General features: G+C 69.8%; 214 protein-coding genes, 1 tRNA gene, 1 pseudogene and 1 riboswitch (2 of these 217 running past the window's edge). Of the genes and pseudogenes, 106 read left to right on the top strand and 110 right to left on the bottom strand.

Going from position 1 to position 222499, the window contains the following annotated elements; genetic code table 11:
* Both QFZ27_RS03265 and QFZ27_RS03260 read left to right on the top strand, forming a co-directional pair.
* Positions 1–451, top strand: partial view of an ABC transporter permease gene (locus QFZ27_RS03265; protein ID WP_429224650.1) — the 3' portion only. It extends 494 nt beyond the left edge of the window; 451 of the gene's 945 nt are visible here — the last part of the coding sequence; the start codon falls outside the window, past its left edge; its stop codon occupies positions 449–451.
* The gene (locus QFZ27_RS03260; RefSeq protein ID WP_429224649.1) at positions 448–1893 is read left to right on the top strand and encodes a xylulokinase; all 1446 of its coding nucleotides are present in this window, start codon (positions 448–450) and stop codon (positions 1891–1893) included. The genes QFZ27_RS03265 and QFZ27_RS03260 overlap by 4 nt, the downstream gene beginning before the upstream one ends.
* Before the next feature lie 46 nt (positions 1894–1939).
* On the opposite strand, the gene QFZ27_RS03255 is transcribed toward QFZ27_RS03260, so the two are convergent.
* The 3 genes from QFZ27_RS03255 to QFZ27_RS03245 form a co-directional block, all read right to left on the bottom strand.
* Complete coding sequence (locus QFZ27_RS03255) at positions 1940–3970, bottom strand: M10 family metallopeptidase C-terminal domain-containing protein (protein WP_429224648.1); 2031 nt, start codon at positions 3968–3970, stop codon at positions 1940–1942.
* A gap of 492 nt (positions 3971–4462) precedes the next feature.
* Positions 4463–4924, bottom strand: a complete 462-nt coding sequence (locus QFZ27_RS03250) for an OsmC family protein (protein ID WP_429224647.1) — start codon at positions 4922–4924, stop codon at positions 4463–4465.
* Positions 4921–5538 carry a GntR family transcriptional regulator gene (locus QFZ27_RS03245; RefSeq protein WP_429224646.1) on the bottom strand — a complete coding sequence of 206 codons (618 nt, stop codon included), beginning with the start codon at positions 5536–5538 and terminating at the stop codon, positions 4921–4923. The genes QFZ27_RS03250 and QFZ27_RS03245 overlap by 4 nt, the downstream gene beginning before the upstream one ends.
* 120 nt (positions 5539–5658) lie before the next feature.
* Here QFZ27_RS03245 and QFZ27_RS03240 point away from each other — a divergent pair, with 120 nt between their 5' ends.
* Complete coding sequence (locus QFZ27_RS03240) at positions 5659–7113, top strand: phospholipase D-like domain-containing protein (RefSeq protein WP_429224645.1); 1455 nt, start codon at positions 5659–5661, stop codon at positions 7111–7113.
* Between the two features lie 13 nt (positions 7114–7126).
* Here QFZ27_RS03240 and QFZ27_RS03235 read toward each other — a convergent pair whose 3' ends face one another.
* Complete coding sequence (locus tag QFZ27_RS03235; protein WP_429224644.1) at positions 7127–7381, bottom strand: DUF7660 family protein; 255 nt, start codon at positions 7379–7381, stop codon at positions 7127–7129.
* Positions 7382–7519: 138 nt separating this feature from the next.
* Here QFZ27_RS03235 and QFZ27_RS03230 point away from each other — a divergent pair, with 138 nt between their 5' ends.
* The gene (locus QFZ27_RS03230) at positions 7520–8116 is read left to right on the top strand and encodes a DUF2585 domain-containing protein (protein ID WP_429224643.1); all 597 of its coding nucleotides are present in this window, start codon (positions 7520–7522) and stop codon (positions 8114–8116) included.
* Positions 8117–8130: 14 nt separating this feature from the next.
* Entirely contained in the window at positions 8131–9849 is a 1719-nt protein-coding gene (locus QFZ27_RS03225; RefSeq protein WP_429224642.1) for an ABC transporter ATP-binding protein, read from the top strand.
* A 20-nt stretch (positions 9850–9869) separates the two neighbouring features.
* Here QFZ27_RS03225 and QFZ27_RS03220 read toward each other — a convergent pair whose 3' ends face one another.
* Positions 9870–10769 carry an alpha/beta fold hydrolase gene (locus QFZ27_RS03220; protein ID WP_429224641.1) on the bottom strand — a complete coding sequence of 300 codons (900 nt, stop codon included), beginning with the start codon at positions 10767–10769 and terminating at the stop codon, positions 9870–9872.
* Between the two features lie 178 nt (positions 10770–10947).
* On the opposite strand from QFZ27_RS03220, the gene QFZ27_RS03215 reads away from it, so the two are divergent.
* Together QFZ27_RS03215 and QFZ27_RS03210 are read left to right on the top strand one after the other, a co-directional pair.
* Entirely contained in the window at positions 10948–12639 is a 1692-nt protein-coding gene (locus QFZ27_RS03215) for a calcium-binding protein (RefSeq protein WP_429224640.1), read from the top strand.
* A 186-nt stretch (positions 12640–12825) separates the two neighbouring features.
* A complete protein-coding gene (locus QFZ27_RS03210) occupies positions 12826–15798 on the top strand; it encodes a hypothetical protein (RefSeq protein WP_429224639.1) in 2973 nt (990 codons plus the stop codon).
* 9 nt (positions 15799–15807) lie between these two features.
* Here the strand turns inward: QFZ27_RS03210 and QFZ27_RS03205 are convergent, their stop codons facing one another.
* On the bottom strand, positions 15808–15975 hold the full coding sequence (locus tag QFZ27_RS03205; protein WP_342240227.1) for a YqaE/Pmp3 family membrane protein: 168 nt from the start codon (positions 15973–15975) through the stop codon (positions 15808–15810).
* A 189-nt stretch (positions 15976–16164) separates the two neighbouring features.
* On the opposite strand from QFZ27_RS03205, the gene QFZ27_RS03200 reads away from it, so the two are divergent.
* The 5 genes from QFZ27_RS03200 (at position 16165) to QFZ27_RS03180 (ending at position 21592) form a co-directional block, all read left to right on the top strand.
* Positions 16165–16968: a transporter substrate-binding domain-containing protein gene (locus QFZ27_RS03200; RefSeq protein ID WP_429224638.1), complete on the top strand. Its 804-nt coding sequence runs from the start codon at positions 16165–16167 to the stop codon at positions 16966–16968.
* A 7-nt stretch (positions 16969–16975) separates the two neighbouring features.
* On the top strand, positions 16976–17644 hold the full coding sequence (locus tag QFZ27_RS03195) for an amino acid ABC transporter permease (RefSeq protein WP_429224637.1): 669 nt from the start codon (positions 16976–16978) through the stop codon (positions 17642–17644).
* Positions 17641–18294, top strand: coding sequence for an amino acid ABC transporter permease (locus QFZ27_RS03190; RefSeq protein ID WP_429224636.1), 654 nt, complete (start codon positions 17641–17643; stop codon positions 18292–18294). The genes QFZ27_RS03195 and QFZ27_RS03190 overlap by 4 nt, the downstream gene beginning before the upstream one ends.
* Positions 18295–18336: 42 nt before the next feature.
* Positions 18337–19371 carry a purine-nucleoside phosphorylase gene (locus QFZ27_RS03185; RefSeq protein ID WP_429224635.1) on the top strand — a complete coding sequence of 345 codons (1035 nt, stop codon included), beginning with the start codon at positions 18337–18339 and terminating at the stop codon, positions 19369–19371.
* Positions 19372–19474: 103 nt separating this feature from the next.
* A complete protein-coding gene (locus tag QFZ27_RS03180; protein WP_429224634.1) occupies positions 19475–21592 on the top strand; it encodes a mechanosensitive ion channel family protein in 2118 nt (705 codons plus the stop codon).
* 166 nt (positions 21593–21758) lie between these two features.
* Here QFZ27_RS03180 and QFZ27_RS03175 read toward each other — a convergent pair whose 3' ends face one another.
* The 6 genes from QFZ27_RS03175 to QFZ27_RS03150 all read right to left on the bottom strand — a co-directional run bounded on the left by QFZ27_RS03175 (position 21759) and on the right by QFZ27_RS03150 (position 29918).
* Entirely contained in the window at positions 21759–22571 is an 813-nt protein-coding gene (locus tag QFZ27_RS03175) for a hypothetical protein (protein ID WP_429224633.1), read from the bottom strand.
* A 392-nt stretch (positions 22572–22963) separates the two neighbouring features.
* Complete coding sequence (locus tag QFZ27_RS03170) at positions 22964–24268, bottom strand: calcium-binding protein (RefSeq protein WP_429224632.1); 1305 nt, start codon at positions 24266–24268, stop codon at positions 22964–22966.
* 656 nt (positions 24269–24924) lie between these two features.
* Positions 24925–25899 carry a substrate-binding domain-containing protein gene (locus QFZ27_RS03165; protein ID WP_429224631.1) on the bottom strand — a complete coding sequence of 325 codons (975 nt, stop codon included), beginning with the start codon at positions 25897–25899 and terminating at the stop codon, positions 24925–24927.
* A complete protein-coding gene (locus QFZ27_RS03160; RefSeq protein WP_429224630.1) occupies positions 25896–27212 on the bottom strand; it encodes an ABC transporter permease in 1317 nt (438 codons plus the stop codon). Before QFZ27_RS03160 ends, QFZ27_RS03165 begins: the two co-directional genes overlap by 4 nt.
* Positions 27209–28801 carry a sugar ABC transporter ATP-binding protein gene (locus tag QFZ27_RS03155; RefSeq protein WP_429224629.1) on the bottom strand — a complete coding sequence of 531 codons (1593 nt, stop codon included), beginning with the start codon at positions 28799–28801 and terminating at the stop codon, positions 27209–27211. The genes QFZ27_RS03160 and QFZ27_RS03155 overlap by 4 nt, the downstream gene beginning before the upstream one ends.
* A gap of 55 nt (positions 28802–28856) precedes the next feature.
* Positions 28857–29918, bottom strand: a complete 1062-nt coding sequence (locus QFZ27_RS03150) for a LacI family DNA-binding transcriptional regulator (protein ID WP_429224628.1) — start codon at positions 29916–29918, stop codon at positions 28857–28859.
* A gap of 108 nt (positions 29919–30026) precedes the next feature.
* Between QFZ27_RS03150 and QFZ27_RS03145 the strand changes: the two genes are divergently transcribed.
* The 5 genes from QFZ27_RS03145 (at position 30027) to QFZ27_RS03125 (ending at position 35675) form a co-directional block, all read left to right on the top strand.
* Positions 30027–31127 (top strand): MBL fold metallo-hydrolase, encoded by a 1101-nt coding sequence (locus tag QFZ27_RS03145; RefSeq protein WP_429224627.1) that lies wholly within the window; start codon positions 30027–30029, stop codon positions 31125–31127.
* On the top strand, positions 31124–31723 hold the full coding sequence (locus tag QFZ27_RS03140; protein ID WP_429224626.1) for a histidine phosphatase family protein: 600 nt from the start codon (positions 31124–31126) through the stop codon (positions 31721–31723). Before QFZ27_RS03145 ends, QFZ27_RS03140 begins: the two co-directional genes overlap by 4 nt.
* A gap of 20 nt (positions 31724–31743) precedes the next feature.
* A complete protein-coding gene (locus tag QFZ27_RS03135) occupies positions 31744–32721 on the top strand; it encodes an ABC transporter substrate-binding protein (protein WP_429224625.1) in 978 nt (325 codons plus the stop codon).
* 174 nt (positions 32722–32895) lie between these two features.
* Complete coding sequence (locus QFZ27_RS03130; protein WP_429224624.1) at positions 32896–34602, top strand: ABC transporter permease; 1707 nt, start codon at positions 32896–32898, stop codon at positions 34600–34602.
* Positions 34590–35675 carry an ABC transporter ATP-binding protein gene (locus QFZ27_RS03125; protein WP_429224623.1) on the top strand — a complete coding sequence of 362 codons (1086 nt, stop codon included), beginning with the start codon at positions 34590–34592 and terminating at the stop codon, positions 35673–35675. Before QFZ27_RS03130 ends, QFZ27_RS03125 begins: the two co-directional genes overlap by 13 nt.
* Before the next feature lie 29 nt (positions 35676–35704).
* On the opposite strand, the gene QFZ27_RS03120 is transcribed toward QFZ27_RS03125, so the two are convergent.
* Entirely contained in the window at positions 35705–36052 is a 348-nt protein-coding gene (locus QFZ27_RS03120; RefSeq protein WP_429224622.1) for a BP74-related protein, read from the bottom strand.
* 470 nt (positions 36053–36522) lie between these two features.
* On the opposite strand from QFZ27_RS03120, the gene QFZ27_RS03115 reads away from it, so the two are divergent.
* The 3 genes from QFZ27_RS03115 (at position 36523) to QFZ27_RS03105 (ending at position 38579) form a co-directional block, all read left to right on the top strand.
* Positions 36523–37311, top strand: a complete 789-nt coding sequence (locus tag QFZ27_RS03115; protein WP_429224621.1) for an ABC transporter permease — start codon at positions 36523–36525, stop codon at positions 37309–37311.
* Positions 37312–37313: 2 nt separating this feature from the next.
* Positions 37314–38144, top strand: coding sequence for an ABC transporter permease (locus QFZ27_RS03110; RefSeq protein ID WP_429224620.1), 831 nt, complete (start codon positions 37314–37316; stop codon positions 38142–38144).
* Between the two features lie 240 nt (positions 38145–38384).
* Positions 38385–38579, top strand: coding sequence for a hypothetical protein (locus QFZ27_RS03105; protein WP_429224619.1), 195 nt, complete (start codon positions 38385–38387; stop codon positions 38577–38579).
* Between the two features lie 26 nt (positions 38580–38605).
* Here the strand turns inward: QFZ27_RS03105 and QFZ27_RS03100 are convergent, their stop codons facing one another.
* The gene (locus QFZ27_RS03100; RefSeq protein ID WP_429224617.1) at positions 38606–38827 is read right to left on the bottom strand and encodes a hypothetical protein; all 222 of its coding nucleotides are present in this window, start codon (positions 38825–38827) and stop codon (positions 38606–38608) included.
* Between the two features lie 94 nt (positions 38828–38921).
* On the opposite strand from QFZ27_RS03100, the gene QFZ27_RS03095 reads away from it, so the two are divergent.
* The 3 genes from QFZ27_RS03095 to QFZ27_RS03085 all read left to right on the top strand — a co-directional run bounded on the left by QFZ27_RS03095 (position 38922) and on the right by QFZ27_RS03085 (position 42015).
* Positions 38922–39452: a hypothetical protein gene (locus tag QFZ27_RS03095; RefSeq protein ID WP_429224616.1), complete on the top strand. Its 531-nt coding sequence runs from the start codon at positions 38922–38924 to the stop codon at positions 39450–39452.
* A gap of 76 nt (positions 39453–39528) precedes the next feature.
* Positions 39529–40701, top strand: coding sequence for an aminoglycoside phosphotransferase family protein (locus QFZ27_RS03090; RefSeq protein WP_429224615.1), 1173 nt, complete (start codon positions 39529–39531; stop codon positions 40699–40701).
* A gap of 375 nt (positions 40702–41076) precedes the next feature.
* Positions 41077–42015, top strand: coding sequence for an IS110 family RNA-guided transposase (locus tag QFZ27_RS03085; protein ID WP_429232412.1), 939 nt, complete (start codon positions 41077–41079; stop codon positions 42013–42015).
* 63 nt (positions 42016–42078) lie between these two features.
* On the opposite strand, the gene QFZ27_RS03080 is transcribed toward QFZ27_RS03085, so the two are convergent.
* The 3 genes from QFZ27_RS03080 to QFZ27_RS03070 all read right to left on the bottom strand — a co-directional run bounded on the left by QFZ27_RS03080 (position 42079) and on the right by QFZ27_RS03070 (position 45424).
* Complete coding sequence (locus QFZ27_RS03080; RefSeq protein ID WP_429224614.1) at positions 42079–43260, bottom strand: integrase core domain-containing protein; 1182 nt, start codon at positions 43258–43260, stop codon at positions 42079–42081.
* Between the two features lie 182 nt (positions 43261–43442).
* Entirely contained in the window at positions 43443–44030 is a 588-nt protein-coding gene (locus QFZ27_RS03075) for an ActR/PrrA/RegA family redox response regulator transcription factor (RefSeq protein ID WP_429224613.1), read from the bottom strand.
* Entirely contained in the window at positions 44027–45424 is a 1398-nt protein-coding gene (locus QFZ27_RS03070; RefSeq protein ID WP_429224612.1) for an ActS/PrrB/RegB family redox-sensitive histidine kinase, read from the bottom strand. The genes QFZ27_RS03075 and QFZ27_RS03070 overlap by 4 nt, the downstream gene beginning before the upstream one ends.
* On the opposite strand from QFZ27_RS03070, the gene QFZ27_RS03065 reads away from it, so the two are divergent.
* From QFZ27_RS03065 to QFZ27_RS03055, 3 genes are read left to right on the top strand one after another with little or no spacing between them, the layout of a single operon-like run.
* A complete protein-coding gene (locus QFZ27_RS03065) occupies positions 45413–46195 on the top strand; it encodes an ABC transporter ATP-binding protein (RefSeq protein ID WP_429224611.1) in 783 nt (260 codons plus the stop codon). The two genes, QFZ27_RS03070 and QFZ27_RS03065, sit on opposite strands and share 12 nt — an antisense overlap.
* Positions 46196–46205: 10 nt before the next feature.
* Positions 46206–47036, top strand: a complete 831-nt coding sequence (locus tag QFZ27_RS03060; protein ID WP_429224610.1) for an ABC transporter permease — start codon at positions 46206–46208, stop codon at positions 47034–47036.
* A gap of 2 nt (positions 47037–47038) precedes the next feature.
* Positions 47039–47224 carry a hypothetical protein gene (locus tag QFZ27_RS03055; RefSeq protein ID WP_429224609.1) on the top strand — a complete coding sequence of 62 codons (186 nt, stop codon included), beginning with the start codon at positions 47039–47041 and terminating at the stop codon, positions 47222–47224.
* A 25-nt stretch (positions 47225–47249) separates the two neighbouring features.
* On the opposite strand, the gene QFZ27_RS03050 is transcribed toward QFZ27_RS03055, so the two are convergent.
* From QFZ27_RS03050 to QFZ27_RS03035, 4 genes are all read right to left on the bottom strand, one after another.
* The gene (locus QFZ27_RS03050) at positions 47250–47843 is read right to left on the bottom strand and encodes an exopolysaccharide biosynthesis protein (protein WP_429224607.1); all 594 of its coding nucleotides are present in this window, start codon (positions 47841–47843) and stop codon (positions 47250–47252) included.
* 64 nt (positions 47844–47907) lie between these two features.
* Positions 47908–48357: a tetratricopeptide repeat protein gene (locus QFZ27_RS03045; protein WP_429224606.1), complete on the bottom strand. Its 450-nt coding sequence runs from the start codon at positions 48355–48357 to the stop codon at positions 47908–47910.
* Positions 48354–48662 (bottom strand): YkgJ family cysteine cluster protein, encoded by a 309-nt coding sequence (locus QFZ27_RS03040; protein WP_429224605.1) that lies wholly within the window; start codon positions 48660–48662, stop codon positions 48354–48356. The genes QFZ27_RS03045 and QFZ27_RS03040 overlap by 4 nt, the downstream gene beginning before the upstream one ends.
* A gap of 11 nt (positions 48663–48673) precedes the next feature.
* Positions 48674–48919 (bottom strand): hypothetical protein, encoded by a 246-nt coding sequence (locus tag QFZ27_RS03035; RefSeq protein WP_429224604.1) that lies wholly within the window; start codon positions 48917–48919, stop codon positions 48674–48676.
* 372 nt (positions 48920–49291) lie between these two features.
* Between QFZ27_RS03035 and QFZ27_RS03030 the strand changes: the two genes are divergently transcribed.
* Complete coding sequence (locus QFZ27_RS03030; protein WP_429224603.1) at positions 49292–49504, top strand: hypothetical protein; 213 nt, start codon at positions 49292–49294, stop codon at positions 49502–49504.
* 35 nt (positions 49505–49539) lie between these two features.
* Positions 49540–49797, top strand: a complete 258-nt coding sequence (locus QFZ27_RS03025) for a hypothetical protein (RefSeq protein WP_429224602.1) — start codon at positions 49540–49542, stop codon at positions 49795–49797.
* A 10-nt stretch (positions 49798–49807) separates the two neighbouring features.
* Here QFZ27_RS03025 and QFZ27_RS03020 read toward each other — a convergent pair whose 3' ends face one another.
* Positions 49808–50764 carry a threonine dehydratase gene (locus QFZ27_RS03020; RefSeq protein ID WP_429224601.1) on the bottom strand — a complete coding sequence of 319 codons (957 nt, stop codon included), beginning with the start codon at positions 50762–50764 and terminating at the stop codon, positions 49808–49810.
* Positions 50765–50850: 86 nt separating this feature from the next.
* Here QFZ27_RS03020 and QFZ27_RS03015 point away from each other — a divergent pair, with 86 nt between their 5' ends.
* Positions 50851–52269 (top strand): aminotransferase-like domain-containing protein, encoded by a 1419-nt coding sequence (locus QFZ27_RS03015; RefSeq protein WP_429224600.1) that lies wholly within the window; start codon positions 50851–50853, stop codon positions 52267–52269.
* Here QFZ27_RS03015 and QFZ27_RS03010 read toward each other — a convergent pair.
* Positions 52206–52703, bottom strand: a complete 498-nt coding sequence (locus QFZ27_RS03010) for an LEA/WHy family protein (RefSeq protein ID WP_429224599.1) — start codon at positions 52701–52703, stop codon at positions 52206–52208. The genes QFZ27_RS03015 and QFZ27_RS03010 overlap by 64 nt on opposite strands.
* A 97-nt stretch (positions 52704–52800) precedes the next feature.
* Between QFZ27_RS03010 and QFZ27_RS03005 the strand changes: the two genes are divergently transcribed.
* Both QFZ27_RS03005 and QFZ27_RS03000 read left to right on the top strand, forming a co-directional pair.
* A complete protein-coding gene (locus QFZ27_RS03005; protein ID WP_429224598.1) occupies positions 52801–53331 on the top strand; it encodes a cupin domain-containing protein in 531 nt (176 codons plus the stop codon).
* A gap of 359 nt (positions 53332–53690) precedes the next feature.
* Positions 53691–55460 carry a calcium-binding protein gene (locus QFZ27_RS03000; RefSeq protein ID WP_429224597.1) on the top strand — a complete coding sequence of 590 codons (1770 nt, stop codon included), beginning with the start codon at positions 53691–53693 and terminating at the stop codon, positions 55458–55460.
* Positions 55461–55505: 45 nt separating this feature from the next.
* On the opposite strand, the gene QFZ27_RS02995 is transcribed toward QFZ27_RS03000, so the two are convergent.
* The gene (locus QFZ27_RS02995; RefSeq protein WP_429224596.1) at positions 55506–55856 is read right to left on the bottom strand and encodes a YciI family protein; all 351 of its coding nucleotides are present in this window, start codon (positions 55854–55856) and stop codon (positions 55506–55508) included.
* 190 nt (positions 55857–56046) lie between these two features.
* On the opposite strand from QFZ27_RS02995, the gene QFZ27_RS02990 reads away from it, so the two are divergent.
* Together QFZ27_RS02990 and QFZ27_RS02985 are read left to right on the top strand one after the other, a co-directional pair.
* Complete coding sequence (locus QFZ27_RS02990) at positions 56047–57312, top strand: efflux RND transporter periplasmic adaptor subunit (RefSeq protein WP_429224595.1); 1266 nt, start codon at positions 56047–56049, stop codon at positions 57310–57312.
* A gap of 5 nt (positions 57313–57317) precedes the next feature.
* Positions 57318–59279 carry a MacB family efflux pump subunit gene (locus QFZ27_RS02985; protein WP_429224594.1) on the top strand — a complete coding sequence of 654 codons (1962 nt, stop codon included), beginning with the start codon at positions 57318–57320 and terminating at the stop codon, positions 59277–59279.
* 1 nt (position 59280) lies between these two features.
* On the opposite strand, the gene QFZ27_RS02980 is transcribed toward QFZ27_RS02985, so the two are convergent.
* From QFZ27_RS02980 to QFZ27_RS02965, 4 genes are all read right to left on the bottom strand, one after another.
* Positions 59281–61023: an adenylate/guanylate cyclase domain-containing protein gene (locus QFZ27_RS02980; RefSeq protein WP_429224593.1), complete on the bottom strand. Its 1743-nt coding sequence runs from the start codon at positions 61021–61023 to the stop codon at positions 59281–59283.
* A gap of 56 nt (positions 61024–61079) precedes the next feature.
* Complete coding sequence (locus QFZ27_RS02975) at positions 61080–61535, bottom strand: PaaI family thioesterase (protein ID WP_429224592.1); 456 nt, start codon at positions 61533–61535, stop codon at positions 61080–61082.
* A 2-nt stretch (positions 61536–61537) separates the two neighbouring features.
* The gene (cobT, locus tag QFZ27_RS02970) at positions 61538–62572 is read right to left on the bottom strand and encodes a nicotinate-nucleotide--dimethylbenzimidazole phosphoribosyltransferase (protein WP_429224591.1); all 1035 of its coding nucleotides are present in this window, start codon (positions 62570–62572) and stop codon (positions 61538–61540) included.
* A 74-nt stretch (positions 62573–62646) separates the two neighbouring features.
* Complete coding sequence (locus tag QFZ27_RS02965; protein WP_429224590.1) at positions 62647–63099, bottom strand: NUDIX hydrolase; 453 nt, start codon at positions 63097–63099, stop codon at positions 62647–62649.
* Positions 63100–63259: 160 nt separating this feature from the next.
* Here QFZ27_RS02965 and QFZ27_RS02960 point away from each other — a divergent pair, with 160 nt between their 5' ends.
* Together QFZ27_RS02960 and QFZ27_RS02955 are read left to right on the top strand one after the other, a co-directional pair.
* Positions 63260–64924, top strand: coding sequence for a Na/Pi cotransporter family protein (locus tag QFZ27_RS02960; protein WP_429224589.1), 1665 nt, complete (start codon positions 63260–63262; stop codon positions 64922–64924).
* A 1-nt stretch (position 64925) separates the two neighbouring features.
* Complete coding sequence (locus tag QFZ27_RS02955; protein WP_429224588.1) at positions 64926–65765, top strand: carbon-nitrogen hydrolase family protein; 840 nt, start codon at positions 64926–64928, stop codon at positions 65763–65765.
* Here the strand turns inward: QFZ27_RS02955 and QFZ27_RS02950 are convergent.
* Positions 65711–66325: a TetR/AcrR family transcriptional regulator gene (locus tag QFZ27_RS02950; protein WP_429224587.1), complete on the bottom strand. Its 615-nt coding sequence runs from the start codon at positions 66323–66325 to the stop codon at positions 65711–65713. The genes QFZ27_RS02955 and QFZ27_RS02950 overlap by 55 nt on opposite strands.
* Positions 66326–66479: 154 nt before the next feature.
* Between QFZ27_RS02950 and QFZ27_RS02945 the strand changes: the two genes are divergently transcribed.
* The 6 genes from QFZ27_RS02945 to QFZ27_RS02920 are packed head-to-tail and all read left to right on the top strand — an operon-like array spanning position 66480 to position 70625.
* Positions 66480–67067, top strand: a complete 588-nt coding sequence (locus tag QFZ27_RS02945) for a DUF2239 family protein (RefSeq protein WP_429224586.1) — start codon at positions 66480–66482, stop codon at positions 67065–67067.
* An 11-nt stretch (positions 67068–67078) separates the two neighbouring features.
* The gene (locus QFZ27_RS02940) at positions 67079–68152 is read left to right on the top strand and encodes an MATE family efflux transporter (protein WP_429224585.1); all 1074 of its coding nucleotides are present in this window, start codon (positions 67079–67081) and stop codon (positions 68150–68152) included.
* Positions 68153–68163: 11 nt separating this feature from the next.
* Positions 68164–68460 (top strand): MATE family efflux transporter, encoded by a 297-nt coding sequence (locus tag QFZ27_RS02935; RefSeq protein ID WP_429224584.1) that lies wholly within the window; start codon positions 68164–68166, stop codon positions 68458–68460.
* Positions 68461–68500: 40 nt separating this feature from the next.
* Positions 68501–69250 carry an adenosylcobinamide-GDP ribazoletransferase gene (cobS, locus tag QFZ27_RS02930; RefSeq protein WP_429224583.1) on the top strand — a complete coding sequence of 250 codons (750 nt, stop codon included), beginning with the start codon at positions 68501–68503 and terminating at the stop codon, positions 69248–69250.
* Positions 69247–69876, top strand: coding sequence for a histidine phosphatase family protein (locus tag QFZ27_RS02925; protein WP_429224582.1), 630 nt, complete (start codon positions 69247–69249; stop codon positions 69874–69876). Before cobS ends, QFZ27_RS02925 begins: the two co-directional genes overlap by 4 nt.
* A gap of 53 nt (positions 69877–69929) precedes the next feature.
* Positions 69930–70625: a lipid-binding SYLF domain-containing protein gene (locus QFZ27_RS02920; RefSeq protein WP_429224581.1), complete on the top strand. Its 696-nt coding sequence runs from the start codon at positions 69930–69932 to the stop codon at positions 70623–70625.
* 119 nt (positions 70626–70744) lie between these two features.
* Here the strand turns inward: QFZ27_RS02920 and QFZ27_RS02915 are convergent, their stop codons facing one another.
* Entirely contained in the window at positions 70745–71407 is a 663-nt protein-coding gene (locus QFZ27_RS02915; protein ID WP_429224580.1) for a sulfite oxidase-like oxidoreductase, read from the bottom strand.
* 157 nt (positions 71408–71564) lie between these two features.
* Between QFZ27_RS02915 and QFZ27_RS02910 the strand changes: the two genes are divergently transcribed.
* Entirely contained in the window at positions 71565–73802 is a 2238-nt protein-coding gene (locus QFZ27_RS02910) for a mechanosensitive ion channel domain-containing protein (protein ID WP_429224579.1), read from the top strand.
* Here QFZ27_RS02910 and QFZ27_RS02905 read toward each other — a convergent pair.
* Positions 73775–73927, bottom strand: a complete 153-nt coding sequence (locus QFZ27_RS02905; RefSeq protein WP_429224578.1) for a hypothetical protein — start codon at positions 73925–73927, stop codon at positions 73775–73777. The genes QFZ27_RS02910 and QFZ27_RS02905 overlap by 28 nt on opposite strands.
* Before the next feature lie 108 nt (positions 73928–74035).
* On the opposite strand from QFZ27_RS02905, the gene QFZ27_RS02900 reads away from it, so the two are divergent.
* The 3 genes from QFZ27_RS02900 (at position 74036) to QFZ27_RS02890 (ending at position 76354) form a co-directional block, all read left to right on the top strand.
* The gene (locus QFZ27_RS02900) at positions 74036–74437 is read left to right on the top strand and encodes a Fur family transcriptional regulator (RefSeq protein ID WP_138887091.1); all 402 of its coding nucleotides are present in this window, start codon (positions 74036–74038) and stop codon (positions 74435–74437) included.
* Positions 74415–74660 (top strand): hypothetical protein, encoded by a 246-nt coding sequence (locus tag QFZ27_RS02895; RefSeq protein ID WP_429224577.1) that lies wholly within the window; start codon positions 74415–74417, stop codon positions 74658–74660. The genes QFZ27_RS02900 and QFZ27_RS02895 overlap by 23 nt, the downstream gene beginning before the upstream one ends.
* Before the next feature lie 143 nt (positions 74661–74803).
* Positions 74804–76354 (top strand): adenylate/guanylate cyclase domain-containing protein, encoded by a 1551-nt coding sequence (locus QFZ27_RS02890; RefSeq protein ID WP_429224576.1) that lies wholly within the window; start codon positions 74804–74806, stop codon positions 76352–76354.
* 159 nt (positions 76355–76513) lie between these two features.
* Here the strand turns inward: QFZ27_RS02890 and QFZ27_RS02885 are convergent, their stop codons facing one another.
* The 4 genes from QFZ27_RS02885 to QFZ27_RS02870 form a co-directional block, all read right to left on the bottom strand.
* Positions 76514–77194, bottom strand: a complete 681-nt coding sequence (locus tag QFZ27_RS02885; RefSeq protein ID WP_429224575.1) for an exopolysaccharide biosynthesis protein — start codon at positions 77192–77194, stop codon at positions 76514–76516.
* A 280-nt stretch (positions 77195–77474) separates the two neighbouring features.
* Complete coding sequence (locus QFZ27_RS02880; protein WP_429224574.1) at positions 77475–78125, bottom strand: ThuA domain-containing protein; 651 nt, start codon at positions 78123–78125, stop codon at positions 77475–77477.
* 22 nt (positions 78126–78147) lie between these two features.
* Positions 78148–79254 carry a Gfo/Idh/MocA family protein gene (locus QFZ27_RS02875; protein ID WP_429224573.1) on the bottom strand — a complete coding sequence of 369 codons (1107 nt, stop codon included), beginning with the start codon at positions 79252–79254 and terminating at the stop codon, positions 78148–78150.
* An 11-nt stretch (positions 79255–79265) separates the two neighbouring features.
* Positions 79266–80486 (bottom strand): ROK family protein, encoded by a 1221-nt coding sequence (locus QFZ27_RS02870; protein WP_429224572.1) that lies wholly within the window; start codon positions 80484–80486, stop codon positions 79266–79268.
* A gap of 419 nt (positions 80487–80905) precedes the next feature.
* Here QFZ27_RS02870 and QFZ27_RS02865 point away from each other — a divergent pair, with 419 nt between their 5' ends.
* The 5 genes from QFZ27_RS02865 (at position 80906) to QFZ27_RS02845 (ending at position 87864) form a co-directional block, all read left to right on the top strand.
* A complete protein-coding gene (locus tag QFZ27_RS02865) occupies positions 80906–82894 on the top strand; it encodes an aldo/keto reductase (RefSeq protein ID WP_429224571.1) in 1989 nt (662 codons plus the stop codon).
* A gap of 59 nt (positions 82895–82953) precedes the next feature.
* Positions 82954–84213: an ABC transporter substrate-binding protein gene (locus QFZ27_RS02860; protein WP_429224570.1), complete on the top strand. Its 1260-nt coding sequence runs from the start codon at positions 82954–82956 to the stop codon at positions 84211–84213.
* A 304-nt stretch (positions 84214–84517) separates the two neighbouring features.
* Entirely contained in the window at positions 84518–85438 is a 921-nt protein-coding gene (locus QFZ27_RS02855; protein ID WP_429224569.1) for a carbohydrate ABC transporter permease, read from the top strand.
* An 8-nt stretch (positions 85439–85446) separates the two neighbouring features.
* Positions 85447–86280, top strand: coding sequence for a carbohydrate ABC transporter permease (locus QFZ27_RS02850; RefSeq protein ID WP_429224568.1), 834 nt, complete (start codon positions 85447–85449; stop codon positions 86278–86280).
* Between the two features lie 147 nt (positions 86281–86427).
* Positions 86428–87864 carry an IS1182 family transposase gene (locus QFZ27_RS02845; protein WP_429224230.1) on the top strand — a complete coding sequence of 479 codons (1437 nt, stop codon included), beginning with the start codon at positions 86428–86430 and terminating at the stop codon, positions 87862–87864.
* Positions 87865–88081: 217 nt separating this feature from the next.
* Here QFZ27_RS02845 and tauD read toward each other — a convergent pair whose 3' ends face one another.
* From tauD to tauA, 4 genes are read right to left on the bottom strand one after another with little or no spacing between them, the layout of a single operon-like run.
* A complete protein-coding gene (gene tauD, locus QFZ27_RS02840; protein WP_429224567.1) occupies positions 88082–88930 on the bottom strand; it encodes a taurine dioxygenase in 849 nt (282 codons plus the stop codon).
* A gap of 44 nt (positions 88931–88974) precedes the next feature.
* Positions 88975–89802 (bottom strand): taurine ABC transporter permease TauC, encoded by an 828-nt coding sequence (gene tauC, locus QFZ27_RS02835; RefSeq protein ID WP_429224566.1) that lies wholly within the window; start codon positions 89800–89802, stop codon positions 88975–88977.
* A 1-nt stretch (position 89803) separates the two neighbouring features.
* Positions 89804–90583, bottom strand: a complete 780-nt coding sequence (gene tauB, locus QFZ27_RS02830) for a taurine ABC transporter ATP-binding subunit (protein ID WP_429224565.1) — start codon at positions 90581–90583, stop codon at positions 89804–89806.
* Between the two features lie 20 nt (positions 90584–90603).
* Entirely contained in the window at positions 90604–91623 is a 1020-nt protein-coding gene (gene tauA, locus QFZ27_RS02825; protein WP_429224564.1) for a taurine ABC transporter substrate-binding protein, read from the bottom strand.
* A 573-nt stretch (positions 91624–92196) separates the two neighbouring features.
* Here tauA and QFZ27_RS02820 point away from each other — a divergent pair.
* From QFZ27_RS02820 to QFZ27_RS02800, 5 genes are all read left to right on the top strand, one after another.
* Entirely contained in the window at positions 92197–94395 is a 2199-nt protein-coding gene (locus tag QFZ27_RS02820) for a beta strand repeat-containing protein (RefSeq protein WP_429224563.1), read from the top strand.
* A gap of 83 nt (positions 94396–94478) precedes the next feature.
* Entirely contained in the window at positions 94479–95195 is a 717-nt protein-coding gene (locus QFZ27_RS02815) for a M48 family metallopeptidase (RefSeq protein ID WP_429224562.1), read from the top strand.
* Positions 95188–96396 carry a multidrug effflux MFS transporter gene (locus tag QFZ27_RS02810; protein ID WP_429224561.1) on the top strand — a complete coding sequence of 403 codons (1209 nt, stop codon included), beginning with the start codon at positions 95188–95190 and terminating at the stop codon, positions 96394–96396. The genes QFZ27_RS02815 and QFZ27_RS02810 overlap by 8 nt, the downstream gene beginning before the upstream one ends.
* Before the next feature lie 57 nt (positions 96397–96453).
* Positions 96454–96780 (top strand): type II toxin-antitoxin system RelE/ParE family toxin, encoded by a 327-nt coding sequence (locus QFZ27_RS02805; RefSeq protein ID WP_429224560.1) that lies wholly within the window; start codon positions 96454–96456, stop codon positions 96778–96780.
* Positions 96777–97052, top strand: coding sequence for a helix-turn-helix domain-containing protein (locus QFZ27_RS02800; RefSeq protein WP_429224559.1), 276 nt, complete (start codon positions 96777–96779; stop codon positions 97050–97052). Before QFZ27_RS02805 ends, QFZ27_RS02800 begins: the two co-directional genes overlap by 4 nt.
* Before the next feature lie 30 nt (positions 97053–97082).
* Here the strand turns inward: QFZ27_RS02800 and QFZ27_RS02795 are convergent, their stop codons facing one another.
* A complete protein-coding gene (locus tag QFZ27_RS02795) occupies positions 97083–97379 on the bottom strand; it encodes a YciI family protein (protein WP_429224558.1) in 297 nt (98 codons plus the stop codon).
* 105 nt (positions 97380–97484) lie between these two features.
* Between QFZ27_RS02795 and QFZ27_RS02790 the strand changes: the two genes are divergently transcribed.
* Both QFZ27_RS02790 and QFZ27_RS02785 read left to right on the top strand, forming a co-directional pair.
* Positions 97485–98261, top strand: coding sequence for an SDR family NAD(P)-dependent oxidoreductase (locus tag QFZ27_RS02790; RefSeq protein ID WP_429224557.1), 777 nt, complete (start codon positions 97485–97487; stop codon positions 98259–98261).
* Positions 98258–98671 (top strand): metallopeptidase family protein, encoded by a 414-nt coding sequence (locus QFZ27_RS02785; RefSeq protein WP_429224556.1) that lies wholly within the window; start codon positions 98258–98260, stop codon positions 98669–98671. The genes QFZ27_RS02790 and QFZ27_RS02785 overlap by 4 nt, the downstream gene beginning before the upstream one ends.
* An 18-nt stretch (positions 98672–98689) precedes the next feature.
* Here the strand turns inward: QFZ27_RS02785 and QFZ27_RS02780 are convergent, their stop codons facing one another.
* From QFZ27_RS02780 to QFZ27_RS02755, 6 genes and pseudogenes are all read right to left on the bottom strand, one after another.
* Entirely contained in the window at positions 98690–99052 is a 363-nt protein-coding gene (locus QFZ27_RS02780; RefSeq protein ID WP_429224555.1) for a hypothetical protein, read from the bottom strand.
* A 154-nt stretch (positions 99053–99206) separates the two neighbouring features.
* Positions 99207–100292 carry an AI-2E family transporter gene (locus QFZ27_RS02775; protein WP_429224554.1) on the bottom strand — a complete coding sequence of 362 codons (1086 nt, stop codon included), beginning with the start codon at positions 100290–100292 and terminating at the stop codon, positions 99207–99209.
* A gap of 35 nt (positions 100293–100327) precedes the next feature.
* Entirely contained in the window at positions 100328–100936 is a 609-nt protein-coding gene (locus tag QFZ27_RS02770) for a uracil-DNA glycosylase family protein (RefSeq protein WP_429224553.1), read from the bottom strand.
* An 87-nt stretch (positions 100937–101023) separates the two neighbouring features.
* A complete protein-coding gene (locus QFZ27_RS02765; protein WP_429232411.1) occupies positions 101024–101440 on the bottom strand; it encodes an alkaline phosphatase PhoX in 417 nt (138 codons plus the stop codon).
* A gap of 118 nt (positions 101441–101558) precedes the next feature.
* A pseudogene (locus QFZ27_RS02760) lies at positions 101559–102737 on the bottom strand (PhoX family protein); the annotation flags it as partial.
* A 351-nt stretch (positions 102738–103088) separates the two neighbouring features.
* Positions 103089–103823 carry an NAD-dependent deacylase gene (locus QFZ27_RS02755; RefSeq protein WP_429224552.1) on the bottom strand — a complete coding sequence of 245 codons (735 nt, stop codon included), beginning with the start codon at positions 103821–103823 and terminating at the stop codon, positions 103089–103091.
* Positions 103824–103898: 75 nt separating this feature from the next.
* Between QFZ27_RS02755 and QFZ27_RS02750 the strand changes: the two genes are divergently transcribed.
* From QFZ27_RS02750 to QFZ27_RS02740, 3 genes are read left to right on the top strand one after another with little or no spacing between them, the layout of a single operon-like run.
* Positions 103899–104786, top strand: coding sequence for an EcsC family protein (locus QFZ27_RS02750; protein ID WP_429224551.1), 888 nt, complete (start codon positions 103899–103901; stop codon positions 104784–104786).
* Between the two features lie 49 nt (positions 104787–104835).
* Positions 104836–105867: an isopenicillin N synthase family dioxygenase gene (locus QFZ27_RS02745; RefSeq protein WP_429224550.1), complete on the top strand. Its 1032-nt coding sequence runs from the start codon at positions 104836–104838 to the stop codon at positions 105865–105867.
* A gap of 33 nt (positions 105868–105900) precedes the next feature.
* Positions 105901–106719 carry a MetQ/NlpA family ABC transporter substrate-binding protein gene (locus tag QFZ27_RS02740; protein WP_429224549.1) on the top strand — a complete coding sequence of 273 codons (819 nt, stop codon included), beginning with the start codon at positions 105901–105903 and terminating at the stop codon, positions 106717–106719.
* Here the strand turns inward: QFZ27_RS02740 and QFZ27_RS02735 are convergent.
* A complete protein-coding gene (locus QFZ27_RS02735; RefSeq protein ID WP_429224548.1) occupies positions 106700–107611 on the bottom strand; it encodes a LysR family transcriptional regulator in 912 nt (303 codons plus the stop codon). The two genes, QFZ27_RS02740 and QFZ27_RS02735, sit on opposite strands and share 20 nt — an antisense overlap.
* Positions 107612–107736: 125 nt before the next feature.
* Here QFZ27_RS02735 and QFZ27_RS02730 point away from each other — a divergent pair, with 125 nt between their 5' ends.
* Positions 107737–108726 carry an aldo/keto reductase gene (locus QFZ27_RS02730; RefSeq protein WP_429224547.1) on the top strand — a complete coding sequence of 330 codons (990 nt, stop codon included), beginning with the start codon at positions 107737–107739 and terminating at the stop codon, positions 108724–108726.
* Between the two features lie 48 nt (positions 108727–108774).
* Positions 108775–109239 carry a low molecular weight protein-tyrosine-phosphatase gene (locus QFZ27_RS02725; protein ID WP_429224546.1) on the top strand — a complete coding sequence of 155 codons (465 nt, stop codon included), beginning with the start codon at positions 108775–108777 and terminating at the stop codon, positions 109237–109239.
* Here the strand turns inward: QFZ27_RS02725 and QFZ27_RS02720 are convergent.
* Complete coding sequence (locus tag QFZ27_RS02720) at positions 109236–109661, bottom strand: VOC family protein (RefSeq protein ID WP_429224545.1); 426 nt, start codon at positions 109659–109661, stop codon at positions 109236–109238. The two genes, QFZ27_RS02725 and QFZ27_RS02720, sit on opposite strands and share 4 nt — an antisense overlap.
* A 71-nt stretch (positions 109662–109732) precedes the next feature.
* Between QFZ27_RS02720 and QFZ27_RS02715 the strand changes: the two genes are divergently transcribed.
* Complete coding sequence (locus tag QFZ27_RS02715; protein WP_429224544.1) at positions 109733–110368, top strand: TetR/AcrR family transcriptional regulator; 636 nt, start codon at positions 109733–109735, stop codon at positions 110366–110368.
* Here the strand turns inward: QFZ27_RS02715 and QFZ27_RS02710 are convergent.
* Positions 110310–111848, bottom strand: a complete 1539-nt coding sequence (locus tag QFZ27_RS02710) for an MFS transporter (RefSeq protein ID WP_429224543.1) — start codon at positions 111846–111848, stop codon at positions 110310–110312. The two genes, QFZ27_RS02715 and QFZ27_RS02710, sit on opposite strands and share 59 nt — an antisense overlap.
* A 186-nt stretch (positions 111849–112034) precedes the next feature.
* Between QFZ27_RS02710 and QFZ27_RS02705 the strand changes: the two genes are divergently transcribed.
* Positions 112035–112910 carry a LysR family transcriptional regulator gene (locus QFZ27_RS02705; RefSeq protein WP_429224542.1) on the top strand — a complete coding sequence of 292 codons (876 nt, stop codon included), beginning with the start codon at positions 112035–112037 and terminating at the stop codon, positions 112908–112910.
* Here the strand turns inward: QFZ27_RS02705 and QFZ27_RS02700 are convergent.
* On the bottom strand, positions 112907–113842 hold the full coding sequence (locus QFZ27_RS02700; protein ID WP_429224541.1) for a LysR family transcriptional regulator: 936 nt from the start codon (positions 113840–113842) through the stop codon (positions 112907–112909). The two genes, QFZ27_RS02705 and QFZ27_RS02700, sit on opposite strands and share 4 nt — an antisense overlap.
* A 103-nt stretch (positions 113843–113945) precedes the next feature.
* On the opposite strand from QFZ27_RS02700, the gene QFZ27_RS02695 reads away from it, so the two are divergent.
* Positions 113946–114809, top strand: coding sequence for an NAD(P)H-binding protein (locus tag QFZ27_RS02695; protein ID WP_429224540.1), 864 nt, complete (start codon positions 113946–113948; stop codon positions 114807–114809).
* Between the two features lie 3 nt (positions 114810–114812).
* Here the strand turns inward: QFZ27_RS02695 and QFZ27_RS02690 are convergent, their stop codons facing one another.
* The 6 genes from QFZ27_RS02690 to QFZ27_RS02665 all read right to left on the bottom strand — a co-directional run bounded on the left by QFZ27_RS02690 (position 114813) and on the right by QFZ27_RS02665 (position 121951).
* Positions 114813–115688, bottom strand: a complete 876-nt coding sequence (locus QFZ27_RS02690) for a carbohydrate ABC transporter permease (protein WP_429224539.1) — start codon at positions 115686–115688, stop codon at positions 114813–114815.
* Positions 115685–116575 carry a carbohydrate ABC transporter permease gene (locus tag QFZ27_RS02685; protein WP_429224538.1) on the bottom strand — a complete coding sequence of 297 codons (891 nt, stop codon included), beginning with the start codon at positions 116573–116575 and terminating at the stop codon, positions 115685–115687. The genes QFZ27_RS02690 and QFZ27_RS02685 overlap by 4 nt, the downstream gene beginning before the upstream one ends.
* Positions 116576–116763: 188 nt before the next feature.
* On the bottom strand, positions 116764–118110 hold the full coding sequence (locus QFZ27_RS02680; protein ID WP_429224333.1) for an IS4 family transposase: 1347 nt from the start codon (positions 118108–118110) through the stop codon (positions 116764–116766).
* A 153-nt stretch (positions 118111–118263) separates the two neighbouring features.
* Complete coding sequence (locus QFZ27_RS02675; protein ID WP_429224537.1) at positions 118264–119538, bottom strand: ABC transporter substrate-binding protein; 1275 nt, start codon at positions 119536–119538, stop codon at positions 118264–118266.
* A 95-nt stretch (positions 119539–119633) separates the two neighbouring features.
* Positions 119634–120569, bottom strand: a complete 936-nt coding sequence (locus tag QFZ27_RS02670; RefSeq protein WP_429224536.1) for a carbohydrate kinase family protein — start codon at positions 120567–120569, stop codon at positions 119634–119636.
* The gene (locus QFZ27_RS02665; protein ID WP_429224535.1) at positions 120566–121951 is read right to left on the bottom strand and encodes a family 4 glycosyl hydrolase; all 1386 of its coding nucleotides are present in this window, start codon (positions 121949–121951) and stop codon (positions 120566–120568) included. The genes QFZ27_RS02670 and QFZ27_RS02665 overlap by 4 nt, the downstream gene beginning before the upstream one ends.
* Positions 121952–122080: 129 nt before the next feature.
* Here QFZ27_RS02665 and QFZ27_RS02660 point away from each other — a divergent pair, with 129 nt between their 5' ends.
* The 3 genes from QFZ27_RS02660 to QFZ27_RS02650 all read left to right on the top strand — a co-directional run bounded on the left by QFZ27_RS02660 (position 122081) and on the right by QFZ27_RS02650 (position 125269).
* The gene (locus QFZ27_RS02660) at positions 122081–122851 is read left to right on the top strand and encodes a GntR family transcriptional regulator (protein WP_429224534.1); all 771 of its coding nucleotides are present in this window, start codon (positions 122081–122083) and stop codon (positions 122849–122851) included.
* 122 nt (positions 122852–122973) lie between these two features.
* Complete coding sequence (locus tag QFZ27_RS02655) at positions 122974–124743, top strand: peroxidase family protein (protein ID WP_429224533.1); 1770 nt, start codon at positions 122974–122976, stop codon at positions 124741–124743.
* Positions 124744–124870: 127 nt separating this feature from the next.
* Positions 124871–125269, top strand: coding sequence for a hypothetical protein (locus QFZ27_RS02650; protein WP_429224532.1), 399 nt, complete (start codon positions 124871–124873; stop codon positions 125267–125269).
* Here QFZ27_RS02650 and QFZ27_RS02645 read toward each other — a convergent pair.
* Together QFZ27_RS02645 and QFZ27_RS02640 are read right to left on the bottom strand one after the other, a co-directional pair.
* Positions 125257–127326, bottom strand: a complete 2070-nt coding sequence (locus QFZ27_RS02645; protein WP_429224531.1) for a BTAD domain-containing putative transcriptional regulator — start codon at positions 127324–127326, stop codon at positions 125257–125259. The two genes, QFZ27_RS02650 and QFZ27_RS02645, sit on opposite strands and share 13 nt — an antisense overlap.
* A 47-nt stretch (positions 127327–127373) precedes the next feature.
* A complete protein-coding gene (locus QFZ27_RS02640) occupies positions 127374–128690 on the bottom strand; it encodes a YcaO-like family protein (protein WP_429224530.1) in 1317 nt (438 codons plus the stop codon).
* A 75-nt stretch (positions 128691–128765) separates the two neighbouring features.
* On the opposite strand from QFZ27_RS02640, the gene QFZ27_RS02635 reads away from it, so the two are divergent.
* From QFZ27_RS02635 to QFZ27_RS02600, 8 genes are all read left to right on the top strand, one after another.
* On the top strand, positions 128766–129635 hold the full coding sequence (locus tag QFZ27_RS02635) for a fructosamine kinase family protein (RefSeq protein WP_429224529.1): 870 nt from the start codon (positions 128766–128768) through the stop codon (positions 129633–129635).
* A gap of 189 nt (positions 129636–129824) precedes the next feature.
* Positions 129825–130745: an ABC transporter permease subunit gene (locus QFZ27_RS02630; RefSeq protein WP_429224528.1), complete on the top strand. Its 921-nt coding sequence runs from the start codon at positions 129825–129827 to the stop codon at positions 130743–130745.
* 4 nt (positions 130746–130749) lie between these two features.
* On the top strand, positions 130750–132270 hold the full coding sequence (gene livM / locus QFZ27_RS02625) for a high-affinity branched-chain amino acid ABC transporter permease LivM (protein WP_429224527.1): 1521 nt from the start codon (positions 130750–130752) through the stop codon (positions 132268–132270).
* 29 nt (positions 132271–132299) lie between these two features.
* Entirely contained in the window at positions 132300–133121 is an 822-nt protein-coding gene (locus QFZ27_RS02620; protein WP_429232410.1) for an ABC transporter ATP-binding protein, read from the top strand.
* Positions 133121–133831 carry an ABC transporter ATP-binding protein gene (locus QFZ27_RS02615; RefSeq protein ID WP_429232409.1) on the top strand — a complete coding sequence of 237 codons (711 nt, stop codon included), beginning with the start codon at positions 133121–133123 and terminating at the stop codon, positions 133829–133831. Before QFZ27_RS02620 ends, QFZ27_RS02615 begins: the two co-directional genes overlap by 1 nt.
* Positions 133832–133841: 10 nt before the next feature.
* Positions 133842–134198, top strand: coding sequence for a DUF6867 family protein (locus QFZ27_RS02610; RefSeq protein WP_429224526.1), 357 nt, complete (start codon positions 133842–133844; stop codon positions 134196–134198).
* Positions 134199–134277: 79 nt separating this feature from the next.
* A complete protein-coding gene (locus QFZ27_RS02605; RefSeq protein ID WP_429224525.1) occupies positions 134278–135414 on the top strand; it encodes a branched-chain amino acid ABC transporter substrate-binding protein in 1137 nt (378 codons plus the stop codon).
* A gap of 162 nt (positions 135415–135576) precedes the next feature.
* The gene (locus QFZ27_RS02600; protein WP_429224524.1) at positions 135577–138057 is read left to right on the top strand and encodes a glycogen/starch/alpha-glucan phosphorylase; all 2481 of its coding nucleotides are present in this window, start codon (positions 135577–135579) and stop codon (positions 138055–138057) included.
* A 155-nt stretch (positions 138058–138212) separates the two neighbouring features.
* Here the strand turns inward: QFZ27_RS02600 and QFZ27_RS02595 are convergent, their stop codons facing one another.
* From QFZ27_RS02595 to QFZ27_RS02585, 3 genes are read right to left on the bottom strand one after another with little or no spacing between them, the layout of a single operon-like run.
* Positions 138213–139115, bottom strand: coding sequence for a carbohydrate ABC transporter permease (locus QFZ27_RS02595; protein ID WP_429224523.1), 903 nt, complete (start codon positions 139113–139115; stop codon positions 138213–138215).
* Positions 139102–140049, bottom strand: a complete 948-nt coding sequence (locus QFZ27_RS02590) for a carbohydrate ABC transporter permease (protein WP_429224522.1) — start codon at positions 140047–140049, stop codon at positions 139102–139104. The genes QFZ27_RS02595 and QFZ27_RS02590 overlap by 14 nt, the downstream gene beginning before the upstream one ends.
* 52 nt (positions 140050–140101) lie before the next feature.
* Entirely contained in the window at positions 140102–141754 is a 1653-nt protein-coding gene (locus QFZ27_RS02585; RefSeq protein ID WP_429224521.1) for an extracellular solute-binding protein, read from the bottom strand.
* Positions 141755–141965: 211 nt separating this feature from the next.
* On the opposite strand from QFZ27_RS02585, the gene QFZ27_RS02580 reads away from it, so the two are divergent.
* Together QFZ27_RS02580 and QFZ27_RS02575 are read left to right on the top strand one after the other, a co-directional pair.
* Entirely contained in the window at positions 141966–143780 is a 1815-nt protein-coding gene (locus tag QFZ27_RS02580) for an extracellular solute-binding protein (RefSeq protein WP_429224520.1), read from the top strand.
* A gap of 136 nt (positions 143781–143916) precedes the next feature.
* Positions 143917–144234, top strand: coding sequence for a hypothetical protein (locus QFZ27_RS02575; RefSeq protein WP_429224519.1), 318 nt, complete (start codon positions 143917–143919; stop codon positions 144232–144234).
* A 47-nt stretch (positions 144235–144281) separates the two neighbouring features.
* Here the strand turns inward: QFZ27_RS02575 and QFZ27_RS02570 are convergent, their stop codons facing one another.
* A complete protein-coding gene (locus tag QFZ27_RS02570) occupies positions 144282–144503 on the bottom strand; it encodes a ribbon-helix-helix domain-containing protein (protein ID WP_429224518.1) in 222 nt (73 codons plus the stop codon).
* Positions 144504–144523: 20 nt separating this feature from the next.
* A complete protein-coding gene (fumC, locus tag QFZ27_RS02565; RefSeq protein ID WP_429224517.1) occupies positions 144524–145927 on the bottom strand; it encodes a class II fumarate hydratase in 1404 nt (467 codons plus the stop codon).
* A gap of 175 nt (positions 145928–146102) precedes the next feature.
* Between fumC and QFZ27_RS02560 the strand changes: the two genes are divergently transcribed.
* The 5 genes from QFZ27_RS02560 (at position 146103) to QFZ27_RS02540 (ending at position 149358) form a co-directional block, all read left to right on the top strand.
* Positions 146103–147164: an SDR family oxidoreductase gene (locus QFZ27_RS02560; RefSeq protein WP_429224516.1), complete on the top strand. Its 1062-nt coding sequence runs from the start codon at positions 146103–146105 to the stop codon at positions 147162–147164.
* A gap of 115 nt (positions 147165–147279) precedes the next feature.
* Positions 147280–147927, top strand: a complete 648-nt coding sequence (gene nthA, locus QFZ27_RS02555) for a nitrile hydratase subunit alpha (protein ID WP_429224515.1) — start codon at positions 147280–147282, stop codon at positions 147925–147927.
* Positions 147924–148583, top strand: coding sequence for a nitrile hydratase subunit beta (gene nthB, locus QFZ27_RS02550; RefSeq protein ID WP_429224514.1), 660 nt, complete (start codon positions 147924–147926; stop codon positions 148581–148583). Before nthA ends, nthB begins: the two co-directional genes overlap by 4 nt.
* Positions 148570–148950: a nitrile hydratase accessory protein gene (locus QFZ27_RS02545; protein ID WP_429224513.1), complete on the top strand. Its 381-nt coding sequence runs from the start codon at positions 148570–148572 to the stop codon at positions 148948–148950. The genes nthB and QFZ27_RS02545 overlap by 14 nt, the downstream gene beginning before the upstream one ends.
* Before the next feature lie 21 nt (positions 148951–148971).
* A complete protein-coding gene (locus tag QFZ27_RS02540; RefSeq protein ID WP_429224512.1) occupies positions 148972–149358 on the top strand; it encodes a RidA family protein in 387 nt (128 codons plus the stop codon).
* Between the two features lie 138 nt (positions 149359–149496).
* Here the strand turns inward: QFZ27_RS02540 and QFZ27_RS02535 are convergent, their stop codons facing one another.
* A complete protein-coding gene (locus QFZ27_RS02535) occupies positions 149497–150054 on the bottom strand; it encodes an HD domain-containing protein (protein ID WP_429224511.1) in 558 nt (185 codons plus the stop codon).
* Positions 150051–151199 carry a 2-trimethylaminoethylphosphonate dioxygenase gene (gene tmpA / locus QFZ27_RS02530; RefSeq protein WP_429224510.1) on the bottom strand — a complete coding sequence of 383 codons (1149 nt, stop codon included), beginning with the start codon at positions 151197–151199 and terminating at the stop codon, positions 150051–150053. Before tmpA ends, QFZ27_RS02535 begins: the two co-directional genes overlap by 4 nt.
* A gap of 93 nt (positions 151200–151292) precedes the next feature.
* On the opposite strand from tmpA, the gene QFZ27_RS02525 reads away from it, so the two are divergent.
* Positions 151293–152153, top strand: coding sequence for a LysR substrate-binding domain-containing protein (locus QFZ27_RS02525; RefSeq protein ID WP_429224509.1), 861 nt, complete (start codon positions 151293–151295; stop codon positions 152151–152153).
* Between the two features lie 21 nt (positions 152154–152174).
* Positions 152175–152717 (top strand): dihydrofolate reductase family protein, encoded by a 543-nt coding sequence (locus tag QFZ27_RS02520; RefSeq protein ID WP_429224508.1) that lies wholly within the window; start codon positions 152175–152177, stop codon positions 152715–152717.
* Positions 152718–152801: 84 nt separating this feature from the next.
* Here the strand turns inward: QFZ27_RS02520 and QFZ27_RS02515 are convergent, their stop codons facing one another.
* Genes QFZ27_RS02515 through QFZ27_RS02505 form a run of 3 tightly spaced genes read right to left on the bottom strand, consistent with a single transcriptional unit; the run spans position 152802 to position 154623 of the window.
* Positions 152802–153905, bottom strand: a complete 1104-nt coding sequence (locus QFZ27_RS02515) for a 5-(carboxyamino)imidazole ribonucleotide synthase (RefSeq protein ID WP_429224507.1) — start codon at positions 153903–153905, stop codon at positions 152802–152804.
* Positions 153902–154402: a 5-(carboxyamino)imidazole ribonucleotide mutase gene (gene purE, locus QFZ27_RS02510; RefSeq protein ID WP_429224506.1), complete on the bottom strand. Its 501-nt coding sequence runs from the start codon at positions 154400–154402 to the stop codon at positions 153902–153904. Before purE ends, QFZ27_RS02515 begins: the two co-directional genes overlap by 4 nt.
* Positions 154403–154422: 20 nt before the next feature.
* Positions 154423–154623, bottom strand: coding sequence for a YdcH family protein (locus tag QFZ27_RS02505; protein ID WP_342241837.1), 201 nt, complete (start codon positions 154621–154623; stop codon positions 154423–154425).
* 185 nt (positions 154624–154808) lie between these two features.
* Here QFZ27_RS02505 and QFZ27_RS02500 point away from each other — a divergent pair, with 185 nt between their 5' ends.
* Positions 154809–155891, top strand: a complete 1083-nt coding sequence (locus QFZ27_RS02500) for an ATP-dependent 6-phosphofructokinase (protein WP_429224505.1) — start codon at positions 154809–154811, stop codon at positions 155889–155891.
* 68 nt (positions 155892–155959) lie between these two features.
* Here the strand turns inward: QFZ27_RS02500 and QFZ27_RS02495 are convergent, their stop codons facing one another.
* The 5 genes from QFZ27_RS02495 to QFZ27_RS02475 all read right to left on the bottom strand — a co-directional run bounded on the left by QFZ27_RS02495 (position 155960) and on the right by QFZ27_RS02475 (position 159770).
* Complete coding sequence (locus QFZ27_RS02495) at positions 155960–156415, bottom strand: OmpA family protein (protein WP_429224504.1); 456 nt, start codon at positions 156413–156415, stop codon at positions 155960–155962.
* A 191-nt stretch (positions 156416–156606) separates the two neighbouring features.
* Complete coding sequence (locus tag QFZ27_RS02490; protein WP_429224503.1) at positions 156607–156846, bottom strand: hypothetical protein; 240 nt, start codon at positions 156844–156846, stop codon at positions 156607–156609.
* A gap of 151 nt (positions 156847–156997) precedes the next feature.
* Positions 156998–157720: an MOSC domain-containing protein gene (locus QFZ27_RS02485; RefSeq protein ID WP_429224502.1), complete on the bottom strand. Its 723-nt coding sequence runs from the start codon at positions 157718–157720 to the stop codon at positions 156998–157000.
* Positions 157721–157771: 51 nt separating this feature from the next.
* Positions 157772–158956: a DUF3734 domain-containing protein gene (locus QFZ27_RS02480; RefSeq protein WP_429224501.1), complete on the bottom strand. Its 1185-nt coding sequence runs from the start codon at positions 158954–158956 to the stop codon at positions 157772–157774.
* A gap of 76 nt (positions 158957–159032) precedes the next feature.
* On the bottom strand, positions 159033–159770 hold the full coding sequence (locus QFZ27_RS02475) for an acetoacetate decarboxylase (protein ID WP_429224500.1): 738 nt from the start codon (positions 159768–159770) through the stop codon (positions 159033–159035).
* Positions 159771–160014: 244 nt separating this feature from the next.
* On the opposite strand from QFZ27_RS02475, the gene QFZ27_RS02470 reads away from it, so the two are divergent.
* Positions 160015–160182 carry a YdcH family protein gene (locus QFZ27_RS02470; RefSeq protein ID WP_342236376.1) on the top strand — a complete coding sequence of 56 codons (168 nt, stop codon included), beginning with the start codon at positions 160015–160017 and terminating at the stop codon, positions 160180–160182.
* Between the two features lie 82 nt (positions 160183–160264).
* Here QFZ27_RS02470 and QFZ27_RS02465 read toward each other — a convergent pair whose 3' ends face one another.
* Together QFZ27_RS02465 and QFZ27_RS02460 are read right to left on the bottom strand one after the other, a co-directional pair.
* Positions 160265–160858 carry a DUF1013 domain-containing protein gene (locus tag QFZ27_RS02465; protein WP_429224499.1) on the bottom strand — a complete coding sequence of 198 codons (594 nt, stop codon included), beginning with the start codon at positions 160856–160858 and terminating at the stop codon, positions 160265–160267.
* A gap of 146 nt (positions 160859–161004) precedes the next feature.
* Positions 161005–162003 (bottom strand): NAD(P)H-quinone oxidoreductase, encoded by a 999-nt coding sequence (locus tag QFZ27_RS02460; protein WP_429224498.1) that lies wholly within the window; start codon positions 162001–162003, stop codon positions 161005–161007.
* A 194-nt stretch (positions 162004–162197) separates the two neighbouring features.
* Between QFZ27_RS02460 and QFZ27_RS02455 the strand changes: the two genes are divergently transcribed.
* The 3 genes from QFZ27_RS02455 (at position 162198) to QFZ27_RS02445 (ending at position 163844) form a co-directional block, all read left to right on the top strand.
* Complete coding sequence (locus QFZ27_RS02455) at positions 162198–162380, top strand: DUF1192 domain-containing protein (RefSeq protein WP_429224497.1); 183 nt, start codon at positions 162198–162200, stop codon at positions 162378–162380.
* A 52-nt stretch (positions 162381–162432) separates the two neighbouring features.
* Positions 162433–163215 (top strand): 3-hydroxybutyrate dehydrogenase, encoded by a 783-nt coding sequence (locus tag QFZ27_RS02450; protein WP_429224496.1) that lies wholly within the window; start codon positions 162433–162435, stop codon positions 163213–163215.
* A 167-nt stretch (positions 163216–163382) separates the two neighbouring features.
* The gene (locus QFZ27_RS02445) at positions 163383–163844 is read left to right on the top strand and encodes an Hsp20 family protein (protein ID WP_138888047.1); all 462 of its coding nucleotides are present in this window, start codon (positions 163383–163385) and stop codon (positions 163842–163844) included.
* Between the two features lie 318 nt (positions 163845–164162).
* Here the strand turns inward: QFZ27_RS02445 and QFZ27_RS02440 are convergent, their stop codons facing one another.
* Positions 164163–166058, bottom strand: a complete 1896-nt coding sequence (locus QFZ27_RS02440; RefSeq protein ID WP_429224495.1) for a propionyl-CoA synthetase — start codon at positions 166056–166058, stop codon at positions 164163–164165.
* A gap of 161 nt (positions 166059–166219) precedes the next feature.
* On the opposite strand from QFZ27_RS02440, the gene QFZ27_RS02435 reads away from it, so the two are divergent.
* Positions 166220–167839, top strand: coding sequence for an acyl-CoA synthetase (locus tag QFZ27_RS02435; protein WP_429224494.1), 1620 nt, complete (start codon positions 166220–166222; stop codon positions 167837–167839).
* A gap of 132 nt (positions 167840–167971) precedes the next feature.
* Entirely contained in the window at positions 167972–168232 is a 261-nt protein-coding gene (locus QFZ27_RS02430; RefSeq protein WP_429224493.1) for a hypothetical protein, read from the top strand.
* Between the two features lie 12 nt (positions 168233–168244).
* Here the strand turns inward: QFZ27_RS02430 and QFZ27_RS02425 are convergent, their stop codons facing one another.
* Positions 168245–169582 (bottom strand): MFS transporter, encoded by a 1338-nt coding sequence (locus tag QFZ27_RS02425; RefSeq protein WP_429224492.1) that lies wholly within the window; start codon positions 169580–169582, stop codon positions 168245–168247.
* Positions 169583–169771: 189 nt separating this feature from the next.
* On the opposite strand from QFZ27_RS02425, the gene QFZ27_RS02420 reads away from it, so the two are divergent.
* Positions 169772–170257, top strand: coding sequence for a MarR family winged helix-turn-helix transcriptional regulator (locus tag QFZ27_RS02420; RefSeq protein WP_429224491.1), 486 nt, complete (start codon positions 169772–169774; stop codon positions 170255–170257).
* 1 nt (position 170258) lies between these two features.
* Here QFZ27_RS02420 and QFZ27_RS02415 read toward each other — a convergent pair whose 3' ends face one another.
* Complete coding sequence (locus tag QFZ27_RS02415) at positions 170259–170669, bottom strand: DUF2000 family protein (RefSeq protein WP_429224490.1); 411 nt, start codon at positions 170667–170669, stop codon at positions 170259–170261.
* 102 nt (positions 170670–170771) lie between these two features.
* On the opposite strand from QFZ27_RS02415, the gene QFZ27_RS02410 reads away from it, so the two are divergent.
* Positions 170772–171599, top strand: coding sequence for an AraC family transcriptional regulator (locus QFZ27_RS02410; protein ID WP_429224489.1), 828 nt, complete (start codon positions 170772–170774; stop codon positions 171597–171599).
* A 149-nt stretch (positions 171600–171748) separates the two neighbouring features.
* On the opposite strand, the gene QFZ27_RS02405 is transcribed toward QFZ27_RS02410, so the two are convergent.
* The 4 genes from QFZ27_RS02405 to alkB are packed head-to-tail and all read right to left on the bottom strand — an operon-like array spanning position 171749 to position 175548.
* A complete protein-coding gene (locus tag QFZ27_RS02405) occupies positions 171749–172879 on the bottom strand; it encodes an NAD(P)/FAD-dependent oxidoreductase (protein ID WP_429224488.1) in 1131 nt (376 codons plus the stop codon).
* Positions 172876–174063: a mannonate dehydratase gene (gene uxuA, locus QFZ27_RS02400; protein ID WP_429224487.1), complete on the bottom strand. Its 1188-nt coding sequence runs from the start codon at positions 174061–174063 to the stop codon at positions 172876–172878. The genes QFZ27_RS02405 and uxuA overlap by 4 nt, the downstream gene beginning before the upstream one ends.
* Before the next feature lie 13 nt (positions 174064–174076).
* Complete coding sequence (locus tag QFZ27_RS02395; RefSeq protein WP_429224486.1) at positions 174077–174850, bottom strand: SDR family oxidoreductase; 774 nt, start codon at positions 174848–174850, stop codon at positions 174077–174079.
* A gap of 44 nt (positions 174851–174894) precedes the next feature.
* A complete protein-coding gene (alkB, locus tag QFZ27_RS02390) occupies positions 174895–175548 on the bottom strand; it encodes a DNA oxidative demethylase AlkB (protein WP_429224485.1) in 654 nt (217 codons plus the stop codon).
* 150 nt (positions 175549–175698) lie between these two features.
* Here alkB and QFZ27_RS02385 point away from each other — a divergent pair, with 150 nt between their 5' ends.
* The gene (locus tag QFZ27_RS02385; protein WP_429224484.1) at positions 175699–176340 is read left to right on the top strand and encodes a glutathione S-transferase family protein; all 642 of its coding nucleotides are present in this window, start codon (positions 175699–175701) and stop codon (positions 176338–176340) included.
* Positions 176341–176488: 148 nt separating this feature from the next.
* Here QFZ27_RS02385 and QFZ27_RS02380 read toward each other — a convergent pair whose 3' ends face one another.
* Positions 176489–178327 carry a chloride channel protein gene (locus tag QFZ27_RS02380; RefSeq protein ID WP_429224483.1) on the bottom strand — a complete coding sequence of 613 codons (1839 nt, stop codon included), beginning with the start codon at positions 178325–178327 and terminating at the stop codon, positions 176489–176491.
* A 123-nt stretch (positions 178328–178450) separates the two neighbouring features.
* Between QFZ27_RS02380 and QFZ27_RS02375 the strand changes: the two genes are divergently transcribed.
* Positions 178451–178624, top strand: a complete 174-nt coding sequence (locus tag QFZ27_RS02375) for a hypothetical protein (RefSeq protein WP_429224482.1) — start codon at positions 178451–178453, stop codon at positions 178622–178624.
* Between the two features lie 76 nt (positions 178625–178700).
* A complete protein-coding gene (locus QFZ27_RS02370) occupies positions 178701–178859 on the top strand; it encodes a DUF3309 family protein (RefSeq protein WP_429224481.1) in 159 nt (52 codons plus the stop codon).
* A 16-nt stretch (positions 178860–178875) separates the two neighbouring features.
* Here the strand turns inward: QFZ27_RS02370 and hrpB are convergent, their stop codons facing one another.
* From hrpB to QFZ27_RS02355, 3 genes are all read right to left on the bottom strand, one after another.
* Entirely contained in the window at positions 178876–181326 is a 2451-nt protein-coding gene (gene hrpB / locus QFZ27_RS02365; protein ID WP_429224480.1) for an ATP-dependent helicase HrpB, read from the bottom strand.
* Entirely contained in the window at positions 181323–183098 is a 1776-nt protein-coding gene (locus QFZ27_RS02360) for an SLC13 family permease (RefSeq protein WP_429224479.1), read from the bottom strand. The genes hrpB and QFZ27_RS02360 overlap by 4 nt, the downstream gene beginning before the upstream one ends.
* 110 nt (positions 183099–183208) lie before the next feature.
* Complete coding sequence (locus tag QFZ27_RS02355; protein ID WP_429224478.1) at positions 183209–183874, bottom strand: hypothetical protein; 666 nt, start codon at positions 183872–183874, stop codon at positions 183209–183211.
* Positions 183875–184112: 238 nt separating this feature from the next.
* On the opposite strand from QFZ27_RS02355, the gene lysS reads away from it, so the two are divergent.
* From lysS to mmsB, 4 genes are all read left to right on the top strand, one after another.
* Complete coding sequence (gene lysS / locus QFZ27_RS02350) at positions 184113–185624, top strand: lysine--tRNA ligase (RefSeq protein WP_429224477.1); 1512 nt, start codon at positions 184113–184115, stop codon at positions 185622–185624.
* 573 nt (positions 185625–186197) lie between these two features.
* Entirely contained in the window at positions 186198–187259 is a 1062-nt protein-coding gene (gene chvE / locus QFZ27_RS02345; RefSeq protein ID WP_429224476.1) for a multiple monosaccharide ABC transporter substrate-binding protein, read from the top strand.
* Positions 187260–187364: 105 nt separating this feature from the next.
* Positions 187365–188933 (top strand): multiple monosaccharide ABC transporter ATP-binding protein, encoded by a 1569-nt coding sequence (gene mmsA, locus QFZ27_RS02340; protein ID WP_429224475.1) that lies wholly within the window; start codon positions 187365–187367, stop codon positions 188931–188933.
* The gene (mmsB, locus tag QFZ27_RS02335; RefSeq protein WP_429224474.1) at positions 188930–190153 is read left to right on the top strand and encodes a multiple monosaccharide ABC transporter permease; all 1224 of its coding nucleotides are present in this window, start codon (positions 188930–188932) and stop codon (positions 190151–190153) included. The genes mmsA and mmsB overlap by 4 nt, the downstream gene beginning before the upstream one ends.
* Positions 190154–190265: 112 nt before the next feature.
* On the opposite strand, the gene thiD is transcribed toward mmsB, so the two are convergent.
* The 8 genes from thiD to QFZ27_RS02295 all read right to left on the bottom strand — a co-directional run bounded on the left by thiD (position 190266) and on the right by QFZ27_RS02295 (position 199896).
* Positions 190266–191066 carry a bifunctional hydroxymethylpyrimidine kinase/phosphomethylpyrimidine kinase gene (gene thiD, locus QFZ27_RS02330; protein WP_429224473.1) on the bottom strand — a complete coding sequence of 267 codons (801 nt, stop codon included), beginning with the start codon at positions 191064–191066 and terminating at the stop codon, positions 190266–190268.
* The gene (gene thiE / locus QFZ27_RS02325) at positions 191063–191725 is read right to left on the bottom strand and encodes a thiamine phosphate synthase (protein WP_429224472.1); all 663 of its coding nucleotides are present in this window, start codon (positions 191723–191725) and stop codon (positions 191063–191065) included. Before thiE ends, thiD begins: the two co-directional genes overlap by 4 nt.
* A 65-nt stretch (positions 191726–191790) precedes the next feature.
* Positions 191791–191885: riboswitch (TPP riboswitch) on the bottom strand.
* Positions 191886–191933: 48 nt separating this feature from the next.
* Entirely contained in the window at positions 191934–193796 is a 1863-nt protein-coding gene (locus tag QFZ27_RS02320; protein ID WP_429224471.1) for a vWA domain-containing protein, read from the bottom strand.
* A 3-nt stretch (positions 193797–193799) separates the two neighbouring features.
* Entirely contained in the window at positions 193800–194861 is a 1062-nt protein-coding gene (locus QFZ27_RS02315; protein WP_429224470.1) for an AAA family ATPase, read from the bottom strand.
* On the bottom strand, positions 194858–195898 hold the full coding sequence (rtcA, locus tag QFZ27_RS02310) for an RNA 3'-terminal phosphate cyclase (RefSeq protein ID WP_429224469.1): 1041 nt from the start codon (positions 195896–195898) through the stop codon (positions 194858–194860). Before rtcA ends, QFZ27_RS02315 begins: the two co-directional genes overlap by 4 nt.
* A gap of 82 nt (positions 195899–195980) precedes the next feature.
* Positions 195981–197204 (bottom strand): RtcB family protein, encoded by a 1224-nt coding sequence (locus QFZ27_RS02305; RefSeq protein WP_429224468.1) that lies wholly within the window; start codon positions 197202–197204, stop codon positions 195981–195983.
* 395 nt (positions 197205–197599) lie between these two features.
* Positions 197600–197740 (bottom strand) — tRNA-Cys (locus tag QFZ27_RS02300).
* Between the two features lie 596 nt (positions 197741–198336).
* Entirely contained in the window at positions 198337–199896 is a 1560-nt protein-coding gene (locus QFZ27_RS02295; RefSeq protein WP_429224467.1) for a vWA domain-containing protein, read from the bottom strand.
* A 335-nt stretch (positions 199897–200231) separates the two neighbouring features.
* On the opposite strand from QFZ27_RS02295, the gene rtcR reads away from it, so the two are divergent.
* A complete protein-coding gene (rtcR, locus tag QFZ27_RS02290; RefSeq protein WP_429224466.1) occupies positions 200232–201836 on the top strand; it encodes an RNA repair transcriptional activator RtcR in 1605 nt (534 codons plus the stop codon).
* 246 nt (positions 201837–202082) lie between these two features.
* On the opposite strand, the gene QFZ27_RS02285 is transcribed toward rtcR, so the two are convergent.
* The 10 genes from QFZ27_RS02285 to QFZ27_RS02240 all read right to left on the bottom strand — a co-directional run bounded on the left by QFZ27_RS02285 (position 202083) and on the right by QFZ27_RS02240 (position 212869).
* The gene (locus QFZ27_RS02285; protein ID WP_429224465.1) at positions 202083–203522 is read right to left on the bottom strand and encodes an aldehyde dehydrogenase family protein; all 1440 of its coding nucleotides are present in this window, start codon (positions 203520–203522) and stop codon (positions 202083–202085) included.
* A gap of 75 nt (positions 203523–203597) precedes the next feature.
* Complete coding sequence (locus QFZ27_RS02280; protein WP_429224464.1) at positions 203598–204971, bottom strand: DNA recombination protein RmuC; 1374 nt, start codon at positions 204969–204971, stop codon at positions 203598–203600.
* Positions 204972–205013: 42 nt separating this feature from the next.
* Positions 205014–206288 (bottom strand): phosphopyruvate hydratase, encoded by a 1275-nt coding sequence (eno, locus tag QFZ27_RS02275; RefSeq protein WP_429224463.1) that lies wholly within the window; start codon positions 206286–206288, stop codon positions 205014–205016.
* Positions 206285–207283, bottom strand: a complete 999-nt coding sequence (locus QFZ27_RS02270; RefSeq protein ID WP_429224462.1) for a phosphotransferase family protein — start codon at positions 207281–207283, stop codon at positions 206285–206287. Before QFZ27_RS02270 ends, eno begins: the two co-directional genes overlap by 4 nt.
* A 4-nt stretch (positions 207284–207287) precedes the next feature.
* Positions 207288–208016 carry an SDR family NAD(P)-dependent oxidoreductase gene (locus QFZ27_RS02265; RefSeq protein ID WP_429224461.1) on the bottom strand — a complete coding sequence of 243 codons (729 nt, stop codon included), beginning with the start codon at positions 208014–208016 and terminating at the stop codon, positions 207288–207290.
* A 171-nt stretch (positions 208017–208187) separates the two neighbouring features.
* Positions 208188–209189: an AraD1 family protein gene (gene araD1 / locus QFZ27_RS02260; RefSeq protein ID WP_429224460.1), complete on the bottom strand. Its 1002-nt coding sequence runs from the start codon at positions 209187–209189 to the stop codon at positions 208188–208190.
* 7 nt (positions 209190–209196) lie between these two features.
* The gene (locus QFZ27_RS02255; RefSeq protein ID WP_429224459.1) at positions 209197–209973 is read right to left on the bottom strand and encodes an SDR family NAD(P)-dependent oxidoreductase; all 777 of its coding nucleotides are present in this window, start codon (positions 209971–209973) and stop codon (positions 209197–209199) included.
* Between the two features lie 56 nt (positions 209974–210029).
* The gene (locus QFZ27_RS02250; protein WP_429224458.1) at positions 210030–211778 is read right to left on the bottom strand and encodes an IlvD/Edd family dehydratase; all 1749 of its coding nucleotides are present in this window, start codon (positions 211776–211778) and stop codon (positions 210030–210032) included.
* A gap of 30 nt (positions 211779–211808) precedes the next feature.
* A complete protein-coding gene (locus QFZ27_RS02245) occupies positions 211809–212597 on the bottom strand; it encodes a FadR/GntR family transcriptional regulator (protein WP_429224457.1) in 789 nt (262 codons plus the stop codon).
* A 98-nt stretch (positions 212598–212695) separates the two neighbouring features.
* Entirely contained in the window at positions 212696–212869 is a 174-nt protein-coding gene (locus QFZ27_RS02240; protein WP_429224456.1) for a hypothetical protein, read from the bottom strand.
* A gap of 141 nt (positions 212870–213010) precedes the next feature.
* On the opposite strand from QFZ27_RS02240, the gene QFZ27_RS02235 reads away from it, so the two are divergent.
* Positions 213011–213907, top strand: a complete 897-nt coding sequence (locus tag QFZ27_RS02235) for an aldose 1-epimerase (RefSeq protein ID WP_429224455.1) — start codon at positions 213011–213013, stop codon at positions 213905–213907.
* Between the two features lie 301 nt (positions 213908–214208).
* Positions 214209–215276 carry a saccharopine dehydrogenase family protein gene (locus QFZ27_RS02230; protein WP_429224454.1) on the top strand — a complete coding sequence of 356 codons (1068 nt, stop codon included), beginning with the start codon at positions 214209–214211 and terminating at the stop codon, positions 215274–215276.
* A gap of 56 nt (positions 215277–215332) precedes the next feature.
* Here the strand turns inward: QFZ27_RS02230 and QFZ27_RS02225 are convergent, their stop codons facing one another.
* From QFZ27_RS02225 to QFZ27_RS02200, 6 genes are all read right to left on the bottom strand, one after another.
* A complete protein-coding gene (locus QFZ27_RS02225; protein WP_429224453.1) occupies positions 215333–215671 on the bottom strand; it encodes a type II toxin-antitoxin system RelE/ParE family toxin in 339 nt (112 codons plus the stop codon).
* 6 nt (positions 215672–215677) lie between these two features.
* Positions 215678–215950, bottom strand: a complete 273-nt coding sequence (locus tag QFZ27_RS02220) for a type II toxin-antitoxin system Phd/YefM family antitoxin (protein WP_429224452.1) — start codon at positions 215948–215950, stop codon at positions 215678–215680.
* A 73-nt stretch (positions 215951–216023) separates the two neighbouring features.
* Positions 216024–216695 (bottom strand): fused DSP-PTPase phosphatase/NAD kinase-like protein, encoded by a 672-nt coding sequence (locus tag QFZ27_RS02215; protein ID WP_429224451.1) that lies wholly within the window; start codon positions 216693–216695, stop codon positions 216024–216026.
* Between the two features lie 79 nt (positions 216696–216774).
* Positions 216775–217530 carry a Bax inhibitor-1/YccA family protein gene (locus QFZ27_RS02210; RefSeq protein WP_429224450.1) on the bottom strand — a complete coding sequence of 252 codons (756 nt, stop codon included), beginning with the start codon at positions 217528–217530 and terminating at the stop codon, positions 216775–216777.
* 116 nt (positions 217531–217646) lie between these two features.
* Positions 217647–220166 carry an ABC transporter permease gene (locus QFZ27_RS02205; RefSeq protein WP_429224449.1) on the bottom strand — a complete coding sequence of 840 codons (2520 nt, stop codon included), beginning with the start codon at positions 220164–220166 and terminating at the stop codon, positions 217647–217649.
* Entirely contained in the window at positions 220163–220927 is a 765-nt protein-coding gene (locus QFZ27_RS02200) for an ABC transporter ATP-binding protein (protein WP_429224448.1), read from the bottom strand. The genes QFZ27_RS02205 and QFZ27_RS02200 overlap by 4 nt, the downstream gene beginning before the upstream one ends.
* On the opposite strand from QFZ27_RS02200, the gene QFZ27_RS02195 reads away from it, so the two are divergent.
* Both QFZ27_RS02195 and QFZ27_RS02190 read left to right on the top strand, forming a co-directional pair.
* Entirely contained in the window at positions 220920–221603 is a 684-nt protein-coding gene (locus QFZ27_RS02195) for an arylesterase (RefSeq protein ID WP_429224447.1), read from the top strand. The genes QFZ27_RS02200 and QFZ27_RS02195 overlap by 8 nt on opposite strands.
* 84 nt (positions 221604–221687) lie before the next feature.
* Positions 221688–222499, top strand: the 5' portion of a protein-coding gene (locus QFZ27_RS02190; RefSeq protein ID WP_429224446.1) for an aldo/keto reductase. 184 nt of this gene lie beyond the right edge of the window; the window shows 812 of its 996 coding nt (coding positions 1–812); its start codon is at positions 221688–221690; the stop codon falls past the right edge of the window.

Raw genomic sequence — 222499 nt, 5'->3', positions numbered from 1 at the left:
GCTGTGGATGCTGGCGGTGCTGCTCGCGGCCGGCGGCACCCTGGCCCTGACCGTGTTCGGCCGGCGGCTGATCGCGATCGGCAGCAACCGCGAGGCGGCGCGCCTGTCCGGGGTGCCGATCGGCCGGTCGGTGGTCGCCGTCTTCGCGATTTCTGCCGCCCTGTCCGGCATGGCCGGGGTGCTGCTGGCGGCGCGGCTGGGCAGCGTCCAGCACACCATGGGCGAAAGCCTGCTGCTGCCCGCCTATGCCGCCGTTTTCCTCGGCATGACCGCGTTCCGCGGGGGCCGGCCGAACGTGACCGGCACCGCGGTCGGCGTCGCCATCATTGCGGTGCTGGCGAACGGGCTGACCATCCTCAATGTCGATCCGTTCTTCCAGAAGATGGTGACCGGCGCGATCATCATCGCCGCGGTGATGTTGCGCCGCTTCGGCATGGCGGCAGCGCGATGAGCATCCTCCTGGTCTTCGACCTCGGCAGCACGGCGCTGAAGCTGGTGGCCTTCGGTGAGGATGGGCGCCCGGCCCGGCAGGTCGAGGCGCGCCATCCGACAAGGTCGATCCCCGGGGGCGGGCAGGAGCAGGACCCGGAGGATTGGTGGGCCGCCGCCGTCACCGCCTGCGCCGCGTTGCCGGCGGCGATGCGCGACTCGGTGCGGGCGATCGCGCTGGTCGGCACCATGGAGAATCTGGTGCCGCTCGACGCCGACGGGTGCCCGGTGCGGCCAGCCCTGCTGTACAGCGACGGCCGCAGCGGCGCGACGTTTCCGGCGATCCGCGACCGGCTGCTGGCGGCGGGCGCCCCGGCGGTGCTGGGCAACGCCCCCGGGCCGCTGAACACGATCGCCAAGTTCCGCTGGCTGCAGCAGGCCGAGCCCGGGGCGGCGCGGCGGGTCGCGACCATCCTGCCGGGGGCCAAGGATTACCTGGCGCTGCGGCTGACCGGCCGGATCGCCACCGACCCGGCGGCCGGCACAACCGTCGGGTTGATGGACATCGCCCGGCGCGTCTGGTCGGCGCCGCTGGTCGAGGCGGTCGGCCTCGACCCCGCTTTGCTGCCGCCGATCCTGCCGGCCGACGCGGTGATCGGGACGCTGCGGCCGACGGCGGCGCTGGCGCTTGGATTGCCGATGGATTGTCCGGTGGTGAATGGCTGCGGCGACGCCGCAGCCTCGACCTTCGGCGCGGCGGCCGACGGCCAGCTCCATGTCTATCTCGGCACCAGCGGCTGGGTGGCGCGCAGCCGGCCGCTCGACCCCGCGGCGCTGCCGCGGCCCTTCACCACCATGGCGCATCCACGCGCCGGTTGGGCGATCGAGATCGCGCCGCTGCTGACCGCCGGCGATGCCGCCGGCTGGTTCGGCCGGATCGCCGGCGCCGAGCTCACGGTGCTCGATGCCGAGGCGGAAGCGGCCGATGCGGCGCCGCCGGAGACGCTGTTCCTGCCCTATCTGAAGGGCGAGCGGTCGCCCTTCGTCGACCTGGCGCTGCGCGGTGCCCTGCTCGACCTCGACATCGCCCAGGGCCGCGGCGCCCTGCACTATGCGGTGCTGGAGGGGGTGGCGCTGGCGCTGCGCAACAATCTTGATGCCATGGCGGCGCTGCCGGGGCCGATCCGGCTGACCGGCGGCGGCGGCGCCAGCCGAATCTGGCCGCAGCTGATCGCCGACGCGACCGGGCGGGTGGTGGAATGCGCCGACCTGCCGACCGCGACCACGGCGATGGGCGGCTACCGCATCGCCGCGGCGGCGCTGGGCTGGCCGACGCCGCCAGACACCGTCGGTGCGATCCACCAGCCGCGGCCGGAGCGGATGGTGCGGGCCGAGCGGCGCCTGGCCCGCTTCCGCCGCGCCACCGAGGAGGCGCGATGCCGGGCAGCCGAGGCGACGGCATAAAAAAGGGCCGCCCCGAAGGGCGGCCCCTAGCTCGAAATGCGTTCGCTTACAGCACGAAGTCGCTGGCCGTCACGCTGGAGCCGTAGAGATTGATGTGGAAGTCGGAGGTGCCGTCGCCGTTCACGTCGCCGGCGATGGTGACGACACCGGGCGCGGTGTTGGCGAAGCGGAGCTCACCCGCGGTGCCGCTGTACAGGCTGTTGCCGATGAAGCTGAAGGCTTGGTCGCCGGCGGCGCCGGTGTTGGCGTCGATCCCCGACAGGTCGATGAGATCGCCCTGAGCATGGCTGAAATCACGGATCAGGTCACCAGCCTGGAACGGGCTGTCGGAGGTCGCGGTAAAGACGAACTTGTCCGCCCCCGCGCCGCCGATCAGCTCGTCGGCACCGCCGCCGCCACGGAGGGTGTCGTTCCCCAACTCGCCGGACAGGACGTTCTTCACGGAAGAGCCGATCAGCGTATCGTTGAACTCCGAGCCGCCGGCGCTCTCGATGTCGATCAGCAGGTCGCCCTGGGCATGGCCGCCGGCGGCAAAGCCGGTCCCCAGGTTCACGTTCACCGCGGCATTGCTCCTGGTGTAGTAGGCGCTGTCCATCCCGGCACCGCCATTGATCGTGTCGGCACCAGCACCGCCGGTGATGGTGTCGTCGCCGGCGAGGCCGCTGAGCACGTCGTTGCCGTCGCCGCCACGCAGATCATTGGTGAGGGCATTGCCGGTCAGGGTATCGGCGAAGCGCGAGCCGATCAGGCCCTCGATGCTGGTGAACGTGTCGCCCGTGGCGTCGCCGCCGGTGGCCGTCGCGGTGGTCAGGTCGACGGTCACCGCGGCCGCCGAGAACTCGTAGCTGGACGCGTCGAGGCCGGTGCCGCCGTTCAGCACGTCCGCCCCGGCACCGCCGTAGAGGGTGTCGTCGCCGCTGGCGCCGCTGAGGACATCGTTGCCGGCCACGCCGGAGAGGTTGTTGCCGCGGGCATCGCCGGTGAGGTTGTCGGCGAAGGCCGAGCCGACCACGTTCTCGATATTGGACAACGCGTCACCCGCGGCCTCGCCGCCGGTGTTGACGTTGGTGGTCAGATTGACCGTCACCGCCGCCAAGGAGCTCACATAGTGGATGGTGTCGATGCCGTTGCCGCCGTCGACCAGGTCGGCCCCGGTGCCGCCATAGAGATAGTCGTCGCCGGCGCCGGCAAAGATGGTGTCGCTGCCCGCGCCGCCGCTCAGGACGTTGGTGCCGTCGTTGCCGCTCAGCTTGTCGTCGAAGGCGCTGCCGGTCAGGCTCTCGATATGGGTCAGGACATCGCCCTGGGCATGGCCGCCGCTGGCGATGCCGGTGGTCAGGCTGATGGTCACGGCCGCGTTGGAAGCCGCGTAGCTGGCACGGTCGAGGCCGGTGCTGCCGTCGATCGCGTCCTTCCCGGCGCCGCCGGTGATGATGTCGTCGCCTGCGCCGCCGATGAGCGCGTTGTCGCCGGCGTCACCGGTCAGGATGTCGGCGAAGCGCGAACCGGTGAGGTTCTCGATGCCGATCAGGGTGTCGTGTTCCGTGCCGGCCGGGTTGGTGCCCGTGCCCGCGGTCAGGTCGGCGATGATTGCCGTGCTCGCATCGACATAGTTCGCGGTGTCGACGCCGGTGCCGCCGTCCATCCGGTCGTTTCCGGAGCCGCCGACGAGCACGTCGTTCCCGGCGCCGCCGTTGAGGGTGTCATCGCCCGCCAGGCCGACCAGGGTGTTCGAGGTGTTGTCGCCGGTGAGGGTGTCGGCGAAGGCCGAGCCGACGACGTTCTCGAAGCCGAGGCTGACCAGGTCGCCGGTGGCGTCGCCGCCGCTGTTCAGGCTGATCAGCCCGAGCAGGCCGGGGACGAGGCTCACATTCACCGCAGCGGGCGAGGTCTCGTAGCTCAGGGTGTCGATGCCGTCGCCGCCGCTGATGACGTCGGCGCCACCCTTGCCTTCGATGACGTCGTCGCCGTCGCCGCCGCTAAGGACGTCGATAATGTTGCCGCCGACGAGGACGTCGTCGTTGCTGTCTTCGAGGTTGACGCCCAACAGCCCCAGGAGTTCCAGTGACAAAGCCATATTCATTCTCCGCTATCGCGTTTCAGTATCGGTCCCAGCGCTGCCTGCACATGGCGCCGCTCTCGACCTAAGATCACAAAATCAACGTCTACAAACAACTTAAAGGATCATGACAACGTTGAGGACTTCCCTTGTTGTAGAAAATATCGATAAAATTTTCCATTACGAAATTTCTGAGGTGCGGCATAATATTCCTTGAGTTAGAAATTTTATTAGCGATCATGTCGGAGATGGTTTCCAGGACATCCAAAGTTGGATAAAAATTTCCGGATCTTGAGTTGTTTCGCTATCGGCCGCGAATGCCAAGCCCATCGCAGCTCTAAAGTGGTCGATATATTAAAATAAAATTTCGTCTTCAGGGTTGGGTGATTTCCTTTGTCGGCCTAACTTGCATAGATGCCATGCGTTGTCCGCATGAGGGCGTGAGGCCTTTGCGGGACCTCCGCGCCCGGGCTCCGGCATCTCCTGCCGGAGCGGAGCGGTCCGGAGGCGTCAGTCCAACCGAATCTCGATCTCGGTTTTGACTGAATTGGCCAGGAAACATTGCTCATGGGCGGCGTGATGCATCGCCTCCTCGGTGGCCCGGTCCGGCGCCGGTCCGGCATAGGTCACGCGCGGGTTCAGCACCGCCCGGGTGACCGCGATCCGGCCATCGGCGTTCTTCTCCATCATCCCCTCCACCGCGTCGCTGTAGCCGTCGACGGCGAAGCGGCGCTTGGCCGCGATCGAAAGGAAGGTCAGCATGTGGCAGCTCGACAGGGCCGCGATGTAGGCCTCCTCCGGATCGACCCCCTCGGGGGCCGAGAAGGGCGGCGGCACGACATGCGGCGAGGCCGAGGCCGGCACCTCGACGCCGCCGTCGAAGCGCCAGAGATGCGCCCGGCTGTAGCGGCCGTCGGTGAAGGCGACGTCCGGCGGGCGCTGCCACAGCACCGTGGCCTGATACTGGCTCATGAGGTCTCTCCTGGTTGCGGATCGGCCGCTGACCGCAGATGGGTGGCGAGGGCGCTGACGGCGGCGGCGGCGTCACCGGCCTTGCAGGCGGCGAGAATCGCTTCGTGCTGCTGCGCCATCGCGGCCCGGAAGGCGGAGCCCGGGGGCTGCAATGTGTAGGAGCGTCGTCCTTCCCGCCGAAGCGAATCGATCAGGCGCAGCATCCGGGCATTGCCGCAGGCGCCGTACAGGGCAGCGTGGAAGGCGACATCCAGCTCCTCGATCGTCGCCGGATCCTCCTCCTCGGCCAGGTCCTCGGCCAGCCGCACGGCCCGGCGCAGGTCGCGCGGCTCCAGCCGGGGCAGCGACAGGCGCAGAGCCCCGCCCTCGATCATGATGCGCAGTGCGGCCAACTCCCGGCTCTCCCCGGCCGACAGGCCGGCGACGGCCAGGCTGCGGTCGGACCGGCGGACCACCAGCCCTTCCGCCAGCAGCCGGTCCAGTGCCTGCCGCACCGGCTGGCGGCTGACCCCGAAGCGCTGCGCCAGGTTTTCCTGCCGCAGCGCCGTGTCCGGCGGCAGCAGGCGCGCTTCGATGTCGTGCCGCAGCGCATCGGCGATCGAGTTTGGATCCATGGATCCAAACTAAGGGCGGCGCCGGCCGGCGTCAAGGCGCCCTCTTTCCCCTGTAGCGTCGCTGAGCCTTGCCGGCCGCCGGTGTTGCTGGCAGGGGATGGAACGGCGGAACATCGACCCATGGACGGCATGAACGGATTCTGGACGACGTACTGGTCCGACATCGTGCTGGCGGCCAGCCTCGTGCTCGGCATCGCCGGCGCCATCCATGCGATCATGACCAAGGACGATGTGCGCGCCGCCACCGGCTGGGTCGGCGTGATCGTGCTGAACCCGATCCTCGGCGCCCTGATCTATCTGGTGCTGGGCATCAACCGGGTGCGCCGCGCCGCGATCGCGCGCCGGCGGCGCCGGTCCGGGGCCGGCATGGACGACCATGAGACGAGCCCGGCGATCGATGTGGTGGCGGCCTCGGCGCCGCAATTCGCCTCGCTGCAGCGGCTCGGCGACAAGGTCTCGCCCTTCGCGGTGACGCCGGGCAATGCACTGCGGCTGCTGCAGGGCGGCGACGAGGCCTATCCGGCGATGCTGGAGGCGATCCGCGGCGCCCGGTCATCGATCGCGCTGCAGAGCTACATCTTCGACAATGATGCGATCGGCCAGGAGATCGCCGGGGCGTTGATCGAGGCTGGGCGGCGCGGGGTGGCGGTGCGGGTGCTGATCGATGCCATCGGCGCGCGCTATTCACGGCCCCAGATCGTCGGCCTGCTGCGCGAGGGCGGCGTCAGGACGGCGCGCTTCAACGGCAAGCTGATCGGCCTGCGGCTGCCCTATGCCAATCTGCGCTGCCACCGCAAGCTGCTGGTGATCGACGGCGAGACCGCCTTCACCGGCGGCATGAACATCCGGGCCCAGTTCTCCAGCGCCTACGCCGACGGGCCGCCGGGCCGCGACAGTCATGCCCGGATCCACGGGCCGATGGTGCAGAGCCTGCTGGCCGCCTTTGCCCAGGACTGGCGCTTCACCACGGGCGAGCGGCTGCATGGCAAGGCCTGGCAGTCGCTGCCGCAGCCGCAGCCGGCGCCGTCGGTGCTGGCCCGCGCCGTCCTGTCCGGACCGGACGTGACTCTCGGCTCGAATCACAGCCTGGTGATGGGAGCGATCGCCGTGGCGCAGCGCTCGATCCGCATCTGCTCGCCCTATTTCCTCCCCGACCTGCCGCTGACCAGCGCACTGGCGATCGCTGCGCAGCGCGGGATCGAGGTCGACATCGTCATCCCCAGCGTGAACAACCTGGCGCTGGTCGACGCCGCCATGACGGCGCAGCTCGACCAGGTGTTGCGGCCCGGCTGCCGGGTGTGGCGGACGCCCGGCCCGTTCGACCATTCCAAGCTGATGGCGGTGGACGGTGCCTGGGCGCTGATCGGCTCCTCCAACCTCGATTCGCGCAGCCTTCGGCTGAATTTCGAGCTGGATGTCGAGATCTATGACCGCGGCGTGGCCGGCGAGGTCGATGCCGCCATCCGTCAGCGCATCGCCTCGGCCCGGCCGGAAACGTTGGCGACATTGCGGGCCCGGCCGTTCCTGACCCGGCTGCGCAACCGAACGGTGTGGCTGGCCTCGCCGTATCTCTGACGGGAGTCCGCGGTTATTCGTAGATCCTGGCCGCCAGCAGGACGCCGGCGAAGAAGCTCCAATTGATGCCCTCCGGATAGGGTTCGCCGATGTTGCGGAAATACCCGTGGCTGGCGGCGACCCAACTCGCCATGGCATCCAGGAAGCGGTCGAGGGTCGGATTCTCCCAGTCCCCGGGCCTGTTCAGCAGATCTTCCCGAAGCCGATCGACGAAGGCGGCAAACTCCTCCCTGGTGCGGAGGGTCAGCTGCTGTTCGAGCAAATCCACAATTGTCCTCCTCGATGGAAAGCCGCATCTCACCACAGACGGTCGGCCGAGGTTGCTTTTCCGCCATGCCGAAAGCGTTGCGTCGTCCCGACGTCTGCGAATGCTCCGCAGCCCTCCAGCCGTGCTAGGACTGCGCCCATGGTGAACAGATCTTTCAGGACGGCACGGCCGGGCCGGCTGTCGCCGGGTGTCTTTGTCCTGCTCGGCCTCGGCCTGATTGCAGCGACGGCGGCCATCCTGCTGGCCATGGGCCGTGTGCCGATCTGCACCTGCGGCACGGTCAAGCTGTGGACCTCCGACGTGCTCAGCTCGGACAACTCGCAGCACATCGCCGACTGGTACACGCCGTCGCACATCATCCACGGCTTCCTGTTCTTCGGGCTGACCTGGCTCGTCGCGCGGCGGCTGCCGCTGGGCGCCCGGGCGCTGATCGCCATCGCCATCGAGGCCGCCTGGGAGATCGCCGAGAACAGCCCGATGATCATCGACCGCTACCGCGAGGCGACGATCGCGCTCGGCTACACCGGCGACAGCGTCATCAACTCGGTCTCCGACATCGCCTTCATGACGCTGGGCTTCTTCTTCGCGGCGCGGGCGCCGGTGTGGCTGACCGTAATCCTGGCCATCTTCTTCGAACTGTTCACCGGCTGGCTGATCCGCGACAACCTGACCCTGAACGTGCTGATGCTGCTGCACCCGCTGGACTCGGTGCGGGTGTGGCAGTCCGGCGGCTGACCTCGAGACCACCGATGCTGAGACGCTTCTTCGCCTATTACCGGCCGCATCGCGGGCTGTTCCTGCTCGATTTCTGCTGCGCCATCGTCTCCGGCCTGCTCGAGCTCGGCTTCCCGATCGCGGTCAAGGTCTTCATCGACAGCCTGATGCCGAGCGGCGACTGGGCGCTGATCCTGCTCGCCGCGGCCGGCCTGCTGGTCATCTACGTGTCCAACACCGGCCTGATGGCGGTGGTCACCTATTGGGGCCACATGCTCGGCATCAACATCGAGACCGAGATGCGGCGGAAGGCCTTCGACCATCTGCAGAAGCTGTCCTTCAGCTACTTCGACAACCAGAAGACCGGCCACCTGGTCGGCCGGCTGACCAAGGATCTGGAGGAGATCGGCGAGGTCGCGCATCACGGGCCGGAAGACCTGTTCATCGCGGTGATGACCTTCATCGGCGCCTTCGCGCTGATGCTGACGGTCAATGTGGAGCTGGCGTTGATCACCGCGGCGATCGTGCCGCTGACCGCTTGGCTGACCAGCCGCTACGGCGGCCGCATGACCCGCAACTGGCAGGCGCTGTACGGCCGGGTCGGCAACTTCAACGTGCGGATCGAGGAGAATGTCGGCGGCATCCGCGTGGTGCAGGCCTTCGCCAATGAGGAGCATGAGCGCCGGCTGTTCGCCGACGACAACCAGAACTACCGCCGCACCAAGCTCGACGCCTACCGGATCATGGCGGCCAGCACCTCGCTCAGCTATCTCAGCATGCGGCTGATCCAGATGGTGGTGATGATCGCCGGCGCCTATTTCGTGCTGACCGGCCGGCTCAGCGAGGGCGGCTTCGTCGGCTTCCTGCTGCTGGTCAACGTGTTCTTCCGGCCGATCGACAAGATCAACTCGGTGATCGAGACCTATCCTAAGGGCATCGCCGGCTTCCGCCGCTACACCGAGCTGCTGGACACCGAGCCGGACATCGTCGACCGGCCGGGCGCGATCGAGGTGCCGGCTCTCAAGGGCGACATCCGTTACGAGGGCGTCAGCTTCGGCTACAGCGACGGCACGCCGGTGCTGCGCGGCATCGACTTGGCCATCCAGGCCGGCGAGACCATCGCCTTCGTCGGCCCGTCGGGCGCCGGCAAGACCACGATCTGCTCGCTGCTGCCGCGGTTCTACGAGGTCCAGGGCGGCCGCATCACGGTCGACGGCCTCGACATCCGCGACATGACCATGACCTCGCTGCGCCGGCAGATCGGCGTGGTGCAGCAGGATGTGTTCCTGTTCGCCGGCAGCATCCGCGAGAACATCGCCTATGGCCGGCTGGGCGCGACCGAGGCCGAGATCATGGAGGCGGCGCGCCGGGCCCGGCTCGAGGGCGTCGTCGCCGGCCTGCCGGACGGGCTGGACACGGTGATCGGCGAGCGCGGCGTCAAGCTGTCGGGCGGGCAGAAGCAGCGCCTGGCGATCGCCCGGATGTTCCTGAAGAACCCGCCGATCCTGATTCTGGACGAAGCGACCTCGGCCCTGGACACGGAGACGGAGCGGGCGATCCAGCAGTCACTGGCGGAGCTGTCGCAGGGCCGCACCACCCTGGTGATCGCCCATCGCCTGGCCACCATCCAGGACGCCGATCGGATCGTCGTGGTCGATGCCAACGGCATCGCCGAGCAGGGCCGCCACCGCGACCTGGTCGCCGCCGGCGGCCTCTACCGCCGGCTGCACGACGCGCAGTACGGGATACGCTGACCGATCGTCCGGTCAATCACTTAGCCGCCGGCCCAGCCCTTTACGGTGAGCACCGCTTCGGCGAAGGCTTCGGGCGCCTCCTGCGGCAGGTTGTGGCCGATGCCGGGCGTCACCAGCCGGTGCTCGTGCCGGCCGGTGAAGCGGCTGGCGTGATGGGCGGTGCCGCCGGGCGCCATCACCCCGTCGGCGTCGCCGTCCAGCGTGATCGCCGGCACCGTGATCGGCGGCTGCGCCGCCAGCCGGCGCTCGACCTCCGCCACCGCCGGATCGCCGTCAACCAGGGCGTAGCGGTGGCGGTAGGAGTGGATCACGACCTCGACGAAATCGGGATTGTCGAAGGAATCGGCGCTGCGCTCATAGGTGGCGTCGTCGAAGTGCCATTCCGGCGACCACAGCCGCCACAGCAGGCGGCACAGCTCGCGCCGGTTGCGCTCCAGCCCCCGCCGGCCGCGCTCGCCATGGAAATAGTACTGGTACCAGTAACGGAACTCGGCCTCGGGCGAGGCTGGTTCGCCCGACTTGGCGATGTCCTGGATGTTGTAGCCGTTGACCGAGACCAGGCCGCGCGCCCGCTCCGGCCACAGCGCCGCGACGATGCAGGCGGCCCGGCCGCCCCAGTCATAGCCGCCCAGCACCGCCGATTCGATCTGCAGCGCGTCCAGCAGCGCCAGCAGGTCGTGGCCCAGCGCGGCCTGCTCGCCCGACCGCGGCGTCGCCGCCGACAGGAACCGGGTCGGGCCGTAGCCGCGCAACCAGGGCACGATCACCCGGGCCCCCTGCGCGGCCAGGTGCTGTGCCACCTCGTCATAGCTGTGGATGTCGTAGGGGAAGCCGTGCAGCAGCACCGCCGGCCAGCCCGACGGGTCGCCGGTCTCCTGATAGGCGACGTCCAGCACCCCGGCCTCGATCCGCTTCAGCATGGCCGCGACTCCTGCATCGGGATCCGGTGATTGGAGCACATCCGGCGGCGGGACTCATGCGGATCGATCGTCGGGTGACCCCGGTAACACATGGCCCCCCGATCATCCGGCATCTTGGCCGGGTGAAACACAACCAAGCGGCGGCCGCCGGCCGCCTTGTGGAGAAGGGGAACGATCCATGGCCATCATCAACGGTAACGACCTGAGCGAAACACTGTTCGGCACGGACGATGCCGACACCATCAACGCCAAGGGCGGCCACGACATCGTGATCGGTAAGAAGGGCGACGACATCGCCCTCCTGGGCACCGGCAACGACGTGTTCCGCTGGTTTCCGGGCGACGGCAGCGACACGGTCGACGGCGAGGTGGGCACCGACACTCTCGACTTCGTCGGCGCGAATGTCGACGAGAACATCCAGATCTTCGCCAATGCCGGGAAGGCGATCTTCTTCCGCGACATCGCCGCGGTCACCATGACCCTGGACAATGTCGAGCGCATCGACTTCGACGCGCTCGGCGGGTCGGACCTGATCACCCTCAACAACCTGGCCGGCACCGAGGTCAAGCACGTGGCGATCGACCTGGCCGGCGTGCTGAACGGCACCACGGGCGACGGCGTGCAGGACAACGTGATCGTCAACGGCGCCGCCGCCGGGGCCGCCGACGTGATCACGCTGTCGCAGACCGGCACCGGGACGGCGGCGACCGTGGTGGTGAACGGCCTGGCGGCGCAGACCACGATCGCGCATTTCGATGCCGGCGACCATCTGGTCGTCAACGGGCTCGGCGGCAACGACCGGCTCGATGCGCGGGCGCTGCCGCAGTCGATGGTCCTGGTGCTCGACGGCGGCGCCGGCGACGATACGCTGATCGGCAGCGCCGGTGCGGACCTGCTGCTCGGCGGCGCCGGCAACGATGTCGTGATCGGCGCTAGGGGCGACGACACCGCCTTCCTGGGCGCCGGCAACGACACCTTCTTCTGGGCGCCGGGCGAAGGCAGCGACACGGTCGAGGGCGGGCCCGGCATCGACACTCTGGCCTTCCTGGGCGCCGGCGCCGCCGAGACGGTCGACATCCTGGCCAATTTCGGGCGCACGACCTTCTTCCGCGACATCGCCTCGATCAACATGGACCTGAACGATGTCGATCGCATCCAGTTCGACGCGCTCGGCGGCGCCGACAAGGTCAGGGTCCACGACCTGACCGGGACCGAAATCACCCATGTCGACATCGACCTGGCCGCGACGGTGGGCGGAACGGCCGGCGACGGCGCCGTCGACTCGGTGTCGGTGGAAGGCACCGCCGGCGCCGACGGCGTCGTGCTCTGGAATTCCGGGACCACGGTCGGCGTCGACGGGCTGCAGCAGAGGGTCTTGATCCAGCACCTGGAGGGGACCGACCTGCTGACGGTCGACGGCGGCGGCGGCAACGACGTGATCAACGCCTTCGCGGTCGGGGCCGGCCGGGTCAGCCTGACGCTGTCCGGAGGGGCGGGCGACGACAAGCTGGTCGGCAGCGCCGGCGCGGACGTCTTGATCGGCGGCGCCGGGGCCGATCGCTTCGTCATCGCCGCCCCGTCGTACAGCCCGGTCGGGCCCAAGGCCGATAAGATCGTCGATTTCAGCCACGCCCAGGGCGACAAGATCGACCTGTCGTCGATCGACGCCAATATGTGGGTGGCCGGCAACCAGGCGTTCCACTTCATCGGCACGGGGCTGTTCACCCACGCCGCGGGTGAGCTGCGCTATGCCTACACCTCGCCCACGACCACCACGGTCGCCGGCGACATCAACGGCGACGGCGCCTCCGACTTCCACATCGTGCTGGCCGGCAACGTCGCGCTGACCGCGACGGATTTCGTGCTGTAGCCGGGAAGCCGGGTGTCCGGGCTGCGAGCCCGGGCGCCCGGCCGTTCCGCCGAATTCGCATCGATTTCGTGCTATGTTCGATGATCGGCGGTGCCCTGGCATCCGCCGGCGAAGCGACCGGATTGCGATCGACCCTGTGCGGCATCGTCCCGCCGCCGGGATCTCTTTCAGATGAGGGATTTCAGCATGTCCGTGTTCACCGGCACCGAGGCCGCAGAAATCATTACCCCCAGCTTCGTGTCGCCCACCGTGTCGGCCACCGGCGGGCAGCCGCGGCCCTCGGACGAGGCCGACGTGATCTCCGCCGAGGGCGGCAACGACGTGGTCGCCGGCGGCCGCGGCAACGACGTGGCCTTCCTGGGGACCGGAGATGACACCTTCCTCTGGGTGCCCGGCGACGGCAACGATACGGTCGAGGGCCAGGCCGGCACCGACACGCTCGATTTCGCCGGCGCGAACATCGCCGAGAACATCGACATCTCGGCCAATGGCGGGCGCGTCCGCTTCTTCCGCGACGTCGCCAGCGTCACCCAGGACCTGAACGGCATCGAACGCATCGAGTTCCACGCGCTGGGCGGGGCTGACCGGATCATCGTCAACGACCAGACCGGCACCGGCCTGACCCGGGTGACGGTGGATCTGGAAGGCGTGCTGAACGGCGGGGCCGGCGATGCCCAGGCCGATGTCGTGACCGCCAACGGCTCCGCGGCCGCCGAAACCGTGACCCTGACCCTGTCCGGCTCGGCGGTGGTGGCGACCGGCCTCGCGGCCCAGCTGGTGGCCGATCACGCCGAGACCTTCGACCAACTGGTCGTCAACGGGCTGGGCGGCAACGACCGGATCGACGCCCGGCCGCTGGCGACGGCGGCTATGGCCCTGACCTTCGACGGCGGCGCGGGCAACGACACGCTCATCGGCGGTGTCGGGGCCGATGTACTGCTCGGCGGCGACGGCGATGATATCGTGGTCGGAGGCCGCGGCAACGACGTCGCCCTCCTGGGCGCCGGCAACGACACCTTCGCCTGGGTGCCGGGCGACGGCAGCGACACGGTCGAGGGCCAGGACGGTACCGATGACCTCAGCTTCGTGGGATCCAGCGCCAGCGAAGTCTTCGATATCTCCGCCAATGGCGGGCGGGTGCTGTTCTTCCGCGACGTCGCCGCCGTCACCCTGGACCTGAACGACGTCGAGCGCATCCAGCTCAAGGCCCTCGGCGGCGCCGACAAATTCGCGGTGCACGACCTGACCGGCACCGACATCACCCGGGTCGGGATCGATCTCGCCGGGACCACACCCACGGCCGGCGACGGCGCCGCCGACACGGTGACCGCGGACGGTACCATCGGCGACGATGTAATCACCCTGGTCGCAACGGTCGATGTCGTCGGCATCAAGGGGTTGCCGGCGACGATCTCGGTGCAGCATGCCGAGGCGGCGCTGGACCGGCTGACGATCGCGGCCCTCGCGGGTAACGATGTGATCGATGCTTCGGCCGTGTCGGCCGGTCGGATCGGCCTGACCCTGCTCGGCGGCCTCGGCGCGGATATCTTCCTCGGCAGCGCCGGCGCCGACACCGTTCAGGGCGGGGATGGCGACGACACGGCCCTGCTGGGCGCGGGGGACGACGTGTTCGTGTGGTCGCCGGGCGACGACAACGACGTGATCGAAGGCCAGGCCGGCACCGACACGCTCGATTTTCGCGGCTCGAATGTGGCCGAAAACATCAGCATCTCGGCCAATGGCGGGCGGGTGCTGTTCTTCCGCGATATCGCCAATGTCGTCATGGACATGAACGATGGCGAGCGCATCGACTTCCACGCGCTGGGCGGGGCCGACCGGGTCACCGTCAACGACATGACCGGCACCGATGTGACCCGGGTGAAGGTCGATCTCGAGGGTATTTTGGGCGGTGGGACTGGAGACGGCCAGGCGGATGTCGTGACCGTCAACGGGTCCGCGGCCGTCGAGACCGTGACCCTCAGCCAGTCCGGCACTGCGGTGGTGACGACCGGGCTGGCGGCCCAGATCGTGGTCGACCATGCCGAGAGCGCCGACCGGCTCGTGATCAACGGCCTGGCCGGCAACGACCGGATCGATGCGCGGCCGCTGGCGGCGCCGCCGCTGGCCTTGACCATCGACGGCGGCGCCGGCAACGACACGCTTTTCGGCGGCGCCGGGGCCGACCTGCTGCTGGGCGGCGACGGCGACGATATCGTGTTTGGTGGCCTCGGCAACGACGTCGCCCTCCTCGGCGCCGGCAACGACACCTTCGCCTGGGTCCCGGGCTGCGGCAGCGACACGATCGAAGGCCAGGACGGCACCGACGACCTCAGCTTTGTGGGATCCGTCGCCAACGAGGCCTTCGACATCGCGGCCAATGGCGGACGGGTCCGGTTCTTCCGCGACGTCTCTGCCATCACCCAGGACCTGAACGATGTCGAGCGCATCCAGCTCAAGGCGCTCGGCGGCGCCGACACGGTCGCGGTGCACGACCTGACCGGGACCGACATCACACGGGTCGGCATCGATCTTGCCGGGACCGACCCGGCAACCGGCGACGGCGCGGCCGATGCGGTGACCGTCAACGGCACCCTCGGGGCCGACACGATCACGCTCTCCTCCTCGGCCACCGATATCGGCATCGGCGGCCTGACGGCGACGGTCTCGATGCAACACGCCGAGGCCATCGATCGCCTGACAGTCGGCACCGGCGACGGCAACGACCTTATCAACGCCGCGGCGATGGCGGCCGGCCGGATCGGCCTCACCCTCTCCGGCGGGGCGGGCGATGACAGGCTGATCGGCAGCGCCGGCACCGACATCTTCATCGGCGGCGCCGGGGCCGACCGGTTCGTGCTCGCGGCTGCCGCGCACAGCGTGGTCGGGGCCAATGCCGACCGGATCGGCGATTTCAGCCGCGCCGAAGGCGACCGGATCGACCTGTCGGCGATCGACGCCAGCACCGCGCTGGCCGGCAACCAGGCCTTCAGCTTCATCGGCTCGGGCCTCTACACCGGCGTCGCCGGCCAGCTGCGCTTTGCCGTCACCAGCCCGACCACAACGACCATCGCCGGCGATCTCAACGGCGACGGCGCCTCCGACTTCCACATCGTGCTGGCCGGCAGCATCGCCCTGGTGGCGGCGGATTTCATCCTGTGACGGTGCCGCTCAATGCGGCGGGTGGATCGACAGGATGTAGAGCGCGTGGAGGATGCCGGGGATCCAGCCCAGGATCGTCAGGATGATGTTGAGCCGCAGCTCGTCCCCGGCGCCGATGTCGAGATAGACGGCCAGCGGCGGGCACAGGAAGGCGAGGATGTACAGCAGCGTGGGCAATGACCGGTCCTGATGGTGGATCCTGCCCATCCCTAACGCCCCCGGCCGGCCTGGACAATCTCGGCGGCGTAACGATTTGTTGCCGCCTGTTGCGCCGAGCGAGGATCGCACGACCATCGTGGCACGCCGCTTGCTGACCCCCAGGACCGGACGGCGCGGCGGGCGTGCCGGTTTGAATGGGGCGCAGGGATGTCGTTGCGGAATTGGGGGAAGGGGCTGCTCTGCGGCCTTGTGGTCGCCGCCGGGCTGGCCGGGGCGGTGCAGCCGGTCGCGGCCGAGGCGCTGGACGACGTGCTGGCGGCCAAGGTGATCCGCATCGCCGTGCCGCAGGACTTCCCGCCCTTCGGCTCGGCCGGGCCCGACCTGCAGCCGCAGGGCTACGACATCGACATGGCGAATCTGATTGCCCAGGATTTGGGCGTGACCGTCGAGCTGGTGCCCGTCACCAGTGCAAACCGGCTGCCCTATCTGCAGACCCACAAGGTCGATCTGATCATCTCCAGCCTCGGCCGCAACGCCGAGCGCGAGAAGGTGATCGACTTCACCAGCGCCTATGCGCCGTTCTTCTCCGGCGTGTTCGGTCCGGCGGAGTCGCCCGTGGCGAAGGTCGAGGATCTGGCGGGCAAGACCGTCGGCGTCACCCGCGGCGCGTTGGAGGATCTGGCGATCTCCAAGATCGCGCCGGCCGATGCCGACATCGAGCGCTTCGAGGACAACAACACGACGATCGCCGCCTTCCTGTCGGGCCAGACCGAGCTGATCGCCACCGGCAACGTCGTCGCCGCCGCGATCCTGGCGCGCGACCCGGCGGTGCGGCCGGAGCCGAAATTCATCCTCAGCCAGTCGCCTTGCTTCATCGGCCTGAACAAGGGCGAGCAGAAGCTGCTGGCCAAGGTCAACGCCATCATCGCCGCGGCCCGGCAGGACGGGCGGCTGGACGCGATCAGCCAGAAGTGGCTCGGCGCCGGCCTGCCGGGCGACCTGCCGGTCTGAGCCCCCATTGACCTTCCATTTTGCCGACCTGTCCGGCTATGGCGGCCTGGTCCTGCAGGGGATCGGGCTGACCATCCTCCTGACCCTCGCCGCCATCGCCGGCGGGCTGACGCTGGGCGTGCTCGGCGCGCTCGGCCGCCGCTCGCGCCGAGCTCCGGTGCGCATCATCGTCGGCGCCTATGTCGAGGTGATCCGTAACACGCCCTTCATCGTCCAGCTGTTCTTCGTCTTCTTCGGCCTGCCGCGGCTGGGGCTGCGGCTCGGCAGCGTCGAGGCGGCGCTGCTGGCGATGATCGTCAACCTCGGCGGCTATTCGACCGAGATCGTCCGCGCCGGCCTGGACGGGGTCGGCCGCGGGCTGTGGGAGGCCGGGGCCAGCCTCGGCCTGTCGCGCTGGCGCACCTTCCGGCTGGTGATCCTGATCCCGGCACTGGAGAAGGTGTACCCCTCTCTCACCGGCCAGTTCGTCATCATCATGCTCGGCTCCTCGGTGGTGTCGCAGATCGCGGTGCGCGAGCTGACCTTCGCCGGCAGCTTCATCCAGTCCCGCACCTTCCTCAGCTTCGAGACCTATCTCCTGGTCGGCGCGATCTACCTCGTGCTCGCCATCGCCCTGCGCCGGCTGTCGGACCAGGTCGGGCGGCGGCTGTTCCGCCATCGGCAGGCGGCGGCATGACCGGCTTCACCACCTGGGACATCCTGCGCAACCTGCTGCTGGCGGCGCGCTGGACCGTGGCCCTGAGCCTGATCGCCTTCCTCGGCGGCTTCCTGCTCGGCGGTGGCCTCTTGCTGCTGCGCCTGTCGGGGCGGCGCTGGGCCCGGCGCGCGACCGGGTTCTACGTCCAGCTGTTCCAGGGCACGCCGCTCTTGATCCAGCTGTTCCTGTGCTTCTTCGGCCTGGCGCTGGTCGGGCTCGACCTGCCGCCGCTGGCCGCCGCGGCGGTGGCGCTGACCCTCTATGCCGCCGCTTTCCTGTCCGAGATCTGGCGCGGCGCGGTCGACAGCGTGCCGCGCGGCCAGTGGGAGGCGGCGCGGTCCCTGGCCTTGTCCTGGCCGCAGCAGCTGCGCCTGGTGATCCTGCCGCAGGCGCTGCGTGTCGCCATCGCACCCACCGTCGGCTTCCTGGTGCAGGTGGTGAAGGGCACGGCGCTGGCCTCGGTGATCGGCTTCGTCGAGCTGACCAAGGCCGGCAGCATCATCGTCAACGCCACCTTCGATTCCGCCCGCACCTACGGCTTCGTCGCGTTGTTCTACTTCGCCCTGTGCTATCCGATCGCCCTGGCGGCAACGGCGCTGGAGCGGCGGCTGGCGCGCGGGACGCGGTAATATAGGCTCGAGATCCACTCCCCCGACGCGATGGAGCGACCCTTGCCCCTTCCCGCCCTGAAGCGCGCGGCCGCCGCGGCAGCCCTGGCCGTGCTTGCCGCTGCCCCCGCGATGGCCCAGACCCCGCTGCGGCCGGTCAAGGTGCTGGTCATCTCGATGTTCGGGCCGGAGGCGAAGCCATGGATCGAGCAGCTGCATCTCGACCAGGAGATCGCGGTGCCCGGCCTTTCGCCCGACTATCCCGCCGTGCACTGTAATGCCGACGGCGTGTGCCAGATGACCACCGGCATGGGCCACACCAATGCCGCCGCCTCGACCATGGCGCTGCTGTGGAGCCGGCAGTTCGACCTGACCAAGGCCTATGTGCTGATCGCCGGCATCGCCGGGATCGATCCGGCGAAGGGCACGCTGGGCACTGCCGCCTGGGCCCGCTATCTGGTGGATTTCGGCATCCAGCATGAGATCGATGCCCGCGAGGCGCCGCAGGGCTGGACCAGCGGCTATCTCGGCATCGGGGCGAAGGACCCTGCCGGGAAGCCGCCGCTCAACTACCGGACCGAGGTGTTCCAGCTGAACGAGGATCTGCTGCAGGCGGCGCTGGCCCTGAGCCAGGATGCGAAGCTGGTCGACGGCGACGCCGCAGCCGCCTATCGCGCCCGGTATCCGGACGCCCCGGCCAACCAGCCGCCGAAGGTCGTGCAGTGCGACACGCTGGCCGGCGACACCTATTGGCACGGTGCCTTGATCGGCCAGCGCGCCGAGGCGTGGGTGGATCTCCTGACCGACGGCAAGGGCAGCTACTGCACGACGCAGCAGGAGGACAACGCCACCTTCGAGGCGCTGCGGCGCGGCGAGGAGGCCGGGCTGGTCGACACCAGGCGGGTCGCGGTGCTGCGCACCGCCTCCAATTTCGATCGGCCTCATCCCGGCCAGACCGTGGCGGAGTCGCTGCAGGCCAAGTCCGGCGGCTTCCCGATCGCGATCGCCAATCTCACCGCCGCCGGCGCTCCCTTCGTCGAGGCCGTGGTCCGCAACTGGGAGGTGTGGCAGGCCGGGGTTCCCGCCGCCGTTCACTGATCCTTCGCCCCCTTTTGCGACGACCGTTGCCACCGGCCGTGCGGCAGGACAGCATGCGCAAGGGACGGGGAGGGGCGGATGCGTTGGTTTCGGGGCCTGTTGATTGCGGTGCTGGTTCTGGCCGGGGGGGGCGGCCTGGGCCCAGCAGGCGGCGCCTGCCGCGCCGGTGCCGCCTGCCGCGCCGGTGCCGCCTGCCGCACCGGCGACGGCGGAGCAGCCCCCGCCCGCCTCGGTGCATCAGCTGCTCGATCTGCTGCGCAACCCGGAGGTGCAGGGCTGGCTGGCGCAGAAGCAGGCCGCGCAACCGGCGCCGGCCGTCGCGGCCCCGGGCTCGTCCGAGATGGACGAGATCGACATGATGCGGATGCAGACCCGCAGCAAGCTGCAATGGTATGCCGAAACCGCGCGCGACCTGCCGGGCATCCTGGCCGCGGTCGGGGTCCGGATCGGCGGAGCGCTGTCCGAGCTCGGCCTGGTCGGCCTGGTCCTGGCGGTCGGCGGCTTCGTCGGCATCGGCATCCTGGTCGAATGGCTGTTCCGGCGCCTGACCGCCTCGATCCGCCACCGGCTGATCCATGCGCCCGGGGCCGGGGTCGGCGAGCATCTCGCCGTGTTCGCCGCCCGCCTCGTCTTCGCGGTCGGCGCGGTGGTCGCCTTCGCGATCGGCAGCCTCGGCACCTTCCTGATCTTCTCCTGGCCGAGCGGCTTCCAGCACCTGGTATTGGCCCTGCTCGCCATCGTGCTGGTGGCCCGGCTGGCGCGGGCGGTGCTGCGGCTGGGCCTCGCCCCCGGCCGGCCGGATCTGCGCCTGGTCGCGGTGCAGGAGAGCGTGATCCCGGTGGTCATGCGCTGGCTGATCGCAATTCCGACGGTGATGATCGGCGGCGTGTTCCTGGCCCGGCTGATGCGCCGGCTGGACGCGCCGGAGGACGCGTCGATGCTGATCCGCGAGCTGACCTCCTTCCTGGTGCTCGCCTTGGTCGTCGCCTTCACCTGGCGGCGCCGGGCCTGGACCAACGAGCCGGGCATCAGGGACGATCTCGCGCGCTGGGTGGTCACGGTGGCGATGGTGGCGGCCGCGGTGCTGGTCGCGCTCGGCGCTGCCCGCGCCGCGATCACCATCTTCGTGCTGATGCTCCTGCCCTGGGCCCTGCGCCAGATCCGCGAGGCGGCGCGGTCGGTGGCGTCGCCGGGTTCGGTCGAGGGCAAGGACAAGCCGCTGGCGATGCTGGTCGAGCGGACGGCCCAGGCGCTGATCATCCTCGGCGCCCTCGCCTTCCTGGCGCAGCGCTGGGGCGTCGATTCGATGCACGCGATGATGGCGGCGGAGGAGCCCGGGGCGATGGCATTGCGTGCCGCCCTGCGCATCGTGCTGACGCTGATCGTGGTCGACCTGCTGTGGCATCTCGGCCGCGGCCTGATCGACCACCATCTCAGCCGCTCGACCGAATCGATGTCGGCGATGGACGTCACCCGGCAGGCCCGGATGCGCACGCTGCTGCCGCTGTTCCGCAACGCCTATTTCGTGACCCTGGCCACGGTCGCGGTGCTGGTGGTGCTGTCCGCGCTCGGCATCGACATCGGGCCGCTGCTGGCCGGCGCCGGCGTCATCGGCCTGGCCATCGGCTTCGGCGCCCAGACCCTGGTGAAGGACATCGTCTCCGGCGTCTTCTTCCTGCTCGAGGACGCGTTCCGGATCGGCGAATATGTCGAGATCGGCAACCTCAAGGGCACGGTCGAGGCGATCTCGATCCGCTCGCTCAAGCTGCGCCACCAGCGCGGCGCGCTGCAGACCGTGCCGTTCGGCGAGGCCCGGGCGATGACCAATCTCAGCCGCGACTGGGTGGTCATGAAGATGGAGTTCCGGGTGCCGTTCGACACCGATGTCGATCAGGTGAAGAAGATCGTGAAGAAGATCGGCGCCGAGATCGCCGCCGACCCGGTGCTCGGCCCGCATCTGCTCGATGCCCCGAAATCCCAGGGCGTGCGCCAGATCGAGGAGTTCAACATGGTGGTCGGGATCAAGTTCATGTCCCGGCCGGGCGAGCAGTTCATGATCCGCCGCCAGCTGTACCAGCGCATCCTCGAGGAATTCGACGCCGCCGGCATCCATCTCGCCCGGCGCGACGTGGTGGTGCGCAGCCATGACGGCGGCCCGGTCGACCCGGCCGTGGCCGCCGCCGCCATCGCTGCGACCGGCGGCGAGCCCGCGCGGGGGTGAGGGCCGGAGCCGCCCCTCGCCTTCCGTCGCCTCGTGCCTCCCTCTCCCCTCCGTCTCATCGTCATTCCCGCGGAAGCGGGAATCTCCTGCCATCGGCTGGGGCGAGATCCCCGCTTTCGCGGGAATGGCGATTTTTTGGTAGGGGAAGGTCGGGCCGGCGGCCGGTTCACCCGGTGTCGGGCTTGTCGGCTTCGTCGAGGTCGGGATAGGGCTCGAGGCCGAGGGAGCGGCAGAGGCGTTCGGCGACCCGCATCGGCGGCTCGGCGTCGATCAGCGCGGCGACATCGGGCTCCTGCAGCCGGGCCTCGATCCCGGCCTTCAGCGCGGGGATCTCGTCGGCATCCACGTATCGCAGCGGCTGCGTCATCAGCTCGGCCACCCGGACCCGGCGCCGTTTGCGGATCTCGTCCGGGGTGCCGGTCAAGGGCGGCGGGTAGGGCGGGTCCGACCAGTCGGAGGCCCGGCGGCGCCATGCGTCCGACAGGCCGACGCCGTAGGCCAGGCCGGCGATCACGGAGCCGACCGGCCGGTCCTCGATCCGGTTGTCCTCGTCCTGGTAGAGCGCGTCGATCCGCTCGTGCAGATCGGGGGTGAGCTCCTCGGCCCGGTCGTGCTCCCCGGGCGACAGTTCCGGGTCCCAGGCCAGGGCGTCGAGGGCGTCGGTGACATGGTTGCGCTGGCGGGCGCGGCGAGCGGCCTCGTCGCGGGCGCAGAGGTCGCCGGCGGCGCGGGCGCGTTGGGCCAGGGAGCGCTGCACCGAGTTGGAGAAACAGCTGAAGGCCCGGCCGGCCTCCTGCACCTCGGCCCTGGCCGCCTGCACCACGGCCTCGGCGGCCTTGGGCGTGGCGGCGCGGGCGCCCTCGGCTTCGGCCAGTTGCATGGCGATCTCGGCCAGGCGCGTGAGCATCTGGACCTGCTGCAGTGCGAGGCCGCGGCAATAGGCCTGGATGTCGAGATCGGATTCCGTGCTTGTCTTCATGGAACCTATCATGAACGAGTCGCAAACGGTCGCGCAATGAACATTGCGTTAACTTGAGTTGGCGCGGCGGCGCCGGGGCTGAATCGCCACGGATCGTCGCGCCTCGCTATGACGGTCGCGCGCTTCTGGATGGCGGGCCCCCCGGTTCTGGACGGTGTGCAGCTGTAGCGATTGGTCTGCAAAGGTGAAGGGTTTCGGATGCCGGCCCGTCGAGACCTATCCGCCGGCGCTGAGGGCCGGCGTCCGAAACCCTGCACCCAAGCGGTCCCTCTAGCCCTTGCGCTCGAATTACGGCTTCAGCCGCGCCCCAGCCAACTTAGGTCGACCTCCGCGGACAGCCGATTAACCCGGATCTGGTCCGTCGCATACGACACCGCGATGAGGCATCGCCGCTATATCACGAAGTCGCCCGCCACCACGCCGATGGCCCCGGCGAGTTGGATGTGGAAGTCCGAAGTTCCGTCGCCGTTGATGTCGCCGGCAATGGTGGTGATGGAGCCGTTGGAGTGGTAGCGCAGCTGCCCGGCGACGCCGGTATAGAGGCCCGTGCCGATGAAGCTGAAGGCCTGGTCGCCCGCAGTCCCGGTGTCGGCGTCGATCGCCGACAGGTCGATCTTGTCGCCCTGGGCATGGCTGAAATCGGCAACCCGGTCGGCATTGGCGCCGACCGCGCTCTCCGCCGCGCTGCCGTAGGCGAAGCGGTCCGCCCCGGCGCCGCCGATCAGCGTGTCCTTGCCGCCAGAGCCGGTGAGCGCGTCGCTGCCGTTCCAGCCCTGCAGCCTGTTGACGTCGGCATTCCCGACCAGGCTGTCGTTACCCTGGCTGCCGGAGAGGTTCTCGATCCCGTTCAGGATGTCGCCCTGGGCGTCACCGCCGGTGTTGGCGTTGGTCGCCAGGCTGACCGAAACGCCCACTGAGCCAGTGTAGTAGCTGGCAGTGTCGCTGCCGCCGTTGCCTTCCAGGAAATCCGCCCCAGCGAGGCCAGCGAGCGTGTTTGCGCCGAAGTTGCCGTAGATCTGGTTTTTGGCCGCGTTGCCGGTTCCGTTCAGGTCGGCAAAGCCGTTGATGAGATTCAGCACCTCGACATTGTCGGCCAGCGTGACGCTGGCGAAGGCGTATATCTGATCATTGCCCTCGCCGGCGCGCTCGATCACGATGTCGCCGGCGGCATGAACCGTAATGATGTCGTCGCCGGTGCCGCCGATCAGGATGTCGTCGCCGTCACCGGTCAGCCAGTCGCTGCCGCTGCCGCCGTCGACGATGTCGCTGCCGGCTCCGGCGTTGACCAGGTCGATGCCCTCGAAGCCGCGCAGCACGTCGCCTCCGGCGCCGCCGATGAGGAGGTCGTCGAACTGGGAGCCCATGATCGATTGCGGCGTGGTGTCGTAGGCGGCCGTGAACACGTTCCAATGGTTTGAGATCGACTCTCCCCAGTAATTCGCCGCCCATAATGTGATGCCATAGGAGTTCACGCCCAGTCTGGAGTCAAGCCCTAGGCTGATCACGACCTGGTTGCCCCAAGTCCCGGATCCGCTCTCCTCGATGATGCGGTGGCCATCGGCCCCGGAATAAGTGATGGTCCAGATAGTTGCATTGGTATCGTCGGGATTGATATAGGAGTCCAAGAAATAGCCGACCTTTATGTCGAAGGTGCCGGCCGAGCGGTCGATCTCGGCGTTGAGCCAGTAGCCGCTCATCGATGTTCCCCCTTTGGAGCCTGTGTTGAGCGTACCAACCCGGCCGCAGGCTTCCCGGCCGTGCAGGGTCCCGCCGTCGCGGATCGGGACGAAGCGCGCTTCTTCGCGGCGCCGCTCGCGTTTCCAAATCGTCGCCTTGAAACAGGAAAAAAGGCGCGTCTTGAATGGTCGACGGTATACCACGGGGCGCGGCGCCGCGGAATGACCCGATTGGGCCGGCGGCCCCCGGCTCACGGTTCCGCCCGACAATGACTTTAGACTGTGCGAAAGTTCGGCCAGTCGACGTCGAGCTCAACCTGGAGCGCTACCATTGCTGCCGACCGCTTTCCGCCCGAACCCGGTCGGCCAGGCCGAATGACCGGCCCGGAAGCGGCTATCGCCCTCGCCGCCGAAAAGCGGAACTGACCCGATTCGAACCAAAGCGGCCCTGTCCGCTTTCGGGCTAGCTTGGATTGCCGGACATGCCCGCTTCGAGGAACCCAGGAGGGCCATCAACCGTCTGCGAAGAGCCGCTTCCGGTCAGCAGCGGGGCCGCCGGCTTGCAGTGCGCGGTGGTGGCTCGGCCCCCGCAGGGGCGTGGCGATCCGGTGGCATCGACCCCAGGATCGCCACGTCGCTTCATTCCTCGCGATGACGGTCTGATAGGGCGGGCAGCGTTACATCAGCCCGTTCCGCTTCAGGATCTCCGGCGCGTTCTCCTTGGTGATGGTCTCGGTCGGCAGGACGATGGTCTTCTCGACCTTTTCGCCCTTCAGCAGCTTCACCGCCTGGCGCAGGCCTTCGGCGCCCGGGGTGGGGTACAGGAAGGTCGCCGCCAGCTCGCCCTTGTTGACCCAGACCACGCCCTCGTTCGGCAGGCCGTCGACGCCGACGAACTTGATCTCCTTCTCGCGCCCGGCGTCCTTGGCGGCGAGATAGGCGCCATAGGCCATCGGGTCGTTGTGACCGTAGACCAGGTCGATCTTCTCGAAGTTGCGCAGGGCGGTCGACATGATGTCGTAGGCCAGGTTCTGCTTCCAGTCGGCCGACTGCTTGTCCAGCAGGTATTTCAGCCCGGGCTCCTTGTCGGCCACCGCGTGGAAGCCGTCGGACCGGTCGTGCGAGGCCTGGGTGCCGAGGCCGCCCCAGATCTCGACGACATTGCCGGCCGCCTTGCCCGCGCCGCCCAGGGTCTTGACCACGAACTCACCGACCGCCTTGCCGATCACGACGTTGTCGCCGCCGATGAACTGGGTGTAGCCCTGGGTGTCGACATTGCGGTCCAGCACGAAGACCGGGATCTTGGCCTCGATCGCCTTCTCCACAACCCCGGTCAGGCCGGCCGATTCCTTCGGCGAGATCAGCAGGGCGTTGACCTCCTGGCGGATGAAGTTCTCGACATCGGCGACCTGTTTCTCGGTCTTGTCCTCGGCGTCGGCGATCAGCAGCTCGACGTCGGGCTGCTTCTCGGCCTCGGCCTTGATGTCCTTGTTGAACTGCACCCGCCACGGCTCCAGCGTCGTGGCCTGGGAGAAGCCGATGCGCCATTTGGCGGCGGCGCGGGCCGGGGCGACCCAGCCGGCGGGCAGGTACAGGGTGACGCCGGCGCCCAGCGCCAGCGCGGTGGTCTTCAACAGATCGCGACGGTTCATGGTTGCGTTCCTTCCCGATGGATCAGCGACGATCCTTGTTGGCCCGGCGCCTCGGATCGGGCGGCGGGGTCCCGCCGGGCTGCGCGTGCCGTGCGGAACGGCGCCAGCAGATCGGCCAGGTTGCGCTCCTGCAGCAGCACGGTGACGATGATGATCGCCCCCTTGAACACCAGCTGCAGGTTGGAGTTGATGTTGTGGAGCTGCAGGATGTTCGACAGCAGCCCGAAGATCAGGACGCCGACCAGCGTGCCGGCCAGGGCGCCGCGGCCGCCCATCAGGCTGGTGCCGCCGATCACCACCGCGGCGATGGCGTCCAGCTCCAGCCCCGCCCCGGCATCCGGCTTGCCCTGGCGGTACTGGGCGACATAGAGGATGCCGGCCAGGGTCGCGAGCATGCCGGAGAAGGCGTAGGCCGCGATCTTCACCCGATCGACCGGGATGCCGGACAGCCGCGCCGCCTCCTCATTGCCGCCGATGGCATAGACGTAGCGGCCGAACACGGTCAGGCGCAGCAGCACGGCGAAGATCGCGACCGCGGCCAGGAAGAACAGGCCCGGCACCGGCAGAACGCCCCACAGCATGCTGCGCAAGAGCTCGATGTCCTCGGTGGCGTTGGTGCCGGCATAGACCGGCAGCACGGCGCTGTCCTGGCCCGCGGTCAGCCGCGACAGGCCCAGCATGCCGACCATCATCGCCAGGGTGACGATGAAGGGCTGCAGCCGCCCGGCGACGATGATGGCGCCGCTGACCGCGCCGACCATCAGCCCGGCGCAGGGCACCGCCACCAGCAGGGCCGGGACACCGAATTTGGTGCCGACCTGCGGCACCAGCCACAGGGCCGCCAGCGCGGCCAGGGCGAGGCCGGCCGCGCCCGGTACCCAGCCGTCGCGCAGCGGGTCGCGGCCCGGCCGCCGCCGGGCGCCGATCGGCCCGTCCCGGTGCCTCAGCCCGCGGCCGAGGAAGCGGACCAGCAGGAAGGCGGCCAGGAAGGCGACGGCGATGGCGGCCGGCACGGCGACGGTGGCGGCGCTGGTCCAGCCGGCCTCGGTCAGCAGCGTCGCGGTCAGCACCGTGCCGAAGGCCATCACCGACCCGACCGACAGGTCGATGCCGGCGATCAGGATCACCACCGTCATGCCGACCGCGACCAGGCCGGTGATCGACACCTGGCGCAGCACGTCGGTCAGGTTGCCATAGGACAGGAAGATGTTGCGGCCGCTGCCGCTGACCGGCGAGAAGGCGATGCCGATCAACAGGATGACCAGCAGGCCCCAGTACAGCTTGGTGCGGGACAGCAGGCGCAGGACGCTCATGGCACGGTCTCGACGGCTCGGGGAACGGGGCGGGCGGCACGGGGGGAAGCGAGGTCCATGATCGCCTCCTGGCTGGCCTCGGCGCGGGGCAGCAGGCCGGTCTGCCGGCCCTCGCACATCACCAGGATGCGGTCGGCCAGCAGCAGCAGCTCCGGCAGCTCGGAGGAGACGAGGAGGACGGCAATGCCCTGGTCGGCCAGGGCGAAGACCAGGTCGTAGATCTCCTTCTTGGCGCCGACATCGATGCCGCGGGTCGGCTCGTCCAGCAGCAGCACCCGCGGGGCGGTGGCCAGCCATTTGCCGATCACCACCTTCTGCTGGTTGCCGCCGGACAGGCGCCCGGCCGGTTGAGCCGGCCCGGTGCAGCGCACGCCGAGCCGGCCGATGGTGCCGTGCGCCAGCTCCGCCTCCCGCCCGAAGCGGCGCAGGCCGAGGCGCGCCAGAAGGGGCAGCGACGGCAAAGCCAGGTTGTCGCGGATCGAAGCGCCCAGCTGCAGGCCGGTGACCTTGCGATCCTCGGTCACCAGGGCGAGGCCGTGGCGCTTGGCGGTGGCCGGGTCGTCGATCGCCACCGGCTCGCCGTCGATCCGCACAGACCCGCCGCGGCGGCCGCGGGCGGAGCCGAAGATGGTCTCCAGGATCTCGGTGCGGCCGGCGCCGAGCAGGCCGGCGATGCCCAGGATCTCGCCGGGCTGCAGGTCGAAGCCGACGCCGTCCAGCACCCGGCGCCAGCCGCGCCGGCCCGGCACCTCGAGCGACAGATCGCGGACCGACAGCACCGGTGTGCCGCCGGCGCCGCCGCGCCCGGCCGGGTGCGCCGCCGTGGCCAGCTCGCGCCCGACCATATGGGCGATGATCCGCTCCCGCGTCAGCGCGGCGATCGGGGCGGTGACGACATGGCGGCCGTCGCGCAGGATGGTGACGCGGTCGGCCAGCTCCATCACCTCGTCCATCCGGTGCGAGATGTAGACGACCGCGACGCCGTCCCGCGCCAGCTGCCGCACCACCGCGAACAGGGTGGCGCATTCGGCCTGGGACAGGGCCGAGGTCGGCTCGTCCATGATCAGGATGCGGGTGTCCAGCGACAGCGCCTTGGCGATCTCGACCAGCTGCTGCTCGCCGACCCGCAGGCTGCCCACCCGCGCCTCCGGGTCGACGGCGATGCCCAGCCGGCGGATCAGCCGCGCCGCCGCGTCGCGCAGGGCCGGGCCGTCGACGAAGATGCCGCCGCGCAGCGGCTCGCGGCCCAGGAAGATGTTCTCGGCCACGGTCATGCCCGGCACCAGGTTCAGCTCCTGATGGATGATGCCGATGCCGGCCTCCTCGGCGTCGCGCACCCCGGCGAACTGGCGCGGCACGCCATCGACCAGGATGGTGCCGTCATAGTCGCCATGGATGCCGGCCAGGATCTTCATCAGGGTCGATTTTCCGGCGCCGTTCTCGCCCATCAGCGCGTGGATCTCGCCCGCGAACACGTCCAGGCCGACGCCGTGCAGCACGGGCACCCCGGCGAAGGCCTTGCCGATGCGGGCGGCCCGCAGCACCGGCGTGACGGCGGCCGGGCTGGTTTCTACGGCTGAACTCGACACCTCTCCTCCCTCTCTTATCGCCGGCGGTTTCGTGGCGGCCGCCCGGCCCGGCGGTTCAGGGCGACGCCCCATCCACCGTGTCCGCTTTCATCGTCCGGCGCGCCTTGCCCGGCGGCGCGGCCGTGGTCTCGCGCGTGATCAGCGGCGCCGCCAGGCGGATATGCTCCGCCGGCCGGTCCGGCGCCTCGAAGGCGGCCGTGAGGATCCGCCAGGCATGGCCGGCCAGTGCCTCGGTCGGCTGGCGGATGGCGCTGACGAAGGGGCGCAGCACGGTCAGCCAGGCGAAATCGTCGAAAGCCAACAGCGACAGGTCCTGCGGGATCGACATCCCGGCATCCTGCACCGCCCGCAGCACGCCCAGCGTGGCGACGTTGCTGCCGGTAAACACGGCCGTCGGCCGTCGGGCGGCCATGAGGACGGGCAGCACCCCGGCCCGGGTCTCCTCCTCAGTCATGCCGGGCAGCAGCACGCGGGCGCGCTGCTCCAGCCCGGCGGCGCGCATGGCCGCCAGGAAGCCCTCGACCCGCGCGGCGCTGTTCCAGAGGCGGGTGGAGTTGATGACGAAGGCCAGGTCGCGATGGCCCAGCCCCAGCAGATGCTCGGTGCCCAGCCGGGTGGCGGCGACGTTATCGACCGCGACGGAGGGGAAATGGTCCTGCGCCGCAATCCGGTCCAGCACCACCACCGGGATGCGGTGGTGCCGCATCTCGTGCTCGGTCGCCGACCAGTCTCGGGTCGGGATGATGACCAGCCCGTCGACCCGCCGCGACAGCAGGGCCCGCACCCGCTCATGCTCGCGCTCCGGGTCCTCGCGCGAGGTGACGATGATCACCTCGTAGCTCTGTGACAGGGCGATGTTCTCGAGATGCTCGACCAGCTCGTTGAACACGATGTTCAGCACGTCGGGCACCACCAGGCCGATGGTGCGGGTGCGCTGGCGGCGCAGCCCGGCGGCCAGGCTGTTCGGCCGGAAGCCCAGCGCCTCGGCCGCCTCCAGCACCCTCTGGCGGCTCCCGGCCGCGACCCCAGCCTTGCCGTTGAACACGTTGGATGCCGTGCCGAGCGAGACCCCGGCGCGCGATGCGACCTCCCTGATCGTCGTCTTCCGCTGCGACATGGCATCACTATGAAACGTTTCATATTGGAGTCAAGGCACCCGTGCGGAGGACGGAGTGGCGCTCCGCCCCGTTCCCGTTTAGGCAGGGTTTGCGATCTGGAGGATCCGATGACGGCGACCGTGCGAGCGATCTCGGGGGGCGGCGGCAAGGGCCCCGCCTGCTTCCTGGTGGAGGCGGCCGGGATGCGCCTGCTGCTCGACTGCGGCGCCGGGCCGGACGAGGGCATGCGGCCCGACCTGTCCGGCCTCGGCCCGATCGACGCCATCCTGCTCAGCCATGCCCATCCCGACCATGTCGACGCGCTGCCGGAGGCGGCGGACCGGTTCGGGCCGGTGCCGGTCTACGCCACCCCGCCAGTGCTGCAGGCGCTGCCCGCGGGCGCGCCGGCCGACCGCCGGCCGCTGGCCCTCGGCCGCAACCGGCTGGCCGGCGAACTCGCCGTCACCTGCGGCCGCTCCGGCCACGCGCCGGGCGGGGTGTGGCTGCATCTGGCGATCGGCGGCGGGCTGTTCTACGCCGGCGACATGGGCTTCGACTCGGTGCTCTTCGCCGTGGATGCCGAGCCGCCGACGGCGCGGGTCGCCATCCTCGACGCCTCCTATGGCGACGACGACACGCCGCATGAGGATCGCCTGGCCGCCTTCGCCCCGATCTTCGCCGCCAGGCGGTCGCTGCTGCTGGCGCCGGCCGGCGGGCGCGGGCCGGAGATCGCTCTGGCCGCGGCCGCCGCGCATGAGCGCAAGCCGGCGGTGTGCGACGCCAACCGGGCGGCGATCGACCGCCTGATCGACGACCCCGCCTGGCTGCGGCCCGGCGCCGGCACGATGCTGGATTCGCTGCGCCGCCGGATCGAGCCGATCGAGGCCGTCGAGCCGCCGCCGGAACGGGCGATCATCGCGGCCAAGCCGAACGCCACCGGCGGCGCCGCCAAGCCGCTTCTGGAAGGCTGGGGCCGCGACGACGGGCCGGTGGTCGCCACCGGCTATGTCGCCGCCGGCACCCCGGTGCGAAGGGCGGTGGAGGAGGGCCGGGCGGTCGCGCTGCGCTGGCCGGTGCATCCGCGACTGTCGCAGAACGCGGCGCTGGCGAGGACGCTCGGCGCCGAGGTGGTGGTGCCGGCCTTCGGCGATGCCAGGCACCGCGCCACCTGGGCCAAGGCCTTCGCCCTCACCCGCATCGCCCTGGACGAGACCGTGGAGATCCGATGACCCCCTTCCTCTTCCTGCGCCACGGCCAGAGCACCGCCAACCGCGACCGGGTGATCGCCGGCAGCACCGATGCTGCGCTGACCGAGCTGGGCGAGGCCCAGGCGCGGGAGGCCGCGATCGCCCTGGCCGGTTCCGGCATCCGCCGCATCGTCGCCAGCCCGCAGCGCCGGGCGCTGCGCACGGCGGAGATCGTGGCCGGGGCGCTGGGCCTGCCGGTCGAGACCGATACCGGCCTGGCCGAACGCCATTGGGGCGAATGGGAGGGTCGGCTGGTCGCCGACCGGCCGGACTATTTCATGGTCCCGGAGGGCGGCGAGAGCTGGGAGGCGTTCCGCGACCGCGCCTTGGCCGTCTGCCGGCCGATCCTCGCCGCCGGGCCGGCGCCGCTCGCCGGGCCCGCGGCCCTGTTGATCGTGGCCCATGCCGGCATCATGCGGGTGCTGCGCGACAGGCTGGGGCTGGGCTTCGAGACCAAGGGCGTCGGCAACGCCCTGCCGATGCGATTCACGCCGCCAAGTGCTGCGGGCTTATCCTGGCAAGTCGAACCGGTCATGAAACTGCAACCGGAACCTGCTAGCACCCCAGCCATTGTCTAAAATCCTTGGGATCGACGCACATGCTGACCCGCCTTCTCCTCGCCGCCGCCCTCACCACCCTGTCCGCCGCGGCCCTGGCCGCGCCGGGATCGCTGATGATCTACACCTCGACCCCGAACGAGGCGATGACGGCTCTGGTCGCCGAGTTCAACAAGGCGCATCCGGAGGTGAAGGTCGAGTTCTTCCGCTCCGGCACCACCGAGGTGCTGAACAAGCTGCAGGCCGAGTTCGCGGCCGGGTCGCCGCAGCCCGACGTGGTGTTCATCGCCGACGCGGTGGCGATGCAGCAGCTGAAGGATGACGGCCGGCTGCTGGCCTATGCCGACGCGCCGATCCAGGGCTTCCCCGACGGCTTCGCCGATCCGGACAAGACCTATTTCGGCACCAAGCTGATCCCGACCGGCATCGCCTGGAACACCAAGTCCGGCGCGCCGGCGCCGAAATCCTGGGCCGACCTCTTGTCCGCCGCGGCCAAGGACCAGGTGATCATGGCCAGCCCGCTCTATTCCGGCGCCGCCGTGATCCATGTCGGCACGGTCGCGGCGCAGCCCGGCATGGGCTGGGATTATCTCGACAAGCTGGCCGCGAACGGCGCGGTCGCCGGCCAGGGCAACGGCACGGTGATGGAGGCGGTGGCCACCGGTCAGAAGAGCTACGGCATCATCGTCGACTTCATGGCGCTGAACGCCAAGGCCAAGGGCTCGCCGGTCGACTTCGTCTATCCGGCCGACGGCGTGTCGGTGGTGACCGAGCCGGTGGCGATCCTGAAGACCGCGGACGACGTCGCCGACGCCAAGACCTTCGTGAACTGGCTGCTGTCGGATGACGGTCAGGCCTATATGGCGAAGCAGGGCTACATCCCCGGCAAGCCCGGCGTCGCGCTGCCGCCCGGCCGCCCGGCGGCCTCGGCGCTGAAGCTGATGCCGGTCTCGGCCGAGACCCTGGCCAAAGGCGTCGACGAGAACAAGCGCAAGTTCAGCGACGCCTTCGGGGGGTGAGGGCGCAGCCATTCCCCCTTGCTGTCATTGCCGGGCTTGACCCGGCAATCCAGAGGATGTCGACGCTCTCTGGATGCCCGGGTCAAGCCCGGGCATGACAGGTGGGAGACATGGGCGGCGTAAGGGATTAAACGCGGAGGCTCCGAGATCGTCGATCGCAGTTCCAGCGCGCCCGTGACCGATTCCCTGGCACCGACTTCCGCAGCCTTCCACCCCCGCCGCTGGGGCGACCCGGCACTGGCGGTTACCGCCGGCGCCTATGTGCTGCTGGTCTGCGCCCTGCCGATGTTGCGCCTGTTCGCCGAGGGGTTGGCGCAGCCGGAGGCGGCGCTGGCCATGCTCGGCGGCCGGGCGACACTGCGGGCGCTCCAGAACACGGTCGTCGCCGGCCTCGGCTCGACCCTGGTCTCGGTCGCGATCGGCGGCGGCTTGGCGCTGGCCATCGGCCTGACCGACATCCGGCGCAAGGCCGTGCTGGCCCTCTTGTGCCTGCTGCCGATGCTGATCCCGCCGCAGATCGCCGCGCTGGCCTGGATCCGGTTGCTCGACGCCGGCACCCCGGCCCGCGCCCTGCTCGACGCCGTCACCGGCCGCTGGCCGAACCACCCGCTCTACTCCGGCGGCGGGGTGGTCTGGATCATGGGGCTGGAGCATGCGGCGCTGGTCTTCCTCGCCGTCACCGCCGCCATCCGCGGCCTGCCCTGCGACCTGGTCGACGCCGCGCGGGCGGCCGGCGCCAGGGGATCGCGGATTCTGCTCGGCATCCTGCTGCCGCTGCTGCGCCCGGCCTTCGTCGCCGGCGCCGCCTTGGCCTTCGTCTCGGCGATCGGCAATTTCGGCGTGCCGGCGCTGCTCGGCATCCCCGGCCGCTACAGCGTGCTGACCACGCTGATCTACCAGCGGCTCAGCGGCTTCGGCCCGTCGGTGCTGGGCGAGGTCGCGGCGCTGGCCCTGGTGCTGGCCGTGCTGGCGGCGCTCGGCCTCGGGCTGCAGCGCTGGGCGGCGGCGCGGGCGCCGGTGCTGGTGCGCACCGGGCCGACCGGGCCGGTGCTGCCGCTCGGCCGGGCCCGCTCCTGGACCGAGGCGGCGCTGTGGCTGATCGTCGGCGTGCTCTCGGTCGCGCCGCTGCTGGCGCTGCTGGCCTCGGCCCTGGTGCCGGCGCTGGGGGTGGATCTGACCTTCGCCACCGCCAGCCTCGACCAGTTCGGCTACATCCTGTTCCAGCACGACGCCACCCGCCGCGCCTTCTTGAACAGCGCGCTGCTGGCCGGGGCGGCGGCGCTGGCCACGGCCGCGGTCGGGCTGGTGCTGGCCTATTACGCCGAGGCCCGGCGCTGGCGGGCGATGCGCTGGCTCGACACCCTGGCCGACCTGCCCTATGCGCTGCCCGGCGTGCTGACCGCCATCGCCGCAATCCTGCTGCTGCTGCGGCCCCTGCCGCTGCTCGGGGTCAGCCTCTACGGCACGCTGTGGATCATCCTGGCCGCCTATCTCGGCCGGTTCCTGGCGCTGGCGCTGCGGCCGGTGGCGGCAGCGATCGCCCAGGCCGACCCGGCGCCGGAGGAGGCGGCCCGGCTGGCCGGCGCCCGCGGCCCGCGGCGCCTCGCTGGCATCCTGCTGCCCGCCGTGGCCCCGGCGGTCGCGACCGGCGCCATCCTGGTGTTCCTAACCGCCTTCAACGAGCTGACGGTCTCGGCCCTCTTGTGGTCGCGCGGCAGCGAGACGGTCGGGGTGATGGTGTTCTCGCTGCAGGCGGAAGGCGCCGCCGGCGCCGCCTCGGCCGTCGCGGTGCTGACCGTTCTGGTCACGCTCGGCCTCGCCGGGATCGCCACCCTGTTCGCCCGCCGCCTGCCCAGGGGATCGTTGCCATGGCTGCCGTAGACATCGAGCGGATCACCAAGCGCTTCGGCCAGCGCACCGCGGTCGACGGGGTGGACCTGCAGGTGGCGCAGGGCGAGTTTCTGGCCCTGCTCGGCCCGTCCGGCTGCGGCAAGACCACGCTGCTGCGCCTGCTCGCCGGCTTCGACGCGCCCGATGCCGGCACGATCCGGATCGGCGGCCGGGTGGTGGCGGGGGGCGGGAGCATGGTGCCGGCGGAGGAGCGCGGCATCGGCATGGTGTTCCAGTCCTACGCGCTGTGGCCGCATATGACCGTGCGCGAGAATGTCGATTATGCGCTCCGCATCCGCCGGCTGCCGGCGGCGGAGCGGACAAAGAGCGCTGATCAGGCGCTGGCGGCCGTCGGCCTCTCGGATCGCGCCGACGCCCGGCCGGAGACGCTGTCCGGCGGCCAGCGCCAGCGCGTCGCCCTGGCCCGCTGCCTGGCGATGGCGCCGGCCCTGGTGCTGATGGACGAGCCACTGGCCAATCTCGACGTCCATCTGCGTGACGCGCTGCAGGCGGAGTTCCGGCGGCTGCACCGGCAGCTCGGCGCCACCGTGGTCTATGTCACCCACGACCAGGCCGAGGCGATGGCGCTCGCCGACCGCATCGCGGTGATGGACCACGGAAGGCTGCAGCAGGTGGCGCCGCCGCGGCAGCTTTATGCCGAGCCGGCGACGGCGATGGTGGCGGATTTCGTCGGGCGCGGCATGGTGGTGCCGGTGACTTGGTGCGGCGGCGCCGGCCCCGGCCTGTGCAGCGCCGAGCTGTGGGGCCATGCGGTGCGGCTGCGGTGCGGCCCGGGGGCGCACGCGCCCTCGCAGGCCGCCTGCCTGCGGGCCGAGGGGCTGGCGGTCGACCCGGTCGAGGGCATCCCGGCGCGGCTGGAGCGCGCCGTGTTCGAGGGGGCCGTGACCGTCCTGCATTGCCGGCCGGATGCCGATCCCGGCCGCGTGCTGCGCGTCGCCCATCGCGGCCCACCGCCGGAGGAGGGCGCGGCCCTGCGCCTCAAGGTCGAGGATGGCTGGCTGATGCCGCCAGACTCCGGTGCCGGGGCGATGGCGGCGGAGTGACCTCCGCCGCCAAGGTAAAGTACGGCCGGTTACCCCGTGACCTCGCGGGACAGCCGGGAATCCCAGGGGCACCAGTGGCAGCCCGGCAGGAACGCCCCGCAGGCCTCGTCGAGATGGTCTTCCACATACATCATGTTGGCGTCGCAGACCTCGATCGCCTGGTCAAAGAAATCGATCGTCTGCGGGTCGAGATAGAAGTTGAATCTCGGATTGTACGGCGCCTGCCGTTTGACGATCCGGCCGTGAACGTGGATCCGGTTCTTCTCCTTGCCGGAGAGAATGTCGCGAGCCGCCTGTATTTTGCTGTCGTCATTCAGCTGGATGACGAATTCCATCCCCGGGCTCGACTGCTGCGTGAATGCGAAAAAGGCCGGCATCTTTAGTCTCCTCGCGTTATTAAATTACAAAGGTCAATTTACCAGTATATCGAACTTTATAGTCAAGCTATGTGTATATTATTCATGAGTCAATTGATGATTCTTGAATATAGAGTGCAAATTTATGCAATATTTAATGAAATTGCCGGGTCGTGGTGGTATTCCGTGAGCCGCCGGCATCTGCCCTCCAAGTCGCACCGTCGTTGCGAGCGTAGTGAAGCAATCCATGCTTCAACTCGTGCGGGACAATGGATTGCTTCGTCGGCTTCGCCTCCTCTCTTGAAGAGGTTAAAACTTTCTTTCCCTTCCGGGGCCGCCCAGCGGCGTGAGATGCTCGCAATGACGGTAACGGGCGTGTTTGCAGGGAGGTCCTCAAGTGGGAAGGCGCGCGTTCCTCGGCCCGTCACCCGTCATTTGCCGCTCACCGCAGGCCGGGCTATGGTCGCGCGCCCGCCGCCACAAGAACGACCATGCCGCAGCCCCGCCCGATCGGCCGCATCAACTGGATCGGCCTGTGGACCCTGACCGCCAAGGAGGTCCACCGCTTCCTCAAGGTCGCGACCCAGACCATCGCCGCCCCGGTCGTCACCACCCTGCTGTTCTACGCCATCTTCGCCCTCGCCCTCGGCGGTGCCACCCGTCAGGCCGCGGGGGTGCCGTTCCTGCAGTTCCTGGCGCCGGGGCTGATCATGATGGCGATGGCGCAGAACGCCTTCGCCAATACCTCCTCCTCGCTGATGATCGCCAAGATCCAGGGCAACATCGTCGATGTGCTGATGCCGCCCCTGGCGCCGGCCGAGCTGGCGGCCGGCTACGTCGCCGGCGGCGTCGTCCGCGGCCTGCTGGTCGGGACGGTGACCTGGGCCGCGATCCGGATCTTCGTGCCGATCGATCCGGTCCATCCCGGCTTCGTGCTGTTCCATGGCATCGCCGCGTCGATGATGCTGGCGCTGCTCGGCGCCATCGGCGGCATCTGGTCGGAGAAGTTCGACCACATCGCCGCCGTCACCAACTTCGTGGTCACGCCGCTGGCCTTCCTGTCCGGCACCTTCTACTCGCTCGACCGGCTGCCGCCGGCTTGGCACTTCGTCGCCCATCTCAACCCGTTCTTCTACATGATCGACGGGTTCCGCTATGGCTTCATCGGCGTCAGCGACGGCACCCTGGCGATCGGTGTCCTGGTGCTGCTCGGCGTCAACGCCGCGCTGCTGGCGCTGCTGCTGCGCATGCTCGCCACCGGCTACAAGCTGAAGGCGTAGCGATGCAGCTTCCGGCGGGGGCGGCCCGCCCGGTCCGGCGCTTCGGCGCGGTGCACTGGCTGGGCCTGGCCACGCTGTTCCGGCGCGAGTTCCGGGCCTATCTGAAGGACTGGCCGGAGACGGTCGTCGCCCCGACCTTCTCGATCCTGCTGTATGTCGCGGTGTTCGCCGTGGCGTCGGGCGAGGCGGTGGGGGACGCCACCGGAACCGCCGCCTGGGCCGGGCCCGGCGGCCTGCTGCCGTTCCTGGCGCCCGGGCTGGTCGTCTATGTCGTGATCCTGCGCGCCGCCGAGGCCACGGTCTACAGCATCACCTTCCTCAAGGTCGAACGGCTGGTCGGCGACATCCTGATGCCGCCGCTGGCGCCTTGGGAGGTGGCGGCCGGCTATGCCCTGGCCGGCACCGCCTCGGGCCTTGTCACCGGCCTGCCCTGCCTGGCGGCGCTGCTGCTGGCCGCCGGCACCGGCGTCGCCGACCCGGCGCTGCTGGCCCTGGTGCTGCTGCTCGGCGCCTTCCTGCTGGCCGCCGCCGGCACGCTGGTCGGGCTGTGGGCGGAGAAATGGGACCAGGCCGCCGCCTTCTTCGGCTTCCTGCTGATCCCGGTGACCTTCCTGTCCGGCGTGTTCGCGCCGGTGGCGCTGCTGCCCGAACCGCTGGCCGTCACGGTGGCGCTGAACCCGGTCTATTACGCGATCGACGCCGCCCGCATCGCCTTCGGCGGCGCCGGGGCCGAGCCGGTCGGCCGCAGCCTCGCCGTGCTGGCCGTCAGCGGTGCGGCACTGTGGGCCTGCGCCACCCTGTTGATCTCCCGCGGCTGGCGATTGAAGCCTTGAGCCCAGCCTAATGTCGGACATGATCTTGTCCTGATCCCGGCCTCATCATTTCGGATATTGTCCTACACCCCTGGACGACGGCGCTTTACTCAAAATTGTATCGATTTCGGCAGTGGGTCATCGAGATTTCACCGAAGAATCGACTGGACAGGGAACATATTGTGCAGTGCAATGTTGATAGCTCTACCCGTCGGATTGTTTCGCCGCGTCAGGCATCGAATTGCGCAAGGGAGAGGTTCAGTGGGCCAGGCCATACCTTCCACCAGCGACATTGTGATCAGCGCCTATGAGACGCGCCGCGCCGCCGGCGCCGATGAATGGACGGCCTGCGACGCCGCGCTCGAGGCGTTCCGCAGACGTCACCCGGAAGCGTCGTCGGACTTGGCCAACACGTTTATTGCCGACGTGCTGCGGGACCATACCGCCCGGCATTAGGTCTGACATATTGCACTGCAGCAAGATCAGGCGGAGCCGGACGCCGCGCCTGATCCGGATTGCCGGCCGGCTTCCGCCGCCACCTCGCGGCACAGCCGAAACCCGCTGCCGCGTTGCCGCGCCCGCTCGAACAGCCGCTCGATCATCGTGATCCGCGCCGCCCGGCCGATGCCGAGGTCGGCGCGCGGATGCAGGGTGATGCAGGCATAGCCGTCGGTGGCGAGCAGCGCGTCCAACGCTTCGATCATGAAGGCCTCGGCCCGCGACTGTTCCCGGCGGAACAGCCGGCCGGCGTGCCCTGTGGCAGGGAGATCTGATCGCGGAGCGCCGGAAGGGCTGAGCATGCTGCACCACATGTCGTTCAACGCCGCCGATCCGGAGGATACGGCTCGGATCCTGGCCGAAATGCTGTCCGCCACCGCGGTGCGGGCGCCGACCCCGCCCTTCCCGGCCGGCTCCTGGTTCGTCTGCGCCGGCGACGCCCGGGGCTCCTATCTCGAGATCATCCCCTGGGGTCATGTGTTCGACCCGGAGGCGCCGTTCAGCCTGGGCCGCGACCCGGCGATGCGGCCGCATGGCGGTGCCCATGTGCTGTGCGCCACGCCGCTGCCGGTGCCGGAGGTCCAGGCCCTCGCGGCACGCCGGGGCTGGCGCAGCGAGGTCGTCGACACCGGGCTGTTCCGGATCCTCAAGGTGTGGACCGCGGACGGCTTCCTGGTGGAGATGCTGCCGCCCGAATTCGCCGCCGCCTACCGCGCCGCCTTCGACGCCGAGGGGCTGCCGCGCCTGGATGCGGCGCTGCGGCGACTGGAGACCGCGCTCGCCGCGCATCTGGCCACCCGTGCTGGCGCGGCGGGCGCGGAGCCGGCATAACGGCGGATCCCGGTCGAGGAGAGGCGCCATCGATCCCCAGCCCCAGATACCGCCGCGGACCGCCCGGCTGGTCCTGGTGACGCCGGACGGCCGCGTCCTCGGCATCCTGCCGCCGGTCGCCGCGGCGACGCCGTGGTGGCAGGAGGTCGAGCCAGTCGTCCGCGCGGTGCGCGACCGCTTCGGCGTCGACGCCACCATCCTTCGGCTGTTGGGGACCGAGCGCGACCGGCCGCATGGCGGCGCTGTGACATACTTGGCCGAGGTCGCGGAGCTCGCGGAGGTCGCTCGGCCGGTGCCGGCCGAACCCTGGGCCGGTGCGCTCGACGAGCAGCCGCTGCGCCTGCCCTATGCCCGGCCCGGCGGCCCCGCCGCGGACCTGGCCTGGGCCCGGCAGGTGCTGGACCGGCACGGCCTGCGCCTGTCAGGCCCGCCGGAGCAGGTCCGCAGCTGGAACCTGTCCAGCATCTGGCGCATCCCGATCGAGGGGCAGGTGGCCTGGCTGAAGGTGGTGCCGCCCTTCTTCGCGCATGAGGGGCGCCTGCTCGAACGCCTGGCCGGCGGGCCGGTGCCGAGGCTGCTGGGACAGGGGGACGGCCGCGTGCTGCTGGCCGAGATCCCGGGCGAGGATCTGTACGAGGCCGGTCCGGCGCAGCTGCGCGACATGGTGGCGCTGCTGGCCGGACTGCAGCGCTCCTGGCAGGGGCGGACCGAGGAGCTGCTGGCGCTCGGCCTGCCGGACTGGCGCGCGCCGGCGCTGGAGGCGGCGATCGCCGCGGTGATGGAGCGGACGGCGGATGAGCTTTCGGCCGCCGAGCGGGTTATCCTGGCCCGCTTTCTATCAGGCTTGCCGCGCCGCTTCGCCGACATCGCCGCCTGCGGCCTGGACGACACGCTGGTGCATGGCGATTTCCACCCCGGCAATTGCCGCGGCGAAGGCTCGGCGATCACCCTGCTCGACTGGGGCGACAGCGGCGTCGGCCATCCGCTGCTGGACCAGCCGGCCTTCCTGACCCGGATCCCGGACGAGGCGGTCGGGCCGGTCCGGGCGCATTGGCACGAACGCTGGCGCGCGGCCGTGCCGGGTAGCGATCCCGACCGGGCCGCGGATCTCCTCGCCCCGATCGCCGCCGCCCGGCAGGCGGTGATCTACCAGGGCTTCCTGGACCGCATCGAGCCGGCGGAACGGGTCTACCACCGCACCGACCCCGCCGAATGGCTGAGCCGGACCGCGGCGATCCTGGGTGGGTAGGCTCACATATCACCGATATGAGAACGTGTTGCCTCTCCCGCTTGCGGGAGAGGTCGGGCGTCCGCAGGACGACCGGGTGAGGGCCAGCGCCCCACCAAGTTCGCAACCTCGCCGTGAGCGAGCGTGGCGATCCGCTTTATCCTGAAACGACGGTTCCGGCCCCACGGTCGGAAAGCCCTTGTATCTGGAGTGCAGCCCTCGATGAGGTAGAAGAGAGGGCAGGACAGAGGCCGGTGGCCACCGGCCTCTGTCCTTGGCGGTCGGCGCCCGCAACCCCTCAGGCCACAACCGTGGGTGAGTCCTGGGACCGCCGCCATTGTCGCGTACGACCGAACAGTCGCTTGGCTTACGCCCGCACGCACAAGGCAGGTTACCGTGACGCAGATCATTTGTGGAGTGGACGTCTCCGGCGAGACGTTGGATGCCCGGATCGGCCGAGACGGCCGGCACGAGCGCTTTGCCCGAACTGTCGAAGGGATCACGGCGCTGGCCGCCTTCTGCCGGCAGCACGGGGTCGAGCTGGTGGTGATGGAGGCCACCGGCGGATACGAGAAGCTGCCCTTTGCCCAGCTCTGGGCGGAGGACTTGCCCTGCGCCGTCGTCAATCCGCGGGCAGTGCGCGACTTCGCCAAGGCCATGGGGCGGCTGGAGAAGACCGACCGCCTCGATGCCGGCATCATCGCCTGGTACGCCGAGATCAAGGGCATCGTTGCCCAGGCGCCGGCCAGCCCGGCCCAGCAGCAACTGCAGGCCCTGGTCACCCGCCTGCGCCAGCTCACCGCGGCCCACACCGCCCAGAAGAACCAGCGCCGCCTGGTCGGCGAGCCCGCCGTCCTCGCCTTGTTCGACGAACTCATCGCCGTGCTCAAGCGGCAGATGCGCCAGATCGAGCAGGCGATCGCCGGCCTGCTCGACGCCGATCCGCTGTGGCAGGCCCTCGACCGGGCCTTCCGCGAGATCAAGGGCGTCGCCGACCGCAGCGTTGCCCGCCTCATGGCCGAGTTGCCCGAGATCGGCACCCTCTCCAACAAGGCCATCGCCAAGCTCGTCGGCGTCGCCCCGATTGCCAACGATACCGGCAAACGCAAGGGTCGACGCCCCGTCCGCGGTGGCCGCGCCGCGCCGCGCGCCCTGCTCTTCACCATCGCCGAGATCGTCCGGCGCCACGTCCCCGACTTCGCCGATTTCCACCAAAAGTTGAGCCAGGCCGGAAAAGCCAAGAAGGTCATCCGCGTCGCTCTCGCACGCAAACTCCTCGTCCGCCTCAACGCCAAAGCTCGCGATGTCCGCCAACAACTCGCACTCGCTGCTTGACACCCCAGACAGTCGCTCACCCGGAGCCGCTTCGCGTTGTCCAGCGGATAGATGGGTGACATTTTAGACCGGATGGATGGGTGACAGCTGCGTCGGGTTGGGGCGCCTGCGCGCAGGCGCCCCAACCCGACGCAGTCGCTTCTGCTGGGGGTCGATCACCCCGATCGGCGTGTTGTAGAAGCGCATGCGCAGCTCGCCGGTTTCGCGTTCCTCGATGGCGACCCATTCGCCGACCAGAACCTCGGACACGAACAGGAAGTCGCCCGCCCACTTGATCTCGCCGTTCGAACGCACCCGGCGGATATCGGCTTCCCGGGGATACTCCGGCTCCGGCAGACGCTTCGGCAACGGCCGCGGCGACGGCTGATAGTGCCGCGCCGGCGGCGTCTGCCCCAAGGCTTCATGCGGCCGTTCGTGGTTGTAATACGCCCGGAATTCGGCGAAGCGTGCAGCCTGGGCCGCCCGGTCGGCCGCCGCCGGCTCAATCGCCTCCCGCAGGGTCAGATGGAACCGCTCCTGACGTCCATTCTGCTGCGGCTTGCCCGGTGCCGTCCGCTCGTGCCGGATGCCCAGCTTCGCCCACCAGGCGCTCAGCCGCGTCAGCCCGGTAACCCCGGGCGAGGCGAACGGCGAACCGTTGTCCGACCGCATGATCTCGGGCAGGCCATTCTCCTCGAAGCTCCGCTCGAACTCCGCTCGCGCCTCCTCACCCCGGGTGCTGTCGCCCGCCGTCAGCCCCAGCAGATACCGCGCATAGCCGTCGCCGATCGTCAGCGGCTCGCACCGCTCGCCATTGCCCAGCCGAAACCAGCCCTTGTGGTCTGTCGCCCAGACCTGGTTCGGCCGCTCCGCCACCGTCAGACCGCCCAGCGTCGGCGGCACCCGATGACGCCGACGCCGCGGCTGCACCAGACCCTCCCGCTTCAGGATCTCCCCCGCCGTCGACGGCACCGGCCAGGCCGCCTCCGGATAGCGCTCCTCCAGCTTCGCGATGATCTTGCGCGGACCCCAACTCGGCCGCGCCAGCTTCTGCTCGATGATCGCCGCCGCCAACTCCACCGGCGTCGCTCGGCCGTGCACTCGCGGCGCATGGCTCCGCTCCGACAGCCCCGCCGAACCCTCCGCCCGATACCGATCAATCCACTTGTACGCCGTCTTCCGAATGATCCCGTAGCGCTCCGACAGTTCCACCACCGTCCACTCCCCGCCCAGCCAGTCCCCGATCAACGACACTCTCTGATCCATGGCACAGCTCTCTTCCCAAGGCATCCGCAGGCCCTCCCTGCCGAAGTAGAGCTGTCACCCATCCATCCGGTCTATTCTGTTACCTCTCTATCCGGACTGGACACGTCTCCGACCTCTCCCGCAAGCGGGAGAGGCAACACGCAAATGACCGTCGGTGCGGCAGCGGATCGGGCCGGGGTCTGCTAGCCGCGGGGAGCGTGCTTGTTCAGGATGCGCTGCAGGGTGCGGCGATGCATCTTCAGCCGGCGCGCCGTCTCCGATACGTTGCGGTCGCACTGCTCGAACACGCGCTGGATGTGCTCCCACCGCACCCGGTCGGCCGACATCGGGTTCTCCGGCGGCGGCGGCAGCTTCTCGTCCGGATTCAGCAGCGCCGCCTCGATCTGGTCGGCGTCGGTGGGCTTGGCCAGATAGTCGACCGCGCCGGCCTTCACCGCGGCCACCGCCGTGGCGATGTTGCCGTAGCCGGTCAGCATGATCACCCGGCTGTCGGGCCGCGCCTCATGCAGCACCGGCACGATGTCCAGGCCGTTGCCGTCGCCCAGCCGCAGGTCCAGCACGGCGAAGGCGGGGGCGACGCGGCGGGCCAGGTCGATGCCGGTGGCGAGGCCATCGGCGGTGACCACCTCGAAGCCCCGTTTCTCCATGGCGCGGGCCAGGCGGGTGCGGAAGGCGAGGTCGTCGTCGACGATCAGAAGACTCTTGGCGGCGTCGCGCGCCGGCAGCGGCGCCGGCTGTTCGGGGATGAGGGTGGCAGGGGAGACGGTCATGACCAGGTCCTTTCTTTCCTCTCAAATTTGTGTCGCGGCCACGCAACTGCAATGACCGCGCCCCCTTGGGGGCCATTCGAGAAGGATAATTGGGCCCCGCTGTGCTCGAGCAGCGTAGCCGCGATGAAGATGCCGAGACCCATATGGTCGCTGTCCTCGCCGCGGCCGGAGACATAGGGCTCACCCAGCCGGCCGAGGAGCGCCAGCGGGAAGCCCGGGCCGTCGTCGATGATCCTCAGCACCACGGTCTTCGGTCCATATTCGGCGGCGATCTCGACCCGGTTACGGGCGAATTGCAGCGCGTTCTGGATCAGATTGCCCAAACCGTGGATCAATTCCGGCGTCCGCCGCAGCAGCAGCGCCTGGCCCGGCGGGCCCTCGCCGGCGGTGATGAACAGGCGGCGGTTCTCGGCATGCAGATAGCTTTCGGCCGCCGCCCCGGCCAGCGCCGGCAGGGTCATCAGCCGGAACGGATCCTCGTCGTCCGGCTCCGGCCGCCGTGCCAGTTCGGTCAGAATGTCGCGGCAGCGGCCGACCTCCTGCTCCAAGAGGGCGATGTCCTCGGCCATCGGGTGGTCGGCCGGCACCTCGCGCCGCATCTCCCGCGCGATCAGGGTGATGGTGCCCAGCGGCGTGCCCAGCTGATGCGCCGCCGCCGCGGCCAGGCCGCCCAGCAGCGAGATCCGCTGCTCGCGCTCCAGCGCCATCTGGGTGGCGGCAAGGGCGTCCGACACCTGCCGGGCATCGGCCGCGACCTGCCAGACATAGTGCGAGACGAAGATGATCGAGATGCCCATCGCCAGCCCGACGCCGAGATGGTAGGGCGACCCGCTGGAGGGCATGCCGCCCGGCAGCGGATAGTGCCAGAAGGCCAGCAGCACCACGCCGGCGATGGCCAGGCCGGTCAGCGTCATCGTGCTGCGGTAGCTGAGCAGCGTGGCCGATACCGTCAGCGGCGCCAGCATCAGCACCACGAAGGGATTCAGCAGGCCGCCGGTGAGGAACAGCAGCGCCACCAGCTGGCACATGTCGTAGCCGAGATACAGCGCCGCATCCCGCTCCACCAGGCGCAGCCGCCACTTGCCCTGGACGAAGGCGGCGACGTTCAGCGCCACCGAGATGGCGACGATCGCCAGCGCCGGCCACAGCGGCAGCTCGTAGCCCAGCCAGTAATGCACGAACAGGATGGTGGCGGCCTGGCCGGCGACGGCGACCCAGCGGATCTTGATCAGGGTGATCTGGCTGATCCGCGCCCGCATCCGGCGGCCCGGCATCGCGTCGGGTGCGTCCGGCAGCGGCCGCAGTGCGGGGTCGCGCCCGGCCTCCGCCGCCGGATCGATCCCGGCCCCCGGGTCATTTTCGGGCCTCTGGTCATTTTTAGAATGGCCGTCCATTCTCGCTCCATGCTCTCCGACGGCGTCATCATAGCGGAGCGCCTGTCCAAGCGCTTCCATCCCGGCGCCGCGCCCGCGGTCGACGGCATTTCCTTCGTGGTGCCGCGCGGCTCGACCGTCGCGCTCCTGGGCGGCAACGGCGCCGGCAAGACCACCACGATCTCGATGCTGCTCGGCCTGCTGCTGCCGTCGGGCGGCCGCATCACCGTGCTGGGCCATGACATGGCGCGGGACCGCTTTGCCGTCCTGCCTCGGATGAACTTCTCGAGCCCCTATGTCGATCTGCCGCACCGGCTGACGGTGCGCGAGAACCTGGCGGTTTATGCCCGGCTTTACGGCGTGCGCGACCGCCGCAGCCGCATCGCCGAGCTGGCCGGGCTGCTGGACCTGACCGGATTCCTCGACCGGCCGTCCGGTAAATTGTCGGCCGGGCAGAAGACCCGGGTGGCGCTGGCCAAGGCGCTGGTCAACGCGCCGGAGCTGCTGCTGCTCGACGAGCCGACCGCCTCGCTCGACCCCGACACCGGCGACTGGGTGCGCGGCATGCTGGAGCGCTATCGGGCCGAGCGCGGCGCCACCATCCTGCTGGCCAGCCACAACATGGACGAGGTCGAGCGGCTGAGCGACCAGGTGCTGATGCTGAAGGCCGGCAGGATCGTCGACCAGGGCTCGCCGGACCAGCTGATCGCGAAATACGGCCGCACCGACCTGGAGGAGGTGTTCCTCGACATCGCCCGCAGCCGCGGCGCGCTGGGCCAGGCGGCGCAATGAGGCCGGCGCCATGAGCGGGACTCTCGCCACTCCGGCCGCCCTGCGCGGCTCGGCCGGGGGCCGCATCGCCGCGGTGATGCTGCGCCACCTCTACATCCTGCGCGGGTCGATGCCGCGGCTGGTCGAGCTGATGTACTGGCCGACGGTGCAGATGGTGGTCTGGGGCCTGATCACCGAAAGCCTGGCGCCGGCGATGCACTGGCAGGCCCAGGCGGCGGGCGTGCTGATCTCGGCGGTGCTGCTGTGGGACCTCCTGTTCCGGGCTCAGCTCGGCATGTCGATCTCCTTCCTCGAGGAGATGTGGAGCCGCAATCTTGGCCACCTCTTCGTCAGCCCGCTCAGGCCCTGGGAATGGGTGGCGTCGCTGATGGCGATGAGCCTGATCCGCACCCTGGTCGGGGTGGTGCCGGCGGCGCTGCTGGCGATCCTGCTGTACCACTGGAACATCTTCGCGCTCGGCCTGCCGCTGCTGGCCTTCTTCGTCAACCTGATCGTCACGGGATGGGCCGTGGCGCTGGTGGTGTTGGCGCTGATCCTGCGCTACGGCATGGGGGCGGAGGGGCTGGCCTGGGCCATCGTCTTCGCCATCTCGCCGATCAGCGCGATCTACTATCCGGTCTCGGTGCTGCCCGGCTGGCTGCAAGGGGTGGCCCTGGCGCTGCCGCCGGCCCATGTGTTCGAGGGCATGCGCGGCCTGCTGCACGGCCAGGACTTCGACACCGGCCATTTCCTCGCCGCCGCCGGCCTCAATGTGTTCTGGCTCGGCCTCGGCAGCGCCGCCTTCCTGTGGGGCTTCCGCACCGCCCGCAACCGCGGCTCGCTGCTGCAGCAGGGGGAATAGGCATGTCGCGCAACGTCATTCGGCAACAGCGAGACGCCACCGAGCAGGACGCTCGGTTTCGTCGCGAAGTTCAGATCGGCCTCGACGCCGCTGCTGCAGGTGACCTGGTGCCCGGCGAGGACGTCGAAGCCGAAGCAATCGCATGGCGGACGGAGATGCGGCGAAAGCTGACCGACCCGGCATCGTGAGATAGCTGTCGCTTTCCTCGATATCTCAGAAGAACCCCCTTACCCAGCCCAGCTCGCCCATCGCCTGCCAGACGGCACCGGCGGCGATGGCGAGCAGCAGGGCGGAGGCGGCGAGGGCGATGCAGAGCAGGATGCCGTCCTCCTCCAGATAGGCGATGGCCAGCAGGGCGATCGCCAGGGCCGGCGGGACGTTGCTCAGGGGGATCGGGGCCAGCAGCAGCAGGCCGAGCAGCAGCACCACCGGGCCGACCACCCGCTTCGCCGCCTCGAACGGCATCGGCCAGCGCGGATGGAAGAAGCCCTCGATGGCGCGCAGCACCGGCACGGCGCGGCCGAGGGTGCGCGCCAGCCCCTCGGTGCGCACGCTGCGCTCGGCGACGCGGCGGGGGAAGGCCGGGCCGGCATGGCCCAGCATCATCTGCACCGCCAGGATGGCCAGCAGCGGGGCGACGATGGCGGACGCGCCCGGCATCGCCCCGAGCAGCGCCAGCAGCAGCATGACCAGGCCGAAGGAGCGGTCGCCCAGCCGGTCCACCAGCCAGCGCAGGGTTACTCGCTCGGCATCGGCGTCACGCAGCAGGCCGTCGAGCAGGGCGGAGGTCGGGATTCGGGTCGTCATCTCGCCGCTAGGATACCCGAAGGCTCTCTCGCCGGCAGTCACTCGTGGTCTCGGGGGCCTGGCCTCAGCGACGGGATCCCAGCGTTGCCGCCAGGCGGTTCGCCAGGCCGCAGGCCTTGGTCCTGCGGCCGGGGCTGAGCCGGGCGGCCAGGCTCCGGTATCCGGCCGCGGCCGCAGCGCGCTCGGCACCGGTCGCCCGTGCCGCGGCCACCAGGAACCAGGCACCGGCGCGGACCTGGTCGCCCGACAGCGGTGGGCTGTCGGCATAGAGCTCGGCCAGCCGCAGCTGGGCGCGCGGCAGGCCGTTGCCGGCGGCCAGCAGCAGCCAGCGCAGCGCCTCGGCCCGGTCGCCGGGGATGGTGTAGCCGTTGTCGTCGAGGCGGCTGTCGCTGATCACGCCGAGATTGTATTGCGCGGTCGCATCGCCGGCCTCCGCGGCGTGCCGCAGCGCTCTCAGATCGGAGCTCGCCGGAGCCAGGCGGAGCGGTGTCGCCTGATCAGCCGGCGCGCTCACGCCGCCAGCCCCACCGCGGCCCGGGCGATCCGGCAGGCGTCGTCGCCCGGCACGCAGTCGCGGCAGACCACCGGCCGGTCGGCATAGACCACACAGCGGGTGGAGCGGCCGATCTCGCCTTCCAGGGCGGAGCAGCGGTCGCCGTCGCAGCGCATCCGGGCATCGTCCCGGTAGCGCTGGGGAACGCGCTCGATCTCCGCCTCGCTCTCGGTCCAGAAGCGCGGCCAGTCGCGGGAAAAGGCACAGCAGGCGCCGCAGGCCTGGCAGTCGAACGCTTCGGCCCCGGCGCGGGACATCTCGCCCATCTCGGCCCCGATCAGGCGCTGCGCTGCTTGCGCGGGGTGCGTTCCACTGCGTCGGTGCTGCGCGGCACCTCGGAGAGATCGGCCTCGGGCACCATGCGCTCCTCGGTCCCGAGCATGCTGCGCACCCGGTAGAGCCGGCCGGAGGATTCGCTCGGGTAATGCGCCACCACCTTGTAGGCGCCGGCGATCGCGGAGCTGGGGCTGGGCCGCCGCCAGATGTAGACGGTGTTGCCAACGGAATATCGGGTGTGGGTCATTCCTGCATTTCTGCGCCCGGCAGGGGGCGCGGTAAGAGCCGGCCCGCTCATCGCGTCGCGGCCGGAACCGAGAGGACGCGTGCGACTGCAAGTGCGCTCCGTCGCCACGGGCACTCTGGCGCATCGGGCTTTCAATAAATACCGAGAAGAGGCAGTCTAGAACGAATCCCAGATCGTGTCTGCAAAAATCGCCTGCCTTGGTGTCTTCAGGTATATCTCAAGACGCCGTTGATTGCTGCTGCAGTTTGATTTTTCGACCACGCTCTGGAAATTGGCGGCTGCCGAGGCCATGGCCGGTCATTTCGAAATATTATCTGGCCAAGCTGGGGTGGCGAGGCCATGCTGATGAGTGAACAACAAGGATATCTCGACATGACGGCAGGTGAGATCCGCCTCCCGGCGTATGGCAAGGACCCGGGGACGTTGAAGGCGGCGGAGCGCCAGGCCCGCGAGGCGCGCCAGGATGCCGAACGCTATGCCCGGCGCGGCAACATGACCATGCATGCGATCTCGCTGCAGGCGGCCCGTGAGCTCGAGGAGGCGGCTGCCGCCCACCGAGGTCCGGCGCCGAAGGAACGCCGTTGACGGACAGCAAGGGGTTGCCGAGCCGGAAGAGACCGATGGCATTCTACAAGCTGTATCCACGCGACTGGAACGACGAGAGCTGGCGCGGCGAGACCCGGTCGGTGCTGATCGTCCGGGCCGGAAGCGAGATCGAGGCGCGGGCCACCGCCAGCGCCTGGGACATGCCCTCCGACCATGCCGAGCAGGCCCGGTGGTCGCAGCGCTGGACCTCGCCCGAGGTGACCCGCTGCCGGGAGCTGGCCGGGGACGGCGAGCCCGAGGTCCTCCTGGCCGGGCGGCGACGCCGGCCGTAGCCTCGCGTCCCTAACCCTCCGCCAGCACCCGTCTGGCCACTGCCAAATCGATGTTGCCGCCGGTCAGGATCAGGCCGACGCGCTTGCCTTGCATCTTTTTGCGCTCCTGCAGCAGCGCCGCCAGGCCCGCCGCGCCGGCGCCCTCGGCCAGGTTGTGGGTATCGGTCCAATACGCACGCAAGGCCGTGGCAATCTCGTCGTCGGTCACCCGCAGGACTCGCTCGACACCGGCCCGGACAATGGCGAAGGCGGCCGGGTCCGGCACCCGGCAGGCCATGCCGTCGGCGAAGGTCTGCGCGGTCTCGGTCGTCACCACCCGCCCGGTCTCGAACGACAGCGCCATCGCCGGCGCCTCGGTCGAGACCACACCGACGATCCGGGTCTTCAGGCCCAGCAGGTCGCGGGTGCGGATCAGGCCGCTGATGCCCGACCCCATGCCGATCGGCACATAGACGGTCTCGAGATCGGCCACCGCCCGGAACAGCTCCAGCGCATAGGTGGCGGCGCCGCGCATCAGGTCCGGATGGAAGGCCGGCGCCATCTCCAGCCCGCGCTCCTCGGCCAGGTGCCTGGCATGGCCGTAGGCTTCGTCGAAGTCGCGGCCGTGCTCCACCAGCTCCGCCCCGAAGGCGCGCATGGCGGCGTTCTTCTCGACCGAATTGCCCTGCGGCACCACCACGGTGACGGCCAGGCCGGTGCCGCGGGCGGCGAAGGGCAGGCTCTGGCCATGGTTGCCGCGCGTGGCCGTGACGATGCCGCGGATCTCCGGCCGCCGGCGGCGCAGCGCGTCGATGAAGACGATGCCGTTGCGCGCCTTGTAGGCGCCGATCGGGGTGTGGTTCTCGTGCTTGACCCAGACCTCGCAGCCGGTGCGCGCGGCCAGCAGCGGCCAGGCGAATTGCGGGGTCGGCGGCATGGTCGCGTGCACCAGCCGGGCGGCATCCTCGAGGGCGGTCAGGTCGAACATGGGTCGGCGCTCCGATGTCGGGATTGACCTCAGCATCGGCGGAGCGGATTGTGTGGGTCAATGAAGACATTGTCTGGCAGACAAGAATGTGGGTCCCTAGCCTGGAGGGGCGCAGCCCGGTCCGCTACCTCGCCATCGTCGAGGCGCTGGCCGATGCCATCGCCGCCGGCGAGCTGCGGCCCGGCGAGCGGCTGCCGACCCATCGCGACCTGGCCTGGAAGCTTGGTCTGAACGTCAGCACCGTGACCCAGGCCTATCGCGAGGCGGCGCGGCGGCACCTCGTGTCCGGCGAGGTCGGGCGCGGCACCTATGTCCTGGCCGCCAGCCGCGAGGCGGCGCTGTTCGGCCTCAAGGCGGTCGCGGCAGCCCATGGCGAGCCGGGCGGTCCGGCGCCGATCGACCTGTCGACCAATGTCCCGGCGGTCGACCCGGACAGCGCCGACCTCGCCGCCGCCCTGGCCGCGGTCGCCGCCGAGGGCCGGATCGACGCCGCCCTGGCCTATCATTCGCCGGCGCTGCTGCGGCGGGCCGGGATCGCCGGTGCCGCCTGGCTGGCCGCGCGCGGGCTGCATCTCAGGCCGGCCGATGTCGTGCCCTGCGCCGGGGCCCAGGCAGCGCTGACCGCGGTGCTGCTGCAGCTCTGCGCGCCCGGCGACCCGGTGCTGGTCGAAGACCTCGCCTTCCCCGGCCTGAAGGCGGCGGCGCGCTGGCTGCGGCTGCCGCTGCACGGCGTCGCCATGGACGGCGAGGGCGTTCTGCCCGGGGCGCTGGACCGCGCCGCCCGCGCCACCGGCGCCAGGGTCGCGGTGCTGGTGCCGAACCTGCAGAACCCGACCGGCGCGGTGATGGGCCTGGCCCGCCAGGCCGAGATCGCGGCAGTCGCCCGGCGCCATGGGCTGTGGCTGGTCGAGGACGATGCCTATGGCGCGCTGGCCGACCGGCCGCCGCTGGTGGCGCTGGTGCCGGAGCAAGGCGTGCTGGTCACCAGCCTGTCCAAGACCGTGGCGGCCGGGCTGCGCTTCGGCCTGATCGCCGGTGCCTGCGCCCCGGTGCGCGACCTGGCCGGGCAGATCCACGCCACCAGCTGGCCGCTGGCGCCGCTGATGGGCGAGGTCGCCTGCCGCTGGATCGAGGACGGCACCGCGGCCCGCCGCCTGGCCTGGCAGCGGGCGGAGATCGCAGCCCGGCACGGCCAGGCCCGCCGCGCTTTGCCCGGACTGGCCGCGCCCGATCTCGTGCCCGGCCCGCATCTCTGGCTGCCGCAAGACGATGCCGGCGCCGCAGCGGCCCGCTGCCTCGCCGCCGGGGTCGAGGTGGTGGCCGCCGACGTCTTCGCGGTGACGCGCGAGGCGCCGCAGGGCCTGCGCCTCAGCCTCGCCGCTGCCGGCAGCCGGGCCGAGCTGGCCGAGGCGCTGGCGCGGCTGCGCGGGGTGCTGGGCGTTCAGAACGGCAGCAGCGAGTCCCTCAGCGTGTCGCGCAGCGAGAACACCGTGCCCTCGCCCTGATAGGGGATCTGGCGGCCGGCGCTGAGGAACACGCCCTCGACCCGCCATTTCAGCTCGCCGCGGCGGCCGATCGTGGCCAACTGGTCGACCATGCCGAGGCCGGAGCCGCGCATCGGCACCGACACCTCGCGCTCGCCGCGGGCCGGCAACAGGAAGGGCCGGTCGGTCCGGCCGCTGCCGAACTCCCGCCCGTTCATCTCGATCGCCGCTGTCATGGCGTCGATCTGCAACCCCGTGCCGGCCTGCTCCTCGACCCGCAGCAGCGCCTCCCAGCGCTGCTCGAACATGGTGGCATCCGTTGGCCGCAGGTCGATGATGCTGACCCGGGGCGGCGGCGGCCCGGCGAAGGGCGCGGCGCAGGCGGCGAGGGCGCCTGCGGGCAGGAGGGCAAGGAGGCGGCGGCGGTGGATCGGTCGGCGTGTCTGTCGGTTCATGGTCCCCGAGGCTCGGTGGCGAATCTGTCAGCGACATGGCATCGGCGGCGGCGCTCGGCTAGCCTCGGCCATCATCACGCTGCCCGGGGATCTTCGCATGGCACCGACCGACCGTCCGTCCTGCATCGCGCATTGGACCGAGATCGAAGGGCCGGACGACAGCCACTACAAGGGTGACGACGAGCTGATGAGCATCGGCGCGCCCCTCGCCCGGCATTTCGGCCTGACCCGGATCGGCATCCATCACGAGCGGCTGCCGCCCGGCCGCCGCACCTCCTACCCCCATGCCGAGAGCCATGAGGAGGAGTTCGTCACCGTCCTCGAGGGCACGCCCGACGCCTGGCTCGACGGGATGCTGCACCGGCTCAAGCCCGGCGATTCGGTCGGCTTCCCGGCCGGCACCGGCCAGTGCCATACCTTCATCAACAACACCGAGAGCGAGGTGCGGTTGCTGGTCGTCGGCGAGACGCCGAAGCCGGAGAACCGCATCTTCTATCCGCGCAATCCGGAGCGGAAGCCGATGCGGACCGACTGGTGGGATGATGTGCCGGTGCGCCCGATGGGCGACCATGACGGCCTGCCCGACAAGGTGCGGGCAACGCGCGGTAAAGTCGAAGATTCGAAATAATATTAGCATCTTGTCTTAAAAGAATTCGCATGGTATTATAATTGTGCAATAATACTATATGCACAGATCTGGATTCCGTTGCGCGGCCTGAAACCTGCGCTTCGCCGAAGCAGATCTGATGCGGCCGCGCAGTGCGATCCTCCGGACTTGCGGGTCTGGTGCCGATACAGCTGCTGCGCGGGACTGAGGCGGGCTGACCGCCGCTGTGGAGCAATCACGACTGCTGGAGGGCGCCCTTCGCCCTTGCGTCTGCGCGGATGCGTCCGCGCAGGACCGTTTCGCCCGGCCGGCGAAGCGAGCGGTGGCGTCTGTCCGGCATCCGCCTTCGACGCTCAGACACGTCATTGAGGAGGAACACCATGGTCGCGATTTTCGGGACGCCCTTGAACGACGTCCTGTTCGGGTCGGCGGTCGCCGACATCATCTGGGGACGCGGCGGCAACGACTCGCTCTTCGGCCTCTCGGGCAACGATGTGCTGGTCGGCGGTGACGGCAACGATGTCCTGAATGGAGGCCTCGGCGCCGACGCGATGATCGGCGGCAACGGCAACGACATCTATGTCGTCGACAACGGCGCCGACGATGTCAACGAGGGCGGCACCGGCATCGACACGGTCAACGCCTCGGTCTCGTTCAGCATCGCCGCCGATGCCCTGGTCGAGAACCTGACCCTGACCGGCGCCGCGATCGTCGGCGTCGGCAACGCCCTCGGCAATGTGATCACAGGCAATGCCGCGAACAACACCCTGTTCGGCCTCGGCGGCAACGACACCATCCTCGGCCTTGGCGGCAATGACAGCCTGGACGGTGGCGAGGGCAACGACCGGCTCGACGGCGGCGCCGGCGCCGACCTGATGAGCGGCGGCAACGGCAACGACACCTATGTCGTCGACAATGTCGGCGACAACGTCAACGAGGCCGGCACCGGCATCGACCTGGTCGAGAGCACGATCAGCCTCAGCATCGCCGGCGATCCGCTGGTCGAGAACCTGACCCTGCTCGGCGCCGCGGTGGTGGGCATCGGCAACGCCCTCGGCAACGTCATCCGGGGCAATGCCGCGGCCAACTCGCTGGCCGGCCTGGACGGCGCCGACCGGCTCGACGGCGGTGCGGGCGCCGATCTGATGAGCGGCGGCGACGGCAACGACACCTATGTTGTCGACAACGCCGCCGACAATGTGAACGAGGTCGGCACCGGCATCGACCTGGTCGAGAGCTCGATCAACTGGAGCCTCGTCCCGGACCCGCTGGTCGAGAACCTGACCCTGACCGGCGCCGCGGTTTTCGGCACCGGCAACGCCCTCAACAACCTGATTCAGGGCAATAGCGTGGCCAATGGGCTGAGCGGCCTGGGCGGCAACGACACGCTCCTCGGCTTCGGCGGCAATGACAGCCTGGTTGGTGGCGAGGGGGCCGACCGGCTCGACGGCGGCACCGGTGCCGATCTGATGAGCGGCGGCGACGGCAACGACACCTATGTCGTCGACAACGCCGGGGACAATGTGAACGAGGCCGGCACCGGCATCGACCTGATCGTGAGCTCGGTGACCTGGAGCCTGCTTCCGGACCCGCTGGTCGAGAACCTGACCCTGACCGGCGCCGGCGCGATCAGCGGCTTCGGCAACAATCTGAACAACACCATCATCGGCAACCTCGCCGACAACGTGCTGTCCGGCGGCCTCGGCAACGATGTGCTGTCTGGAAGCGGCGGCGATGACGACCTGCTGGGCGGGGCCGGAAGCGACAGCCTGTTCGGCGGGACCGGGGTCGACGTGCTCACCGGCGGCCTCGGGGTCGATCTCCTGATCGGCGGGGCGGACCCCGACAGCTTCGTGTTCACCAGCGTGGCCGACTCGCCGGCCGCTACGCCCGACGTGATCGGCGATTTCGTCGAGGTCGGCGACGTCGACTTCATCGACCTGTCGGCAATCGACGCCAACACCCTCGTAGCCGGCAACCAAGCCTTCACCTTCGTCGGCTTGGCCTTCCCGAACGATCCGGGCGAGCTCGGCTTCATCCAGGTCGCCGGCAACACCTTCGTGCGCGCCAACGTGAATGGCGGCGCCGTGGATCTGCTGATCCAGCTGAACGGTCTGCACGCCCTGACGGCTGCGGATTTCATCCTGTAGCCGTTGCGCTTCGGGGAGGCCGGCCGGCCTCCCCGAAGTTGGCGCTCACCCCATCGGCGGCTGCTCGCGCACTTCGATGCTGCCCATTGCCGCCATCGGCGATTCGGCGGCGATCGCGACCGCCTCGTCCATGTCGCAGGCCTCGATCAGGACGAAGCCGCCGAGATGCTCCTTGGTCTCGGCATAGGGTCCGTCGGTGACGGTGGTCCGGTCGCCGCGGCGCCGCACGATCCGGCCGGTCTCCGGCTCGGCCAGCGGGCCGCAGGCGATGAGGTGGCCGCGGCGGCGGAGCTCGTCGTCGGCGGCCATGCAGCGGCGCGTCAGGTCGCGGCCCTCCTCGGGCGACAGCCGGCCGATCAGGGCACGGTCGACATGGACGATCAGCAGATAGCGCATCCCGGGCCTCCATTGGTTCCGCCCTGGTCGCCCGGCCGGCGCCGGATTCGACATCGGGGACTGGAAGCCGAGGCAGGATATGCCCGGTTACAAGAATTCTCACTGCGGCAACGCTGGGACATACGCCGGCATATAATCCCCGGTTATAAGAGCCCGCCCACCGCCCGGCCTGCACGGGCCTTTCATCCGGATGCGGAGCGGACCCATCGTCACCAGCACCACCACGTCCCCGGCCCGTCCCCGCCGCCGACGAGGGCGGTTCGTCGCCATCGCCGCCGTCCTTGCCCTGCTCGCCGCCGGCGGCCTGGCGGCGCGGCACTGGCTGTCGCCGCCCGCCGCCGCGCCGCAGATGACCGCGGCGGCGGCGATCGGCGATGTCGAGGAATCGGTCCTGGCCACCGGCACGCTGAAGCCGGCGCGGCTGGTCGCGGTCGGCGCCCAGGCGTCCGGCCGCATCACCTCGGTCAAGGTCGCGCTGGGCCAGAAGGTGGCCAAGGGCGACCTGGTGGCCGAGATCGACAGCGTGACCCAGCAGAACGCGCTGCGCACCGCCCAGGCGTCGCTGGCCAACCTGCGGGCGCAGCGGACCGAGAGGGAGGCGACGCTGACGCTGAACCGGCTGACCCTGGCCCGGCAGAAGGCGATGACGGCGCAGCGCGCCTCATCCCAGGCCGAGCTGGAAGCCGCGCAGGCCAGCGTCGACGTCACCGAGGCCCAGATCGAGCAGCTCGACGCCCAGATCGTCGAGGGTGAGGTGGCGATCGAGACGGCGCAGGTCGACCTCGGCTACACCCGCATCACCGCCCCGTCAGACGGCACCGTGCTGGCGATCGTCAGCCAGGAAGGCCAGACGGTGAACGCCGTCCAGTCGACCCCGACCATCGTCGTTCTCGGCGACCTCGACACCATGATCGTGCGGGCGGAGATCTCGGAAGCCGACGTGGTCGCGGTGCGGCCCGGCCAGCCGGTCTACTTCACCATCCTGGGTGACCGGGACCAGCGCTACGAGACGACGCTGACCTCGATCGAGCCGGCGCCGGAATCGATCCGCAACGATTCCAGCTTCAGCACGGCCACCTCGTCCTCCAGCTCCAGCAGCTCGTCCTCCTCGACTTCCTCGGCGATCTACTACATCGGCACCTTCGACGTGCCGAATGCCGACGGCCATCTGCGCACCTACATGACCGCCGAGGTGCATATCGTGCTGGGCCGGGCCAAGGGCGTGGTGACCATCCCCTCCGCCGCTTTGGGAATCCGCGCCGCCGATGGCAGCCACACCGTCCAGGTCGTCGGCGCCGACGGCACGATGCAGCCGCGCCAGATCCGCATCGGCCTGAACGACAAGACCATCGCCGAGGTGCGGTCGGGGCTGAGCGCGGGCGAGCGGGTGGTGACCGGCGGTCTGGAGCCGGCCGCCGCCGGTTCCTCCAGTCCTCCCGGCCCGCCCGGGGGTTGATCGCGATGGCCGAACCGCTGATCGTGCTGCGCGGCCTGCGCCGCGAGTTCCCGTCGGGCGAAGGCACGATCGCGGCCTTGCACGACATCGACCTGACCATCGAGGCGGGCGAGATGGTGGCGATCGTCGGCGCCTCGGGCTCCGGCAAATCGACGCTGATGAACATCCTCGGCTGCCTCGACCGGCCGACCTGCGGCAGCTACCGCATCCGCGGACGCGAGACCGCGGCGCTGGAGCCGGACGAGCTGGCGGCGCTGCGGCGCGAGCATTTCGGCTTCATCTTCCAGCGCTACCACCTGCTGGGCGAGCTGACGGCGCTGGGCAATGTCGAGATCCCCGCGGTCTATGCCGGCAGCCGGGCCGAGGAGCGCCACACCCGGGCGGCCGCCCTGCTGGGCCGGCTGGGCATGGCGGACCGCATCGGCCACCGGCCGGGCCAGCTGTCGGGCGGGCAGCAGCAGCGGGTGTCGATCGCCCGGGCGCTGATGAACGGCGCCGACGTGGTGCTGGCGGACGAGCCGACAGGCGCCCTGGACCGGCACAGCGGCGAGGAGGTGCTGCGCATCCTGGCCGAGCTGCAGGCCGAGGGGCGGACGGTGATCATCGTCACCCACGACATGGCGGTGGCCAGCCGGGCCCAGCGGATCATCGAGATCAGCGACGGCGCTATCGTCGCCGACCGCCGGACGCCGCCGGCAGGGGACGGCGCCGCCGCGTCGGCCCGGCTGCGGCCGGGCGGCGCGCCGCTGCGGCCATGGCTGGCCTTCCTGAACCGGCTGCGCGAAGCCTTCCGCATGGCGCTGCTGGCGATGAACGCGCACCGGCTGCGCACGGTGCTGACCATGCTCGGCATCATCATCGGCATCGCCTCGGTGGTCTGCATGGTGGCGCTTGGCCAGGGCACGCAGCAGCGGGTGCTGGCCGAGATCTCGAACCTGGGCACCAACACGCTGGAGGTCTTCGCCGGCAAGGATTTCGGCGATGTCCGCTCGGCCAAGGTGACGACGCTGGTGGTGGCCGATGCCGACCAGCTGGCGCGCCAGCCCTATGTCGCCGGTGTCACGCCGACGGTGTCGACCACCAGCACCGTGCGCTACGGCGCACGGGAATCCAGCGCCCTGGTCAACGGCGTGGGCGCCCAATACTTCATCGTGCGCGGCACCAAGCTGCTGCGCGGCCGGCTGTTCGACCCGGACGGCGCGCGGTCGCTGTCGCAGGACGTGGTGATCGACGAGGAGACGGCCAAGACCATGTTCCCGGACCCGGGCGAGGACCCGGTCGGCCAGATCCTGCTGGTCGGCAAGGTGCCGTGCCGGGTGGTCGGCGTGGTCGAGACCCAGCAGGGCGGCTTCGGCGGCGCTCAGAACCTGTCGCTGTATCTGCCCTACACCACGGTCCAGGCCCGGTTCATGGGCAACACCTCGCTGCGCAGCATCACCGTCCGCGTCGCCGACGACACCAGCACCGACCTGGCGGAGGCGGCGGTGACCCGGTTCCTGACCCAGCGGCACGGCGGCAAAGACTTCTTCATCCTCAACACCGACGACATCCGCCGGACCATCAGCGGTGCGACCCAGTTGCTGTCGCTGCTGATCGCGGGCATCGCCGTGATCTCGCTGATGGTCGGCGGCATCGGGGTGATGAACATCATGCTGGTGTCGGTGTCGGAGCGGGTGTCCGAGATCGGCGTGCGCATGGCGGTGGGGGCCCGGCAGGGGGACATCCTGCAGCAGTTCCTGATCGAGGCCGTGCTGGTGTGCCTGATCGGCGGCGTTCTGGGCATCGGCCTCGCCCTGGGCTTGGGCGCGCTGGTCGGCGCGGTCGTCCCGGTGATCGGGCTGATCTACTCTCCCGCCTCGATCGTCGCCGCCTTCCTGTGCTCGACCCTGATCGGCGTCGTCTTCGGCTACCTGCCGGCCCGCAATGCTTCGCGCCTCGATCCCGTCGTGGCGCTGTCGCGCGATTAGCCTATTCCGGCAGCCCCGCCCGGCGCAGCGCCTCGAGATAGCGGTCCATCGTCGCCGGGTCCTTCCACGGCACGCCGGCGCGGGTGTTGGCGATGGTGGCGCCGGGCGCCACGGCCAGCAGGCCGGCCAGCGCCGCCTTGGCCTTGTCGGCCCGGCCCGCCGCCGACAGGGCCGCGGTCAGCAGCCGGTGGGCCACCGGGAGGGCCGGGTACAGATGGATCGCTTGGCGTGCCGCCTCGGCCGCCGCCGCATCGTCGCCTTCGGCGAAGGCGGCGAGGCCCAGGAAGGCGTGGCACCAATGGTTGGCCGGGTCCCGCGGGCTCAGCCGCAGCGCCGTGCCCAGCGACTGCCGCGCCTGCTCCGCCTGGCCCGAAAGGGCGTAGTGGCCGCCGCCCAGCATATGGGCGAAGGCCAGATTGGGGTTGATCGCCAGCGCCGTCTCCAGCCGGCGCTCGGCCTCGTCGAAGCGGCGCAGGAACAGGGCGACCATGCCCAGCACGGTCTGTGCCTCGGCGTCGCGCGGGTCCAGGTCGACCGCCTGGCGCGCCATGGCGTCGGCCGCCATCAGCGACCGGCCGGGGTCGGGGCTGCGCCCGAACAGCACGTCCCAGACATCGCACATGGCGTGCACCACCCGGGCGCGGGCCAGGCCGGGATCGAGGGCGATCGCCTGGGCGGCGAAGGTGCGGGCCTGGGCGCCGTCCTCCGGCGTCAGGCGCCAGGCGTGCCAGCCGGCGCGCATGACGCAGTCCCAGGCGTCCATGCCGGCCGGGTCCAGCCGCCGGGCGCGACGCATCTCGGCGCCCAGCAGCTCCGGCGCCACCACGCCGACGATGCTGTCGGTGATCTCGTCCTGCACCGCGAAGATGTCGTCCATCTCGCGGTCGTAGCGCTCGGCCCAGACATGGGCGCCGGTGGCGGCATCAATCAGCTGGGCGGTGATGCGCATGCGGCTGCCGCCTTTGCGCACGCTGCCCTCCAGCACGTAACGGACGCCCAGCTCGCCCGCCACCTGCTTCACGTCGACCGGGCCGCCCTTGTAGGTGAAGGACGAGTTGCGGGCGATCACCAGGAAGCCGTGGTGCCGCGACAGCCCGGTGATGATGTCCTCGGCGATGCCGTCGGCGAAGTATTCCTGGTCGTGGTCCGCGCTCATGTCCTGGAACGCCAGCACCGCGATCGACGGCTTGGCCGGGACGCCCGCGGCGCCGGGCGCGACCTCGGCCCCGGCCGCCGGCTCCAGCCGCACCCGGTACACCCGCACCGGCTTCTGGTTGTTCTTGAGCTGCTGCTGGCCGAGATCGTCGAAGGCCAGGTCCAGCTTGCCGATCACCTGATCGAACACGCTGGCGGTGATCGAGATGCCGCCCGGCTCGGCAATGCCCTCCAGCCGGGCGGCGATGTTGACGCCGTCGCCCAGGATGTCGTCGCCGTCGATGACGATGTCGCCCAGGTTGATCCCGGCGCGGTACTGGATGCGGCGTGGCTGCCCGGCCTCGGCCTCGGCGACCGCGCGCTGGATTCGCACGGCGGCGTCCAGCGCATCGACGACGCTGCCGAACTCGACCAGCATGCCGTCGCCGGTGGTCTTGACCACGCGGCCGCCATGGCCGTGCAGCGCCGGCTCGATCAGCTCGCGCCGATGGGCCTTGTGCCGGGCAAGGGTGCCGGCCTCGTCGGCCTCGACATGCCGGGAATAGCCGACCATGTCGATCGCCAGGATCGCGGCAAGCCTGCGGGTCACGCGGTCGGTGCTCAAAAGACGGACCTCACCTGGTGCGCGCCGCGGGCACCTTAGCGCTAATCCGCCACCCCGTCCCGGCCTTCGATCGCCATCAGCGTGGCGGTGAGCAGCGCGATCAGCCGCTCCTTCCCCTCGGCCTCGGCGAACACCTCGGTCTGCGCCAGGGTCAGGGTGCGGCCGGCCTTGACCACGCGGCCCCGGGCCAGGATGCGCTCGCCGACCGCGGGAGCCAGCAGGTTGATCTTGAACTCGGTGGTGAGCACCCCGGCCCCGGGCGGCATCAGGCTGAGTGCGGCATAGCCCGCGGCAGTGTCCGCGATCGCCGACACCGCGCCCGCATGGACGAAGCCGTGCTGCTGCGACACCGCCGGACCCGGCGCCAGCGCGATGTCGACCTCGCCCGGCGCGATCCGCAGGATCGCGGCGCCCAGCGTGCGCATCAGCCCCTGCTTGTCGAAGCTGGCCTGAACGCGCTCCCGGAAGGCCGGGTCCTTCGGGGTCTGGAGGCTCACCGTCAGTCCTTGTCGCTTACCCCGGCCTGGGCGAAGGTGGCCATGCCCTCGTGGCAGGCCAGGGCGCCGCGGACCAGCCCGATCGCGAGGGCGGCGCCGGAGCCCTCGCCGAGCCGCATGCCGAGGTCCAGCAGCGCCGTGCGGCCCAGCTTGTCCAGCAGCCGGCGATGCCCCGGCTCGGCCGAGACATGGGCGATCTGGCAATGGTCCAGCGCATGCCGGTCGACAGCCCACAGCGCCGCGGCGGCGGCGGTGCAGGTGTAGCCGTCCAGCAGCACCGGAATCCGCGCCATCCGCGCCGCCAGCACGGCGCCGGCAATCGCCGCCAGCTCCAGCCCGCCGAGATGGCGCAGCACCTCGAGCGGGTCGGTCATGGCCACCCGGTGGGCGGCGATGCCCTTGGCCGCCACCTCGGCCTTGTGCCGGATTCCGGCGGCGTTGACGCCGGTGCCGGGGCCGACCCAGTCCGCCGCCTCGCCGCCGAACAGCGCCGTCGCCAGCGCCGCGCCCGCGGTGGTGTTGCCGATCCCCATCTCGCCCAGGCACAGCAGGTCGAGGCCCGGCTCGACCGCCATCATGCCGTAGGCCATGGCGCGGACGCATTCCGTCTCGGTCATGGCCGGGGCGATGGTGAAGTCGGCGGTCGGGTGCTCCAGGTCCAGCTCATAGACGCGCAGGTCGCTGTCGGCGACTTGGGCCAGCTGGTTCACCGCGGCGCCGCCGGCGACGAAGTTCTTCACCATCTGCGCCGTCACCGCCACCGGGTAGGCGGAGACGCCCTGGGCCACCGCGACGCCGTGATTGCCGGCGAACACCGCGACGCGCGGGCGGCGCAGCTGCGGCGGGTGCCTGCCCTGCCACACCGCCATCCACTCCGCCAGATCCTCCAGCCGGCCCAGCGACCCGGGCGGCTTGGTCAGCTGCCGGTCGCGCTCGCGCACCGCCGTGCCGGCCTCGAGGTCCGGCCCCGGCAGGTGGCGCAGCAGGGCGCGGATCTCGTCGAGGGTGTCGGGCAGGGGCGTCTGGGTCACGGGCATGGCAGCGGCGTCCGGTTGCGGAAGCGCGGACCCTGCCACCAAAGCGGTGCGGCGTCAAAATCGGCGCGGGCCTGTCACTCCGCCGCCTTGCGCGCCTGCAGTCGCCCGACGAATCCGGCGACGACGTCGCGCAGGCCGCGATCGTCCAGCAGGTCCAGCGCCTCCTCGGGGCCGCACCACCGGGTCTCGCGCTCGTGGCGCTCGGGCCAGGTCTTGTATTGGCGCTCGACCTTCAGCGGGAAGACGCCGACCTCGCAGGGCACGCTGACCCCCTCCTCGATCCATTTGTCATAGACGAAGCTGCCGATCGGCTTGGTCCCGACGGCGCCGCGCACCCCGGCCTCCTCATAAGCTTCGCGCGCCGCCGATTTCGCGGGCTTCAGCCCCTTGATCGGCCAGCCTTTCGGGATGATCCAGCGCCGCGTCCCGCGCGAGGTGACCAGCAGGATCTCGACCGCGCCGTCCCGCCCCACCCGGTAGGGCAGGGCACCGTGCTGCACCCGGACGGCCTTGGTCTTACCCGGCATTCCATCCTCCGCCGCCGCCCGCCCTTGATCGGCCCGGGCAAATCAGGAACCATCGCGCTGTTCCCGCCGTTCCGATCACCCGGCCCGTCCGGCGCAAAGCCGCCGATTCAAAGCCTAGGTGAAGACAAGAGCGGAGGCGATTGCCTTTCGAGGCCCCAGGATGAGCTTTCCCGTTACCCTGATCGACCTGGCCGGCTATATCGCCCTGCTGCTGTGGGGCACGCATATGGTGCAGACCGGGATCCAGCGCACCTTCGGGCCCAAGCTGCGCTCGATCCTGGGGGCCGCGCTGAAGAACCGGTTCCGGTCCTTCCTCGCCGGCATCGGCGTCACCGCGGTGCTGCAGAGCAGCACGGCCACCGGGCTGATGGTGGCCGGCTTCGCCGCCGGCGGGCTGGTCGATCTGGTGCCGGCCCTGGCGGTGATGCTCGGCGCCAATGTCGGCACCACGCTGATCGTGCAGGTGCTGTCCTTCGACGTGGCGGCCGCGGCGCCGGTGCTGATCCTGATCGGCTTCCTGCTGTTCCGCCGTGATTCCAGCACGCCGACGCACGACCTCGGCCGGGTGTTCATCGGGCTCGGCCTGATGCTGATGGCGCTGCACCAGCTGCTGTCGCTGATGACGCCCTATGAGGACGCGCCCAGCCTGCGCCTTCTGCTCGGCGCGATCTCGACCGAGCCGGTCCTCGATGTGCTGCTGGCCGCCGCCTTCACCTGGGCGGTGCATTCCAGCGTCGCCGTGGTGCTGCTGGTGATGTCGCTGGCCGCCAACGGCGTGGTGCCGCCGGAGGCCGCCTTCGCCCTGGTGCTGGGCGCCAATCTCGGCACCGCGATCAACCCGGTGATCGAAGGCGTGTCCAGCGACGACCCCGCCGCCAAGCGGCTGCCGATCGGCAACCTGGCCAACCGGCTGCTCGGGGTGATCGTGGCGCTGGTGCTGCTGCGCTGGATCGGGCCGCTGATGGTGACGGTCGAGCCCGACAATGCCCGCGCCGTGGCGGATTTCCACACCCTGTTCAACCTGGCGCTGGCGGTCATCTTCCTGCCGCTGCTGACGCCCTATTCGAAGCTGCTGCAGCGCCTGCTGCCGCGCCGGGTCGACCCGGCGGACCCGTCGCGGCCGCTCTATCTGGACGTTGCGGCGCGGGAGACGCCGATCGTGGCGCTGGGCGGCGCGGCGCGCGAGGCGATGCGCCTGGCCGACGTGCTGGAGACGATGCTGCATGGCGCCCGCGACGCGCTGCACAAGGGCGACCGCAAGATGATCGCCGAGACCAAGCGGATGGACGACGTGCTCGACCACCTCAACACCGCGATCAAGACCTACCTGACCTCGCTGGATCCCGAATCGCTCAGCGACGCCGACCACCGCCGGCTGGGCGAGATCCTGAACTTCGCGATGAACATGGAGCAGGCGGGCGACGTGATCGACGGCAACCTGTTGCCGCATTGCGCCAAGCGGCTGAAGCGCGGTCTGGTGTTCTCGAAGGAGGGCGAGGCCGAGCTGCTGGGGATGATGGACCGGCTGGTCACCAACCTGCGCACCGCCGCCTCGCTGTTCATGACCGACGACCGCCGCGCCGCGCGGCTGCTGGTCGACGAGAAGGTGGCGTTCCGCGACCTCGAGGCGGCGGCCACCCAGTCGCATTTCGACCGGCTGCGCACCGGCCGCCGCGACACGGCGGAGACCAGCGCCCTGCACCTCGACCTGCTGCGCGACATGAAGCGGGTCAACGGCCACATCGTCGCCGCCGCGGCCTATCCGGTGCTGGAGCGCTCGGGCGAGCTCCTGCCCAGCCGTGTCACCGACGGCGAGGGGATGTGACATGGCGGGCCCGCTGCGCATCGCCGTCGCCCAGAGCCGGATCGACCGCGATATCCGTGCCAACGGCCGGCAGATCCGCGGCCTGATGCACCGCGCCGCGGCGGGCGGGGCCCGTCTGGTCCAGTTCCCGGAAGGCGCTGCCTCCGGCTACGCCAAGTCCGAGGTAATGGCCTGGGACGAGGTCGACTGGCCGGCGCTGCGGGAGGAGCTGGAGGAAACCGCGGCCCTGGCCGGCAGCCTGGGCCTGTGGGTGGTGCTGGGCAGCGCCCATCCGCTGACCGCGCCGCACCGGCCGCACAACAGCCTCTATATCATTGCCGACACCGGCGCCCCTGCCGGGCGCTACGACAAGCGGCGCTGTTCGCACACAGAGATCAGCGACTGGTTCTCGCCCGGCCAGGCGCCGCTGACCTTCGCGGTGGACGGCTTCACCTTCGGTTGCGCCATCTGCATCGAGATCGTGTTCCCCGAGCTCTTCGCCGAGTACGAGGCGCTGGGCGTCGACGCCGTGCTGGTGTCGGCCTATGCCCCTCATCCGGCCTTCAGCACGCTGGCCCGGGGCCATGCGGCGGCGACCTGCCTGTGGATCGGGCTCGCGAATCCGGCGCAGTGCAGCCGGGATCTTCCCGCCGGCCTGATCGGACCGAACGGGGCCGTGCTGGCCGAAGGCGGCCGGGACGGGGACGCCGACCTCGTCTTCGGCACGCTCGACCGGTCCGATCCGGCTTTTGATATCGCTCTGGAAAAGGCCCGACCCTGGCGTCGCACGGCCCGGCTGGGCGAAATCTACGAGTCGCGCCGGGTCGAGGATCCGCGCAGTTGCGACCGACTGGGGTTCTGATCGGCCGCGGTGGCGACGGTCCGGCAGAACGCCTCCAGCTCCGCCGTCACCGCCTCCGGCAGCGACCGGCCGCGTTCGAAGCCCCACCACAGTACGGCGCCCTGCCACTGCGCCGCCATGAGCCGGCCGAGATCGGGGCGCGGGCCGGCGGGATCGGCCAGGCGTCGGCCGAGTGCCTCGGCCAGCACCCGGCCCCAGGCGGCGCCGCGGCGGCGCAGCGTGGGGTCGCGCAGATCCTCGCGCAGCACCAGCAGCCCCTCGGCATAGTCGTCCCCGTAGTCGCCGGACAGCGCCACCAGCAGCGCCACCGCTCCCGTCGGGGTGGGCGGGGCCGCGGCGTCGGCCTCGGCCGTGCGGGCGTCCAGCAGGTCCCAGGCGCGCAGCAGCGCCGCCCGGACCAGCGCCGCCTTGCCGCCGAAGCGCTGCACCAGGGTCGCCGCCGACAGGCCGGTCTCGGCCGCCACCGCGGCGAAGGTCATGCCTTCCGGCCCGGCCCGGCGCAGCACCGCCAGGGCGCCGTCGAGCAGGGCTTCGTCCGGGATGGTGCGGGGGCGGGGCATTGGCAGACCAAATAAGTGAACGTCTATTTATATACGTCTTGCCGCTTCGCTCAATCCGGGAATCCATCGGATCTGATATTTTCGCCCGGGTGAAATTGACGGCGGGTTTTCACCCGGGTATAAAGCGCCATTCCATCGCGCCAGGGAGGCGCCCATGACCCCCGTTTCCACCTGCACCGCCTTCCAGGGCACCCGCCGCATCGCCTCCGGCCCGCTGGCCGAGGTGGCGCTGGCGGTCAAGCGTGCCGCCGATCGCGGCGACACGGTCCTGGTGTTCGACGACGCCACCAGCCGGCCGGTCGAACTCGACCTGCGCGGCAGCGAGGCCGAGGTTCTGGCCCGGCTGCCGGCGCCGGCCGTGGCCGAGACGCAATCCGACGCGCCGCGCGGCCCCGGCCGGCCGAAGCTCGGCGTCGTCGCCCGCGAGGTGACGCTGCTGCCGCGGCATTGGGACTGGCTGGCCGGCCAGCCCGGCGGCGCCTCGGTGACGCTGCGCCGCCTGGTCGAGGAGGCGCGGCGCGCCGGCGAAGGGCGGGACCGGCTGCGCCAGGCGCAGGAGGCGGCATACCGCTTCATGGCGGCGATGGCCGGCGACCGGCCCGGCTTCGAGGAGGCGGCGCGCGCCCTGTTCGCGCCGGACCGCGACCGTTTCGCCGCCCTGACCGAGGACTGGCCCGTCGACATCCGCGACCATGCAAGGCGGCTGGCCGCCGCCGCATTCGACGCGCCGCTTTCGGCCTGAAGAGGACCGTCATGTCGAATGCGATCGAACGTGGCGCCGCTGCGGCCTCCTCGTCTCCGGTGCTTTGGAAGGCGTTCCTGCTGTTCCTCGGGCCGATGATGCTCAGCAACGTGCTGCAGGGGCTGTCCGGCACGCTCAACAACATCTATCTCGGTCAGATGATCGGGGTCGGCGCGCTGGCTGCCGTTTCCGCGTTCTTCCCGATCCTGTTTTTCTTCATCTCGTTCATCATCGGCCTGGGCGCCGGCGCCTCGGTGCTGATCGGCCAGGCCTGGGGCGCCAAGGACCCGGACAAGGTCAAGGCGGTGGCCGGCACCGCGCTGACGGTCACCATCCTGGCTGGGCTCGTGGTCGCGCTGTTCGGCGGCGCCTTCACCCGGTCGCTGCTGGCCGCGGTCGGCACCCCGGCCGACATCCTGGCCGATTCCACCGCCTATGCCCGGATCATGCTGATCGCCATGCCGGGGCTGTTCGTCTTCCTGCTGATGAGCTCGATGATGCGCGGCACCGGCGACACCGTGACGCTGCTGCTGGCCCTGGCGCTGCAGGCCGCGATCGGCCTCATCCTGACCCCGGCCCTGATCCGCGGCTGGGCCGGGCTGCCGCAGCTCGGCGTGCTCAGCGGCGCCTATGCCGCGATCGTCTCCTTCCTCGCCGCCCTGGCCTGGCTGGCCGTCCATCTGCGCCGCCGCGGCCATGCCCTGGCGCCGGACGCCGTGCTGCTGCGCCATCTCTGGATCGACCCGAAGATCCTGCGGGCGGTGCTGCGCATCGGCCTGCCCTCGGGCGTGCAACTGGTGCTGGTGTCGCTGGCCGAGGTCGCGGTGCTGTCCTTCGTCAACGGCTTCGGCTCAGACGCCACCGCCGCCTATGGCGCGGTCAACCAGGTGGTCAGCTACGTCCAGTTCCCGGCGATCTCGATCGCCATCACCGCCTCGATCTTCGGCGCCCAGGCGATCGGCGCGGGTCATGCCGACCGCCTCGGCGCCATCACCCGCACCGGTATCCTGCTCAACCTGATCGTCACCGGCGGGCTGGTCGCCATCGCCTACCTGTTCTCGCGCACGCTGATGGGCTGTTCCTGACCAGCCCGCCGGTGATCGAGCTGGCGCAGGACCTGCTGCACATCACGCTGTGGAGCTACATCGTCTTTGGCCTGGCCGGCGTGGTCTCCGCGGTGATGCGGGCCAGCGGCACGGTGCTGGCGCCGATGGCGATCTCGATCTTCGCCATCCTCGGCGTCGAGGTGCCGGTGGCCTGGCTGCTCAGCCAACACATCGGCATCGACGGCATCTGGATCGCCTATCCGGTCGCCTTCGCCGTGATGGCGCTGGGCCAGATTGCCTACTATCGGCTGGTGTGGCGCAAGCGGACGATCCGGCGGATCATCTGAGCGGCTTGCCGCCACGGGCCGGACCGGTTAACCGGGTGCCATGGACGACCTGCTGCGCGACCTGCGCATCGCCGCCTGCTTCCTGACCCGGCTGCCGGTCCGCTGGCCGGCGGATGCGCCGGCCGATGCCCTGGCCCGGTCGATGCGGCTGTTCCCGCTGGTCGGGGCCGGCATCGGCGCGGCCGCCGGGCTGGTCTGGGCGCTGGCGCTCTGGCTCGGTGCCCCGGCCCTGGTCGCGGCGTTGCTGGCGCTGGCAGCGCAGGCACTGCTGACCGGGGCGCTGCACGAGGACGGTCTGGCCGATGTCGCCGATGGCTTCGGCGCCGGCCGCGACCGCGAGCGCACGCTGGAGATCATGCGCGACAGCCGCATCGGCAGCTACGGCACCTTGGCGCTGGTGCTGTCGGTCGGGCTGCGCGCCGCGGCCCTGGCGGCGATTGTCACACCCTGGGCCGGAGTCGCAGTCCTGGCCGCTTCCGGAGCGGTGTCGCGGGCCACGGCCCCGGCTTTGCTGGCCTGGCTGCCCCCGGCCCGGCCCGACGGGCTCGGCGCCGGGGCCGGCCGACCGCCTACGGAGGCCGTGTTCACCGCCCTTGGCTTGGCGTTGTGCTTCGCCCTGCTGCTGCTCGGGCTGCGCCACGGGCTGGCGGCGCTGGCTTTAGCGGCGCTGGCGGTCTGGGTCCTGGCCGGGCTGGCCAAGCGCCGCATCGGCGGCCAGACCGGCGATGTGCTCGGCGCCGCCCAGCAACTGGCAGAGGTCGCGGTGCTGTGCGCCGCGGCGGCGGCATGACCACGACCCGCTGGTGGTGGGTCCGCCACGCCCCGGTGGTCAATCCGGACAAGCTGCTGTACGGCCGGCTCGACCTGGAAGCTGACACCGGCGACGCGGCGGCGATCGCGGCCCTCGCCGCCCGGCTGCCGCGCCGGGCCGTCTGGCTGCACTCGCCGCTGCGGCGCACCGCCGAGACCGCGGCGGCGCTGCTGGCGGCGATGGGCGAGGCGGCGGTGCCGTCGGTCGAGCCGGCGCTGATCGAGCAGGATTTCGGCGCCTGGCAGGGCCGGCCGAGCCGTGAGGTCTACCGCGCGCTGCCGCGGCACGATCCGTTCTGGTCGCACCCCTCCGCCCATGCCGCGCCCGGCGGCGAAAGCTTCGACGCCGTGCTTCGCCGGGTGCAGCCCGCGATCCTGGCCCTGTCCGACGCCCACGCCGGCCGCGACATCGTCGCCATCGCCCATGCCGGCACCATCCGCGCCGCGGCGGCATTGGCGCTGGATCTGGACGGCGAGCGGGCGCTCCGGCTCGCGGTCGACACGCTGTCGCTGACCCGGCTCGACCGCATCCGGTCGTCCTCCGGCGCCGAAAGCTGGCGGATCATCGCCCTGAACCTGCCATTTGGAACGGAAAAGATGTATTGATCGTTTAGCGTCTGCCACGAGTCTTCACGTGGAGTCTGAGGAGAGCCCCGACCATGATCGACCGCCGTGAGTTCCTCCGCCTGACCGGCGCGTCGACCGCCATGCTGGCGCTGTCGGGCACGCTCGCCGCCTGCGGCTCGGCCACCTCGACGCCGAGCGACGCGCAGCTGCTGGTCGATGAAAGCCGCGGCGCGCTGCAGGCACTGCTCGCCGCCCAGGAACTCTCGGCGCTGCCGCGCTACATCCGCGGCGCCAAGGCGGTGCTGATCGCGCCGGAGCTGCTGCGCGGCGGCTTCATCTTCGGCGGCCGCGGCGGCAATGCGGTGATGCTGGTCCGGATGGCGGACGGCAATTGGAGCTACCCCGCCTTCTACGGCGTCGGCGGCGGCACCTTCGGGCTGCAGATCGGCGGCCAGGTCTCGCAGCTGGTGCTGACGATCATGACCGATAAGGGACTGCGGGCCGTGGAGCAGAGCAGCTTCACCGTCGGCGCCGATCTGTCGGGCTCGCTGTTCACCCTCGGCGCCGGCGTCGGCGCCTCGACCGGGCTGAACACCAATGCCGACATGTATGCCTTCTCGCAGAACCGGGGCCTGTTCGCCGGCGGCACGCTGGACGGCACGGTGATCAGCGAGGACCAGGGCAAGAACGATGCCTATTACGGCTTCGGCACCCCGGCGCGGGTGATCTTCCAGGGGCAGAAGAGCAACCCGGGCGCGGAACCGCTGCGCGCCCTGCTGCCGCGCTGAGTCTGCCCGGCCCCAACCTGTCATGCCCGGGCTTGACCCGGGCATCCAGAGATTGTCGACAGCTTCTGGATTGCCGGGTCAAGCCCGGCAATGACAAAGGAGGGAGCGGCTCACACCTGTCAGCTGTAGCGCTGCTCTTCCCAGGGGTCGCCCTCGTTGTGATAGCCGCGCTCCTCCCAGAAGCCCGGGCGGTCGGCGGCGATGAACTCGATCCGCTTCACCCATTTGGCGCTCTTCCAGAAGTACCAGCGCGGCATGATCACGCGCAGCGGCCCGCCATGCTCGACCGGGATCGGCTCGCCGTCGTGATGGGTGGCCAGCAGCACGTCCTCGGCGGCGAAGGCGTCGAGGGCCACGTTGGTGGTGTAGGTGTCGTAGCTGTGAAAGACGACGTGCCGGGCCTCGGGCTTCGGCCGCACCAGCGACAGCAGGTGCCGGGCCGAGACGCCGCGCCAGCGGTTGTCGAAGCGCGACCAGGACGTGACGCAATGGATGTCCGACACGTCCTCGAATTCCGGCTGGGCCAGGATGTCGTCCCAGCGCCACACCGTAGGGGCCTCGACCAGCCCGTCGATGGTCAGCCGCCATTTGTCGAGCGGGATCTCCGGCTGCACGCCGAGATCGAGCACCGGCCAGTGTTCCACCAGGCGCTGGCCCGGCGGCAGCCGGTCCCGCTCCGGGTCGGCGGTATCGCCGGTCAGCAGCCGGCCCTCGCGCGCCCAGCGCTGCTTGCTCTCGACCAGCTTCGGCCGCACCGAGCCGAGATCGCCGTCTTTCGCCATGATCGCCTTCCCTTGCCGCTTCCCGTGAGGACGCCCCAAAGATGGCCTCGACGGACGGGTTGATCCAGAGGGCAGGGCGGGGAAGGATAGGGGCGGCCTCGACCCGCCGCCGGGACGCCGATCCGGAACACCGCCCGTCCACAGCCCGACCGAGCCGATGATCCGCTTGCTCCGCCCGCTGCTTCTCCTTCTCGTCCTGCTCGCGCCCGGCCTCGCCGCCGGCCAGGTGCCGGGGACATCCACTTCGGCGCCGTCCGCCGCGGCCGACCAGCCGGCCAACCCGGAGCAGGTCAAGGCGCTGATCGCGACGCTGCAGGACGACCAGGCGCGGGCCGAGCTGGTGGCCCGGCTGCAGCTGATGTTGCAGGCCCAGGCGCAGCAGCAGGAGGAGCGCAGCGCGCTGGAGACGGTCGGCAGCCAAGCCCTGGTCGTGGTCTCGGGCAAGGTGCGCGACGTCACCGGCGCGGTCGCGGAGATCGGTGGCACCCTGGCACGGCTGCCGGAGCTGGCGACCTGGGCCCGGGACCAGCTGTCCGACCCGGCGGCGCGGGAGCGCTGGGTCGTGGTGTTCCTCAACGTCGTCGGCGTCGTCCTCGCCGGCATCGCCGCGGGCTGGCTGGTCCGGCTGCTACTGCGCCGGCCCTTCACGGCGCTGAACGGCAAGGCCCCGGCCACGCTGTGGGGCAAGATCCCGCTGCTGCTGGCCCAGGCGGTGCTCGACTTCCTGCCGCTGATCGCCTTCGTGTTCGGCGCCTATGCCATGGCGGTGGTGCTGGACCCGCCCTGGTTCGTCCGCACCGTGGTGCTGGCGCTGGTCAACGCCACGATCATCAGCGGCCTGGCGCTGATGCTGATCCGCCTGGTGCTGACACCGGAACACCCGCATCTGCGGCTGCTGCGCATCGGCGACGAGACCGCCGGCTATCTCTATGTCTGGGCCAAGCGGCTGATCTACCTGCTGGTGTTCGGCTATCTCGCCGTCTCCACCGCCGTGGTGCTGGGCCTGCCCTATGGCAGCCTGACCACGCTGAAATACCTGATCGGCCTGGCAGTCGCGGCGATGCTGGTGGTGCTGATCCTGCAGAACCGGCAGCCGGTCGCCGACTGGTTGCGCGGCCGCCGGCGCCGGGCCGCGGAGGGCGAGGAGGCCGGCGTCACCCGTGCCGTCGGCTCCGCCCGGCGGCGCCTGGCCGATGTCTGGCACCTGCTCGCCATCGCCTATGTCGTCGTCACCTTCGCGATCTGGGCGCTCGGCATCAATGGCGGCTTCGTCTTCGTCCTGCGGGCCACGCTGCTGACCGTGCTGGTGCTGGTGGTGGCGCGGCTGGTCTCCGCCTACGGGCCGCGGCTGATCCACCGCGCCTTCTCGATCGGGCCGGAGCTGAAATCCCGCTTTCCCGGGCTGGAGCATCGCGCCAACCGCTATCTGCCGGTGCTCGACACCGCGCTGAAGGTGGTCGTCCTGCTGGTCAGCGTCCTGGTGCTGCTCGAGGTCTGGCAGCTCGGCGGCATCGCCTGGATGGAGACCGAGACCGGCCGCGCCGTGCTGGCCAGCGGCGGCGCCATCCTGCTGGTGATCGTGGCGGCGCTGGTGGCGTGGGAGGTGGTCAGCCAGCTGATCGAGTACCACCTGAACCGGCACGATTCCTCGGGGAACCTGGTGCAGCGCAGCGCCCGCGCCCGCACCCTGCTGCCGCTGCTGCGCAACGCCTTCATGGTGCTGCTGATCACCGTCGTGGTGCTGATGGTGCTGTCGGAGGTCGGGCTGAACATCGCGCCGCTGCTGGCCGGCGCCGGCGTGGTCGGCCTCGCCATCGGCTTCGGCGCCCAGACCCTGGTCAAGGACGTCATCACCGGCGTGTTCATCCTGTTCGAGGACACGCTGTCGGTCGGCGACGTGGTCCAGATCGGCTCGGACAGCGGCGTGGTCGAAAGCATCACCATCCGCACCATCCGGCTGCGCGACGAGACCGGGGCGGTGCACACGCTGCCGTTCAGCTCGGTCACCTCGATCGTCAACATGACCAAGGACTTCTCCTTCGCCGTGTTCAATGTCGGGATCGGCTACGACCAGGATGTCGACCGGGTGATCGAGGTGCTGCGGGACCTCGGCCGCGAGCTGCAGCTCGACCCCGCCTGGGCGCCGGCCATCCTGGCGCCGATCGAGATCATCGGCCTCGACAAGTTCGGCGACAGCGCCGTGACCATCAAGGCACGGATCAAGACGCCGCCGGCCAAGCAATGGGGCGTGGCGCGGGAATTCAACCGCCGGATGAAGCGGCGCTTCGACGAGGTCGGCATCGACATCCCGTTCCCGCATCGGATGGTGCTGACCCGCAGCCTCGACCGGCCGGAGGACGCCGCCGCTCAGGGCGCATCGTCATCGGGGTCGTAGTGGGAATCGTGCTTCTTACGGGCGAGGTGCATCAGCCCGAGATTGAGGGCGATGATGCCGACCACGGCGATGCCCAGGGCGATCCAGCCGTGGATGCTCATATCCAGTGCGAACAGGTCGCCCATGGCCGTCCTCCCGGTGCCCTGCGGCGCATTTTCGGGTGTCAAGCGCCGCTGCGATCTGTAATCTCTCCAAATCCGCCAATGGTTCCGCGGCTAGAGAGGGTTTGAGCCATGACGCTCGAGGAGAGATGTGTCTCCGCCGGCCTGAAGATGACCGATCAGCGTCGTGTCATTCTGCAGGTGCTGACCGAGTCACTCGACCATCCATCGGTCGAAACCGTCTATCACCGGGCCCGCGAGATCGACCCGTCGATCAGCATCGCGACCGTGTACCGCACCCTGCACCTGCTCGACGAGCTGAACCTGGTGCAGCGGCACGACTTCAATGAGAACTATTCCCGCTTCGAGGTCAATCTCGAGCATCACCACCACCTGATCGATCTCGAGACCGGTGAGGTCATCGAGTTCAAGGACCAGGAGCTGGAGGTGCTGAAGGAGAAGATCGCCAAGCGGCTCGGCTTCGAACTCGTGGATCACAGGCTCGAACTCTATGGCCGGAAAAAGAAGTCCTGAGGGCTGCGGCTTCGGCGAGCAGCCCTTCGCCGAGGGCTCGGCGGATTGCCGCTGCCAGAAGGCGGTGACCCGCGCCTACAGCGAGCTGGTGGCCCGCGGCGCGCCGCGTTCGGTGGCCATGGATGCGGCGATCCGGGTCTTCGTCTATCACCACCCCGAGGTCCCGGCCTTCCGCGCCCATGACACGGTGGAGACCTGGGTCTTTTCCGGTCCGCTGAACTGAGCGGCCTGCACGCCCCTGGCATCCGGGGCTCCCGGGCCGGGGCGTGGCTGCAGCGGCTGCGGCTGCCGAGCGGGCTGGTTCTCCTCGCCTTTCTCGCGACCCATCTGATCAACCATGCGGCCGGGCTCCTGTCGCTGGACGCGATGGAGCGCGGCCTCGGGCTGTTCATCCTGGTGTGGGAGAAGCAGCCTGGCCTGACCCTGCTGTCCGCCGCCTTCCTGGTCCATATCTCCAATGCGCTGGTGTCGATCTGGCAGCGGCACAATTTCCGGCTGAAGCCCTGGCAGGCGGTGCAGCTCGGCCTCGGCCTCGCCGTGCCGCTGCTGCTGGCCGGCCATGTGTTCAGCACGGTGGTCGCCTTCGAGGTGTTCGGCGTCGGCACGCCCTATCGCTTCGTGCTGTCGTCGATGTGGGGCGGCAGCGGCCTGGGCGCCGTGCAGCAGACGGTGCTGGTGCTGGTCGCCTGGGGCCATGGCTGCATCGGCGTGCATTACTGGCTGCGGCTCAGGCCCTGGTACCCGAAGGCGCTGCCCTATCTTTACGCCGCCGCCCTGCTGGTCCCGGCGCTCGGCCTGGCCGGCTTCGTCTCGGCCGGGCTGCAGGTCCGGGCAATGGCGGCGCAGCCGGGCTGGCTCGAGGACCTGCACCGCTCGATCAAGCTGACGCCGGAGGCGCAGGCCTTTGCCGCCCAGGGGGCGCTGTGGACCCGGATCGCGATCCTGGCGCTGATCCTCGCCGCCTTCGCCGGGCCGGTCGTCCGCGCCGTCCGGGCCCGCCGCAGCGGCCCCAAGCTGTTCTACCGCGACACCAAGGTGCTCGACATCATCCCCGGCGCCACCGCGCTCGAGATCATCCGGGCGGCCGGAATCCCGCAGGCCATGGTCTGCGGCGGCCGCGGCCGGTGCTCGACCTGCCGGGTCCGGGTCGGGCTGGGCGGTGAGCATCTGCCGCCGCCGGCAGCCGACGAGGCCCGCGTGCTGCAGCGCATCGGCGCGCCCGAAGGGGTGCGGCTGGCCTGCCAGATCCGGCCGGTGCACGACCTCGAGGTCACGCCGCTGCTGCCGCCGACCGCGACCGCCCGCGACGGCTTCCAGGGCCCCGGCCACCGCCACGGCCAGGAGCGCGAGATCGCGGTGATGTTCGCCGATCTGCGCGGCTTCACCCGGCTGTCGGAGCACCGGCTGCCCTATGACGTGGTGTTCCTGCTGAACCGCTATTTCGCCGCCATGGGCCAGGCGATCGAGGCGGCCGGGGGGCAGGTCGACAAGTTCATCGGCGACGGGGTGATGGCGCTGTTCGGGGTCGAGGCCGGGCGCGAGGCGGCCAGCCGCCAGGCGCTCGACGCCGCCCGGCGCATGGCGGTGCGGCTGGCCGAGCTGAACGAGGCCCTGGCCTCGGACCTGAAGGAGCCGCTGCGCATGGGCATCGGCCTGCATGTCGGCCCGGCGATCGTCGGTGAGATGGGCTATGGCGGGGTCAAGGGCCTGACCGCGGTCGGCGACACCGTCAACACCGCCAGCCGGCTGGAAGGGCTGTGCAAGGGCTATGGCGCGGAGCTGGTGGTCTCGCAGGACCTGCTCGACCATGCCGGCGCCGACCTCTCGGCCTTCCGCGCGGAGCATGTGGCGATCCGCGGCCGGCGCGACCAGCTGCGCATCCGGGTGGTCACCCGCATCGCCGACCTGGAGACGTGACGGTTTCGTGACCTTGCCGGTACGGCGTCCTCTCTTGCTGTCATTGCCGGGCTTGACCCGGCAATCCAGAGGATGTCGACAGTTTCTGGATGCCCGGGTCAAGCCCGGGCATGACAGTTGGGGGCTGGGAACGGAGCGGCTGCCCCGGCCCCGCTTCGATCAGATCGTGACGCCGAACAGCGTCTCGAGGAAGGCGCGCAGGGCGGCCCAGAGGGCAGCGGAAACGGCAACCAGGATCGCCAGCGCACCGGCGCTGACCGCCCAGCCGACCGAGACGGCGATGCCGTCGCGCTCGACCAGGCCGATGGCGAAGGCCGAGATCGCCAGCGCCGGCACGATGTTGCCGAGCGGGATCGGCAGGAACAGGATGATGGCCAGCAGCAGGCAGGCGGCGCCGATGAAGCGGTCCGGCACCGGGCCGATCAGGAGCGACAGCCGCGGCCGCAGCAGCCGCTCGGCCTTGGCCAGCCACGGCACCATGCGGTCGACCAGCCGGGCGAAGTCGGCCCGTGCCACCGACCGCTGGGTGATCAGCCGCGGCAGCCACAGCACCGGGCGGCCAAGCATCAGCTGGAAGGTGATGAACAGCAGCGGCGCGCCGAGGACGGAGGAGGTGCCGGGCGGGGTCGGCAGGATGTTCGGCGCTGCGAAGACCAGCATCAGCGCGCCGAAGGCCCGGTCGCCGAAGGCGGTCAGGATGTCGGCGATGGCGATGCGCTCGCCGTCCTCCGCGGCCAGATCCTGCAGCACCTCCGAGAAGCGCCGACGGCGCTTCGGCCCGGCGGGCGCCGGCGTGTCGGGGTCGTGCTGCTGGATCTCGGTCGGTTGGGCGTCGGGCAAGGGGGCCGGTCCGGCGTGATGGGTCCAGCCTCTGGTGTTACCGACTCCGCCGTGACGGACGCAAGCGCGCGGTTGTCTCAGGGCGATCCCGAGGTGAAGAGAAGCGCGGGCCTCTCCTGCCTGGCGGGACCTGTTCAGAATGCCGCCGTTTGACTCGGGGATGCCTTCTATCCTCCCCCTCCCGCTAGGGGAGGGGGAGGATAAAAAGTCTATGCCGGAAGAGCGGAGTCACTCTGAAAGGGCTTGCTCGCAGGAGACGCCACGTAGTAACCCGCGAGGCTCAACCCTCCCGCGCCGCCCACAAGAGACCGCGATGCAGGATGGTCTTCATCGCGCGGTTCTCGAACTCCTCCACCCGGTGGCCGAGCGAGCTGTAGAACACCCGGCCGGCGCCGTGCTTGCGCTTCCACACCACCGGCATGGTGTGGCCGGCGATCCAGGGCGCGTGGTCGCCGGTGAAGGTGGTCTCGGCCAGCACCTCGTTGTTCGGGTCGACATGCATGTAGTACTGCTCGGACCGGTAGTCGAAATCCCCGATCCCCTGCATCACCGGGTCGTCCGGCCGGGTCACCCGCACCTGGTAGTCGATGATATTGCCGGGATGCGCCACCCACTGGCCGCCGGTCATGAACTGGTAGGCGACCTCGTTGCGGAAGGCGTCGCACATGCCGCCATGGAAGCCGGCGAGGCCGACCCCGCTCTCGACCGCGGCGCAGAGGTTGGTGACCTCCTCCTTCTCCATGGTCGACATGGTGTAGATCGGCACGATCAGGTGCATGTCCTTCAGCGCCGGGTCGGCGAAGGCCTCGGTGGTGTCCTCGATGAACACCTCGAAGCCGTCGCCGCGCAGCATCCCGGCGACCTCATCCGCGCATTCCTTGGGAGTGTGGCCGTTCCAGCCGCCCCAGACGATCAGCGCCTGCCTCGTCATCGCTTCCTCTCCTTTTCGCGTCTCAGGCGGCGGCCCGGCCGAAGGCGGGCTCCACCGGCATCGGTTCCGGCCGCTCGCAGCGGCTCTCGATCTCGGCCGGACGGCCCTCCTGGCCGGATCGCTCCACTGCCTCCATCACCTCCAGCACATGGAATGCCAGCTCCGCATTGGCGCGGTGCGGCCGGCCGGTGCGGATCGCCTGGGCCAGGTCGGCGACGCCGATGATGCGGTAGTTGCCGTCGCCATAGGCGTGGCCGGTCGCCTCGGCCTTCCACTCGGTGCGGTCGACGGAGACCAGCACATCGCCACCGAAGGTGTTCGGGTCGGGCACGCTCAGCGACGCGGTCTCGCCATAGATCTCGATCGGCGCGTGGCGGTGGGCCGGGATGTCGAAGCTCATCACCATGGTGACCACGGCGCCGGAGGCGAAGGCCAGGGTGCCGGTGATGTGGGTCGGGGTGCCGACCGGGACCGCCTGCCCGGCGCGCGGGCCGCTGGCGATGCGACGCTCGGTGTAGGCGGCGGCGACCGTCCCGGTCACCCGCGCCACCGGCCCCAGCATGTTGACCAGCGTGGTCAGGTAGTAGGGCCCCATGTCGAACAGCGGGCCGCCGCCCTTGGCATAGTAGAAATCCGGGTTCGGGTGCCAGCGCTCATGCCCCGGCACCATCATGAAGGCGGTGCCTGCGACCGGCCGGCCGATCCGCCCGGCATCGATCAGGGCACGTGCCGTCTGCTGTCCGGCGCCGAGAAAAGTGTCGGGGGCGCTGCCGACCCGCACCCCCTTCGCCTTCGCGGCCTCCAGCAGGGTGCGGCCCTCGGCGGTGCTGACCGCCAGCGGCTTCTCCGCATGCACATGCTTGCCGGCGGCGATCGCCTGCAGCCCGACGGGCACATGCGCCTGCGGCGTGGTCAGGTTCAGCACGATCTCGATCTCGGGGTCGGCCAGCAGCTGCTCGATGCTCTGGGCCGCGATGCCGAACTCGGCCGCCTTGGCCTGCGCCGCCTCCAGGTTCAGGTCGGCGCAGGCCTTGACCTGCAGGATCGGGAAGTTCGGCGCCGCCTTCAGATAGGCGCCGCTGATCACGCCGCAGCCGATGATGCCGACTCCGACCGGTCTATCGCTCATGGTCCTCTCCGCTATCGGGGCATGCCCTGGCCGTTCCAGGGCGCTTCGTAGAGCTGCCGCAGCACCAGGCTGGCCGCACCGCGGGCCCAGGCGTCGTCGCTCCATTCATGCAGGATGATCTGGGTGCCGCGCCGGATCGGCACCGGCACGATGCGGTCGATGGTGGCCAGCAGGGCCGGCTCCATCAGGTCGCGGGCCTGGATCGCGCTGCCGGCCACGATCACCTTGGGCGGGCTGTGCAGCGTGATCAGGTTGCCGACGGCGAAGCCCAGGATGGCGCCGGCCTCCTCGAACAGGGCGCGGATCTCGGCCCGGCCGGCCCGGGCCATGTCGCGCAGCCGGCCGATGGCGCGTGGATCCTCCGGCGCGATCGGCCCAGCCTCGGCGCCCAGCAGGGCGCGGGCGCGGGTGACGATGCCGTGGTCGGAGACATAGGCTTCGATGCAGCCGCGCTGGCCGCAGCGGCAGGGCAGCCCGTCCAGGGCCATCTTGGTGTGGCCGAACTCCGTTCCCATCCCGGCGGCGCCGCGATGCACGTCGCCGTTCAGGAACAGGCCCAGCCCGACCGAATCCTCAACCGTGACGACGGCGAAGGTGTCGCTGTCGCGGCCCTGGCCGAACCAGTGCTCGGCCAGCGTGACCAGGTGGACGTCGTTCTCGACGATGGTGCGGACGCCCAGCCGTTCCTGCACCATCGCCGCCAGCGGCACGTCCGGCGCGCCCAGGATCGGGGTCCAGACGCAGGTGCCGCTGCGGCCGTCGATGAAGCCGGGCAGGCCGATGCCGATGCCGCCCAGCCGGTCGAGCCCGAGATCGGCGTCGCCGACGCAACGGCGGATGCCGTCCTCCAGGATGTCGGCCACCACCTCCGGCGCCTGGCGGGCGACGCGGATCGGCAGCGACAGGGTCTGCACCACATCGGCCTTGTAGTCGGTGACGGCGATGCTGATCTGGTGCGGCGCCAGCTTGACGCCGCAGACGAAGGCGGCCCCGCGGTTCAGCTCCAGCATCACCCGCGGCCGGCCTCGGGCGGCGGTGCCGACGCCCTCGACCGCGCGGGCCAGCACCAGGTTCTCCTCGAGCAGCCCGCCGGTGATAGCCGAGATGGTGGCTGGCGCCAGTTCGGTGCGCTGCACGATCTCGACCCGCGAGATCGGGCCGTAGCGCCGCACCACATCCAGCACGTGGAAGCGGTTGATCGCCCGCATCAGCTCCGGATCGGCGGTCTTCATTCCGTCAGGATCCGAATTTTATGGTGCGGCGCACCATGCCCGGATCGCCGGTGCGACTGAGGGCGAACGGCCTCGCCTGGTCTCGATTCAGCGCTTCCATCCCACCCGCCGGGCAATATCGTTCCGAATTCTCGGCAATCATCCGATTTTTCGATCTTGACAGGCTTCACCCTAGCCGGTCTGATAAATTCGTAAAACGAAAAAATTCACTGCCGTTCGTCCAGATGCGGCCATCAGGGGAGAAAAGCACATGGACAGGCCTCGCTTCGCCAGCCGCAGCGACCTGACCGCCGCCGCGGAGGTGGCCGTCGCCATCCCGCCGGTGGCATGTTCTTCCCGATGCAGCTCCACGTCATCGCCGGCCTGATCAGGGAGGCGGTGCGGGGCTGATGACACTCTCGACAGACGGAAAGACGGGCATGGGTACGGAAGCGAAGCTGCGTTGGGGCATTCTCGGGCCGGGGCGGATCGCCCAGGCCTTCGCCGGGGGCGTGGCCCGGTCGCGCACCGGGCGGCTGGTGGCGATCGGCACGCGCGATGCGGCGAAGCCGGGGCTGGCCGAGGCCTTTCCCGGCGCCCGGATCCACGCCGGCTACGAGGCGCTGCTGGCCGACCCCGAGGTCGACGCCGTCTACATCGCCACGCCGCATCCGGGCCATGTGCACTGGGGCATCCGTGCCGCCGAGGCCGGCAAGCACGTGCTGTGCGAGAAGCCTATCGCGGTCAACGCCTATGACGCCATGGCGCTGGTCGACGCGGCTCGCCGCGCCGGCGTGTTCTTGGCCGAGGCCTATATGTACCGCGCCCATCCGCAGACCCGGCGGCTGGCCGAGCTGGTGGCGGGCGGCGCCATCGGCGAGGTGCGCATGATCCAGGCCAGCTTCGGCTTCGCCGCCAAGTTCAACCCCGACCACCGCCTGTTCGCCAACGACCTGGCCGGCGGCGGCATCCTCGATGTCGGCGGCTATCCGGTGTCGATGGCGCGGCTGGTCGCCGGCGCAGCCTCGGGCAAGCCCTTCCTCGACCCGGTCAAGGTCACCGGGGCCGGCCATCTCGGCCGCAGCGGCGTCGACGAATGGACCGCGGCGGTGCTCGAGTTCCCGGGCGGCATCGTCGCCCAGGTGGCGACCGGCGTGACGCTGGCGCTGGAGAACACGGTGCGGATCTTCGGCACCGAGGGCCGGATCGAGGTTGCCTCGCCCTGGTTCTGCAGCGGCAAGGAAGGCGGCAGCAGCGCCATCGTCATCACCCGGGCCGACGGCAAGTCCGAGACCGTGGCGATCGAGGAGACCGGCTGGCTCTACAGCTTCGAGGCCGATGCCGTCGGTGACGCGGTGGCGGCCGGGCAGCGCGAGGCGGCCTTCATGACCCCGGCCGACAGCCTGGGCAACCTGAAGACCATGGACGCCTGGCGCGCCGCGATCGGCCTGGAATACGCGCTGGAGACCCCGGCCCGCCGCACCGGACCGGTCGATGGCCGGCCGCTCAAGGCCGGGGCGATGCGCCGGATCGACCTGCCCGGCGCCGCCCGTCCGGCCTCGGCCCTGGCGATCGGCGCCGTCGGGATCGAGAATATCAGCCAGGCCGGGATGCTGTTCGACCGCTTCTTCGAGCGCGGCGGCAACACCTTCGACACCGCCTGGATCTACCGCGCCGGCGGCTCCGACCGGGTGCTCGGCCATTGGCTGGCCAGCCGCGGCGTGCGCGACGAGGTGGTGCTGATCGGCAAGGGCGCGCATGCGCCGCTGTGCTACCCCGACGTGATCCCGCGCCAGCTGACGGAATCGCTCGACCGGCTGCACACCGGCCGGCTCGACCTCTATCTGATGCACCGCGACAACCCGGACATCCCGGTCGGCGAGTTCGTTGACGTGCTCGACGCCGAGATCCGGGCCGGCCGCATCGGCTCCTGGGGCGGGTCGAACTGGACGCGCGAGCGGCTGGACGAGGCGACCGCCTATGCCCGGGCCAACGGCAAGGCGGCGCCCGCCACGGTCAGCAACAATTTCAGCCTGGCCGAGATGATCCAGCCGGTCTGGCCCGGCTGCATCGCCGCGGCGGATGCGGAGTGGAAGGGCTGGCTGCGGCAGCGGCGGATGCCGCTGCTGGCCTGGTCCAGCCAGGCCCGCGGCTTCTTCACCGACCGCGCCGGCCGCGACAAGCAGCACGACCCGGAGCTGGTGCGCTGCTGGTACGGCGAGGGCAACTTCCGCCGCCGCGACCGTGCCGCCGAGCTCGGCGCCAAGCGGGGCCGCTCAGCCAACCAGGTGGCCCTGGCCTATTGCCTGCACCAGGACTTCCCGGTCCTGCCGCTGATCGGCCCGCTGACGCTGGAGGAGCTGGAGGATTCGCTGCAGGCGCTCGACATCGCGCTGACGCCTGAGGAGGTGCGCTGGCTCGAAGGGTAAGCCGTCGTTCCAGTCAATCCGCCGCCGGCGACGGCGGCGGAAACAGGGAGGAGACAATCATGAACAGAATGCTGTCGGGCCTCGCGGCTTTCGCCGCCGCGGGCCTTCTGTCCGGCGCCGCCATGGCCGACGCCACGGTCAAATGGCTGCACATCGAGAACACGCCGGACACGGTTGCCTGGATGGAAAGCGTCGCCCGCGCCTATGAGGCGGCGCATCCCGGCGTCACCATCCAGATGCAGTATCTGGAGAACGAGGCCTACAAGGCCAAGCTGCCGACCACGCTGCAATCGTCCGACCGGCCGAACATCATCTACAGCTGGGGCGGCGGCGTGCTGCGCGACCAGATCAAGGCCGGGGTGATCGAGGACCTGACCGAGCCGGTGAAGGGCGAATGGGCCGACCGGATCAGCCCGGCCGCGCTCGAGGCCTTCACCGTCGACGGCCATGTCTGGGGCGTGCCGGTGCTGGCCTCGCAGGTCGGCTTCTGGTTCAACAAGCCGCTCCTGGCCAAGGCCGGGGTCAAGGCCGAGGACATCAAGAGCTGGGACGACCTGCTGTCGGCGGTGAAGACGATCAAGGCCGCCGGCATCGTGCCGCTGGCGACCGGCGGCGCCGACAAATGGCCGATCCATTTCTACTGGACCCTGCTGGCCATGCGGATCGGCGGCAAGGATGCGTTCCAGGCCGCCTACAACCAGTCCGGCGACGGCTTCGACGGGCCGGTGTTCGTCCAGGCCGGCGAGCATCTGAAGGACCTCGCGGCGCTGGAGCCGTTCGAGCCCGGCTATCTCGGCCTGACCAACCCGCAGGCCGCCGGCTATTTCGGCGACGGCAAGGCGGCGATGCACCTGATGGGCAACTGGGACTACCTGAACGCCAAGAAGAACAGCGCCTCCGGCAAGGGCATCCCGGACGCCGATCTCGGCTGGTTTGCGTTCCCGACCGTGGCCGGTGGCGTCGGCCAGCCGACCGATGTGCTCGGCGGCGTCAATGGCTGGCTGGTGACCAAGGGGTCGCCGCCCGAGGCCGTCGACTTCCTGAAGTTCCTGACCAACAAGGAGAACCAGGAGAAGGCGGCCGAGCTCGGCGTCTACATCCCGGTCAACAAGGGCACGGCCGAGAAGCTGAAGAACCCGTATTTCCGCCAGATGGCGGAGAACATCGCCAAGTCCGGCTACTTCCAGGTGTTCTACGACCAGATGCTGGGTGCCAATGTCGGCCGGGTGGTGAACGACGTCGCCACCGACATCGCCTCCGGCGCGACCGACCCGAAGGACGCCGCCGACCAGGTCCAGGAAGCCTGGACGATGCGGTGAGCCGGATGGAGAGGTCTGTGCGGTTCCAACTCCAAGATGGGCTGCCGACCTCTTCCTTGTCCCCCCTCCCCTTGCGGGAGGGGGCCAGGGGGAGGGGTCTGCGCGCGTCAGCGCGCGAATGGGCAGAGGGCCGAACTCACCGTTCGCGCCGGTTTGCGATGGTCCAGTTCGGGTCATGCCGAGAGAACCCCCTCCCCCTAGCCCCCTCCCGCGAGGGGAGGGGGGACTCAAAGTGGGCGATGCGTGGACGCCGTAGCCCCGCGAGGGGGACTCGTTTGGTGCCGGCTCCCAGGACGACAACCCGATGACGGCCGCAACCCTGACTCACGACCCTATGGCCGTCCGCCGGCGCCGCCGCGTGGCGCTGCAGTCGCAGGTGGCGCCGGTGGTGCTGATGCTGGTGCCGGCGTTAGCCCTGTTCACCATCTTCGTGATCCTGCCGATGGGCGAGGCCGGCTTCTACAGCCTGTTCAAGTGGAATGGCTATGGCAGCCCGCAGGATTTCGTCGGGCTCCGGAACTTCGAGTTGCTGCTGCGCAACCGGACCTTCTGGTCGGCGCTGACCAACACCGGGCTGATCATCGCGGTGTCGCTGGCGATCCAGCTGCCGCTGGCCCTGGCCATGGCGCTGCTGCTGGCCGAGAAGCTGCGCGGCCGGGTGGCGTTCCGGATGGTGTTCTTCCTGCCCTACATCCTGGCCGAGGTCGCGACCGGGCTGATCTGGCAGTTCCTCTATGATGGCCAGTACGGCGCCGTGGCACTGATCTGGGGCTGGTTCGGAGCCCAGGCGCCCTTCGTCCTGGCCGACCGCACCCTGGCGATGGGGGCGGTGCTGGTGCTGGTGGTGTGGAAGTATTTCGGCTTCCACATGATGATCTACATCGCCGGGCTGCAGAGCATCCCGCACGAGATCATCGACGCCGCCCGGATCGACGGCGCCACGCCCTGGCAGATCGTGCGCCGGATCAAGATCCCGATGCTGTTCCCGACCATCCGGCTGTCGGTGTTCTTCTCGGTGGTCGGGGCGCTGCAGCTGTTCGACATGGTGATGGCGCTGACCCGGGGCGGCCCGTCCAACGCCACCCATTCGCTGGTGACCTATCTCTACACCTTCGGCCAGATGCGGATGGAGATCGGCTTCGGCAGCGCCGTCGGCGTGGTGCTGTTCCTGATCTGCGTCACCTTCTCGCTCGTCTATCGCCGCACCCTGATGTGCGGGGATTAGGAAGACCCATGGCTGCGCCCACGCTCCGCCCCTCCCTCATGCCGCAATACCTGGCCCTGCTGGCGGTCGCCGGCATCGTGCTGGTGCCGCTGATCGCGGCGGCGCTGGGCGGGTTCAAGACGCTGGGCGAGCTGCGGGTCAACCCGCTGGGCCTGCCGACCAGCTGGGCGGGCCCGGTCTATTGGGAGATCCTGAGCTCGGCGCGGCTCTGGCGCATGCTGTTCAACTCCGCCGTCATCGCCGGCCTGACCGTCGGCTTGGTGCTGATCGTCGGGTCGATGGCGGCGTTCATCTTCGCCCATGTGGTGTTCTTCGGCAGCCGCATGCTGCTGAACTACCTGCTGCTGGGGCTGATGTTCCCGGCGGCGACGGCGATGCTGCCGCTGTTCATCCGGGTGCGGGACCTCGGCCTGCTCGACACCTATTGGGGCGTGGTGCTGCCGCAGGTCGCCTTCGGCCTGGGCATGGCGATCCTGATGCTGCGCGGCTTCTTCCGCCAGCTGCCGCACGAACTGTGGGAGGCGGCGCGGGTCGACGGCTGCGGCTATTTCCAGTTCTACCTGCGCATCACCCTGCCGCTGTCGCGGCCGATCCTGGCGACCGTGGCCGTGTTCTCCCTGGTCGCCAGCTGGAACAGCTACCTGCTGCCGCTGATCATGTTCAACACGCCGGAGATGTATCCCTGGCCGCTCGGGATCATGAACTACCAGGGCGAGTATTCCACCGAGTGGAACAAGATCCTGGCTTTCGTCACCCTGACTCTGGCACCGGCGATCGCCTTCTTCCTGCTGGCCCAGCGCCACATCGTCGCCGGCCTGGTCGGCGGCGCGGTGAAGGGGTAGGGCGGCTTATCCGGCAAAACGCCCGCGCCAAGTGGTCACGTGTTGCCTCTCCCGCTTGCCAGCCCGTGTGGAAACCCACTGGCGGGGGATTCTAGAGGCCGGTCCGGTGTGATCTACTGCTTCGACAAGACATTCGGAGTGGCGGTGATGGTTCATGTGACGGGGGAGTCGCGGTATCAGCGGTTGCTGATGGCACCGAGCCTGGACGAGATCGTCGCTGCCGAGCATCCGGTGCGGGTGATCGACGCGTTTGTGGCCACGCTGGACCTGAGGGATCTGAAGTTCGGCAAGGTGGAGGCGGAGAGCACGGGCAGGCCGCCGTACCATCCCGGCGATTTGTTGAAGCTGTACATCTACGGCTACCTCAATCAGATGCGGTCGAGCCGGCGGCTGGAGCGGGAATGCGTGCGCAACCTCGAAGTGCACTGGCTGGTCAACCGGATCACCCCCGCCTTCAAGACCATCGCCGACTTCCGCCGCGACCATGTCGCGGCCATCACCGGGGTGTGCCGCGCCTTCATGCAGTTCTGCCGCGGGCAATCGCTGTATGGCGGTGAACTGGTCGCCATCGACGGCAGCAAGATCGAGGCCGTGGCCAGCCGCAAGAAGGTGCTGACGCCGGCGCTGCTGGAGAAGCGGGCGGCGGCGCTGGACGCCAAGATCGCCGAGTATCTGGCGGCGATGGACGAAGCCGACCGCCAGGAGGCGGCGACGGAGGCCGGACCGACCGATGTGGCCCGGGCCCTGGCGGTGCTGCAGGCCAAGCGCGACACGGTCCAGGCCCAGGCCAAGGCCCTGGCCGGGGCAGGGCTCAGTCAGACCGTGACCAGCGAGCCCGACGCCCGCTTGATGAAGACCGCCCGCCATGGCCATCAAGTCGCCTACAACGCCCAGAGCGCGGTCGACGGCAAACACGGCCTGATCGCCGCCTTCGATCTGACCCGGGACTGCAACGATCAGACCCAGCTCCTGCCGATGGCCCAGGCGGCCAAGGAGAGCCTGGCGGTCGAGACCCTGACCGTGGTCGCCGACACCGGCTATTCCAACGGCACCCAGGGCCAAGCCTGCGCCGAGGCCGGCATCACCGCCGTGGTGCCGCGCCAGACGGTCGTCAATCCCAAGAACGCCGATCTGTTCTCCCGCGACGCCTTCACCTACGACCCGGCCCGCGACTGCTGGACCTGCCCGGCCGGCGAGATCCTCACCCTCGTCTCGGTCTCCCAACCCGAGCAGAAGAACACCTATGCCACTCCGGCCTGCGCCGCTTGTGCCATCAAGGTCCAATGCACCAGGGGCAAACGGCGCAAGGTCACCCGCCACTTCCATGAAGACGCCCGCGAGGCCATGCACCGCCGTGCCGTCGAGGATCCCGGCTGGATGCAGCGCCGCCGCGAACTCGTCGAACACCCCTTCGGCATCATCAAATGGATGATGGGCTATCCACGCTTCCTGCTCCGCGGCCGGCGCAAGGCCAAGGCCGAACTCGCCCTCATGGTTCTCGCCTTCAATCTCAAGCGAACCATCACCACCCGCGGCGTCCCACTCCTCCTCGCCGCCCTCCAACCCACTCCCGCCGGGCCATGACTGGCCCACTCGACCTAAATCTTCTGTCCCCTCTGACCCCTCAAGCAAATCCCCACACTTCTCACACGGGCTGCGAGGAGAGGTCGGAGACGCGAAGCGGCTCCGGGTGAGGGTTCTTTGTCGAGGCCCGGGCCAGCCCTCACCCGGTCGTCCTGCGGACGCCCGGCCTCTCCCGCCAGGCGGGAGAGGCAATCCGAGCTGGCCTGCCCGGTCCGGATTACACCGGCCGGTCGCCTAAAATCGTCGCGCGGTGCATCACCCGCCGGTTCGGCAGGTAGTCGGCCAGGGCGTAGTGCTGGGTGCAGCGGTTGTCCCAGAAGGCGACGTCGCCGGCCTTCCAGCGCCAGCGCACGGTGAATTCCGGCTTGGCCACATGGTCGAACAGGAAGCGCAGCACCGCGTCGCTCTCCTTGGCCGAGAAGCCGAGGATGCGGGTGGTGAAACCCTCATTGACGAACAGGCCCTTGCGGCCGGTCGCCGGATGGGTGCGCACCACCGGGTGGATCACCGGCGGGTTCTTGTCGCGCGCGATCTGCCAGCGCTCGCGCTCCTCCGGCGCGGTGAAGCGCTCCGGCGGAAAGGATTTGGCGAAGTCGTGCAGCGCCGTCAGGCCGGTCAGGAAGCCCTGCCAGGGTGCCGCCAGCGCCTCGAAGGCGGCGATGCTGCTGGACCAGCTGGTGTCGCCGCCGAAGGGCGGCAGCTGCTTCGCCGCCAGCACCGCGCCCAGCGGCGGGGTTTCGATGAAGGTGACGTCGGTATGCCAGTTGTCGTTGTCCGGCTGGTTGTCCGGATGGGTGTCGAGGATGATGATCTCCGGCACCTCCTTGACATGCGGATAGACCGGGTGGACATGCAGCGCGCCGAAACGGGCGGCGAAGTCGCGCTGCGCCGCCGGGGTCAGCTCCTGGTCCTCGAAGAACAGCACGTGGTGCTGCAGCAGGGCGCGGTTGATCGCGCCGATGGTGGCGTCGCCGAGCGGCTGCGCCAGGTTGATGCCGCGGACCACGGCACCGATGGCGGGATTCAAGGGCTGGACGGAGAGGAGGGTCGACAGGCTGTCGGGCATGGCGGGGCCCCTCTGTTTGCGGTTGGTGTCGGTGGGAGGAGGTGTCAGCCGCGCCCGTGCCAGGGCGTCAGCCGGCGCTGCAGCAGGCGCAGCAGATATTCCAGCAGGAAGGCGATGGCGGCGATCACCAGGATGCCCAGCACCACCACGTCGGTGACCAGGAACTGCGCCGCGCTCTGGATCATGAAGCCGAGGCCGCTGGTGGCGGCGACCAGCTCGGCCGCCACCAAAGTGGACCAGCCGACGCCCAGGCCGATGCGCACCCCGGTCAGGATCTCCGGCAGCGCGTTCGGCAGGATGACATGGCGCAGCAGCTGGGCCCGGGTGGCGCCCAGCGAGCGGGCGGCGCGCAGCCGGTCGGACGGCACGCCGCGCACCCCGGCCGCGGTCGAGATCGCGATCGGAGCGAAGATGGCGAGGAAGATCACCAGGACCTTCGAGGTCTCGCCGATGCCGAACCAGATCACGATCAGCGGCAGATAGGCCAAGGGCGGGATCGGCCGGTAGAACTCGATCAGCGGGTCGAGGATGCCGCGCGCCACCCGGCTGGTGCCGATGGCGATGCCGACCGGGATCGCGACCACCAGCGCCAGCGCCAGGGCGGCGAAGACGCGGCCCAGGCTGGCGGCCAGATGCTGCAGCAGCGTCGCGTCGGCGAATCCGACGGATGCCGTGGTGACCAGCTTGTGCAGAACCGCCTGCGGCGTCGGCAGGAACAGGGGCGGGACGAGGCCGAGATTGGCGACGATCCCCCACAGCAGGAGGAGGCCCGCCACCGTGGCGAGGCTGATCAGCCTCGTCCCGCGGCGGCGCCGGACCGGCGCCCTGCGGACAGGGGACGGCGCCGGTTTCTGGAGCGCGACATCTGCCAATTCAGGCCGCCTCGCGCTCGAAGATCAGGTCCATCACCTGCTCGCGCAAGGCGATGAAGCCGGGGTCGGACTTGATCCGGCGCGCCGGCTCGCCGGTACAGTAGCGGCGGCCGAAATCCAGCCGCAACTCCTCCACGATGCGGCCGGGCCGCGGTGACATCACGATCAGCCGGGTCGCCAGGAACAGGGCTTCCTCGATGCTGTGGGTGATCAGGAACAGGCTCTTGCCGGTGCGGTGCCACAGGTCCAGCAGCAGCTCCTGCATCCGCTCCCGCGTCAGCGCGTCGAGCGCGCCCAGCGGCTCGTCCAGCAGCAGCACCTCGGGGTCGGCGGCCAGGGCCCGGGCCAAGCCGACCCGCTGCTTCATGCCGCCCGACAGCTCCCACAGCTGCTGCCGTTCGAAGCCCTCCAGCCCGACCAGCCGCAGGATGCGCCGGGCTCGGTCGTCGCGCTCGGCCGGGGGGATCCCGCGCAGCCGCAGCGCGAAGCCGACATTGCCCAGCACGTCAAGCCAGGGGAACAGGGCGTCGTCCTGGAAGACGACGCCCCGCTCCACCCCAGGGCCGGTCACACGAACGCCGCCGAGTGTGACCGTCCCTGCCTCGGGGGCCAGGAAGCCCGCCATCAGGTTCAACAGCGTGGTCTTGCCGCATCCCGATCGGCCGAGGGCGACGACGAACTCGCCCGGCTCGATCGCGAGGGTGATCCGGTCCAGCGCGCGGATGTCGCCATCCGCCGCAGGATAGGTCACCGAAACGGCATTCACCGCCAGAACCGACATGGGCCTCTCCTGCGCCCGGTTCAGTTCGTCGTCCCGACCTGCGTAGTGCCGGCCGCGGCGACGAAACGGGCGTCGACATAGGGCGCGTAATCCTCCAGCGCCTGGTCGATCTTGCCCTGCTCTTTCAAAAATGTCGCGGTGTCCGCGATCGCCTTGGCCGTGCCGCCGCCCAGCAGGGCGGGACCGGCCTGCTCCGCCTTCACCGGGAAGGTGCTGCCTTGCAGCAGGGCCGGGATCTCCTCCGGCTTCGCTCCGGTCAGCTTGGCGATCTTGGCGACCTGCGCCGATTCCGCACTCCACGCCGTCGGGTCGGCGCGGTAGGCCGCGTATACCTTCAGGGTGACGTCGGCGAAGGCCTGCACCGCCTTGGGATTCGCCTCGATCAGGTCGGCCCGGGCGATCCAGGCGTCGAAGGTCGGCGCGCCCCAGGACGCGACCTCGGTCGAGGTGACCAGGACCGTGCCGCTCTCCTTGATCCTGCCCAGCGCCGGGTCCCAGACATAGGCGGCGTCGATGTCGCCGCGCAGCCAGGCGGCCGCGATCTCCGGCGGCCGCAGGTTCAGGATCCGCACCGAGGCCGGGTCGATGCTCCAGTGCTTCAGTGCCGCCAGCAGGCTGTAATGGGTGGTCGAGACGAAGGGCACGGCCACCGCCTTGCCGGCCAGGTCGGCCGGCTTGTCGATGCCGGCGCCGTTGCGCACCACCAGCGCCTCGGCGTCGCCGATGCCGATCGCGACCAGAATGGTGCGGATCGGCAGCTCCCGGCTGGCCGCGGCGGCCAGCGGGCTGGACCCGACATAGCCGATCTGGACACCGCCCGAGGCGATGGCGGCGATGACGTCGGCGCCGCTGTCGAATTTGCGCCATTCGATCGGGCGGCCGATGGCCTTCTCGTACAGGCCGTCGGCCTGCGCCACCTTCGCCGGCTCGACCGTGCTCTGATAGCCGATGGTCAGCGGCTCCTCGGCCCGGGCGTAGTTGCCGATGACCACGGCGGCCGCACCGGCCAGCAGGGACCATCGCAGGATCTGGACGAGCATTCGGGACAATCCTCGAACGAACAGGCGCACACGCAGGGCCAGTCGCGCATCGAACCCGGTCAGGGAGCGCGGATCAGTCGGCCGGGGCGCCGTTATGGAAGGGGTGAAGGAGGGCGGTTCAGGCTTGGCCGCGACAGCCGGGATCGCAGATGAGAGACATGGGCTTCGACTCCTCGAGACCACGAACCCGGTCGTGGTGCTTAGCGTTTGGTGACGCGGCGCAAGCTTCACTGAAAATTGCCGCGGCGCGATCCCGGACAGGATCGACAGGACACAGGCTTTCACAGTAGCGCGGATCAAGTCAACAGGATTCAACAACAGCGATTCATGGGTGTTGAATAAACTACACGTTCTATTATGTATATTATTCAAGGGCCGCCCTCCTGGCCTTGTGACCGGATGGGTCGCAACCGGTCATTCCGGATGCAAAATATTTTAGGCAAATCCACGCATAGCCTGGTGTTCGGGCGTATGATGTCACCCTGGCGCAGTTGAGCCCATCCCTTTCAGACCGAAGGGCCGCGAGCAGTTTCGACGGCATCGGCGGGCCGCTGGCCTTGGGGAGGTTTTTCAATGGCGATCATCAATGGCACCGCCGGCGCCGACAATTTGGTCGGGACCAGCGCCGCGGATACGATCAACGGCCTGGCCGGTAACGACACCATCAACGCGGGAACCCGGCCGACGGTCGCCGGCTCCGGCGTCGACGTGGTCGATGGCGGCACGGGCTTCGACACGCTGGTCGTCAACTGCTCCGGCGAGACCCAGGCGGTGCAGCTGTTCACCGGCGGGTCACCGACCTTCCAGGTCCGCTCGACCTCCGGCAATTTCTACATCGACGCCTACAACGTGGAGGCGGTGAACTTCACCGGCGGCTCCGGCAACGACTCGATCGACACCGGCGAGCGCTCCGGCGCGGTGAACGGCGGCGCTGGCATCGACCACTGGCTCGCCAATCTGGGCGGGCTGTTCACCGGCGTGACCTTCACCCTGGGGACCACGACGTCGATCGCCGCCGCGGGGCTGAGCTCGATCCTGAGCGTCGAGCGCATCAGCCTGACCACCGGCGCCGGCAACGACACGATCACCGGCGGGTCCCAGGCCGACATCATCAACACCGGTGACGGCAACGACACCATCGACGCCAGGACGCGGCCGACAGTGGCCGGGTCCGGGACCGATGTGGTCGATGGCGGGGCGGACAGCGACACCCTGATCGTCAATGCCGCGGCCGAGACCCAGGCGGTGCAGCTGTTCACCGGCGGGTCGCCGACCTTCCAGGCGCGCTCCAACTCCGGCAATTTCTACGTCGACGCCTACAACATGGAGGTGATCAAGTTCACCGGCGGCTCCGGCGCGGACTTCATCCAGACCGGCACCCGCGGCGGCACGGTGAACGGCGGCGGCGGCATCGATCACTGGGAGGCCGATCTCAGTGGCCTGATCTCGAGCGTGGCGTTCCAGCTGGGAACCACGACCTCGATCGCGGCGGCGGGGCTGACCTCGATCCTCAACCTCGAAAGCCTCAAGCTGACCACCGGCAGCGGCAACGACAACATCATCGGCGGCACCCAGGCCGACAGCATCACCACCGGCAACGGCAACGACATCATCAACGCCAGGTCGCGGCCGACGGCGCCGGGATCCGGGGTTGATTATGTCGACGGCGGCGCCGGCAGCGACACCCTGGTCGCCTACTGCGCGACCGAGACCCAGGCGGTGCAGCTGTTCACCGGCGGGTCGCCGACCTTCGCGGTGCGGTCGAACTCCGGCAATTTCTACGTCGACGCCTACAACATGGAGACGGTGGCCTTCACCGGCGGCTCAGGCGCGGATTCGATCCAGACCGGCACCCGCGGCGGAACGGTGAATGGCGGCGCGGGCATCGATCATTGGGGCGCCGATCTCGGCGCGCTGGTCTCAAGCGTGGACTTCACGCTGGGGACCACGACGTCGATCGCGGCGGCCGGGCTGACCTCGATCCTCGGGCTCGAGCGCATCAAGCTGACCACCGGCGCCGGCAACGACGCCATCGTCGGAGGGTCCCAGGCCGACGAAATCAGGACCGGGGCCGGCAACGACACGATCAACGCCAAGACCCGGCCGATCGCGGCGGGCTCCGGCACCGATTTTGTCGACGGCGGCGCGGGCACCGATGCGCTGGTGGTCGACGCCTCGGCCGAGACCCTGGCGGTGCAGCTGTTCGCCGGCGGGTCGCCGACCTTCGCGGTGCGCTCGACCACCGGCAATTTCTACGTCGACGCCTACAACATGGAGACGGTGACCTTCACCGGCAGCAGCGCCGGCGACACCATCGGCGGCAACGCCGGCGCCGACACGCTGAACGGCCGCGCCGGCGCCGATTCGATCGATGGCGGGGTGGGCGACGACAAGATCGACGCCGGCACCGAGGCCGATTCGATCCGCGGCGGCCGCGGCGCCGACACCATCACCGCCGGGGCCGGCAACGACACGATACGCTACGGCACGGTGCTCGATTCCTGGGTGGTGGGCGCCAAGATCGACAGCGTCGCCGACTTCGTCAGCACCTTCGACAAGTTCGACCTATCGGAAATCGACGCCAACAACATCGGCGCGGACGGCAACCAGGCCTTCACCTTCATCGGCGGGGCCGGCTTCACCTCCGTCCGCGGCCAGCTGCGCTCGGCCGCCGGGGTGGTCGAGGCCGATGTGAACGGCGACGGCTTCGCCGATTTCCGCATCGTGCTGGCCAACGGCGCAGCCGCCGCCGCGGCCGATTTCGTGCTGTAGGGGCGGCTCTGCCCCGGGGACGGGGGATCCGGGCGTCGCACACCCGGATTCCCCTCCGGCTCCGGTCCGTCTATGGTCCGGCCATGCCCAGCCGGACCCGTCCCGAGGCGTCGCCCGCCCTTCTCGCCGTCGCCGGACTCGACCGCCCGGTGGCGCTGCGCCGCAATGCCCGGGCGCGGCGCCTGTCGCTCAAGCTCGATCCGGCGTCGGGCGAGGTCGTGGTGGTGGCGCCGTTGAGAGTGCCGGCGCAGGTGATCGCCGATTTCGTCAACCGCCATGCCGAGTGGGTGCGCCGCCGCCGCGCCGCCATGCCGGGCCGGACCCCGTTCCTGCCGGGCGCCGAGATCCCGATCCTCGGCGTGCCGCACCGGATCGCGCATGACCCCGTGGCGGCCCGGGGCGTCCAGGTCGCCGACGGCGAGCTCCGGATCGGCGGCCCGGCCGACCATCTCGGCGCCCGCCTCGCCGCCTGGCTGAAGGTGGAGGCGCGGCGCCAGCTTCTGGTCCGCAGCCGGGCGGCGGCACTCCGGCTCGGCGTCACCGTCGCCGCGGTGACGGTGCGCGACACCCGCAGCCGCTGGGGCAGCTGCGCCTCCAGCGGGCGGATCAGCTATTCCTGGCGCCTGCTGCTGGCTCCCGAATCCGTGCTCGACTACGTGGTGGCGCATGAGGTGGCGCATCTGGTCGAGATGAACCATTCCGCGCGCTTCTGGGCGGTGGTCGACCGGCTGCATCCGGAGTCCGACCGCTGCCGCGCCTGGCTGAAGGCCAAGGGACAGGACCTGCATCTCTATGGCTGACCGGGTTGCAGGAGGCCTCCAGCCCTCGGCGGTCATCGCGGTCGTCCTGACCCTGCTGACCGGCTTCGGGCCGATGTCGACGGATGTCTATCTGCCGTCGCTGCCGTCGCTGGTCACCGCCTTCGATTCCGACGTCGCCACGGTGCAGCTGACGCTCAGCGTCTTCCTGGTCGGCTTCGCCGTGGCGCAGCTGATCTACGGCCCGGTCTCCGACCGCATCGGCCGGCGCCCGGCGATCCTGGCCGGGGTGACCATCTTCACCGCGGCGAGCATCGCCTGCGCGCTCGCCACCTCGATCGAGATGCTGATCCTGTGCCGCTTCCTGCAGGCGCTCGGCGCGTGCTGCGGCCCGGTGCTGGGCCGCGCCGTGGTGCGCGACCTGTACGGGCCCGAGCGCTCGGCCCGCATCCTCGCCTACATGTCGATGTCGATGGCCCTGGCGCCGGCGATCGGGCCGATCATCGGCGGCGTGCTGCAGCAGGCCTTCGGCTGGCAGGCGACCTTCTGGCTGCTGGTCGGCTTCGGCGTGCTGATGCTGGCATCGGTGCTCGGCCTGCTCGGCGAAAGCAACCGCCACCGCGACCCGCTGGCCACCAGCCCGACCCGCCTCGTCCGCAACTACGCCAGCCTGCTGCGCCACCGCCGCTACCTCGGCTATGTCGCGATCGTCGCCTGCAGCTACAGCGCGATCTTCACCTTCATCTCCGGCTCGTCCTTCGTGCTGTCGGGCATGCTCGGCCTGTCGCCGCCGGTCTACGGCGCCTGCTTCGGCATCGTCTGCGTCGGCTATATCTGCGGCACCTTCGGCTCCGGCCGGCTGACGCTCAGGCTCGGCATCGACCGGATGATCGCGGCCGGCACCCTGGTGATGCTGGCCGGCGCGGCGGCGATGGCGGCGATGGCCGCAGCCGGCGTGCTCACCGTCTGGGCCGTGGTCGGCCCGTTCTTCGTGGTGATGATCGGCGTCGGCCTGACCTTGCCCAATGCCATCGCCGGGGCGATCGCGCCGTTCCCGGCAATGGCCGGCACCGCCTCGGCGCTGATGGGCTTCCTGCAGATGACGCTGGCCGCCCTGGTCGGCATCGCCATCGGCCATGCCACCGGCAGCGACGGCCTGCCGATGGCGGTCGCCGTGCTGGTGACGACGCTCGGCGCGCTGGCGGCGTTCAGGTTCCTGGTCAAATCCACGGCGGCGCGTTGAGGCTTGCTTCAAAGCGGAAGGTTGCGTCGTATATCCATTTGGATATACTTCGGTGGGATGAAACTGCTCCGATTCCTTGGAGATTCGCTCAAAAGCCTGCGCGAATTCCCGGCCGATGCCCGCCAGGACGCCGGCTATCAACTGGACAAGGTGCAGCGTGGAAAACAGCCCGATGACTTCAAGCCGATGCCGTCCATCGGCAAAGGCGTCGAGGAAATCAGGGTGCGGGATGAAGCGGGAACCTATCGGGTGATCTACACCGCCAGGCTGGCCGATGCGGTCTATGTGCTGCACTGCTTTCAAAAGAAAACGCAGGCGACCAGCAGGCGCGACATCGAACTCGCCCGATCGCGGTTTCTCGAGCTTGTCCGGAGTGCAGAATGACCCAGACCTTCGACAGCGTGTGGGATGCCATCGCCGATACACCCGAACAGGCCGCCAATCTGCGCATGCGGGCAGAATTGATGACGCAGATTGCCGAGATCATTAACGAGAACGGCTGGAAGCAGGCCGAAGCCGCCGCGCATTGCAGCGTGACCCAGCCTCGCATCAACGACCTGCTTCGTGGCCGCGTTTCCCGCTTTTCCCTCGACGCCCTGGTGAACATTGCGACGGCGCTCGGCCGCCGCGTGCATGTCGCGCTGGACGCCGCATGATGGAGACGACGCTGCAGCGGATATGAGGTGTCAGCCCTTCGACTGCACGGCCACCCGGAACGGCCGGATCTCGATGTCGCGCCACACCCCGCCGGTGACATAGGGGTCGGCGGCGATAATGGCGTCCAGCGTGGCCCGGTCCGGCACCTCGTAGACCAGCGTGGAGCCGATCATCCGGCCGTCATCGTCCAGGATCGCGCCGCCGATGAGGATCACGCCCTTCTCCACCTGGGGGCGGGCGCCGGCCAGGTGCTGCTCGCGCACCGCTTGGCGCCGGGCCGGGGCCTCGGCATCGGTGCCGTCCTTCGCGATCACCAGGAACTGCATGGCTTTCCTCCCTTGTCGATCCGCCAAGCATAGCGGCGTTCGGCCCGGTCGCAACCGGACCGGCGATCTGCTACCCAGGGGCACGAGTTTCGGGTGGAGGACGAGATGAAGGTCGAGGGTCTGGCGGCGGTGGTCACCGGGGCGGGGTCGGGCATGGGGGCGGCGACCGCCCGGGCCCTGGCCGCGGCAGGCGCCAAGGTGGCGCTGCTCGACCTCAACCGCGACGCGGCCGAGGCGGTGGCGGGCGAGATCGGCGGCTTGGCCGTGGCCTGCGACGTCGGCGACGGCGACTCGGTGGCGGCGGCGCTGGAGCAGGCGCGGGCAGCGCACGGCACGGCGCGGATCGCCGTGGCCTGCGCCGGCATCGCCCCGGGCGCCCGCCTCGTCGGCCGCGACGGCCCGCACGATCCGGCGCTGTTCGAGCGCGTGATCCGGGTCAACCTGCTCGGCACCTTCCATCTGCTGCGCCTCACTGCTGCCGCCATGGCGGCGGAGGAGCCGCTGCCGGCAGCCGCCAGCGCCTCGGGCGAGCGCGGGCTGTTCGTTGCCACCGCCTCGGTCGCGGCCTATGAGGGCCAGGTCGGCCAGGTCGCCTATTCCGCGTCCAAGGGCGGGGTGGTCGGGCTGACCCTGCCGGCCGCGCGCGACCTGGCCAAGAGCGGCATCCGGGTGATGACCGTGGCGCCGGGGCTGATCGGCACGCCGATGATCGAGGCGATGCCGCAGCAGGTCCAGGACAGCCTGATCGCCACCACCTTGTTCCCGCAGCGCCTGGGCCGGCCGGAGGAGTTCGCCCAGCTGGTCCTGCACATCGCCGCCAACGAGATGCTGAACGGCTCGGTGATCCGGCTCGACGGCGCCGTGCGCCTGGCGCCGCGATGAGCAGCGTCCCGAAGCCGGGCTTCACCGAGCCGCCGTCGACCGACGACCTGATCGAGCTGGCGGAGGACGGGTTCGAGCGGATTCCGGCGCGGCTGCGGGCGATGGTCCGCGGCGTCGCCATCCAGGTCGTCGACTTCCCGGATGACGAGACGCTGGACGAGATGGGGCTGGAGAGCCCGTTCGACCTGCTCGGCCTCTACACCGGCACGCCGTTCGGGCAGAAGACCTTCGCGATCGCCACCCGGCCGGACATGATCTTCCTCTACCGCCGGCCGATCCTCGACTATTGGTGCGAGACAGGCGAGGATCTCGGCCATGTCGTCCGCCACGTGCTGATCCACGAGATCGGCCACCATTTCGGCTTCTCCGACGACGACATGGAGGCGCTGGAGCAGGAGGCGGACGGGTAGGGCTGAGGCGTCACGGGTCTATGGTTTCGCCCCTTCCTGGATCGATCGGATCGTCCGTTCGTTCAGCCTCTTGAAATCCGCGACCAGGCCGTCGCAGTCGGGCGTCGAGCCGTAGCAGCTGACCCTCATCACCAAGCTGATGGTGCCGTTGGCTTCCGTTTTCGGTTCCCGACAAACAACGGCCGGGTGGGGCCTGTGTGCGCGCGTGGTGAATGTCCAGACGGCCGATCCCCGCGTGTCTGCGAAGGCAACATAGTCGGCCTCGTCCGCGATCTTCCTATAGCGAACGTCTCGCTCCATCGATCGCAGGGCCGCCTCTATTCTGCCGCTTCTTACGCGGCCGGTCGGATCATCTGCCGGCGCCTCGATGCTGGAAAACATGGGGTCGCAATTCTGAGCGAGCGCTCGGCCAGTTCCGGGTCCGGCGACGCATGCAAGGGCTATCGCCAGGATTCGAATCGAGACCATCGACCTCACCGATACACCATGGCCAGCCCCGGAGGCCGGCAGGGGTCAAAGCTTATTCCGAATCACCTCACCCCTCCAGCAGGTGGCCGAGGGCGCGCAGGGGGCGCAGGCGGTCGCACACGATCTTGGTGATCGCCAGCATCGGCACCGCCAGAATGGCGCCGGGAACGCCCCACATCCAGTACCAGAAGATCAGGGCCAGGATCACCGCGACCGGGTTGATGGTGAAGCGCCGGGCCAGCACCATCGGCGTGATCCATTCGCCCTCGGCGACATGGATGCCGAGATACAGCGCCGCGGGCAGGGCCGCGATCCAGGTCGGGCCGTCGGCCACCAGCCCGACCGCCAGGAACAGCGCGACGCCAAAGAACGGACCCAGGATCGGCACGAAGTTCAGGCAGAAGGCGACCGCGCCCCACAGCACCGGCGCCGGGATGCCGCAGGCCCACATCACCAGCGCCGTGGCGACGCCGACGACGGCGTTGATTACCGTGACGGTCAGGAGATAGGCGGACAGGTCGCGCTCGATCTGCAGCGAGATCGACACCGCCTCCCGCTTCTCCATGAAATTGGGCAGGATCTCGACGAAGCGGCGCAGGAAGATGTCGCCGAACACCAGCAGGTAGAACAGGATCAGCAGCGTTTCGAACAGGTGCGAGGCGACGGTGCTGGTGCCGGCGAAGACCGCGGTGACGATGTCGGTCGGGTGTTCCAGCAGCGTGCCGACGCCGCCGAAATGCAGCCCCATCTGCTCCAGCCGTTCCTGAAGCTGGTGCAGCGGGTCGACGATGACGGCGAACTTGGCCTGCAGGGCCGACCATTCATTCGACAGGTTGCCGGCCCATTCGGCGGCCGGGCTGGTCAGCAGCGCGCCGATGCCGGCGAAGATCGCCAGCAGCAGCAGGATAGCGGCGATGGCACCGATCGCGCGCGGAATCCGCGCCTTCTCCAGCAGCCGGACCAGCGGCTGCAGCAGCAGCTTCAGCACCACGGCCAGCACGATCGGCAGGACGATGTCCCGGGCGACATACAGCGCGGCCGTCAGCGCCAGCAGGCACAGGATGCCGAGGAAGACCGTCTTCGGATCCTGCGGCAGCGGCATCTCCGGAAAATGGCCGTTGCCGTTGCGCCCATGGGCGGGGTCGACAAGCATGGGCTGGTCCTGCGGCGACGGAGGTAGGGCGGCCATCAGGCGTCGCCCACCAGCGCGGCAGCGGTCCTGACCCGCAGCACCGGCAGGAGGTCTGCCTCGAACCACGGGTTGCGCTTCAACCAGCCGGTGTTGCGCCAGCTCGGATGGGGCAGGGGCAGGAATTCGGGCAGGCAATCGCGCCAGGCGGCGACCGTCTGCGCCACGCTCGGCTGCCGTCTCGGGCCGAGGTAGTAGGCTTGGGCCAGGCCGCCCACCAGCAGGGTCAGCCGGATCCCGGGCAGCAGCGGCCGCAGCCGGGGATGCCAGGTCTCGGCGCAGATCCGCGGCGGCGGATAGTCGCCGCCCTTCGGGTTGGTGCCGGGGAAGCACAGCCCCATCGACACCAGCGCCACCCGGTCCTCGTCGTAGAAGGCGTCGCGGTCGAGGCCCAGCCATTGCCGCAGTCGGTCGCCGCTGGCATCGGTCCAGGACAGGCCGGAGGCCTGCACCCGCGCGCCCGGCGCCTGGCCGACGATGAGAAGACGTGCGGTCGGGGTGGCGCGCAGCACCGGGCGCGGCGCATGCGGCCACCGGCCGGCGCAGATCCGGCAGGCCCGCGCCGCCGCCACCACCGCCGTCAGATCGTCCGTCGCCGCAATTGCCATGCACCCGATCTAGGCCGTTCGTGGCCCGGGGCCAAGCGCGTGTGATGTCCGGTCACGGATGCGCCGGCCGCAGGGCCGGCCTCAGCATCAGCTGCCGATCGGGCCGCCATCCGTGCGGCGAATCACGATCACCGAGGGCCGGGGCGGCACGCCATCGCGGAAATCCGGCCAGCGCGTGGTCACGGCTTCCAGCGTCTCGGAATCCTCGCCCGGATGCTGCACCGACAGGAACATCGTGCGGCCATCCGGGGTGAAGCAGGGGCTGCTGCATTCCGACCCGCGCGGCGGCGAATAGAACAGCTTCGGTAGCGCCCGGCCGGGCCCCTCGGTGTCGAGGACGTAGAGCGCGTCGTTGAAGCCGGCATCCGGCGGGCCGTCGGTGCAGACATACATCCGGCCGGCCGGGTCGAAGGCGATGTTGTCGGGATCGGTGAACCAGCCATTGGCCGAGGTGCCCGGGTGGTAGCGCGCCTGGGCCTCGGGCTTCGTCGGATCGCCGCACAGGATGAAGATATCCCAGCCGTAGCGGGCGGCGGCGTGGTCGATGCGGCCGTCGGTGGGCGGGCGGCATCAACTCCAGCACATGGCCTTCGGGGTTCGGCGCACGGGGGTTGGCCACGTTGATCTGCCCTGCCTCGCTATCCTCGTTCTCGGTCAGGGCGACGTAGATCTTGCCGGTGACCGGGTTGACCGTGAAGCCCTCCGGCGAATCCATCGGCGTGGCCCCGGCCAGGTCGGCGGCCAGCCGCGTCTTGATCGCGACGTCGCCCTGGCTGGCGAAGCCGTTCTCCGCGGTCAGCTTGCCTTCGCCCTGCATCAGCGGCAGCCAGTCCAGCGTGTGGTCAGGGTTGAACCGGGCGACATACAGCGTGCCCTCGTCCAGCAGGTCGCGGTTGGCGGCGCGGTCCTGCGGGTTCCACGGCCTGGCGGTGACGAATTTGTACAGGTAGTCGAAATCATGGTCGTCGGCCATGTAGACCACCACGCGGCCATCCGGGGCGACGACGCAGCCGGCATTCTCATGCGCCATGCGGCCCAGCGCGGTGCGCTTCACCGGCTGCGCCTCCGGGTCGTAGGGGTCGATCTCCACCACCCAGTCGAAGCGATGCGCCTCGTTCGGCTCACGCTCATAATGGAAGCGGTCGTGGAACCGGCCCCAGCCATAGCCGTCCTCGGCCTCGTCGGCGCCATAGCGGGCCAGCAGCGCCGCATGCTCGCTCTTGGTCGGGTCGCCGCCGAACCACCCGTCGAAGCCCTCCTCGCAGGACAGCACGGTGCCCCAGGGCGTCATCCCGCCATTGCAGTTGTCGAAGGTGCCGAGGACGGTGCGCCCCTCCGGATCCGCGGCGGTGCGCATCAGCGGATGGCCTGCGGCGGGGCCGGAGATGCGGATCGGCGTCGCCGGCGTGATCCGGCGGGCATAGCGGCTGCCGGGCATCACCTGCCAGCCCGCGCCGTCGTCCCGGACCTCGATCACCGAGCAGCCGATCGCGGCCATGGTGACCGCGACTTGCGGTTCGGTCAGCTTTTCGCCGGCGTCGTCCTCGGTCAGGCCGGGCCACATCAGCTGCGGGTTCGGATACTCATGGTTGACGAACAGCAGCCCGTGGTCGGACCCGCCCGACCCGATCGGCAGCGGCAGATAGACCAGCAGGTCGTTGTTGATGCCGAACTGCCGCTCGGCCGCCGCGGCGGTCATGGCCGCGGGGTCGAACTCCGGCGCGTCCGGCAGCAGCTTGTCGCCCCAGCGGATCAGCACCTTGCGGTCGTAGCCGGTAGCGATGTGGTCGCGCTCATCCATCACCCGCGTCAGCTCGGCGAAGCCCGCGCTGCTTTCGGCCGCCTCGGCGCGCCCGCCGGGCAGGGCCAGGGCGGCGATCGTGGCGGCGGAGCCGAGCAGCAGGCCGCGGCGCGACAGGCTGGCCCGCACCAGGGCGGACAGCGGCGGTGCCTCGACCGCAGCTGTCCGCCGGACGACCCGGCCCTTGTCGGTCGTGGCGTAGCGGCCGGCGGGCAGGCCGGCGAGGCGGCGCCGGGCGCGGAGGCGCTTGGTCATGGTGGGATCCTGGCTGGAGCGGACGCGGGATCCTCCGCCGGCTCGGCGATGGCCGGGTGACGGCACGATGAAGTTTTGGTGACGGCGCGGTGCCCGTCAGCGCTTCGGGAATTTGCCCGCCAGCAGCGCCTCGACCAGTTCCGGCACCAGCCGCGTCGCGGGTCCCTGGCGGCGGATGTGGAACAGGCCGGAACCCTCGCCCGGCTCCAGGTTCAGCTCCACTGTCAAAGCCCTGGCGTCCAGCGCCTGGTGGACGAAGGCGGCGGCCGGGTAGACGGTGCCGGAGGTGCCGATCGACACGAACAGCCGGCAGCCGGCCAGCGCCGCCTCGATCTCTTCCATCGCCAGCGGCATCTCGCCGAACCAGACCACGTCGGGCCGCATCCCGCCGGCCTCGCCGCAGCCGGGGCAGGGGGTGTCGACCGACAGGTCGCCGGCCCAGTCGCGCCCGGCGCCGCAGGACAGGCAGCGGGCGCGGTTCAACTGGCCATGCATGTGGACCGGCCGGCGGCTGCCGCCGCGCTCATGCAGATCGTCGACATTCTGGGTGACCAGCAGCACCGGGCCCGGCCAGTCGCGCTCCAGCCGGGCTAGCGCGGCATGCGCCGCGTTCGGCTGCACCGCCGGGTCGGCCAGGGTGCGGCGGCGGGCATTGTAGAAGTCGTGCACCCGGTCCGGGTCGCGCTCGAAGGCCTCGGGCGTGGCCACATCCTCGAGCCGCACGCGGGTCCACACCCCGCCGGCGTCGCGGAAGGTGTCGAGGCCGCTCTCCTTCGAGATTCCGGCCCCGGTCAGGATCACGATCGGATCGCCGGGCTCGATTCGCTTCATATGTGGATGATGATGGCGGCGGGGCCGGGGCTCAACGGCCCTTGTCGACGCGCCGCGACCCCCAATGTCTTGGGTATGACCGACGCTGCGGCACTGCCCGTCCCGCTGTTCCTGCCGTCGGGCGCCATGGCCGAGCTGGCCGAGGCGAAGGTGGTGCTCGACCATGATTCGCTGGTGGCGCGTCTGTCGGCCCTGGCCGGGACGCCGGTCGAAGCGCTGAAGCGCAACCTGCCGGCCGAGGTGCAGTCCGTGCTGGACGGCGCCATCCGCCGCGCCCTTGCCGTCGCTCTGAGGGCGGCGCTGCGCGGCGGCTCTGGCCGCCGGGTGCGGCGCCGGCGGGAGACCTGGCTGCATCGCGGTCTGGCCGCGGCCAGCGGGGCCGCGGGCGGCAGCTTCGGCCTGCCGAGCACGCTGGCGGAGCTGCCGGTCTCCACGGTCCTGCTGCTGCGCCAGATCGCGGCCGAGGCGAAGGCGGCGGGGGAGGACCCGACGGCGCCGGAGACCGCGATCGAATGCCTGAAGGTCTTCGCCATGGGCCGGCCCGGCCCGGCCGACGACGCGGTCGAGACCGGCTATCTCGCCACCCGGATCGCGCTGGCCCGGATGGTGCCGGACGCGGCCGCCAAGGTGGTGCCGCGGCTGGTCGCTGCGGTCGCCGCCCGGTTCAGCGGGACGGTTCTGCTGAAGCTGTCGGCCCAGGCCGCCCCGGTGCTGGGCGCGGCCGCCGGCGCCGCGGTCAACCTGACCTTCCTGGAGCATTTCCGGCGTCTGGCGCGGGCCCATTTCACCGTGCGGCGGCTGGAACGGATCCACGGCGCCGCCGCGGTGCGGCTGGCCTATGAGAGCCTCCGGCCGATGCCGGCCCCCGACCTGCCGGAGAGGCGCAGCCTCCGCCTGATCCGACGAGCCAGCAATAGCATTGAAAAATTGTTATATAAATCTACACGCAACAAAGATATGTGAATTAGCGGGTCGCGCGATCGCGTGCCGTTCCCTTCTGCCCGAGGCTGCCATGACCACCGCCACCCTCGCCTTGCCGCTGCTCGACCTGTCCCGGCTCGATGCCGGCCAAGCGGCGCGCCAGGACTTCCTGGACCAGCTGCGTGCGGCGGCGCGGGATGTCGGCTTCTTCTATCTCAGCGGGCATGGCGTGCCGGAGGCGCTGGTGGCGCAGGTGAAGGCCGAGGCGCGCCGCTTCTTCGCGCTGCCGGAGGCCGACAAGCTGGCGATCGAGATGGTGCATTCGCCGCATTTCCGCGGCTACACCCGCGCCGCCTGGGAGCGGACTTGCGGCGAGCCGGACTGGCGCGAGCAGTTCGACATCGGGGCGGAGCGGCAGGCGATCCCGCCGGGGCCGGACGTGCCGCCCTGGCTGCGGCTGCAGGGCCCGAACCAGTGGCCGGCGGCGCAGCCGGAGCTGAAGACCGCGCTGCTGCGCTGGCAGGCGGAACTGACCCGGGTGGCGATCCGCCTGCTCGAGGCCTTCGCCGCGGCGCTCGGCCAGGCCGGGGACGCGCTGGCGCCGATCTACAGCGACAGGCCGAACCAGCACATCAAGATCATCCGCTACCCCGGCCGCGAGGCCACCGGCAGCAGCCAGGGCGTCGGCGCACATAAGGATTCGGGCTTCCTCACCCTGCTGCTGCAGGACACTCAGCGCGGCCTGCAGGTCGAGGGCGAGGACGGGCGCTGGATCGACGCCGAGCCGGTGCCCGGCACCTTCGTGGTCAATATCGGCGAGCTGCTGGAGCTGGCGACCAACGGCTACCTCCGCGCCACGGTGCACCGGGTGATCACGCCGCCGGCCGGCACCGACCGGCTGTCGGTCGCCTTCTTTCTCGGCGCCCGGCTCGACGCCACCGTGCCGCTGCTCGACCTGCCGCCGGCCCTGGCGGCGGAGGCGCGCGGCCCGGCCAGCGACCCGCAGAACCCGCTGTTCCACGATGTCGGCCCGAACTACCTGAAGGGCCGGCTGCGCTCGCACCCCGACGTGGCGCAGCGCCACTACGCCGACGTCCTGGCGGCCCAAGCCGCCACCGCCTGAACACGCCGCGCCACCCGAACCCACAGGTCCATCATGATCCGTACCTTGACCGCCCGCCTGGCGCGGGCGGCGATCGCTGCCGCCTTGCCTTTCGCCTTGGCCGGCGCCGCCCTGGCCCAGGACGCGCCGCTGAAGGTCGCGGCCGACGCCGTACCGCATGCCGAGATCCTGGCCTTCGTGCAGAGCCAGGCGCCCGACCTGAAGCTCGACATCGTCGAGCTGTCGACCGCGGTGAATCCCAACGAGCTGCTGGCGCATGGCGACGTCAACGCCAACTATTTCCAGCACCTGCCCTATCTGCGCTCGCAGGAGGAGGCGCTGGACCAGAATTTCGCCGTCGCCGCCACCGTGCATATCGAGCCGCTGGGCGTCTATTCGCGCAAGGCCAAGAGCTTCGCCGAGGTGAAGGACGGCGGCACCGTGGCGGTGCCGAACAACGTCACCAATCTCAGCCGCGCGCTCTACCTGCTGCAGGATCAGAAGCTGATCCGGCTGAAGGACGGCTTCGCCGAGCCGGACAAGCAGCTGGCGACGCCGAACGACATCGCCGAGAACCCGAAACACCTGAAGGTGCTGGAGGTTGAATCGGCGTTGCTGCCACGGGCGCTCGACGATGTCGACCTGGCGGTGATCAACGGCAACTACGCGCTCGAGGCGGGCCTCAGCCCGGCCAAGGACGCGCTGGGGCTGGAGAAGGCCGAGGGCAACCCCTACGCCAACATCCTGGTGACCACGCCGAAGCTCGTAGACGATCCGCGGATCAAGCGACTGGCCGAAATCCTGACCTCGCCGGCCGTGGCTAAGTTCACCCGCGAGCGCTACCAGGGATCGGTCATTCCCGTGAACGGCTGACGGTGTCGGCGCGGATGAAGTCGATGAAGGCGCGCAGCGCCGCCGGCATCTGACGCTGGCGTGGGTAGTACAGGAAGAAGCCCGGAAAGGGCGGCGTCCAGTCCAGCAGCAGCGGGACCAGCCGCCCTTCCGCCAGCTCCGCCGTGACCATGCCTTCGAACACGAAGCCCAGGCCGGCGCCGTCCAGCACCGTCCGGATCAGGAGCCGCTGGTCGTTGTTGACGATCAGCGGCCCGTTCGGGCTGACCGTCAGCTCCCGGCCATCCTTCTCGAACTCCCACGCATAGACCACGCCGCTCGGGAAGCGATAGCCGAGGCAGGCATGCTCGGTCAGGTCGCGTGGCGTTTGCGGTCGTGGCCGCCGGGCGAGATAGGAGGGGGCTGCGATCACGATCATCCGCTGCTCGCCGCCGAAGCGCACCGCCACCATGTCGCGCTCCAGCTGCTCGCCCAGGCGCACGCCGGCATCGAAGCCGCCGGCGACGATGTCGATCAGGGCGCTGGTGACCGCGATTTCCAGCCGGATCTCCGGATAGGCCTCCAGGAACCGCGCCACCATCGGCGCCAGGACCAGCTCCGCCGCCGGGATCGAGGTGGTGATCCGCAGCGAGCCGGCCGGCTGGCGGCGGAACTGGTCGATCTCCCCGACGGCGCCCTCGATGTCGCGGAAGGCGGGCTCCAGCCGGGCCAGCAGCCGCTTGCCCGCCTCGGTCGGCGTGACGCTGCGGGTGGTGCGGTTCAGGAGGCGCACGCCCAGCCGCTCCTCCAGCCCGCGGATCGCATGGCTGAGCGCGGAGGCGGACAGGGCCAGTTCGATCGCCGCGCGGCGGAAGCTGCAGTGCCGCGCCACCGCGGCGAAGGCGGCCAGGTCAGGCAAATCGGGGCGAAGCATTACTGAATCCTGCTCATCAGCTCATACGCATATCTGCTGGTTATCGCATGATTGCCCAATCCCCATTCTCCAGCCGTGCCGCGGCGGTCCGCGCGACCGGCGGCCTCGGAACCAAGGAGAACACCATGGACAGACGCTTTCTCGGCCAGGACGGCACCACCGTCTCCGCCATCGGCCTCGGCTGCATGGGCATGTCCGAATTCTACGGCCCGCGCGACGACGCGCAGTCGCTCGACACCCTCGCCGCGGCGCTGGAGCACGGCATCGATTTCCTCGACACCGCCGACATGTACGGGTCGGGGCACAATGAGGAACTGGTCGGCCGCTTCCTCAAGGGCCGGCGCGACAAGGTGGTGCTGGCCACCAAGTTCGGCATCGTGCGCGAGCCCGGCGTCGCCGGGCGGCGGATCGACAACTCGCCGGCCTATATCCGGGCGGCGGCCGAGGCCTCGCTGCGGCGCCTGGGCACCGATGTCATCGACCTCTACTACATGCACCGCCGCAACACCGACGTGCCGGTCGAGGATGCGGTCGGCGCCATGGCCGAGCTGGTGCAGGCCGGCATGGTGCGGCAGATCGGCCTCTCCGAGGTGTCGGTCGAGACGCTGCGCAGGGCCCATGCCGTGCATCCGATCGCGGCGGTGCAGAGCGAGTATTCGCTGTGGACCCGAGATCCGGAGCGGAACGGGGTGCTCGAGGCCTGCCGCGACCTGGGGACCACCTTCGTCGCCTATTCGCCACTCGGCCGCGCCTTCCTGGCCGGGGCGGTGACCGACACCTCGTCCCTGGCCGCGGACGACTTCCGCCGCGTCAATCCGCGCTTCGCCGGGGACGCGCTGGCGCAGAACCGGCGCTTGGCCGAGGCGCTGACGGATTTCGCCTTCGATCTCGGCGCCAAGCCGGCCCAGGTGGCGCTGGCCTGGTTGCTGGCCAGGCAGGACAACGTGGTACCGATCCCGGGCACCAAGCGCCGCGCCTATCTGGCGGAGAACGCCGCCGCCGCCGCGATCCGGCTGACGGCGGAACAGGTGGCGGTGCTGGACGCCCTGTTCGCCCCTGAGTCCGTCGCCGGCGCGCGCTACTTCGAGGAAGGAATGAAGGACATCGGTCTCTAAACCATCGGCCGGCTTGCCGCCTGGGCACGTCCCGACTATCCAGGCGGCATGCGCATCCTGTTCGTCTGCACCGGCAACATCTGCCGCTCGCCGACCGCCGAGGCGGTGATGCGGGCCAAGCTGTCGGCCGCGCGGCTGGACCACACGGTCGACAGCGCCGGCACCCAGGGCTTCCATGCCGGCGAGCCGCCGCACCCGCCGGCGATCCGGGCGGCGGCGGCCCGCGGCTACGACCTGCTGCCGCTGCGCGCCCGCAAGCTGGAGCGGGCGGATTTCCGCCGCTTCGACCTGCTGCTGGCGATGGACCGCGGCCATCTCGCCCGGATGCGCCGTCTGACCGTCGCCGGCCCGGGCCGCATCGGATTGTTCCTCGATCACGCGCCGGGGCTGGAGGGGCGGGACGTGCCCGACCCCTATTACGGCGGCAGCGCCGGTTTCGAGCAGGTGCTGGACCTGGTCGAGGCCGGCTGCGACGGGCTGGTCGCGGCGCTGCGCGCGGGACGCCTTGGCTAGGCCGGCACGCTGCCGGGCGCATACTGCGTTTCGTACTCAGCCGTCGGGGCGGTCGGCTTGATGATGTCGATCAGCACGCCGTTCGGGTCCTGGGTGATGAAGTGGCGCTGGCCGAACGCCTCGTCGCGCAGCTCCAGCAGCATCGGCAGCCCCGCCGCCTTCAGCCGCTCGTATTCGGCATCGACATCCTCGACCTCGAAGTTCAGCAGCAGTCCGGAAACCCGGCCGCGGCCGATCGCGGGGATGGTGTGGTGGCTGCCGTCGAGGATGGCGAGGTTCACCTGCTCGCTCTCTACCGATTGCAGATGGACGTACCAATCAGCCTCGAACAGGGGGCGGAAGCCGAAGTGGCGGACGTAGAAGGTGGCGGTCGCCGCGACCTCGGACGTCATGATCACCGGATAGACGCTGGTAGTCTTCATGGATTTCTTCACCTGGATGCCGCAACATGCAGGCTGCATGTTTCTTTCTAATTAACATACAGGCTGCATGTATGCAACAGGAGGGCCGCCGGAGCAACCGGGACCGCTCGGACCGGACCCAGGCCGCGCTGATCGCGGCGGCGCGCGGGTTGTTCGTCGAGCGCGGCTATGCCGAGACCGGGACGCCGGAGCTGGTGGCCGCGGCCGGGGTCACCCGCGGGGCGCTGTATCACCACTTCGCCGACAAGCAGGCACTGTTCCAGGCCGTGGTGGAGTCGGAGGCCGCGGCGGTGGCGGAGGAGGTCGAGCACGCCGCGCCGGCTGGCCTGCCGCCGCTCGAGGCGCTGCTGGAGGGCGGCGACGCCTTCCTCCGGGCCATGGCGGTGCCGGGCCGGACCCGTCTGTTGCTGATCGAGGCTCCGGCCGTGCTGGGTCGCGAGAGGCTGGACCAGATCGACGCCCGGCATGGCGGCCGGACGCTGCGCGAAGGGCTGGCGGCGGCGATGGCGGCCGGGGCGCTGCGCCCGTTGCCGCTGGATGCCGCCGCCCAGTTGCTGGGCGCCGCTTATGACCGCGCTGCGCTCGCCATCGTCGGCGGGGCCGATCCGGCGGAGTGCCGCGCGGTGCTGGTGGCGCTGATCGACGGCCTCACGCTTCCGCGGTCAGCGCCCGGCACGACCGGCGCGGGCCGAAGATCGCGAAGCTGACGGCGGCCAACGCCCAGGCGCCGATGCCGCCATACAGCATCACCCAGCCGAAGCCGTCGACCAGCGCGGCGTGGGCGGCGGCTCCCGTCGGATCCAGCGTCGCCAGCGCCGGGTAGGTTTGCGGCAGCGCGGCGAGGTTGCCCGCGGCGACGGAAGCGGCCAGCGCCTGCATCTGCGAGGCGTCGAGGACGCCGGACAGGGCGTCCGGTAGGGACCAGCGGATCCCTTCCACCAGGATCAGCCCCATCATGGCGATGTTGATGGCCAGCGTGATCAGCCGGGCGCTGATGTCGATGCCGGACGCCATGCCCGCCCGGTTGGCGGGGACCGAGCCGGTGGTGGTGTTGGTCACCGACGTGTTGGTCAGGCCGAGCCCGATGCCGGCCAGCAGCGTGCCGGGCAGCACGGTCAGCCAGCCGGCCTGCGCGACGCAGCTGCCGAACCACATCAGCAGGAAGCCGGTGCCCATCGTGGCCATGCCGAGCGGGATCACCAGGCGCGGGCCGCCGCGCTGCAGCAGGCGGTCGGCCAGCGGCGGCATCACCAGGAACGGGATGGTGTAGGCCAGCAGCAGGAAACCCACCGCCCGGCTGTCGAGGCCCAGTCCGCCCTGGAAGTAGATCGGCAGGTAGATCATGAACGGCCAGTAGCACCAGTTCATGCCGATGCAGCCGATGATCGCGCCGCTGAACCGGCGGATGCGGAACACCGAGAAATCGAACATCGGATGCGGGCTGATCCGCTCCGCCACCACGAAGGCGGTGAAGGCGGCCACGGTCAGCACGGCAAGGCCGATCGCGGTGGTGCGGTCCAGCTCTGTCGCCTGGGTGATCAGGAAGGCCAAGCCGAACACCGCCAGGGTCAGGGTGACGATGCCGGCGACGTCCAGCTTCTGGGCGTGCGGGTCGCGCGATTCGCGGATGCCGATCAGGGCCGGGATCAGCGCCAGCACGGTCAGCGGCACATGGACCAGGAACACCCAGTGCCAGCTCGACCAGCTGGCGATCAGCCCGCCGATGATCGGGCCGAAGCCGAGGCCGATGCCGCTGATCACGCCCCAGGCGGTGAAGGCGCGGCCGCGCTCGCGCTCGTCCTGGAATTGATGCGAGATGATCGCGATCACGCAGGTGAGCATGGCGCCGCCGGCCAGGCCCTGCAGGAAGCGGGCGGCGATCAGCAGCGACACGTCGTCGGCCAGGCCGCACATCAGCGAGGTGGCGCCGAAGGCGATGGTGGTGATGGTGAAGACGCGCTTGCGGCCGTAGCGGTCGGCCAGGGTGCCGGTTGCCATCAGCACCGTGGTGCAGGCGATGGTGTAGGCGTTCATGATCCATTGCAGCCCGCGGAAATCGGCAGGCAGCGCGGTCTCCAGCGTCGGCAGGATCACCGGCACGCTGGAGATCTCGAGGCCGAACATCAGCGCAGCCAGGCAGACGCCGACCAGGGCGGCCATGTTCCGGGCGGAGGGTGAAAGAGCCATGATCCTCTCTCGAAGCGACAAGCCGCGCCGCCGCGCAAAGGGCTTGCGCGAACCGGTGCCGGCGCGGCGGAGGGTGTGGGGTGGGGCCGCTTGATCAGGCCTGGATCCGACTCTGGCCAATCCGCTTTCATGATGGAAATGATTTAATTTTGTGGCGTCCATTTTCCGCCATCATATATTTAGCCTATGGATTTCGACCCCGCCCTGCTGCGCGCCTTCGTTGCCGTCCACGATGCCGGCGGCTTCACCCGTGCGGCCGAACGGCTGCACCTGACCCAGTCGGCGGTCAGCCACCAGATCCGGCGGCTGGAGGAGCAGGTGGGCCGGCCGCTGCTGCTCCGGACCACGCGCAAGCTGCTGCTGACCGAGGACGGCCAGGAGTTCCTGCGCCATGCCGAGCAGATCCTGCAGGCGCAGGACATGCTGACCCGTCGCTTCCTGCCCTCCGCGGTTTCCGGCGTCGTCCGCTTCGGCGTGCCGGAGAACTTCATGGGCGACCGGCTGCCGTTGCTGCTGCGCCGCTATGCCCGCGATTTCCCCCAGGTGCGGCTGGAGGTGGCGGTCAGCGTCTGCCTGGACCTGCGCGCCAAGGTCGAGGCGGGCGAGCTCGACCTCGCCGTGGTGATGTCCCTGCCGGGCGAGACCGGCGGCACGGTGCTGCGGCGGACGCAGTTCGTCTGGGCCGCGGCCGAGGGCTTCGACTGGACGGCGGGTACGTCGCTGCCGCTCGCCCTTGCCCCGCCGCCCTGCCCCTGCCGCGCCATCGCCGTCGACGCCATCACCGCTTCGGCCGTCGAGTGGCATGTCGGCTTCACCTCGGGCAACCAGCACGGGCTGCGGGCGGCGGTGCTGGCCGGGCTGGCCGCCTCGATGATCGCCCGCGACGAGATCGAGCCGGGGATGAAGATCCTCGACGGCCGCCACGGCCTGCCGCCCCTGCCGGAGGTGGAGTTCGCCCTGATCTGGCGTCCCGGCACCACCTTGCCCTGCGCGCGCGAGCTCGGCCGGCTGATCGTGGACTCGGCGGAGGCTGCGCCGGCGTACCTCGCCCGGGCGGTCTAGGCGGCGTCCTGTGCCGCTGCTGCGGCGCCCGGCCCCAGGCGCGACTGCACGAAGTCGATGAAGGCGCGCACCTTGGCCGGGGGCAGGTGGCGCGACGGGTACAGCGCGTGCAGCGGGAAGCTCTCGCCGGTCCAGTCCGGCAGCAGCTCGACCAGCTCGCCCCGGTCGATCAGCCGCTGCACGCCGATCGCCTTGACCCGGGCGATGCCCACCCCCTCCAGACAGGCACCGAGCATGGTGCCGAACTCCGCCACCATCAGCCGGCCCGTCGCTCGCACCTCCACCGCCTCGGCGCCGCGCCGGTACGGCCAGGTGTCGATCGGCTGGCCGGAGGCGGAGTCGCGCACCTGGATGCAGGCGTGGCGGGCCAGGTCGGCCGGGACCAGCGGCCGGCCATGCGCGGCGACATAGGCCGGCGAGGCCACGGTGATCGTCCGCGTCTCCAGCAGCTTGCGCGACACCAGTGCGGAGTCCGGCGGGTGGCCGAAGCGCACGGCGATGTCGAAGCCTTCGCCCACCAGGTCGCCGAGCTGGTCCTTGGCCACCAGCTCGAGGGTGAGGTCCGGGTAAAGCGACAGGAACTCCGGGATATGCGGCGTGAACAGCAGGCGCGAGAAGAAGGCATCGACATTCACCCGCAGCCGGCCGCGCACGGCGATGGCGGAGCCGGAGGTGACGGTCACCGCGTCCTCGATCCCGGTCAGCAGCGGTGCGATCTCGGAATAGAGGCGGCGGCCTTCGTCGGTCAGGGCGACGGCCCGGGTGGTGCGGTCCAGCAGCCGCACCCCGACCCGCGCCTCCAGCCGCGCCACCGCCCGGCTGACGCCGGAGCGGGACAGGCCCAGCGCCTCGGCCGCGCGGGCGAAGCTGCCGCCTTCCACAACCGCGGCCAACACGCCGATCGTCGAGATCACCCGTCCGTCGAAGGCCATCGCTCCCTCCGTTGATTCTGAGTCACCAGTCTTATGACTCAATGGCGCTCACGGCAACGATCCGGCGCGCCTAGATCTTCGGCATCCGCTGAAGGAGATCAGGATGTACGCGATCACGGGAATCACCGGCCAGGTGGGCGGCGCGCTCGCCCGGCATCTGCTGGCCGCCGGGGAGGCGGTGCGCGCCGTGCTGCGCGATGCGCGCAAGGGCGAGGACTGGGCGGCGCAGGGCTGCGAGGTCGCTCTCGCCGACATGGCGGATGCGGCCGCCCTTACCAAGGCATTCGCCGGGGCGACGGCCGTCTTCATCCTGCCGCCCTCGGACTTCGACCCGGAGCCCGGCTATCCCGAGGCGCGCCGGGTGATCGCGGCGGTGGTGCAGGCGCTGCAGGCTGCCCGGCCGGGCCGGGTGCTCGCCCTCTCGACCATCGGCGCCGATGCCGCGCAGGACAACCTGCTGTCGCAGCGCACGCTGCAGGAGGCGGCGCTACGCCGCGTGTTCCTGCCGCTGACGATCCTGCGGCCGGCCTGGTTCGTCGAGAACGCGGCCTGGGACGTGGCCTCGGCGCGCGACGAGGGCGTGATCCACAGCTTCCTGGCGCCGACCAATCGGCCGGTGCCGATGGTCGCGACCGCGGATATCGGACGCGTCGCGGCAGAGCTGATCCGCGAGGACTGGGCGGGCCAGCGCGTGGCCGAGCTGGAGGGGCCGCGCCGGGTGTCGCCGGACGACTTGGCCGCCGCCTTCGCCGCCACCCTCGGCAAGCCGGTGCGGGCCGAGCCGGTGCCGCGCGAGATCTGGGAGGGCCTGTTCCGCTCGCAGGGCATGAAGAACCCGGTGCCGCGCATCCGCATGCTCGACGGCTTCAACGAAGGCTGGATCGAGTTCCGCGACGGCGGTCGCCACGCGCTGAAGGGCCGGATCGAGGCTGCCGAGGTGATCGCCGGGCTGGTCGTCCGCGGCTGAGGCCTACCCCTTGATCGCCCCGGCGGTCAGGCCAGCGACGATCTTGCGCTGGAAGATCAGCACCAGGACGATCAGCGGCAGCGTCACCACCACCGAGGCCGCCATGATCGGGCCGAAGGGGTACTCGTAGCGGCTGCCGCCGGAAATGGTGGCGATCGCCACCGGCACGGTCCGGTTCTCGTCCGACAGGATGAAGGTCAGGGCGAACAGGAACTCGTTCCAGGCCTGGATGAAGGCCAGGAGGCCGGTCGAGGCCAGGGCCGGGCCCATCAGCGGCAGCAGCACGCTGACCAGCACCCGGCCGCGGCTGGCGCCGTCCATCAGCGCCGCCTCCTCCAGCTCGCGCGGGATGTCCTGGATGAAGCCGGTCAGCACCCAGACGGTGAAGGGCAGGGTGAAGATCAGATAGGCGAAGGTCAGCGACCCGATCCGGTTGTACAGGCCGAACCAGCGCACCAGCTCGAACATCCCGGACAGCACCACGATCTGCGGGAAGATCGAGATCATCAGGATCAGCAGCAGCACCGTCCGCCGCAGCGGGAAGTCCAGCCGGCCGAGCGCATAGGCGGCGCCGATGGCGAGCAGCAGCGAGATCCCGGTGGCCGAGCCGGCGACGATCAGCGAGTTGACGATCGAGCCCAGGAACACCGGGTCGTGCAGCAGCGCCTTGTAGTAGATCAGGTCGAAGGCCGGCAGCAGCGTCGCCTCGAACAGCGACGCCCCGGTCTTCAGCGAGGACACGATCGCCCAGTAATAGGGGAACAGGGTGTAGACCAGCACCAGGATGACGGCGCAGCCGAGCCCGACGGTCTTCAGCAGCCGGCGCCGGCGATACCGGGCGGCGGTCCGGGCCAAAGTGGGGGCGGCCGCGACGGTCATCGGATGCTCGTCCGGTCCAGCCGGATCGCGCCGATGATGACGATGGCGATCAGGGCGATCAGCAGGAACACCCAGGTCGACGCGGCCGAGCCGTAGCCCAGTTCCTGGAAGCTGACCAGCTGGTTGCGGGCATAGATCGTCATGGTCATGGTCGGGTCGCCATTGCCGCCGAGGACGTAGCTCAGGTCGAACATGCGCAGCGCGTCGAGGGTGCGGAACAGCACGGCGACGCCGATCGGCACCCGCAGCATCGGCAGGGTGATCGAGGTCAGGCGCTTTCCCCACGACACGCCGTCGACCCGTGCCGCCTCGTGGATCTCGGCCGGGATCAGCTGCAGCCCGGCCAGGATCAGCAGCACCATGAAGGGCGTGGTGATCCAGACATCGACGAAGATGACGACGCCCAGCGCCAGCGACGGGTCGGCGGTCCAGGCCACGCCCTTGTCGATCAGATGCAGGTCGATCAGCAGGCGGTTGATGATGCCGAACTGGTCGTGCAGCAGCCATTCCCAGATCTTAGCCGAGACCACGACCGGGATCGACCACGGCACCAGGATGGCGGCGCGCAGAACGCCGCGGCCGGGGATCGCCTCGTTCAGCAGCAGGGCGATGGCGAGGCCCAGCAGCGTCTCCAGCGCCACCGAGACGATGGTGAAGACCAGCGTGTTCTCGACCGCCCGCCACCATTGCGGGTCACGGGCGACGTCGATGAAGTTGTCGAGCCAGACGAAGCCGTAATTGGTCGGGTCGTCCAGGGTGGCGTCGGTGGTCGAGAAGAACAGCGTGCGCAGCAGCGGCCACAGCGCCACCAGAGTCAGCGCCGCCAGCGTCGGCGCCAGGAACAGCCACCCCGCCCGCCGATGCGATCGGGCGATCCGGCCGGTCATCGAGGACGCTCCCCAGTCGAGTCCCCCCTCCCCTTGCGGGAGGGGGTTAGGGGGAGGGGGTTCTCTCGGCCTGAGCCGGCGATGAAATTGAGGAGGTCAGTGCGGCTGGTGCACGTGGCCAAGACCATTCGCGCGCGGACGCGCGCAGACCCCTCCCCCTGCCCCCCTCCCGCAAGGGGCTACGGGATTCACGGAAGTTTTGCCTGTGTTGCGAGGGCATAGCCATGGAGCATAGGGGCGAGCCGTTTCCATCCATTGTGCATGGTTTTGGGACCCGGTGGCTTGCCGTAGCAGTTCCATCCGCCGAGGCGAGCGGTGACCCAGGAGAGGAAGGCGAGGCTGGTGGGGGCATGGGGGTTCTTCTGGCGCGGGGTGTTGCCTTCGAGGGATCGAGAGATGGCGGCAAGTGGAGCGAGGAGGTCGGGATCGACCACGTCGGTGGCCGGCCTGGGGCTGCCGTCGCGGGCATCGACGAGTTGCAGGGTGCGGACTGCGGCGGCCAAGCCCATGGCGGCGAGGATGAACAGCCGCTCGGCATCGGCGAGTTGAGTGTCTTCGAGGCCCAGGCCATCGCTCTTGAGGGCACGAAAGACCTGCTCGATGCGCCAGCGCAGGCGATAGAGATCGATGATCTCGGTGGCGGCGTCGGCGCCGTCGGCGGGATGGGTGGTGAGCAGGCGCCAGGCGATGGCCTGCTTCGGGTCGGGCGGATCGATCTCGATGGCCTGGACCAGCGTCAGGGTTACGGTGCGCACCGCGCCCGGTTCGGCCTTGCGGCTCTTCGGACGGGCGATCTGCACGCTGCCCGCCTTGATCGCGAGGGTCGCTTCACGGCTGCGCTCGCCCGGTCGGCTCGGCGGCACCAGGATGCGGCGGCGCGTCAGCTCCGGGGCATCGTCCAGGGCGGCGAACAGCCGGCCGCCGCCGGCCAGGCTGCGGTTCTGCGCCGACCGGAGGATCAGGTCGAGATTGTCCGGGCGCTCGGTGAACAGCTCCCAGATGTCGCTCTCGCGGTCGGCGATCATCGTCACCGCCGCCGCCTCGGCCAGCACCCGGGCCGCGGTGGTGCAGCCGTCGTGCCAGCGCATCGATTCCTTTTCCGCCAGGGCCCGGCCACGCCGCTCGCCCACCGGCACCGAGCCTCGCGTCCAGATCTGGGCCCCGACCAGGCCGATCACCGCCTCTTCCTCCACATCCACCGCAATCACCGGATGCAGGAAGAAGCCGGGGTCCTTCCCGTTGCCCCCAGGACCCAGCCCGCGCCGCTTGGCCGCCCGACCCTTGAAGTTGACCTCGCTCGTATCCTGGATCGCCACCACCCGGCGCCCCACACACTGCTGGGCTGTCCGCGACGCCAGCGTCTCCACGATCCCTTCCACCGAGCTGTACGGCGACGACAAAAACCGGTGCACCGCCATCTCTCCGGCCCGCGTCCCGCCAAGCTCGCGCACCACCAGCGATCCCGTCGCCACGATCTGCTCGATCAACCACTCGGCTCGCGCTGCCACCCGGATGTCGCCCAGCCCAAACGTCACGGCAAAGTCTCCTCTCGGCTTGACTTCGCCTTGAATCACACCTCCCTCCACACGCAAATCACTTTCGTGCATCCCGTAGCCCGCAAGGGGAGGGGAGACTAAAAGGGAAGGGCTGGTCGAAGGAGACAGCACCTGCTCAGCTCTTCGCGACGATCACCACTTCGCCCGCTGGCGCAGGCGATCCAGCTCCTTGGCCAGCGCAGCCACGGCGGCGGCGGGCTGCTCGTCGCCGGTCAGCACCGCGTGCACCGACTTCGAGAAGGCCTGCGACACCCGGTTGTAGCTGGCGCCGGTGGCGGCGGAGGGGCGGGCGACGCTGTCGGCGAAGGCGGCCTCGGTGTCCTTCAGGAAGGGCAGCTTGGCCAGCACCTCCGGATCCTCATACAGCGCCGAGACGGTCGGGTTGTAGGCGCCCTGGATCGCCCGGCGCTTCTGGTCGGCGGCGCCGGTCATGTAGCGGATCAGGCTGACCGCCGCGTCCTTGTTCTCGGAGTATTTCGACACGCCGAGATAGGCCGGCCCCAGGCAGCCGCTCGACTTCTCGCCGGCGGCGCCGACCGGCAGCGCCGCCACCCCGACCTTGCCGACCAGGGCGCCGCCCGCGGCCTGCGAGGTGCCCCAAACATAGGGCCAGTTGCGGAGGAACACCGCCTTGCCGCTCTCGAACACGGCGCGGGAGCTCTCCTCGTCATAGCCCAGCACGCCCTGCGGGCTGATCGTGTCGATCCAGCCATGCGCCAGGGCCAGCGCCTGGGCTGCCTTCGGGTTATCGATGGTGACGTCACCCTTGGCGTCGATGATGGTGCCGCCGCCGGTGCTGGCGACCCATTCGATGGCGTCGCAGGTCAGCCCCTCATAGGATTTGCCCTGCCAGACGAAGCCCCACATGTCGGCGTCGCCGGCCTTGCGCTCGCCGTCCTGCACCGCCTTGGCGGTTTCGGTCAGCTCGGCCCAGGTCTTCGGCACCGCCTTGCCGTACTTCTCCAGCAGGTCCTTGCGGTAGAAGATCAGGCCGGTGTCCATGTACCAGGGCAGGGCCAGCAGCTGGCCATCGATGGTCGCGGCGTCGATCGTGGTCGGGAAATGCGCCGCCACCTCCTCCTTCGGCACCATCGTGCCGAGGTCGAGCAGATGGTTCTTCAGCATGCCCATCCAGATCACGTCGATCACCAGCACGTCGACATCGGTCGACTTCGCCGCCAGCATCTGCTGGTACAGCGGCACGGCGTCGTCCCAGGACGCCGGCATCTTGTTGATCGAGACGGCGTTGCCGCTCCGCTTGGCCCAGGCCTCGGCGGCGCTGCTGCACAGGTCGTAATCGGTGGCGCCGCAGAACAGCTTCACCGTCGCGGCCTCGGCATCGGCCCCGGTCCCGGCGGCGGCGAAAGCGGCCAGCGCGGCGGTCAGGGATAGGGTGGCAATCTTCACGGGTCCCTCCGTTTCAAGCCCCTGTTTGAAATCTCTTGTCGTTACCGGGCGGGTTGGTCCCGCCGCTCCCGGTCCGGCCCTGGCCGGACCAAGGCTTAGCGTACGGAGGCCGGAGCCTCGTCTCGGATCAGCGCCAGCAGCTCGGCCTCGCGCGGCAGCGCCCGGCCGCCGTAATCGGTGGTGGCCAGCGCGCCGCAGCAGGCGGCCAGGGCCAGGCTGTCGCGGAAGTCGAAGCCGCGCAGCCGGCCGTAGAGGAAGCCGGCGTTGAAGCTGTCGCCGGCGCCGGTGGTGTCGACCACGGTCACCGCCGGGGCCGGCACGGCGCAACGCTCGCCCCGGCTGACGCCGATGGCGCCGGCGGCGCCGCGCTTGACCAGCACGGTCGGCACCATCGCCGACAGCCGCTCCAGGGCCGCGCTCACATCCGGCGCGCCGGTGAAGGCGAGGGCCTCGGATTCGTTCGGGGCGAAGACGTCGATCTCGCGGAACAGCTCGGCCACGCCGAGCGAGTCGATCTTGTGCGGCACGTGCTGGCAGTCGAGATAGACCAGCACGCCCTGCCGCTTCGCCGCCCGGGCCAGGGCCAGCAGCTCCGGCTGCAGGCGGAAGCTCTGCAGCAGCAGCGCCTTGGGCGCGGCCGCAGCCAGCGCCTCGGGCGTCGGCGGCAGGTCGTCGCGCACGGCGTAGCTGACGAAGCCGCGGTCATGGGCGAAGGAGAAGGCGGCGCTGACCCGCTCCAGCGGATGGTCCAGCCGGCGGAACAGCCGGTCGTCCAGCCCCTCCTTGCGGGCCGCGTCCAGCGCCAGATGGCTGAACAGGTCGGTGCCGAAATCGGCTGCCCAGGCGGTGCGCAGCCCCAGCCGGTGCAGCGCCGTGGCAGTGGTGAAGCTGGCGCCGGGCAGGGTGGCGAAGTCGCGGGCGAACAGGTCGGCGCCCAGCCGCGGCACCTCGGGCAGGCCGGTGAAGATCAGGTCCCAGTAGTATTCGCCGACCACGACGACGTCGCAGTCGCCCTGTCCCGGGCCGGTCATGGCCAGTTGCCGACATAGGGGGCGTGGGCGGTGAGGTATTCGTCGACCAGCGCCTCGGCCCGGGAATAGGACAGCACCAGCGGATGCGCCACCAGCGCCTCGACCGCCAGGTCGCGGTCGCGCTCGCGGATCGCCTGCACCGCCAGCCGCTCATAGCGCTTGATGTCGTGCACCAGCTGGGCCTGCGCCTCCGGCATCGGCCCGATCGGCAGCGGCCGCACACCGTCGCGGTCGACGACGCAGCTGACCTCGACCACGTCCTCGTCGCGCAGCCCCTCGATGGCGCCCTGGTTCGGCACGTTCAGCCCGCTGTACAGCGGCTTGCCGGTCTCCAGCGCGTCCACCAGGTCCAGGGCGACGCCGGCATAGCCCTCGCCCTCGTCGCCCAGCGGCGCATGGGCGCCGGCGGCCAGGGCCCGGTCGGCCTCCTCCATGCTCGGCGCCCCCTCCTGGGCGTAATGCATGTAGGTGGCGTTGCGGCGGTGGGCGTAGGCGTAATAGGCCTCCAGCGCCTTGTCCGGGTTGCGGCGCCAGTCCAGCGCCGTCAACTGCTCGATCAGCCCATGGTTCAGGTCGAGCACTTCCTCGCCCCGCGTCCGAACGTCCGACCGGATCGCCTCGACCGCCTTCTCGGCATAGTAGAAGTAATAGAGGTACTCGTTGATCCACATTCCATGGCGGCGGACCACGCGCGGGCTGAACACCTTCTGGGCCGAGGCGGCCAGGAAGGCGTCGTCGGCCAGCAGGCGCGGCAGCACGTCCTCGCCGCCGATCTCGGCGCGGCGGGTGAAGGACAGGTGGTTCAGGCCGAACACCTCGGTGCGCACCGCCTTCTCGGGCACGTCGAACCAGCGCGCCACGGCCGACTGGGCGGCATTGGCGCCGTCGCAGATGCCGATGGTGCGGTCGTGGCCGGCATCTCGCAGCGCCTGGGTCACGAGGCCGGCCGGGTTGGTGAAGTTGAACAGCCAGGCGTCGGGGCTGACCCGCTGCAGCAGGTCGGCATAACCCAGGATGGTCGGGATGCTCCGCAGCGCCATGGCGAAGCCGCCCGGCCCGGTCGTCTCTTGGCCCAGCACGCCAAGCGCCAGGGCGATCCGCTCGTCCTTGATCCGGCCTTCCTCCAGCCCCGGCCGGACCGTGGTCACGACGTAGCCGGCGCCGTCCAGCGCGCGCTCCGGATCCAGGCTGGTGGTGATTTTGACCGGGGATCTCTCGCGCCGGGCGATCTCGGCGCCCAGCCCGCCGAACAGCTCCAGCCGAGGCTCGTCGATATCGAGCAGGCACAGCTCGGTCAGGTTGCTCCACTCCGCCCGGCGCAGCGCCGATTCGATGAACAGAGGGGCGCGGACGCCGCCGCCGCCGACCAGGGTCAGTTTCATGGTGCCTCCCGCGAACCGGCAAAGTTATGACTGGTTATAACCAGTCATGTCAATTGTGGCGGGAGCCCGGTTTTGCGTGTATGCAGCGAGGGTGATCTCCGCCCTGCCCGAGAGGCCCTTCCGCGTACCATGACCGACGGCCCCCTCAGCGACGGACCCGCCGGCGACGGGCTGCGGCGCGACGACCCGCAGCCCCTGTACCGCCAGATCAAGCAGCGGCTGCGCGGGCAGATCGAGCGCGGCGAGCTCGGCACCGATGCCAAGCTGGCGTCGGAGCGCGAGCTGGAGAAGCAGTACGGCGTCAGCCGCATCACCGTGCGCCAGGCGGTGCGCGAGCTGGTGCAGGAAGGCTGGCTGCACAGCCATCCCGGCCGCGGCTTCTTCGTGGCGCGGCGCGAGGAGACCTATGAGCTGCACCTGCTGCGCAGCTTCACCGCCATCGCCGAGGCGCATGGCCGGACGCCGACCAGCCGGCTGATCGAGGGCTATGTCTGCCGCGCGCCGGCGGAGGTGGCGCGGCCGCTGTTCCTGCCGCTCGGCGCCGATGTGGTGATGCTGAAGCGGCTGCGCTGCCTGGACCGCCAGCCGGTGGTGCTGACCCAGGACTGGTTCGCCGCCCGGCTGGTGCCGGGGATCCTCGACCTCGACTGGTCGACCGGCAACCGCTCGCTTTATGCCGAGGTGCGCGACCGCTACCGGCTGCGTCCCGACCGCGGCCGCACCACGATGAGCGCCCGGCTGGCGAATGCGGAGGAGGCGGATCTCCTGGAGCTGGTGCCGCCCGCCGCGGTGCTGACGATCGAGCAGATCGCCTACGACCCGCAAGGGCGGCCGGTGAACATGACCTTCTCCAGCCACCACCCGCTGCGCTATCCGCTCAGCCTCGACCAGCGGGGCTGAACCGGGCGGCTGCCAGCCCCGGAAATGCCCACATTGGGAATCACGATCCGATCACGGTCCGGCTCCTAAATGCTCCGGCGACAAAGACGGATCGCGGTGCACCGAGCAGGGAGGAAACGATCGTGCATGGCTCAGGTTTCGCAGGGGCCGGCCAGCGTAGCGCCGCACTGACGCAGGGGATCGAGCGGGCCGAGACCTATTTCGAAGGCAGCCCGCCGCCGCCCGAGGGCATCTTCGGCTGGCGCCTGGCGCAGGAGGCCGGCCGGCTGGGCCTGCAGCCGCAGGCCCTGGTCATGGACGCGCTGCAGCGCCTGGCCCGCAAGATGTATCTGGACGGGCTCGTCGCCGGGCCGGAGACGCTCAACCCGGACGTCCCCGCCGGCTACACCTATCTCGGCCAGCTGATCGCGCACGACCTGACCTTCACCGATCTCGGCACGCTCTCGCGCTCGGCGGTGGCGGGGCCGCTCTGGGCCAGCCCGGCGCTCGATCTCGACTGCCTGTATCGCGGCGGGCCGTTCCGGTCGCCGATGCTGTACCAGCAGCGCACCGGCGGCCCCGATGCGCTGCGGCTGAAGCTGCGGGTCGGCTATACCGGCGGCCGGACCTGGGACGAGTCGGTGCCGGAGGTGCCCGGCGATCCGGCGTCGGCCAAGGCGCCGCAGCCGCGCGACCTGGCGATGATCGCCTGCGTCGACGCGGCCTCGAACGCGACCGACGTCCATCCGGCGGCACAGGACGTGCCGCGGCAATGCCCGGTCGAACCGCTGGTCGGCGACATCCGCAACGACAACAACCTGATCCTGTCGCAGATCACGGTCCTGTTCCACCGCTTCCACAACCGCATCGTCGACGCCATCCTGGCCTCGCCGCACTGCCCGTCGGACCACGAGGTGTTCGAGATCGCCCGGGCCCTGGTGATCACCACCTACCGGTCCGTGGTGCGGAACGACTATCTCGGGCACCTGCTCGATCCCGAGATCTGGCAGCGCTATGTCCGGTCCGACGGGCTGCAGGCCCTGGGCGGCTTCGGCCGGCGCCTCGCCGCCGATGCGGATACGCCGCTGCCGGCCGAGTTCATCATGGCCGCCTTCCGCTTCGGCCACGCCATGATCCGGCCGGCCTACCGGCTCAACCGGGCGCTGCTGCTGGACGAGACCAGCCTGAAGGGGCTGATGACGTTCCGCCGCGGCGCCCTGGTCCCCGGCGGCAAGGTCCCGGGCTGCCCGATCCCGAACGACTGGATTCTCGGCTGGGATCTGTTCTTCCCGCAAGAGACGGGCGGCGACGAGAACAAGTCGCACCTGATCGGCCCCTGGGTGACCGCCCAGCTCTACACGATGGCGGCCATGGCGCATGACGACATGCGCCGCATGGTCGGCGGCGACCCGATCTATGAGGAAGGCTATGGTGGGCTGCCGTTCCGGGATCTGGCGCGCGCCTATCTGTCCAGCATGCCGAGCGGCCAGTATCTCGCGGGCCGGATGGGGATCGCGCCCTTGACGCGGGAGGAGCTGCTGGGCGGCGACGATGGCGGCCTTGCCGGCATGAATGCGCGCTCTCGGCGCAATCCTCTCGCCGATGCCCCGGACGGCGTGATCGAGGCCCTGGCCGAGGATACGCCGCTCTTCTACTACATCATGCGCGAGGCGGAGGTTCGCCATCAGGGGCGGCGTCTTGGTCCCCTGGGGTCGGCGATCGTCGGCCAGGTGATCCTGGCTGCCTCGATGGTCACGTCGACGCTGGTCGAGCCCGGCGTGATCCGGCGCTGGAGCCGCGTCCTGTTCAAGGGCGGCGCCGTGCCGGACAGCATGCGCGACATCATCGGCTTCGTCGACTCGCCGCCGCCTCCGGCGGTGGCGTCGCGGCCGATCTCCCAGGCCAGCGTCTGATGGCGGGGTTGCGCTAAGGTGATGCCCTCCGCATCGGGTGCCGATGCGGAGGTGGGGGGCATCGGCCGCCGGCACCGGCTGCCGATGCAATGGAAGAGCAAGATTGCTCGAACAAGGAGGACAAGCCGTGACAGACAACGATGAAACCAACATCCTGCCGATCGAGATGGTGATGGCCGACCGCGAGGCCGCTGGCCGGCTGATCGTCGGCATGGCGATCGGCGACATTCCGCGGCCGAATACGACCGAGGAAGCGCTGCAGCTGCTGAAGGACCATGGCATCGAGCTGAAGGACTTCCACGCGTCCGGGAAGGAGATCCGCTTCGTCAGCCGCGACGACGCGGTCTATGTCGTGCTGCCGCCGGCCGATCTGATGCGCCAGCGCATCGCGGAATATTCCAAGGCCCCCCGCTACACGCTGCCGGGCGAGTACAAGCTGCAGGTGGAGAACGACCCGAACGCGCTGAAGGCGATCGACATGTTCTACTTCCGGGTCGGCGACTACAGCTTCGGTCAGTGCCGGTGAGGCCAGTACAGCTGTTCCTCGCCGATGTCGGTCGCGGGAAGGCCGGCCAGGATCAGGCCTTCCCGTAGCTCGCGCCAGCGCCCGACATTGCGGATCGGGAAGCTGCTGAGGAACCATTCGACGATGGCGGCGTCGGTGCATTCGGCGTCGCCATGCCAGGTGTCGCGGGCGTTGCGCAGGAAGAGCCGCGCCTCCTCCTGTGCCCGCCGGACGTTGCCGAGCTGGCCGAGGGCCGCCGCCTTCCAGGCCGGGATGTTGAAGATCGACTGCCCGGCCCGGTCTGCGGCCTCGACGCAGCCGGTGACGTCGCCGTGCAGGAAGCGGATGCCGGCGAGATAGGCCCAGTGATGCGGCGGGATCAGCGGGTTCAGTTCGAAGGCATTGGCCACGAGGTCGAGCGCGATGTCGGTCCGGTCGACGAAGGCGAAGCCCTGCGCCGCCGACATCAGCACCGACGGATTGCTCGGGTTCAGGTCGCGCGCCAGCTCCAGATGCAGGTCGGCCTGCGGGTAGCGCGTCGTCATCATATACGACCAGGCGAGGGTCAGATGGCCGCGCGCATCCAGGGGGTCCAGCTCCGCCGCCCGCCGGGCCAGCGCCAGCGCGTCGTCGGCCATGGCGCGGTCGCGGCGCACCCCCGGCAGGATGATGTGCCGGGAGTTGTAGATGTTCGCCAGGCCGCTATAGGCCGGGGCGAAGCTGGGCCAGTCCCGGATCACGTCCTTGAACAGCGCCTCGGCCTCGAATTCGGCCTGCGGCTCCCAGAAGTTCAGCAGATACTGGCCGCGCAGCCAGCGGATATAGGGTCCGTGCGCGAAGTCGCGGTCGCCGATCTGCCGCGACAGGGCGTTGGCCGAGATGTGGATGTCGAGCGTCGCCGACACGCGGCGGGCGATCTGGCGCTGCTGGTCCATCCAGGACTGCAGCGCCAGCGAGAAGGTCTCCGACCACAGCGACCGCTTGCGGGTCAGCTCGGTCAGCGAGACGACGATCAGCAGATCGTCGTTCTTGTGCCGGAAATCGGTGGACAGGCGGTAGTCGGCCTGCTGCGGCGCCCCGGCCGCGGGAGCCGCTTCCGGCGGCTCGACCACGATCCATTCGCGGAACCGCACCAGGTTGGCGATCAGCTCGCTGCGGAAGCCGTGGACGACATAGTCGTCGATACCCTCGGGCAGGCCGGGACTCAGGCGGTCCACCTCGATGATCGGCAGCCGCGACTGCTCCTCGGCCGGCGTCGAAGCCGGCGGGGCGGTGCCGTCGAACGAGCCCTTCTTGATGTCGACGATCAGGCGCTGCGTCTCGTCCGACGGCTCCATGTCGTAGTCGTTCTGCAGCAGGTCCCACAGCGTGCTGTACAGCTTCAGCGCCGCCGCGATGTTGCCGCGCAGCGCCTGCTGCAGGATCAGGACGCGATAGGCCTCCTCATGCGTCGGGTCGATGTCGAGCAGCGCATGGGCCGCCTCGGCGGCGATCTTCTCGCCCGAGGCCGGATCGCGCAGGATGCGCTCGAGGCCGCCGATGAAGGTCTTGCGCCATTGCTGCCGGCAGACGGTGAGCCAGGAGGCGAACTCCCGGTCGAGATCCTCGAACCCGGTCAGGATGCGGTCCGGATTGGCCTGGCCGAGCGCCAGGATCGACGACAGCATGCCCTTCGCCAGGTCGGCGGCGACCAGCTCAAGGTCGATCTCGATGGATTCGCGCCGGATGCGGATGTCCTGGCGCCCGATCTCGACGATGCCCGGCCGGACGGCGTCGAGATTGTCGCGCAGCTGCTTCAGGCACTGCCGCAGCGAGCCGCGGGCATGATCGCCGTCGCTCTCGCTCCAGAACACCCCGGCGACGCGCTCGCGGCTCTCGATCGCCGTGCCGCTCAGCGCGACGAAGGCAAAGATTGCCTGGGACTTGCGGCTGCCGAGCTCGATCCGCTCCCCATTTCCGAGGCGGAGATCGAAACCATTGCCCAGCGACAGCCGCAGACGCTCTACACCAGCTTTCTCCGGCGCGGGTATATCCTCCCGATCCGGAGTCCTCACGCTCCGTAGTGCCGGAACCGCCATCCGCGGTCTCCCTTCCCCCAACCAATTGGAACCGCAGCGGACTGGGCTCACAAACTATTAAATATCGCCGGGCGATCGATCAAACACTTCAGCGGACGCCCGAACTGTGAGGCCGTCTGGCGCAGCCCTTCCGTCACCGCGGCGGACGAGGAGGACTGGAGTTCCGGCGATAGCAGCTTCACGACGGGAATCCCAGCTTTCCCGGTCAGCTCGACCCGGAAAACCGCGATGCTTCGCCGGGCCAGGGCGGCCGGGAGATCGGGCAAGGAGTCCGGCCCGTCGGTGCCGTTGTCCGCGGCCTCGCCATCCGTCGTGGCCAGCAGCGCCTCGGGCCGCAGCGCTTGCCTCGCCGCGAGCCGTTCCTGGTCCACCGGGTCCGGCGCCGCCCCGGCGCGGCGCAGCCGGAGGAACAGCAGGTCGTTGGCGATCTCGGATTGGATCATCTCCAGGACGGCCGCGTCCAGCGCGGCGGCCCGGCCGGGACGGGCGGCGAAGCCCAGGGCGACCAGGCCATGGATGGGGCTGACCGAGGCCGCGGCGACGACGGCGAGCGGCAGGCCGTCGGCGTCGAGCTCCAGCGCGAAGCCCTGGCGCGGCCATGGCGTCTCGGCCCCAGGACGCAGCCAGCCGATCGCGGCAGCCATCAGCGCCGGCGGCAACCGGCGGGCGGGGCGGCCGCCATGCCACCAATGCGCCACCACGTGCCGCTCGATCAGCTCGAACAGGGCCGATCGGGCGGCGGCCTCGGAGGTCGGGCCGGCGGCGCAGCCTTCGCTGACCGGGACCGTGGCCCGCAGCCCGCCCGACCGCCCGAAGACCAGCGGCCGCGGCACCAGCACGGGCCGGCCGGTCGCCAGCTCGACCCCGGCGACGGCCGGGGCCGTCGCGAGCGCGGCATCCGAGGCCAAGCCGGTCCGCGCCTCGACCTGGCCGGCGAAGCGGGCGGCGATGGCCTCGGCCGCGCCGTCCGGGGCGGCGTCGCCGATCTCAGGTGCGGCCAGGGCCAGCGTCTCCGCCGCCTCGCCGATGCACTTCTGGAAGGCCCGCCACGGGCTCGGATCACATCCGATCACGCCGTCCACGGCGATCGCCGCGCCGCTGTCGCCAGCAGGCCGGCGCAATCGGGCGCCGAGGACGGTCAGGCCGGGATAATCCATCGCCGGCACCGCAAAGCTGGCCTCCAGCGTCGCGGCCAGTCGGAACAGCCGCGCGGTCCGCGCGTCCTCGTCGCTGCCGTCCGGCGCCAGGCCGAACGCCGCGAGAAACCGTCGGGCCTCTTCCGCGGCCTGGCCGGCTGCGCCAGAATCGGGGGCTTGCTCGAACAGCAGGGCGCAGCTGTCGTAGACGGAGGGCGATGCGAGCATGATGCTCCGGATGACGGGCGGGGCCTCCGCCCATATCACCATGGCAGCCGCGAAACGCGTGGAGATTTTTGCCGGATGCCGCTCCTGACCGCCCTCGATCCTGTCCTCGCCGACCGGATCGCCGCCGCGCTCGGCGTGCGGCCGGTGGCGGCCGAGCCGCTGCCGGGCGGGTCGACCGTCGCGGTGCTGCGGGTCGACCTCGCCGATGGCGGCCGGGTGGTGGCCAAGGCCGGGGCCGGGCCGCTGCTGCTGGAAGCCTGGATGCTGGGCGAGCTGGCCCGGCATTCCGCCCTGCCGCTGCCGGCGTTGCTGCACGCCGACGAGGGCCTGCTGCTGCTGGAGCATGTCGAGCATGAGCCCGGGCCGCCCCCGGCGTTGGCGCAGCTGCACGCCGCCGAGCTGCTGGCGGCGCTGCACGAGCCCGCCTGGCCACGCTTTGGCTATGGCCGCGACACCACCATCGGCAAGCTGCCGCAGCCGAACCCCCCGGCCGATCGCTGGGTGCCGTTCTTCCGCGACCACCGCCTGCTGCACATGGCCCGCGCCGGCCATGCCGAGGGTACGGTTGACGCCGCCCTCCTGCGCCGGCTGGAGACGCTGGCCGGTCGGCTCGAGGAGCTGCTGTCGGAGCCGCGCCACCCGGCGCTGCTGCATGGCGACATCTGGACCGGCAACCTGCTGCACCGGAACGGCCGAATCACGGCCTTCATCGACCCGGCCATTTCCTGCGGCCATCCGGAGATGGAGCTGACCTACCCGACCCTGTTCGGCACCTTCGACGATATTTTTTTCCGCCGCTATGCCGAGCTGGCGCCACTCGATCCCGGCTTCTGGAACGACCGCCGGCCGATCTATCTGCTGTATCCGCTGCTGGTGCATGTGCGGTACTGGGACCCGGCCTATGCCGAGCCGATCCGCCGGATTCTCGACCGCTATGGTGCCTGATCCACGGCCTAAGCCCCCGAAACGTCTTATGATTCATTGAGATTGTAACGGTCCATTTTCTTCGCCATAGTCGCGCCAATCCGACGTTGACGCGGAGCTTGAACAGAGAAACGCCCTCGGTTTAAACGGCGAGCGAACAGATGAGGTCGACCATCCGCGGATGGTCTGTGGAGGCAATTCGGCGCGAGCATGGAATATTTCCTGCAGCAGCTCATCAATGGGCTGACGCTGGGCGCGATCTACGGTCTGATCGCGATCGGCTATACGATGGTGTACGGCATCATCGGCATGATCAATTTCGCCCATGGCGAGATCTATATGATCGGCGCGTTCATCGCGGTGATCGGCTTCGTCGTGCTCGGCGCCTTCGGCGTGCCCGGCGTGTCGGTGGCCCTGGCCCTGGCGATCGTGCTGATCGTCAGCGTGGTGGTGACCGCCGCCTATGGCTGGACGGTCGAACGGCTGGCGTACCGTCCGCTGCGCGGCTCGACCCGGCTGGCGCCGCTGATCTCCGCGATCGGCATGTCGATCTTCCTGCAGAACTACATCCAGCTGCTGCAGGGCGCCCGCCGCAAGCCGGTGCCGCCGCAGATCCCGGGCGGCTTCCAGCTGACCTCCGGCGGCGGCTTCGACGTCAGCCTGTCGTACCTGCAGATCGTCATCGTGCTGCTCACCCTCAGTCTGATGATCGGGCTGACCTGGGTGATCAACCGCACCTCGCTCGGCCGGCAGCAGCGCGCCTGCGCCCAGGATCGGACCATGGCGGCGCTGATCGGCGTCGATGTCGGCCGCACCATCTCGACGACCTTCGTCATCGGCGCGGCGCTGGCCGCCGTGGCCGGCGTGATGGTCACCCTCTATTACGGCGTGATCGACTTCTACATCGGCTTCCTGGCCGGCATCAAAGCCTTCACCGCGGCGGTCCTGGGCGGCATCGGCTCGCTGCCCGGGGCGATGCTGGGCGGTATCCTGATCGGGCTGATCGAGGCCTTCTGGTCGGGCTATTTCTCGTCGGAGTACAAGGATGTCGCCGCCTTCACCATCCTGGTGCTGGTGCTGATCTTCCGCCCGTCCGGCCTGCTCGGCCGTCCCGACATCGAGAAGGTCTGACGCCATGGCGACGATCGCGCAATCCGACGCGGCCGCCGGGCGCCGCCTCGATCTCGTGGCCATGGTCAAGGAGGCCGGGGTCGCCGCCCTGATCGCCCTGGTCCTCACCGCGCCCCTGGTCGGCATCCGCACGGTGGAGCAAAGCGGCGCGCTGGGCTACCAGACCGACTTCACCGCCGTCGCCATCGCGGTCGCGCTGGTCTTCCTCGGCCGCATCGGCATCATCCTGAACCGCGAGGGCATGCCCCGGCCGGTGTTCTGGATCAGCCTGCTGTTCCTGATCGTCTTCGCCCTGCCGCCGGTCTACGAGTATCTGCGGCCGATGATCTCCGACACGCTGCCGCCGCTGCCGGTGCAGGATCTGCACTCGGTGCCGCTGCTGCTGATCGGGGCGTTCGGGGCGCTGTGGCTGCTGCTCCAGTCGATCCTGGTGCAGCGCCGCAGCCGCGCCAGCCTGTCGCGGCAGGAGCGCGACCGGGCGATGGATCGTGTCGGCGCCCGGGTGCAGCGCCTCAGCGTCTATGTGGGGCCGATCCTGGTGCTGCTGGCGGTGATCTTCCCGTTCACCGACCTCGCCAGCCGCAGCACGCTGGGCGTCGCCATCATCGTGCTGACCTACATCATGCTCGGCTGGGGGCTGAACATCATCGTCGGCCTGGCCGGGCTGCTCGACCTCGGCTATGTCGCCTTCTATGCCGTCGGGGCCTACTCCTACGCGCTGCTGGCGACCACCTTCGGCTTCAGCTTCTGGCTGTGCCTGCCGCTGGCCGGGGTGCTGGCCGCCGGCTTCGGCGTGATCCTGGGTTACCCGGTGCTGCGGCTGCGCGGCGACTATTTCGCCATCGTCACCCTCGGTTTCGGCGAGATCATCCGCATCATCCTGATCAACTGGGCGCCGGTGACCGGCGGGCCGAACGGCATCAACAACATCCCGCGGCCCAGCTTCTTCGGCTTCCCGTTCGACCGCAGCCCGCCCGAGGGCACCACCTCCTTCCACCAGCTGTTCGGCCTGGAATACGACCCGACCCAGCGCATCGTCTTCCTGTACCTGCTGATCCTGGCCCTGGCGCTCCTGGTCAACTTCATCAGCGTGCGGCTGCGCCGGCTGCCGGTCGGTCGCGGCTGGGAGGCGATCCGCGAGGACGACATCGCCTGCCAGTCGCTCGGCATCAACCGCACCAACCTGAAGCTGGCGGCCTTCGCCACCTCGGCGATGTGCGGCGGCTTCGCCGGCAGCTTCTTCGCCACCTATCAGGGCTTCATCAGCCCGGAGAGCTTCTCCTTCATCGAATCCGCGATCGTGCTGGCGATCGTCGTGCTCGGCGGCATGGGCAGCCAGCTCGGCATCGTCGTCGCCGCCTGCCTGATCATCGGCCTGCCGGAGGCGTTCCGCGGCCTCGACCTGTACCGCATGCTGGTGTTCGGCCTGTGCATGGTCGGCATCATGGTGTGGCGCCCGCGCGGCCTGCTGGCGCATCGCGACCCGACCATCCTGCTGCACGGCAAGAAGGGAGCCTCTTCGTGACCGCCCTTCTGACCATCGAGCACGTCTCGATGCGCTTCGGCGGCCTCGTCGCCATCGACGACGCCACCTTCGACATCCGGGCCGGCGACATCACCGCCGTGATCGGGCCGAACGGCGCCGGCAAGACCACGCTGTTCAACTGCATCACCGGCTTCTACCGGCCGACCTCCGGCCGGATGACGCTGCGGGTCGACGGCGGCGAGTTCCTGCTGGAGCAGATCCCGGGCTACCGCATCGCCCAGCAGGCGCGGGTCGCCCGCACCTTCCAGAACATCCGGCTGTTCGCAGGGATGAGCGTGCTGGAGAACCTGATGGTGGCCCAGCACAACAAGCTGATGAAGGCCTCGGCCTTTTCGATCGCCGGGCTGTTCGGCCTGCCCAGCTATCGCCGGGCGGAGCGCGAGGCGGTGGAGAAGGCGAAGTTCTGGCTCGACCGGGTCGGGCTGACCGCCCAGGCCGACGATTCCGCCGGCAGCTTGCCCTATGGCGGCCAGCGCCGGCTGGAGATCGCGCGGGCGATGTGCATCGACCCGGTGATCCTGTGCCTGGACGAGCCGGCCGCCGGCCTCAACCCGCGCGAATCGCAGGAGCTGAACGGGTTGCTGCGCGCCATCCGCGACGAGCACGACACCAGCGTACTGCTGATCGAGCACGATATGAGCGTCGTCATGCAGATCTCCGACCACATCATCGTGCTCGACCACGGCAAGAAGATCGCCGACGGCACGCCGGCTGAGATCCGTAGCGACGAGGCGGTGATCCGCGCCTATCTCGGCGAGCCCGAGGAGGACGACCTGCCGCCGGAGATCGCCGCCGATGTCGCCGCCGTGACCGGGGAGGCCCGCCCGTGATGCTGTCGCTGCAGGGCGTGCACACCTTCTACGGCGCGATCGAAGCGCTGCGCGGCGTCGACGTCGAGGTCAAGGAAGGCGAGATCGTCACCCTGATCGGCGCCAACGGCGCCGGCAAATCGACCCTGCTGATGACGATCTGCGGCAACCCGCAGGCACGCCAGGGGGCGGTGGTGTTCGACGGCAAGGAGATCACCCGGCTGCCGACGTTCGAGATCGTGCGCCGCGGCGTCGCCATCTCGCCGGAGGGCCGCCGCATCTTCCCGCGCATGACGGTGATGGAAAACCTGCAGATGGGGGCCCTGACCGCCGATCCGGTGGAGTTCGGCCGCGACCTCGAGCAGATCTTCACCCTGTTCCCGCGGCTGAAGGAGCGGCAGGTCCAGCGCGGCGGCACCCTGTCGGGCGGCGAGCAGCAGATGCTGGCGATCGGCCGGGCGCTGATGAGCCGGCCGCGGCTGCTGCTGCTGGACGAGCCGTCGCTGGGCCTGGCGCCGCTGGTGGTGAAGCAGATCTTCGAGGCGATCAAGGTGATCAACCGGGAACAGGGCATGACCGTGTTCCTGGTCGAGCAGAACGCATTCCACGCGCTGAAGCTGGCCCATCGCGGCTATGTCATGGTCAACGGCCGGGTGACGATGAGCGGCAGCGGGCGTGAGCTGCTGGCGAATCCGGAGGTCCGGGCCGCCTATCTCGAAGGCGGGCATTGAGGGGCGGGTGATGGAACAGATCCTCGGAACCTCGTCGATCGGCGACTTCATCTTCGTCAGCGTGATCCTGGGCGGCGGCGCCGGCCTCTTGACCGGGCAGGGCCAGGCCCAGGGCTGGGCGCCGATGCGCAAGGTGATCCCCTTCGTGGTGCTGATCGCCTGTGCGACCCGGTTCCTGCACTACGCGCTGTTCGGCGGAACGCTCTTGTCGCCGACCGGCTTCGTCATCGATCTTGTCTGGATCGGCCTGTGCGCCACGGTCGCCTACCGGATGACGCGGGCGGCGAAGATGGTGCGGCAGTATCCATGGCTGTACGAGCGCGCCGGCCTGTTCGCCTGGCGCGACCGGCGGCCGGCCGCACGGTAAGACGCCGGTCCTTTCGGATCGGCGGGAAGCAAAGGCCGGCGGGGTCGTCCCGCCGGGCGAGAACTGGGAGAGCGATTTGATGACGAGATTCAACCGAGTGCTCCTGGCCGGCGTAGCCCTGGCCGCGATGGCGTCGGCCCCGGCCTGGGCCGATGTGAAGATCGGTCTCGGCGCGCCGCTGACCGGCCCGAACGCTTCGTTCGGCGAGCAGATGAAGCGCGGCACCGACGCGGCGGTGAAGGCCTTGAACGACGCCGGCGGCGTCAACGGCGAGAAGATCTCCGTGGTCTATGGCGACGACGCCTCCGACCCGCGCCAGGGCGTGGCGGCGGCGAACGAGCTGGTGGGCCAGGGCGTGGTGGCGGTGATCGGCCACTTCAACTCCTCGGTCTCGATCCCGGCCTCGGCGATCTATGCCGAGGAAGGCGTCGTCCAGATCACCCCGGCCTCGACCAACCCGCAGCTGACCGAGCAGGGGCAGAAGACCACCTTCCGCACCTGCGGCCGCGACGACCAGCAGGGCGATGTCGCCGGCGCCTTCATCGCCGAGAAGTTCAAGGGCCGCAACGTCGCCGTCATCCACGACCAGACCACCTACGGCAAGGGCCTGGCCGACGCCACCAAGGTGGCGATGAACAAGGCCGGCGTGACCGAGAAGATGTATGAAGGCATCACCGTCGGCGAGCGCGACTTCTCGGCCGTCGTCTCGAAGATGAAGCAGGCCGGCGTCGACGTGATCTATTTCGGCGGCCTGCACAACGAGGCCGGGCTGATCCTGCGCCAGGCACGCGAGCAGGGGCTGAACGCCCAGTTCATCTCCGGCGACGGCATCGTCACCCAGGAGTTCTGGGGCATCACCGGCGACGCCGGCAAGGGCGTGCTGATGACCTTCGGCGCCGACCAGCGCAGCAGCGAGGCGGCGAAGGACGTCGTGGCCAAGTTCAAGGCCGAGAACTACGATCCCGAGGGCTACACCCTGTACAGCTATGCCGCGGTCCAGGCCTGGGCCGAGGCGGCGACCAAGGCCAAGAGCTTCGACGGCCCCAAGGTTGCCGAGGCGCTGCATGACGGCAGCGATTACAAGACCGTGATGGGCCCGCTGGCTTTCGACGCCAAGGGCGACCGGAAGACGACCGACTACGTGTTCTACATCTGGAACGCCGGCAGCTACGCCGAGGCGAGCCCGGGCGAGCTGGCCAAGGTCGGCGCCAAGTAAGCGGTCTCTAACACCAATGGCCAGTGGCGCATGCCACTGGCCATGGACATTGTCGACCCGGCGGGAACCCTCGCCGGGTCTTTTTTGTCATATGATTGATCGCGGAGCCGATCCGTGGTGTAACAGACGGTCTATATCGCAGTGCAGCATGGGGGTCAGCCAATGGAGCTGCCAGCCACCCCGATCACCATCGAGCCGCGTGGGCTCGACCGGGAGTCGTTGAAGCGCGACATCCTGGAATGGCTGGTCTACGCCGTCGGGCGCGAGATCCATCGCGCCACCCGGCACGACTGGTTCGCCGCCACGGCCCTGGCCGTGCGCGACCGTCTGGTCGACCGTTGGATGGCGGCGCAGCACCGCGAGGAGGCGACCGACGGCAAGCGGGTCTACTATCTCAGCCTGGAGTTCCTGATCGGCCGGCTGATGGCCAATGCGCTGACCAATCTCGGCGTCTACGACACCTGCCGCGAGGCACTGGCCGATTTCGGCGTCGACCTCGGCGCCGTGCTGGAGGTCGAGCCCGACGCGGCGCTCGGCAATGGCGGCCTCGGCCGTCTCGCCGCCTGCTTCCTCGACAGCATGGCCACGCTCGGCATCGCCGGCACCGGCTATGGCATCCGCTACGAATACGGGCTGTTCGAGCAGCAGTTCGACCGCGGCTGGCAGGTCGAGTATCCCGAGGACTGGCTGAAATTCGGCAATCCGTGGGAGTTCGAGCGGCCGGAGGTGGCCTTCCCGATCGACTTCTACGGCAAGATCGAGCCGGGCGAGCCCGGGCCGGACGGCCGGCCGAAACCGATCTGGCAGGGCAGCCAGCGGGTGCTGGCCGTCGCCTATGACACGCCGGTGGTCGGCTGGGGCGGCAATACGGTCAACACGCTGCGGCTGTGGTCGGCCAAGCCGGTGCGGCAGTTCGATCTCGCCCCCTTCAACTCCGGCGACTATATGAAGGCCGTCGAGGACAAGATCCTGTCCGAGACCCTGTCGCGCGTGCTGTACCCGAACGACAACACCCCGGCGGGGCAGGAGCTGCGGCTCAAGCAGGAATACTTCTTCACCTCGGCCTCGCTGCAGGACGTGCTGCGCCGGCACCGGATGCATCACGACGGCTATGACGACCTGCCGGCCAAGGCGGCGATGCAGCTGAACGACACCCATCCGGCGATTGCGGTGCCGGAGTTGATGCGCCTGCTGATCGACCGGCACCGGCTGGACTGGGACCGCGCCTGGAAGATCACCACCGGCTGCATCAGCTACACCAACCACACGCTGATGCCCGAGGCCCTGGAGACCTGGCCGGTGGCGCTCCTGGAGCGGGTGCTGCCGCGCCATCTGCAGATCATCTACGAGATCAACGACCGCTTCCTGAAATCCTCCAAGGTGGTGGCCAAGGACCCGAGCCGCCTGTCCACCCTGTCGCTGATCCAGGAGGGCTGGGACCGCCGGGTGCGCATGGGGCCGCTGGCCTTCCTCGGCAGTCACCGGGTCAACGGCGTCTCGGCGCTGCACACCCAGCTGATGCGCGAGACGGTGTTCCGCGACCTGAACGAGGAGTTCCCGGGCCGGATCACCAACAAGACCAACGGCATCACCCCGCGCCGCTGGCTGGTGCAGGCCAACCCGAACCTGGCGCAGCTGATCCACAACATGATCGGCACCGGCTGGGAGGACGATCTGGAGCGGCTGTCGGCGCTGGCAGGCAAGACCGAGGACAGCGCCTTCCGCGAGGCGTTCTGGGCGGTGAAGCGCCGCAACAAGGCCCTGCTGGCGCACCATATCGGCGAGATCGCCGACCTCCGCGTCTCAGGCGACGCGATGTTCGACGTCCAGGTCAAGCGCATCCACGAATACAAGCGCCAGCTGCTGAACATCCTGCACGCCGTGGCGCTGTGGCAGGAGATGCGCGACACGCCGGATGCGGCCTGGACGCCGCGGGTCAAGATTTTCGCCGGCAAGGCCGCCCCCGGCTACGCCACGGCCAAGCTGATCATCAAGCTGGCCAATGACGTCGCCAAGGTGATCAACACCGATGCCGAGATCCGCGACCAGCTGAAGATGGTGTTCCTGCCGAACTACAACGTCACGCTGGCGGAGCGCATCATCCCGGCCGCCGACCTGTCGGAGCAGATCTCGACCGCCGGCATGGAGGCGTCGGGCACCGGCAACATGAAGTTCGCGCTGAACGGCGCGATCACCATCGGCACGCTGGACGGCGCCAATGTCGAGATCGCCGAGCGGGTGGGCGCGGACAACATCCTGATCTTCGGCCTGACTGCGGCCGAGGTGGCGGCGAAACGAGCCCAGGGCTACGACCCGGCGGCGGTGATCGCGGCCGACCCGCGCCTGGCCCGGGCCGTGGCGGCGATCGAGGACGGCACCTTCTCGCCCGACGATCCGGGCCGGTTCCGGCCGCTCACCGATGCGCTGCGGCACAGCGACTGGTTCCTGGTGGCGGCCGATTTCGCCGCCTATTGGGAGGCCCAGGCACGGGCCGCTGCGCTGTACCGCGACCGAGCCGGCTGGACCCGCATGGCGATCCAGAACACCGCCCATGTCGGCTGGTTCTCCTCCGACCGCACGGTGCAGGACTACGCCGAGGAGATCTGGGACGTCTGGCCGCCTTTGGCCCGGGCGGCGGAGTAGCGGGTGGTTGGGGTCGCCGAGGCGAACCCAACATCTGCGATACCCCTATTGTCATCGCCGGGCTTGACCCGGCGATCCAGGGGCCACCCGGAGCAGCATCGACATTCCCTGGATGCCCGGGTCAAGCCCGGGCATGACAGATGAGGGAACGAGTTTCAGCCCTTCACCGCCCCCAAGGTCAGGCCGCGGACAATGTAGCGCTGGGCCAGCAGGGCCAGCAGCACCGGCGGGATCATCGCGATCAGCGCCCGGGTCGCCATGAACCAGAACTGCACGCCGCGGGTGTCGACCGCGCCGGCCATGTGGGCGGGCATCATCTTGGTCTCGGTGATGCCGAGCGACGACGAGAACAGGAACTCGTTCCAGGCGAAGGCGAAGATGATCATGGCGGTGGCCGCCACCGCCGGCGCCGCCAGGGGCAGGGCGATGCGCAGGAAGGCCTGCCAATGCGACGCGCCGTCGACCAGCGCCGCTTCTTCCAGCTCGACCGGCAGGTCGAGGAAGGTCTGGCGCAGGATGACCACGACGAAGGGCAGGATGAAGGTGGCGTTGCACAGGATCAGCGCGGTCTTGCTGTCCAGCATGTCGAGCGACCGGAACACGATGTAGAAGGGCAGCAGCGTCGCCACCGGCGGCAGCACCCGCTGCGACAGGAACCAGATGGTGATGTCGCTGTTGCTCCAGAACCGGAACCTGGCCAGCGCATAGGCCGCCGGCAGCCCGAGGGCGAGGGCCAGGGCGACGGCGCTGAGCGACACGATCAGGCTGGTCTGCAGCGCGCGCCAGCCCTCCGGCGTGCTCAGCTCCACCGCGAAGTTGTTCAGGGTCGGCTGGAAATCGAGCCAGGGGATGCCGAGCCCGGCCACGGTGAAGGTGTCGGCCGGGTTGCGCAGCGCGGTCGAGATCGCCCAGTACAGCGGGAAGAAGAACACGACCGTGACCGCGATCGCCACCAGCGACCACAGCGAATCGGCCATGCTGCTGCGCCGCCCCATCGGCTTGACCCGGTCGACCGGAGCCTCGCGGATCGGCGGTGCGGTGACCTCAGGCGTAGACATTGCGCACCCGCTTGAAGAACAGGGTGACGATCGCCATCACCACGGCCAGCAAGGTCAGCGCCAGGGCCGAGGCGTAGCCGACGTCGAAGAAGCGCAGCCCGGTGCGGAAGGCGAGGTAGGAGACCGACTGGGTGGCGTTGCCGGGCCCGCCCACGGTCAGCGAGGCGACAACGTCGAACACCTTCATCGCCTCGGCCAAACGCAGCAGCAGCACGATGACGATCACCGGCGTCATCAGCGGCAGCACCACCCCGGTCCAGATCCGGAAGCTGGACTTGGTCTCCAGCCGCGCCGCCTCGATCAGGTCGTCGGGCACGCCCTGCAGCCCGGCCAGCAGCACCAGGAAGCAGAACGGCGTCCATTGCCAGATGTCGACGATCATGATCGACACCAGGGCCCAGCCCGGATTCGACAGCCAGGGGATGCCGGTCCAGCCCAGAGGCCCGCCGGCCTCGTAGAAGATGGTGAAGAACAGGTACCCGGCCGCCACCGGCGTGGCGAAGATCGGCAGGATCATGATCGTGCGCAGGATGCCGCGGCCCGGGATGCTGCGGTTGAACAGGAAGGCCAGCAGCAGCCCGAGCCCCATCTCGACGCTGACCGAGACGACCACGAAGATCGCCGTCACCCGCGCCGCCTCGTGCACCTGCGGGTCGGTGAAGACGCGGGCGAAATTGCCCAGGCCGACGAAGTCCCAGGCGTTGACGGTCTCGCGCGTCACCTCGGTCCTGGTGCGCGGCGTGCCGTCCGCCTTCAGCATCGGTTTGCCGCTGGCATCCAGCCGCGGCACCTCGACGCGGGTGGTCACGGTCTCGGTCTTCACCGTGTGGAACGCGGCGTAGACGGTGTAGAGCGTCGGGAAGATGGTGAAGGCCAGCACCCAGGCCACTGCCGGGGTCAGGAACAGCAGGCGGATTCGTCCGGTCCAGCGCATCGTGCCGTCTCGTCCCCCTTCCCGTTATGCTTCGGCGCAGATCGTGCCCGGCCTATTCGCCCTTCCAGCCGATCGCCGCCTGGTAGTTCTTCAACTGCTGGTCGCGGCCGAGGCGGTCGGTGATCTGGTCCCAGGCCACCGCGGTGTCGTCCAGCGCCTGCTGCGGTGTCTTCGACCCGCTCATCGCCGCCGACAGGTTGCTGTCCAGCGCATCGTAATACTCCTGCGTGCCGGTGATCCGCATATACGGCAGCATGGTCTTGGCGTTGTAGTTGCTGTGGTACGCGTCCAGGTACTCCTTCACGTCCTGGGGGTCCCATTTCAGGGCGGATTCGGTGTAGTCGGTCAGCTTCGCCTCGCCGGTCGGCTCCAGCCATTGGTAGGAATAGCCGGGGTCGACGCCGTCCCAGCCGATCGTGGCCAGGAACTTCTGCGACGGCTTGATCGCCATCAGCGACAGCAGGCTGTAGGCCGCCTCGGGAGACTGGCCGAGCGACGACACGACGCCGTGCCAGGACCCGCCGGTGACGTTGCCCACCTGCCGCGGCTCCTTCACCGTGACGAAGGTCTTCTGCTCCATGTCCCAATAGGTGTCCGAGGCCGGCAGGGCCGCGGAGCCGAGCTTGCCGCGGATCTTCGACCGCTCCGGGTCCTGCGCCAGCGCGCCGACATCGCCATAGGAGAAGTTGAACACCGCCTTGCCGCGCAGGAAGAAGTCCCAGGCCTCGCCCAGGCTCCAGCTCACCTGCGCCGGCGGGCCGAAGGCGGCCAGCTCCTTCAGGAACTCCAGCGCCTTGACGTGGCCCGGGCTGTTGATCAGCGGCTTCATGTCGACCGGGTCGAACCAGTAGACGTTGTGGGTCCGGTCCAGCTTGTCGCCCGGCGTCATGGCGAAGGAGGTGGCCAGCGTGGTGAAGTGGTACAGCCCCTGCTCGCGCACTTTGAGGTGCAGGACGGCGCCGCTGTCCGGCTCCGCATCGTTGCTGTCGAAGTTCTTGCCGTTGAAATACTTGGCGATGTCACGCAGCTGCTGCAGCGTCTTCGGCGGCGCCGGCATGTCGTAGCCGTACTCCGTCTTGAACGCCGCCTGGTGCGTCGGGTCGGTCAGCAGGTCGCGCCGATAATACAGGATCTGGCCGTCGGCATCGCTGAGCACGCCGTAGCCGACATTGTCCCAGGTGTAGATGTTGCGCAGCGCCGGCGGCATCACGTCGTAGTCCCATTTCGGGTACTCGCCGCTCTTCTTCCACTCGTCCACCGGCAGGATGTATTTGCCGGCGATCAGGTCGCCGTAGAAGAACGCTCCGACGATGATGGCGTCGTACTCGCCGGTGCCGTTGCGCAGGTCGAGGAAGGTCTTGGTGTAGAGCTCCGAGATCGGGGTCAGCGCGATGTTCAGCTTGGCGCCGGTCAACTCCTCCCAGATCGGGCGGAACATGTAGATCGGGCCGGAGATGCCGCCCTTGGGACCGGAATCGAGGCTGAGGATGGTGACCGTCTCGCCCTCGAAGGGCTTCTGGCCGGGTCCGAAGAGGGAGCCCAGCTCCTCCTTCGTCGTCTTGATCTCCATCCCGTATTCGGGATCGGATTTGAGCGTCACCGTGCCGTCGTCGTGCCAGGTGACATGCGGCGTGTCCTGCGCGACGGCCGGTCCGCTCAGGACGACCAGCACCGTCGACAGCAGCAGTGCCCTGCTGATGGCCATGGTTTCCTCCCCCTGTGACATTGCCGGACACTGTCCGGTCAGCTTCGATCCGTGGACCCGCGCTGAACGCAATTCGCATTCATTATGTCAGGCGAAATCGTGCGATGATTGCGCGGCGCTTGTCAAGCGAGCCCTCCGGCGTATCGGCCTTGCGCCGGCGCCCTTCGGCGGGAAGACTGCGCCCCATCGATTCCCCGCCCGGACAAGCCGCATGCGCGCCGCCCGCCTCCTGCTCCGACTCGCCCTCGCCGTCCTGCTGCTTGGCGCCCTGCCGGCGGTTGCCCAGACGCAGGCGCCGGGCGGCGGCATCGCCATGCATGGCGAACCGAAATACCCGGCGGATTTCGCCCATTTCGCCTATGCCAACCCGGACGCGCCGAAGGGCGGCGAGCTGCGCCAGGCGGTGGTCGGCAGCTTCGACACGCTGAACCCCTTCATCATCGGCGGCCAGACCGACCAGGTCCGGCTGATCGTGCCGCCCTACAACTTCGCCAGCCTGATGACGCGCGGCTGGGACGAGCCCTTCACGCTCTACCCCTATGTCGCCGAACGGGCGGAGATGGCGGAAGACCGGCGCACGGTCACCTTCTGGCTCAACCCCAAGGCGGTGTTCCATGACGGCACGCCGGTCACCGCGGACGACGTGATCTTCACCTGGGCGACCCAGGGGACCAAGGGCCTGCCCAACACCCGCACGCTCTATGAATCGATGGACGGGATCGACCGCATCGACGACCGCACGGTGCGCTTCCGCTTCAAGGAGGGCGGGGCGCGCGAGAACCCGCTGGTCGTCGCGATGCAGCCGATCCTGAGCAAGGCCTGGTACACCAGCCACCCGTTCGACCAGCCCAGCCTCGATCCGCCGCTCGGCGCCGGCCCCTATGCGATCGGCGCCGTCGATGCCGGGCGCAGCATCACGCTGAACCGGGTCAAAGACTGGTGGGGGGCGGACCTGCCGGCGATGCGCGGCCTGTACAATTTCGACACGCTGCGCTTCGATTTCTACCTCGACGCCGACACGGCGCTGGAGGCGTTCAAGGCCGGCGCCTACAACTGGCGGCGGGAACGCGATGCCGAGAAATGGGTCAGCGGCGCCTACGACTTCCCGGCGGTCCAGGACGGCCGCGCCACCATGCTGACCCTGCCGCATTTCCGGCCGGTCGGGATGATGGGCTTCGCCATGAACACGCGGCGGCCGCAATTCGCCGATCCGCGGGTGCGCCGGGCGCTGATCCTGGCCTTCGACTTCGAATGGATCAACAAGACCCTGCTGGGCGGCCAGTACAAGCGCGACGACAGCTACTTCGCCAATTCGGCGCTGGCCGCTACCGACACGCCGCAGGGGGCCGAGCTGCAACTGCTGGAGCCGTTCCGCGACCAGCTGCCGCCGCAGCTCTTCACCGAGCCCTACACCCTGCCACCGAGCGACGGCAGCGGCCGCAGCCGCGAGAATCTGCGGGCGGCGCAGGCGCTGCTGGCCGAGGCCGGCTGGACCATCAAGGACAATGTGCTGGTCGATGCCAGCGGCAACCCGTTCCGCTTCGAGATCCTGCTGCAGAACAAGGGCTTCCAGCGCATCGCCCTGGCCTATGCCGACCAGCTGCGCCGGCTGGGCATCCAGGCCACGATTCGGCTGGTCGAATCCGCGCAATACGCCAACCGCACCGAGGGCTACGATTTCGACGTGATCCTGAACACCTGGATCTCCACCCTCTCGCCCGGCGTGGAGCAGTCGCGCTACTGGGGCAGCGGCTCGGCCGACGTGCCCGGCACCCGCAACTATCCGGGGGTGAAGAGTCCGGTGGTCGACGCCATGATCAAGGCCGTCAACGCCGCTCGCAGCCAGGAGGAGCTGCAGGCCGCGGTGCACGCGCTCGACCGGGTGCTGCTGTGGGGCAACTACGTGGTGCCGCTCTACTATCTCGACCGCGATTATATCGCCTATTGGGGCGATCTCGGCCGCGTCACCAGCGTCAACCCGACTTATGGCACGGTGCTGGAAGCCTGGTGGTCGAACGACAAGTAGCGGCGTCCTATCGTCGGCGCGGATAGGCGCAATTCTTCATAATTTTTTGGGAACTTGGTCCGCGGCCATGGGTTTCCCGGACACCGCTCCGGTTCGCTTCGGAGCGGCTCGTTCAGGAAGCCCAAAGGAGTTTTTCGTGAAGCGCATTGTTCTCGCCGCCGCCATTGCCATCCTCACGGCCTCGCCGGCCTTCGCCGGATGCACCGAGGACGCTCAGGCCCAGGCCCAGAAGATCCAGACCCTGACCCAGGCCACGATGACCAAGATGCAGGCCGGGGCCACGAAGGACGAGCAGTGCTCGGCCAGCAAGGAGCTGATGGACGAGACCAAGACCCTCGTCGCCATCTACAAGACCTGCAAGTCCGAGCTGAGCCTGACCGACGCGCAGATCCAGCAGGTCGACCAGCAGGTTGCCACCGGCGACCAGTCCTACGCCGCGCAATGCGGCGGCTGATCTCCCTGGCCTAATCGTGAAAAGCCCCGACCGATCGGCCGGGGCTTTCAGATCTCCCGCTCCAGCGCCGCCTGCAGGACCGCGGTCCTCAGCGCGCTGGACAGGTTGCCGTCCGGGTCGCGGGCGGCGTCGACCGCCTCGACCAGGCGGTTGACCGGCAGGCCGCGCGCGGCGGCCAGGCGGGTGAGGGCGTTCCAGAAGGCCGGCTCAAGCGACACGCTGGTGGCGTGGCCGGCGATGCTGACCGACCGCTTGCGGACGCCGCTCACCCCGTCTCAACCGACGCCGGTCAGGCGCTCGGGCCGACCATTGTCTCCGGCCGCACCCACTGGTCGAACTGCTCGGCGGTCAGCAGGCCCAGCGCGATCGCCGCCTGCTTCAGCGTGGTGTTCTCGGCATGCGCCTTCTTCGCCACCTTGGCGGCGTTGTCGTAGCCGATATGCGGGTTCAGCGCCGTCACCAGCATCAGCGATTCGTGCAGCAGCTGCTCGATCCGCTCGGTCCGCGCCTCGATGCCGACGACGCAGTTGTCGGTGAAGCTGCGGCAGGAATCGGCCAGCAGGCGGATCGACTGCAGCAGGTTGTAGATGATCACCGGCTTGAACACGTTCAGCTCGAAATGGCCGTTCGAGCCGGCGATGGTGACGGTGACGTGGTTGCCCATCACCTGGGTGCAGACCATGGTCATCGCCTCGGACTGGGTCGGGTTGACCTTGCCCGGCATGATCGACGAGCCGGGCTCGTTCTCCGGCAGGTGGATCTCGCCGATGCCGCACCGTGGGCCGGAGCCGAGCATGCGGATGTCGTTGGCGATCTTCATCAGCGACACGGCCAGAGTGTTCATCACGCCCGAGGCCTCGACGCAGGCATCATGCGCGGCCAGCGCCTCGAACTTGTTCGGCGCGGTCTTGAACGGGAAGCCGGTAATGCTGGCAGCGTGCGCCGCGAAGGCCTCGGCGAAGCCCTCCTTGGCGTTCAGCCCGCTGCCGACGGCGGTGCCGCCCTGGGCGAGGTCCAGCAGATGCGGCAGGCAGCCCTTGACCCGGGCGATGCCCAGCTCGATCTGGCGGGCGTAGCCGGAGAACTCCTGGCCCAGGGTCAGCGGCGTCGCGTCCTGCAGATGGGTGCGGCCGATCTTGACGATGTCCTTGAATTCGGCCGATTTGGCGGCCAAGGCGCGGTGCAGATGCTCCAGGCTCGGCAGCAGCTCGTGCCCGATCTGCTCGACCGCGGCGATGTGCATCACCGTCGGAAAGCTGTCGTTCGAGGACTGGCCGCGATTGACGTGGTCGTTCGGATGCACCGGCTTCTTCGAGCCGATCTCGCCGCCCAGGATCTCGATGGCGCGGTTCGAGATCACCTCATTGGCGTTCATGTTGGTCTGGGTGCCCGATCCGGTCTGCCACACCACCAGCGGGAAATGGTCGGCCAGGGTGCCGTCGATCACCTCCTCGGCGGCGGCGACGATGGCGTTGCCGACCGAAGGATCGAGCTCGCCGAGCGCGACATTGGCCAGGGCCGAGGCCTTCTTCTGGATGCCCAGCGCCCGCACCAGCGGCGCCGGCATGCGCTCGCCGCCGATCTTGAAGTTCTGCAGGCTGCGCTGGGTCTGCGCACCCCAGTAGCGGTCGGCCGGCACCTCGACGGCGCCCAGGCTGTCGGTCTCGGTGCGGAATGCGATTTCGGCGGCCATCGGACGGCTCCGGTGTTCCAGGTTGTCGGTCGGCCGGTTTGCTAGCACGAATGCGGGTGTTGGGGTAGCGCCCGGCGGCCGTTCGCTGCCCTCCCGCGGGTGCGTCATTCCAGGGTGCGGTCTGGATCGGGACGGGCGGCATGCCCAGATCATCTCGGCAACCCGAGGACTTCCCATGACCCCATCCGCTTTGATCGTCGGCGCCGGCGGCATCGTCGGCAGCGCCACCGCTGCCCTGCTGGCCGGGGAGGGCTGGCGCGTGGCCGGCCTGGCGCGCCGGCCGCCCGACCTGCCCGGCGTCACGCCGCTGGCCGCCGACCTTATGGACCCGGCGTCGCTGTCCGACGCCCTGCGCGATGCCACGCCGTCCCTGGTCGTCATCGCCAGCTGGCTGCGCCAGCCGACCGAGGCGGAGAATATCCGCGTCAACGCCACCATGGTCCGCAACCTGCTGGACGCGCTGCGGCCCGCCGGCTCGGTCCGCCACGTCGCGCTGGTCACCGGCCTGAAGCACTATCTCGGGCCGTTCGAGGCCTATGGCAAAGGCGCCCTGCCGCAGACCCCGTTCCGCGAGGAGCAGGGCCGGCTCGACATCGAGAACTTCTACTACGCGCAGGAGGATGAGGTGTTCGCCGCCGCCGCGCGCGACGGCTTCCGCTGGAGCGTGCACCGACCGCACACGGTCATCGGCAAGGCGGTCGGCAACGCCATGAACATGGGGACGACGCTGGCGGTCTACGCAACGCTCTGCCGCGAGACCGGCCGGCCGTTCCGTTTCCCCGGCGTGGCGGCGCAGTGGGACGGGCTGACCGATATGACCGATGCGCGGCTGCTGGCCCGGCACCTGCTGTGGGCGGCGACCACCCCGGCCGCCGCCGACCAGGCGTTCAACGTGGTCAATGGCGACGTCTTCCGCTGGAGCTGGATGTGGGGACGGATCGCCGGCTGGTTCGGCCTCGACGCCGAGCCCTTCGACGGCACGGTCCGGCCGCTGGAGCAGCAGATGGCCGATGACGCGGCCGCCTGGCGGGAGATCGCGGCCCGCCACGGCCTGGCCGAGCCCGAGATCGGGCGGCTGGTCTCGCCCTGGCACACCGATGCCGATCTCGGCCGGCCGATCGAGGTGGTGACCGACATGTCGAAGAGCCGCCGGCTCGGCTTCACCGCCTATCAGCCGACCGACGACGCCTTCTTCGACCTGTTCGGGCAGCTGCGGCGCGACCGGCTGATCCCCTGACGGGACAGGCTGCGCGGATCAACCGCTCGACCGCGCCGCCTGAACCCGGCATTGTTGCGCATACCCATCCGGCCCCCGCCGGCCCCCGGCGGATCCGATGCAGCGGAACACGCCCATGCCCGATCCTCATCATCACGACCACGACCACCACGACGGCAGCGACCTGCCCGAGATCGCGCTGCGGGTGAAGGCGCTGGAATCGATCCTGGTCGAGAAGGGCTATGTCGACCCGGCCGCGCTCGACGTGCTGATCGAGACCTATGAGACCAAGATCGGCCCGCGCAACGGCGCCCGGGTGGTGGCCAAGGCCTGGACCGACCCCGCCTATCACGAGCGCCTTCAGGCCGATGCCAGCGCCGCGATCGCCGAGCTCGGCTTCGTCGGCCGCCAGGGCGAGCACATGGTCGCGGTCGAGAACACGCCCGACACCCACAACCTCGTCGTCTGCACCCTGTGCTCCTGCTACCCCTGGCCGGTGCTGGGCCTGCCGCCGGTCTGGTACAAATCGGCGCCCTACCGCTCGCGCGCGGTGATCGACCCGCGCGGCGTGCTGGCCGATTTCGGCGTCACCCTGCCGGCCGAGACCCGGATCAGGGTCTGGGATTCGACCGCCGAGACCCGCTACCTGGTGATCCCGATGCGCCCGGCCGGCACCGAGGGCTGGGGCGAGGACGCGCTGGCCGATCTCGTCACCCGCGACAGCATGATCGGCGCCGGCATCGCGCGGACCCCGGAGACCCGAGGGTCGGAGGCCACGCGATGAACGGCGCCCAGGATCTCGGCGGCATGATGGGCTTCGGCCCGGTGATGCCGGAGCCGGAGGATGTCCGCTTCCATGCCGAGTGGGAGAAGCGGGCCCTGGCCCTCACCCTGGCGGCGGGTGGTCTGGGCCGCTGGAACATCGACATTAGCCGGCATGCGCGCGAGACGCTGCATCCGGCCGACTACCTGTCCTCCAGCTATTACGAAATCTGGACCAAGGGGCTGGAGAAGCTGCTGCAGGGTGCGGGCCTGGTCTCGGCGGAAGAGCTGAAGGCCGGGCGCGCGATCGATCCGCCGGTGCCGGGCCTGCGGGTGCTGCGGGCGGACCAGGTCGCCCCGGCGCTGGCGCGTGGCAGCAACTACCAGCGGCCGGAAGCGGCTCCGGCGCGCTTCGCCGTCGGCGACGTGGTGCTGACCCGCAACGAGCACCCCACCGGCCACACCAGGCTGCCGCGCTATGCCCGCGGCAAGGCGGGCGAGATCGAGCGCGTGCACGGCGTCTTCGTGCTGCCGGACAGCAACGCCCATGGCCGCGGCGAGAGCCCGCAATGGCTCTACACCGTGCGCTTCGATGGGCGCGAGCTGTGGGGCGAGGCGGCGGACCCGACCCTGACCGTCTCGATCGACGCCTGGGAGGGCTATCTTGAGCCGGCATGAGGCGGTGATCGCGGCACTGGACGGCGCCGCACCGCTGCCGCCGAGCGATGCCGGCGGGCCGGTCTTCGCCGAGCCCTGGCAGGCCCAGGCCTTCGCCATGGCGGTGGCACTGCACCAGCGCGGCATCTTCACTTGGGGCGAATGGGCGGCGGCGCTGGCGGCGGAGATCGCCCGGGCAGGTGAGCCCGACGACGGCAGCCGCTACTACGAGCACTGGCTGGCGGCGCTGGAGCGTCTGGTGCTGGCCAAGGGCGTCGCCGATTCCGAGGCTTTGGGCCGGCGCAAGGACGCCTGGGACCGCGCCGCCCGGGCCACGCCGCATGGCGCCCCGATCCTGCTCGAGAACGATCCGCTGTCCGGCCACTGAACCGACACCAGGGGAAGACCCATGACCATCCAGCTGCACAACCCGGCCGGCGTCGCCGCGCCGTTCTCCCGCTACAGCCACGGCGCCTCGGCCCCGGCCGGCGCCCGCTGGCTGCACATCTCCGGCCAGGTCGGCGCCACGCCGGACGGCACCATTCCCGATGATGCCGAGCGCCAGTTCGAGCTGGCCTGGGACAACCTGTTCGCCGTGCTGGCGGATGCCGGCATGGCGGTGACCGACCTGGTCAAGGTCGACGGCTTCATCACCCGGCCGGACCTGGTGCCGCTGTACCGCACGGTGCGCGAGCGGCGCCTGGGCGGCTACGCCACGGCCTCGACCCTGGTGGTGGTCGCCGGCCTGGCGGTGCCCAGCCTGCTGGTCGAAATCCAGGCGGTCGCGGCGCAGTAGAATCCAGAGCGAGGACCAGCAATTCAAAGGCGTCATCGCGAGGAGCGAAGCGCCCCCTTTTGAGCTTAGAAGGGGCGATCCAGCGGCTCGATTCCTGGATGGCCACGCCCCTGCGGGGCTCGCCATGACGGCTATGGGTTAGCCCGCTAACCCCGCCTTCGCCACCATGAGGATGCGATCGCGATAATCGGCGACGGCGCTGACCTTCAGCCCGTCGACCTTGCCGCCATCGTCCCAGCGCCGCAGCCGCACCGCGGCGTCGACATGGGGGTGGCGGGCGAATTCGGCGGCCTCCGCGGCGTTCATCGGCCCGCCCTGCTTGGCCAGCGAATGGACCGAGGCGGCCGACAGCACGTCCAGGTAGCTCGGCTCGACGGCGCAGAGATAGCGCTTGGCGGCGACGTGCAGGCGGACCGGCTCGCTGACCTCCGGGCTGAAGCGGGCGGCCAGCCAGTCGCCGCCGGCGCCGTCATGCTTGTGATAGCCGAAGGCGTCGTCGGCCAGCTCCAGGAAATGGCCGATATCGTGCACCAGCGCGGCCACCACCAGCGTGTCCGGCGCGCTCTCGTGCTCGGCCAGGGCGGCGGCCTGCAGGCCGTGCTCCTGCATGGTCACGCCTTCGCCATAGGTGTTGTGGCCATGGGCGGCGAACAGGTCCTCGATCTCGGCCAGCAGCGGATGCAGGGTCTCGGTCATCGGGCCGCCTCCAGGCTGAACAGGGTGCTGGTCAGGCCGTCCTTGTCGGCGTAGCAGCCCTGCAGCCAGCGGCGCCCGGCGGAGAAGCCGCGGCGGCCGTGCAGCACGCGCTGGTTGTCGACGATGAACAGGTCGCCCGGTGCCAGGCGGAAGCCGACCGTCAGCCCCGGGTCGTGCAGCAGCCGGCCGAAGCGGCGATAGGCGTCGTAGAACGGGCCGACCTCGTCCGGATCCAGGTCGAACGGCGCGATCGAGCGGTTGTTGTAGCGCACTGCCGCCAGGTCACCCTCGGCATCCAGCTCGATCAGCGGCGCCCGGTTGCGTAAATCCACCTTGCCGGGCTCGACATAGCGGAACGGCACCGCCCTCCGGGTAAGCAGGGCGAAGGCGTCCGGCGTCTCACGTCGCAGCCTCTCGGCTGCTGCGAAGCCGTCGACCACCACCGACTCGCCGCCCTCCGCTGCCGCCTCCAGGCAATGCAGCAGCTGCAGCTGCGGCACCGGATCGCGATACGGGTTGTCGGTGTGGTTGCCCAGCGACAGGGCGGTGAAGGCCAGGTTCTGAGGCTTGTCCACCGCCACCACGTCGAACAGCCGGCCGTAATTGGTCTCGCGCACGAAGCCGAACAGCTCGACCACCATGCAGACCATGCCCGGTTCCGCCGGCACACCGCGCAGCAGGGAAAAGCCGTGGTCATAGGCCTGGCGCAGCCACGCGGCGCGGGCGCCGCCGTCGCTGGTCACAGCGGCGTAGTCCCCGGCGGGCAGCGCGAGCGACGAACCCCACAGCACCGGCCGGCGCCTGCGCTCGGCGCGGGAGGCCGGGTCCAGCGCATGGGCGCGCAGCCATGCGGCGTCGAAGCGCGCCGGGGTGTCGAAGCCGGTCAGGTGGATCTCGACCGAGCCCTCGGCGGACACGGCGACGCTGCCGATGGCGATGCCGTCGGGTAGGTCGATGGCGTCGAACAGGCGCTGCCCGTCCGGCCGGTCACGGCGGTCGGGCCGGTTGTCGGCCAGCCAGATCGCGGGATAGGGGCTCTCGCGCCCGTCCGACCAGCGGATGGTCAGCCGGTCGGCGGTGTGGGCGAGGGCGGCGATCCGCACCGTATCAACGACGGCGGGCGAAACGGCAAGGGCGGTGGGCATGGCGGCCTCGGCAGGGATGGCTGGCGTCGACGCTGCGCCGTCCTTGTGCATAAATCCAATACGCGTTTTCCATGCTATCTATAGGCTATGCCGATGAACCTGATGCAGCTGCGCGCCTTCCACGCCGTGGCGACCCAGGCCAGCTTCACCCTGGCGGCGCGGACGCTGGGGCTGACCCAGCCGACCCTGTCGCAATCGGTTAAGGCGCTGGAGGAGCGCTACGGCGTGCTGCTGTTCGAGCGCAGCTCACGCCGGGTGCAGCCGACCGAGATGGGGCGGCGGCTGTTCCAGCTGACCACCCGCCTGTTCGACACCGAGCAGGAGGCGGCGATGCTGCTGGAGGGCTCGGCCCAACTGGCCCGCGGCCTGCTGCAGCTCGGCGCCGACAGCCCGTATTACGTCATGCCACTGATCGCCGAATTCGACCGCCGCCATCCGCAGGTCGAGATCCGGCTGTCGATCGGCAATGCCGGCGCGGTGCTGGAGGACCTGTCGGAGGCGCGGCTGGACGTGGCGCTGCTGTCCAATCCGCCGGTCGATCCGCGCTTCCACATCGTGCCGCTGTATCGCGACCCGGTGCGGCTGATGCTGCCGGAAGGCCATCCGCTGGCGATGGGCGACGCGGTGCCGGTCGCGGCGCTGGCCGGGCAGCGGCTGGTGATGCGCGAAAATGGGTCGATGACCCGGCGCACGGTCGAGCGCGGGCTGGCGGAGGCGGAGATCGCGCCCGGCGCGGTGTTCGAGGTGACCGGCCGCGAGGCGGTGCAGGAGGCGGTGGCGCTGGGCCTCGGCCTCGGCTTCATCTCTGCGGGCGAGATCCGTCCCGACCCGCGCATCGCCGTCCGGTCGCTGGGTGACTGCGCCTGGCACACCGACGAATATGTGCTGTGCCAGCGCGACCGTCGCCGCTTCCCGGCGATCCGCGCCTTCGTCGAGCTGGCGGCGGCTGCCTGAGGCCGATACAGGGAGGGCAAGATGAGGAAGGTCATCGTCACCGAATTCATCAGCGCCGACGGCATTGCCGAGGTCGAAAGACTGACGGGCGTGCCCTGGAATGCCGAGATGGATCAGTTCAAGAATGACGAGCTTGCCGACAGCGGCGCGATGCTGCTGGGGCGTACGACCTATCAGATCTTCGCCGGCTCCTGGCCCAGCGAAACCGGAGACTTCGCCGACAGGTTCAACGCACTGCCGAAATACGTCGCGTCGACGACATTGACGGCACTCGACTGGACGCCCGCGGAGGTGCTGAAGGGCGCATTGCCGGACGCCGTCAGGGCGCTGAAGCAGGGGAGCGGCGGCAACATCTATGTCCATGGCAGCATCAGCGTCGCCCAGGAACTGATGCGGCATGGTCTCGTCGACCGCATCCGGCTCCTCAGCTATCCGGTGGCTCTGGGTCAGGGAAAGCCGTTCTTCGCGCCTGGCGAGCAGCACAGGCTCGAACTAATCTCGGCCGCGCGCTTCAGCAACGGCATCCTGGCCCTGGAATATGCGCCGGTGAGGACAGCGTCGTGAGTCCAGCCGGAACGGCGCAGCACCGGAAGGTCCCGGCCGCAGAGATGGTTTGGAAATGCGCCAGTAGCGTTTACAAACCGTCTCTCAGCCCTTCGGCACCAGCCGGTTGACATGGCCCATCTTGCGGCCGGGGCGCGGGGCGCCCTTGCCGTAGAGATGCAGCCTGGCGCCGGGCTCGGCCAGGAACTCCGGCCAGCGCAGCACGTCGTCGCCGATCAGGTTCTGCATCACGGCATTGGAATGGCGTTCGGTCGACCCCAGCGGCAGGCCGCAGACGGCGCGGACCAGCTGCTCGAACTGGTCGCAGGTGCAGGCATCCTGGGTCCAGTGGCCGGAATTGTGCGGCCGCGGCGCCAGCTCGTTGACCAGCAGGCCGCCATCGCGCGCCTCGAACAGCTCCACCGCCAGCAGGCCGACCATGTCCAGCGCCGTGATCAGCGTGCGGGCGATCTCCTCCGCCTCCCGGGCGCGTGCCGGCGCCAGGTCCGGGGCGGGCGCGATCGTCTCCGACAGGATATGGTCGCGGTGCCGGTTCTCGACCGCAGGATAGCAGACCACCGACCCGTCGACGCCGCGGGCGGCGATCACCGACAGCTCGCGGGCGAAGTCGACGAAGCCCTCGAGAATCGCCGGCCGGCTGCCTAGCTTCTGCCAGGCCGCGGCGGCGTCGGCGGGGTCGCGGATCACCGCCTGGCCCTTGCCGTCATAGCCCTCGCGCCGGGTCTTCAGCACCGACGGCGTGCCGATCGCGGCCACCGCCGCGGCCAGCTCCTCGGCCGAGCCCACGGCCCGCCAGGGCGCGGTGCCGATGCCGTGCCGGTTGCAGAAATCCTTCTCCGCCACCCGGTCCTGGCACACGGCGAGGCCGTCCGGCCCCGGCCGCACCGGCACGCGCGCGGCTAGGTGCAGCACGGTCTCGTAGGGGATGTTCTCGAATTCGTAGGTGACGACATCGACCTGGGCGGCGAAGGCGTCCAGCGCCGCGTGGTCGGTGTAGGAGGACAGGGTCCACCGGTCGGTCACCTGGGCGCAGGGGCTGTCCGGGTCCGGGCACAGCACATGGGTGCGGTAGCCGAGGCGGGCCGCGGCCAGGGCGGTCATGCGGCCGAGCTGGCCGCCGCCGAGCATGCCGATGACGCTTCCAGGAGGCAGGGGGCCGGGCGGGAGGGGAGAAACGGTGCTGCTCATTCGTCCTTCGGGTGCTCGGCCACGGCCTCGGTCTGGCGCTTCCGCCAATCGTCCAGCGCGTCGGCCACCGCTGCGTCGCTGAGCGCCAGGATGGAGGCTGCGAGCAGCGCCGCGTTGATCGCCCCGGCCCGGCCGATCGCCAGCGTGCCGACCGGGATGCCGCCCGGCATCTGCACGATCGACAGCAGGCTGTCCATGCCCTTCAGCGCCTTGCTCTCGACCGGCACGCCCAGCACCGGCAGCGGCGTCATCGCGGCCGCCATGCCCGGCAGATGGGCGGCGCCGCCGGCGCCGGCGATGATCACCTTGACGCCGCGGCCGCGCGCCTCGCGGGCGAAGTCGACCAGCCGCTCCGGCGTGCGGTGGGCCGAGACGATGCGTGCCTCATGGCCGATGCCCAGCAGCGACAGCGTCTCCGCCGCGTGGCGCATGGTTTCCCAGTCGGACTGGCTGCCCATGATGATGGCCACGGGCGGCGCGGCGGCGGGTTCGGCCATCGGTCGGCAATCCTCGGACTCTAGGCGATGATGTCGGGCAGCAGCCGGCTCTCGATCATGGTGATCTGATCCTTGAGCAGCAGCTTGCGCTTCTTCAGGCGCTGGATCTGAAGCTGGTTGACGGGACCATCCGCGGTCAGCCGGTCGATGATCTCGTCGAGGTCGCGGTGCTCGACCCGCAAAGCGGCCAGCTTCTCCTGCATCGACTCGATGTCGATCATTCCCTCAAACGGCCTTTCCTGCGGGTCCCGGGTTTCAACGGCGCCCGATCATACCAAAGGGAGCGGCCCGACCGGAACGCGTTTGACGCGGGGGTGACGCCCCGGCGGCGCATCGGGCTCTTACAGCACCGGGCGCTTCCCGGTACAAGGGGGAACTGCAACCGGGAGCGGGAACGAAGCACGGCATGGCGGGCGAGAAGCGCATCGGGATTCTCACCAGCGGCGGCGACTGCGCCGGGCTCAATGCGGTGATCCGCGCGGCGGTGTGCCGGGCCGACGGGCTCGGCTGGACCGTGATCGGCATCAAGGAGGGCACCTCCGGCCTGCTGTCCCGGCCGCTGCGCTACGAGGTGCTGACGCCGGACAAGATGACGACCGCGGTGATGCGCCAGGGCGGCACCATCCTCGGCACCACCAACAAGGGCGACCCCTTCGCCTTCCCGATGTCCGACGGCACGCTGAAGGACCGGTCGGTCGAGATCATCGGCGGCTATCACGAGCTCGGCCTCGACGCGCTGATCGGCGTCGGCGGCGACGGCAGCCATCAGATCCTGCGGCGCCTGGCGCAGCAGGGTGGCTTCAACTATGTCGGCATCCCGAAGACGATCGACAACGATGTCGGGCTTACCGAGGTCTCGGTCGGCTTCGACACCGCGGTGGCGGTGGCGACCGAGGCGCTGGACCGGCTGCAGCCGACCGCGGCCAGCCACGCCCGGGTGATGGTGCTGGAGGTGATGGGCCGCGATGCCGGCCATATCGCCCTGGCCGCGGGCATCGCCGGCGGCGCCGATGTGATCCTGATCCCGGAGATCCCGTTCTCGATCGACTCCGTCGCCCACAAGATCCGCGAGGTGCGCAAGACCGGCCGCAACTTCGCGCTGGTGGTGGTGTCGGAGGCGGTGAAGACCGCCGACGGCACCAAGGTGCACAAGGACTATCACGGCGGCGAAAAGCGCTTCGGCGGCATCGGCGACTACGTCGCCTTCAAGATCGCCGACAGCACGGGGGCGGAGACGCGGGTGACGGTGCTGGGCCATGTCCAGCGCGGGTCGATGCCCAGCTGGCGCGACCGGCTGATCGCCTCGGCCTTCGGCGCCCATGCGGTCGACCTGATCGCCGAGGGCAAGTTCGACCGCCTGGTTGCGTGGTCCGACCGCCGGGTGATCGACGTGCCGCTGCAGGACGCGATCGCCGAATACCAGGACATCAAGCATGGCGACCCCCTGCTCAAGACCGCCCGCGCGCTGGGGATTTGTCTAGGGGATTGAGGCGAGGCGGTTCGGCTGGGGCGGATTCGACCCGGAGCGGACAGGTGCCTCCGCTCGTTAAAGGCCACCTATTGCCGATTCAACCCATACCCAGGAGCACAAGTAGTCTTGCCCAGCGGCGGCCTCACCGGCTCGAAGGCGATGATAACAATCCGGCCGAAGCCAGCCCTTTTCATGTCCTCCTCTGAGAAAAGAGGGGCTTCTTGGCCAATCGCCTCGACCGTGATTAGCTGATCGGAAATACCAAGTTCGATCAACTTGCGCCGAACCGCCTCCGCGCGGCGTAGCGACAAGGTTCGATTCAGCGGCGGCGTGGATTCATCGTCAGCCTCTCCCGTCAGGAGGACTTTCGTGGTCTCCCGCATGCAAATGTCGTAAGCAGCACCGACAACCGCCCCTTCTTGTTCAGGAGATAGCGCCGCGCTGCCTTTCTCGAACATTACTAAGAATGGTCGTCGGCCCTCATCGATCACCACAATTTCACGTGCTTTGGGCGCACAGCCTGCGGCCATGATCGCCATCATGGCAAGAAATCCTACCTTGACCACGATACTCCCCTTTTCAGCACCGTCCGACCTCATAAAGGTGTCAAATTCAATCCCTGCTACACCCGTAGGATTGGTTAAGCGACCAGGATAGCGGAGTTGTCCGCTTTCCGCCCGAAGCGGCCACCCGAGCTTTATCGCTCAGATTGATAGTGAGCGATCGAGGCCTCTTAGGATCCGTTCGCCGTAGACTTGGTATAGGCTGCGGCGACCAAAATGATTGCAACTATGTCCTCAAATTCTTCTTTTCCAATCGGGTCCATTTCATCATACCGCGATTGATCATCCCCGCGACCAAACCAACCGTGGTGCTTTCCTATGCGAAAAAATTCGTGAGCCGCTGCCTCAATCTCCAGTTGGGAAGGGCAGAATTTTTTCTTTTCTTCCTGAGAAAGCTTTAGGTGCATCATGCTGCCTCGATATGGAATTCGCGTCAGTATCGCACAGCGGACGTTTTTTGCTCGACGGCTCGCGCTGGCTGATGCAGCCACCCCTCTGTCACGCAGTCCGCTTTCCGCCCAATGGCGACACTCCCGCCTCAGCGCCGAGCGGGCTGCGACTCTAATCCAGCACCCGCGCCGCGTCGCCGACCCGGATCTCGCCCGCCGCCTCGACCGTGCACAGCACGCCGAGATGGGTGGCGTTGCGCTTGGCCACTGCCATCAGCACCGCGGGGTCGAGCGGCAGGTCGCCCTGGGCCAGGGTGGTAAAGGCGCAGCGCACGCAGGGATCGACGATGCGGATTCGCACATCGCCGATCGCCACCAGCCGCCCGATCCAGCCGGTCTCGGCGAAGCCCTCGGCATCGGGCAGGTCGAGCACCAGGTTCGGCCGGAACCGGCGCTCGTCGATGGCGCTGTCCGGCAGGATCGCCTGCAGCGCCGCCAGCGAGGCGGTGGTCAGGATGTGGATCGGGTGGCGCTCGTAGCGTGGCTTCAACGGCCCCGCCGTCGCCGTCTCGGCCGCGTCGGCGGCGTGCGGCCGCACCTGTACGGGAAAGCCGAAATGCGCGGCCAGGGCGTCGCCGGCGGCCTCGGCCGGCAGGCTGTTGCCGTCCGGGAAATCCAGCCGCAGCCCGTCGCCGGTGCTGCGGGCCCGGATCTGCGGCGCCGGGCGCCAGCGGCGCTTGCTCTCCGGGAAGGCGGTCTCGCCGCTGTCCCGGTCGGCCAGGCCCCATTCCCGGTCGCCGGCCAGGCCCGTGGCATCGACGGCGCACACCTCCAGCTGCTCGCCGCCGAGCGAGCTGACCGGATAGCGCCACAGCGCCGCGACTCCTCCGTCCATCGCAAAACCCCTGCCATCCGCCGGCATTATCGCGGATACCGGGGTGGGCCGCTACCGGTCCTGCCGATGCACGTCGTGGCTCACCACGCCGTCCTCCGACGCCGTCGGGCGGTCCAGCCGGCGCGGATCGGCCAGGGTGCGGCGGATGTCGTCGAGGCCGCTCTGCCAGTGCTCGCGCATCGCGTCCAGCCCGAACTCGTAGTCCTTGGAATGGCCCTCATAGGTCTTCGTCTGGTAGATCAGCTGGATGATGTTGTAGGCCCGCTCGCAGGCCAGTTCGGCGATCTCCTGCATCTCCGGGTCCTGCTTCGCGCCCTCCGGCAGCCGGTCCATCACCCGCTGCAGCGCCCGGCGCATCTTCTGCATCTGCATCATGTAGGTGGTGATGGCGCGGGTGCGGCTGGAGTACTGGATGTCCTTCTGCCGGCTCGACACCTCCATCAGGTCGTCCGGCATCCGGCCCTTGGCCGACCACAGGTCGACCTGGAAGGTCAGGGTGTCGCGCCGCGGCTCGGTCGACAGCACATAGGACAGGGGCGTGTTCGAGACCACGCCGCCGTCCCAGTAGAACTCGCCGTCGATCTCGACCGCCGGGAAGCCGGGCGGCAGGGCGCCGGAGGCCATGAAGTGCTCCGGCCCCAGCTTCCGCTCCGCCGTGTCGAAGTAGACGAAGTTGCCGCTGCGGACATTGACCGCGCCGACGCTGACCCGGATGTCGCCGGAGTTCAGCCGGTCGAAGTCGACCAGCCGCAGCAGCGTGTCGCGCAGCGGGCTGGTGTCGTAGAAGCTGGTGGCGGCGTCGCCGGCGAAGGGCGACAGGTAAGGCGGCGGGAAGCGCGGCTTGAAGAAGCCGGGCTGGCCCTGGAACAGCGCCCGCATCGCCGCGGCGGCATTGTGCACCGAGCGCATGTCGAAGGCAAAGGGCAGCGCTTCCGCCAGCCCCTCGCTGCTCGGCCATTCGACCGGGACGGCGCAGATCGTCTCCCAGAACTCGCGCAGCCGGTCGACGCGCTGGGATTCAGGGGATCCTGCGATCACCGCGGTGTTGAGCGCGCCGATCGAGATGCCGGCCAGCCAGGTCGGCTCGATCCCGGCCTCGTGCAGCCCCTCATAGACCCCGGCCTGGTAGGCGCCCAGCGCACCGCCGCCCTGCAGCACCAGGGCGACGACGTCATAGGGCGGCACCTCGATGTGCCCGGGGGCGCTGCGCGCCTGCTTCCGTTTCACGCCACGCATTCAGCGGTCTCCTCGGGGCCGGATGCCCGGCCCCGCATATAGGTTGGGGTGCGGCTGACCGCACCCCGGCGCCGTGTCAGGCGAGGTAGTCGTGGACGACGGTGCCGAGGCCGAGCGTCAGGTCGGCGACCAGATGCTTGGCCGACAGCACCTCCAGCACCGGCAGCTCGGCGACCGGCGCCAAGGCATGCGGATAGAGGTCCAGCGCCGCCGGTCCGGTCCAGGCGCCCTTCACGGTCACATCCTCGAGATAGTACCGCACCAGCTCGCAGATCCGCGGGCTGCCGTCGACATGCGGGATGATCTTGAGCAGGAAGTTCGGCGCGCCCAGGCCCCTGGCCTCGGCGGCGAGGTCCAGGGCGCGGTGCTTGTAGCCCATGGTGCCGGTGGCGATGCGGACCGAGCCGTAGTTCAGCGTGCCGACCAGCGTGTCGGTCTCCACCGCCAGGGTCGGCTGGGCCAGCTTCTTCGGAAAGCCCCACAGCTCGCGCCCGCCGGCGATCGGCGGGTGGTCGTTCAGGAACATCTGGTGGGTGTAGCCGCCGACCTGACCCTGGTACCGCACCGGGATCACTTGGCCGCTCTCGGTGTAGTCGCCGAAGCCGGTCGAATCCGGCATGCGGATGAACTCGTAATTCACCACCGGCTCGACGATCTCCAGCGGCTCCGGCACCACCCGGCGCAGCGCCTCCGGATCGGTGCGGTAGCGGATGATGAAGTACTGGCGGTCGACGAAGCGGTACGGCCCCGGCGGGAAGGCCGGGCTGGTCAGCGGCATGGCGAAGGCGGTCTCCCGCACGGTCTTGGCATCCATCTCGCTGCGTCCTCGCTGTTGTGCGCTGCACAAGACTAGCCGAGCGAAGCGGCGGGAGGAGTCGGAAACCGTCGCGTTAAGGAAATTTCACGCTGGCGACGCGGCGGATGGCGCGGGGCGACCGATTGTCTCGCTTCCGTAACAGGAATAGATGCCACGTTGACTTGCAACCGCCATCGGGGCGTAACATATGGGAAAAAGGAGGGGCTGAACCACTGTCCAGCTTTCAACAGAGGAGCGAGAGATGGCTGTCGCAGAGCGTATTGAAGCGCTTCGGACCAAGCACGCCGCCCTGGATCGCACATTGGAAGACGCGGTCCACCGCCCCCTACCCGACGAACTCGAGATCGTACGGCTGAAAAAGGAAAAGCTGAGACTGAAGGATGAGATGGCGCGATTGGATCACGCCTGACGGAGAGATCACGGATCTCCGAATTCTAAGGGCGGTGCCGGGGGGCGCCGCCCTTTGTCGTTTGAGGAGGCCGAGATGCGCCTCAGTCCTCCCGGGTGTCCTCGGAATCCTCGTCGAAGCTGACGGTCGGGGTCGGGATCGCGCCCGGCGGCAGGTTGGCGCGGGCCTTGGTCAGCGCCGCATCCAGCTCCAGATAGGAACAAAGACCCACCATCACCGGGCTGCGCGGCTTCAGGTTCGGTGAATTCCAGTGGCTCTTGTCGCGGATCGCCTGAATGGTCGGCTTGGTGGTGCCGATCAGCTTGCAGATCTGCGCGTCCGACAGTTCCGGATGCTCCTTCAGCAGATAGGCGATCGCGTCCGGCTTGTCGCCACGCTTGGTCACCGGCGTGTAGCGCGGGCCCTTGGAGCGGGCGACCGGCTGCGGCATGTCCGAGATCGCCATGCGCAGCCGGGCGTTCGGGTCGGCCTGGCAGCGGTCGATCTCGGCCTGGGTCAGCTGGCCGTTGACGATCGGGTCAAGCCCGACCATGCCGATCGCGACTTCGCCGTCGGCGATGGCCCGGATCTCCAGCTCATGCAGGCCGCAGAAGGCGGCGATCTGGTCGAAGCTCAGCGACGTGTTCTCGACGAGCCAGACGGCGGTCGCCTTCGGCATCAGGGGCTGTTTGTTCATTCTTCGGATACTCCTCTGCGCAAAGCGATCCCGCCGCGACCGGCCGGGCGGCCGACCTGTCCTCTCGCACTCGTATTTAAGGGAGGGGAGCGGGGTCGGCGCGGCGCCGCCCACTGTGCTCGACCTAGGGATGTCCCACGTCCGAGTCAAGCGAGGAGTATGATTTTCCCGACATGCGCGCTCGATTCCATCAGCGCATGCGCCTCCGCCGCCTGCGCCAGCGGGAAGGTGGCGTGGATCACCGGCCTGACCCGCCCGGCCTCGATCAGCGGCCAGACCTCGGCCTGCAGCGCCGCGGCGATGGCGCCCTTCTCGGCGACGCTGCGCGGCCGCAGGGTCGACCCGGTCAGGGTCAGCCGCTTGGCCATCACCTTCTGCAGGTCGATCTCGACTTTCGAGCCCTTGAGGAAGGCGATGCTGACGTGCCGGCCGTCCACCGCCAGCGCATCGATGTTGCGGGCGACATAGTCGCCGCCGACCATGTCGAGGATCAGGTCGACGCCGCGGCCGCCGGTCTTCTCCTTGACCACGGCCAGGAAGTCCTGCTCGCGGTAGTCGATCGCGACATCGGCGCCCAGGTCGCGGCAGGCTTGGGCCTTCTCGGCGCTGCCGGCGGTGGCGAAGACGATGGCGCCCCAGGCCTTGGCCAATTGGATCGCGGTGGTGCCGATGCCGCTCGAACCGCCATGCACCAGGAAGCGCTCGCCGGTCTGCAGCCGGCCGCGCTCGAACACATTGGTCCAGACGGTGAACAGGGTCTCGGGCAGGCCGGCCGCCTCGGTCGCGGACAGGCCCTGCGGGATCGGCAGGCATTGCGGCGCCGGGGCGATGCAGAATTCGGCATAGCCGCCGCCGGAGACCAGGGCGCAGACCGGGTCGCCGACCGACCAGCCCGTCACCTGCGGGCCGATGCCGGCGACGTGGCCTGCGACCTCCAGCCCCGGCAGCGGGCTGGCGCCCGGCGGCGGGTTGTACATCCCCTTGCGCTGCAGCACGTCGGGCCGGTTCACCCCCGCGGCCTCGACCCTGATCAGGATCTCGCCGGTCCCGGGGGACGGCACCGGCAGGGTCGCCGGCTTCAGCACCTCGGGCCCGCCGGGGGCCTCGATCACGATCGCGGTCATGGTCTCGGGAAGGCTTGTCATCAGCTCTCGCCCTGTCTTTCGGAAAGGGGCCGGATCATGGCCGAAATGTCATGCGGCCGTCATCCGGGCGTCGGATGGGGCGGCCTAAGGTCGCCCGTCGACAGTGCAGGCGCTCCGGCACGCTTGCGCTCCGGGCTTGCCGATCCTCGCGCCGCCCGCGAGGATTGTCCATCCGCTGCCGAAGGAGATGGCCGATGGACCCCGAAGATCTCGAACCGCGCCAGCGCAAGGCGCCCCCGAAGCCGTTGGACGGGCTTTCGGTCGCCGAGCTCGAGGCGTATGTCGCCGAGCTGGAGGCCGAGATCGCCCGCGCCCGCGGCGTGATCGCCGGCAAGCAGAGCCATAAATCGGTCGCGGATGCGCTGTTCAAGCGCTGAGACGGAACGCCCTCGAACACTTTTCTCTCCCCGTCATCTAAGGAACGGACCCATGTTGAAGGGCAAGGTAGCGATCGTCACCGGATCGACCAGCGGCATCGGGCTGGGCATCGCCCGGGTGCTGACCGGGCAAGGCGCGGACATCGTGCTGAACGGCTTCGGCGACGCCGGCGAGATCGAGGCGATCCGCAGCGGCATCGAGCGCGAGCACGGCGTGCGCGCGGTCTATGACGGCGCCGACATGTCGAAGGGCGACGCGGTGCGCGGCCTGGTCGCCGCCACGGTCGAGAAGCTCGGCCGGGTCGACATCCTGGTGAACAATGCCGGCATCCAGTTCACCGCTCCGGTCGAGACGTTCCCGGCCGAGAAGTGGGACGCGATCCTGGCGATCAACCTGTCGGCGGCCTTCCACGGCATCGCCGCCGCGGTGCCGGTCATGAAGAGCCAGGGCTGGGGCCGGATCGTCAACATCGCCTCCGCCCATGGCCTGGTCGCCTCGGCGCACAAGGCGGCCTATGTCGCGGCCAAGCACGGGCTGATCGGGCTGACCAAGGTGGTGGGGCTGGAGACGGCGGGCACCGGCGTCACCTGCAACGCGGTCTGCCCGGGCTGGGTGCGCACGCCGCTGGTCGAGAAGCAGATCAGCGCGATCGCAGCCGAGAAGGGCATCAGCCAGGAGGACGCGGCGCGGCAGCTGCTGGGCGAGAAGCAGCCCTCGATGACCTTCGTGACGCCGGAGCAGCTGGGCGGCACCGTCGCCTTCCTGTGCTCGGCCGCGGCCGAGCAGATCACCGGCACCAGCGTGTCGGTCGATGGCGGCTGGACCGCGCAGTAGCCGGTCGTCTCCCGGGATGGGCGCGATCATCGCCACCCCTTGAACCCGGAATTCACCCTCCCCAGATCGATGGTCGTGGCGGCGCCCAGCCGGGGCCGCCACGTCGCAAACCCCGCGGCGCGACCATGACGGTGCGCCGCACAGGTATCGCTCACTGGAGGATATCCATGCGTACTCTTGACCTTTCCCCGCTGTTCCGCTCGACCATCGGCATCGACCGCCTGTCGCGGCTGCTCGACTCCGCGCCGCAGTTCGACGCCGCGGCGCCGTCCTACCCGCCCTACAACATCGAGAAGACCGGCGAGGATGCCTACCGCATCACCATGGCGGTGGCGGGCTTCGGCGAGGACGACCTTGAGGTCGTGACCTCCGAGAACACCCTGACCATCCGCGCCAAGGCGACCTCCGACGAGGAGGAGAAGAGCCGGGTCTTCCTGCATCGCGGCATTGCTGGCCGGGCCTTCGAGCGGCGCTTCCAGCTCGCCGACTACATCAAGGTCGGCGGCGCGACGCTGGTGAACGGCCTGCTCAACATCGACCTGGTCCGCGAGGTGCCGGAGGCACAGAAGCCCCGCACCGTGAAGATCGCGGTCGGCCAGGCCGAGGCCCCGAAGCAGCTCGCCGCCTGACGTTCGACGAGGGGCGCCGCCAACAGCGGCCGCGCCCCTTGTTCCGAGCCGCACAGATAAAAAGAGGGCCGCTTTCCGCGGCCCTCGTTTTTTGAAGCCTCGCCTGCTCAACTCGAGCATTGAGCGACGATAAGAGCGCTTTTGCCGCGGCGTCAAGAACTCGTTTGGGTCAGAAAAACCCTTTGTTTTGAAGGGTTTTCAGCTGTTGGCCGGCGCGTGGCGGCATTTGCTCGGGCGCAAGAGCGCTAAATGATCTTAAAAATGCAATATTTATGAGGGGTTGTCCTCTGCGGCTTAGACCGGATGGAAACGGGAACGTTACCCGCCTCCGTAACCCGATCGCAGAAGCGTCGCACGAATTTCATCGAGAATCGCCGGGTCGTCGATCGTCGCCGGCACGGCGAAGGGGAGCGAATCGGCGATTCGCACCATCGTCCCACGCAGGATCTTGCCCGACCGGGTCTTCGGCAGGCGATCGACGATCATCGCCGTCTTGAACGCCGCGACCGGGCCGATGCCGTCGCGCACCCGCTGCACCGCCTCGGCCGCGATGGCCTCGTGCGGCCGCGCCACCCCCGCCTTCAGCACCAGAAAGCCCAGCGGCACCTGTCCCTTCAGGTCGTCCGCCACCCCGATCACCGCGCATTCGGCGACGTCGGGATGGCCGGCCAGCACCTCCTCGATCTGCCCGGTCGACAGGCGGTGGCCGGCGACGTTGATGACGTCGTCCACCCGGCTCATGACGAAGACATAGCCGTCTTCGTCGACCAGCCCGGCATCGCCGGTCTTGTAATAGCCGGGATAGTCCTCGAGATAGGCGCTGCGGAAGCGGTCATCGGCCCGCCACAGCGTCGGCGCGGCGCCGGGCGGCATCGGCAGCCGGCAGGCCAGCGCGCCGATCTCGCCGGGCGGCATCTCGCGCCCGTCCGGCCCCAGCGCGCGCACGTCCCAGCCCGGCATCGGCCGGGTCGGCGACCCCGGCTTGACCGGCATCGGCTCCAGCCCCAGCGGATTGGCGCAGATCGGCCAGCCGGTCTCGGTCTGCCACCAATGGTCGATCACCGGCACCCGCAGCAGCCGCTCGGCCCAGCCCAGCGTGGCGGGGTCGCAGCGTTCCCCGGCCAGGAACAGGGCGCGGAAGCTCGACAGGTCGCGCCCGGCCAGCAGGCGGCCCTCCGGATCCTCGCGCTTGATGGCGCGGAAGGCGGTCGGCGCGGTGAACAGCACCGAGACGCCATGCTGCTCGACCACCCGCCAATAGGCGCCGGCATCGGGCGTGCCGACCGGCTTGCCCTCGTACATCACGCTGGTGCAGCCGGCCAGCAGCGGCCCGTAGACGATGTAGGAATGGCCGACCACCCAGCCGACGTCGGAAGCGGTCCACATCACCTCGCCGGGCGCCAAGCCATAGATTGCGGACATGCTCCAGGCCAGGGCCACGGCATGGCCGCCATTGTCGCGGACGATGCCCTTGGGCTGCCCGGTGGTGCCGGAGGTGTAGAGGATGTAGAGCGGATCGGTCGCCGCCACCGGCACGCAGGCCGCCGGCTCGGCCGCGCTCTCCAGCTCGGCCCAGTCGTGGTCGCGGCCAACGGTCATCGCCGCCGCGCATTGCGGCCGCTGCAGCACCACGGTCGCCGGCACCCTGTGCTTCGCCAGGCCGAGCGCAGCGTCGAGCAGCGGCTTGTAGGCGAGGACCCGCGACACCTCGATGCCGCAGGAGGCGGACACGACCAGCTTCGGCTCGCAATCGTCGATCCGCGCCGCCAGCTCGGGCGCCGCGAAGCCGCCGAACACCACGGAATGCACCGCGCCCAGCCGGGCGCAGGCCAGCATGGCGATCGCCGCCTCCGGCACCATCGGCATGTAGATCACCACCCGGTCGCCCGGACCGACGCCGAGGCTGCGCATGACGCCGGCGAAGCGGGCGACCCGGTCGGTCAGCTCGGCATAGGTGAAGCGCCGCACCGTGCCGGTGACCGGGCTGTCATGGATCAGCGCCAGCCGGTCGCCATGGCCGGCGGCGACGTGGCGGTCAAGCGCGTTGAAACAGGTGTTGAGCCGGCCGCCGGCGAACCAGCGGAAGAAGGGGGCGTTGCCGTCGTCCAGCACCCGGTCCCAGCGCCGGTCCCAGTCGATCGCGGCGGCGGCCTCGCCCCAGAACCTGTCCGGGTCTTCCAGCGCGCGGCGATAGGCCTCTTCATAGGCTCCCATGGCGTCCTCCCGGACTTTTGTTTCCTGAGCCTAGCGCCGTGCAGCCGTCGCGGCGAGGGGGCGCCGCCCCCGGTGTCGCGATCCGGCCATGGCCGGACGCGCCCGCGTTCCGCCAGAGACCGGGAGATGCCAGAATGCCTCCGCACAGGGAGACCCGAGCAATGCCGCACGCCTACGACACCGATCTCGACCGCAACGCCGCCAATCACGTGCCGCTGACGCCGATCTCCTTCCTCGGCCGCACCGCTTTGGCCCATCCGGATCGGACCGCAGTGGTCTATGGCGAGGTGAAGCGGAGCTGGCGCGAGACCGCGGAGCGCTGCCGCCGCCTGGCGTCGGCCCTGTCGCGCCGCGGCGTCAGCAAGAGCGACACGGTGGCGGTGATGGCGCCGAACATCCCGGAGGCGTTCGAGGCGACCTACGGCGTGCCGATGGCCGGCGCGGTGCTGTGCGCCCTCAACACCCGGCTCGACGCCGCGGCGATCGCCTTCCAGCTGCGCCATTCCGAGACCCGGGTGCTGCTGGCCGACCGCGAATACGCCGCGGTGGTGCGGGCGGCGCTGGCGCAGCTCGACGCGCCGCCGCTGGTGGTCGACATCGTCGACCCGGCGGTGGCGGGCGGGCCGGTCGGCGGCCTGGCCTATGAGGATTTCCTGGCCGAAGGCGACCCGTCCTGGGCGGGCGTGATGCCGGGCGACGAATGGGATGCCATCGCGCTCAACTACACCTCCGGCACCACCGGCGACCCGAAGGGCGTGGTGACGCATCACCGCGGCGCCTATCTCAACGCCATCGGCAACGTCGTCACCTGGGCCCTGCCGCACCATCCGGTCTATCTCTGGACCCTGCCGATGTTCCACTGCAACGGCTGGTGCTTCCCCTGGACGATCACGGCGATGGCCGGCACCCATGTCTGCCTGCGCCGGGTGGCCGCGCGCGAGATCTATGCGGCGATCGCCGACCACGGCGTCACCCATCTCTGCGGCGCGCCGATCGTCATGGGCATGCTGCTGAACGCCCCGGCCGGGGAGCGGCGCGACGTTCCGCAGCCGGTGCAGATGATGACCGCGGCCTCGCCGCCGCCCGCGACGGTGCTGGAGGGTATGGCCCGGCTCGGCATCAAGGTCACCCATGTCTACGGCCTGACCGAGGTCTATGGCCCGGCCGTGGTCTGCGACTGGAAGCCGGAATGGGACGATCTCCCGGCGGGCGAACAGGCGCGGCTGAAGTCGCGCCAGGGCCTGCCCTATGTGGTGCAGGAAGGGCTGATGGTGGCCGACCCCGACACTCTGGTTCCTGTGCCGGCCGACGGCGAGACCCTGGGCGAGGTGTTCATGCGCGGCAACATCACCATGAAGGGATACCTGAAGAACCCGTCGGCCACCGCCAAGGCCTTCGCCGGCGGCTGGTTCCACACCGGCGACCTCGGCGTCATGCATCCCGACTTCTATATCGAGCTGAAGGACCGGTCGAAGGACATCATCATCTCCGGCGGCGAGAACATCTCGACCATCGAGGTCGAGGGCGTGCTGTACCGCCACCCGGCGGTGCTGGAGGCGGCGGTGGTGGCGCGGCCGGACGAGAAATGGGGCGAGACCCCCTGCGCCTTCGTCACCCTGCGGCCGGGCGCCGAGGCGACGCCGGAGGAGATCATCGCCTTCAGCCGCCGGCATTTGGCTCATTTCAAATGCCCGAAGACGGTGGTGTTCGGCGACCTGCCCAAGACCTCGACCGGCAAGATCCAGAAATTCGTGCTGCGCGACCGCGCGCGGGCGCTGTGACGGGCGAGCGCATCCACAGCGTCTGGGATTTCTGGGACGCCCCGCGCGAGGGCATCGCCGACTTCCAGGGCCGGCCGCATATCTACAAGTGCCAGTTCAGCGAGGCCGAGGACGAGTGGACTGTTCTGGCTGATGGAAATCGACCCGGATCTGCTGGTCCTGGATCAGGAGCGTATGGTGATCTTTTCCCGGTGGAATCTGGCGTTCGAGGCCGGGAAGGCTTCGCTGCAAAGCCATCCGGCTCTGCCGCAGGATCGGGCGCGCTTGGAGGAACTGCAGCAAGCCATCGGCACTCGGCTGCAGCTCGTCCCGGAACGTGCGGCGATCAAGCGGGCCTACTTCGTGAAGTGCCAGGGTTCTGACGCTCTCGAGGTCGAATGGACAGAGCCTTAGGCGACGGCCGTATCAGCGGGGAGCCCGGACGGTGCCGGCAACGGCCGACTGTTCCGGAGCCGTCTCCACCGCCGCCAGGTCGGTGCCGCGGGTCTCGCGCGACAGCAGCACGCACAGGATGCCGGGCACCGCCATCAGTGCGGCGTAGATCGCGACCGATTGCGGCGTGCCGGTCCAGCCCAGCAGCGCCGTGCCGATCAGCGGCGCCACCGACCCGCCGACCACCGAGGCGACCTGGTAGCTGACCGACATGGCGGTGTAGCGCACCCGGGTCGGGAACAGCTCAGTGAACCAGGCCGACATGCTGCCGACAATGATGCCGTGGCAGGTCAGGGTCAGCAGCGTCACCCGCAGCACCGTCTCCGGCGCGGTCCCGGCCGGCAGGCTGAACAGCAGGGCGCCGGCGCCGATGCCGGCGACCAGACCCAGCAGCATCACCGGCCGCCGGCCGATCACGTCCGAGACCCACGCGGCCGCCATGATCACCGCGACCTCCAGGATCGAGCCCCAGAACAGCGCGTCGGACCCGACGCCGCGGGCGAGGCCCAGGAATTGCACCACCAGCACCAGGAAGAAGGTGGTGAACAGGTAGAACAGCGTGTTCTCCGCTGCCTTCACCAGGAACACCTGACCCATCGGCCGCCAATGGCTGCGCAGGGCCTCGGCCAGCGGTGCCGCCGGCAGCTCGCGGCGCTTCGCCGCCAGCTCGGCGAAGACCGGCGATTCCTCGATCCGCCGCCGCACCCAGAGCCCGAGCAGCACCAGCACGATCGAGAACAGGAAGGGCAGGCGCCAGGCCCATTCGACGAAGCCGGCCTCGCCGTAATGCGCGGTCAGGGCGCCGATGGTGGCGGCGGCCAGGACATTGGCGGCCGGGCCGCCGATCATCGGGAAGCTGGTCCAGAAGCCGCGCCGCCGGCCCGGCATGGATTCGGCGACGATCAGCAGGGCGCCGGTGGCCTCGCCGCCGACCGCGATGCCCTGCAGCACCCGCAACGTCACCAGCAGGACCGGCGCCAGCACCCCGGCCGCCGCATAGGTCGGCAGCAGGCCCATGGCGAAGGTGGCGGTGCCCATCATCAGCAGGCTGACCACCAGCGCGTTCTTGCGGCCGATCCGGTCGCCCAGCGCCCCGAACAGGATACCGCCCAGCGGCCGCGCCAGGAAGCCGACGGCGAAGGTGCCCAGGCTCAGCAGCGTGCCGGTCAGCGGATCCTCGCCGGGGAAGAAGACCGTGTTGAAGACGACCGTGGCGCAGAAGCCGAAGATGAAGAAATCGTACCACTCGATGATGGTGCCGACGGCGCTGGCGAACAGCAGGCGCACGCGCTCCGCGATCGTGGTCGTCATGGAATCCTCCCTCGTCCTTTGGTCGCCCGGTCCGGCCATCGCCTCGCGCCGGGCTTGCCGCCGCCGCGTCCTTGCGTATGGTCGGACATTCCGTCGGCCGTGCGTTTCCACGCGGCGGGCGGGCTGCCTTGAATGGAAACCAATCTCGTTTCATATGAAACGAATGTCAGGCGGGCGGGGAGGCCGGCGATGAGGGACCAGGCGGTGCGGGCGGAGTTCGATCTCGAGGCGTTCCTGCCCTATGAGCTGTCGGTGGTCAGCAACCGGGTCAGCCGCACCTTCGCCCGGCGCTATGCCGATGCCTTCGGGCTCAGCATCCCGGAATGGCGGGTGATGGCGATGGTCGGCCGCTATGCGCCCTTGTCCTCGAATCAGATCTGCGAGCGCACGGCGATGGACAAGGCCAAGGTCAGCCGGGCCGTCAGCCGGCTGATCGCCGCCGGCCATCTCAGCCGCGGCACCCACCCGGCCGACCAGCGGCTGATCCGGCTCGACTTCACCGCCGCCGGCCGCCGGGTCTACGACGCCATCGTGCCGCTGGCGCAGGAGATCGAATCCGAGCTGATGGCCGCCTTCGCGCCGGGCGAGCGCGAGGCGCTGCGCCGCCTGCTGCGCAAGCTCGACGCCCGCGTCGCCGGCCTCGGCACGCCGCCGGACGCGGCCGGGGAGGACTAGGTCACGGGTGCAGCGACAGGCCCTTCAGCACGCGGTCGACATCCTTGCGGTCTTCATGCATGGCGAAGCCGACCAGGTCCAGCGCCTCGCCCGGCACCGCCTTGACCGCGGCGCGGTTGGCCTCGTCATGGCCGGTGGCGAACAGCTCGGCGGTGTAGATCGCGATCCGCAGGTTGCGGGCCAGCGCCCTCGCATGCGCCGCCTTCAGCGCCTCGGCCGTGCCGGCGAAGACCAGCACCGGCTGGCGGAACATTGGCAGGTACAGGTTGCCCGCCCCGTCCTCATAGGGTGCGCCGACCAGCTCCGGCCGGGTGGCGGCGAGGCCGCTGACGGTGAAGGCGGTGACGTTCAGCTTCTGCCACACCGGCAGGTCCTCGCGCAGGGCGACGGCGATCTTGGTGTCGAACCGCATATGTCCTCCTGATGATCGGCAGGACCCTAGGAGCGGGGGCGCACCCCCGGCTTGTACGATCGTGCTGTGGCGGCGGTCACCCGCGGGGCCTAGGATGCCACCATGGACAACGGTGAATGGGTCACGGTCGGGCTGGACCGGCGCTTCGGCGTCGAGCGGTTCCGCGCCCATTTCACCGCCCATTGCTACGAGCGGCACGCGCACGAGACCTACGCCATCGGCCTGACCGAGGCGGGGTCGCAGAGCTTCCACTGCCGCGGCGGCACGCATCGCACCCGGCCGGGGTCGGTCATCACCTTCAACCCGACCGAGATCCATGACGGCCACGCCACCAACGCCGAGGGCTTCCTGTACCGGATGCTGTATGTCGCGCCGGAGACGGTCGCGGCCGTGCTCGACGATGCCGGCATCCGCCCGCCCTGGGCGCTGGCCTTCCCCGACATCCTGTCCGAGGACCCGGTCCTCGCGGCGCTGATCGCCCGCACCGTCGACGCCTTCGCCGAGCCGGGGGCGACGCTGGCGCGGTCCGAGGCGCTGGCGGCGATGGTGGTCGGGCTGGCCCATCGCCAGGTCGGGGTCCAGGCACCCAGCCTGTCCCGACCCGCCGACGCGGCGCTGGCGCGGGTGCGCGACCATCTGCACGCCCATCTCGACGACGACGTCACCGCCGACGACCTCGCCGCCGTCGCGGGGTTGAGCCGCTTCCACATGTCCCGCGCCTTCACCCGGCGCTACGGCGCGGCGCCGGCGACCTATCTGCGCTGGATCCGGCTGGAGCGGGCCAAGCGGATGCTGGCGGCGGGCGAGGCGCCGGCCCAGGTGGCGGCGGCCACCGGCTTCACCGACCAGGCCCATCTGACCCGCCGCTTCAAGGGCGCCTACGGCGTCACCCCGGCGCGGTTCCAGAAGGCGGCGCGGGCAGCGGCGTAGACTCTTCCCCTCACACCCTCCCGCCGCCAACGCGGCGGGCCCCTCCCTCTCCCCGAGGAGAGGGAAATACGAGCGGTCCCTCTTTACCTCTCCTTGGGGAGAGGTCGAAATCGCGTAGCGATTTCGGGTGAGGGGGTACGGTCTCTCCGCTACGCGCGTCCCAGCCCCAACCGCTCCACCACCTCGTCGGCAATCGACAGGCTCGAGGTCAGTCCCGGGCTCTCGATGCCGAACAGGTTGACCAGACCGGGCACGCCATGCCCCTCCGGCCCCTGGATCACGAAATCCGCGGCGGCGGCGCCGGGCGGGGTGATCTTCGGGCGGATGCCGGAATAGTCCGGTTGCAAGGCCCCGTCCGGCAGCGCCGGCCAGTAGCGGCGGATGGCGGCGTAGAAGCTCTCCGCCCGCGCCGGGTCGACGCGGTAGTCGAGCTCCTCGACCCATTCGACATCGGGGCCGAAGCGCACCCGGCCGCCCAGGTCGATCGTGGCATGGGTGCCCAGGCCGCCGGGCACCGGCACCGGATAGATCAGGTGGCGGAAGGGCGGCCGGCCGGACAGGCCGAAATAATTGCCCTTGGCCAGGTAGGGCTGCGGCACCGCAGCCTCCGGCACGCCGGCGATGCGGCGGGCGACCGCCGGGGCCGACAGGCCGGCCGAGTTCACCACCCGGCGGGCCAGCAGCTCCATGCCGCCATCCTCGGTGGCGACCTGCAGATGCAGCCCTTCGGGCGTGACCGCGGCTGATTCCAGCCGGCTGTGATACGCGATCATCGCACCGCCGGCCTCGGCGTCGCCCAGCAGCGCCAGCATGAAGCCGTGGCTGTCGACGATGCCGGTGGCGGGTGAGAACAGCGCCGCGGTGCAGGCGATCTCCGGCTCCAGCGCATGTGCCTCGTCCGCGGTCAGCGGCCGCAGCGAATCGTCCTCGCCGGTCAGGCCGTTGACCCGGGCCGCCGCGGCAATCCGGACCAGTGTCGCGGCCTCCTGCTCGTCGGTGGCGACGATCAGCTTGCCGCAGCGCTTGGCGGTGACGCCGTGCTCGGCGCAGAAGCGGTACAGCGCCCGCCGGCCGGCGACGCAGTGCCGGGCCTTCAGGCTGTCCTGCGGGTAGTAGATGCCGGCATGGATCACCTCGCTGTTGCGGGCCGAGGTCTCGGTGCCGAAGGCGTCCGCCGCCTCCAGGATGATCACCTCCTGCCCGGCCAGGGCAAGCGCCCGGGCGATGGCCAGGCCGACCACCCCGGCGCCGACCACCACGGCATCGACGGTGTCGGTCATGCCGCGCCGCGCAGCTGGCCGATCGCCCGCGCCACCCCGCGCAGCTCCGCCAGCCCCTTCAACCGGCCGATCAGCGAATAGCCGGGGTTGGTCTTCTTGTGCACGTCGTCGGCCAGCAGATGGCCGTGGTCCGGCCGCATCGGGATCTCCCAATCCGCCCGGCCGGCAGCCTGGCGCGCCCGCTCCTCCGCCAGCAGCGCGTCGATCACGGCCACCATGTCGGCGCCGCCCTCCAGGTGCTCATCCTCGAAGAAGGAGCCGTCGGGCTCGACCGTGACATTGCGCAGATGGGCGAAGTGGATGCGCGGCGCGAACTCCCGCGCCATCGTCGCCAGGTCGTTGTCGGCGCGCGAGCCATAGGAGCCGACGCACAGCGTCAGCCCGTTCGCCGGCCGGTCGACCATGGCCAGCACGGCGCGGGCATCGGCGGGGGTGGAGACGATGCGCGGCAGGCCGAACAGCGGGAAGGGCGGGTCGTCGGGGTGCACGGCCAGCCGGGCGCCCACCTCCTCCGCCACCGGCACCACGGCGGCCAGGAAGGCCTTGTAGTTCGCTCGGAAGTCGTCGGCGGTGATGCCGGCATAGGCGGCCAGGCGGCGCTCGAACCCGGCCCGGTCGTTGACCGCGCCGGCCACGCCCGGCAGGCCGGCGATGATGGTCTTCTCCAGCTCGGCCTGCTCGCTCTCGCTCATCGCCGCGGCGCGGTCGCGGGCGCGGGCCAGCACCTCCGGCCGATGGTCGGCCTCGGCCCCCTTCCGCTTCAGGATGAAGGCGTCATAGGCGGCCATGTCGACCGCGTCGAAGCGCAGGGCATAGCCGGTGGTGGGCAGCCGCCACATCAGGTTGGTGCGGGTCCAGTCGACCACCGGCATGAAGTTGTAGCAGACCGTCGTCACCCCGGCCGCGGCGACGTTGCGCAGCGACTGGGCGAAGGTGGCGATGGCCTCGGCCGCGCCCGCACCGCCGGTCTTGACCGCGTCGGGCAGGGGGATGCTCTCGACCACCGACCAGGCCAGGCCGGCGGCCTCGATCACCGCGCGGCGCTCGGCGATCTCCTCGGCCGGCCAGACGCTGCCGTCCTGCCGGTGATGCAAAGCGGTGACGATGCCGCTGGCCCCCGCCTGCTTGACATGGTCCAGCGTCACCGGGTCGTTCGGGCCGAACCAGCGCCAGGTCTCCTTCATCGTCTCCCGTCCCTCATCGCGTGTTGATCTTGTTGCGGCCGACCAGCGGATACTGCTCGACCTCGTACACCTGGCCGGTCACCGGCGCCGACCGGTCGGACAGCCAGAACACCGCATGCTGCGCCACCTCCTCCGGCCGCAGGATGCGCCCCGTGGGGGCGAAGGCCGGCGGGATGTGCTCGGCCCAGTCGTCCGGCTGGCCCTCGCGGCGCTGGATCGCGCGCTCGGTCTCGGTCAGGGTCCAGCCGACATTCAGCTGGTTGACCCGGATGCGCTCGGCCGAGAGCGAATCGCCCAGATTGCGCGTCATCGTCATCAGCGCTGCCTTGGACATCGAATAGACCAGCAGGTTGTCCTGGCCGCACAGGGCGTTGACCGAGCCGATATTGACGATGGCGCCGCCGGTGCCCTGGCCGCGGAAGGCGCGCACCGCCTCGCGGCACAGCAGCAGCGGCGCGCGGGCATTGACGGCGAAGATGGCGTCGAAGCCAGCCTCGTCGGCCTGCTCCAGCGTGGTGCGGGCCAGGGACGCGGCGTTGTTGACCAGCCCGTCGATCCGGCCATGGGTGCGCAGGACGGCGTCGATGATGGTCGTTGCAGCATCCGGTGCGGTCACGTCGGCCAGCACCGAGGCGACGCCGCCCAGATCGACCGCGGCCTGGGCCAGCGCCTCCGCCTCGATGCCGTGCAGCACCACGGTGGCGCCCTCGGCCTGCGCCGTCCGGGCGATCGCCAGGCCGATGCCGGAGGACGATCCGGTGACCAGAATGACCTTGCCGTGAAGCATCGCGCCGTCTCGTGTCCGCTCAGCCCACCGACTTCATAGCGGCATCACAGGGCCTTCCGAAAGGTCAGGTTTATCCGCTGGCGGCCGAGCAGCGCATGGCTGCCGTCCGGCAGGGTGGCGATGCCGTGGAAGGCCAGCCGCGCCGGGCCGCCCCAGACCGCGACGTCGCCATGCTCCACCCGCACCCGGCGGGTCGGGTCGCTGCGCTGCAGCCCGCCGAACAGGAAGGTCGCCGGCAGGCCCAGCGAGACCGAGACGATCGGCGCGCCGGTGTCGCGCTCGTCCCGGTCCTGGTGCAGCGACAGGCGCGAGCCGGGCTCGTAGCGGTTGATCAGGCAGGCGTCGGGGGCGAAGGGGCCGAAGCCGGCCTTGATTGAGGCGGCGTCGGCCAGCGCGGCGAAGACCGGCGGCATCGGCGGCCAGGGCCGGCCGCCGATCGGGTCTTCGGTGTCGTAGCGGTAGCCGCTGCGGTCGCTGACCCAGCCGACCTTGCCGCAATTGGTCATCGCCACCGACATGCGGTAGCCGCCGGGCGTGACCAGGTGGCGGAACGGCGCGTCGGCCTCCACCGCCCTGACCGCCGCAATCAGCGCCTCGGCTTTGTCGCGGGCGAAGCCGCGCAGCAGCACGGCGCCCTCGGCCAGGATCTCCTGGTCCGGCCCCGGCCCCGGAAGGCTGTCGAACAGATCGGCCGTCATGCTCCGGCTCCCGTCATGCGATGCCGTCACCCTGTCTCTCTGCGCCGCGGCGGCCGACCCGTCCCTTGCGCTCGAATTCGGAGCAAGAAGCGGGGTGGCGGGGCCGCGGCGCGATGAAATTCTTCAAGTCTCACTCGCCCGAGGATGTCCATGATCACCCTCTACGACTACCTGCCGTCGCAGAACGCCTACAAGGTCCGGCTGCTGCTGTCGCAGCTTCAGCAGCCTTACCGCACCGAGATCATCAGCATCTTCGAGGGCGAAGGCCAGCGGCCGGAGTATCTCGCGATCAACCCGACCGGCGCGGTGCCGGCGATCAGGCTGGACGACGGAAGGGTGCTCGCCGAGTCCAACGCCATCCTGGCCTTCCTGGCCGAGGGCACGCCGTACCTGCCGGACGACCGCTTCGCCCGGGCCAAGGTGCTGCAATGGCTGTCCTTCGAGGGCGACTATGTCCAGTCCACCATCGCGACGCTGCGGCATTGGGTCATGACCGGCAAGGTCGCGCGCCGCCCGGCCGCGCTGGTCGAGGCCAAGCGCAAGGGATCGCTGAAAACGCTGGCGATCCTGGACCGCGAGCTGTCGCAGCGCCCCTACATGGCCGGGCCGGCCTACGGCGTCGCCGACATCGCGGTGTTCGCCTATGTCCACCGGGCGGAGGAGGCGGATCTGCCGCTGGCGGAGTACCCGCATGTGGTGGCCTGGATCGACCGGGTCCGGTCGCAGCCGCGCTTCCTGGCAGAGACGTTTCCGTACTCGATCGATCCGCACTCCGCGAACGAACTGCCCTGAGGGCTCAGAGACCGTTTGGAAATGCGCTGGTGTGAGTCGGCTGGCGGTGGTTTCGAGAACCGGAGCGCAGCGGACGTTGGTCCGTGAGCACCGGAAGCGCAGAAACCGCCGTCAGACGGCCGCACCAGTAGCGTTTACAAATGGTCTCTCACTCCGTCGACCGGAACCAGCGTTCGCCGACATCCTCGGCCCGGCGGCGCTCCAGCTCCTCGCTGTAGCGGCGCAGGGCGTAGGCTTCGCTGACATAGCCGATGATCCGCCGCTCCTGCGCGTCGCTGACCACAGGCAGGGTCTCGGTCTCCGCCGCCTGGAACAGCTCCAGCGCCGTGCGGATCGTCTGGCCGGGCAGCAGGATATAGGCGGCGGCGTGGCGCAGCGCGCCGATCTCGGTGGTTTCCGCCTCGGCATCGTGATCGGCGTTGTGCGCGTCCGATACCTGCACCACCCCGGCGGCGCGGCCGGCGGCATCGGTGACGAAGACGCGCTGGGTCGATCCGACCGGGAACTGCCGGCGGAAATCCGCCACCGTCGTCGTCTCCGGCACGCTGCGGGCATCGCGGCGCATCAGCCGGGCGACGGTCAGGTCGCGGATCCAGCCGACATCCTGGGCGCCGCGGATCGCCTCGCCGCGCAGATGGAAGCGCCAGGTGGCGAAGGAATAGCCGAACAGGTGCCGCACGACCGCGGCCGCGACCACCACCCCGACCATGACGCCGATGGTGACGGAGAAGTCGCCGCTCAGCTCCAGCGCCAGGAAGGTCATGGTCAGCGGCCCGCCGATCACCGCGGCGGCCATCGAGGCCATGCCGACCAGGGAATAGGCCAGATGCTCGACCGGATGGCCGGGCAGGGCCAGCGCCGTCAGCTGGGCCAGGATGCCGCCGAACAGCGCACCGGTCAGCAGCGAGGTGAAGAACAGGCCGCCGCGGAAGCCGGCGCCGAGCGAGATCGCCGCCGCCGCGGTCTTGGCGACCAGCAGCAGGGCCAGCGCGGTCAAAGGCGGCGCCAGGGTCAGGTCGGCATAGAGTGCGCCGTGGCCGGAGCTCAGCACCTCCGGAAAGCGCAGCGCCATCAGTCCGACGATCAGCCCGCCCACGGCGGGGCGCAGGATCTGCGGCAAGGCCAGCCGGCGCATCGCCCGCTCGGTCCAGGTGACGCCCTGCATCATCAGGATGCCCAGCCCGGCGCAGGCCAGGCCGATCACGACGAAGATCGCGTAGTCGGCGGGATGCAGGCCGGTGGTCCAGGTCACCGTCAGGAACGGGCCTTCGTTCAGCAGCACCCGCTCGACCGCCGTGGCCGCCAGCGCCGCCGCCACCACCGGCGCCAGCGTCGCCGCGGTGTAGGCGCCCATGATCAGCTCGAAGGCGTAGAAGGTGCCGGCCAGCGGCGCGTCGAAGGCGGCGGCGATGGCGGCCGCGGCACCGCAGCCGACGATGGTGCGCAGATCGGCCCGGCGCAGCCGGAAGATCTGGCCGATGCGCGAGGCGAAGCCGCCGCCGATCTGGGTGTAGCCGGCCTCCATGCCGACCGAGGCGCCGACGCCGCTGGACATCAGCGTGGCGCCGGCGACGACGAAGCCGTCGCGCAGCGACATCCGGCCGCCATAGAGCGCGTTGGCCTCGATCGGGTCGACCGGCGGGCGGGGGCGCCAGCGGCTGATCGCCCACATCACCCCGCCGAAGGCCAGGCCGCCCAGCACCGGCACCAGCACGGTCAGCAGCGGGCTGGTGTCGATGCTGGCGCTCAGACGCCGGCCACTCGGCAGGGCGAACAGCAGCTCGTGCATGAGCTGCAGCGCCGAGCGCAGGGCGACGACGGCCAAGCCGACGATCACCCCGATCGCCACCGCCAGCAGCGGCAGCGCGACCTCGTTGGCGCGCACGGCGCTGCGCAGCCGGGTCCACAGATGCAGGCGCAGCAACTGCCGACGCAGGCCGCGCGGGGACGGGGAGGGGATCGCGTCTTCGGCCTGTGGCGTGGCCATGGTCGCCGTCGTGTCGGGAGGTCCCGTCCTTGTGGCCGAGGCGGGCAGGCGGCGCAAGGGATCCGGGCTCGACGAATGGTCGCAACTGGGTTCTAAGGAACGCGGGGTGACGAGGATGACGCGATGGTTCTGATCGGCTGCTTCCTGCCCTTTATCCTGGCGCTGCTCGGCGCCGTGGCCGGCCATCTGCTTGGCAGCGGCAGCATCGGGCTGTGGGGCATGGGCATCGGCTTTGCCGCCGGGCTGGCCCTGGCAGCGGTGATCGGCGCAGTGGCGATGCGGTCGAAGCGCGACTGACTGGCCCAGCCGGTAGGAACTGAAATTTCCCAACACGTATTGAGGGAATCACCACGAACAACGGCGAGGTGCCGTCATGGGTATCGGAACCATCCTGCTGATCATCCTGATCGTCCTGTTGATCGGCGCCTTTCCGTCCTGGCCGTACAGCAGCGGCTGGGGCTACGGCCCGAGCGGGATTCTCGGCGTGATCGTCGTCGTCCTGCTGATCCTGGTCCTGATGGGACGGATATAGCTTAGCCGCGGCGGCCTCAGCTGCCGCGCGGCTTGGCCCGTGCGGTGGCCGGGGCCGCCAGCGGATCGTCCGGCCAGGGGTGGCGCGGGTAGCGGCCGCGCATGTCCTTGCGCACCTCGGCATAGCTGCCGGCCCAGAAGCCGGCGAGGTCGCGGGTCACCTGCAGCGGCCGTCCTGCCGGCGACAGCAGGTGGATCGCCACCGGCACCCGGCCGTTGCCGACGCGCGGCGTGTCGGCCTGGCCGAACATCTCCTGCAGCTTGACCGCCAGCACCGGCTGGCCCGGGTCGGCATAGTCGATCGCGGCGCGCCGGCCGCTGGGAATCGGGATCGTGGCGGGCGCCAGGGCATCCAGCGCGCGCTGCCGCTCCCAGCCCAGCGCTGTGGACAAAATCTGTCCCAGGTCCAGCCGGTCGAGATCGCTGCGCCGCCGCATGCCGCCGAGATGCGGCCCCAGCCACTCCTCCAGCGTTTCGATCAGGGCGGCATCCGACCAGTCGGGCCAGGCTTCGCCCTCCAGCGCCCGGGCGAAGCCGGTGCGCCGGCGCAGCGCCACCGCGCCGTCGCGCCAGGGCAGGGCGTCGAGGCCGAGCCGCCGCACCCCCTCCAGCAACGCCGCGGCCACGGAAGCGGGATTCGGGTTCGGCAGCGCCGCATCGGCCAGGACCAGCGCGCCAAGCCGGCGCTGACGACGGGCGGCGACGGCCTGCTCCGCCGCATCCCAGGCGACGGTCTCGACCCAGGCGATGCGGTCGCCCAGCACCGCCTCCAGCGTCGCCTCGTCCAGCGGCGCCGCCGCGAGGATGCGGGCTTCGCGCCCGGTGTCGTCGGTCTCGGCCACGGCGAGATAGTCCGCGCCGGCCAGCGGGTCGCTGTCCCGCAACGCCGCGCCGCGGCCATTGGCCAGCAGGAAGCTGCCGCGCCCGCCCGGCCGGCGCTTGGCCACGCGGTCGGGATAGGCCAGGGCCAGCAGCGCCCCGGCATCCCCTGATCCACCGCCGGGACCGAGGCCGAAGCGCCGGGCGATATCGCGCGCCGCCTCGCGCAGCCGGGAGACCGCCGGGTCGCCGCGGTCGCGATGCAGCATCTCGATCGAGGCGCGCAGATCGGCCTCCGATGACGGGCGGCGGCCTTCCAGGATCGCCGCCAGCTCCGCCGCGGTGCCGCCGACGCCCTCGGCCTTGGCGCGCAGCACCATATGGGCCAGGCGCGGATGCAGCGGCAGCCGGGCCATCGCCTTGCCATGGGCCGTCGGGCGGCCGTCCGGATCGATGGCGCCGAGTTCGGCCAGGAGTGCCCGTGCCTGGGCCAGCGCGGCGGCCGGCGGCGGGTCGAGCCAAGCGAGGTCGCGGCCGCCCCACAGCGCCAGCTCCAGCGCCAGCGGCGCCAGGTCGGCGACCAGGATCTCGGGCGGGTCGAACGGCGCCATGGCGCCCTCGCCGGCCTTGGCCCACAGGCGCCAGCACACGCCCGGCTCGGTCCGGCCGGCGCGGCCGCGGCGCTGGTCGGCGGCGGCGCGGGCGATGGTCACCGTCTCCAGCCGGCTCATGCCCGTCCGCGGATCGAAGCGCGGCGCTCGGGCCAGGCCGCTGTCGATCACCACCCGCACGCCCTCGATGGTCAGGCTGGTCTCGGCGATGTTGGTGGCCAGCACCACCTTGCGCATCCCGGCCGGCGCCGGGCGGATCGCCTGGTCCTGAGCCGCCGCCGGCAGGTCGCCATAGAGTGGCGCCACCGTCACGCCGTCGCCGAGGCCGGACAACTTCGCCTGCACCCGCCGGATCTCGCGCGCGCCGGGCAGGAACACCAGCAGGCTGCCCGTCTCCTCCGCCAGCGCGTCGCGCACCGCCCGGGCGACCGCATCCTCGACCGCCTCGCCGGGGCGGGGCGGGCGGTGATGCGTCGCCACTGGGTAAGCCCGGCCCTCGGAGCTGATGATCGGCGCATCGCCCAGCAGGCGCGCCACCGGCCCGCCATCCAGCGTCGCCGACATCACCAGCAGGCGCAAATCGTCGCGCAGCACGGCCGTCTCCAGCGCCAGGGCCAGGCCGAGATCGGCGTTCAGGCTGCGCTCGTGGAACTCGTCGAAGATCACGGCGCCGACGCCCTCCAGCGCCGGGTCGTCCTGCAGCATCCGGGTCAGGATGCCCTCGGTCACCACCTCGATCCGGGTGTCCGGGCCGATCCGGCGGTCCATGCGGATGCGGTAGCCGACGGTCTCCCCGACCCGTTCGCCGAGCAGCGAGGCCATGTGCCCGGCGGCGGCGCGGGCCGCGATCCGCCGCGGCTCCAGCATGATGATCCTGCCGCCACTCAGCCAGGGCTCGTCCAGCAGCGCCAGCGGCACCCGCGTGGTCTTGCCGGCGCCGGGTGGCGCCTGCAGCACGGCGCGGCCGCGCTGGGCCAAAGCCGCGCGCAGGGGCGGCAGGGCCGTGTCGATCGGGAGAGGAGAGAGGGGCTGGGTCACGCGGTGAAGGGCCAGACGATCGGGATCAGCAGGACCGAGACGATGATGATGATGGCGTCGAGCGGCAGGCCGACGCGCCAGAAATCCGACACCTCATAGCCGCCCGGCCCCATGATCAGGGTGTTGTTCTGGTGGCCGAACGGGGTCAGGAAGTCGCAGCTTGCGCCGATCGCCACGGCGATCAGGAACGGGTCGGGGCTGAGGCCGAGCTGCTGGGCGATGCCGATCACGATCGGCGCCATGATCACCACGGTCGCGGCGTTGTTCAGCATCGGGGTGACGGCCATGGTCGCGGCCAGCACGACGGCCAGGACGAGATGCGGCGGCAGGTCCTGGGCCAGAGCGGCGATGCCGTCGGCCAGCAGTTGCGCCGTGCCCGTGGTCTCCAGCGCGCCGCCGACCGGGATCATCGCGCCCAGCAGTACGATCACCGGCCAGTCGATCGCGGTGTACAGGTCGCGCAGCGGGATGGCGCGGGCCGCCAGCATGCCCATCACCGCCAGGGCGAAGGCGATGGTGGCAGGGACATGGCCGGTCGCGGTGGCGGCGATGGCGGCGACGAACAGGGCCAGCGGCAGCCACAGGTTGCGGCTGCGCAGCGTCAGGCGGCGCTGGGCCAGCGGCAGGCAGCCCAGCGCCTGCAGCGTGTCCGGCAGGGTGTCGGCATCGCCCTGCAGCAGCAGCACGTCGCCGGCCTCGATGGCGATGTCGCGCAGCCGCCGCTTCACCGGATGGCCGTGCCGCGACACCGCCAGCAGGTTGACCCCATGGCGGCGGCGCAGGTCGAGATCGGCCGGGCTGGACCCGCGGATCCAGGCATTGGCCGGCACCACCGCCTCGGCGGTGACCAGGTCGCGCAGGCCGCCGGCCTCCGGCGGATGCTCGGCCGCCAGGGTGATGTCGCCGTCGCCCAGCGCCTGCTCCAGCGCCTGGGTGTCGGCCTGCACCATCAGCAGGTCGCCGGGCGCCAGATGCTCCAGCCGGATCAGCCCGGCGACGCGGCGCTTGCCGCGGACGATGCCGAGCACGACGATCCGACCCTTCTGCGCCTCCTCGAAGGCCATCACCGAGCGCCCGGCCATCTTCGACTTCGGCGTGACCTCGACCTCGGTGGCGTAGCGGCTGATCTCGAAGCTCTCCTCCTCCGCCCTGCGGCCACGGCGGCTGGACGGGATCAGCCGCCAGCCGATCAGCAGCATGTAGGCCAGGCCGGCGGCGGTCAGCGCCAGGCCGACCGGGGCGAAGTCGAACAGGTGGAACGGCTCGCCCACCGCCTTCTCGCGAAAGGCGGAGATCAGCAGGTTCGGCGGCGTGCCGATCAGGGTGATGGTGCCGCCCAGCAGCGTGGCGAAGGACAGCGGCATCAGGATCGCCGACGGCGAATAGCCGGCGCTGCGCGCGGCCTGGATCGCCACCGGCAGCACCAGCGCCAGCGCCCCGACATTGTTCATGAAGGCCGAGATCAGGGCGCCGAAGCTGCACAGCACCACCATCTGGGCGAAGCGGCCGTCGGCCACGCGGGCCAGCGCTGCGACCATCCGGTCGACCGCGCCGGACAGGGCCAGCGCCCGGCCGATCACCAGCACCGCGGCGACGGTGATGACAGCGGGGTTGCCGAACCCCGAGAAGGCCTCGTCGGCCTTGACCAGCCCCAGCAGCACGGCGGCCAGCAGCGCCCCGACCGCCACCAGGTCGAAACGGATGCGGTTCCATACGAACAGGGCCAGAGCCGCGGCTAGCAGCCCGATGATCGCGATCTGGTCCTGGGTCATCCGGGTTGCGGTCCGTTCGGCGGGTCTAGAGAGACTGTCTACACCCCGATGTGCCGATTCGTGCCTGTCCGTCGCGATGGGCGGCATTCCTGCACCGGATGGAGCGTCCGTCAGTAGCCCAGCGTCACCATCGAATAGATGTCGGTGCCCATTTCGACCGCCTCCAGCGCCGGGTTCCGGCGACCACCGGAGACGGTGCCGCGCACCACGATCGGCCGGCCGGGGGCCAGGCGGCTGCGGTCGGGGTCCATCGCCAGGGCGAAGGCGGGAGAGAAGCGGATCAAGGTCTTGTCCTGCAGGATCACACCGTCGGGCCGGCCGGCGCCGTCGGTCAGCACGAAGTCGATCAGGCCGCTCTTCTCGGTCAGCATCGGCCGGGCCGGGACATAGACGGTGGTCGTGGCGGGGGCTGCGATCACCGTGGCCGGCGCCTGCTGAACCACGCGCGGGGGAGCCGCGACGACCACGCGCGGCGCCACCACCGCCGGGGGCGGCGGCGGGGCCATGACCACAGGGGCGGGAACGGCGCGGGGCGGCGCATAGGTCACGGTCGGCGGCGGCGGCGAGACGCGGGCGGGTGCGGTCGAGATCACCTGCGGCGCGGTGTAGGCCGGCGCCGCCACGGCGACACGCGCGGGCTCGGTCGTGATCACAGTCGGGCGCTCGGCCGTGGTCCCGGCTTCGGTCGGATAGGCCCAGGGCGTGGTCTCGGTGCAGGCGGCCAGGCCGGCGGCGACGGTGGCCGCCAGCGCCATGCGGGAAACACTGTCTCTCATCTCGGACGCCCTCACTGCCCATTGCCGCCGGTCGGTTGCGATGCCGGCTTCGATTACTGAAGTATGACTCTATTTCTCATAAACAGTCGTGAAACATTCGGGTATCGAAAACGGTCGCTGCCCCGAGAAGAAGGGGGGCCATGCGCGGAACCGGCTTGCACCCCCCGGGTGCGGCGGGTAGAGGACGCGATCCGCCGTTTGTCCGCCTTGTCTTTTCCTGCCCCTGGAGTGCCCTGCCATGTCCGACAGCGTCGAGAGCGTCCGCGCCCCGCACGACGATGCCGACAACCCGCTGAAGACGCCGCGGCTGGAGAAACTGCGGGCGCTGCGGGCGAAGGGGATCGACCCTTACCCCTATCATTACGAGAAGACTGCGGACGCCTCCGGGCTGCAGGCGCGCTATGCCGAGCTGCCGGCCGAGGCGGAGAAGCCGGAGGATGTGGTCCGCATCGCCGGCCGCATCCGGGCCTACCGCAACAGCGGCATGTTCATCGACCTGCACGACGTCGGCGGCAAGATCCAGGTGTTCTGCCACAAGGACTATGCCGACCCGGCGACGCTGGAACTTGTCGGGCTGCTCGACATCGGCGACCTGATCGGCGTCGAAGGCTTCATCCGCCGCACCAAGCGCGGCGAGCTGACCATCAACGTCCGGCACGTCACCCTGCTGGCCAAGACGCTGCTGCCGTTGCCGGAGAAGTATCATGGCCTGACCGATGTCGAGGCGCGCTACCGCCAGCGCTATCTCGACCTGATCATGAGCGAGGAGAGCCGCGAGACCTTCCGCGCCCGCAGCCGGATCGTCAGCGACATCCGCCGGCTGCTGGAGGAGCGCGGCTTCCTCGAGGTCGAGACGCCGATGCTGCACCCGATCCTGGGCGGCGCCTCGGCGCGGCCGTTCGTGACGCATCATAACACGCTCGACATGGACCTGTACCTGCGCATCGCGCCGGAGCTGTACCTGAAGCGTCTGATTGTCGGCGGCGTGTCGGAGCGGGTGTTCGAGATCAACCGCAACTTCCGCAACGAGGGCATCTCGACCCGGCACAATCCGGAGTTCACGATGCTCGAGCTGTACCAGGCCTATGCCGACTACACCGACATGATGGCGCTGGCCGAGGACATCTTCGCCGCCGCGGCGAAGGCTGCGACCGGTGGCACCACCGTGACCTTCGGCGAGCACCGGATCGAGTTCGGCGGCCAGTATCGCCGCGCCCCGATGACCGAGCTGGTGAAAGAGGCGACCGGCGTTGACTTCCTGCAGATCGAGGGCGCCGAGGCCGCGCGGGACGCGGCTCGCGGCCTGCAGTTCAAGGTCAGCGGCCGCGAGAACTGGGGCCAGGTGGTGGAGCTGGTGTTCGGCGAGACGGTGGAGCACACGCTGATCCAGCCGACCCATGTCACCGACATGCCGAAGGAGATCTCGCCGCTGGCCAAGGCGCATCGCAGCGACCCGCGCCTGACCGAGCGCTTCGAGACCTATGCCAATGGCTGGGAGATCGCCAACGCCTTCTCCGAGCTCAGCGACCCGCAGGACCAGTACGAGCGCTTCGCCGCCCAGGTCGCGGCCCGCGACGCCGGCGACGACGAGGCCCAGATGATGGACCGCGACTACGTCACCGCGCTGGAATACGGCCTGCCGCCCAGCGGCGGCATGGGCGTCGGCATCGACCGGCTGGTGATGCTGGTCACCAACTCCGCCTCGATCCGCGACGTCATCCTGTTCCCGACCCTGCGGCCCAGGAAGTAGGGCGCGCACTTCTCCCGTAAGAAGCCCTTTGCGTTGGCTCTCCCGCCTGGCGGGAGAGGTCGACAGCGCGTAGCGCTGGCGGGTGAGGGCTGGCACCGGCCTCGACAAAGAGCTCTCGCCCGGAGCCGCTTCGCGTCTCCGACCTCTCCCCGCAAGCGGGAGAGGCAATGCCGCGTGCTCGAAAGCCTCATAAAGTGAACGATCGCCTCGATTCCGCGGCGGCGCTTGACAGCGCGGCGGCTCGGCGAGAGATTACGCCAAATTGTATGAGGATTGGACCGGCAGGGCCGGCCACCGAGCAGCCACAGAGCGTCGCAGTCGCGTTCCACGGGGAGGAGCATATGGATTTCATCATATCGACGAGACGTCGGGCTTGAGTCTCCGGCGGCAGGCTGTCCGGCGTTCCGCGGGATCGCCGGCGCTGGATTCACAGGGAGTTCGTGACCGCGGACAGGCCGGCTGGAACAGCCGGAGCCGCTGCGGCATCATGGGCGGTCATGCGGCAACAATGCGCCGGGATCGTGCCGGAACGGCCGGCCGGGGCGCAGAAGAGTTTAGCAGAGGGAGAAAACGGTGAAGCTGATCTCATCCATCACGGCGCTGGCGCTGGGGCTGTCCGCCTTCGCGCTGTCGGCGCAGGCCGCCGAGAAGGGCCTCGTCGGCGTGTCGATGCCGACCAAGACCTCGGCGCGCTGGATCGCCGACGGCGACAACATGGTCAAGTCGCTGCAGGCCAAGGGTTACGAGGCCGACCTGCAATATGCCGGCGACGACATCCCGACCCAGCTGTCGCAGATCGAGAACATGGTCACCAAGGGCGCCAAGGTGCTGGTGATCGCCGCGATCGACGGCACCACCCTGTCCTCGGTGCTGCAGCAGGCGCATGACGCCGGGATCAAGGTCATCGCCTATGACCGCCTGATCCGCGACACGCCGAATGTCGACTACTACACCACCTTCGACAACTTCCAGGTCGGTGTGCTGCAGGCCGGCTCGCTGGTCGACGCCCTCGGCCTGAAGGACGGCAAGGGCCCGTTCAACGTCGAGCTGTTCGGCGGCTCGCCGGACGACAACAACGCCTTCTTCTTCTACGACGGCGCGATGTCGGTGCTGCAGCCCTACATCGACAGCAAGAAGATCGTGGTGCCGAGCGGCCAGATGGGCATGGACAAGGTCGGCATCCTGCGCTGGGACGCCGCCACCGCCCAGGCCCGCATGGACAACCTGCTGTCGGCCTATTACGGCGACAAGAAGGTCGACGCCGTGCTGTCGCCCTATGACGGGCTGTCGATGGGCATCATCGCCTCGCTCAAGGCGGTCGGCTACGGCTCGGGCGACCGGCCGCTGCCCTTCGTCTCCGGCCAGGACGCCGAGGTTCCGTCGGTCAAGTCGATCCTCGCCGGCGAGCAGTACTCGACCGTGTTCAAGGACACCCGCGACCTCGCCAAGGTCACCGTCGACATGATCGACGCCGTGATGGGCGGCAAGGAGCCGCAGGTCAACGACACCAAGACCTACAACAACGGGGTCAAGGTGGTGCCGTCCTACCTGCTGGTGCCGGTGCCGGTGACCAAGGACAACGTCCAGAAGGTGCTGGTCGACAGCGGCTACTACACCGCCGACCAACTGAAGTAATCTGATGTGCCCCCAGGGCCCCGTGCCTCCGGGCACGGGGCCCTGACGTTGCGTCCGCCGCGGTCTCCGCGGCAGGCCGGCGCCCGTGGCGAGCGGAGCCCTGTGGTGGATACGAGCAACCCCGTCGATACGATCCTGGAGATGCGCGGGATCACCAAGACGTTCCCGGGCGTGAAGGCGCTCAGCAACGTCAACCTCGCGGTCAAGCGCGGCGAGATCCATGCGGTGGTCGGCGAGAACGGCGCCGGCAAGTCGACGCTGATGAAGGTCCTGTCCGGCGTCTACCCGCATGGCTCCTACGAAGGCGAGATCTGGTTCGAGGGGAAGGAGCGGCACTTCCGCTCGATCGCGGACAGCGAACACGCCGGCATCATCATCATCCATCAGGAGCTGGCGCTGGTGCCGCTCCTGTCGATCGCCGAGAACCTGTTCCTCGGCAACGAGGTCGCGTCCCGCGGCATCATCGACTGGAACGAGACGCTGGTCCGGGCCCGGGCGCTGTTGACCAAGGTCGGGCTGAAGGAGAATCCGGCGACGCTGGTCACCAATATCGGCGTCGGCAAGCAGCAGCTGGTCGAGATCGCCAAGGCCCTGTCGAAGGAGGTCAAGCTCCTGATCCTCGACGAGCCGACGGCCAGCCTGAACGAGAGCGACAGCGACGCCCTCCTGGAGCTGCTGCTGGAGTTCAAGCGCCAGGGCATCTCCTCGATCCTGATCTCGCACAAGCTGAACGAGATCACCAAGGTCGCGGATTCGATCACCATCCTGCGCGACGGGTCGACCATCGAGACGCTGGATGCGCGGGGCGGCGAGGTCAACGAGGACCGGATCATCAAGGGCATGGTCGGGCGCGACCTGACCGACCGCTATCCCGAGCGCGAGCCGAAGCTGGGCGAGACCCTGCTCGCGGTGACGGGCTGGAGCGTCTATCACCCGCTGCATTCCGAGCGGCAGATGATCAAGGGCATCGACCTCAATGTCCGCGCCGGCGAGGTGGTGGGCATCGCCGGGCTGATGGGGGCGGGGCGGACCGAGTTCGCGATGAGCGTGTTCGGCCGGGCCTACGGCCAGAAGATCACCGGCACCGTCACGATGCGGGGCAAGCCGGCCGACCTCGGCACCGTGCCCAAGGCGATCGCCGCCGGCCTCGCCTATGTCACCGAGGACCGCAAGCAGCTTGGCCTGGTGCTGGGCGATTCGATCCAGCACAACATCCCGCTGGCCCATCTTCCCGGCGTGGCCCGCAGCGGCATCATCGACGAGATGCGCGAGCTCAAGGTCGCCTTCGACTACCGGCGCAAGCTCAACATCCGCTCCTCCGGCGTGCAGCAGCAGACGGTCAACCTGTCCGGCGGCAACCAGCAGAAGGTGGTGCTGAGCAAGTGGCTGTTCGCGGAGCCCGAGGTGCTGATCCTCGACGAGCCCACCCGCGGCATCGACGTCGGCGCCAAATACGAGATCTACACGATCATCAACCAGCTGGTGGCGTCCGGGAAGGGCGTCATCATGATCTCGTCGGAAATGCCCGAGCTCCTGGGCATGTGCGACCGGATCTACGTCATGAACGAGGGCCGGATCTGCGCCGAGATGCCGGCGAGGGAAGCCTCTCAGGAAAACATCATGCGGGCGATCATGCGCTCGAGAGAGATTGGGCCTAGGGAGGCCAGGCAATGACCACCGAAATCACCGCTCTGCAGGAGCGCGCGAACACCCGGATCGGCGAGTTCCTGAAGAACAACATCCGCGAATACGCGATGCTGCTCTCGCTGGTCGCGATCATGATCTTCTTCCAGATTGCAACCGACGGCCGGCTGTTCACGCCGCTGAACCTGAGCAACCTGATCCAGCAGAACGCCTACGTCATCGTGCTGGCCTTCGGCATGCTGCTGGTGATCGTCAGCGGCCATATCGACCTGTCGGTCGGGTCGGTGGCGGGCTTCGTCGGCGCGGTCGGCGGCGCGCTGATGGTGTGGCAGGGCCTCAACCCCTGGCTTGCCGCCATCGCCTGCCTGGCGCTGGGGGCGGTGATCGGGGCCGCCCAGGGCTATTTCATCGCCTACCGCAAAATCCCGTCCTTCATCGTCACCCTGGCGGGAATGCTGGCCTTCCGCGGCCTCTGCATCATGGTGCTGAACGGCGAGCGCGCCGGGCCGGTGCCGGTCGAATTCCAGAAGATGTCCTCGGGCTTCATCTTCGAGCCGTTCGGATCGCTGCCGGAGCTGTTCACCGGCAACGGCAAGGTCTGGATCACCACGCTGCTGATCAGCCTGGCCGTGCCGCTGATCCTGGTGTGGTTCAACGTCCAGAAGCGGCGCAACGAGATCCAGCACGGGGTCGAGCAGGAGCCGCTGCTGTTCTTCATCATCAAGAACGTGGCGACGCTGGTGGCGCTGGCCGGGCTCGGCTACCTGCTGGCCACCTATAACGGCCTGCCCAACATCCTGATCCTGATGGGCGTGCTGGTGGTGCTCTATGCCTTCGTCACCACCCGCACCACGCTCGGCCGCCGCATCTACGCGGTCGGCGGCAACGAGAAGGCGGCCAAGCTGTCCGGCATCAACACCGAGAAGCTGGTGTTCCTGACCTTCGTCAACATGGGGGTGCTGGCGGCGCTGGCCGGGCTGATCACCACGGCACGCCTGACCTCGGCGACGCCGCAGGCCGGCAACCAGTACGAGCTCGACGCCATCGCCGCCTGCTTCATCGGCGGCGCCTCGGCCTCGGGCGGCGTCGGCAAGATCACCGGCGTGGTGATCGGCGCCTTCATCATGGGCGTGATGAACAACGGCATGTCGATCCTCGGCCTCGGCATCGACCTGCAGATGGTGATCAAGGGCCTGGTCCTGCTCGCCGCCGTCGCCTTCGACGTCTACAACAAGAATAAGGTCGGCTGAGACGTACCGCTCCAGTGCGAAGGCGGGCGCTCGGGGTTCCGGCGCCCGCTTTTTTCTTGGATCTTTCTTGTCTGTCATTGCCGGGCTTGACAGAAAAAGGGAACCCCGACCGCTACCCCCACCAGCGGTGGAAATGGTGCAGCGGCCCGTGGCCGCCGCCGACGGACAGGCGGTCGGCTGCGGCCAGCGCCCCGGTCAGGTAGGTCTTCGCCTCGCGCACCGCCGTCTTCAGGTCGGGCCGCTGCGGCAGCAGCGCAGCGATGGCCGAGGACAGGGTGCAGCCGGTGCCGTGGGTGTTGCGGGTGGCGATCCGCGGCGCCGCCAGGGTCAGCGACCCGGCCGCACTCAGCAGCAGATCCGGGCTCTCCGCCTCCGCCAGATGGCCACCTTTCAGCAGCACGGCCTTGGGCCCGAGCGCCAGCAGCGCCGCGGCGATCTCCGGCATCTCGTCCCGATGCCCCGCCGGTGCGCGGCCCAGCAGGTCGGCGGCCTCCGGCAGGTTCGGTGTGACCAAGGCGGCCAGCGGCAGCAACTCCTCGCGCAGCGCCGCCACGGCGTCGGGGTCGAGCAGCCGGTCGCCGCTCTTCGCCACCATCACCGGGTCGACCACCACCCGGGTCAGCCCATGCCGGCGCAGCGCCTCGGCCACCACGCGCACGATCTCGCCGGTGGCCAGCATGCCGATCTTGACCGCGTCGATCCGGATATCGGCCAGCAGACAGTCGATCTGCCGGGCGACGAAGGCCGGCGGCACCAGCTCCACCGCCTGCACCCCGCGGGTGTTCTGGGCGACCAGCGCGGTGATCACCGAACAGCCATAGGCGCCGAGGGCCGAGAAGGTCTTCAGATCGGCCTGGATGCCGGCTCCGCCCGAAGGGTCGGTGCCGGCGATGGTCAGGACATTCGGGATCATCGCGCCCTCCCTTCCGCCACCGCTGCCGAGATCGCCCGGGCCGCCGCTTCCGGATCAGGCGCGGCGCAGATCGCCGAGACCACGGCGACGCCGTCGGCTCCGGCCGCGACCACATCGGCGGTCCGTGCCGCATCGATGCCGCCGATGCCGACCGCGGGCAGCGGCACCAGCCGGCGCAGCGCCCGGAATCCGTCGACCCCGATCGCCGGCCGGGCTTCGGCCTTGGTGGTGGTGGCGAAGACCGGGCCGATGCCGGCGTAGTCGGCGATCTCGGTGTCTACCGCCCGCGCCTCGGCCGCGTCATGCACGGTGACGCCGACGATGCGGCCGGGGCCGAGCAGGCGCCGCGCCGTCGCCGCCGGCATGTCGCGGTCGCCGAGATGGACGCCATCGGCGCCGACCGCCAGCGCCACGTCGACCCGGTCGTTGATCACCAGCTTCACGCGATGCGGCGCCAGCGCCGCCTGCAGCGCCCCGGCCGCGGCGATCAGGTCTCGGGTGGTCGCGTCGGGGTCGCGCAGCTGCACGATGGTGACGCCACCCCGGGCCGCCGCCGCGGCCACGGCGGCGACGCCGCGCGGCCCGCTCAGCCGCGTGTCGGTGACCAGATAGACCGACAGGTCGAAGCGCTGCCTCGTTTCCGGTGCCGCAACAGCCATTCCGCTCCTCCGTTGCCGGCGGAGAGGGCGGTCGGCGATCGATCCTGAGGATCCGGGGCCCATGGCGGGCATCGCGTGACGGCTCCCTTCGCTGGCATGACCCAGATCAGGTTCGACGGGTATGATCTCAGCCCGTTTCCAGGCACCCCGTGTCACTTCCGCGTCCAGGCTCGCAAGCCGGGAAGGCCGGTGTCAAGCGCACCGGCCTTCACTCCGGCCGTTCGAAGTGGAATTGCGGCGCGGCGCTGCGGAAGGGCAGGCGGGCGCCTTCCGGCATCAGGAAGGCGTGCTCCCGGCGGATCGACAGCACGTCGCAGGCGCCGTCGGTGATGACCAGGATCGGCGCCTCGCGCGGGAAGTCGCCGACACCCTCCAGCCGGGCGATGGCCGGCTGCAGCACGGTGCCGCCGCGGCCGCGGATCTCCACCCGCTGCAGCAGCACCTCCGGCGGCACGTAGCCCATGTCGTGGATGCCGGCGTCGCATTGCACCACGCGCACCAGTGGCACCTCGCGGGTGAGGGCATAGCTGGCGATGGCCCCGAGCGCCCGGGCCAGCAGCCGCGGCGGCATCGAGCCGGAGGTGTCCAGCACCGCGCCGAAGGTGCGGGTGGCCAGCCGCTCCTCCGGGCGCAGCCAGACCGGCCGCGGAATGTCGGGCGTCGCCGCCTGCCGCCGGCTGGCGCGGGCGAAGCTGCGCCGGCTGTCCAGCGGCGGGAAGAACGCGTCCAGCCACTGGCCCAGCCGGACGTCCCAGGGGATCGGCGGGTGCTGGATCGCCCGGATCTCCTCGACCAGCTCGCCGGGCAGCTCGCCGCGCCCGATCCCGGCCAGATGCAGATCCAGCCCCTCGGCCAAGGCGCGGCGATAGAAGGCGTCCAGGTCGGTGCCCGGCCCGGTCCACCAGGCCGGCGGCCGGTTCCCCAGCATGTCGACCTTGCCCTGGCCGCGCAGGGTGCGGGCCTTGTTCAGTCGCCGGATCAGGCGCAGATCGCGGGTGATGCGATCGTAGATCGCCTCCGCCGACTCGCGCTCGAAGCCCAGCTCGGGGTCCAGCAGCAGGGTGTCGAACGGGACCTCGCCGACGCCCATCTCGACCAGCCAGCCATTGATCACATAGTCGCAGGCGATGTTCCACAGATAGGGATCGCGGCCCTGGCGGCGCGGCTCGTGGCGCAGCCCGACATGCAGCAGCTCGTGCGCCATGACGAATTTCAGCCCGTCGTGGGTCCAGGGAAATTTCGGATTCAGGTAGATCCGCTGCAGCTCGGTGTCGACGGCGGCGACGGCGATGTCCAGCTGCCGGCACAGCGCCTCGTCCTCGACGATCTCGAAGGTCGCCGCCAGCGCCGCCAGCAGCGGATAGCTGGCGACGAACCAGGCGCGGGCGCGCTCCGCCGGCGAATTCGGGTTGCGCTTCGGCCCGGCCGGACTGCGCGCGGCGGTGCCGGCCGCCTCGATCGCCTCGGCGACGCTGCGGCGGATGGCGTCCGCCAGCCTCTCCTCATGCTCTCGCCGGAACGCCGGCGTCAGCGGCGGAGCGTCGGTGGCGATGATCCAGCCGGGCTCCCCCGTGCCGGCGAGGCCCAGCCGCGGCTGCGCCGCCAGAGCGGCCGGGTCCTCGGCCATCCAGCGTGCCAGCTCCGCCACGTCGCGGCCCGGCGGTTGCGCCGGCCAGGGCAGGCTCTCGGGGCGGCGGCCGATGCCCAGCGGGCGCAGGAACTCGGCCGCGGCCAGGCCGCAGGCCGTCCGCCAGGCCTCGTCGGTGCGGGCCGGATCGACATGGTTCAGATGCTCGTGCAGCAGCGCCTGGGCCAGGACATGGGCCCATTCCGCCGGGTCGGCGCGACGCCAGACATTGGCCTCGATCGTCAGCAGCGGCTTGCCGCTGGGACGGTGGCGCGTCAACGCCAGCCGGGCGAAGCCCTCGGGCGGGAAGGGCCGGGAGGGCCGCGCCGGCCGCCATTCCGACCCGTCGATCAGCCAGGCGAACAACGGATGGTCGCCCAGGAGGGCGCAGCCTGCGGCGATGGCGCGCCAGTACTCCTTCGGCGGTTCCCGGACCTTGGCCATCCGTCAGCCCGCCCGCTGTGCCGCCAGCCGCGGCAGGGCGCGCGCCAGTTCGATGGTGTACCAGGCCGGCAGGGCGGCGCCGCTCTCGGTCTCGGTCACCACCAGCTGCGCCAGCTCGGTGGAGATCCGGGCCAGGGTCACGATCAGCTCCTTCGACCGGTTGGCCAGCTGCCGCGCCTCGCGCCCGGCGGCGCCCTCATCCTCCGGCAGCTCCTTGATCAGCCGGTCGCGCAGCTGCTGCACCAGGAAGTACAGGATGTCCCGCTCCTCCGGCTTCTCCGGCCAGCCGCGGTCGCCCTTCAGGATCGCCGACAGGTCGTGCGCCCGCTCGCGCAGCTTGGCGAAGGCGGTGAACTGCTGGGCATGCGCCGGGGTCAGCAGGCCGCCGGCCAGCACCTTGACCTCCTCCAGCGTGATGCCCGGGCCGTAGGCGTGCAGGGCGCGGGACAGCATGTCCCAGGCGCGCGGGGTCGAGAACGGCTCCTCATGCTTCGGCGGCCTGGACCAGAGATGGTCGGACCGCTGCGTCACATAGGACACGACCAGCTCGTGCACCCCGGCGCCGCCGGCCCAGTCCAGCCAGTCGCGGGCCGAGGCGCGCAGCTGGACATGGACCAGGCGATTGACCAAAGCGGATGACAGCGGCCGGGTGATCGCCGCATCCTCCGTCCGGTTGCCGGCACCGATCACGATGGTGCCCTCGGGCAGGTGGAACTCGCCCACCCGCCGGTCCAGGATCAGCGAGTAGAATGCCTTCTGCACCTCGTGCGAGCAGGCGTTCAGCTCATCCAGGAACAGGCAGTAGGGCTCGTCCCGCGCGATCATGGTCGGCGGGCAGAAGCGGGACTTGCCGTCGACGATCTGCGGCACGCCGATGATGTCCTCCGGCGCCAGCTGCGAGCCGAGCGGCGACACGCAGGGCAGGCCGACGGACTCGGCGAAGGCCTGGACCAGGGCCGATTTGCCGATCCCCGGCGGCCCCCAGATGAAGACCGGCAGGACGCTGGCCACGTTCAGCAGGAACGGGGCCAGCGTCCTCGGCGTCAGGGTCTGCGCGGCGTTCATGCCGCCTCCTTCTGCGTTCGTCCGTCCACCGTGACCAGCACGCTGTCGCCGGTGCGGCGGGTGACCGCGATCCGCGAGCCCAGGAAGGCCTCGATGACCGCGATGTTGGTCAGGGTGTGCGGCGTCGGCTCGACCGTCAGGAACCGGCCGCCGGCGCCCAGCGCCATGGGCAGCAGCAGCTGGTCCGCCAGATGCGGGCCGACCGGGGCGTGGCTGGCGAGATACAGCCGCACCGCCTTCGCCGTCGCGGCGGCGATCGCCTCCGCCGGCACGCCGGGCTGGCCGTGGCCGGTGAAGACCTCGGTCACGTGCTCATGCGCCACCGTCACGGTCAGGCAGTTGCCCGGCCCGCCCGCAGCCACGGCGCGGCCGGGGACGACCGCCTCCTCCGGCCAGCATAGGGTCTTGGCGACGGTTGCGATCTCCCGCGTCGCGACATGCAGCGGCAGGTGGGTGACAACCGCCTCCACCCGGCGCGACAGCAGGGTGCCGCGCCGATCCAGCATCAGTGGTGCCGGCCGGCCGCGCGGCATGACCTCGACCTCGATGACGCCGCCGCCCGCCGGGTAGAAGCCGTGCCGGTGCAGCGCCGCCCGGGCGTGGAAGCCCATGCGGTGCAGCAGTGGCAGGAAGGCGCGCTCGACGAAGTCGAAGCTCGGCGCGGCCATGGCATGGGTGCCGCCCTGCAGCCGCAGCCGCGACGGGGCGTCCGCCAGCGCCAGCGGCAGCAGCACGGTCTGCAGCACCAGCAGCGTCGACCCGGCCGAGCCGATGGCGAACTCATAATCGCCGGGCATGACCGGCCCCGGCGCGAAGCCGAGCGCGGTCGAGCCCAACTCGGCTCCCGTCACCGCGGCCCGGCCGATCGCGGCGGCCGCCTTCACGGCGGTCAGGTGCTGGCGCAGCAGGCCCGGCTTGGCGCGCCCCGCCCGGATCTTCTCGATCCGGAACGGGATTCCGGTGGCCAAGGACAGGGTCAGGGCCGAGCGCAAGATCTGGCCCCCGCCCTCGCCCTGGGATCCGTCGATCGTGGTCATGGTCGGTTCTTTCGTTTCTTGTTGAGACCACGAGCAACGGCGGGCAGCGGTCCGGCTGCCCGGACCGCTGCCCGTGGCGTCTCTACCCCTTCACACAGACGATCTGGCGCAGCGTGTGCACGACCTCGACCAGATCCGACTGGGCGGCCATCACGGCGTCGATGTCCTTGTAGGCCTTGGGCGTCTCGTCGATGACACCCTCGTCCTTCCGGCACTCGATCCCCGCGGTGGCGGCGGCATGGTCGGCGACCGTGAACCGCCGCTTGGCCTCGGTCCGCGACATCACCCGCCCGGCCCCGTGGGAGCACGAGCAGAAGCTGTCGGGGTTGCCCTTGCCGCGGACGATGAAGGACCGCGCCCCCATCGATCCCGGGATGATGCCCAGGTCGCCCTCGCGGGCACGCACCGCGCCCTTGCGGGTGACCCAGACGTTCTCGCTGAAGTGATGCTCCCGCTCCATGTAGTTGTGGTGACAGTTGATCGCCTCGTCGGTGACGCCGAAATCGGTGAAGGCGGCGGCCATCGCCGCCAGCGCCTGCTTCAGCATCACGTCCCGGTTGGCGCGGGCGTAGTCCTGCGCCCAGCCGACCGCGTCCATGTAGTCGACGAACATCTCCGAGCCCTCGGCCAGGTAGGCCAGGTCCCGGTCCGGCAGGTGGATGAACTGCCGCTCCATCTCGCGGCGCGCCGCGGCGATGAAGAAGCTGCCGATGCGGTTGCCGACGCCGCGCGAGCCGGAATGCAGCATCACCCACACGCGGTCGTCCTGGTCCAGGCAGACCTCAATGAAGTGGTTGCCGCCGCCCAGCGTGCCGATCTGCCGCGCCGGCGAATGCCGGGTGGAGATCGCCGGGTACTTCTGCTGCAGCACGTCGTAGCGCTGCTTGAAGCCCGAGTACCAGGCGTTCTCCGAAGCGCGCGGCACGTCCTGCCCGTGATCGGCCATCCCGACCGGGATCACCGCCTCGAGCGCCGAGCGCAGCCCGGACAGGCTGTCCGGCAGCTGGTGGCTGGTCAGGGTCGTGCGCACCGCGCACATGCCGCAGCCGATGTCGACGCCGACCGCCGCCGGGATGATCGCGCCACGGGTCGGGATCACCGATCCGATGGTCGCGCCCTTGCCGTAATGCACGTCCGGCATCGCCGCGACATGCTTGTGGATGAAGGGCAGGGTCGCGGTGTTCAGCAGCTGCTGGCGCGAGCCGTCGTCCACGGGCACGCCGCGGGTCCACATCTTGACCGGCTTGGCGCGCGTGTCGCGCGCCGGGGCGAAGCTTTCGGTGAGAAGGTCGTAGGTCCGGTCCATGATGCGTATCCTTAAGTCCAGAAGGCCGCATGGCGACAAGGGTGATGAAACGCTTGCCCGTCCGGACCGAAGTCCGGGCGGGTCCTGCTCTACCGCTGAGCTACGGGCCCGGCCCATGAGGGAAAGGACCCGGCGGGATTCGAACCCGCGACCAGGGGAGTGACAGTCCATGGAGTTCCATCGGCATTCGCCATGCGTTCGGGTGCAGCAACAAGGGGTGGCGGGATCTCCCGCGCCGCGGCGAACCGCGATGCGGGCGAGGACTCGAACCTCACGGCTTGCGCCGCTGCCTGATGGAATCCCGGCCGGCATTCGCTGCGATCTATGGTCCTTTCAAAGGTTGCGCGGGTGCGGCGACAAGGTTTTGCGAGAGTGTTCGTGAGCTACCGGACCTCGCGGCCCGGGCGGATTCGAACCGCCACCTCCTGCCTTGCGGCAGGCGCTCTGACCAATGGACTCGCGCAGGCATTCGCCGCGCGAGAAGTGTGACGACAAGGGTGGCGAAACCATTGCTCGGCCGCTGAGCGACGGGGCCGGTGATGGAAACCGGACCCGGCGGGAGTCGAACCCGCCTGCATGGAGTTCCGCCGGCATTCGTCACGAAGACACGGGTCGGCTGGGGGGACGAGGGATGCCGGGACAGCCGCCGCCGAAGCGGCGCCTGCGTGTGACGGCAGGTTTTCAACGTAGTCCCGACGGCATTCCCCCCGGCGTCCGGCCGTTCCCCACCGACCGGCCGCCCGCCCGACGACGAAGATCGGGAGAGAGACCCGCACCGTTGGTACGATGTTGGTCGGTGCGACTGTACTCTCCACGGCATTCGCCGGGTCGGCGTCCGGCCGGATCGATCCTTCGGCTATGGCGACGAAGGTGTGCGAGAGCGGGCTTCCGGCGCTGCGGCCGAAGGCGTGTCTCCACACGCCGCGCCCATCTTTGGAGGATGGACTCCCGCACGGCATTCGCCATGGCTTCCAACCGGGAGGACGAGGGGTGGCCGGGACAACGCCGCCGAGGCGGCTCCCCGCGTGCGGCCGGTTGCCCGGCCCACCTTCGAGGTTATGATGGAGTTCCGACCGCATTCCTCCCGGCCGGGACCGGGCGTCCGGTTTCCCGGACCCCCGGCCCCGAGCCGTCAGAGCACGATCCGCTCGATCTCGTCGACCCAGCGGTCCGCGCCCGACCCGTCCGCGGCGAAGGCGGCGATCGCGTCGAACACCGCGTCGGAGAAGCCCCCAACGTTGAGGATGTCCGCCCGCTCCTGCGCCTGCGTCGTGGCATAGGGCTGGATGTCGATGCAGACCAGCCTGGCCTCAGGGTTCCTCTCCTTCAGCTTCGCCCAGGCCTGCATCAGCCCGGTGCCCTGGTGCGGGTGCTTCGCCGCATCGACCCAGGACTGGTTGTCCGAGACGAAGACGACGAGGTCGACCGAAGCGCGCTCCGCCACCAGCCGCTCGACCGGGGCCGAGCAGTTGGTGCCGCCACCACCGATGGCGGCCAGCTTCCGCGCATTGGTCATCACCGCATCGCGCGGGTTGAGGTCGATCTCGACCACATCCCGCTCGAACGGCATGACTCGGGCCGACCGGTTGGCCCGCAGCACCGCCGCCGCCACCAGCGCGGCGACGTCGATGCAACGCACCGACGTCGTCCCGCCGGCCCGGTGGCCGGTGACCGGGGAGCTCATCGACCCCGACACGTCGGGGCAGACGACCACCCGGCCGGCCAGCGTCGGGACGTTGCCGACCGCGACTTCCATCGCGTCCTGCAGCGCCTCGCGGACGACCGTGGGCACTCCCGTGCCAGTCATGGCGTAGGCCGCCATCAGCTGGTACGGGAACACCCGGGCGCGCCGGATCGCCTCCGGGTCGCGCAGCCTTGCCGCCACCCGCTCGGCGAACCCGTCCACCTCGAACACGCCGTGGCGCGCGAAGGTGTTCAGGTTCATCCGCAACATGTGCCAGCCGGCCTTCTCCCCGATCGCCGCCCAGTGCTCCCGCGTCAGCGGCAGCGCCGTCAGCATCTGGAAGGGCACGTCCGGCACCGGCGCCGACGGGTCGCGCTTGAAGGCCTCGAAGGCTCGCACGACCTCCGGCAACGCCGCGGCGTCATGGGGCCGGCCGATCAGCCAGCCATACAGCGCCTGGCGCGACGGAGTCGCCGGCTTCGGGTGCACCATCCTGATCACATCGGCCAGCGAGGGGGCCTGCCCCACCGCCGCCCGCATGATCTCGAGGTCCGAGGCCTGCTCCAGCCACTCCTGCACCAGCCGCTTCGGCCGGGTGCCGAGCGACTTCCTCCCGACGGCGCCCGACCGCATGATCTGCACGAAGCTGCGCAGCATCGGGCCGTTGTCGACGACGCGCCGGAAGGCCGGCGTGACGTCGGGCGACGGCAGGGTCGACAGAAGGGCGACCAGCAGGGCCGGCATGTCCTTCATGTGCCCCCGCTCCCGGGCGTAAACCGCGGTGCGGGCGATGAATCCGGGCTCGACCTCGCGGGCGAGGGCGAGCACCTGGTCCAGCTGCTCCCGCGCATCGGCGTAGAACGTCCGATGGAGCGTCCCGGTCGCCGCCAGCTGCGCCAGGGCGTGGCGCGGCGTCAGGGCATAGGCCTGGGCCCCTTCGTGGTTCACGGCGTCGCTGCGCGGAAGCAGCCTTCCCATCAGCGAAGCAAACACGGACTTGTTTGCCATGATCGTCATCCTTCGGTTGCACCACTCCATAAGCGAAGCGCGTGCCAACTCCGGATGGCCGATCGGCTGATTTCTGCTAACCTACTGATAATATAGAGATAAAAATTTTTCCGGCTGCGATTTACACACTTCGGCCGGTCGGTCATGATAGAGAAAATCGATCCCATAAGATCGATGTTTATCTTATGGGATAGTAACGGCGGCCCCGAAGTAACCCATCATGGCGAGCCCCGAAGGGGCGTGGCCATCCAGCGTCACCGCCCTCTGGATGGCCACGTCGCTGCGCTCCTCGCCATGACGAAAGGGGTTCTCGATGATGGGGTAGGGGTAAGATCATGCCGAAGCGTCGCGTGGTCATCGGCTTCATCGGCACCACCATGGATGCCGGCAAGCTGGACAGCCGGTGGGAGCGGTGGCGGCCGACCGTGGCGCTGTGCCAGCACGAGGACATGCTGGTCGACCGGCTAGAGCTGATCCACGACACCCACTCCGCCGCGCTGGCCAAGCGCGTCGCCGGCGACATCCAGGCGGTGTCGCCGGACACGGTGGTCCGCTTCAACCTGATGAACCTGCGCAACGCCTGGGACTTCCAGGAGGTGTTCGCGGCGATGCTGGATTTCGCCCGGGCCTACGACTTCGACACCGAGGACGAGGAGTACCTGGTCAACATCACGACCGGCACGCATGTCATCCAGATCTGCTGGTTCCTGCTGGCCGAGGCGCATTATCTGCCGGCCCGCTTGCTGCAGCTGACCCCGCCGAAGCGGTGGGAGGCAGGGCATCCCGGCGGCTACGATGTCATCGACCTCGACCTGTCGCGCTACGACCGCATCGCCACCCGCTTCGAGGCGGAGCGGGTGGAGGCGGCGTCGTTCCTGAAATCCGGCATCGCCACCCGCAACGCCGCCTTCAACCGCATGATCGACCAGATCGAGCAGGTGGCGGTCCGGTCGAAGGCGCCGCTGCTGCTGATCGGCCCGACCGGGGCCGGCAAGTCGCAGCTGGCGCGCCGGATCTACGATTTGAAGAAGGCGCGGCACCAGGTCGAGGGACCGTTCGTCGAGGTCAACTGCGCCACGCTGCGCGGCGACGGCGCCATGTCGGCCCTGTTCGGCCATGTGAAGGGCGCCTTCACCGGGGCGCTGCAGGACCGCGCGGGGCTGCTGCGCTCGGCCGATGGCGGCATCCTGTTCCTCGACGAGATCGGCGAGCTGGGGCCTGACGAGCAGGCGATGATCCTGCGCGCGGTGGAGGAGAAGCGGTTCCCCCCGGTCGGCGCGGACAGGGAGGTGGCCAGCGACTTCCAGCTGATCGCCGGCACCAACCGCGACCTCTCGGTCGACGTCGCCCGCGGCCGGTTCCGCGAAGACCTGCTGGCCCGGCTGAACCTGTGGACCTTCACTTTGCCGGGGCTGCGCGACCGGCGCGAGGACATCGCCCCGAACCTGGAGTTCGAGCTGCGTCGCCATGCCGAGCGGGAAGGGGTGCAGATCACCTTCAACCGCGAGGCGCGCGACCGCTACCTGGCCTTCGCCACCGCGCCCGAGGCGGTGTGGAGCGCGAATTTCCGCGACCTCGGCGCCTCGATCACACGGATGGCCACCTTCGCCCCCTCCGGCCGGATCAACGAGGCGGTGGTGGAGGAGGAAATCGAGCGACTGAAGCGCACCTGGTCGCGCGGCGGCGGCGAGGACGGTGGCGAGGCGCTGCTGGCCGGGCTGCTGGGGCCGGAGCGGCTGGCGCAGATCGACCTGTTCGACCGCGCCCAGCTGGCCGCCGTGGTCGGGGTGTGCCGGACCAGCAGCTCGCTCAGCGCCGCCGGCCGCACCCTGTTCGCCGCGTCGCGGGCCCAGAAGACGAGCGCCAACGATGCCGACCGCCTGCGCAAATACCTCGCCCGCTTCGGCCTGGACTGGCACGCGGTGGCAGGCGGGGCTTAAGGCGGGTCTTGCTCTCTATTCTCCCCCTCCCCTTGCGGGAGGGGGCAGGGGAGGGGTCTGCGCGTGTGCGCAAAGGGCGGGTTTCGCCATCGGGACCGGATCGCCAGAGTCCGAGCCGGTCATAGGCTTCGACCCCCCGCAAGGGGAGGGGGAGGATGAAATGCTTAGTTCCGCAAGCGTCACCTCATACAGAAAGGGCCCGGCCGTCGCCGGCCGGGCCCTCCTGAACTCCGTCTCCGGACGAGATCAGCCCGGGAAGGTGTAGGCGGTCTTGACCACGGTGTAGAACTCCGCGGCGTAGCGGCCTTGTTCGCGCGGGCCGTAGCTGGAGCCCTTCCGGCCGCCGAACGGCACGTGATAGTCCACACCCGCGGTCGGCAGGTTCACCATCACCATGCCGGCCTGGCTGGCCCGCTTGAAGTGGCTGGCGTACTTCAGGCTCGAGGTGGCGATGCCGGCGGACAGGCCGAACTCGGTGTCGTTCGCCGTGGCCAGCGCCTGCTCGTAATCCTTGACCCGGATCACCGAGGCGACCGGCCCGAAGATCTCCTCGCGGTTGATCCGCATGTCGCTGGTGGTCTCGGTGAATAGCGCCGGGGACAGGTAGAAGCCCTCGGTCTCGCGGTTCAGCCGCTCGCCGCCGAACGCCAGCTTGGCACCTTCCTTGACGCCGATGTCGATGTAGGACAGGTCCTGGTCCAGCTGGCTCTGGTCCACCACCGGGCCCATCTCGGTGCCCTGCTTCAGCGCGTTGTCGACCTTCAGCGCCTTCAGCTTCTCGGTCATCGCCGCGACGAAGCGGTCATGGATGCCCTCGGTCACGATCAGGCGCGACGAGGCGGTGCAGCGCTGGCCGGTGGAGAAGAAGGCGCTGTTGGTGGCGGCCCCGACGGCGGTGTTCAGATCCGCGTCGTCGAGGATGACCATCGGGTTCTTGCCGCCCATCTCGAGCTGCACCTTCTTGCCCAGCTCGGCGCAGCGCAGGGCGATGCTGCGGCCGGTGCCGACCGAGCCGGTGAAGGTGATGGCGTCGATATCCTTGCTGGCGACGAAGGCCTCGCCGACCACCGAGCCGCGGCCCATCACCAGGTTGAACACGCCGGAAGGAACGCCCGAATCGACGATGATCTGCGACAGGGCCCAGGCGCTGCCCGGCACCAGGTCGGCCGGCTTGAACACGACGCAATTGCCGTAGGCCAGGGCCGGCGCGATCTTCCAGGCCGGGATCGCGATCGGGAAGTTCCAGGGCGTGATCAGGCCGATGACGCCGATCGGCTCACGCGTGATCTCGACATCGATGCCGGGGCGGACCGAGGCCAGCTTCTCGCCCTGAATGCGCAGCACCTCGCCGGCGAAGAACTTGAAGATCTGGCCGGCGCGGGCAGCCTCGCCGATGCCCTCGGGCAGGGTCTTGCCCTCCTCGCGCGACAGCAGGCGGCCCAGCTCCTCCTTCCGCGCCAGGATGGTGTTGCCGATCTTGTCGAGCAGGTCGTGCCGCTCCTGCAGCGTGGTCATCGACCATTTCGGGAAGGCCGCACGGGCCGCGGCGATCGCCTGCTCCGCCTGGGCGCGGTCGGCGCGGCTGTACTCGCCGACCACGTCCGACAGGTCCGACGGGTTCACGTTCTTCGCCGCGTCCGGGCCTTCGACCCATGAGCCGGCGATGTAGTTGGCGTGGACGCTCATCTGGTTTCCTCTTCTCGACCTATTGTCGGATGAATGATGACTGGATAGGGCCGGCGGCCTTCCGATGCAACAGGGCTATCGCGTCTCTTCTTCCGCCGGACTGTCGGAAAGGACGGGCGGCATCTCGGCGTCGGGAGCATCGAGCTCCAGGATCGGCGCGGCCTTGTCCATCGGCAACTCCTCCACCTCGCGCAGCTTGCGGTGGATGGCGCGGCTGCGGATGCCGATCTGGTGGATCACGTTCTGGCCCTCCTGCAGCTTCTTCTCGACCTTGGTCATCAGCTCGCCATAGGTGCGGAACTCGGTCTTCACCGCGCCCAGCACCTGCCAGATCTCGGCCGATTTCTCCCGGATCGCCAGGGTGCGGAAGCCCATGCGCAGGCTGGACAGGAAGGCGCCCAGGGTGGTCGGCCCCAGGATGGTGACACGGTGCTGCTCGCGGATCGATTCGCGCAGGCCCGGCCGACGCAGGATCTCGGCGAACAGCCCCTCGGTCGGCACGAACAGCACGGCGAAATCGGTCGTGGTCGGCGGGCAGATGTATTTCGTGGCGATCTTCTTCGCCTCGTCCCGGATCCGCCGCTCCAATTGCCGGCCGGCGGCGTCGACCGCCAGGGCGTCGCCGGCCTCGACCGCCAGGATCAGCCGCTCGTAATCCTCCTGCGGGAACTTGCTGTCGACCGGCAGCAGCACGCCCTCGGGCAGGCGGATGGCGAATTCCACCGTCTCGGCGCTGTCCGGCCGCGGCCGGGCGTTGCGCACCAGCTGGTCCTCGGTCAGCACCTGCTCCAGCAGGGCATCCAGCTGCTCCTCGCCGAAGGTGCCGCGGGTCTTCACCCCGGACAGCATCTTCTTCAGGTCGCCGACGCCGCCGGCCAGCACCTGCATCTCGCCCAGGCCCCGATGCACCCGCTCCAGCCGCTCGCTGACGGTCTGGAACTGGGTCTGCAGCCGCGCTTCCAAGGTCGCCTGCAGCTTCTCGTCGACCGTGGCGCGCATCTGCTCCAGCTTCGCCTCGTTCTCCTTGCGCAGCGACTGCAGGTTCAGGTCCATGGTCTCGCGCAGCCGGTTCTGGCTCTGCGCCATCGAGTCGGACAGGGCCTGCAGCCGGGCGGCGACGGTGTCGAGCCGGGTCTGCTGGGTCTCGCCGATCGCCTTCATGGCGCCGACCAGGGTCTCGCCGGTGTGGCGCAGCGACGATGCGATCTCCTGCCGCTGCCGGCTGTCCCGCGCCTCGGCCGAGGCCTCGCTGCGCCGCTCCGCCGTCTGCAGCTCATGCTCCACCCGGGCGAGGTCGGTGCGCAGCCCATCGACGGCGCCGCTCAAGGGCGCGAGGTCCAGCCTCGGCCGGCGGAACACGGCCACGAGCAGCGTCAGCAGCGCCACCAGCAGGATGGCCAGGCCGAGGATGCGGAGATCGATCTGGGCGAGCAGCGAAGCGACGCTCATGGACTCATCCGGTTGCGGGACGGGCAGAACACTCCAGACCCGTCACCCGCGCAAGACGCTTCGGCCGGCGAAGATGGCGCGGCCGCCCAATCCCTCCTCGATCCTCAAGGCCGCATTCCACTTCGCCATTCGCTCCGACCGGGCGAAGGACCCGACCTTCAGCTGGCCGACGCCCCAGCCGACCGCGAGGTCGACAATGGTGGTGTCCTCGCTCTCGCCCGAGCGGGCGGAGACGATGCCGCCGAGGCCTGCCGTCTTCGCCGCCTCCCACGCCGCCCTGGTCTCGGTCAGCGTGCCGCGCTGGTTCGGCTTGATCAGCACGGTGGTGCAGGCCTTGGCAATCGCGGCGTCGCGCACCCGCGCCGCGTCGGTGACCAGGAAGTCGTCGCCGACCACCTGCACCCGGTCGCCGATCGCGGCGGTGATGGCGCGGAAACCGGCGGCGTCGTCCTCTGCTACCGGGTCCTCGACCGAGACGATCGGCCAGCGCCGGGTCCAGCCGGCAACCAGTTCGACCATCTCGCCGGTGTCGAGATCCCGCCCCTCGAAGCGGTAGCGGCCGTTGCGGCCGAACTCCGAGGCGGCGATGTCGAGCGCGATCGCCACCTCCTCGCCGGGCCGGCGGCCGGCACGCTCGATGGCGCGGAGCAGCATGTCGAGTGCTTGCGATGCGTCCGTGAAGTCCGGCCAGAAGCCGCCCTCGTCGGCGACGCCGTACAGCTTGCCGGCTTCGGCCATCAGCGACCCGGCGGCGCGATAGACCTCGGCGGTCCAGTCCAGCGCCTCGGCGAAGCTGCCGGCGCCGGGGCAGACCACCAGGAAGTCCTGCACGTCCAGCCGCCGCCCGGCATGGGCCCCGCCGCCGAAGATCTGGATCTCGGGCAGGGGCAGCAGCGTGGCGCCGTCGCCGCCCAGATGGCGCCACAGCGGCAGGCCGGCGGCAGCCGCGGCGGCATGGGCGGCCGCCATCGACACGGCAATGGTGGCGTTGCCGCCCAATCGACCCTTGTCCGGCGTGCCGTCGAGCTCGATCAGCACCCGGTCCAGCCCGGCCTGGTCGGCGGCGTCGAACCCCGCCAGCGCCTGCGCGATCTCGCCATTGACCGCGGCGACCGCGCCCTGCACGTCATGGCCGCCGAAGGCCGCGCCGCCGTCGCGCTTGTCCCGTGCCTCGCCGGAGCCGGTGGAGGCGCCGGCCGGGGCGATGGCTCGGCCCCAGGCGCCGCCCTCCAGCCGGATCTCGGCCTCGACCGTCGGCCGCCCGCGACTGTCCCAGACGCGCCGGCCACGGATCCCGGCGATGGTGGTGCGGGTCATGCGCTCAGCTCCTCAGTCCAGGCGATCCGAATCTCGGCCAATCGTGCCGGCGGGTCCAGCAGCAGCATCCGGGCCACGCGGCGCACGCGGTCCCTCTGCGCCACATCGGCCAGGTACTCGGCCGGCGACTTGCCGTCGACCCGGGCCAGGAACAGGCCGGGCAGCAGCCGGGCGGCGCGGGATTCGAAGGCGGCGGCCGGCTCCCAGTCCACCCCGGCGAGATAGGCCGCGGCCAAGGCATCGAAGCAGGCCAGGAAATCCGGCGCCGAGTCCGGCCGCCACAGCCCCTTCAGCAGCAGGTGGTTCAGGCAGAAGGCCAGGTCGAAGGCGGGGTCGCCCCACCAGGCGCATTCGGCATCCAGGACCACCGGCCCGTCCGGCCCGACCAGGATGTTCTTCGGGCTGACATCGCCATGCACCAGGGCCCGCTTCGTCGTCCGCGTGGTCTCGACCAGCGCGTGCAGCGCCGGGGCGCAGTCCGGATGGGCGGCCGCGGTCGCCACCAGATAGGGCTCGAGGCGGATGTCATAGAAGATGGCGTCGGTCGGGAACTCGGCGGCCAGGGCCGGATCCGCCGCCGTGGCGGCATGGATGGCGGCGAGGCGCCGCCCGACCTCGGCGGCGAAGGCCGGATCGGCCCGGCCGTCCCGCAGCTCGGCCTTCCACACCGGATGGTCCTCCGGCGCCAGATAGGCCATGGCCAGCGCCCCGGCCGCCTCGTCCTGGCCCAGCAGCCGCGGCACCGCCTGCGGCACGATGCCGGCCGCGACCCGCATCCAGCGCGCCTCGTACAGGTTGCGCGCCACCGGCGCCCGCCAATCGGCGGCCACCCGCAGCTTGGCCAAAGCCCGTTTGACGCAGATCGGGCCCGTGGCGAGATCGACTCGGAAGATGTCGGAGGAGACGCCGCCGGTCAGCGCGGTGAAGCGCGGCGTCTCGTCCGGCCCGGCCAACCCCATCCGGCGCAGCGCCGCCAAGAGGTCGGCGTCGGCCATCGGTTCAGTAAGTTGCGCGGCCGCCAGACAGGTCGAAGACGGAGCCGGTGGTGAAGCTGTTCTCGGCCGAGCACAGCCAGGCCACCATCGACGCCGCCTCCTCGACCTTCAGGAACCGGGCGCGCGGGATGCGCGACAGCATGTAGTCGATATGCTCCTGGCTGATCTGCTCCAGGATCCGGGTCTTCGCCGTCGCCGGGGTGATGCAGTTGACCGCGATGTCGTGGCCCGCCAGTTCCTTGCCCAGCGACTTGGTCAGGGCGATCACGCCCGACTTGGCGGCGGAATAGGCGCTGGCGTTGGGGTTGCCCTCCTTGCCGGCGATCGAGGACACGTTGACGATGCGGCCGTAGTTGCGGGCGATCATGCCCGGCACCACCGCCCGGCAGCAGTAATAGACTGCGTTCAGGTCCAGCTCGATCACCTGGCGCCAGATGTCGATCGGATAATCCCAGGTCTTCACCGACGGCCCGGCGATGCCGGCGTTGTTGATCAGGATGTCGATCCGGCCCTGGGCCTCCACCGCCGCGGCGACCGCCGCGGCATCGGTGACGTCGATGGCGACGCCCGTGGCACCGATCGCCTTGGCCGTCGCCTCGACCAGCGCCTGGTCGCGGTCCCACAGCACCACCTGGGCGCCCGAGGCGATGAAGCGCTCGGCGACCGCCCGGCCGATGCCCTGCGCCCCGCCGGTGACCACGGCCAGCTTGCCGTCGAGATCGATCCTGTTCATCCGCGTTTCCCCGTGTTCCGCCTGGAGGCGGAGTTTGTCCATTCTTCCCATCTGTCATCCTCGGGCTTGACCCGAGGATCCAGGGGCGGCCAGGGCGGCTCTCCGTGGCCCCTGGATGCCCGGGTCAAGCCCGGGCATGACAGGAAGGGTGGGCTTGTGCCCTGCCCGAGCCTACAGCGCCCGCACCGTCACCGTCTCCTCCGCCGCGCGCGCGAGGGGGTTGCGCAAGGCGCGGCCGAAAGCCTTGGCTTCGATCTCGAAGCGGTCGCCCGGCTCCGGCTTGATGCCGTCGGTGACGCTCAGCGTCGCGGTGCCGAAGAAGTGCAGATGCACGTCGCCCGGCCGGCGGAACAGCGCGTATTTGAAGTGGTGGTGCTCCAGATTGGCGATCCAGTGGCTCATATTGGCCTCGCCGCTCAGGAACGGCTTCTCCCAGATCGTCTTGCCGCCGCGGGTGATGCGGCTGGTGCCGCGCACATCCTCCGGCAGGGGGCCGACCAGCAGCTCCGGCCCGACCGAGCATTGGCGCAGCTTGGAATGCGCCAGCAGCAGGTAGTTCTGCCGCTCGGTGATGTGGTCGGAGAACTCGTTGCCGATGGCGAAGCCGACGCGCCAGGGCGTGCCGTCCGGCCCGATCAGGTAGCAGCCGGTGATCTCCGGCTCCTCGCCGCCATCCAGCGCGAAGGACGGCATCGTCAAGGGCTGCTCGCCGGCGACGACGATCGAGCCGTCGCCCTTGTAGAACCACTCCGGCTGCACGCCCGGCTGGCCGCCCGTCTCGCCCCCGGCCGGCTTGCCGCCGGTGAGGCCGTCCCGGAACATCTTCATGCTGTCGGTCAGCTTCTCGGCCTCGCCGAGGTTCTTGTGCATCTGGTCGCGGGCGTCGGCGCTGCCGAGATGGGTCAGGCCAGTGCCGGTGACGATGCAATGCGCCGGATCGGGATGGTCCAGCGGCGCCAGCAGGCGGGCCTCGGCGATCACCGCATCGTAGGAGTCGGTGCCGGCGCCGTCATCGGCCGCGGCCAGCTCGGCGATGGTCTTGCCCGACGCGATCGCGGCCTGGGCCAAGTCATAGGTGGTGTCGAAGGCGGACAGCAGCTTCAGCGTGTCACCGCCCGAGACGATGCCGACGCGCCGGTCGCCGGCCTTGGTGCGCAGTTGGATCAGATTCATTTCCGCCTCACAGTCCCGACGCCCAGCCGGCGTCCACAACGAAAGTCTGGCCGGTGCACATGGCACTGTCGTCCGCCGCCAGCCACAGGGTCATCTGCGCCAGATGCACGGGCAGCACCTGGTCGGGGATGCACTGCCCCTTCCGGCGCTCCTCATCCGCCTCCGGCGTCAGCCACAGGTCCTTCTGGCGCTGGGTGATGACCCAGCCCGGCATCACGGTGTTGACCCGGATGTGCTGCGGGCCCCAGTCGCGCGCCAAGCCACGGGTCAGCCCCTCCACCCCCGCCTTGGCCGAGGTATAGGCCGGCATGCCGCCCTGGCGCAGCCGCCAGGAGACCGAGCCGAAATTGATGATCGAGCCGCCGCCGGCGTCGCGCATCCCCGGCTGCACCGCCTGGGCGGCGAAGAACTGGTGGCGCAGGTTCACCGCCATGCGCTCGTCCCAATAGTCGGGCTCGACCGTCTCCGGCGCGTGGCGCTGGTCGTGCGCCGCGTTGTTGATCAGGATGCGGATCGGCCCGATCGCCTTTTGCGCCTCGGCCACCGCGGCGCGCAGGTCGGCGATGTCGCGCAGATCGCAGTGGCGGAACTGCGGCACCGCCAGGCCCTCGGCCTTCAGCCGGTCGACCAGCGCGGTCGACGCCGCCTCATTGATGTCGACGAAGAACACCCGCGCCTTCTGCCGGCACAGATGCTCGACGATGCTTTCGCCGATGCCGCTGCCGCCGCCGGTCACGAAGACCGGCTTGTCGCGCAGCGACGGGTAGATCGCGTATTCGGTCATGATGTCTGCCTGGAGAGAAAAAGGCCCGCCCCGGCCGGGACGGGCCCGGATCGTGGTCAATGGCTGTCGCGAGGCACGGCATGGCCGCGGCTGCCGACCAGGAAGTCCAGGTCGGCGCCCTTGTCGGCCTGCATGACGTGCCGGACATACAGCTCCTGATAGCCGCCCTTCATCGTCGGCTCCGGCGGCGACCAGCGCTTGCGCCGTTCCGCCAGCTCCGCCTCGGGCACGTCGAGATGCAGCCGCCGGCCGGCGACGTCCAGCTCGATCATGTCGCCGTCCTGCACCAGGGCCAGCGGGCCGCCGGCCGCCGCCTCCGGTGCCGTGTGCAGCACCACCGTGCCATAGGCGGTGCCGCTCATCCGGGCGTCGGAGATGCGGACCATGTCGCGCACGCCCTTCTTCAGCACCTTCTGCGGCAGCGCCATGTTACCGACCTCGGCCATGCCCGGATAACCCTTCGGGCCGCAGTTCTTCAGCACCATGATGCAGGTCTCGTCGATGTCGAGATCCGGGTCGTCGATGCGGGCCTTGTAGTGCTCGATGCTCTCGAACACCACGGCGCGGCCGCGGTGCTGCATCAGCTCCGGCGTGGCGGCGGAGGGCTTCAGCACGGCGCCGTCCGGCGCCAGGTTGCCCTTCAGCACCACGATGCCGCCCTGCTTCACCAGCGCGTTGTCCCAGGGGCGGATCACCTCCGGGTTCCAGTTGGCGGCCGCCTTGACGTTCTCCCACATCGACTGGCCGGTGACGGTCGGAGCGTCCTTGAACAGCATGCCGTTCTCGCCCAGCGCCCGGGTCACCGCCGGGATGCCGCCGGCATAGTAGAGATCCTCCATCAGGAAGCGGCCGGACGGCATCAGGTCGACCAGGGTCGGCACGTCGCGGCCGAACTCGTCCCAGTCCTTCAAGGTGAAGTCGACGCCGACGCGGCCCGCCAGGGCCAGCAGATGGATCACGGCGTTGGTCGACCCGCCGATGGCGCCGTTGACGCGCACCGCGTTCAGGAAGTTCTCGCGGGTCAGGATCTTCGAGATGCGCAGATCCTCATGCACCATCTCGACGATGCGCCGGCCGGTCATGTGGGCGATGACGTAGCGGCGGGCGTCGACCGCCGGGATCGCGGCGCAGCCGGTCAGGCTGGTGCCCAGCGCCTCGGCCATCGAGTTCATGGTGCTGGCCGTGCCCATGGTCATGCAATGCCCGGCGGAGCGGGACTGCGCGGCCTCGGCCTCCATGAACTGCTGCAGGCTCATCACCCCGGCCTTGACGTCGGCATCGAACTGCCAGACCGCGGTGCCCGAGCCGATGGTGCGGTCCTGGTAGCGGCCGTTCAGCATCGGGCCGCCGGAGACGACGATGGCCGGCACGTCGCAGCTGGCGGCGCCCATCAGCAGCGACGGCGTGGTCTTGTCGCAGCCGGTCATCAGCACGACGCCGTCGATCGGGTTGGCGCGGATCGCCTCCTCGACATCCATCGCCGCCAGGTTGCGGTACAGCATCGCGGTCGGCCGCAGATTGGTCTCGCCGGTCGAGAACACCGGGAACTCCACCGGGAAGCCGCCCATCTCCCACACGCCGCGCTTCACATGCTCCGCCAGCTTGCGGAAATGGGCGTTGCAGGGAGTCAGCTCGGAGAAGGTGTTGCAGATGCCGATCACCGGCCGGCCGTCGAAGACATGGTCCGGCAGGCCCTGGTTGCGCATCCAGCTGCGGTGCAGGAAGCCGTCCTTGTCATGGGTGCCGAACCAATGGGAGGAGCGGTAACGTTTCTTGTTGTTGTTGCTGCCGGCGTCGTCAGCCATTGCGAGGAATCCTTGTTGGCTAGGCTGTGGTCAGGATTTCGGTTTGATGTTTGGCAGGGCGCGGCGCATGTCCTTCGCCGCGTCCTCCAGCAGGATCCGCATCGACTGGCGTGCCGTCTCCGGCTCCTGCGCCAGGATGGCGTCGCGGACCGCGCGGTGGAGCGGCAGCGATACCTGCAGCGCTCCGGGCGCGTTGTTGGTGATGCGGAAGCTCGACGCCATCGCGGTCTCGATCAGGGCGCCGAGCGGCTGCAGGAACTCGTTGTTCGACGCCGCCAGGATCGACTGGTGGAAGCGCAAATCGGGCTCGACCGAGGCGTCACCGTCGGGCGCCGCCTCCATATCGGCGAAGGCGCCGCTGATCGCCCTACGCTGGTCCTCATCCGCGCGCTCCGCCGCCATCGCCGCCGCCGCCGGCTCGATGATCTGGCGGATCTCGAACAGGTCCTTGGCCAGCTGCTCCATCGGCTGGGTCGCGAACTGCCAGGCCAGCAGGTCCGGGTCCAGCATGTTCCATTCGCCGCGCGGCCGCACCCGCGTGCCGGTCTTGGGGCGGGATTCGACCAGCCCCTTGGCGGCCAGCACCTTGATCGCCTCGCGCAGCGCGGTGCGGCTGACCGAGAACTGGGTCGACAGGTCGGATTCGTTCGGCAGCACCGTGCCGGGCTGGATGTCGCCACGGACGATCCGGGTGCCGATGTCGTAGGCGATCTGGCCGTGCAGCGAACGGCGCGAGAAGGTCTTGCTGCTGCCCTGCGGCTGGTCGGTGGTGCCGTCCGCCGGGCGCCGGCCGCGCCGCAGCACCGGGGTCCCGGCCATCGTCGCATCCGGATGGGCCGATGCAGCGGCCAGCGCGATCGGTCTCTCGCCGATGGGTCTCTCCGGGCCGGACATCTGCTCCCCTTTCCTGCTGCCGGTCAGACGCCGCCGAAGCCGCTCGGGTGCCGCAGCGTCCCGGCTCCGCCATATCCCGTCGGTCCGACGATCACGTTCCGGTCGATACGCAGGTCGGGGTTGGGCCGGGCAGTCCTGCCACGGGCCATCCGCATGCCGTCCACACGAACGACATTCTCTCCGCTCTTCTCGACCACGGCCTTTCCTCAACGGTGCGATCTGGCTTGCCGACCGCACTCCTTGTTATTCATCATACAAATGGAGTATTGAGCCCTTGGCGGATCGGCGTCAAGCATTGCCGAAGATTGCTGACAAGGGCAGCCGCGCGGGAGGATGGAATGACGGTCGAGACGGTGCAACTGCGTGTGGGCGACAGCGGGGTCGACATCGTCCCTGCGATCGGCGGCGGCATCGCCGCCTGGTGGAGCAGTGCGGGCCTGGACCGGCATGACTGGCTGCGTCCTGCCACCCCGGTAGCCCTGGCGGCGGGCAGCCCGCTCGGCCTCGCCAACTTCCCGCTCACCCCATTCTCCAACCGGATCCGCGAGGGCCGCTTCAGCTTCTGGGGGCGGGAGGTGGTGCTGCCGCTCAACACGCCCGAACGGCATCAGCTGCACGGCCATGGCTGGCAGCGGCCCTGGACGGTGCTGGAGCGGTCGGCGACGCGCTGCGTGCTGGTCGACGACTACGCCGCCGATGCCTGGCCGTTTCCCTACCGGGCGCGGCAGGAATTCGAGCTGACCCCGGCCGGCTTCGACCTCGTCCTGTCGATCGAGAACACCGGCCGCGAGCCGATGCCGGCGGGGCTGGGCCAGCATTTCTACTTCCCGCGCACGCCCGAGACTACGGTGACCGCCGGGATCGAGCGGATGTGGCTCAACGATGCCGAGGTGATGCCGCTGGAGCTGGTCGAGCCGCCGCCGGAGAAGGATTTCCGGCGCGGCGTCCGGCCGGACACGGTGCGGATGGACAACAACTTCACCGGCTGGGACCGCCGGGCGGTGATCGAGTGGCCGGAGCATCGCGCCCGGCTGGTGATGGAGGCCGACGCGCCCTTAGACTTCATGGTCTGCTACTCGCCGGACGACCCGTATGTCTGCGTCGAGCCGGTGAGCAACGCGACCGACGCCTTCAACCTCGCCGAGGCCGGCCGCACCGACACCGGCATGGCGGTGCTGCAGCCCGGCGAGGTGCTGCGCGGCGTCGTCCGGCTGCGGCCGGAGGTGGTGGGGTAGAGGGACGCCCACGCCCCTTCGGGGCTCGCCATGACGTGAAGTGGGTTGGCTGGAAGCGGCGCGGCGGTTCCACCAAGAATCAGTGTGCAGTTACCACTGATAGCCGAATTCCGCTCGGCTAATTATCTTGCTCGCTACCCGCCATCGACCGGCGACTCGAAGGTCGCCGAGCCCCGCCGCGCACCTTCCGGAACGCCAGAACACAAGGCTTTCTGCGGCTTTCCGGCGGGTGTAGAGACGCTGCATCCGAACCGCCCCGGTGCCGCCGGCTCCGGGGCGTTCGTCTGAAGGAGACGGCGTCATGACCAAGGTTCTGCTGCTCGGCGGGGGCAAGATCGGCACCTGCATCACCGCCCTGCTGACCGCCACCGGCGACTACGACCTCACCGTCGGCGACCAGGACCAGGGCATGCTCGACCGGCTGGAGGGCAGCGTTGCCAAGCGCCAGCTGCGCTTCGACGACCTGCAGGCGCTGCGCGACGCGGTGTCCGGTCACGACGTGGTGATCTCGGCCGCGCCGTTCCACCTGACGCCGCTGATCGCCGAGGCGGCGAAGGACCGCGGCGCCCATTATTTCGACCTGACCGAGGACGTCGAGAGCACCCGCCGGGTCAAGGCCCTGGCCGAGGGCGCGAAGTCCGCCTTCACCCCGCAATGCGGCTTGGCGCCAGGCTTCATCTCGATCGTCGGCTACGACCTGGCCAAGCGCTTCGACGAGTTGCACACCCTGCATATGCGCGTCGGCGCCCTGCCGGTCTATCCGTCGAACGCGCTGAAGTACAACCTGACCTGGTCGACCGACGGGCTGATCAACGAGTACTGCAACCCCTGCGAGGCGATCCATGAGGGCGAGCTGCGCGAGGTGCTGCCGCTCGAGGGCATGGAGCACATCTCGCTCGACGGCATTGACTACGAGGCGTTCAACACCTCGGGCGGCCTCGGCACGCTGTGCGAGACGCTGGACGGCAAGGTCAAGTTCCTGAACTACAAGACCGTGCGCTATCCGGGCCATCGCGACATCGTCAAGTTGCTGGTCAACGAGCTTCAGCTGGGGCAGCGCCGCGACATCCTGAAGGACGTGCTCGAGGCCTCGATCCCGATGACCAAGCAGGACGTGGTCCTGATCTTCGTCACCGCCTGGGGCAGGAAGGACGGCCGGCTGATGCAGGAGACCTACGCCAAGAAGGTCTATGCCAAGGAGATCGGCGGCCAGCTGTGGAGCGCGATTCAGGTCACGACTGCCGCGGGCATCTGCGCCATGGTCGACCTGCACCGCTCCGGCAAGCTGCCGCAGCAGGGCTTCGTGCGGCAGGAGCAGGCGAACCTGTCCGACTTCCTGGCCAACCGCTTCGGCCAGCACTACGCGTAAGAAGAACCGGGTTTAGGGACGAAACGGAAAAGGGCGCGGCCGAGGCTGCGCCCTTTTCATTTGGGTCGGGGCAATTTAAGCAGTCGGCGCTGCAGCAGAATCTGCATGTTCCGGCGCCCATCGAAAACGCCATGGATGTTCACGGTCGCCACGCCGATCCGATAGATGATGCGGTATGGGTTTTGATGTATTTCGCGGTACCCGGTATTGCCGAACGCCCTTAACTCCTTCGGGATGTTGCCTCGCTGCGGCAAATTTTCGAGCCCTTTAATGGCATCCTGGAAGGCTTCCAGCACCTTGTCGGCATTCTCGACGGAGTCCTGCTCCGCAATGAAACGCCAGATCTCCTCGACGTCCCGCCTTGCGGCAGGTGACAGGATGACCTTGAGCGCCATCGCGGATCAGATCTTGAGGTTGGCCCGGATCTCGGCGAAGGCTTCGTCGACGGGCAGCCCCTCGCCAGCCTCGATCTCGGCCTCGCCCAGCGCCAGAATCTTCAGCAGCGCCAGCGTCTCCTGGGTCTGCTCGTAGCTGTCGATGTCCTGCAGAACCGCCTTGGCCTCGCCGTTGACGGTGATGATGAACGGCTCCTGTCCCTCCCTCAGCCCCTGGATGACCTCCGGGGCATGGGCCTTCAGGTAGCTGATCGGCTTCACGCGGTCGGACAGCTTCATGGCGACACTCTCCGGATCGGTCCGAATAAGGTCTGAATTTAGACCGGATGCGATCCGCGGTAAAGCCGCCGGCTCACTCGCGTCCCAGCACCCGGTCCACGATCATGGTGGCGAGGCCGCTGGGGGTGAAGGAGGCCTTCACCTTCTTGCGGTCATAGGCGGTGTCGACCCAGTCCCAGAAGGCGATCGGCTCGCGCGCATTGGCCTCGTCATAGGCCTCGATGAAGCGGTCCAGCAGGCCGGTCGGCGACTTCTTGAAGTGCAGGTAGCGCCAGTGCAACTGCTTCAGCGCCTCGGCCGGCGGGATATTCTCCCGCGTCATCAGGATCAGCGCCGCCACCAGCCCGGCGCGGTCGGAGCCGGACTTGCAATGTACCAGGATCGGATACTCCGCCGCGTCCAGCGCCCGCTTGATCTGGTGCAGCACGCTGACCTTCGGCGCGTCGCGCGACTTGGTGGTGACGTCGACCAGGGTGATGCCGTAGCGGCGGCAGGCCTCGACCTGGCGGCGGTAGGAACCGCAGTCCCGCGGGCCGCGCAGGTTGATGATGGTGCGGATGCCGTCACGCGCCATGCCGCGGATCTGGTAGGGCAGCGGCTGGCCGGAGCGCCAGATTCCCGGCGCGATCTCGACCCGGGTGTTGACGAAGGTCCGGAACGCGCAGTGGTCGACGATCCAGCTGTCGAGCGCATCGGCCAGGCGGCCGCGGCCTTTTCGGGACTGGTCGGGAACGGCTTCGGTCATGTCCATGGTCGATGGGGCGTCCGGAAAGACGAAGCCCGGCGGTTGGGCCGCCGGGCTCCGCGCGAAAACGTCCGGTCCGTCAGTTGCGGTTGCCCAGCAGCCGCAGCAGGAACAGGAACAGGTTGATGAAGTTCAGGTACAGGGTCAGCGCACCCCAGACCGCGGTCTTGGTCTCGACCTCCTGGCCCAGCCCTTCGGCATACTGCTCCTTCAGCCGCTGGGTGTCGTAGGCGATCAGGCCGGCGAAGATCAGCACGCCGAGCACGCTGATGACGAAGGCCAGGCCGCTCGAGGCCAGGAAGATGTTGACCAGGCTGGCGATGATGATGCCGAACAGGCCCATGATCAGGAACGAGCCGAAGGCCGACAGGCTGCGCTTGGTGGTGTAGCCGTACAGGCTCAGCCCCGCGAAGGAGGCCGCGGTGATGAAGAACACCCGGACCACGCTCTCGCCGGTGTAGGACATCAGCACCGGTGCCAGGCCGATGCCCTGCAGGGCCACGAAGGCCCAGTACAGCGTCTGCAGCGTGGACGCGCTCATCGAGCGGATGCCCATGCTCATCCAGAAGATCAGGCCGATCGGCGCCAGCAGCGCCACCCAGCCCAGCCCGGTCAGGCCGACGCCGCCCCTCAGCGGATCGAACGCCAGGAACACGCCGCCCAGCGGGGTGAACATCACCGCCGCGGCGGTGATGCCGCTGACCAGCAGGCCGCCGGCCATGTACCAGTAGATCCGCAGCATGTACTGCCGCAGACCCTCGTCGAACGCCGCACGCTCGATGGTGCGCGCGCCGGCGCCCGGTGTTGCGTAGCGGCCCTGTGGGTCGAAGGCCATCTTGAAAACCTCTAGTGTGGTGAAGAACCACGCGGCTGAAATATTGGCAGCGTCGAGCCAACATACAACAGTTGACGCCTGCGCCGAAGGGCCTCAGGCGTTTCCGTCGAAGGACCCTATTCGTTCCGCAGCAGCGGTGCCGCCTTCTGGCCCAGCGCCACCCAGGTGCCGAGGAAGCCGAAGCCGAGGGTGATGGCGATGCACAGCGCCGCTGTGCCCAGCAGGGTCAGCGGCAGGAAGGTCCAGTCGATCTCCATCACGAAGGTCAGCACGGCCCAGGCGGCGACGCTGCCCAGCGCGCAGGCGATCACGGCGGTCAGCAAGCCCAGCAGGCCGTATTCGATCAGGAAGGCGCGCAGGATGTCGCCGCGGGTGGCGCCCAGCACCTTCAGCACCACCGCGTCGTAAATCCGGCGACGGTGGCCCGCGACCACGGCGCCCGCCAGCACCAGGGCGCCGGCCAGCAGGGTGACGCCGGCAGTCGACCGCACTGCGGTGCCGATCTGGGACAGAAGAGCGTTTACCGTCTCCAGCGCATCCCTCAGGCGCACCGTGGTGACGTTGGGGAAGGCTTCAGTGACCGCCCTCTGCAGCGACATCTCCTCGGACGGCGGCACGCGGACCGTCGCCAGCCAGGTGTGCGGCGCCGCCGACAGCGGCTTCGGCGACATGATCAGGGTGAAGTTGATGCCCAGGGTGCTCCAGTCGATGTCGCGGATGCTGGCGACCTCGGCCTCGATGTCGCGGCCCAGCACGTTGACCGTCATCCGGTCGCCCGGCTTCAGCCCGAAGGCCTCGGCGATGTCCTTGTAGACCGAGATCTGCGGCGGGCCGTCGTAATCGGCCGGCCACCATTGCCCCTGCAGCAGCGTGTCCTTCGGCGGCATCGCCGCGGCATAGGTGACGCCGCGGTCGCCGCGCAGCCAGCTAGACTTGCTGGGGTCGACCACCGCCTTGTCGGCCGGCACGCCGTTCACCGCCGCGATGCGGCCGCGCAGGCTCGGCACCTCGGCGAGGTCGGCGGCGCCCGGTGTGCCCTGGATCAGGGCATCGAACTGCTGCTTCTGGGACTTCTGCACGTCGACGAAGAAGAAGGAGGGCGCCTGGTCTGGCAGGGTGTCGCGGATCTGCCGGTCCATGTTGCCCTGGATCAGGGCGATCGCCGCCAGCACGGTCAGGCCGAGGCCGAGCGACAGCACGATCTGCGGCGTCGGCGCGCCCGGCCGGTGCAGGTTGGCCAGCGCCAGGCGCAGCCCCGGCCGGCGGGAACGGGGGGCGCGGCGGGACAGCGCCATCACGCCCAGCGCAGTGCCGGTGAACAACAGGATCGCGGCGATCGCGCCGCCGACGAAGATCGCGGCCAGGAACGGATCCGCCGCGGTGGCGACGGCGAGTCCGGCCAGGGCGATAGCGCACAGGCCGGTGATCGCGATGAAGCGCGCCTCCGGCCGGGCATGGCGCGGCGCCACCCGGTCGCGGAACAGCGCCGCGGCCGGGATGCGGGCGGCGCGGGCCAGCGGCCACAGCGAGAAGGTCAGGCTGGTCAGCAGGCCGAAGCCGGTGGCCAGCAGCAGGGCGCCGGGATAGACCCCGATCCGGGCCTCGACCGGCAGCAGCCCGTGGATCAGGGCGGCGACGGCCGAAGGCGCCGCGGCGCCGATCAGCAGGCCGATGGCGATGCCGAGGCTGGACAGCACCAGCACCTGCAGCAGATAGGTCTGGAAGATCAGCCGCCCGGGCGCGCCCAGGCATTTCAGCGTGGCGATGGTGGCCAGCCGCGCATCCAGCCAGGCCCGCACCGCGTTGCCGACCCCGGCGCCGCCGACCAGCAGCGCGGTCAGCCCGACCAGGGTCAGATACATGGTCAGCTGGTCGATGGTCCGGCGCAGCGACGGCGCCGCGTCGCGGTCGTCGCGCACCCGCCAGTTGGCGTCCGTATATTGTGCCTTCAGGGTCTTGGCGACCTTGCGCGTGTCGCTGCCGCGCGGCAGGGCCAGACGGTAGTCCCAGGTCAGCATCGATCCGGGCTGGATCAGGCCGCTGGCGTCCAGCGCGCCACGGGCGATCATCAGCCGCGGCCCGATGGCGAAGCCGCTGCCGGCCTTGTCCGGCTCGCGCGTGATGGTGCCGCGCAACTGCAGCACGGCGTCGCCGACCGCGATCTTGTCGCCGGCGGACAGGCCCAGCCGGGCCGCCACCTCCGGGTCGGCCACGGCGCCCCAGAGGCCGTCCCGCGGCGCCAGCGCCGCCTGCAGGTCGCCGCCGCCCTCCAGCTCCACCCGGCCGTACAGCGGATAGGCACCGTCGACGGCCTTCAGCTCGACCAGCGTCGTCGCCTCGTCCTGCGGGTTGCGGGCCATGCCGCGGGTCTCGACCACCTCCGACACCCGGCCGGCAGCTTCGAACTGCGCCCGCTCCTCCGCCGTCGCCGGCTGGTACAGCCGGTGCAGCTCGATGTCGCCGCCCAGGATCGCCTGGCCGTCCTCGGCGATGCTGCGGCGGATGCCGTCGGCCACCGACTGGACCGCGGCGATGGCGCCGACGCCCAGCGCCAGGCAGGCCAGGAAGATGCGGAAGCCCTTCAGGCCGCCGCGCAGCTCGCGCCGGGCCAGGCGGGCGGCGTTGCGGAAGCTCATTTCAGCCGGGCCAGGGCGGCGGAGTGGGTGAGGCCGGCATCGGTGATGCGGCCGTCGACCAGCCGGACGATGCGGTCGCAGCGCGCCGCCAGCGCCGGGTCGTGAGTGATCAGCAGCAGGGTGGCGCCGCGCCGGCGCGACAGGTCGAACATCAGATCGATCACCTGCCGCCCGGTCTCGCCGTCCAGGTTGCCGGTCGGCTCGTCGGCCAGGATCACGTCGGGGTCGGCGGCGAAGGCGCGGGCCAGGGCGGTGCGCTGCTGCTCGCCGCCCGACAGCTGGCCGGGATAGTGGCTCAGGCGGTGGCCCAGCCCGACGGCGCGCAGCCGCTCCGCCGCCCGGTCGAAGGCGTCGGCCGCGCCCGCGAACTCCAGCGGGATGGCGACGTTCTCCAGCGCCGTCATGGTCGGAATCAGGTGAAAATTCTGGAACACGATGCCGACATGGTCGCGGCGGAACAGCGCCAGCGCGTCCTCGCTCGCCGTCGACAGCTCGCGCCCGGCGACCTCGACCCGGCCCTGGGTCGGCCGCTCCAGCCCGCCGATCAACATCATCAGGCTGGACTTGCCGGAGCCGGAAGGGCCGACGATCGACACCACCTCGCCGGCGGCGACGGACAGGTCGATTCCGCGCAGGATGTTGACGGGGCCGGCCGCGCTCGCCAATTCAAGATGCACATCGGTCAGCCGGATGCCGGGCGGGGCAGCTCTTCCGGCCCCGAAGCCGGCCTGCGGTGCAGGAGTAGTCCCGTCCATGCGCATCCCTTTTGCCCGACTCCGGACAGATGGCGCCGCGCGGCGCCTTTTCAATGCAGCGCTCCTGGCCCTGTGCGCGGCCGCGGCGCTGCCCGGCCTGGCGCAGGCGGGAACGATCCGCATCCTCGCTTTGGGCGACAGCCTGACCGCCGGCTTTGGCCTGGATCCGGCGGACGGCTTCGTGCCGCAGCTCGAGGCGGCACTGCGGGCGCAGGGCCATGACGTGACGGTGCTGAACGGCGGCGTGTCCGGCGACACCAGCGCCGGCGGGCTCGACCGGCTGGACTGGGCCCTGGCCGACAAGCCCGACCTCGCGATCGTCGAGCTCGGCGCCAACGACATGCTGCGCGGCCTCGACCCGGCCTCGACCCGCGTCAACCTCGACAAGATTCTGGCCCGGCTTGGGCAGGAGAAGATCCCGACGCTGCTGGCCGGCATGCGGGCCGCGCCCAATCTCGGCCCGGCCTATGCCGCCGCCTTCGACCCGATCTTCCCGGACCTGGCCAAGGCCCATGGCGTGGCCCTCTACCCGTTCTTCCTCGACGGGGTGGCGATGGTGACGGCGCTGAACCAGCCGGACGGCATGCACCCAAGCGCCGCGGGTGTGAAGCTGATCGTCGAGCGCATCACCCCCGCGGTGGTCGAGCTGATCCGGTCGAGCGGCTTGGCGAAGACCGGCTGAGGCCGCATCGCGGTTCCGTCCGGCGGCGTTTCCGGTTATAGCGAAATCGTCCGACCAATCACGATCCGCTCCCGGGAGCCCCTGATGGAACAGCGTCCGCTCGGCCGCACCGGCCTCGACGTCACCGCGATCTGCCTCGGCACCATGACCTGGGGCACGCAGAATACCGAGGCCGAGGGCCATGCCCAGATGGACTACGCGCTCGACCGCGGCGTCACCTTCTGGGACACGGCCGAGATGTATTCGGTGCCCCCGACGGCCCAGAGCTATGGTCGGACCGAGGAGATCATCGGCAGCTGGTTCGCGAAGACCGGCAAGCGCAACCAGGTGGTCCTTGCCAGCAAGATCGCCGGCCCGGGCGCCCATCTGGCCCATGTCCGCGACGGCAAGCCGCGGCTCGACGCCAAGAACGTCAAGGCGGCGGTCGAGGCCAGCCTGAAGCGGCTGCAGACCGACTGGATCGACCTGTACCAGCTGCATTGGCCGAACCGCTCAGTGAACAGCTTCGGCAAGCTCGGCTACGCCCATGATTCGGCGGAAGATTTCATCGCGCCGGAGGAGACGCTGGCAGCGCTGGCCGACGAGGTGAAGGCCGGCCGCATCCGCCATGTCGGCCTGTCGAACGAGACCCCCTGGGGCCTGATGCGCTACGTCGAGGCGTCGGACCGGATGGGCCTGCCGCGCCCGGTCTCGATCCAGAACCCCTACAACCTGCTGAACCGCAGCTTCGAAATCGGCCTCGCCGAATGCGCCCATCGTGAGCAGGTCGGGCTGCTCGGCTACGCACCCCTCGCCGCGGCGACGCTGACCGGCAAGTATCTCGACGGCCAAGTGCCGCCGGGCTCGCGCCGTGCCGTCGACGCGCGCCGCTCGCGCTACGACACGCCGAACGCCGA

It is taken from the genome of Inquilinus ginsengisoli (genome assembly GCF_050434925.1).
GTDB classification, from domain to species: domain Bacteria; phylum Pseudomonadota; class Alphaproteobacteria; order DSM-16000; family Inquilinaceae; genus Inquilinus; species Inquilinus ginsengisoli_B.
This window is presented reverse-complemented; position numbering and strand designations above follow the sequence as displayed.

What these genes read in the sequence shown, in the direction of transcription:
- QFZ27_RS03260 (WP_429224649.1), top strand. Translation starts at nt 448, where the DNA reads ATGAGCATCCTCCTGGTCTTCGACCTCGGCAGCACGGCGCTGAAGCTG.
- QFZ27_RS03255 (WP_429224648.1), bottom strand. Translation starts at nt 3,970, where the DNA reads ATGGCTTTGTCACTGGAACTCCTGGGGCTGTTGGGCGTCAACCTCGAA.
- QFZ27_RS03250 (WP_429224647.1), bottom strand. Translation starts at nt 4,924, where the DNA reads ATGAGCCAGTATCAGGCCACGGTGCTGTGGCAGCGCCCGCCGGACGTC.
- QFZ27_RS03245 (WP_429224646.1), bottom strand. Translation starts at nt 5,538, where the DNA reads ATGGATCCAAACTCGATCGCCGATGCGCTGCGGCACGACATCGAAGCG.
- QFZ27_RS03240 (WP_429224645.1), top strand. Translation starts at nt 5,659, where the DNA reads ATGGACGGCATGAACGGATTCTGGACGACGTACTGGTCCGACATCGTG.
- QFZ27_RS03230 (WP_429224643.1), top strand. Translation starts at nt 7,520, where the DNA reads ATGGTGAACAGATCTTTCAGGACGGCACGGCCGGGCCGGCTGTCGCCG.
- QFZ27_RS03225 (WP_429224642.1), top strand. Translation starts at nt 8,131, where the DNA reads ATGCTGAGACGCTTCTTCGCCTATTACCGGCCGCATCGCGGGCTGTTC.
- QFZ27_RS03220 (WP_429224641.1), bottom strand. Translation starts at nt 10,769, where the DNA reads ATGCTGAAGCGGATCGAGGCCGGGGTGCTGGACGTCGCCTATCAGGAG.
- QFZ27_RS03215 (WP_429224640.1), top strand. Translation starts at nt 10,948, where the DNA reads ATGGCCATCATCAACGGTAACGACCTGAGCGAAACACTGTTCGGCACG.
- QFZ27_RS03210 (WP_429224639.1), top strand. Translation starts at nt 12,826, where the DNA reads ATGTCCGTGTTCACCGGCACCGAGGCCGCAGAAATCATTACCCCCAGC.
- QFZ27_RS03200 (WP_429224638.1), top strand. Translation starts at nt 16,165, where the DNA reads ATGTCGTTGCGGAATTGGGGGAAGGGGCTGCTCTGCGGCCTTGTGGTC.
- QFZ27_RS03190 (WP_429224636.1), top strand. Translation starts at nt 17,641, where the DNA reads ATGACCGGCTTCACCACCTGGGACATCCTGCGCAACCTGCTGCTGGCG.
- QFZ27_RS03175 (WP_429224633.1), bottom strand. Translation starts at nt 22,571, where the DNA reads ATGAAGACAAGCACGGAATCCGATCTCGACATCCAGGCCTATTGCCGC.
- QFZ27_RS03170 (WP_429224632.1), bottom strand. Translation starts at nt 24,268, where the DNA reads ATGAGCGGCTACTGGCTCAACGCCGAGATCGACCGCTCGGCCGGCACC.
- QFZ27_RS03165 (WP_429224631.1), bottom strand. Translation starts at nt 25,899, where the DNA reads ATGAACCGTCGCGATCTGTTGAAGACCACCGCGCTGGCGCTGGGCGCC.
- QFZ27_RS03160 (WP_429224630.1), bottom strand. Translation starts at nt 27,212, where the DNA reads ATGAGCGTCCTGCGCCTGCTGTCCCGCACCAAGCTGTACTGGGGCCTG.
- QFZ27_RS03150 (WP_429224628.1), bottom strand. Translation starts at nt 29,918, where the DNA reads ATGTCGCAGCGGAAGACGACGATCAGGGAGGTCGCATCGCGCGCCGGG.
- QFZ27_RS03145 (WP_429224627.1), top strand. Translation starts at nt 30,027, where the DNA reads ATGACGGCGACCGTGCGAGCGATCTCGGGGGGCGGCGGCAAGGGCCCC.
- QFZ27_RS03140 (WP_429224626.1), top strand. Translation starts at nt 31,124, where the DNA reads ATGACCCCCTTCCTCTTCCTGCGCCACGGCCAGAGCACCGCCAACCGC.
- QFZ27_RS03135 (WP_429224625.1), top strand. Translation starts at nt 31,744, where the DNA reads ATGCTGACCCGCCTTCTCCTCGCCGCCGCCCTCACCACCCTGTCCGCC.
- QFZ27_RS03125 (WP_429224623.1), top strand. Translation starts at nt 34,590, where the DNA reads ATGGCTGCCGTAGACATCGAGCGGATCACCAAGCGCTTCGGCCAGCGC.
- QFZ27_RS03120 (WP_429224622.1), bottom strand. Translation starts at nt 36,052, where the DNA reads ATGCCGGCCTTTTTCGCATTCACGCAGCAGTCGAGCCCGGGGATGGAA.
- QFZ27_RS03115 (WP_429224621.1), top strand. Translation starts at nt 36,523, where the DNA reads ATGCCGCAGCCCCGCCCGATCGGCCGCATCAACTGGATCGGCCTGTGG.
- QFZ27_RS03110 (WP_429224620.1), top strand. Translation starts at nt 37,314, where the DNA reads ATGCAGCTTCCGGCGGGGGCGGCCCGCCCGGTCCGGCGCTTCGGCGCG.
- QFZ27_RS03100 (WP_429224617.1), bottom strand. Translation starts at nt 38,827, where the DNA reads ATGATCGAAGCGTTGGACGCGCTGCTCGCCACCGACGGCTATGCCTGC.
- QFZ27_RS03095 (WP_429224616.1), top strand. Translation starts at nt 38,922, where the DNA reads ATGCTGCACCACATGTCGTTCAACGCCGCCGATCCGGAGGATACGGCT.
- QFZ27_RS03080 (WP_429224614.1), bottom strand. Translation starts at nt 43,260, where the DNA reads ATGGATCAGAGAGTGTCGTTGATCGGGGACTGGCTGGGCGGGGAGTGG.
- QFZ27_RS03075 (WP_429224613.1), bottom strand. Translation starts at nt 44,030, where the DNA reads ATGACCGTCTCCCCTGCCACCCTCATCCCCGAACAGCCGGCGCCGCTG.
- QFZ27_RS03065 (WP_429224611.1), top strand. Translation starts at nt 45,413, where the DNA reads ATGGCCGTCCATTCTCGCTCCATGCTCTCCGACGGCGTCATCATAGCG.
- QFZ27_RS03070 (WP_429224612.1), bottom strand. Translation starts at nt 45,424, where the DNA reads ATGGACGGCCATTCTAAAAATGACCAGAGGCCCGAAAATGACCCGGGG.
- QFZ27_RS03060 (WP_429224610.1), top strand. Translation starts at nt 46,206, where the DNA reads ATGAGCGGGACTCTCGCCACTCCGGCCGCCCTGCGCGGCTCGGCCGGG.
- QFZ27_RS03055 (WP_429224609.1), top strand. Translation starts at nt 47,039, where the DNA reads ATGTCGCGCAACGTCATTCGGCAACAGCGAGACGCCACCGAGCAGGAC.
- QFZ27_RS03050 (WP_429224607.1), bottom strand. Translation starts at nt 47,843, where the DNA reads ATGACGACCCGAATCCCGACCTCCGCCCTGCTCGACGGCCTGCTGCGT.
- QFZ27_RS03040 (WP_429224605.1), bottom strand. Translation starts at nt 48,662, where the DNA reads ATGGGCGAGATGTCCCGCGCCGGGGCCGAAGCGTTCGACTGCCAGGCC.
- QFZ27_RS03035 (WP_429224604.1), bottom strand. Translation starts at nt 48,919, where the DNA reads ATGACCCACACCCGATATTCCGTTGGCAACACCGTCTACATCTGGCGG.
- QFZ27_RS03030 (WP_429224603.1), top strand. Translation starts at nt 49,292, where the DNA reads ATGACGGCAGGTGAGATCCGCCTCCCGGCGTATGGCAAGGACCCGGGG.
- QFZ27_RS03025 (WP_429224602.1), top strand. Translation starts at nt 49,540, where the DNA reads ATGGCATTCTACAAGCTGTATCCACGCGACTGGAACGACGAGAGCTGG.
- QFZ27_RS03020 (WP_429224601.1), bottom strand. Translation starts at nt 50,764, where the DNA reads ATGTTCGACCTGACCGCCCTCGAGGATGCCGCCCGGCTGGTGCACGCG.
- QFZ27_RS03015 (WP_429224600.1), top strand. Translation starts at nt 50,851, where the DNA reads ATGTGGGTCCCTAGCCTGGAGGGGCGCAGCCCGGTCCGCTACCTCGCC.
- QFZ27_RS03010 (WP_429224599.1), bottom strand. Translation starts at nt 52,703, where the DNA reads ATGAACCGACAGACACGCCGACCGATCCACCGCCGCCGCCTCCTTGCC.
- QFZ27_RS03005 (WP_429224598.1), top strand. Translation starts at nt 52,801, where the DNA reads ATGGCACCGACCGACCGTCCGTCCTGCATCGCGCATTGGACCGAGATC.
- QFZ27_RS03000 (WP_429224597.1), top strand. Translation starts at nt 53,691, where the DNA reads ATGGTCGCGATTTTCGGGACGCCCTTGAACGACGTCCTGTTCGGGTCG.
- QFZ27_RS02995 (WP_429224596.1), bottom strand. Translation starts at nt 55,856, where the DNA reads ATGCGCTATCTGCTGATCGTCCATGTCGACCGTGCCCTGATCGGCCGG.
- QFZ27_RS02990 (WP_429224595.1), top strand. Translation starts at nt 56,047, where the DNA reads ATGCGGAGCGGACCCATCGTCACCAGCACCACCACGTCCCCGGCCCGT.
- QFZ27_RS02985 (WP_429224594.1), top strand. Translation starts at nt 57,318, where the DNA reads ATGGCCGAACCGCTGATCGTGCTGCGCGGCCTGCGCCGCGAGTTCCCG.
- cobT (WP_429224591.1), bottom strand. Translation starts at nt 62,572, where the DNA reads ATGCCCGTGACCCAGACGCCCCTGCCCGACACCCTCGACGAGATCCGC.
- QFZ27_RS02965 (WP_429224590.1), bottom strand. Translation starts at nt 63,099, where the DNA reads ATGCCGGGTAAGACCAAGGCCGTCCGGGTGCAGCACGGTGCCCTGCCC.
- QFZ27_RS02960 (WP_429224589.1), top strand. Translation starts at nt 63,260, where the DNA reads ATGAGCTTTCCCGTTACCCTGATCGACCTGGCCGGCTATATCGCCCTG.
- QFZ27_RS02955 (WP_429224588.1), top strand. Translation starts at nt 64,926, where the DNA reads ATGGCGGGCCCGCTGCGCATCGCCGTCGCCCAGAGCCGGATCGACCGC.
- QFZ27_RS02950 (WP_429224587.1), bottom strand. Translation starts at nt 66,325, where the DNA reads ATGCCCCGCCCCCGCACCATCCCGGACGAAGCCCTGCTCGACGGCGCC.
- QFZ27_RS02945 (WP_429224586.1), top strand. Translation starts at nt 66,480, where the DNA reads ATGACCCCCGTTTCCACCTGCACCGCCTTCCAGGGCACCCGCCGCATC.
- QFZ27_RS02940 (WP_429224585.1), top strand. Translation starts at nt 67,079, where the DNA reads ATGTCGAATGCGATCGAACGTGGCGCCGCTGCGGCCTCCTCGTCTCCG.
- cobS (WP_429224583.1), top strand. Translation starts at nt 68,501, where the DNA reads ATGGACGACCTGCTGCGCGACCTGCGCATCGCCGCCTGCTTCCTGACC.
- QFZ27_RS02925 (WP_429224582.1), top strand. Translation starts at nt 69,247, where the DNA reads ATGACCACGACCCGCTGGTGGTGGGTCCGCCACGCCCCGGTGGTCAAT.
- QFZ27_RS02920 (WP_429224581.1), top strand. Translation starts at nt 69,930, where the DNA reads ATGATCGACCGCCGTGAGTTCCTCCGCCTGACCGGCGCGTCGACCGCC.
- QFZ27_RS02915 (WP_429224580.1), bottom strand. Translation starts at nt 71,407, where the DNA reads ATGGCGAAAGACGGCGATCTCGGCTCGGTGCGGCCGAAGCTGGTCGAG.
- QFZ27_RS02910 (WP_429224579.1), top strand. Translation starts at nt 71,565, where the DNA reads ATGATCCGCTTGCTCCGCCCGCTGCTTCTCCTTCTCGTCCTGCTCGCG.
- QFZ27_RS02905 (WP_429224578.1), bottom strand. Translation starts at nt 73,927, where the DNA reads ATGGGCGACCTGTTCGCACTGGATATGAGCATCCACGGCTGGATCGCC.
- QFZ27_RS02900 (WP_138887091.1), top strand. Translation starts at nt 74,036, where the DNA reads ATGACGCTCGAGGAGAGATGTGTCTCCGCCGGCCTGAAGATGACCGAT.
- QFZ27_RS02895 (WP_429224577.1), top strand. Translation starts at nt 74,415, where the DNA reads ATGGCCGGAAAAAGAAGTCCTGAGGGCTGCGGCTTCGGCGAGCAGCCC.
- QFZ27_RS02890 (WP_429224576.1), top strand. Translation starts at nt 74,804, where the DNA reads ATGGAGCGCGGCCTCGGGCTGTTCATCCTGGTGTGGGAGAAGCAGCCT.
- QFZ27_RS02880 (WP_429224574.1), bottom strand. Translation starts at nt 78,125, where the DNA reads ATGACGAGGCAGGCGCTGATCGTCTGGGGCGGCTGGAACGGCCACACT.
- QFZ27_RS02875 (WP_429224573.1), bottom strand. Translation starts at nt 79,254, where the DNA reads ATGAGCGATAGACCGGTCGGAGTCGGCATCATCGGCTGCGGCGTGATC.
- QFZ27_RS02870 (WP_429224572.1), bottom strand. Translation starts at nt 80,486, where the DNA reads ATGAAGACCGCCGATCCGGAGCTGATGCGGGCGATCAACCGCTTCCAC.
- QFZ27_RS02865 (WP_429224571.1), top strand. Translation starts at nt 80,906, where the DNA reads ATGGGTACGGAAGCGAAGCTGCGTTGGGGCATTCTCGGGCCGGGGCGG.
- QFZ27_RS02860 (WP_429224570.1), top strand. Translation starts at nt 82,954, where the DNA reads ATGAACAGAATGCTGTCGGGCCTCGCGGCTTTCGCCGCCGCGGGCCTT.
- QFZ27_RS02855 (WP_429224569.1), top strand. Translation starts at nt 84,518, where the DNA reads ATGACGGCCGCAACCCTGACTCACGACCCTATGGCCGTCCGCCGGCGC.
- QFZ27_RS02850 (WP_429224568.1), top strand. Translation starts at nt 85,447, where the DNA reads ATGGCTGCGCCCACGCTCCGCCCCTCCCTCATGCCGCAATACCTGGCC.
- QFZ27_RS02845 (WP_429224230.1), top strand. Translation starts at nt 86,428, where the DNA reads ATGGTTCATGTGACGGGGGAGTCGCGGTATCAGCGGTTGCTGATGGCA.
- tauD (WP_429224567.1), bottom strand. Translation starts at nt 88,930, where the DNA reads ATGCCCGACAGCCTGTCGACCCTCCTCTCCGTCCAGCCCTTGAATCCC.
- tauB (WP_429224565.1), bottom strand. Translation starts at nt 90,583, where the DNA reads ATGTCGGTTCTGGCGGTGAATGCCGTTTCGGTGACCTATCCTGCGGCG.
- tauA (WP_429224564.1), bottom strand. Translation starts at nt 91,623, where the DNA reads ATGCTCGTCCAGATCCTGCGATGGTCCCTGCTGGCCGGTGCGGCCGCC.
- QFZ27_RS02820 (WP_429224563.1), top strand. Translation starts at nt 92,197, where the DNA reads ATGGCGATCATCAATGGCACCGCCGGCGCCGACAATTTGGTCGGGACC.
- QFZ27_RS02815 (WP_429224562.1), top strand. Translation starts at nt 94,479, where the DNA reads ATGCCCAGCCGGACCCGTCCCGAGGCGTCGCCCGCCCTTCTCGCCGTC.
- QFZ27_RS02810 (WP_429224561.1), top strand. Translation starts at nt 95,188, where the DNA reads ATGGCTGACCGGGTTGCAGGAGGCCTCCAGCCCTCGGCGGTCATCGCG.
- QFZ27_RS02805 (WP_429224560.1), top strand. Translation starts at nt 96,454, where the DNA reads ATGAAACTGCTCCGATTCCTTGGAGATTCGCTCAAAAGCCTGCGCGAA.
- QFZ27_RS02800 (WP_429224559.1), top strand. Translation starts at nt 96,777, where the DNA reads ATGACCCAGACCTTCGACAGCGTGTGGGATGCCATCGCCGATACACCC.
- QFZ27_RS02795 (WP_429224558.1), bottom strand. Translation starts at nt 97,379, where the DNA reads ATGCAGTTCCTGGTGATCGCGAAGGACGGCACCGATGCCGAGGCCCCG.
- QFZ27_RS02790 (WP_429224557.1), top strand. Translation starts at nt 97,485, where the DNA reads ATGAAGGTCGAGGGTCTGGCGGCGGTGGTCACCGGGGCGGGGTCGGGC.
- QFZ27_RS02785 (WP_429224556.1), top strand. Translation starts at nt 98,258, where the DNA reads ATGAGCAGCGTCCCGAAGCCGGGCTTCACCGAGCCGCCGTCGACCGAC.
- QFZ27_RS02780 (WP_429224555.1), bottom strand. Translation starts at nt 99,052, where the DNA reads ATGTTTTCCAGCATCGAGGCGCCGGCAGATGATCCGACCGGCCGCGTA.
- QFZ27_RS02775 (WP_429224554.1), bottom strand. Translation starts at nt 100,292, where the DNA reads ATGCTTGTCGACCCCGCCCATGGGCGCAACGGCAACGGCCATTTTCCG.
- QFZ27_RS02770 (WP_429224553.1), bottom strand. Translation starts at nt 100,936, where the DNA reads ATGGCAATTGCGGCGACGGACGATCTGACGGCGGTGGTGGCGGCGGCG.
- QFZ27_RS02755 (WP_429224552.1), bottom strand. Translation starts at nt 103,823, where the DNA reads ATGAAGCGAATCGAGCCCGGCGATCCGATCGTGATCCTGACCGGGGCC.
- QFZ27_RS02750 (WP_429224551.1), top strand. Translation starts at nt 103,899, where the DNA reads ATGACCGACGCTGCGGCACTGCCCGTCCCGCTGTTCCTGCCGTCGGGC.
- QFZ27_RS02745 (WP_429224550.1), top strand. Translation starts at nt 104,836, where the DNA reads ATGACCACCGCCACCCTCGCCTTGCCGCTGCTCGACCTGTCCCGGCTC.
- QFZ27_RS02740 (WP_429224549.1), top strand. Translation starts at nt 105,901, where the DNA reads ATGATCCGTACCTTGACCGCCCGCCTGGCGCGGGCGGCGATCGCTGCC.
- QFZ27_RS02735 (WP_429224548.1), bottom strand. Translation starts at nt 107,611, where the DNA reads ATGCTTCGCCCCGATTTGCCTGACCTGGCCGCCTTCGCCGCGGTGGCG.
- QFZ27_RS02730 (WP_429224547.1), top strand. Translation starts at nt 107,737, where the DNA reads ATGGACAGACGCTTTCTCGGCCAGGACGGCACCACCGTCTCCGCCATC.
- QFZ27_RS02725 (WP_429224546.1), top strand. Translation starts at nt 108,775, where the DNA reads ATGCGCATCCTGTTCGTCTGCACCGGCAACATCTGCCGCTCGCCGACC.
- QFZ27_RS02720 (WP_429224545.1), bottom strand. Translation starts at nt 109,661, where the DNA reads ATGAAGACTACCAGCGTCTATCCGGTGATCATGACGTCCGAGGTCGCG.
- QFZ27_RS02715 (WP_429224544.1), top strand. Translation starts at nt 109,733, where the DNA reads ATGCAACAGGAGGGCCGCCGGAGCAACCGGGACCGCTCGGACCGGACC.
- QFZ27_RS02710 (WP_429224543.1), bottom strand. Translation starts at nt 111,848, where the DNA reads ATGGCTCTTTCACCCTCCGCCCGGAACATGGCCGCCCTGGTCGGCGTC.
- QFZ27_RS02705 (WP_429224542.1), top strand. Translation starts at nt 112,035, where the DNA reads ATGGATTTCGACCCCGCCCTGCTGCGCGCCTTCGTTGCCGTCCACGAT.
- QFZ27_RS02700 (WP_429224541.1), bottom strand. Translation starts at nt 113,842, where the DNA reads ATGGCCTTCGACGGACGGGTGATCTCGACGATCGGCGTGTTGGCCGCG.
- QFZ27_RS02695 (WP_429224540.1), top strand. Translation starts at nt 113,946, where the DNA reads ATGTACGCGATCACGGGAATCACCGGCCAGGTGGGCGGCGCGCTCGCC.
- QFZ27_RS02690 (WP_429224539.1), bottom strand. Translation starts at nt 115,688, where the DNA reads ATGACCGTCGCGGCCGCCCCCACTTTGGCCCGGACCGCCGCCCGGTAT.
- QFZ27_RS02685 (WP_429224538.1), bottom strand. Translation starts at nt 116,575, where the DNA reads ATGACCGGCCGGATCGCCCGATCGCATCGGCGGGCGGGGTGGCTGTTC.
- QFZ27_RS02670 (WP_429224536.1), bottom strand. Translation starts at nt 120,569, where the DNA reads ATGACCGGCCCGGGACAGGGCGACTGCGACGTCGTCGTGGTCGGCGAA.
- QFZ27_RS02665 (WP_429224535.1), bottom strand. Translation starts at nt 121,951, where the DNA reads ATGAAACTGACCCTGGTCGGCGGCGGCGGCGTCCGCGCCCCTCTGTTC.
- QFZ27_RS02660 (WP_429224534.1), top strand. Translation starts at nt 122,081, where the DNA reads ATGACCGACGGCCCCCTCAGCGACGGACCCGCCGGCGACGGGCTGCGG.
- QFZ27_RS02645 (WP_429224531.1), bottom strand. Translation starts at nt 127,326, where the DNA reads ATGGCGGTTCCGGCACTACGGAGCGTGAGGACTCCGGATCGGGAGGAT.
- QFZ27_RS02640 (WP_429224530.1), bottom strand. Translation starts at nt 128,690, where the DNA reads ATGCTCGCATCGCCCTCCGTCTACGACAGCTGCGCCCTGCTGTTCGAG.
- QFZ27_RS02635 (WP_429224529.1), top strand. Translation starts at nt 128,766, where the DNA reads ATGCCGCTCCTGACCGCCCTCGATCCTGTCCTCGCCGACCGGATCGCC.
- QFZ27_RS02630 (WP_429224528.1), top strand. Translation starts at nt 129,825, where the DNA reads ATGGAATATTTCCTGCAGCAGCTCATCAATGGGCTGACGCTGGGCGCG.
- livM (WP_429224527.1), top strand. Translation starts at nt 130,750, where the DNA reads ATGGCGACGATCGCGCAATCCGACGCGGCCGCCGGGCGCCGCCTCGAT.
- QFZ27_RS02620 (WP_429232410.1), top strand. Translation starts at nt 132,300, where the DNA reads ATGCGCTTCGGCGGCCTCGTCGCCATCGACGACGCCACCTTCGACATC.
- QFZ27_RS02615 (WP_429232409.1), top strand. Translation starts at nt 133,121, where the DNA reads ATGCTGTCGCTGCAGGGCGTGCACACCTTCTACGGCGCGATCGAAGCG.
- QFZ27_RS02610 (WP_429224526.1), top strand. Translation starts at nt 133,842, where the DNA reads ATGGAACAGATCCTCGGAACCTCGTCGATCGGCGACTTCATCTTCGTC.
- QFZ27_RS02605 (WP_429224525.1), top strand. Translation starts at nt 134,278, where the DNA reads ATGACGAGATTCAACCGAGTGCTCCTGGCCGGCGTAGCCCTGGCCGCG.
- QFZ27_RS02600 (WP_429224524.1), top strand. Translation starts at nt 135,577, where the DNA reads ATGGAGCTGCCAGCCACCCCGATCACCATCGAGCCGCGTGGGCTCGAC.
- QFZ27_RS02595 (WP_429224523.1), bottom strand. Translation starts at nt 139,115, where the DNA reads ATGTCTACGCCTGAGGTCACCGCACCGCCGATCCGCGAGGCTCCGGTC.
- QFZ27_RS02590 (WP_429224522.1), bottom strand. Translation starts at nt 140,049, where the DNA reads ATGCGCTGGACCGGACGAATCCGCCTGCTGTTCCTGACCCCGGCAGTG.
- QFZ27_RS02585 (WP_429224521.1), bottom strand. Translation starts at nt 141,754, where the DNA reads ATGGCCATCAGCAGGGCACTGCTGCTGTCGACGGTGCTGGTCGTCCTG.
- QFZ27_RS02580 (WP_429224520.1), top strand. Translation starts at nt 141,966, where the DNA reads ATGCGCGCCGCCCGCCTCCTGCTCCGACTCGCCCTCGCCGTCCTGCTG.
- fumC (WP_429224517.1), bottom strand. Translation starts at nt 145,927, where the DNA reads ATGGCCGCCGAAATCGCATTCCGCACCGAGACCGACAGCCTGGGCGCC.
- QFZ27_RS02560 (WP_429224516.1), top strand. Translation starts at nt 146,103, where the DNA reads ATGACCCCATCCGCTTTGATCGTCGGCGCCGGCGGCATCGTCGGCAGC.
- nthA (WP_429224515.1), top strand. Translation starts at nt 147,280, where the DNA reads ATGCCCGATCCTCATCATCACGACCACGACCACCACGACGGCAGCGAC.
- nthB (WP_429224514.1), top strand. Translation starts at nt 147,924, where the DNA reads ATGAACGGCGCCCAGGATCTCGGCGGCATGATGGGCTTCGGCCCGGTG.
- QFZ27_RS02540 (WP_429224512.1), top strand. Translation starts at nt 148,972, where the DNA reads ATGACCATCCAGCTGCACAACCCGGCCGGCGTCGCCGCGCCGTTCTCC.
- QFZ27_RS02535 (WP_429224511.1), bottom strand. Translation starts at nt 150,054, where the DNA reads ATGACCGAGACCCTGCATCCGCTGCTGGCCGAGATCGAGGACCTGTTC.
- tmpA (WP_429224510.1), bottom strand. Translation starts at nt 151,199, where the DNA reads ATGCCCACCGCCCTTGCCGTTTCGCCCGCCGTCGTTGATACGGTGCGG.
- QFZ27_RS02525 (WP_429224509.1), top strand. Translation starts at nt 151,293, where the DNA reads ATGAACCTGATGCAGCTGCGCGCCTTCCACGCCGTGGCGACCCAGGCC.
- QFZ27_RS02520 (WP_429224508.1), top strand. Translation starts at nt 152,175, where the DNA reads ATGAGGAAGGTCATCGTCACCGAATTCATCAGCGCCGACGGCATTGCC.
- QFZ27_RS02515 (WP_429224507.1), bottom strand. Translation starts at nt 153,905, where the DNA reads ATGAGCAGCACCGTTTCTCCCCTCCCGCCCGGCCCCCTGCCTCCTGGA.
- purE (WP_429224506.1), bottom strand. Translation starts at nt 154,402, where the DNA reads ATGGCCGAACCCGCCGCCGCGCCGCCCGTGGCCATCATCATGGGCAGC.
- QFZ27_RS02505 (WP_342241837.1), bottom strand. Translation starts at nt 154,623, where the DNA reads ATGATCGACATCGAGTCGATGCAGGAGAAGCTGGCCGCTTTGCGGGTC.
- QFZ27_RS02500 (WP_429224505.1), top strand. Translation starts at nt 154,809, where the DNA reads ATGGCGGGCGAGAAGCGCATCGGGATTCTCACCAGCGGCGGCGACTGC.
- QFZ27_RS02495 (WP_429224504.1), bottom strand. Translation starts at nt 156,415, where the DNA reads ATGATGGCGATCATGGCCGCAGGCTGTGCGCCCAAAGCACGTGAAATT.
- QFZ27_RS02490 (WP_429224503.1), bottom strand. Translation starts at nt 156,846, where the DNA reads ATGATGCACCTAAAGCTTTCTCAGGAAGAAAAGAAAAAATTCTGCCCT.
- QFZ27_RS02485 (WP_429224502.1), bottom strand. Translation starts at nt 157,720, where the DNA reads ATGGACGGAGGAGTCGCGGCGCTGTGGCGCTATCCGGTCAGCTCGCTC.
- QFZ27_RS02480 (WP_429224501.1), bottom strand. Translation starts at nt 158,956, where the DNA reads ATGCGTGGCGTGAAACGGAAGCAGGCGCGCAGCGCCCCCGGGCACATC.
- QFZ27_RS02475 (WP_429224500.1), bottom strand. Translation starts at nt 159,770, where the DNA reads ATGGATGCCAAGACCGTGCGGGAGACCGCCTTCGCCATGCCGCTGACC.
- QFZ27_RS02470 (WP_342236376.1), top strand. Translation starts at nt 160,015, where the DNA reads ATGGCTGTCGCAGAGCGTATTGAAGCGCTTCGGACCAAGCACGCCGCC.
- QFZ27_RS02465 (WP_429224499.1), bottom strand. Translation starts at nt 160,858, where the DNA reads ATGAACAAACAGCCCCTGATGCCGAAGGCGACCGCCGTCTGGCTCGTC.
- QFZ27_RS02460 (WP_429224498.1), bottom strand. Translation starts at nt 162,003, where the DNA reads ATGACAAGCCTTCCCGAGACCATGACCGCGATCGTGATCGAGGCCCCC.
- QFZ27_RS02455 (WP_429224497.1), top strand. Translation starts at nt 162,198, where the DNA reads ATGGACCCCGAAGATCTCGAACCGCGCCAGCGCAAGGCGCCCCCGAAG.
- QFZ27_RS02450 (WP_429224496.1), top strand. Translation starts at nt 162,433, where the DNA reads ATGTTGAAGGGCAAGGTAGCGATCGTCACCGGATCGACCAGCGGCATC.
- QFZ27_RS02445 (WP_138888047.1), top strand. Translation starts at nt 163,383, where the DNA reads ATGCGTACTCTTGACCTTTCCCCGCTGTTCCGCTCGACCATCGGCATC.
- QFZ27_RS02440 (WP_429224495.1), bottom strand. Translation starts at nt 166,058, where the DNA reads ATGGGAGCCTATGAAGAGGCCTATCGCCGCGCGCTGGAAGACCCGGAC.
- QFZ27_RS02435 (WP_429224494.1), top strand. Translation starts at nt 166,220, where the DNA reads ATGCCGCACGCCTACGACACCGATCTCGACCGCAACGCCGCCAATCAC.
- QFZ27_RS02430 (WP_429224493.1), top strand. Translation starts at nt 167,972, where the DNA reads ATGGAAATCGACCCGGATCTGCTGGTCCTGGATCAGGAGCGTATGGTG.
- QFZ27_RS02425 (WP_429224492.1), bottom strand. Translation starts at nt 169,582, where the DNA reads ATGACGACCACGATCGCGGAGCGCGTGCGCCTGCTGTTCGCCAGCGCC.
- QFZ27_RS02420 (WP_429224491.1), top strand. Translation starts at nt 169,772, where the DNA reads ATGAGGGACCAGGCGGTGCGGGCGGAGTTCGATCTCGAGGCGTTCCTG.
- QFZ27_RS02415 (WP_429224490.1), bottom strand. Translation starts at nt 170,669, where the DNA reads ATGCGGTTCGACACCAAGATCGCCGTCGCCCTGCGCGAGGACCTGCCG.
- QFZ27_RS02410 (WP_429224489.1), top strand. Translation starts at nt 170,772, where the DNA reads ATGGACAACGGTGAATGGGTCACGGTCGGGCTGGACCGGCGCTTCGGC.
- QFZ27_RS02405 (WP_429224488.1), bottom strand. Translation starts at nt 172,879, where the DNA reads ATGACCGACACCGTCGATGCCGTGGTGGTCGGCGCCGGGGTGGTCGGC.
- uxuA (WP_429224487.1), bottom strand. Translation starts at nt 174,063, where the DNA reads ATGAAGGAGACCTGGCGCTGGTTCGGCCCGAACGACCCGGTGACGCTG.
- QFZ27_RS02395 (WP_429224486.1), bottom strand. Translation starts at nt 174,850, where the DNA reads ATGCTTCACGGCAAGGTCATTCTGGTCACCGGATCGTCCTCCGGCATC.
- alkB (WP_429224485.1), bottom strand. Translation starts at nt 175,548, where the DNA reads ATGACGGCCGATCTGTTCGACAGCCTTCCGGGGCCGGGGCCGGACCAG.
- QFZ27_RS02385 (WP_429224484.1), top strand. Translation starts at nt 175,699, where the DNA reads ATGATCACCCTCTACGACTACCTGCCGTCGCAGAACGCCTACAAGGTC.
- QFZ27_RS02380 (WP_429224483.1), bottom strand. Translation starts at nt 178,327, where the DNA reads ATGGCCACGCCACAGGCCGAAGACGCGATCCCCTCCCCGTCCCCGCGC.
- QFZ27_RS02375 (WP_429224482.1), top strand. Translation starts at nt 178,451, where the DNA reads ATGGTTCTGATCGGCTGCTTCCTGCCCTTTATCCTGGCGCTGCTCGGC.
- QFZ27_RS02370 (WP_429224481.1), top strand. Translation starts at nt 178,701, where the DNA reads ATGGGTATCGGAACCATCCTGCTGATCATCCTGATCGTCCTGTTGATC.
- QFZ27_RS02360 (WP_429224479.1), bottom strand. Translation starts at nt 183,098, where the DNA reads ATGACCCAGGACCAGATCGCGATCATCGGGCTGCTAGCCGCGGCTCTG.
- QFZ27_RS02355 (WP_429224478.1), bottom strand. Translation starts at nt 183,874, where the DNA reads ATGAGAGACAGTGTTTCCCGCATGGCGCTGGCGGCCACCGTCGCCGCC.
- lysS (WP_429224477.1), top strand. Translation starts at nt 184,113, where the DNA reads ATGTCCGACAGCGTCGAGAGCGTCCGCGCCCCGCACGACGATGCCGAC.
- mmsB (WP_429224474.1), top strand. Translation starts at nt 188,930, where the DNA reads ATGACCACCGAAATCACCGCTCTGCAGGAGCGCGCGAACACCCGGATC.
- thiD (WP_429224473.1), bottom strand. Translation starts at nt 191,066, where the DNA reads ATGATCCCGAATGTCCTGACCATCGCCGGCACCGACCCTTCGGGCGGA.
- thiE (WP_429224472.1), bottom strand. Translation starts at nt 191,725, where the DNA reads ATGGCTGTTGCGGCACCGGAAACGAGGCAGCGCTTCGACCTGTCGGTC.
- QFZ27_RS02320 (WP_429224471.1), bottom strand. Translation starts at nt 193,796, where the DNA reads ATGGCCAAGGTCCGGGAACCGCCGAAGGAGTACTGGCGCGCCATCGCC.
- QFZ27_RS02315 (WP_429224470.1), bottom strand. Translation starts at nt 194,861, where the DNA reads ATGAACGCCGCGCAGACCCTGACGCCGAGGACGCTGGCCCCGTTCCTG.
- rtcA (WP_429224469.1), bottom strand. Translation starts at nt 195,898, where the DNA reads ATGACCACGATCGACGGATCCCAGGGCGAGGGCGGGGGCCAGATCTTG.
- QFZ27_RS02305 (WP_429224468.1), bottom strand. Translation starts at nt 197,204, where the DNA reads ATGGACCGGACCTACGACCTTCTCACCGAAAGCTTCGCCCCGGCGCGC.
- QFZ27_RS02295 (WP_429224467.1), bottom strand. Translation starts at nt 199,896, where the DNA reads ATGGCAAACAAGTCCGTGTTTGCTTCGCTGATGGGAAGGCTGCTTCCG.
- rtcR (WP_429224466.1), top strand. Translation starts at nt 200,232, where the DNA reads ATGCCGAAGCGTCGCGTGGTCATCGGCTTCATCGGCACCACCATGGAT.
- QFZ27_RS02285 (WP_429224465.1), bottom strand. Translation starts at nt 203,522, where the DNA reads ATGAGCGTCCACGCCAACTACATCGCCGGCTCATGGGTCGAAGGCCCG.
- QFZ27_RS02280 (WP_429224464.1), bottom strand. Translation starts at nt 204,971, where the DNA reads ATGAGCGTCGCTTCGCTGCTCGCCCAGATCGATCTCCGCATCCTCGGC.
- eno (WP_429224463.1), bottom strand. Translation starts at nt 206,288, where the DNA reads ATGACCCGCACCACCATCGCCGGGATCCGTGGCCGGCGCGTCTGGGAC.
- QFZ27_RS02270 (WP_429224462.1), bottom strand. Translation starts at nt 207,283, where the DNA reads ATGGCCGACGCCGACCTCTTGGCGGCGCTGCGCCGGATGGGGTTGGCC.
- QFZ27_RS02265 (WP_429224461.1), bottom strand. Translation starts at nt 208,016, where the DNA reads ATGAACAGGATCGATCTCGACGGCAAGCTGGCCGTGGTCACCGGCGGG.
- araD1 (WP_429224460.1), bottom strand. Translation starts at nt 209,189, where the DNA reads ATGAATCTGATCCAACTGCGCACCAAGGCCGGCGACCGGCGCGTCGGC.
- QFZ27_RS02255 (WP_429224459.1), bottom strand. Translation starts at nt 209,973, where the DNA reads ATGACCGAATACGCGATCTACCCGTCGCTGCGCGACAAGCCGGTCTTC.
- QFZ27_RS02250 (WP_429224458.1), bottom strand. Translation starts at nt 211,778, where the DNA reads ATGGCTGACGACGCCGGCAGCAACAACAACAAGAAACGTTACCGCTCC.
- QFZ27_RS02245 (WP_429224457.1), bottom strand. Translation starts at nt 212,597, where the DNA reads ATGGCCGGGACCCCGGTGCTGCGGCGCGGCCGGCGCCCGGCGGACGGC.
- QFZ27_RS02235 (WP_429224455.1), top strand. Translation starts at nt 213,011, where the DNA reads ATGACGGTCGAGACGGTGCAACTGCGTGTGGGCGACAGCGGGGTCGAC.
- QFZ27_RS02230 (WP_429224454.1), top strand. Translation starts at nt 214,209, where the DNA reads ATGACCAAGGTTCTGCTGCTCGGCGGGGGCAAGATCGGCACCTGCATC.
- QFZ27_RS02225 (WP_429224453.1), bottom strand. Translation starts at nt 215,671, where the DNA reads ATGGCGCTCAAGGTCATCCTGTCACCTGCCGCAAGGCGGGACGTCGAG.
- QFZ27_RS02220 (WP_429224452.1), bottom strand. Translation starts at nt 215,950, where the DNA reads ATGAAGCTGTCCGACCGCGTGAAGCCGATCAGCTACCTGAAGGCCCAT.
- QFZ27_RS02215 (WP_429224451.1), bottom strand. Translation starts at nt 216,695, where the DNA reads ATGACCGAAGCCGTTCCCGACCAGTCCCGAAAAGGCCGCGGCCGCCTG.
- QFZ27_RS02210 (WP_429224450.1), bottom strand. Translation starts at nt 217,530, where the DNA reads ATGGCCTTCGACCCACAGGGCCGCTACGCAACACCGGGCGCCGGCGCG.
- QFZ27_RS02205 (WP_429224449.1), bottom strand. Translation starts at nt 220,166, where the DNA reads ATGAGCTTCCGCAACGCCGCCCGCCTGGCCCGGCGCGAGCTGCGCGGC.
- QFZ27_RS02195 (WP_429224447.1), top strand. Translation starts at nt 220,920, where the DNA reads ATGCGCATCCCTTTTGCCCGACTCCGGACAGATGGCGCCGCGCGGCGC.
- QFZ27_RS02200 (WP_429224448.1), bottom strand. Translation starts at nt 220,927, where the DNA reads ATGCGCATGGACGGGACTACTCCTGCACCGCAGGCCGGCTTCGGGGCC.